The following is a 208,630-nucleotide window of genomic DNA, read 5'->3' on the forward strand; positions in this document are numbered from 1 at the left end:
ATCCGAAAACCTTCTTCACTCACGCGGCGTTGCTCCATCAGACTTTCGTCCATTGTGGAAGATTCCCTACTGCTGCCTCCCGTAGGAGTCTGGGCCGTGTCTCAGTCCCAGTGTGGCCGATCACCCTCTCAGGTCGGCTACGTATCGTCGCCTTGGTAGGCCATTACCCTACCAACTAGCTAATACGCCGCGGGCCCATCTAGTAGTGACAGCCGAAGCCGCCTTTCAACATCTTGCCATGAAGCAAAATGGTTTATTCGGTATTAGCCCCGGTTTCCCGGAGTTATCCCAATCTACAAGGTAGGTTGCCCACGTGTTACTCACCCGTCCGCCGCTAAAATCAGAAGAAGCAAGCTTCTTCATCATTCCGCTCGACTTGCATGTATTAGGCACGCCGCCAGCGTTCGTCCTGAGCCAGGATCAAACTCTCCATAATACTATTTCTCCGATACACGGCGCATTTCTTCGTCAGCTGCGCTCGTTCACATCCTCACGCACCTTAAGTACGCTCCGGTGTTCACTCGCTTGCTTCCTCGAACTGCTTGTGTCTCGAAAAAATAGAGAGAATATGATTGCTCATACTTTGTTGCTGGCGTCAAAAAATTGACGTTTATAATGAACGTTTAAGTTCAAGTTTGTTTTCGATACCGACAGGTGTCGGCGGAAGAAAACGTTTTTGCTCCGATCGGCAAAGCGATCATCGCTATATTTCGTTGACGTTTTGCTGTTCAGTTTTCAAGGTTCATTTGTTGGTCACTCTCGCGACAGCAACTTTTATAATATAACTTGTCCCGAAATCAAAGTCAATACTATTTCAAAATATTTTTCTTCACTTCCGAAGGACAAGTATTAATATACACCGTGCGTAATTATAAATCAAGACTTTTTTGTCGAAATAATTTTTTTATCCATTTATCATCTAACACAAACAACAGTATACCAATGATAACAATGATTCCCCCAATTATTTGAGAAGGAATTAAATATTCATTAAAGATATAAAATGCTAGAATTGTCGCCCCTACTGGTTCGAATAAAATTGCTATTGAAATAACATTTGTACTTACATACTTTAATGACCAATTAAACAATGTATGTCCTAATAAATTAGGAATAAGAGCTAAAAGTAAAAACCACAACCAATCCATTGCAGGATATGGTCCAAATGATTCTCCTTTAAATAAGACATAAAAAAATAAGGTAACAGTTGTTACACCATAAACAACAAATGTATAGGTAACTAACGAAAGTCTTTGTCTAACGTCTTGTCCAAAAAGTAAATATGCTGTAACTAATGCACAGGCAATTAAGGCTAACATATCACCGTATAGAGCTGACCCACTTATTTTAAAATCTCCCCAACTTATTAGCACAGATCCAGCAATTGCAATCAAACCGGATAAGATTGTTTTAATTGAAAGTCTTTCTTTAAAGAAATAATAAGTGCCCACGAATGCAAATAACGGTTGTAAAGTTACTAATACGGTTGAGCTGGCTACTGAGGTGTAATTTAAAGATTCAAACCATAATATAAAATGAAACGCTAAAAAAATCCCCGCTATTGAAGAAAAAATCCAATCTCTATAGGAAAGTCTTTTAATTTCTCCCGTATATTTATAAAAAAAGAAGGGGGCCATTATTAAAACTGAGAACATCATTCGATAAAATGCTATGACACCAGCATCAGCATTTGCCATTTTAACAAAAATAGCTGACATAGATACTGAGATTACGCCAATTACTATTGGTATGTACGGATGTACTGCAGGTTTTTCCATAAGACACTTCACTTTCTTAGATGAAAAATTATTATTTGTTTAGTTTCATATAAAACAGGTAGTATAATACTAATCGTTTAATTGTTTCACTGAACGGATTAATGTGCAACCCTGTTACTGAAATGGAGGTTTTTTATGCAGGATTTAATAAGTCACTTTAGTATTTCAAGTGAAATTTTATTAAAATTGGGTTTAGCTGCATTATTAAGTTTAATAATTGGTCTTGAAAGGGAATTAAAAAAGAAACCTGTTGGATTGAAAACAAGTTTGGTTATTTCTACTTTCAGTTGCTTGCTGACTTATATTTCGATTGAGTCTGCCTACATGGCAGAACCTAGAGATGGAGTAAATATTACGATGGACCCCCTCCGTCTTGCAGCTCAAATAGTCAGTGGAATAGGTTTCCTTGGAGCAGGAGTAATATTACGTAAAGGCAATGACAGCATTACTGGCTTAACAACTGCTGCAATGATTTGGGGTGCAGGAGGTATTGGTATAGCTGTAGGTGCAGGATTTTATATTGAGGCAGCGATTAGTGTTCTTATTGTAATCATTGGTATTGAAGTACTCCCCCCATTTCTTAATAAAATTGGACCTAAGCGATTAAGAATGAGAGAAATCTATTTAAAAGTTCTGGTTTCTGAGTATACTTCTATTGAAGATCTAATGGTTTATTTATCCGATCAACAATTCCATATAGAAAATATGAGAGTTAGAGATATCCCGTTAGCTGATCAACGAGTAAAGCATGAAATAGAATTGCGTTTATCCGTATTACCTAAGAAAGATACATTATCACTTTACCGCAGTATCCATTCACTAGAATTTATCGATCGAATTGAAATTGAAATTTTAACTTAACTGGAGGTAACTATGAAAGATTTTTTCGCACTATTAAAAGAAGGAAATAAACCATCATTATTAGCCGCTATTATTAATACCATTATTGCTGGATTAAAAGGAGGAGCGTTTTTCCTTACAGGAAACGTCGCTATGTTTGCTGAAATGATGCACTCTGTAGGAGATGCTGCCAATCAATATTTTGTTTTCATTGGATCTGCTCTTTCTAAAAAAGCCCCTACCCCGAAATTCCCTAACGGATTTGGTCGTGTTGTAAATATTGTGTTATTATTTGCTGTCCTTATAGTAGGAATCTTGGCATACGAAACAATTATTGAAGGTTGGCACCATATTCAACATCCAACCCAATCAGGTGGTTTCTTAATTATTATTGGTGTCTTAGCCATTGCAACCGTTCTAGAATTGTTTGTTCTATATAAAGCAGGTAAAGAGGTTTTACATGAAACTCGAACAGAATCTAAAGGATTAGACCCACTTACGAAGAGTTTTGCTCATTTAAAGAATGCAAAACCTGCTACTAAATTAGTATTTATGGAAGATTTAGTGGCAACAAGTGGTAACCTTTTAGCATTAATTGCTGTAGTGATTGCGCATTATACAGGATTCCTCCAAGCCGAAGGAATTGTATCTATTATTATCGGATGTATGATGTTTTATGTTGTTGGACGTATATTCTTAGAAAATGCTCGAGGCGCAATTGGTGAAACAGATGAACAAATGCTGAATCACATTGCACATCTAATTATGGATCAAAAAGATGTACGCGATATTAAAAAATTAGAAGTAATTAAAGAAGGCGAATTCTTACACGTTGAATTAGTCGCTAAAGTCAATCCAGACATATCATTTGCCGAAGCAGATGATATTCGTGACCATTTGGTCGAGTTAATTCTTGCTCAACACGGCGTTCAGGATGTAACCATTTCATTTGATGAAGATGATGGAATTACCCATTGGAAACATGTGAGTAATCGTCCCGAAACTCTTCCCCCACTTAGTGAATACTGAATAAAGATAATGATAAAAATCCCGTTCAATGAGTTCATTGAACGGGATTTCTTAATGTAATTGACGATCTATTCTTTCAAGTAGTTCTACTCCTTTAACGACAAGTTTATCGCTTATTGGAGCATCTTTATCAATTGGCTTTTGAAATTGATTTAGTAATCCACCACCGATACCAAATAACGCATCTTTTTCATCATCAATACCATATTGATAACAGTGACGTAATAAAAATGGGCGACCACATTCTAATTTAGAAGATGGTTGATCAAAATTTCCCGATTTTACAAAGACCGGAATCCTTAATACATCATAGTACGGTTCTTTTTGAAAGATATAATCATAATACGCATGATCATATTCCCATCCCCCACCTAATGTAAAACCATTGCCATTTAAAAATCCATCCAAGAAACCTTTTTCAAATCGCTTTCCTTCTAATGCAGATGATAATTCAATCATTAAAAAACCTCCTGTCCATCCTAGGATAGACAAGAGGTTAGCTTCTTTATTCATGTCAAAAATTAAAGAGACGCTTTTAATATAGCTCGTACATCTTCAGCTTCTAAAGGAACAAAGTTTCCAAAGCGTCCGTAAACCATTGCTTTTTCTACCATTAACTCTAGATTCGAATCGTCGATATCATAATGAGCTAGGGTTTCTGGTGCACCTAAAGAAGTCCAATACTCACGTAGGTTATCGATGCCCTCGTTAGCAATTTCCTCCACTGTTTTGCCATCTGGTTCAACACCAAACACATAAACAGCCAAACGTGCAAAACGTTCCGGATCTACCTTCAAATTATGGCGCATCCAGTGTGGGAACAATACAGCTAAACCACCTGCATGAGGAATATCATAAACAGCAGAAACGGCATGTTCAATATTATGAGTAGCCCAGTCTCCTCTATATCCCATTTGAAGCATTCCATTCAATGCAATCGTTCCAGCGAAAAGAATCGTTTCGCGATCTTCGTAAGAATGTAAGTTATTCAACAGTTTTGGAGCTGCTTCCATTACTGCTCTTAAAACCCCTTCACACATCTCATCTTGAACAGGTGTGTTTGTGGCATTGTTGAAGTATTGTTCGAAAATGTGAGACATCATATCGACGATACCGTAAACGGTATGATTTAATGGAACTGACATCGTATAAGTTGGATCTAGAATCGAAAATTTAGGGAACACCAATGGGCTACCCCATCCGTATTTCTCTTGCGTTTCTTCATTCGTAATGACAGAACCTGAATTCATTTCTGAACCGGTCGCTGCGAGAGTAAGAACTGTCCCAAAAGGAAGTGCTGCTTCAGGAACTGCTTTTCGACTAACTAAATCCCAAGCATCCCCATCGTATTTTGCACCAGCAGCTATCAATTTCGTACAGTCAATAACTGAACCTCCACCTACTGCTAATAAAACATCGATATTTTCCTTTTTACAAATATCTACACCTTGACGAGCGGTTGATATTCGTGGATTCGGATCGACTCCAGCTAGCTCAAACACTTCCATCTCAGCTTCTTTTAATGTGGCCATTACCTCATCGTAAAGACCATTTTTCTTGATACTTCCTCCACCATACACAACAAGAACCTTTTTGCCGTATGTAGGTAATTCTTGTTTTATCTGTTCTAACTGACCTTTACCAAATATCAATTTTACTGGATTGTAAAATGTAAATGTATTCATAGGTATCATCTCCTCTATCCATCATTATGTGCATTTTTTCAAATGAAATCAAAGATAAGTGCTTGAAAAAGAAAAAGTTCTACCTAGAAAATCTAGGTAGAACTTTTATTTATTAAACCCAGCCACGGAAGCGTGAAGCTTCTGCTGTTTTACGAACACCAACCATATATGCAGCTAAGCGCATATTAATATTACGAGTTGTTGCAACGTTATAAACATTTTCGAATGCTGCGATCATTTTTTTGTAAAGTTTTTCGTTTACTTCTTCTTCTGTCCAATAGTATCCTTGGTTATTTTGAACCCACTCAAAATAAGAAACAGTAACTCCACCAGCACTTGCTAAAACATCAGGAACAAGCAAAATGCCACGTTCCGTTAATATTTTAGTAGCTTCTGTTGTTGTTGGACCATTTGCAGCTTCTACTACGATACTTGCTTTAATATTATGAGCATTTTCAGCTGTAATTTGATTTTCAATTGCTGCAGGAACTAAAATATCACATTCTAATTCAAGCAATTCTTGGTTAGAAATTGTATTTTCAAACAACGTTGTTACAGTTCCAAAACTGTCACGACGGTCTAAAAGATAATCAATATCTAAACCATTCGGGTCATGTAACGCACCATAAGCATCTGAAATACCGATAACTTTCGCTCCAGCATCACTCATGAATTTAGCTAAGAAACTACCTGCATTACCGAAACCTTGAATGACAATACGGGCTCCATTCATATCGATTCCGCGCTTTTTAGCTGCTTCTTCAACACAGATTGTTACACCTTGTGCTGTTGCACGATCGCGTCCTTGTGAACCACCAAGTACAATTGGTTTCCCAGTAATAAAGCCTGGAGAGTTAAATTCATCTATGCGACTATACTCATCCATCATCCATGCCATGATTTGTGAGTTGGTGAATACATCCGGTGCAGGAATATCTTTTGTTGGACCAACGAATTGACTAATTGCACGAACATATCCGCGACTTAACTTTTCAATTTCATTCATCGACATTTGACGAGGATCACAAATGATCCCACCTTTACCTCCGCCATACGGTAAATCAACAATTCCACATTTCAACGTCATCCACATTGATAAAGCTTTTACTTCATCTTCAGAAACTTGTGGATGGAAACGAACGCCACCTTTAGTAGGTCCTACTGCGTCGTTATGTTGTGCACGAAACCCAGTGAAAACTTTTACAGAACCATCATCCATTTTAATCGGAATACGTACTTCAAGCATACGTAATGGTTCTTTCAAGAGTTCAAACATTCCTTCATCGTATCCTAGTTTGTTAAGAGCGTCCTGAATAACATCTTGAGTTGATGTGAACAGGTTTAGATTTTCAGCCATTTTATAGTTTCGCCTCTTTATTCATAATGATTACATCGCAATCATTGTAACATAATTGGATTTGTTTTTTAACAATTAATATTATTTATTAAATACTTTTTGAATTTTTTCAATTGCCCAATCTAATTCTTCTTTTGTAATAACTAATGGAGGAGCAAAACGAATCACGGTATCATGCGTTTCCTTACACAATAAACCTAATTCTTTTAACTCTTCACAATATGGACGAGCTGCTTCGTTAAGTTCCATACCGATGAATAAACCACGACCACGTACTTCTTTAATAGAAGAATGTTCAATTTTCGATAATTCTTCTTTAAAATAATTCCCAAGTTCTTCAGAGCGTTCAGCCAATTTTTCATCTTTTAATACGTTTAAAGATGCAATAGATACGGCACATGCCATTGGGTTCCCACCAAACGTTGAACCATGTGAACCTGGATTGAATACTTCAAGAATTTCTTTATTCGCAACAACACATGAAATTGGGAATACTCCGCCTCCAAGTGCTTTACCTAAAATGTACATATCTGGATTAACATCTTCCCACTCACATGCAAACATACGACCAGTACGAGCAAGACCCGCTTGAATCTCATCTGCAATAAATAAGACGTTATTTTCACGACAAAGTTCACGTGCAGCTTTCATAAATCCAGCTGGTGGAATAATGATTCCCGCTTCACCTTGAATTGGCTCAATTAGGAATGCAGCAGTATTCGGAGTGATTGCTGCTTTAAGAGCTTCTAAATCACCATAAGGAATAATGTTAACACCTGGCAATAATGGTCCGAAGCCACGCTTGTAATCTGGATCTGATGATAGAGAAACGGCAGCCATAGTACGGCCATGGAAGTTACCTTCACATGCAATAATTTGTGCTTGGTTTTCAGCAACGCCTTTTACATCATAAGCCCAACGACGAGCAGCTTTAATAGCTGTTTCAACTGCTTCTGCACCCGTGTTCATTGGAAGTGCCATTTCTTTACCTGACATTTCACAAATCATTTCATACCAAGGTCCTAATTGATCATTGTGGAAAGCACGTGAAGTCAATGTTACACGATCCGCTTGATCCTTAAGTGCTTGAATGATTTTTGGATGACGATGCCCTTGGTTTACGGCTGAATAAGCAGAAAGCATATCCATGAATTTATTTCCTTCTGGATCTTTCACCCAAACGCCTTGTGCTTCAGAAATAACGATTGGCAGTGGATGATAGTTAGGAGCGCCAAATTTCTCGGTTTGTTCTATTACATTCTGTGAAACTGTCATAATGTTTCGCCTCCTTAGTTTTTCAAAAAAAGACAGACGCATCTTCAGATGTGCCTGTCTATGGCCCACATGATGTGGGAATTTTTCTAATGTTAAGCATTGAAGCCTATCTCTCAGTTAAGCTCGGGCTGACAGTCATGAAGGCGTCCCGACACGATGTCGGGCTCTTAGCCTTCCTTCCATAACTGTCTAGCTCCTAGCGCCAGCTCGCACCGCCGCTTCAGAAACTCATGCGAAAGCAGGCTTTCGATTCGTTTCTTCCACCGTCGGAGTCGAGCTTGAGTGGCGCTATACGCATTTCTTATAACATTTCAGAAGTTGTTTTAGCTTGTAAGTGCAGTCCTAAATAATCAGGTCCGCCTGCTTTTGAATCTGTACCTGACATGTTGAATCCACCAAATGGTTGGTACCCAACAATAGCGCCAGTACATCCACGGTTGAAGTACAAGTTACCAACATGGAATTCTTCACGTGCTTTTTCTTGGTTCATACGGTTATTAGTAATTACAGCTCCAGTTAAGCCGTACTCAGTGTTGTTTGCAATTTCAAGTGCATGGTCGAAATCTTTCGCTTTCGCAATACCAACAACTGGACCAAAGATTTCTTCTTGCATAATAACTGCTTTAGGATCTAAATCAGCGATTACAGTAGGTTGAATGAAGAATCCTTTCGAGTCATCTCCAGTTCCACCCGCTACTAAGCGACCTTCACCTTTACCGATTTCAATGTAGCTCATGATTTTTTTGAATGCTGAGCCATCGATTACTGGTCCAACAAAATGCTCATCTTGATCAGGAACACCGACAGATAGAGCTTTCGTTAATTCTTCTACACGATTTAACACTTGTTCATAAACGTCTTCAACGATTACGGCACGTGAACATGCAGAACATTTTTGACCGCTGAAACCAAATGCAGACTTAACGATTGATTGAGCAGCTAATTCTAAATCAGCTTCTTTATCAACTACGATTGTATCTTTACCGCCCATTTCAGCGATAACACGTTTAATCCAAATTTGACCTTCATTTAACTTAGAAGAACGTTCAAAAATACGAAGCCCTACATCACGTGAACCAGTGAAGCTGATTAAACGCGTGCGTGGGTGATCTACTAAGAAATCGCCAACTTCAGCACCAGAACCTGGGATGAAGTTCAATACGCCAGCAGGCATACCAGCTTCTTCTAAAATTTCAACAAATTTATAAGCAACAACAGGAGTTGTTGAAGCTGGTTTTAGTAATACTGTATTACCAGTTACGATTGCCGCAACTGCAGTTCCTGCCATAATTGCGAACGGGAAGTTCCATGGAGAGATAACAACAGCTACTCCCATAGGAATGTAGTCATAACGATTATATTCGCCTGGACGGCTTTCAACTGGGTGTCCATCTTTTAAACGAAGCATTTGACGACCATAATATTCTAGGAAGTCGATAGCTTCAGCTGCTTCAACATCAGCCTCGACCCAAGTTTTACCAGCTTCTTTCGATAACAATGCTGAGAATTCGAATTTACGGCGACGCATAATAGCAGCCGCTTTAAAAAGTAAGTCTGCACGAACTTCAGGTTTTACTTTTTTCCAAGTATTAAATGTAGCGTCAGCAATGTCCATTGCTTTTGATGCTAATTCGTGAGTTGTTTTAGATACTGAACCTACTACTTCAGTTTTATTTGCAGGATTGTAAGATACAATCTTCTCTTCTGTTGTAATTCTTTCTCCACCAATGATTAATGGGAAGTCTTGCCCCATATAGCCAGCTACCGTTTTGTAACCTTCTTGAATAGCTTTTTTGTTTTCTTCTTTTGAAAAATCTGTGAATGCTTCGTGTTTATAAGGAATCATGTGAATCCTCCTATAATTTATTTTAGTGCAAAAATAATTTGCACTTTTATTTCGTTTACATCTATAATAATGCAAAAGATTGTTGCGTTTTTCAAGTCATATTTCTTATTTTCGTAAAAAAAGTTAGGAGTGGACCTCCAATGAATCATAAAGATCTTGAATTATTACCTTTTTATCGCTTCGCGAGTGACCATATATCCGTTGGTATACATGCAATAGACCAAAATGGACGCACTATTTTATACAATGAAAAAATGAAAAACATCGAAGGTTTGGATTTACATGATGTAGCGGACCGAACCTTATTGGAACTATTTCAGTTTGACCAACATGAGAGTACTTTATTAAAAGTACTACAAAGTGGCCAGCAAGTCTTAAATGTTAAACAAACGTATTGGAATCGTAATGGACATGAAATCACAACCATAAATGATACGTATCCTGTCTTTCAAGACGGGATATTAATTGGAGCAGTTGAATTAGCTCGTGATGTGACGACATTAGAACGATTGGTTTATCAACCTTTGCGCAGATATGGCGAACCAATCACATTTTCAGTTATTACGGCCGTTTCTGATGCCATGAAACAAGTTATCTCGACTGCAAAAAAAGCCGCAACTGCTCGATTATCTGTTCTTTTGATTGGAGAAGCTGGAACTGGAAAAGATTTAGTGGCTGAAGGCATACATTACGAATTGTCACCACCTTTGGTTCATTTTTATACGTTATATTGCCACAATTCAGATCCAACGATTCTAAATAAGTTAAAAGAAGATTTAGTTGTTCTTGATGAAAGTACAATCTTCTGTGAACGTATTGATCTTTTAACTTTAGCTATGCAGCAACAATTGTTTGAAATGGTCAATGATCCGACTCTTAGTGGACACTTATTTTTGGCAAGTGTAGGCGCAGACCCAATCGATTTAATTGCCTCAGGAGAGCTTTTAAAAGACTTATATTATTTCTTCACTACTATGACGATATATGTTCCCCCATTACGAGAACGGAGAGAAGATATTGATCCATTCGTTCATGATTATTTTGCCAGACATCGAGTTCGTTTTGGATCTATTATTCATGGATTATCCCCGGATGTTCGGGAATTGTTCCATTCCTACGATTGGCCAGGGAATTTAAAAGAAGTTGAAATTTTATTAGATGAAATTTCTTCCATAATCACGACAGAAGAACTTGTAACGTTTGAGATGTTACCCCTTCATTTCAAACTCAAGGTTCAAGAAATAAGAGAACCACTAAAAAGAGCTGAAGACTTTGTTGTTCAATCTGAAAAAGACTTGTTGCCTTTAGACGAATACTTGAGAGAAGCTGAAATGTACTACTTACAAAAAGTCATGGGGATGTTTGAAGGGAATGTAACGAAAGCATCTAATGCTCTTGGGATGAGTAGACAAAACTTGCAATACCGCTTAAGGAAAATGAAGAAATAAAAAAAGCGAGCCATCTCAATAAAGAGATGCTCGCTTTTACTCATTGACCAGATTGTTTGATCCAGTCTTCTAATTTGTCTTTTAATGAATTGAACCCTTCAGAATCTCGCTCATCTACACGAGCTTGTAAAGATTTCTTCGGCTTGTCTTCTTTACGAATAACCGGTGGGCGTTCTTGTAATGCACGAATTGACAGGCTGATTTTACCCGCTTCTTCGTCCACTTCTAAAACTTTCACTTCGACTTCTTGTCCTACTGATAAAAATTCACTCACTTCTTTCACATAACCATATGTGATTTCAGAGATATGAACCAATCCTTGTGTTTCTTCGTCTAAAGCAACAAAAGCACCATATGGCTGAACGCCAGTAACTTTACCTGCGACTACTTCTCCAACTTCATACTTCTTTGTCATAATAATCTCTCCTAGTATCAAATATATACCTATCTACCTTAAGGCCATAGTAGATTATACCATAAACTAGGAATTAACTCAAAAGACTCATTGATCAGGCATATTATACACACGCCACCCGTCAACCGTTTTCCGCATTTGGAAACCATTTCGGTAGAACTCGTTAGTGACTAATTCAGGTTGAATATATAGCCATACAGTGACATCAAATTCATCGGTTTTATCTTTATCACCGCTGAGAAGTAATTCTTCAGAAGGGTAGACTTGATGCGATTCCATCGAGAGATATTGTTCCTTCCAATCGGTCTCTATCTCGGATGGACTTGATAGAAATTCTTCTTTATTCGGAGTATTCTCACCTTTTAACAGTAGTTCATACTGTGTTGTTAAATCTCCTTGACTTGCTGCTTCAAGATAAATTCCCGCAACCATTGTTGCTCCTACATCTTTTAAAACGGTGTAATCGTAATTTTCTTTAAACCTAGTATAAAGTTCTTGAATATCTTTTATAGTCTGTTCATCAATGTCTGAATGTGGCTCACTATAAAGCAAATAACTTAAGCTTGCATCGATTGTCCATATTCCCTGGTGACTTCGATTAACGGGAATTGTTCGAATCACTCGATCTCCATTCAATACATCGACTGAACCTACAAAGTTTCCATGCTGCTCAAAAGTATTCTCGTCTTGATAACGAAGACTCGTTGCTTCTTTTGGAATCAATTCATAGTTTAGCCAACTATTCATTACCTTCTCGAAATTCTCATGATCAGTAAAATTCATAAATGATAAAAGTTGATGATTGATTCCACTTAAATTTTCTTCCTGGGCGTGTTGATAAAAGACAACACTTTCTATTGGACTCAATCCAACAATTTGACTTATTTGCGATAAATCCATATTTTCTATAGATTTTGCTACCTTTTGCTCTACTTCACTGTTTGGCCAATTAATAGTAGTAGATTTTGCCCCACTTACTTCTTTCGGCATAATGGCTGCTAGGTCACCATTTTCTGCAAGTGTAAACGCCACCTTAAGATCATTAAAGTTTAAACTTTGATACGTTTCATTTACTTCCCAATCATTTTCGCTTACGGATTCAAACATTGGTCTAATGAAGTATTTCATAGGTGAATCACCATAACTGTATCGTAAACTATTCCAGACAGCTTGGAATTCATAATTAACACGACCATCCGTAACCACTTCCGTGTTACTTGCTCCAAAAATTAACGTATAAGCTAAATCCTCATATTGTGATTTCATAATAGCGTAGAGAGAATTACGGTGGCTCGTGCTTAACAACATGTGTTCTAACTGATTTAAATACATAGCAGATTCATTTGGGGGCAAGACTAACTCGCCTCCATATGTAAAAGGAATCATTGGTTTAAGCATTAGTAAAGATAAAGAAGAATCTTGTACAACTTCATATAAGCTGTGCCAATGATCTGGGTACTCAAAAAATGCTTCATAGCGCTTCTCATCCCTCGAAACTCTTATTGAAACGCCTTGAGTATGTGCATGATTTAACATATTCTCTAACTCATCAGGTAAATCATAACGATTTGCTCGCAAATAATTCGCATCTAATCTTCCGCTCATTTTTGCCGTATTCAATATTTCACGATGTCTATCTAAAACAGAATTATAATAAGTAATCAAGTAATCGATTTTAGTATTTACTTCATCAATGAATACCGCACCTTCATCACCTTCCATAATCCCTTCAGCAGTCGCATCATTAATCATTTGTGAAGGTATTTTTAACACATCTAACACTTCTTCATACCGTTCATTGGATGAACTACTAGATTCATTTTCTGAACGATCCTCTTTAAAATTAAGGGCAAATAATTGATTAGCCATTTTTACAAATTCAATTTGATTAAATTCTTCTTCTGTTAACCCAAGTGTATTTCGATAGGTAGTTTTTTGTTCTTCAAAAGACTTTTTAAAATCGTCAATGCTTTTAGTATCATCAGCATTAACAACCTCATTACTTTGGGCAACTTCATCTTTAAAAAATGAAGTACTTAGTATCCCTATTAACAAGATACTAGCTAACCCCACTGCCCAAACATTAAGCTTATGCTTATTTGACTTATTTCCTTTTTCCGGAGAAATTGAATCCTCCCCATTACCTCTCTCTAATTCTATTCGTCGAAGAACTTCGTCTACATTAAATTTTGAGGGAACTCGCATGTATGATTTTTTTAATAAATTCAAATTCTGTTCGAATTGGTTGTCGTCTAATATTTCAAGTGACGATTTAATGTTCTCTCGCGAATCCGTCAGTCTAGATTCAACTTCAGAAGGATGGATATTTAAAACTTCACCAATTTGAACATATGTAAGCTCTTGGAAATAAAACAAAACGAGTGGATTTCTATATTTCTCATCTAATAGTTGAATAGCATCATGAAGCTCTCGATCTTCATCAAAAACTAAAATCCTCGATTGGGGCAATCGAGTTGAATGTTCATCCCTATGTAATTCTTGCTCTTCTTCTCCTCGCTTTTCTCTTTTATGATAATCACGGGTGGCCTTTAATGTTAGTTTATATAGCCAAGTTGTAAAATCGGAACTTGGAAATTCACCTAAGGATTTATATAGTTTAATAAAAACTTCCTGGGTTACACTCTGAATATCAACTACTTTTACTCCACATTGAAAAACGTATTTTTCGACCGTTCGATGATGGTGTTCCATTAATTCGCCATATGCAATTAGATTCCCATTTTGTGCATGATTAACCATTTCTGTAACTTGCATGAAGCCCCCTCCTTGCTGTCTATATTTGTAATACGTTTCTTTTTCACATAATGTTTCAAAAAATTCTATTATTTTTATAACCTGTCGTGTAGAATGAGAAAATCTTTATATTTTAAGGGAGTGGAAAACATGGCAAATCGCGATCATTTTGCATCGAAAATAGGCTTCGTCCTAGCAGCAGCCGGAAGCGCTATTGGACTAGGAGCTATATGGAAGTTTCCATATATGGCAGGAACAAACGGTGGTAGCGTATTTGTTTTATTATTTATCATCAGTACGATGTTAATCGGACTACCTATATTGCTTGCTGAGTTTGTCATTGGTCGAAAAGGCCAGGCAGATGCAGTGACTACATTGAAAAAATTAGCACCGGGAAAAAAATGGTCTATTATTGGATACTCAGGATTTTTCTTCTCGTTCATTATTCTATCGTTCTACAGTGTTGTTGGCGGTTGGATATTATCATATTTAACAAGAGCGCTATTCTTCACTCTTAATAATAGTAGTGAGAGTTATTATGCAGCATTGTTTGAATCAATTATTGCAAACCCGTGGGAAGTTATTATCGGACAGGCTGTCTTTATGTTTCTTACCGTTTTAATTGTCCAAGGCGGAATTGAAGGCGGGATTGAACGTGCTAGCCGAATCATGATGCCTGCCCTACTTATTTTCTTTATCGTCTTGGTTATCCGTTCATTAACTTTAGACGGGGCTATGGAAGGCATTAAATTTATGTTTGTTCCTGATTGGTCTTATTTAAATGGTCACACCATGTTGATGGCTTTAGGACAAGCATTCTTCTCTTTAAGCGTAGGCGTGGCTGGTATGATGACGTACGCGTCATATCTTCCGAAGGACCAAAAGCTGGGTAATTCAGCTTTAAGTGTTTCTTTGCTCAATGTGGGAATATCAATCATGGCCGGTCTTGTAATTTTCCCAGCTGTTTTTGCATTAGGTTATTCACCTAACGAAGGACCTGGACTTGCATTTATCATTTTACCTGCCGTTTTTGAACAAATACCTTTTGGAGCCTTCTTCATGTTGCTTTTCTTCGTGCTTCTTTTATTTGCAACATTGACTTCTTCAATTTCCATGTTGGAAATTGTAGTATCGATTGGAATAAAAAATGCATATGATAAACGTAAGCGCTCATCTTGGATCTATGGACTTCTAATCTTCCTAGTGGGTATTCCAAGTGCCTTGTCATTTGGTGTTTTTGCAGACGTTAAAATTTTCGGGAAAACTTTCTTCGACTTTGCAGATTTTAGTACTAATAGCATTGGATTGCCTTTAGGTGCCTTATTAATATCAATCTTTGCTGGTTATGTATTAACAAAAACTGAAACATTTACCGAGTTGAATATTTCTTCATTGTGGTTCAACATTTGGCACTTTATTGTTCGGTATTTAGCACCAGTTGCGATCATCCTTGTTTTTATTAATGCTATGCTACCTACAATTCAGGCCCTATTTAAATAAAATTATAGATTTTTGATGTGTGCGTAAGACGACTTATTTCCCCATTTATAAAGTCTTACGGTATGATAAGATAGTATCAAGCATATGATGTATGTATGGAAAGGAGTGCATGAAGATGAAACAAGAATTTCACACTCAGCTTCGCTCATTACGCGAAGAACGCAATATGTCTTTAGAAGATTTATCGCTAAAAACAAGAATTGGTGCAGGAAAATTAGAACAATATGAGTCTGGTTCAGAAATCCCTTCAGAACAGGCCATTTTAAAATTATCCAACGCACTCGAAGTTCCAGTTTCAAACTTAATGGATGGACTTCAAGTTAATTCATAATTAGAAAAGACGTAGCTTGTACCGCAAATGGTGCAAGCTACGTCTTTTTTATTGTGATATCAGCTTCTATATACAAATTTAAAAACACATGGTGTCTGTTTGAAACTTTAAACAATCATAAAAGTTGATTTCCATTGCGACGGTCGCTTTCCGGGGGCACGGCTTTAGCCGCTTCCCTCTCAAGCTCGGTCCAGGGTCTAAAGCTCATGCTATTCCCCTCGGAGTCGTCGCCTCCATTCCAATCAATAGAAAAATTTCTACAATCTTTATTCCTAAGAGGTAAACAGTTTTCATATTGTTATAACTTCTGCATAGGTGATCTTTGTAATATGACTTATAGTTTTTAGATAAGAAAATGAATTGAGTTAAATACTCGGTTATTCTTTTATACAATTTGACACATCCTTTCATTTTAGAAAGAGATGTACTTTTTTATATAGATTGAAAAGTTGTAATTTGTGTAGCTCATGTTGTAATTTGTGCAGCTAATGTTGTAAATTTGAAAGCTAAACTTGTAAAAATAGAAGCTATTATTGTAATAGTAGGTATATTGAGCAAAAAAACGGGGAGTCATAAAAGTCATTTCTCATGACTATTATGACTCCCCGTTATAGAATTCAATAATGCTAAACAATACATTTCGCTTCAAATTTCACTGCAATAAGCTTGTATGAAATTTGCATGCATTGCTCAAGTGGAATCCATTTTTCGAAAGAATGTTCATAAATGGTTTGAATCTTTTTTGCAAGATCAGATGGATGATCAATACCTTGTAGTGCTGCCACGACATCTGCCGTTTCTGTATCATACGCTTCCGAGCCTAATTTAAAAGGATCCCAAGAAGCTAGTATTAAAACTGCTCGTCTATTCATCTCTATAGTTTGCATCTTTTTTCACCTATTTACTTTTCTTTAATAAAGGCTATGATACCATATAAATAAAAAAAGGAAAGAAGGGAATTGACGTGAGCTCATTTGATCAAGTATATAATCGTCGCGATACCCGCTCCGTAAAATGGGATTGGATGGAGAAAATTTACGATATTAGCGATGCATCAGATATATTACCTATGTGGGTTGCAGATATGGATTTTGCAGCGCCAACTGTTGTAACTGAGGCTTTACAAGAAAGAATCAATCACCCCATTTTCGGTTATTCATACATATGTGAAGGTTGCAAAACGGCTGTTCAATCATGGTTACATACTAAGCATAACTGGGAGACTGAAACCGAGTGGATGCTCTTTCATCATGGCGTAGTTCCGGCAATTGCAACTGTAGTCGAAACGTTCACCAAACCTGGTGCGAGCATTTTGGTCACACCACCCGTCTATCCGCCATTTTTCAGTATCCCTGAAAAACTCGGGAGAAAAGTCGAAGTAAGTCCATTAAAAGAGTCAGACGGAACCTATGCAATGGATTTCGTTTCATTTGAAGAAAAGTTACGAAACGGGATTGAGCTATTTATTTTATGTAATCCTCATAATCCTGGAGGAATGGTTTGGTCCAAAGAAACGTTAATTGAAATTATCCGCTTATGTGCGAAATACGACACGATGATACTATCTGATGAAATACACGCAGATTTGGTTTATCCAGGACACACACATTATCCTTTAGCATCTTTAGCTGACAATGAAGCAGATCGAATTATTACGTGTGTTGCGCCAACTAAAACATTCAATTTAGCGGGTGTTCAAGCTGCAGTGATGATTGTAACCGATGCTCAAAAGCGTGAACAATTGCGAGACCACGCAGCAGCTCATGGTCAAATGGAATTGAGTCCTTTTGGTGCGACTGCATTAAAAGCAGCTTATGAACATGGCGAACCTTGGCTAGTAGAATTATTAGAAGTTTTATCATCAAATATTGACTATGCAATTGAATCCATTACATCTGCATTACCTAAAGTAAAAATTGCTCGCCCTGATGCAACGTACTTGCTTTGGATTGATTATCGACTTACCGGATTATCTGAAGAAGAAATGATGGAGTTGTTACTTCATAAAGGGAAATTAGCCTTAGAACCGGGCTCTAAGTATGGAGAATCTGGTAGAGGATTCATGCGAATGAATATTGCCTGTCCTCGCAAAACACTTGAAGATGGTGTAGATAGGTTTATACATGCTTTAAGTTAAATTATTTTTCTAAAAAAATAGCCGACCTCGAAAATGGGTCGGCCATTCTAGAATAAGGATATATAATAATATTATTTTTAAATTGATTTCAGTTGATTGAAATGTAGGTGGCGTAAATAAACTGCTCCTGCTCCTGCATCGCTGCGCTAGCTTCGTCGCAAAGATTAGAACCATGGTCCTAATCTTTCCAGCGGAAACAGCACGCACTGAAGACCCTGGACTGAGCATCGCGAGGGAAGCGGCTGAAGAAGTGCCCGCGGAAAGCGTCCGCCGAAATGAAAATCAACATTTTCTATGTCTAAACAAAAATGGCCGACTCCTTAACGGGGTCGGCCATTTCTATTATCATTGATTGTTTTCTTTTTCTAGCTGACGTTCACGCAACACTCTTTCTTCTAATTCCTTCACTTGCTCTTCTTGCTTTTTAGACTTCTTAACAATCCATCTAAAAGTTAATACACAAGCAATTGAAAAAATGATGAAACTGATTGCTGCGGGTATATACTCTGATTTGTCTTCAGGAAAATAGAGAAACAGGATAACCATCCATGAACTCATATTTGACACTTCCTAACTTATTTTTGAAGAACTTCGATCGATTCGATTTTAATATCTTCAAGTGGCTTGTCGCTACCATTTTTTTGAACTGAAGCCATTTCATCAATAACTTCTAATCCTTCAACTACTTGTCCGAAAACTGTGTGACGGTTGTCTAACCAAGGAGTACCACCGTTAGTAGCATATGCTTCTACGATTTCTTCAGGATAGCCAGCATCTTTCATTTGTTTTAACATGCTTGAATCGACACGGCTTGCTTGAACGATAAAGAATTGGCTTCCATTTGTACCAGGTCCAGCGTTAGCCATTGATAAAGCTCCACGTAGGTTGAACGCTTTATCTGAGAACTCATCTTCAAATGTAGAACCGTAAATGCTTTCGCCACCCATACCTGTACCTGTTGGATCGCCACCTTGAATCATGAAATCTTGGATGATTCGGTGGAAGATGATGCCGTCATAATAACCGTTTTCTGCATGAGTAATGAAGTTTTCAACAGTTTTAGGTGCTACCTCAGGGAATAATTTAATTTTGATTGCTCCCATTGTTGTGTTCATAACTACTAATGCTTCGTTTGATGCTACTTCTTTTGATAATTGTGGATACATTTGACTCTCTCCTTTTTCTGAGGCTGAAGTTTTAGTCTCTTCACCAGCTTCATTGTTTTTTTCTGCTTGATCTTCTTTCTTAGTTCCGCAACCTGATAGTATCAGAATTGCACTAAAAATGACCAATAAACCTTGTTTTTTCATTTTCGTTTCACCCTAAGATATTCTATCATATTACTTTTGTTTTTACAGTAATTAAGACATATCACTTTATTCGGAAGCCGAAATGTTTTATAATAGTATGGGTTATGAATGCAATGTTTTTGTTTTAGAAAGAAGTGAACGTATGACCGTACAAAAAAGAAATTTCTATATAATGTTTGTTTCCAATTTTTTAGTAGCCGGCACAGCGACCATGATCATGCCTTTTTTATCACTATATATTAACACAATGGGTGATTTTTCAGATGCTTATGTCCAAAAGTGGTCCGGCATGGTTTTTGGTATTACCTTTGTTTCTGCTTTTTTAATGTCTCCGATTTGGGGTAGAATCGCAGATAAATTCGGATATAAACCAATCCTAATTATCAATGGTTTTGGTATATCTATCAGTATTTTATTGATGGGATTTGTTGATTCTGTTGAAGCGTTTTTCTTCTTGCGTTTGTTTATGGGAATTGTAACGGGTTTCATCCCAACCTCATTGGCTTTTATCAGTTCCCAAACTCCTAAAGAAGTTGCAGGGAAAACGCTAGGTACGTTACAAATGGGGAGTGTTTCCGGAACGTTGTTTGGTCCTGTTCTAGGTGGATTACTTGCTGACTCATTCGGATTCCAATATACATTTGTTATTACCTCAGTTGTCATTTCTTTAGCGGCAGTGCTCGTTATGATCGGAATTAATGAAATCCGCAAAACGCCATCTGCTGACGCACATGTTTACACGAGAAAAACGGTGTTTGCGGGTTTAATGCATCACAGATTGTTGTTACACGTAATGATTATTACTTCGTTAATTCAAATAGGGAATTTTACTATACAGCCCCTATTATCCCTATATGTTGCTGGACTAACTGATTCAACTGATGTCGCGTTTCTGGCAGGTATTACATTTAGTGCTGCTGGAATAGGTAATCTACTATTTGCAAGATATTGGGGTCGATTAGGTGATTCAATTGGGTACGAGAAAGTATTAACCTTCCTACTCTTACTTGCCTTTTTGTTTATCGTCCCTCAAGCATTTGTGACTGAATTATGGCACCTGATTGGATTACGATTGTTATTCGGAATCGCAGTTGGTGGGCTAATCCCGATCACAACTGCACTTGTTAGAAGAGAATCACCTATTGAAATTCAAGGTGAAGTAATGGGTTATAATACAAGTTTTCGCTTTTTAGGAAGTATTATTGGGCCAATGTTTGGTGGAATTGTTAGTGGGTTTATCGGAATATCGTCCGTGTTTTTTGTCACCGGTGCCCTATTCCTTCTATCCTATATAGTTCTCATTTTGACACGCAAAATGCCTGATCAGGATTTTGAAGATGTTTTATTAGAAGAAGAAGCACATCAACGTGCATGAGGTACAATTAGCACACTTTTCTCTATGAAAAGTGTGCTATTCTTTTTGTAGGTATTTACTAGAAAGGAGGTTTCAGGATGAGACAAATTATTGGGATATCGACAATATTATTAGCGTTGCCGATCATGATCTTTTTATATACACAAATAGAAAGTGAAATTCATGCAGCTACTCAGTTTCAAACTCAAGTAAAAAGTTCCATCCAGTTAACGGAACCTTCTTTTTCTTCCCCAGTTGCAATGAAAGATCGAAATGGCAAAATATTTTCAGAAGAATATGTTGAGTGGCGAAAGCCTTTAGAATATGAGGATATTCCTTTCTTTATTCAAGAGCTGTTTATCCAAAGTGAAGATACCGATTTTTATGAACATGTTGGATATGATTTAAGCGCGATTGTTCGTGCTGTTGTTTCAAATTCTTCTGCACAACAATCACAACAAGGCGGTAGTACAATCACTCAACAATTAGTTCGCATGCGTTATTTAACGGAAGAAAAAACCTATGAACGTAAAGTAACCGAGCTTTTATATGCATACGAATTAGAACAAGTTTCATCTAAAGAAAAAATTTTAGAAATGTATATGAATGAAATGTATTTTAGTAATCAAGTTTATGGAATTGGTGCAGCTGCAACCTATTATTTCCAAAAAAATCTAGTCGAGTGTACGGAAGCAGAAATGGCATTTTTAGCGGCCATTCCAAATAACCCATCACTCTATAATCCTCTTAAGAATTTTAATGAGACGAAACTTCGTCAAGAACTTTTACTAGATGTTTTAGCTAAAAATGGGACGATAACGCAAGAACAATCGAATGAATTCAAATCACAAAAAATTACGTTAAAGACAAAACAAAAAGTGCAACAGTATCCATCCTACAGTACATATGTGATTAAAGAATTATCAGATTTAATTGCTGAGAAAGACGGATTTGCTGAACGCTTAGAAAAAGCTCAAGATCCTGCCATGAAAGATTTGATTAAAGCAGAGCTAAAAAGTAAAGTGGATGAAATTGTATCGACTGGTGTAACGATCGAGACGAGTTTAGATCCCCTCAAGCAGCAATCGATAGATCGTAGCTTTAACAAAAAACTAGAGAATACCGAATTGCAAGCATCAGGTGCATTGATTGACAATAAAACCCGGGAAATTATTGCCCTCTATGGCGGTAAGGATTATCGGAAATTCGATTTTCACAGAGCTTATCAAGGTTACCGACAACCTGGTTCAGCGATAAAACCATTACTTGTTTACGCACCTTTTTTTGAAACAACGGAATATTCTCCTGATAGTCAAGTCAATGGAGGGAAATATTGTATAGGAACATTTTGTCCCCAAAATTATGGTGGTGCATTTTATGGAGATGTCCCGATCAAACAAGCCTTTCGATTTAGTTATAATACGCCGGCCGTTCGACTGTTTGAAACCGTTGGAATCGAACAAGCTTTTGGATTTTTAAATCGTTTCCAATTTAGTGAAGTCAACATCGAAGATCATAATTTCCCTGCCGCAATCGGCGGATTTAATAATGGGGTAACTAGTTTACAAATGGCGGACGCTTATTCTAGTTTCATAAATGGACAATATCAACCTACCCGTGCAATCAGATCTGTGAAAAATAAAAATGGGGATATTTTATATGCATGGGATTCAGAAACACAAGAAATTTGGTCAGCTGAGACTATATCCTACATGAGATCTATGCTACAGGATGTTGTAGATAACGGCACTGGCATTGGAGTTCTAGGAGATTCAAGTTATATTGGAGCGAAAACTGGTACTACTAATGATTTTCATGACTTTTGGCTAGCCGGACTAACAGAAGAATATACGGCCACTGTTTGGATCGGATACGATCAACCACGTGATATGGGAGATATTGAATCTGAAAAAATTCACCATTATTTATTCTCGGAGTTAATAAAACGGTAATATCTTTTTAGACATAGCAAAGGGGTGTTCTAGAGGTCACTTTTCGTGACTCTTGGAACACCCCTGTTTTTATTCTAATAAAGGTAAACTTGCCATTAATCCATTGTAAAGTTTCAATAAAACATAGACGACTAATGATATAAATAGACTCCAAACCACTATTTCAAATAAAATCATCCCGACCGTACCAGACATCGTCATCGTATGACTTAACTTATAAATAACATAAATGAAATAGATAAAGGTTGTCACACCAAAGATGAGGATTAAGATCGGCAGTGATTGAATCCCGAGAACAGACGCTAAACCTCCAAAAAAGTAAACGACATATCCACCTCTAGCGTGATGTATGGTATGACCTTCAAAATCTTTAGAGAAAAAAAGCATCGCTAATTCATGAATGGTTTCAGCAATCAATTTTAAAGCTGAAAAAACCATAAAATAGAACAAAGCGAAGACGATTAATAAGAACAATCGTAACTGTAAATCAGACAAAAATTCTCTCATACCGGAATAGACGCCGATTCCTTTAAATAAATCTAATGCTTCCGTAACGGTAAACACACCAAAAGTTAAACTAAATAAGATAATTGTGATCAGTGGTAAATAACCAAAAATATATGGATTTTTCATGAACTTCCCTCATTATCTGCGATGTTTCTTCCTATTTATCATAGCTGAGAAAATACACCATTAGCAACCTTTCCTTTGAGTAGTCACTCATGCAATCCGCCTAAAACTACGCTATACTTGACTTTATAAACAATAAATTTAAATTTCTTAATGAAGGAGGATTAACTTGTCATTTGTACTTTTCATATTCATTCCGATGATTGCGGCTCTTTTCATACCGTTTTTGTTTAAAAAAATTAACGGAATACATACAGGCTGGTTCGCCCTTTTAGTACCGGTCTTTTTGTTTGCTGTATACACAACCTTTTTACCGGAAGTGAGTAAAGGTAAAACATTTACATCCTCTTTACCGTGGATTCCAACGCTTGATATCTCGTTTATTTCCTATATAGACGGTTTAAGCTTGTTATTCTCACTTTTAATTACTGGAATTGGATCGTTGGTTGTGCTGTATTCTATTTTCTATTTAGATAAAACACGCGAACAATTACATAATTTCTATGTTTATTTAATGCTTTTCATGACGGCTATGCTTGGAATTGTTCAATCTGACCACCTGATTAGCTTGTACTTTTTTTGGGAACTAACGTCCATTTCATCGTTCCTTTTAATCGGGTATTGGTATAAGCGAGATCGCTCTAGATTTGGCGCACTCAAATCCATGATGATCACTGTTTTTGGTGGATTGATGATGCTTGGTGGATTTGTTTTACTTTCGATTATGGGTGATACCTATTCGATTCGAGAATTAATTGGACAGGCACCTACTCTCCTTAATCATGAGTGGTTTGTATGGTCGCTCATATTAGTTTTACTGGGTGCATTCACTAAATCTGCACAGTTCCCATTTTATATTTGGTTGCCTGATGCAATGGAAGCACCTACACCGGTTAGTGCTTACTTACATTCAGCCACTATGGTTAAAGCCGGATTATATTTAGTTGCTCGTTTCACACCGATTTATGCGAGTTCAGAAATATGGATTTGGCTAGTTACGGGCATCGGTTTATTAACATTATTTTGGGGTTCATTCTTTGCATTGAAACAAACAGATTTAAAAGGAATTCTTGCTTTCTCAACAGTTAGTCAGCTAGGTTTAATCATGTCATTGCTTGGTGCTGGAGCTATTTCGTTCCATACAGGTGTTGAAGAGAATGACATATTTCAATATGCTGCCTTTGCTGCAATCTTCCATTTGATTAATCATGCAACCTTCAAAGGTAGTTTGTTCATGATTGCAGGGATTGTTGACCATGAAACCGGTACTCGCGATATTCGGAAATTAGGCGGATTAATGAGCTTAATGCCGGTTACGTTTACGATTGCCATGATTGGTAGTTTATCTATGGCGGGTCTTCCCCCATTTAATGGATTCTTAAGTAAAGAAATGTTTTTAACAGGCATGCTTTCGATTACTGAATTTGAGTTCTTTGCTTTTGAAACGTGGGGAATCCTATTCCCAATCATTGCATGGATCGCTAGTGTCTTTACTTTTGTATATAGCTTCTACTTTGTTTTCCGCACCTTTACAGGAAAGCATCAACCTGACTTATTGCCTAAAACAGCACATGAAGCGCCTATTGGGATGCTGATTTCACCTGCTATTTTAGGAACGCTTGTATTACTTATCTTCTTTATTCCAAATCTGATTGGTGATGCCTTGGTTAAACCGGCTGTTTTAGCGATGCAACCATTCTTATATGCAACACCAAGCGATATCGAGATTCATATTAAAGCTTGGCATGGTCCTAATACAGAATTGTTTATGACATTAGGTATTATCATTATTGGTTTCTTGCTCTATTGGACATTGCCTAAATGGCAGCATTTATATGGGAAGTTTCCATCTGGATTTACCTTAAACCGTTTCTATGATAGTTTGATGTTCTTAAGCGAAGTGGGAACGAACCGTGTATCTCGCTTTTACATGACTGGATTCATCCGCTCATACTTGGTGTATATGTTTACTGGAATTGTCTTACTGACAATTTCTACAGTGTTTATTCAAAATGCCTTTGATGTCAGTTTTGCAACCCTTGCGCCGATTCGTTTTTATGAATTAATCATCGCATTGGTATTAATAGCAGGTACAATTACAATTCTTTTAGCAAAATCTAGACTAACTTCTATTATTGCTTTGGGAGCAGTTGGATACTCTGTTGCCTTATTCTTTGTTGTATTTAATGCACCTGACTTAGCCTTAACACAATTAGTTATTGAAACCGTTTCTGTCGCTTTGTTTTTACTCGCTTTTTACCATTTACCAAAATTAAATCGACACGAAAATCGGATGCGTTTCCGCTTAGGGAATGCACTTGTAGCAATTGGTGTGGGTGTGACGGTAACGATTATCGCTTTATCAGCACATTCTCAAAAGCTGGTACCGTCTATTTCTTCTTATTATGAAGATACGGTGTATTCTGAAGCTGGTGGAGGAAACATCGTCAACGTTATTCTTGTTGACTACCGTGGATTTGATACCTTATTTGAAATTGCCGTTTTAGCCATCGCTTCTCTTGGGATTATCGCTATGATTAAATTGCGTTTGACGAAAAAGAAAGAGGTGAATCGCATTGAAAACGAATGATGTTATTTTACAAACAACGACGAAACTCATATTTTTCATCATTTTCCTTTTCTCGATTCACATCTTTTTTGCCGGTCATTATACGCCTGGTGGTGGATTCGTTGGGGGATTGTTAACTGCTAGTGGTATCGTCTTATTGTTGCTAGCATTCGATTTAAAAACAGTCACTACCGCACTTCCGATTAACTACACTGTGATGACAGCAGTTGGATTACTAGTGGCAATCGCTACAGCAGCAGGATCCATTTTCTTTAATGTTCCATTTTTCACACATGCATTTGATTACTTTGAATTACCGTTATTAGGTAAACAGTCTTTACACACTGCAATGTTATTTGATACAGGTGTTTACTTAGTTGTTGTAGGTGTCACAATGACCATTATTCAATCGATTGGAGCTGATGACTAATGGAAATTATTATGAGTTTTGTTATCGGCTTTTTGTTCATGGCCGCTGTTTATTTAATGTTATCTAAAAGTTTATTACGAATTATTATTGGTACTGGCTTACTTAGTCACGGAGCCCATTTGCTTCTACTAACAATGGGTGGTTTAGATGGTGACGCACCACCTGTTGTATCACCAGGTGTTACGAATTATGCTGATCCATTGCCACAAGCGCTTATTTTAACTGCGATTGTTATTAGTTTTGGTGTTACCGCCTTTTTCTTAGTATTGGCGTATCGCTCTTATCAAGAGCTTGAAACTGATAATATGAACTTAATGAGAGGAACTGAAGACCATGATTAATTTACTTTTGTTCCCCATTCTAATTCCATTTCTCTTTGCTTCCATCTTATTGTTATTTCCAAAAAATCGTTTGACACAAAGATGGATTACGTTTGGAACATTACTTTTGACTTTGTTTGTTACCTTTGTTTTATTATTCAAAGTAAAAGCAGATGGTATTCAAGCTATAACACTTGGTAGTTGGCCAGCACCATTTGGTATTTCAATGGTGTCAGATATGTTGTCGGTTTTACTCGTACTATCTTCAACACTCATCACACTTATTGTGGTGTGGTACAGCTTTTCATTTATTGACCGAGATCGTGAATCGTATTTTTACTACCCTGGAATTTTGTTTATGTTAACTGGTGTGAATGGAGCTTTCACCACTGGTGATATCTTTAATATGTTTGTCTTTTTCGAAGTATTGCTAATGTCTTCCTATCTATTGATAGTACTAGGAGGAGAGAAAATACAACTTCGTGAATCCATCAAATACATATTAGTGAATGTCATTTCATCCGCATTATTCGTGGTTACAGTAGCTTACTTATATTCTGTCATCGGAACGCTAAACATGGCTGATATATCTGTGAAAATTGCTGAAGTAAACCAACCAGGTATTATCACTGTTATTGCAGTATTGTTTTTAATGGTGTTTGGACTAAAAGGGGCGATATTCCCTCTCTATTTCTGGTTACCGAGTTCTTACGCCGCTCCACCTATCCCTGTTCTAGCATTGTTCGGAGCGTTGCTAACCAAAGTTGGGGTTTACGCAATCATGCGTACGTATACATTGTTCTTTACGCTTGATCAGGCATTTACTCATGAACTATTGATGATACTTGCCATATTAACGATCGTTGCAGGAAGTATTGGCGCACTAGCTTATTTTGATGTTAAAAAAATCATTATTTACAACATCATTATCGCCGTTGGAGTTATCTTATTTGGTGCTTCACAAATGAATGAACCAGCTTTAATGGGATCTGTGTTTTACTTAATTCACGATATCTTAATCAAAGGCGCACTTTTCCTATTGATTGGTATCATCATTGCCATTACAGGAACTTCTGATTTACGTAAAATGGGTGGATTAATTAAGACATACCCAACTTTAGGATGGACCTATTTAATCGCTGCATTTGGTTTAGCTGGAATTCCTCCACTTAGTGGGTTTGTCGGGAAGTTATTAATTGTTCAAGGTGGATTTGAAGCAGATAATTTATGGGGTAGCATATTCATATTAGCTTCGAGTTTGGTTGTATTACTTTCAGTCATTCGTATATTTATTTATGCATTTTGGGGAGAACCAGTTAAAGTTCAGATGCTATCTTCTAGTGTGTACCGTGGATTATTCATTCCAGCGGTTGTATTAGTTGGAATTAGCGTATTGTATGGAGTTGGCTCTGAGTGGCTTGTACCCTTTATGAGTGACGCTTCAAATGTAATGCTCGATCCAACTATTTATATTAAAGCCGTTTTAGGAGGTGCTTAAATGGCCTTTCAAATTATGATTAATTTTTTAATTGCATTTCTATGGATGTTTTTGACTGTGTCATTTAATGCATCTACATTCATTGTTGGATTTTTACTTGGCGCTTTAATGTTATGGATAACGAAAGGCTTTTTCCCAGGTCGATTTTATATGCACCGAGTATGGGCAGTCATCTGTTTAATAGGATTATTCTTTAAAGAATTAATCAGTGCAAATATTCAAGTTCTTCTTTTAATCGTTCAACCTAAAATGCCAATAAAGCCAGCTATTTTTGCTTTACCGATTGTGTTAGAGAAGGATTGGGAAATTACCTTATTATCTAGTTTAATCACATTAACACCTGGAACCCTTGTGTTAGATGTATCGGAAGATTCTAAAACACTTTATATCCATGCTCTCAATTATGGCGATGCTGACGAAGCGATTGACTCGATCAAAAATACATTTGAGAAAGCCATTCAGGAGGTGAGCAGATAATGATGATCTTTTATTGGGGTGTGGTTATATTAATAAGTCTCTCTATGTTGGCGTTTATTTATCGGCTTATTAAAGGACCTTCTGTACCAGATCGTGTGGTTGCACTCGATTCTCTAGGAGTAGCTCTTATCTGTATGATTGGTATGATTTCAATTTTAGCGGGAACTAGCTTTTTCTTAGAAATCATTTTATTGTTAGCCATATTAGCGTTCATCGGAACGGTTGCATTCTCTAAGTTTCTAGAGAAGGGAGAGATTATTCAACGTGACAATGATATTAGCTAATATTTTAATCATTTCAACGATCGTATTTGGGGTCATTTTTATTTTAGTGACTGCAATTGGTTTAATTCGATTACCAGATGTATACTCTAGAACTCACGCTGCATCTAAAAGTGCGACTCTTGGTGTCATGTTTATCCTGTTAGGGGTATTCTTCCACTTTTGGTTCATCGAAGGCCATGTAAATACTCGAATTCTTTTAGGCATAGTCTTCTTGTTTATAACAGGTCCTGTTGGAGGTCATGTTATTGGTCGATCTGCTTATTTAACAGGCGTTAAAATGTGGGAAGGTTCAGTGAAAGATGAACTCGCACCGGTCCTTGAGGAAAGAAGAAAAAAGCAATAGTAAAAGGCAACAGCTAATCCTTTGAGGGAATAAGCTGTTGCCTTTTTAATTAATAACCACGGTACGGATACCCTCCATAATAGGGTGGGTAATAGTATGGTGGATACTGCTGATAATATTGATAAGGGTAAGGTCGGTATTGAGGATATAAAGTAGAACCTAATAAACTACCAGCAAGTCCTCCCAAGAAAGGTCCCCCAAAAAAGCCGAGACCTCCTCCACCAAATCCGCGTCCAAATCCTCTACCATAGTAGGGACGATAACGATTCACCAAATGTCTCTCCTCCTCTCCTTCCTATCGTATGAATTCAAGGGTTAGAGACACAGGGTTAATGCCTATTCGGCTGCTTCTTCACTCATTCGTTCAATTAATGTAGCTAAGGTACGCACCATCGCACCAGTACCACCTTTAGGACCTAAATCATGAGCAGAGGATGCATCAGATGTTCCAGCGATGTCTAAATGAATCCATGGTGTATTTTCAACGAATTCTCCAACAAAACCACCGCCAAATATCATATGCCCATCACGACCTGGAGAATTATTTAAGTCAGCAACATCACTTTTACGAATTCTCTTTTTGTCATTCTCCGTTAAAGGAAGGCGCCATACAAATTCGCCTGTCTCAACAGAAGCTTCCATAAACGTTTCGAAGAAGGCTTCATCATTTGTTAAGGCACCAGTTTTATCTTTTCCAAGAGCCACGATTACCCCACCAGTTAGCGTTGCAACATCAACAATGTAATTAGCTCCCTGTTGTTTTGCATACGTTACGGAGTCAGCTAAAACAAGTCTGCCCTCAGCATCTGTGTTTAAAATTTCAATAGTTTTCCCACTCAAAGAAGTGATTACATCATCAGGTTTAAATGCATTGCCAGAAATCATATTATCCGTAGAAGCAATTACAGCTATAACATTTTTATTAGGTTGCGTTTCTCCGATAATACGCATCGCGCCTAGAACAGCTGCTGCTCCACCCATATCACCTTTCATACCTACCAAGCCATCTTTTGGCTTAATTGAGTAACCTCCAGTGTCATACGTGATTCCTTTACCGACTAAACCGACAACATCTGTCCATTCATCATTCCCTTGATATTTTAATACCATTAGGCGCGGTTCTTCCATAGAGCCTTGATTTACTGCTAAAATAGCACCCATTCCTAACTCTTCCATTTCAGCTTTTCCTAATTCTTCATATTCAAAGTCATACTTTTCGGCAAGTTCTTTCGCATATTCTGCCATTTTTGTAGCAGTTAATAGATTTGAAGGCATATTTACTAAAGTTCGTGCTTCATTTACTGCCTCTGCGTAAATCATTCCTACTTCAAAATATGCGACAATTTCTTGTGAATCTGCATTTGTCATAATTTCAACATGATCTAAATAATGGTCTACTTCGTTAGATGATGTTTTATATCCCGGCACTTTATAAATCCCCATACCAATACCTTCAGACGCTAAGTAGGCTGCATCTTCAATAAGGATTTCGTCTTCAGCTGTAAATGAATCTAACCAAATCGTTACATTTGAAGTTTTTGTTGATACTAGTTCTTTTCCTACTAAACCAAAGATGTCTCTTAATTCATCTTGTTTCAATGTTTTTCGGTCACCTAAACCTACAAAGAAAATACGTTGAGGTTTTCCATCATTCAGTGCAGGTAATTTCGTTATCTTTTTACGATCACTTGATATATCCCCAGATTTCAACCATTTTTCTAATGAAGAGCCATAAAACGAATTAAAATCTGACCATCCTTGCGTATTTTCTGGATGCTTAAATGTTCCTACAATTAAAACGTCACTTTGAATTTCATTGAAGTTAACTTCTGCTACTTGAACTTTCATTCTGAACCCCTCCATTTATATACTCTCGACTTCTATTATATATGAATATGTTCCGAATTTCGAATTATCTGAAGTCCCTTCCAATGAAAGGTTTCACCTATTAATCTATGTTATAATTAAAGAACAAAACCTCAACTAGAAAGGGTGGAATTTAAATGGATATTCTTACAAATACTCCACTCCTAGCTGCATTATTCGGTATTATTTTTGCTCAATTTGTTAAAATACCTATCGGCTATTTAATTACTGGAAAAGTGGACTGGAAACTATTCACTTCTACCGGCGGTATGCCTAGTTCACATTCTGCGGCTGTTACTGCATTAACAACAGCGATAGCCTTTGAAACAGGTCTTGGCTCTCCTCTTTTCGCTGTGTCTGCTATTTTTGCGATTATCGTGATGTTTGATGCAACGGGTGTCCGTTTTCAGGCGGGGCAACAAGCCATCATTATTAATCAAATGCGTACCGACTTTCAAACTTTTGTTAGCCAATCAAAAGGATGGACGCAAAAGAAAGATATTGAGAAAATTGAAGAACTTAAAACTTTATTGGGACATAAACCAAGTGAAGTATTTATGGGAGCGTTAACAGGCATTGTAATCTCCATTTTAATTTATGCCTTCATCTTATAATTCCAGTTAAAAAAGCCATGTAAACTCATTTGAGATTACATGGCTTTTGACTTTAAACAAATAGCACCATAACATCTGACTTCCTGATAAATAATAAAGGTGGTTGGTTATTACTTTCGCTTTCCGCGGACGAAACGCAAGCCTCCTCGGCTAAGCTGTCAAAGCCAGCTTAGCCTGTGGGGTCTAGCGTATTTCGTTTTTCCGCAGGAGTCTACAGAAATAACCAACCACTTTTCTACTAAAATAGCTTCCAAATGTATGTCAACCGCACTGTACAAAGATTGTTTAAGTAACTATATATTTGATATTTCACCTATCTCATTTTCTTTTAAAGAGCTAGACATGATAGCTTCTACACTTGAAGGAATTATTGATACAGTTGTTTTCAGGTATGATATTGTCTTGCTTGGAAGTTATATTCTCAGTAGTTAGTAATATAATCAATGTATATCCTTATACGAATAAAAATCTATTTTCTTCATATTATCAGTCTGATTGGAATGGAGACGGCGACTCCAGCGGAATCAGCAAGAACTGAAGACCCTGGACTGAGCATCGCGAGGGAAGCGGCTGAAGTCTTGCCCGCGGAAAGCGTCCGTCGCAATGGAAATCAACTTTCTGTTTTTATGCAGTCAAAAGCCATGTAAACTCAATCGAGTTACATGGCTTTTCATTTAAAACATTTGATATCCATTTTTACGTAGAAGTTTAATAACGATACCCGCAATGATTGCGCCAATTAAACCACTTGTTAAGATCGTTATATCTGCAAAGTGTAAAGATAACAGCTTATCTCCAAGAGCTTGGAAAGCCATTACTGGTTGAGTGAAGTATTCAAAGAAGTCAACCTCATCTATTATCAAGATTACAACAATCGGATAAACAATCGCCATTAACCAGGTCATGCGTAAAAGCATGTTTAATAAGAAACCAATCCCAAAGAACATAACTAAAAATATTAATACGGATAACATCATTGTGACAAGTGTAAAATTACCATCCATTCTATTTTTCCCTCCATGCTTCCTTTTTTCAGTTTACATGATTGGGAATTGCCTTTCAATCTCCTAGCTCTATGTTCAATGCTCTGTAACAATTGGCGACCCGAATACTTCTATTTTTCTTTATTTCTACACATAAAGGCCCTTTTCGACAAATTCACGAAAAGGGTCTTTATGGTATTATTTTATTTTCTTCCTGATCCCGAACAACACGTACATGTTTCTGATCCACCAAGACGCAATTGGAAATATCCTTCACCTTTACAATATGGGCATTGATTGGGTTGACCACTTTTTTTATTTGATTTCATACTTACATCTCCCTTTATTTCTTAATATTCTGATAATATAGCATGGGTCTTAATTGTTGTAAACAAATAAAAAAGAAATGTAAACGAATACATTTACCTTATTCTTATTTTATCTCCATTTTACTCGTTTATTCTCACTTTCTTAAATATATTTTTCACGCATTTTGATTTTCTGTGTTGCGTCTTGGTACCATTCATGTAAAAAGTTGCAGAAAACAAAAAAAGCTCCCATCAGAAATTCTGATGGAAGCTTTTCAATCATTTTATAGTACATTAAATTTACCTTTTTTCACAACTAATGAAGGGCCACCTAACATATAAAGAGCACGGTTATCGACCATTTTCTTCATAAATGAAGCCTTAGCACCTGTCACTTTTTTACCGAAAACAACACCAATTGCATCGTCTTCTCCAAGTGAACATACGCTACCTTTTAAGTCAGGAACAAATGTCTCTGTTTCTTCTCCATTAATTAGAGCAATAAGGTTTTTTGCAACTGTAACACCTTGTTGCATTGCAATTTGTGCTGTTGGAGGATATGGACGATTCACTTCTTCGTTAATTAATAACGCACAGTCACCAACGATAAATACATCATTGTGACCTGGAGCTCTCATATCTTTTTCAACTTTAACGCGTGCACGCATATTTTCAATACCAGTTTGCTCGATTAAACGGTTTCCGCGTACTCCGGCTGCCCAAACGACAGTTCCAGCTTTAACGAAATCAAATTCTTCTTCACCTTTTTTAATCTTAACGCCTTCAGGAGTTGCTTCTACAACTGGTGTACCAATTGAGAATTCGATTCCTTTAGCTTGAAGATGACCAACTGCATATTCAACCAATTCAGGATCAAATCCTGGTAATACCATTGGTGCTGCTTCTACGCATAGTACGCGTACTTTTTCTTGTGGCACATCAAATTCTTTGCAAAGTTCAGGGACACGGTTACCTAATTCACCTAAGAATTCAATACCTGTGAAACCTGCTCCACCAACAACAATCGTTAAACGACTATCGTCTTTAACTTCTTCCATTGACCATGTAGCAAATTGATATTCAATATGCTCGCGAATTTGACGAGCAGCTTTAACATTTGCAATTGATAATGCATATTTATCCAAACCAGGAATTCCGAAAGTTTCGCCTTCGAATCCAAGACCGATGACTAAATAGTCATACGTAAATACACCGTTATTCGTTGTCACTTGCTTACCAGCGATATCAATGCCTTCAACAGAAGCTTTAATAAACTTCACTTTGTCTGCTTTAATAACATCAGCAATATCATAACGAACTTGATCCGGACGTAATGTTCCAGCAGAAGCTTCATGTAACCATGTTGACTCATAATGATAATCATTTTGGTTAATCAAAGTAATATCTGCAACATCGACACCAATCATTTTTTGTAGATTGACTACAGTTGATAATCCGCCGTATCCGGCGCCTAATACTAAAATTGTCGGTCTTTTCACGAAGATCGAAACCACCTTTGAATAGTTTTATATACACAACTTAAGTCAAACAAAAAAGAAGTATTTACATACTTCATTGTTGACTAGAGTCGATTTGTCCATTTTTCGACAAACGTACTATCTCTATGATAGTCCTTTTGAGTATGGTTTTCAATAGAATGTTGTCAAGTGTAAAAGGTTTGAATTTTTCAGAAAAAGACAAAGATTTTATAGTCCTAGCAATTTTCAGGTGTTCCCTCTTTAGTAGCGGTTTTAAATGAAGATCCACATCCACACGAAGCAATGGCATTTGGGTTCTCAATGGTAAAACCACCGCCCATTAATGATTGTTTATAATCAATAACCGTTCCATTTAATATTGGAGCATCTTCTTGTGAGACAAGAATTTCTAAGCCGTGTTGTTCTAAAATTGTATCGTCATCTTGCTTCATTTTGTCAAAAGCCATTCCATATGACAAACCGCTGCATCCGCCACCATTTACTGAAACACGTAAAAAAGCGCCTTCTTCTTGGTTATGTTTCATCATTTCTTTCACTTGGTAAGCAGCTGACTCTGATAATTCTACTAATTGTGTCATACGTACCACCTTCCTTCTTATTCTTATCATATCAAGTATGGGGCACTTCATTCAAGAACAACAACTTCTTCATTTCAAACAATTCTAACCTTTTTTCGGTATAATAAAGATATTAGGTTTTAGAAATGAGGAATATGCATGGAACTCACTCCACACTACCAAAAAGAAATAGAGTGTTTGCATTGTAAAAAGAAATTTAAAACAACTAAATTACGTTCTAAATTTGTGAAAGTTGAAAAACAGGAAAGTGATTTTCAACCTGTTTATTTAAATAATGAAGCGAATCCGTTGTTTTATAATGTGTTTGTTTGTGAACATTGTGGATTTTCATTTACTGAGGATTTCACAAAATATTTCGCACCTGGTGTCAAAGAAGAAATTCAAGAAAAAATTTCTGCAAATTGGACACCACATTCTTTTGGCGACGAAAGAACCATTGATCAAGCGATTTCAGCTTATAAATTAGCTTATTTAAGTGGTACTGTAAAAAAAGAAAAGGCAGTAGCAATTGCTGGACTAGCTTTAAGAACGGCTTGGCTTTACAGAATCAATAAAAACCAAGAACAAGAATTACGTTTCATATCAATTGCACGGAATCTATATAGTGATTCCTATTCCAGCGAAGATTATGCAGGAACTCAAATGTCTGAACTACGAATTATTTATATGATTGCTGAATTATCACGTCGTTTGGGCGATCGAGAACAAGCGACTCGCTTTTTCTCAAAAGCGATTGAAAAGCAAAGTTCTACTGTAGAGCCAAAATTAATCGAAATGGCCAAAGAACAATGGCAAATGATGCGTGAAGAAAAAGAAAAAGGAGCCAAGTAGGCTCCTTTCTTTAAATAGTCTAGTGACACTTTTGTTTTAAAATACTTGTTCTACTTCAACGACACCTGGAACTTCTTCCAATAATGCACGTTCAATACCTGCTTTTAATGTAATTGTAGAACTTGGGCAGCTTCCGCATGCACCTAGAAGACGAAGTTTCACAATGCCTTCCTCAATATCAACAAGCTCACAATCTCCTCCATCTCGGAGTAAGAATGGGCGTAATTTATCTAGTACTTCTTGAACTTGTTCTGTCATCATTGTATCAGTCATATCTTTCGACTCCTTTCCTTATAATCATTATAATGTGAAGAGAAGAAAAAATCCATTAGTTAATCCAAAGGAGCTTAAACAGAATGGACAAAAAATCTGTTTCAATCGATATTTACGGTGCTGATATCATTTGTGCGAGCTGTGTGAATGCACCGACAGCCAAAGATACTCATGAATGGCTACAAGCTGCTATAAGCCGAAAATACCCTAATCATTCTGTTTCATTCACGTATATCGATATTGAGAAACCAATTGAAGACGAACGTCACCAAGCAATAGCGAATCGCATATTAGAAGACGAGTTTTTCTATCCACTTGTTATGATCGAGGGTGAAGTTGTTGGAGAAGGATATATTCAGTTGCAGCCGGTATTTCTGGAATTAGAAAAACACGGATTTACAAACGAATAAAAATGAAAAATCCGAGAAGTATATGATTAGCTTCTCGGTTTATTTTATCCATTATACCAATTGTAAATGCATATGAATTCATTATTTCCCCTAAAATTAATTTACTGAAACGAATGATTCATATTTCATAAAAATAAGGAGACGTGGTGTACAATTCACCTCACCTCCTTATTAACACAATTACTATTGTTTAATGCAACTACTGCATCAGCTACCTATATCGTTCGACCCACTGTCTTCCAACAAAGAGTCCTCAGTTTCCAATTCATTCGCTTCATTATCTTCTGCACAGGCACTTAAAAGTAACACTGCCGCCAATGGCAGGGCTATATATTTTCCCTTCATTATTGTACCTCCCTCCGTTTGTAATAGTTATTACCCACAATTTCTAATCTAAACCTGTATGGCAACGATTTAGTACGTACATAATTGTCCCAAGAAATTTCATATGCTTTTTGAAGCTGATCACATCCAACATTTATATAAATATTTATTAAAGAATAAAAAAAGACGCTACCGAGCAGATAAATATCTACTTCGGCAACCTCTTTTAAGACAAATATAGGACATTGTGTGCGAGTTTTGAGGGACTTCAACCAATACTCGCATTCATAACTTCAATACAAGTTGCTATATCAATGTTTAAAATATACATTAACCATTATGCCACTTGTACATCCATAACACACCTGATTTTAGTAAACGAGCGATTCGCCCTGTCACTGTTCGGTCTGCTAGGTATGCAAAGCCTTGTTTCTTTCCTAATGAGCCTAGGAAACCTTTAAGTTTAATTTCAGGCATTGTTTCAGGCAATTCTTTGCCCTTCCAACGAGCTTGCAAAACTTGAACAATTTGTTCAGCCTGCTCTTCAGCAACTTGAGCGCTTGGTGCGTATGGCAAAGCAGCACAATCTCCAACTACATAAACACTTTCATCATTGGGAAGGTTGTGATACTGAGTGATCACGACACGACCAATTGAGTCTGTTTCAGTTTCTAAATCACGTACTGGCGCTACAGGTTGAATACCAGCAGTCCATACAACTGCGTCAACTTCGATTGTTTCTTCATGATTATATAAAATCTTAGGTTCTACTTTAGTAATATTTGAGTTACTAACAACATCTACATTATGAGTGTCAAACCACTTCTTAACAAAATTACTTAATCGTTCAGGGAAATCACGTAAAATACGTGGACTTCTATCAAATAATTTTATCGCAAGATCTGGTCGAGATTCTCGCAATTCGCTGGCAAGTTCAATACCACTCAGACCTGCTCCAACGATACCGACAACGGATCCAGAAGGTAAACCACAAAGTTCGTTATACGTTTCTCGTGATTTACGAATGGTTTGAATACTATACGTAAATTCATCTGCGCCAGGAACGCCATGATATTTATCTTCGCAACCCAGTCCAATAACTAGATCATCATAAGGTACTTGAGTATCGTCAGCCAAGACGATTATTTTTTCTTCTCGATTAATATCTACGATTTCACCGAATACTGTTTTCAATCGCTCGTGTTCTGGATAAGCAACTCTAACCTCTTGATCAGAAACTGTTCCTGCAGCTAACGCATAAAATTCAGTTTTTAAACTGTGAAATGGTGTGCGATCGATTAATGTAATTTGAATGTCATCTGGTAAATTGTTAGGTAGCAAACGGAGTAACACACGCATGTTACCGTAGCCGCCTCCTAATAAGACTAAATTTTTCATTTAAAAAACTCCCTTTACTCACTGCTTTCAATACAGTTAGTATAAATGATTGTGATAAGTTTCACAATAACGCACAGTGTTTGACGGATGAAAAAAAAAAGAGTAGCATGTCCATGTAGCGAGGTGACAATGATGAATCCAATGGTTGAATTTTGTGTAAGTAATTTAGCTAATGGTTCTCAAAAAACATTTGAAGAGCTTGAACGTGATCCAAACCTAGACGTGTTGGAATATGGATGTTTAAGTTATTGTACGAAATGTGCAGAATCTTTTTTTGCAGTGGTTAACGGCGATTTAGTGGAAGCTGAATCTCCAGACGAACTAACAAAAAAGATTTATGAATATATAGATGAGAACCCATTATTTTAATTACCCAACGAGAAGACTTTTTAAAAGGTCTTCTCGTTTTTTATTTACACGTCAAAACGAATATGTGAATTCAGCTACTACTTGTTTAAAAACCTAGAAACACTTATTTGAAGCAAATTAAATTCTCAATACAATAGGTTGGCTGATGAATCTTATCTAATGCTTGTGCCGTCGTCGTTACACCAGTATTTACATGAATGGTATCAATTCCAAATTGTATTCCCGCTAAAATATCAGTGTCGTAATTGTCACCAATCATCACCATTTCTTCTTTCGTAAATCCGTGCTCCATTTGAATTAAATTCAGCATATGTCCCTCGGGTTTCCCGATATATATCGGGTTTATTCCTGTCGATGTTTGTACAACTGCAGTCCACGCACCATTCCCTGGCATAAGCCCGCGTTCATTTGGAAAAGCACGATCACTATTCGTGGAAATAAAAACTGCACCTCTACGTACGTCTAAGCATGCTTGAGCCATTTTTTCATACGATATTCCTCGGTCGATTCCCATTACAAAAACATCTGATGCTTCTTCAACTATTTCCATCTCGTTTTCAAGAAGGGCTTCTCTTAATCCTCTCTCTCCAATCATCGAAACGGTTTTTCCTGGATAGTGCATTCGTATATATTTCGCGGCAGCTAAAGCAGATGTCATGATATGAGACCGTTTAGCTTGTACACCAAATCCACTCAATTTACTCAACACTTGATCAGGTGTTTGGGATGCATTATTCGTCACATAAAAGGGTTCTATTCCTTGATCTTGTAGCTGATGGACGAACTGCACAGTTTCATGTATAGGCTCGTTCCCTCGATACAGCGTTCCATCCAGGTCAATACAATATGCCTTATATGTCTTCATTAAGAATTCTCCGGGATGAATGCTGAAACTGGTCCAAGTTCATTTGTTAAATATAGATCAATTTTTTTGGGGAATTCATTTAATGTATTTATATTTTTTATTAAGATTTGAGCTACTAGTTGATGATCCACATTCATAAACTCACGGACAAGCATTTTCCGAAGGCTTAAAACTTCTTTTAATGATGATTCCATGTCTGCAGTAATTACCTTTTCATCCAATAAAATATCAATAATATCGTCGTAACTACCAGGATCTCTCATGATAAAACCATCAATCATTGAATTTCCAACATCAATTATCGACTCAATTATGTTTTGGGCGATTCGTGCTAATGCTAATTCCTCAACTTCACCGAGTGGGAATTTAGATGTTTTATCAATTACATTTACAATTGAATTCATATAAGTCAAAGTTGCGGTTATATTATTTCGGTCAATAAAATACATGAAGATCCCTCACTTTATGTTGTTTCCAAATATATTGTCTTTTCCATCCTATAGTAACATAATTCTTTGAAACAGACGGAAATCTAATCAATGAATTAGTTCAATATTTTGTTCAATTGTTAGCGTTACGGATTTTATCGGCTAACACCCAATGATTCATGGCTTGCGTTCAATTAATTCCAGATTACACTGCTTCTATGCGCCATAATATCATGAACGAACGTCAGATTTCCCACTTTTCTCACCACAAACGAAATCCCAAAAGAAAAACCACGATTAGGATGTTTGAGCATCCAAATCGTGGTTATCTTCAACGATGACTTCTTCAATTTTTGGAACAACTTCACTTGGTTTTGCAGGTCCTACTTTTTTGATAATAAAATAGGCGCATCCAAAGTTGCAGTATTCATATAAATAATCTTGAACCGTACTAAATTTTGTATCATATGTAGCCTTCTGATTTTTATCATCAAAAAAGCCTTTTAAGCGAAGTTGACCATATCCCCAATCGCCTAAAATATAATCATATTTATCCAAAATTTCACTATAGCGATCTTGAATAGCTTCTTCTTGAAGCGCTTCTCGATAGTCATGTAGTACTTCGTATTCCCATCGGTCGATTGTGATCATTATACTCAACTCCATCAGTTTGTTGAAAGAGCGATTAGCTCGTCACCAATACGTTGTTTTTCTTTCGCTGCTGCATTTACTTGCTCATCTGCATGATAACTGCTTCGAACGAGTGGTCCTGCTTCACAGTGTGAGAAACCTTTAGACATGGCAATCTTGCGTAGTTCACCGAATTCCATTGGCGAGTAATATTTTTGAACAGCGAGATGTTTTTTTGAAGGCTGTAAATATTGACCGATTGTCATGATATCTACATTATTGGCACGTAAATCATCCATTACTTCAATAATTTCTTCGCGTGTTTCACCTAGTCCCACCATTAAAGATGACTTTGTAGGAATCTCAGGTTGCATTTCTTTTGCACGACGTAAAAACTCTAAAGAACGATCATACTTTGCACGTGCACGAACTCTTGGCGTTAAACGACGTACTGTTTCGATATTGTGATTTAAAATATCCGGTTTTGCATCCATAAGGGCTTGTAAATTCTCTTCAATGCCCCCCATGTCTGATGGTAATACTTCAATCGTTGTAAATGGGTTTTTACGACGAATAGCACGGACCGTTTCAGCAAAAACTGCTGATCCCCCATCTTTTAAGTCATCACGTGCAACTGCCGTCACCACGACATGCTTCAAATTCATAATAACGACTGAATCTGCTACACGTTCTGGTTCTGCAAGATCTAATTCGTTTGGTAGACCCGTTTTAACAGCACAAAAGCGGCAAGCTCGCGTACAAATGGCTCCTAAAATCATGAAAGTAGCAGTACGTCTTGTACCCCAACATTCATGAATATTTGGACAGCGTGCCTCTTCACACACTGTATTTAAATTATTTTCTCTCATTAGCTTTTTCAAGCTACGATAATTGTCATTAGTATTTAATTTAATTTTCAACCACGCAGGTTTTCGTAAATGTGTTTCTTTTGTTGTCAAGCTCATCGACCCCATTCTTTATCGACTTTTACGATACAGTTACTGTTGACAATGTACCATATAACATCCTTTCTCACAACCACCTCAGTAGTTGAAAGCAAAAGAAAAAGCGCCTCTAATTTTAGAGACGCTTTACTTATTTAAACTCGATTTGCTTTTGACTTTCCTACTGCATAGACAATGCTAGCTGCAAGTCCGCCCCAAATGATGACGACGCCGACAATCATCATAACGATTGCACTTAATGACATTTGAAGTCCCCCTTATTCGCCATCTGCATGTTGATATGCATCAACATCCGTATTTTTGTTCCATTTCATAGCTGTGAAGATAAATCCTAAAATAATGACGCCAGCAGCAACCAACCAACCGAAGTTTAGAATGAAGATATCTGAATATCCTTCATAGTTGCCGATAACCTCGCCATTTTTAGTATGTTGTTTTAATAAGTTTAGTTTTAGTAATCCAAACATCATATAACCTAAAACTAAAGGTGTAATGAATTTCAAGCAGATCTGCCACCAAGCACCTAAACGAATATCAGAAACAGCATTTGCATGATCTTGGAGTTCTGGAAGCTTTTTAAAGAACCAAGCAATTGCAACTACTTCGATTAAACCGATTGCAGCAATACCGAATTGGTTGATGAAGTAATCCGCTACATCTAGGAAGTAAAGACCGCCATTTGTTGCAAATAAGAATGAAATTACAGCAGCTAAACCTACACCAAATGCTACTGCTTTGTTACGCGTAATTCCAAATTTCTCAGAGAAACCAGCTACATAAGTCTCACAAATAGAAATTAGAGAAGTCAAACCAGCTAATGTAAGTGAAAGGAAGAATAATACGCCAAACAAGCCGTTCATTCCAGGGAATTCACTTATGATTTGTGGGAATACTACAAATGCGAGACCCACTCCAGCTGAAGCTACATCGCTTACTGCTACTCCTTGTGATGCTGCCATAAAGCCTAAAGCCGAGAACACCCCAATACCTGCAAGCAATTCAAATGCAGAGTTTGCAAAACCGGTAATAAACGCGTTATTCGTAATATCTGATTTTTTTGGAAGATAACTAGCATACGTAATCATAATAGCAAACGCAATCGATAAGCTGAAGAAAATATGTCCATAAGCAGCAACCCAAACTTTTGGATTACTTAACTGCTCAAAGTTCGGTTTAAAGAATGCATCTAAACCAAGTAATGCTCCATCTAATGTTACCGCGCGGATAACAACGATTAAGAAGATAACAACTAAAGTTGGGATGAAAATTTTATTTGCAAGCTCGATCCCTTTTTTAACACCTGCGAATAAGATCCCTAATGTGATTACCCAAACTAATAATAATGGAATCGCTACACCTGCAACTAATCCGCCAGCTTGACCAGGTACATCACCTAATTCTAGTACTGTACCGAATAAGAATCCTGCCGTGTCATCGCCCCAAGCTTGGTCGAATGAGTAGATTGTATATTTCATAGCCCATGCGATAATGACCGCATAATAGGTTGATATAACGAAGGAAACGAAAATTGCCCACCAGCCTAGCCATTCTGCTTTTTTACCGCCTAAACGGAAAAATGATAATGGAGCTGAACCACGATACTTATGACCCATGGTGAATTCTAGGATAAGAATTGGAATACCTGCAGTTAAAAGAGCGAATAAGTACGGGATAAAGAAAGCTCCTCCACCATTTTCATAAGCAACATACGGAAAGCGCCAAATGTTTCCTAGCCCTACCGCGGAACCGACTGCGGCTAATATAAACCCAGCTCTAGTTCCCCATTGAGAACGTTGTTCCATGTTTTTTCCCCCTTTTATTTCGCGCCCTAAATTACTATTGCAATATTAGGAAGCTTGTTTATTTTCAGATTATTTACTAATCTAAAAACAGTATACTATAGGGAATCAACTTGTCAAAGTGAATTTTCAAAAAAATGTACACATATAAAAAGTAAAAGCAAGGGTAAGCACCCTTGCTTTTCGAGAAATTTCTATTCAATTATTTTTGTTTCTTCTTTATTCATCGTCATATTAAAACCAATAAATAGTATTGCTAGAATAGCAATAACAACCCCTAATGATAACCATAAAGATTCAGTTAACCCTAATACCAGATAACCAACTGCCGCTACACCAGCTGATATAAGTGCATAAGGTAATTGAGTTGTTACGTGATCAATATGATTACTTCCCGCTCCAGTTGATGACAAAATCGTCGTATCAGAGATCGGTGAACAATGATCTCCAAAAACAGATCCTGCTAAAACTGCAGCTAGTGCTGGTAGTAACATTGTTGGCTCTGCATTAATCATAATGGTTCCAGCAATCGGTAGGAGTATACCAAAAGACCCCCATGAAGTTCCTGTGGCAAAGGCCATACCACCAGCTAATACAAATAGTAATACTGGAAGTAAACTAATAGGCAACTGTGAATCTGTAACGATTTTAGCCAAGTACTCACCAGTTGCTAATTCACCAATGATGAAAGTTAAAGCCCAAGCAAAAATTAGGATTAGAACTGCCGGTAACATCGACTGAAGACCACTTATGATCCCTTTTCCAATTAAACCGCTATTCGCTTTTTCATTTCGATTCATTTGCATAACGTATAAAAGAATTGAAACAATCGCTCCAGCGGTTCCGCCAATTAGAAGGGATTTTGGTACATCGGTATTCTCAAAAATTGCCCAAATATTAGCTTCACCTGCATTTACATAACCTGTCCAGACCATCGCAGAAATAGTAGCGATCACTAATGTAACGATAGGCAAAACTAAATCTCTAACCTTTCCATAATGGTGCACAGGAAATTCTTCTTTTAATTGACCAGGGATATCTTTTAATGGATCAAATAATTCCCCTGTTTCTCTTGCACGTTTTTCATGCTTTTTCATCTCAAGTAAATCAAAATCTGTTATAGCAACGAAAAACACCATCGCAAGAGCAGCAATGACATAAAAATTCATTGGAGCCATTAGTACGAATGCCGATAAAGGTGAATACGTAATGACAGATTGTGTTGCTAAAATTGTTCCAATTAAGCCAATTAAATAGGCTCCCCAACTTGAAACCGGTGAAACGACACAAACAGGTGCAGAAGTTGAGTCAATGAAGTACGCTAACTTCGCGCGAGAAACTCGGTGATGATCAGTTATAGGACGTGCAATTTGTCCAACAGCCAACGCATTAAAATAGTCGTCGATGAAAATAATAATACCTAAAAACGCAGTTAATAATTTGGCTCCACGACGCGTTTTAATATGTTTGACTGCCCATTCTGCAAATGCTCGGCTTCCTCCAGAAAGACTAACAAATGCAGTGATGATTCCTAATAAAAATAAGAAAAGAAGTATAAATACATTATACGTATTTAAGCCGCCATCCCAAAAAGTAATCTGGAATGATTTCCACAAAGTTGCAAGTGAATCTACAGGAGCAAATGAATGAATTAATAAAGCTCCTAACACGACACCCGCTCCAAGTGAAAGTAATACTCTTCTAGTAATGAGAACCATTACAATTGCAAGTATTGGGGGTAAAATAGAAAAAATTGTGCCTGACATAATGTTGCTTCCTCCTCCTTATGGGGGTGGACACAGAGAACGAGTAACCATACAAAAAAAGCTGACTCCATATACATTCATAAGAATGTCAGGAAGTCAGCCTCTACAAGTTGCGAATAGATTAATTAATGTACACTACCCACGATCTGTAGCTCACCATTTAAAGCAATATGCTTATAAATGACAGTGTTATTCTTGTTCAGAATAACCCCAGCATATGATAATGGACATTATCATAATACTTCGGCATAACTTCCTTTTGCATACGGTCTACGTTGTCATCCTCGCGTATGTTACTCATAAGCCATGCGGCCTCTACCCATCGATATAATTTTCATTTATTATCCTATCAATATATTCGTTTTTTTGCAAGAGATTACTCATCGGGAAGTTTTACTGGAACTTCGATGGAAGGTTGAACACCATCCCCTCGATTGAAAATTTGTGGTACTTGACCTTGAATTAACCCCATAGCGACGGGAATACGCTGTTCCACTACAGTTGTCTTGGTTGCTAAAGGAACGATCACTTGAACATTAACTTTAATTAAAATACTAACTTCTACATACGCATTATTAATACCAAATTCTCTAATGATTGGATCCACGTTCGACTTTACATTTCCAATCACATGAAATCTAATCGGTATTTTGGGTCCTAAATTACCGAGTAAAGGAATATTTGTCGCTTGCCCAATAGGAACAAAAAAGACGATTCCGCCTTGATCTTCCATAGCCTCAGTATCATATTCAATATCATCTAGGTATGGAAGATGGTCTAAATTCCCTTCCTCAGCCTGTTCTAAATGCGTTTGTACTAAATTGGTCGTATCCGCTAACACACGATTAATAATTTCAGTATTAAATTTAGTGGTCACCATATTAGATTGATCAGATGGTACATGTTCAATAATATCGTTTACGTCTAAAACATTTGAGATACGCGTGTTAATTGCTTTACTAATTACTAATGAGGCTATTTTCGTTGATTGCACTTCTGCATACTGTAGGTAGGTTGGGGTTAAACGTACGTTCACGACATAAAACAATGCAGCCACGGACAAAATAATACACAACAGAATGATTGGTAACAGATTTTGTCTTTTCTTGCTTGATTTATTCGTTACTTTTGGTAGTTTCAAACAAAAATCCTCCTTCTCTATGGTACGAGGAATAGGAGGATTTTATGTCTTCATTTTAATTAAAATCGAGTTCCACTTTGTCGATAACTAGCTCATTATTATGTAATAAGTCAAGTTCATAGGTCGCATTTAACAACTCACCATCTTCTTCAAAAATTCTAACCCATGGACGTGTAGGCATATGCTTGTTTTGTTTAGAAATAATGCCACGACTATCATTTGACAGAACAACAGTTGTCCCATTCGGGTAATGCGCAATAATTTGACTAAAGGCTTGAACTACTTTTGCATCGTACAATGTGCCCTTCCCAGCTTCTAAAATAGCAATTGCTTGTGACGGGATCATTTTCATTTTATAGACACGGTTCGAGGTAACCGCATCAAATACATCTGCAACAGCAATAATTTTGGCATATGGATGAATTTCAAAATCGATCAACCCTCTAGGATAACCACTTCCATCCAATCTCTCATGATGTTGAAAAGCACAATGCGCTATCAATAATGAGATGGAGTGAACATTCCTTAACACATCAAAACCTGCTGTTGTGTGCTTTCGAATTTCACTGAACTCTTCTTCTGAAAGTCGTCCTGGCTTTAATAGAATGTCTTGCGGAACCAACATTTTTCCAACGTCATGCAATAGTGCTCCTAAAGCGATTTGTCGAATTTCTTCAACTGAATAGTTCATTTCTTTCGCAATAGCTATAGCATAAGTGCTGACTTGAAATGAATGTTGATAAATATAGTTATCATACATGAAAACATCGCCGATGATAGTTAAAACATCTTCATTCGATAAAATGTTATTTAATAGATCATCGATAATCGAGTAAAGAGCTTTTGATTGTTGATCGATAAAAAAGGAAGCTTGTCCTTTTTTTGCGCCTTGAATAGCTTTGAACGTTTGGGTTATTTCTGTAACTGCTCGTTTCCTTACTTCAATCGGTACAGTATCAAGAGATTCTATGTCTCTTGATATTTCATCTTGAATATATACATATTGAACATTTAAATCAATTAACCGTTCGATGATTCGACCGGTAACCTCCACATTTTCTTGCAATAAAGGATGCCCAGCTTCATTCCAAATCGTCCGCCCTATAATCATTCCTTCTTTTAATGTCTTGATTGATATTAATCTCATGGTTCTCTCCACTTCGTGTAAATCCCAGAATTATTTTTGTTTTTTTCCATACCAAATAAAAACGTCTCTCAGAAAATCTGGCATAAAGTAGGCTTTTTTAGCTTCTTTTAAACTCGGAAAAAAGTAACCGAATGTAAACATATCTAAAGTTGCCAATCTGATTAACTTGTTTGGATTTACAAGTTCGTTCTTAATGTACAATTCATTGTCTACAATTTTCATGTTATAAGCAATCATTTTTCCCATTATTGAACCTCTAAATCCAAGACCCTTAATCTCTAGATTTGGCCATTCTTGGTTTAATGACTGATGATATACATCGAGTAACTCTAAATACGTAAGTTCGATTACACACGGATTGATCGGATGAGGTAATATTTGATGCACGTGTAAAGAGGAGACATCTCCACTTTTTAAATCATCGAGAAATATTCCCGCATTGAAAAGGGCACAATCTGCATCACAATAACTCACCATTGCCTCTCCAAAATAAGCCGACAAAGCTGAATCTTGGAACCATTGTTTTTCTAACGTTTCCTTTTGATGAAATTCAAAGGTTTTCATCTTTTCTTTTCCGATTCGTTCGAGTTCAGTCACTTTTTGAAGTTCATGTTGAACTGTTGGCAATTCATTCGCATCGTAAAGAATGGCCTTTTTCTTTCGAATTTCATTTGTAATTAAATCAAAATCGACTGTAACTTGACCAACAAATTGACCGAATTTACCTGCTGCCGCTAGTAACACGTTATCCACTATTTTCCCATCGTGCAATACATGATGTGTATGAGCTCCAAATATAACATCTATTTCAGGGAATTGAGCAGCCATTTTTTCATCTTCATGTATACCTAAATGAGATAAACAAATAAGGATGTCTACATCTTGAGTTAATTGTTCTAGAGACTTTTGTATAGCTTCAAAAGCAGATGTTACTTTCCAGCCTAAACGCTCGTAGAAAGATGAAAATTCCGCTGTTACAGCGATGATTCCGATTTTAGTCCCCTTCGATGTTTGCTTTACAACGTAAGGTTTCACCCAATTTGGTCGATTGCCATTTTCATCAAATAAATTACCCACCACAACATCAAAATGAGCATCCTCATATAGGGTATCAAGGTCATCGTGAGGCAAAGTAATCCCTTCGTTGTTGCCAATGGTAACAACATCATATTGTGCATGATTTAAAAGCTGTGTATTTCCTTTTCCAAGCGTACCTTCAGTGAAAATATGCGACCGGTCAATATGATCACCGATATCAAATGCAAAGCTAGAGTCACCTTCCTCTTGATGCCATTTTTTCCGTGAAGTCAACAAATCGTCAATTCTCGGCCAATGTTGAAAATGACTATGCAAATCATTCGTATGATAAAAATGGATGGTTTCTAGCATTCATTAATCTCCTTACCCGAGTAATCCAGCAACAATTGAACGAATTCCTAGTAATAATAAAATAATTCGAAGTGCGAACACTAATGTTTCCGATTTAATTTTTTGATTTAAGTAAGCACCAATCTTAGCACCAATATAGGCTGCTGGAATAACCGGTATTGTATATAACCAAGGAACATTCCCTAATGAGATATGGCTAACAGAATTGACAAGTGCTGATAGAAAGACCATAAACATCGATGTACCCACCGCCACATGAGGCGGAAATAAGAATAACAAGATCATTGCCGGAACAAGAATTGAACCTCCGCCAATCCCGAATAAGCCTGAAGCAAATCCAACTCCGAAGGTAAGTAGAAGTGCAAACCATATAGGATAGCCATATACAAAAGAGTTACCTTGTGGATCGATAAATGTTTTTTTCTTGCTGTTATCAACAAATATATGTATAGGTTTTAAATATTTTCGTACGAGTAGTAATGTAGCTAATAGAATTAATAGTATGCCAAAATATAAATTGAAGGATGGCAAGTCCAATCCTTTATTCACAATAGCACCAAGAATTGTACCTGGAACACTACCTATAAAGAAAATGGTTCCACTCTGATAATCGACGGTCTTTGACTTCATGTAGGACAAAGTAGAGGCAAGACCAGTGAAAATCATCATAATTACGGACAGTCCCACTACATTTTGTGGTGTAATACCAGGAATTAAACCTAATGACCCTCCAAAAAAAAGTGTGGCAGGGACTAAAATAACGCCTCCACCTAATCCGACTAATGCACCGACTACCCCAGAGAGCAAACCGATGATTGCTAAAATTATATATTCCATTCTGACTCTCCTCCAAATATGTCTAATTGCTTAGGGTTTAAACCTTCATATTGAATATGTAACTTTTTCATGACTTGTTTGGCATTATTAGCAGCATGTCCACCGGAATTATTATTGAATAGAACCGTGACTTTTTTAGATTGTTTAGATAAGTGATGAATGACTTGAACAATTTCATCTAATTCCGCTTCATTGTAATCATACAAGTACCTGATTTCTCGCCATTTTTGTGCATCTCCTGGATTTCGCCAACCATGCACATTGCGACCATGAAGACGAAATAAAGTATGATCCTTACGACTGGCTACAGGCACTAACGGAATACTTCCTTGACCAGATTGTGGTTCATCACAAACTGAATGAATAAATTCATATTCAGTTAAAAACTCAATGGTTTTCTGCCTATATTGCGGCTCATACCAAGATTGATGTCTAAATTCAATGGCGACAGGCATGTCCAAAAATGACTCTTTGAGCATTTTTATGTAGTCCACATTGCCTTTAATACATTCAAACCATGGTGGGAATTGTACAAGAATCATGCTCAATTTTTCTGCTTCGATTAAAGGTGTTAAGGAATCCTTATAACGGGTCATCATTTCTTCTGTTGATTGAAATGGAGATTCCCCTCTTAAATGACCTGTAATGCCTTGATAAGCTTTAACAATAAATTTAAAATCTTGTGGAGTTTCATTAATCCATTTTCTCATATTGCGTTCTGGTTGAACGGCATAGAAGGCAGCATCAAGTTCCACTACTGGAAAGTGTGCACTATAATCCATTAGCTTTTCATGAGATTTGGTTTCTGGTCGATAAACATCGGGATGGTCTCCCCATCCTGTTAACCCGATATGGATCATTTCCACTCACACTCCATTTGTCATTTATCATATCACATTCATTTAACAAACTTGAAAACACAGCTTTTAATATTTCTCTCAAATAATGATGGATTTGAGTCAATTGCTAAATGATAAAATCATTATCTTGTTCCGCTACAGGTGGTCGCTTTCCGCGGGCGGTCCGTGAGCCTCCTCATTCGCTTTGCTCACTGCGGGGTCTCACCTGGACCCGCTATTCCCGCCGGAGTCGCCACCTTCCGCTACACGAACAAAATCTCAAATAATAGTTGTTGAAACTTTTCAGTAAATATATTTATCTAAATTTAAAAGGTGGGTGGGAGATATTGATTCTTTACTACTTTTTTAAGTGTTTTTGAAAATAACTCGAAGATGAAGTTTGATTTCATATAATTTCTTACTTAAAACTTTAAGCTGATTGAAATGGTAGCGGCGACTCCGAGGTGATTAGCACGAGCCTTTAGACCCTGGGCTGAACATTGCGAAGGAAGCGGCTAATTGTAGAACAAAGACTAAAAACGCCACGTCCTGTGGCAACGTCTTTGAAACCAACTTCCTGTTGGCCTCCTCCGGAAAGTGTCCGCTAAGATGAAAATCAGCTACTTTCTAAGAGAGAATGTATATATCAAGTCAACTTTCTCTTCAATTAATTCACTGATCTTCCATTGAATAATAAGAAAACCCCGCCCAAAGGCGAGGTTAAGGATATTCGAAGGTTAGCCGATTGAGCCTTCCATTTCGAATTTAATTAGTCGGTTCATTTCTACCGCATATTCCATCGGTAATTCTTTTGTGAATGGTTCGATGAAGCCCATAACAATCATTTCTGTCGCTTCTTCTTCAGAGATTCCTCTGCTCATTAAGTAGAACAATTGCTCTTCAGAAACTTTAGAAACTTTTGCTTCATGCTCTAACGACACATTGTCATTTAAAATTTCGTTATAAGGAATCGTATCAGAAGTCGATTGATTATCCATAATCAACGTATCACATTCGATATTTGAACGTGCACCTGAAGCTTTAGGTCCAAAACGAACAATCCCACGGTAAGTAACCTTACCACCTTGTTTAGAGATTGATTTAGAAATAATCGTTGAAGATGTATTTGGTGCTAAGTGAATCATTTTTGCTCCAGCATCTTGATGTTGCCCTTTACCTGCAAGCGCAATAGACAATGTCATCCCACGAGAACCTTCACCTTTTAAGATGACCGCTGGATATTTCATTGTTAACTTAGAACCAATGTTTCCATCAATCCATTCCATTGTTGCATTTTCTTCACATACTGCACGTTTCGTTACTAGGTTATAAACGTTATTTGCCCAGTTTTGAATCGTTGTGTAACGGCAATATGCATCTTTTTTAATGATAATTTCAACTACCGCACTGTGAAGTGAGTTTGTTGTATAAACAGGTGCCGTACAACCTTCTACATAGTGAACTGACGCGCCTTCGTCAACAATGATCAACGTACGTTCGAATTGACCCATGTTTTCTGAGTTAATACGGAAATACGCTTGTAATGGCGTATCCACTTTAATACCCGGTGGTACATAAATAAATGATCCACCTGACCAAACTGCTGAGTTTAGTGCAGCGAATTTGTTGTCAGTATTAGGAATTACAGTAGCCCAATGCTTTTTAAACAATTCTTCATTTTCTAGAAGAGCTGAGCCTGTATCTTTAAAGATAATCCCCATATCTTCTAATTCTTTTTTCATATTGTGATAAACAACTTCAGATTCATATTGAGCAGATACACCAGCTAAATATTTTTGTTCTGCTTCAGGAATTCCAAGTTTATCAAAAGTACGTTTGATTTCTTCAGGAACTTCATCCCAAGAAGTTTGTGTCATTTCAGATGGTTTTACGTAGTACGTAATTTCATCGAAATTCAAAGATGACATGTCGCCACCCCATTGTGGCATTGGTTTAGAGTAGAAAATCTCTAAAGATTTTAAACGATAATCCAACATCCATTGTGGCTCTTCTTTCATGTTTGAAATCGTTTGGACGATTTCTTTTGTAAGACCACGTTTTGAACGGAATACAGATACATCCTTATCGTGGAAACCGTATTTATAATCGCCGATTTCAGGCATTTTTTTTGCCATCGTCTTTTCCTCCGTTCTGTTTATGATTGCGTTTAGTCGTTCGATACGCCTTTTTCCATCGCTTTCCATGCTAAAGTTGCACATTTGATACGTGCTGGAAATTTAGCTACTCCGGATAAAGCTTCGATATCGCCTAAATCAATCGAATCGTCGTATTCTTTCCCTAACATCATATCCGAAAATATAGTTGAAAGTTTTAATGCTTCATCAATGCTCTTTCCTTTGACTGCCTGCGTCATCATAGAAGCTGATGACATAGAAATCGAACATCCTTCACCATCAAACTTTGCATTTTCTACAAGCCCGTTTTCAACTTGTAGTGTTAAATGTATACGATCCCCACAAGTAGGGTTATTCATATCAATTGTCACACTTCCATCCTCAAGTGTTCCTTTATTACGAGGATTCTTGTAATGGTCCATGATGACTGTTCGATAAAGCTGATCTAAATTATTAAAAGACATCGTTAAAATACTCCTTTGCAGTGTTCAATCCTTTGACAAGTACGTCAATATCTTCTTCTGAATTGTACACATAGAAACTGGCACGAGCTGTAGCACTTACTTGCAACCACTTCATAAGAGGCTGTGCGCAATGATGACCAGCACGAACTGCAATTCCACGCATATCTAATACAGTAGCTACATCATGAGGATGAACATCATTTAAGTTAAATGTAACGAGTCCTGCTCTTTTTTGAGGATCTTTTGGTCCGTAAATTGTTAAACCATCAATTGTGGACATTCTATCCATTGCATATGCTGCCAAATGATGTTCGTGTTTTTCAATTTCATCTAAACCAATCTCTTCAAGGAAATCAATAGCTGCTGCTAGTCCAACTGCACCCGCAATTATTGGTGTTCCTCCTTCGAATTTCCACGGAAGTTCTTTCCATGTGGAGTCATATAGATCAACAAAATCTATCATTTCTCCACCAAACTCAACAGGCTCCATTACTTCTAATAAAGCCTTTTTGCCATATAAAACGCCAATCCCAGTAGGACCACACATTTTATGTCCTGAAAATGCAAAGAAGTCACAATCCAAATCTTGAACATCAATTTTTATATGAGGTGCAGCTTGAGCACCATCCACTACCATAATAGCACCATGCTCATGAGCAATTTGTGCGATTTCTTTGATAGGATTCATTGTCCCTAAAACATTAGATACGTACATAATGGATACAATTTTGGTCTTTTCAGTAACGGTTTCTGTCACTTTTTCAAGTGATAAGGTCCCATCCTCTTCAAGGTCCACATACTTAAGAATTGCACCTTTAGCCTTCGCTAACTGTTGCCATGGGATAATATTTGAATGGTGTTCCATATACGTGATGACAATTTCGTCACCTTCTTCAACATTTGCTCCACCATAACTTTGAGCGACTGTATTAATAGCTGTCGTTGTACCACGCATGAAAATTATTTCTTCCGTAGACTTTGCAGAAATGAATTTTCGCACCTTTTCACGTGCTCCTTCATAACTTTCCGTCGCACGGTTTCCAAGCGTATGCACACCGCGATGTACATTTGAATTGTCTAATTCATAGTACTTCCTCAAAGCTTCAATCACTTGAATTGGTTTTTGTGAAGTTGCCGCACTATCTAAATAGACTAAAGGATGTCCATTTACTTCTTGATTTAATATCGGAAAATAGCTTCGAATGTCTTTACTGATCATTATCGCACTTTCCTTTCAATAACCTCCGTCAGCTGCTTTTTAACGCCTTCGATAGGCAAAATACTTACAACCGGTGCAAGGAAACCATGAATTACTAAACGCTCTGCATTTTGTTTTGAAATACCACGACTCATTAAGTAATAAAGTTGTAATGGATCCACTCTACCAACAGAAGCAGCATGACCTGCAGTTACATCATCTTCATCAATTAATAATATTGGATTGGCATCTCCGCGTGCTTTTTCATTTAACATTAAGACACGTGATTCTTGCTCAGCATTAGCTTTTGTTGCACCATGCTCAATCTTTCCAATCCCATTAAAGATAGAAGAAGCTTCATCCTTCATAACTCCATGCTTTAGGATATAACCTTCTGAATGTTTACCCCAATGAATAACTTTCGTTGTAAAGTTTTGTTTTTGCTTGCCGCGTCCAACTACAACCGTTTTCGTATCACCATATGAAGCATCACCAACTAAATGAGTAACGTTTTCTGAAATCGTATCTCCGTCATTCATTAATCCTAATGCCCATTCAATACGAGAATTACGATTTGCAACACCGCGCCGGTTCACATAAGTTGTAATCCCTTTATCTAATACATCAACTGCACCATATGTGACAGAAGCATTATCTTCAGCAAATACTTCTGAAATAATGTTCACGATTCCAGTTGCATTTTCTACCGTTGATAGATAGTTTTCTACATAAGTTACCGAGCTATTCGTATCAGCAACAACAATTGTATGGTTGAATAAAGAAGTTTGCGCATCATCAAGCATGAAAACAGCTTGAAGTGGCTCTTCTAAAACAACATTTTTTGGAACATATACAAATACACCACCATTTAAAAGTGCTGCATTTAAACTTGTAAGCTTATGCTCATCAACTTTTACACCATTTGTCATGAAGTATTTTTTAACAAGATCTTCATGATCACGAATAGCTGTTTGAATATCAGTAAAAATAACACCTTTTGATTTTAATTCATCCGAAACTTGGATAAATGCAGGTGTATTATTGCGTTGAATGTAAACACTTTGTTGACCTTCAGTAACAATGGATTTCACTTCTTCTGACAATTCAGCTAATGAAGAAAAGGTTGCACTCTCAACCGAGTGAACTGGGAAGTCAGTAAAATTCCATTTGTCTATTTTTGTTTTATCTGGCGTAGGCATCGGCAAATTCTCAGCCGCGCCTAGAGCACGAATACGGTATTCCGCAAACCAATTTGGTTCTTGTTTTGCAACAGAATAGGAGCGTACATCTTGCTCGGTTAATGCCAATTTCGTTTCAACCGTCATGCTGTTCGTCTCCCTTCCTTACGCTTCTTGACCTACAGTTTCGTCTTCAATTCCAAGTTCATCCTTAATCCAGTCATAACCTTGAGCTTCTAATTTATGAGCTAGCTCTGGTCCACCAGATTTAACTACTTTACCTTGCATCATGACATGAACATGATCAGGAGTGATGTAGTTAAGAAGACGTTGGTAATGAGTAATGATTAAACATCCAAAACCTTCTTCACGCATTTCGTTAATACCATTTGAAACAACTTTCAATGCATCTATATCTAATCCAGAATCGATTTCATCTAAAACAGCAAATTTTGGTTGAATCATCATCATTTGAAGAATTTCGTTACGTTTCTTTTCTCCACCTGAGAATCCTTCGTTTAAATAACGCTGTGCCATGTCTTGATCCATTTCAAGGAACTCCATTTTTTTATCAAGATCACGGATGAATTTCATGATAGAAATTTCATCGCCTTCTTCACGACGAGCATTAATTGCTGAACGTAGGAAATCGGCATTCGTTACCCCAGTAATTTCGCTTGGGTATTGCATAGCTAAAAACAAACCAGCTTGTGCACGCTCGTCAACTTCCATTTCTAACACATCTTCCCCGTCTAAAAGAACTGAACCAGATGTTACTTCATATTTAGGATGACCCATGATTGCAGAAGCTAATGTTGATTTACCAGTTCCATTAGGTCCCATAATTGCATGTATTTCATTTGTATTAATTGTTAGATTTACCCCTTTAAGAATCTCCTTGCCATCAATGGCTACATGAAGATCTTGAATAACTAAAGTCGACATTTTACTACCTCCAAGTGTTATAAATGAATGAAAAAACCATTCTTAATTTATTATCATTCTAATCTTAACTGAAATTTAGAGCCCATGCAAATCTTTTAAACCCTATTAAAAATACTAAGTATAAGGTTTAAAAGTAAGAATTTCACTAGAATTAGCACGTTTTATAAACTCATTTTTAATTTTAACGTCATTTTCATTCAATCATTTCTAATTGAGAACAGATTTCAATTCTTTTTCTCGTTTTTTCGACATTCATAAACAGCTAACTATTTTGGATTTGTACAAAAAAAGCCAGTGAACAGAGTCCACTGGCTTTAACATTATGATTTATAAATCACGGTGTACTTGTCTTTCTAATCGAGCCACTACTTGTTGACCTAATTCATAGTCACGATCACGATTCATTTCGACACGCATACGTAATTCAGCATTATTTTGATAATCAACATAACCAATTCCGTGAGTGCTTCTAAAAGCTTGATCCATTCTCTCGGTAAACGTGAAGTCTAGTGATTGGATAGTAAATCATTCCTTTCAAATTTTCAACTTTTTTTGTAGTTGTTTTCTTTCACATTAGTATGTATACCCAAGCAAAACGTTACTAAACATTTTTATTTTATAAAAACAAAAAAAAGCTGCCCGATTGCTCGGACAACTTTTTTTCTTAAAGTGATACTTCTTTTAAAATACTTGAAGGTGCTAATTCAGCTTCTTCTAAAAGTACATTTAGTTCAGCATCTGCTTCTTCAAATTTTGCGTTTGCTTCATCTAATACAACTTCTCCTTCAGAAGCTAATGCTTCTGATTTCATTGTATAAGATTCTTGCATTTTCGATAATGCGCTAGCAATTTCTTTTTCTTGTTCAGAAAGTGTTGCTGGAATTTCGATTGATTGAACTGCTGCAAGTGTTTCGTCAGCAGATGTTTTTGCAGCTGCTTTCATAGCTGTTAATTCTTCGCCTTCAGGTAAAGCGTCTTTTCCTTGAGCAAGTTCAAAAGTATTCAAATCAGCATCAGCTTGGTTGATTGTTTGTGAAATTGATAAGTAAAATTTCATGAAATCAATTGTCGTATCTGTTTTTTCTTCTTTAGGTGAAGCATTTGTAGTTGTTGTAGCTTCGTCCTCATTAGATCCACATGCAGCAAGAATCATTGAAGTTGCAGCAAGTAATAAAAGTAATTTTTTCATAATATACCGTCTCCTTTAATATCGTCTATGACGCTTTGTTATCCTATCATAGTAAATTTGACCTGTAAACAAAACGACGAATAGTCGGAATAGACGTAATATTAAGATTCAGTTTTCTCTAATACCTTTGATTTACCTCGAGTAAATCGATCAACAATCATGGATAATGCGCCATCACCAGTTACATTTGCAGCTGTACCAAAGCTATCCTGTGCTAGGTAAAGTGCAATCATTAATGCAACCATTGTTTCGTTAAAACCTAGCATTGAACTAAGTAATCCAATCGCTGCCATAACAGCTCCACCAGGAACTCCTGGCGCAGCAATCATTGTAATACCCAGCATGAAAATGAATGGAATAATTTTTGTGATTTCAATGCTTTCTCCATTTAATAAAAGAACCCCGATCGCACAAGTTACTAGTGTAATCGTACTTCCTGATAAATGTATGGTAGCAAACAAAGGAACTGTGAAATCGGTCACTTTTTCAGAAGCCCCAGTTTTGCGTGCTTGTTTTAAAGTTACAGGGATAGTTGCTGCGGACGATTGAGTTCCAAGAGCCGTAAAATACGCAGGTGACATGATTTTCATTAATTTAAATGGATTTTGTTTATTTAAAGCTCCTGCGAATGAATATTGTAGGATTAACATTGTAAAGTGTAAAAGAATAACAATCACAAAGACAACTGCAAATACAGAAAGGATCTTCGCAACTTGTCCGCCAAATGTCATATTCATAAAGATTCCAAAAATATGTATTGGGAGTAATGGAATAATGACGTGATTGATTACTTTTTCAATGATGACGTTAAATTCTGTAAAACCTTTTAATAGAACATCACTCTTTGTAGCGGCCATTCCAATTCCAAATATAAAAGCCAATAATAAAGCACTCATAATACCAAAAGTTGGAGGCATATCAACTGTGAAGAAAGCAGTTGCTAAAAATTCTTCAGGATTTTCAAAAGATCCTACGGCATTAGGTTTAATAAAGTTTGGCAACACGTTCATGCCGACCACTAGTGCTAGGAAACCTGCTACTAATGTCGATGAATAGGCGAAAAATGTTGCTAACCCTAAAAGTTTTCCTGAGCCTTTGCCTAATTGCGCTATTCCAGGAGCAATAAAAGCAATAATAATTAATGGCACAACGAAACCTAAGAAGTTACCAAACAAACCATTAAAGGTTGCAAGTAGACGTACTAAACCTTCAGGCGCAAAAGACCCAATAAGAATTCCTAGTGCAATTGCTAGTGCGATTCTTGCAAGTAAACCAATTTTTATCTTCATCATGATGTCCTCCTCTATTGTACAAGTGTTCTCTCTAGAAAGATAAAAACACTTTAACACACCTACTTGTTAAAGTGAACGTCTTATAAAATAGGCGGAATAATCAATTTTTACAGCATTCTAACTCTGTCAATCAATTTATTCATCCACAATAAAAGACGCCGAAGTTCTCGGCGTCTTTACATATCTTTATTTCACTGGTACGACAGAGCCGCCCCATTCTTCTAATATAAAGTCTTGAATTTCTTTAGAAGTTAACACTTCTACTAATGCTTTAATTTCTTCGTTATCTTCATTACCAGATTGAACGGCAATAATATTTACATAAGGTGAATCTGTATTTTCAATCGCAATTGAATCCTCTAAAGGATTAATACCAGCATCAATTGCGTAGTTTGAGTTAATCAATACTGCATCACCTTCTTCGTTCTCATATAATTGAACAAGAAGAGCAGCTTCGTACTCTGCTTCGAATTGAAGATCTTTTGGATTGTCGACAATGTCTTTCACTTCAGCTTTTGTTTTATCAATGCCTTCAGCAAGTGTGATTAAACCTTCAGCTTCTAACATCGATAGAATACGTCCATGATCAGCTACTGAGTTACTAATTAGAATTGACGCACCGTTTGGAAGTTCTTCTAAAGAATCATATTTTTTTGAATAAACACCGATTGGCTCAATGTGAATTCCACCAGCATTTTCAAATTCATACCCGTGGTCTGCGATTTGTGACTCTAAGTAAGGTACATGTTGGAAGTAGTTTGCGTCTAAGTCGCCATTTTCTAAATCTTCATTTGGAAGGATATAATCTTGATATGTTTCAATCACAAGATCGATTCCCTTCTCTTCAAGCAACGGTTTTGCTTGTTCTAAAATTTCTGCATGAGGCACATTCGAAGCACCTACAACTAATTCTTTGTTTTCTCCATTAGAACCTGATGTTGAATCACTATCTGTTCCACATGCCCCTAATGTTAACGCACTTACTGATAATAATATTCCTGCTACAAATTTCTTCATGATTTGTCTCTCCCTTTTTTCTAATTTATATGTGAACGAGACTACTCGTTGGCACCAATCTAACGTTTGTCTGCTCTTGTTGTAATCGTATCGCCAACCCACTGGACGATAAACACAATGATGAGGATGAGTACTGTTGAAACGAGAACTACATCTTCTTGACTTCTTTGAAATCCATCTAAGTATGCTAAGTTACCTAATCCGCCAGCACCTATAATGCCAGCCATAGCTGTATAACCCACTAAAGCAATAGCTGTAACTGTAAGGCCAGATAGTAATGCGGGTAATGATTCTGGCAATAAAACCTTCCAAATGATTGTGGAAGTTTTTGCTCCCATCGAACGAGAAGCTTCAATGACGCCTTTATCAATTTCACGTAAAGCAATTAAAACCATTCGTGCATAAAAGGGTGCTGCGCCAATAATTAGTGCTGGTAGTGCGGCATTTGCTCCCCGAATCGTATCTAACAGAAACTTCGTAAACGGGATTAGCAAGATGATTAAAATAATGAACGGGATGGAACGAAAGATATTTACAAACGCGCCAGTCAACCAATAAACCATCTTATTTGCCCATACTTGATGTGGACTCGTTAAGAAAAGCAAAACCCCTAAGCCTAGTCCAATCACAAATGTGAAGCCTGTTGCCATTGCTGTCATATATAAAGTTTCAAGTGTTGCTTCCCACATTTTGTCCCAGTCAACATTCGGTAGAAGGTTTTCAATCATGTGAAATCACCTCCGTTTGAACTTCTTGATCATGTAAGTACTTAATCGCTTCATCAATAGCTCTCGCATCGCCATCAAGTTGTAAGTACAAGGTTCCATATGCACCGTTTTGAGTTTGTTCAATATTGCCTTGAACAATATTCACTTCTACTTGAAATTGCTTAATTAATCGAGATAAGATTGGCTGCTCTGTCCGATCTCCAACAAAAACTAATTTGACTAATTTCCCTGTAGGGTATTGTTCTTTTAAATGAGCAATTGTTTGATTAGCTGTTACGTTTCCACTAATTTGTGAAACGAAACGTTTCGTAATCGCTTGCTTTGGAGCTTGAAAGACTTGAAGAACGTTTCCTTGTTCAACAATTTTGCCAGCCTCCATTACGGCAACACGATGGCATATTTTACGAATCACGTGCATTTCATGTGTAATCAATACAATGGTCAGACCAAGTCGATTATTGATATCAACTAATAATTCTAGAATTGAATCAGTTGTTTCAGGATCTAAAGCTGAGGTAGCTTCATCACACAACAACACTTCAGGTTGATTGGCAAGTGCACGAGCAATTCCGACACGTTGTTTCTGACCACCTGACAGTTGAGATGGATAGGCTTTCTCTCTACCGGTTAACCCTACAAGCTCGATTAATTCTTTCACTCGCTTTTGGCGCTCTATTTTACTGATTCCAGCTATTTCTAGCGGGAATGATATATTGTCTTCTACAGTTCGTGACCACAATAAATTAAAATGCTGGAATATCATGCTAACTTTTTGTCTTGCTAGACGGAGTTGATGACCTTTACTAGCTGATATGTTTTGACCATTCACTGTTACTGAGCCTTCAGTAGGCTTTTCTAATCCATTCAACAAACGTATCAATGTACTTTTCCCAGCACCACTGTAGCCAATGATTCCAAAAATTTCGCCTTGATTTACTGTTAAATTGATATGATCTACTGCCTTTAATTTACCATTCGTTGTTTGAAACGTTTTCGATAGATTCTCCAATACAATCATCATACTCACCTCTTTTATTCCTATAATTTTTAGTATCTTCTGCGATTGCTTAATCATTAAGGAGCACTTGTGACTTAATATTGCTATTCCTCTGCGTATCCCTGTTAGTGTTCCTCTCAACCAACAAAATTATTTATTTGAGGAAACAAAAAAGCCCCTTCTGCAGACAAGCAGAAGGGACATAAGCGCATAGATATATATACGTCAGACCATTCTCTCATCTATCAAAGCAATTGCTTTGAGTGATTTGGCACCATTTCACAAATTGTGACGGTTGCTGGGTTTCATAGGGCACTATCCCTCCACCTCTCTTAATAAGAGCAACGATATTAAATTTTTAAGTACGAATGATAATGTAACATGTTCAATTTTCTTCGTCAATTATTTTCTTTTTAATTTTTCGTATAAATAAGGTACTGAGTGAAATGCATATATTTTTTCACGAACTTTTCCCTGCTCAGTTATTAATAAACAAGGAACACTTTCAATTTGATAATCAGCAGCCAATGACTCTACAAAATTCAAATTCGCTTGACCAATCTTAACGTCTACCATCATTTCTTTAACAACTGACAGCATTTTTGAGGCAACTTGACAGGTTCCACACATTGGCGCGTACAAGTAATATGCTGTCATTTCTTCGCTCATTGAAGTAGTTTCCCACTCTTCTCGAGTCCATTCTTCCATAACTATTACATCCTTTTAACCGCAAAATTCTTTTTTTACATCAATATGTGCATTTAATAATATTGAGGCTAACACTTTTAGAGGGGTTGTGGCAACTTCTTTAAATTTTTCATCTGTATATAGATGTCGTGCTTCAGGAAACGCTCGTTTGCAAATTTGTCGGAGTTTTTCACCTGAAGCATCCGCATCTGCGAATATAAATATCTCATACTCTTCGTAAGGAGTTAATAGTTCTTCTATTTTAGTTGGACTGGCAGTTCCATTTGTACAAATAATCTCAAGTGGTTCTGCTAATACCATATTGATTCTGAGCTTGTCTGATCTTCCTTCAACCACAATCACTTTATCACTACTCATCCTCTTCACTCCTAAATTAAATTCAGTGTAAAGAAAAAACGCCGAAAAGTGATCGGCGTTTTTTAAGTCTATTACTCTTTAGTCATTTCTTCATATTGCTCTGCCGTCATAAGTGCATCCACTTCAGCAGTATCTGTAGGCTCAACTACGATCATCCATGCATTTTCATATGGTGATTCGTTTACATATTCAGGGCTGTCTTCTAATTCACTATTCACTTCAATTACCTTACCGCTAATTGGTGCATAAAGTTCAGAAACAGTTTTAACAGATTCAACACTTCCGAAAGGTTCGTTCGATTTAATTTCATCGCCTACTTGTGGTAGTTCAACGAATACGATGTCACCAAGTTCTGACTGTGCAAAATGTGTAATTCCGATACGTGCTTTACCATCTTCTACTTTAACCCATTCGTGTTCTTCAGAGTAACGTAAATCTTTTGGTGTGCTCATATTATACCCCTCCACATATGTAATCTTTTCAATTTCAGTTTGACATATTCACCGACTAAAAACAAGATATGTTCAAACTCTTTTCCAATTCTCTGCGAAATCTGAATCCTTAAATCCAACCGTTACTTTCTCACCATCTGTCACGAGTGGTCGCTTAATAAGCATCCCGTCAGAAGCTAGCATTTCTAACTGTTCATCATCTGACATAGTCGGGATTTTATCCTTTAAACTTAACTCTCTGTATTTCATGCCACTCGTATTAAAAAACTTTTTAAGTGGAAATCCACTCGTTTCTACAATTTTTTTCAACTCTTCTTTTGAAGGCGGAGTTTCAACTATATGTACATCATGATACTCAATTCCTTCAGCATTTAACCAAGACTTTGCTTTTATGCACGATCCACAATTAGGATATCCATAATACGTAATAGCCATTATTCTACCTCCTATTTTTATTTATGATATCAAAAAAGAAACCCGAACGCCTCATCAGAAGCGGTCGGATTTGGTTATTTAGACAATATACTTTTCTGCATCAATAATTTTCACTGATGCTTCACGTTTTTTAGCAATTACATTGTAAGGAGTTGAACGAGTTAATTTACGAAGAGCTGAAAGCATCATACGTAAGTTATCTCCTTCTACTGCTGCGATTAATGTTTCCTTCGCGTCTTTTTCAATACACTCGAATGCTTCTTGACAGAAAATTTGTGTGTATAGAAGTTTTTGGTTCGCTTTTTCAACACCATCACGTTGAATCGCTTTTTCTGTACGCAATACAGCTGATTCCATCGCGAATAAATTATTAACGATATCAGCAATGTTTGCTAATACTTCTTGCTCAGTTTCAAGCTTAGCACCATAACGTTGAGCCGCTAAACCAGCAGCTAACAAACCAATTTTCTTGGCATTTTGTACAATTACTTTTTCTTGAGCTAATGGTGCGTCCTCGATTTCCTCAGGCATCATCATTAATAACTCTTCTTGAAGTGCTTTTGCTTTTTGAAGAAGTGGAAGTTCACCTTTCATCGCTTTTCGAAGGAAAGTTCCAGGGATCAACAAACGATTAATTTCATTTGTACCTTCAAAAATACGGTTAATACGTGAATCACGGTAAATACGTTCTACTTCATACTCTTGCATAAAGCCATAACCACCATGTAATTGAACCGCTTCATCTGCAATGTAATCTAAAACTTCTGTACCAAATACTTTATTGATTGAACATTCAATTGCATATTCTGCAATCGAAGCTGCAATTGCTTTACCGTCTTTTTGTTCTTCCGCACTTAATTGGCTCATACGATCTTCGAAATAACCAACTGTACGATAGATTAAGCTTTCAGATGCATATAAGCGCGCTGCCATTGTAGACAATTTTTCTTTTGTTAAATTGAAAGACGAGATCGGTGTTTTGAATTGTTGACGTTGGTTTGTATAAGCAACTGTTAATTCAAACGCACGTTTAGAAGCACCAACTGTACCTACTCCCAATTTGTATCGCCCAATGTTTAAAATATTGAATGCAATCACATGGCCACGGCCAACTTCACCAAGTAGGTTTTCTACTGGGATTTGAGCATCTTGAAGAATTAAAGTACGTGTCGAAGATGATTTAATCCCCATTTTCTTCTCTTCCGCACCAACAGAAACACCATCATATTCACGTTCAACGATGAATGCAGAGAAATGTTCTCCATCAATTTTTGCATAAACAACAAATACATCAGCAAATCCTGCGTTTGTAATCCATTGCTTTTCGCCGTTAAGTACATAATGAGTACCTTCTGCATTTAACTTAGCAGATGTTTTCGCTCCTAAAGCATCTGATCCTGAACCAGGTTCTGTTAATGCATACGCTGCAATCAATTCCCCAGTTGCAAGCTTAGGTAGGTACTTTTGTTTTTGTTCTTCATTACCAAAAAGAACGATTGGTAGTGAACCAATTCCAACATGGGCACCATGAGTAATCGAAAACCCACCAGCTTTTGACATTTTTTCAGCGATTAAAGCGGAAGAAATTTTGTCTAATCCAAGGCCATCATATTCTTCAGGAACATCAGCACCAAGAAGACCTAAATCTCCTGCAGATTTTAATAGTTTTACTGAGTGTTCAAATTCATGGTTTTCAAGTTTTTCAATGACAGGAAATACTTCATTATTCACATACTCTTCTGTTGTTTTAGCAATCATTTTATGTTCATCTGTAAAATCTTCTGGTGTGAATACGCGATCTAAAGCCACGTCTTCTACTAAAAAGCTTCCGCCCTTAATCATATTCTCAACTGAATTCGTCATGTTTAGTTCCTCCTATTATATAAATCTTGGCTAATCTATTTTTCTGACAATTATTAAAGAATTTCAAATACTCCAGCAGCACCCATTCCGCCACCAATACACATCGTAACAACACCAAATTGTTTGCCTTGACGTTTTAATTCGTGAATCATTTTGATTGTTAAAATTGAACCAGTTGCCCCTAGTGGATGACCTAATGCAATAGCTCCACCATTGACATTTACTTTATTAATATCAATTCCTAAATGACGAATAACTTGAATCGATTGTGATGCAAATGCTTCATTAAGCTCCCAAAGATCGATATCTTCAATTGATAAGCCAGCGATTTTAAGCGCTTTAGGAATAGCCACAATTGGTCCAATTCCCATTACCTCAGGAGGTACTCCACCAACTGCAAATGATCGGAATTTAGCAAGTGGTTTTAACCCTTGTGCTTCCGCAACTTCACGATCCATAACAAGTAGTGCACCCGCTCCATCAGAAGTTTGTGACGCGTTACCAGCTGTTACAGTTCCACGAGCATTGAATGCAGGTCGAAGTTTCGCAAGAGTCTCCATATTCGTGCCTTCACGAACACCTTCGTCCATTTCGAACATAAATATTTTTTCTTGTGGCTTATTGTTTTCATCCACATATCGTTTTGTTACTTCAACTGGTACGATTTCATCTGCATATTTACCAGCTGCGATTGCAGCTGCAGCATTCGCATGAGAACGAACAGCAAATGCATCTTGATCTTCACGGCTAATTCCATACTTCATGGCAACTTGCTCAGCTGTATGACCCATCCCCATATAATATTGAGGTGCCGTTTCTGCTAATTTAGCATTTGGTCGAATCGTATTCCCCATCATCGGAACCATACTCATCGATTCAACTCCACCAGCGATAATCGCTTGAGAGTGTCCTAGCATAATACGTTCTGAAGCATACGCAATCGATTGCAAACCTGATGAACAGAAACGATTGATTGTAATTGCAGGAGTTGTATCTGGTAATCCAGCTAAAGCTCCAATATTACGTGCAACGTTCATACCTTGTTCAGCTTCTGGCATTGCACATCCTAGAATTAAATCATCGATTGGACCATCATATCCGCCAGCTCTACGTAATGTTTCTTTAATGACCAATGCCCCAAAATCATCAGGACGAACTGTTGCTAAAGAGCCTTTTTTCGCTTTCCCTACAGGTGTTCTTGCACCTGATACAAGTACTGCTTCGCGCATAAGTTTTCCTCCTTTTACCCAATCGCAACCTAGTTACGTAAAGGCTTTCCTTTTACTAACATGTTTTGCATTCTTGCTTGTGATTTAGGTTCTGCAACTAAACTTAAGAATGCTTCACGTTCTAAATCAAGTAAGTATTGCTCATCTACTAATGTGCCGTACGGTACTTTTCCACCAGCTAACACAAATGCTAATTTTTTCGCTATTTTCAAGTCATGTTCGCTAACAAATCCTGAAAGGAATAAACCTTCTGCTCCTAAAAGTAATGCTGCATAACCAGACTCACCAGTTACAGGAATTTTTTCACGTAGTGGTGCTTTATAATTTCCTTCATACAAGGCCAAAGCAGCTTGTTTCGCATCATAGATTAAATGGTCTGCATTCACACTGATTCCATCTGCGAAATTCAAGAAATTGTTTTCTCTTGCTTCTTCACCAGATGTTGAAACTTTCGCCATGGCAATTGTCTCAAACACTTTAGATGCAACGTATAGATAATCTGTATGGACACCGTTTGGTAAGCCTTTTAAATGCTTCATGTATAACTCTTTGTTTCCACCGCCGCCTGGAATCAGACCAACGCCGACTTCTACTAAGCCCATATACGTCTCCATTGATGCTTGGATGTGTGCAGCTGGTAAACAAACTTCAGCACCGCCGCCAAGAGTCATGCCAAATGGTGCAGCAACGACAGGTTTTGAACTGTATTTGATTTTCATCATGGCATTTTGGAAAGCTCGAACTGTGAAATCAAGTTCAAAAATATTATCATCTTGTGCTTCCATTAAAATCATCCCAAGGTTAGCACCGACACAGAAGTTCTTGCCCTGATTCCCAATGACAAGCCCCTTGAAGTTCTTCTCAACTTCATCAACAGCAAAGTTAATCATTTGTAAAATGTCTAAGCCAATCGCATTTGATTGTGAATGGAATTCAAGAAGTGCGATTCCATCTCCAAGGTCTATTAAACTAGCACCCGAATTCTTTTTAATAACGCCATGTTTCTTTTTATATCGTTTAAGATTAATTACTTTTTCATTTGTTGGAATCAATTCATATTCCGTTCCGTTGAAGAAATAAAGATCTCCATCTTGTTCAAAATAGAATGACTCATGACCACTATCTAATAGGGATTGAACGAAGGTAGGAATTTCTAATCCTTCAGCCTTCATTTTTTCAACTGATTCTTTCACCCCTAATGCATCCCACACTTCAAACGGTCCCTGTTCCCAACCGAAGCCCCACTTCATAGCGTTATCGATGGCTACGATATCGTCAGCAATTTCACCATGTAGTTTTGCTGAATACACAAGCGTTGGAGCCAAAACACTCCATAATAACTCACCTGTACGGTCATTAGCATAAGTAAGAGTTTTTACTTTAGCAGCTAACCCTTTTTGTTGTTTTGCCATCTCTAGTGATGGTGTTCTCAACTTTTTAACAGGTTCGTATTCCATTGTTTCTGTATTTAGCTCAAGAATTTCTTTGTCTTTCTTCAAGAAGAAACCTTGACCTGATTTTGCACCTAACCAACCATTTTCAAGCATTTTGTTTAACACCGGAGGTAATTCAAATACTTTTTGTTCTTCTCCAGTTGTTTGGTCATACACATTTTTCGCGACATGGCCGAAAGTGTCTAAACCGACTACATCTAATGTACGGAATGTTGCTGATTTCGGTCGACCAATTGCTGGACCTGTTACCGAATCAACCTCACCTACTGAGTATCCTCTTGCTAACATTTCACGAAGTGTAATCAGTAAACCATAAGTTCCGATACGATTCGCAATAAAGTTCGGTGTGTCTTTCGCAAGTACAACGCCTTTACCTAACTTATCTTCACCAAATGATTTCATGAACTCTACGACTTCAGGAAGTGTAGTTTCTGCCGGTATAACTTCAAGCAATTTTAAATAGCGCGGTGGATTAAAGAAATGCGTTCCAAGGAAGTGCTTTTGGAAATCATCTGAACGACCTTCACTCATTGCATTAATGCTAATACCTGATGTATTGGATGTCACAATCGTTCCTGGTTTGCGAACAGCATCAATTTTTTCATATAATCCTTTTTTAATATCTAAGTTTTCAACAATTACTTCGATAATCCAATCTACATCTTTCAACTTCTCTAAATCATCTTCAAAGTTTCCAGCTGTTAGCAAAGCTAAATTTTTCTTAGAAGCTAATGGAGCAGGCTTTTGTTTTAGTAATTTAGTAAGTGCAGTTTGAGCCACACGATTTCTTGCCGACGAATTTCCCTTTTCGTCCTCTGATAAATCTCGAGGTACCATATCTAATAACAATGTAGGAATACCGATATTTGCTAAGTGTGCTGCGATGCCAGAACCCATAACGCCCGATCCTAAAACTGCCGCTTTTTTAATTTGAAATGACACTTGAAAAACCTCCTCATCAAATTCTTGAATGAATACTCATTCATTTTTAAATCAAAAAAAATAGAAACACCATCTATGAATCTAATACTAGATCATTTTCTCTTTTTTCGCAATATTTAAATGACAAAAGAATTGGTAAAAAATCTCGATTCACAACTTACCACACTAAATAAGATCTCAAAATAAATTAAATCAAATGTTTGTATTTCATTCTGTAGATGATTAATACAAATATGTTCAATTACATATCGATTTTAGTAATTCAAACTAATATAAACAGAAAACATTTCACAAATGCCAATACCTTACCAACTATTTTATGAATGATTAAAGAGTATTATGCATCGTTTTCCTTACATATTCCGAAAAAATTTGATTTCGTATACATGAGAAGATACCGTGCATACTAATTTCGACTTTAAAGGAGGTTTTATTCGTGAATTTATTTTCTCAACCAGCTGATCAACAAGCTATGTATCCTGAACCACCAAAAATGGTATCTTCCAAGGACCTCTTATACTTAAGCGATATGTTGTCTTGGAATTTACTAGCATCTAAAAAAATGGATTGGGTCGCGCAAACATGCCAGCTTCCCGACATTAAAAAAGAGTGTGAGGCTGCACAACAGATGCATACAAAACATTATGACGAGATTTTAAAATTCTTAAAACAAAACGAAGGAGGTCCGATGTCGTGAATAAATCAACCGTTCAAAATACAGAGACTCCTTTTGCAGAAACGCCTCAATTAAATGATCGAGATTTAATTAGCGATGCTTTGTCGATGGAAAAGCATTTATGTAGTGCCTATGAAACAGCGACTCAAGAAGCGAGTCATGATGCACTATATCAAATGATTTTTTCTCAATTACGTGATATTTCAAAACAACAGAGAAACTTTTATGAACTTCAATTTAAACATGGTTGGTATGCACTGACTCCTGCTGATACAAAAGAAATTCAACAAACAGTTCAACAATACCAAGGATATAAACAACAGCTTCAATAAGAAATACAAAATGCTATTCTTACAATGAAATACCATGTAAACTGTTCCTAAAGACCAAGGAGGAACGAATACATGAAAGCTATTTCAACAATGGAAGAATTTAACCAAATCATTTCTAAAGATGAAGAAGTCATCGTCAAATTCACGGCAGGATGGTGTCCAGACTGCACAAGAATGGATATGTTTATTGATCCTATAATAGAAGAATATAAACAATACAAATGGTTTGAAATCAACCGTGATGAACTGCCTGAAGTTGCAGATAAATATGATGTTATGGGCATTCCGAGTTTATTGATTTATCAAAATGGGGATAAAAAGGGTCATTTGCATAGTGCGAACGCGAAATCACCTGAGCAAGTAACTGAATTTTTACAAAGCCAAAACGGGTAGACCATGTGTCTACCTTTTTTTATTATGTCGATTTAACTGCTTATAGTATGAATAAACCACAAATTTCACTAATACAGGTGCAACACACTATTAGGTAGTGCTATACTTTAAGAAAAATAGCTTTGAGGTGCAAAATGTCCCAAGAACTTGAAATACAGGAACTAAAAGAACAAATTAAATACTATCAAGGAATTATTAAAAATATGGCATCTCCTATTATTCCTTCAGTTGTACCTAGTACAATTTTGGTGCCGATCGCTGGTCATATGTTTAAAGAAAGATTCGATAGCATTCGAACAAATACTTTAGCCTATATCGGAAAGCATCGTGACACTGAAAAAGCTATTTTTGACTTCACAGGTGTTACAGTTGAAGATATTCAAGCATTTGATTATACGGAGTTAACAGATGAACTTTATCAATTAAACAATTCTTTAAAATTGATGGGTGTACGTCCTATCTATGTTGGATTTAATCCTAGATTTGTTCGTGAAATCGTTCAAGCAGGAATTCAAGTAGAGTTAGAATCTCATATCTCTTTCCGTGCAGCTTTACAAATATTAATAAAAGAAAATAATCGGTCACTTAACACATTAGGTTAAGTGCCGCTTTTTATTTTGATATTTACAATACCTTGAAGTCTTAGTCTTTATATTTCACAAAAAAAGAGTTTTTCCGTACTGTGAAATCAGACGGAAAAACTCTTTTTATTGAGGTGAAAATATGCGAGTTCAATTAGATTTAGAAGGTTTCTCTCAATATGATGCGTCCATTGATGAAAATTATCATGCATCAGCATGTGGTCCTGTAACGGCGTGGAGCATTCTTCGTTATTGGATGCCCAATTCATGCCCCTATCAAATAAATCAATTATACGGATTACTTGGTGGTACGCGGATTGGTTTATTCACATGGCGTTTCAAGCGTAATTTACGCAAATTGCTTGGACCAAATTGGACCATAGAATCTTGTACGATTGAAGAGGCTAAAGCAGAGTTACTGGCTGGACATCCTGTTGCTTGTAAGTTTGATCGATATTTTGGGTTACGATGGTTTAGCAAATTCGAATTTGCTTATCATTGGGTACCTCTCATTGGGTTTGAAGAAAAAGAAAATGGCTTAACACTCACCCTCCATGATAACGGAGGAAGAAATCGTGCTAGCCAAATTCGTCATGTCTCTTATGAAAATAATAAAGATATTTTAACCTTCGTTAAAATGGCACCTCATACTAATTTGATTGAATAACAGATAGAGCTCGTTTAAGGGATGAATAACTTCCTACTTTTCCGAAATCCAACCCTAAATGGACAAGCGTTTGGGCAATAATTGGCGATATTCCACTAACCGTACCTTTTACACCTATTAAGGATAGCGCATCCAGTAAACTAAACAATTGTTGCGCTACGAATGTATCAATTGTTTGGACGCCAGATAAATCAATGATGAGATGTTTGATTTGTAAACGAGAAGCTTCTGTTAAAGCACGCTCTTGTAAAACACGTGATCTTTCAGCATTCATTGAACCGATTAATGGCAAAACAGCAATATCATCATTGATTGAAACTACTGGCACAGACAATTCTACAACCATTTGTTGAGAGAAGGCTAGTTGCTCTTGGTCATGACGGACAAATGGAACACTGAAAAAATAAACAACATCGTTAATGGAACGATCTAAAACATCAATTACATCATACAATTCGTTCGCGCTTAAATTTAATTTTTGAGCTTCATATTTAATGACGCTACCAATCGTATTTCGATAATGAGGTACTTCACGAAGCATCATATCAATTGTGATTTGTTGCATTCTAGCCGTGTGAGTTCCGGCTCTTTCTCCCCACTCTTTTAAAACAAAAACGCGCTGTTCTTCGGTCATCCCTAAACAGGCACCATATAATTCGACTAGTTCAACACGTAGTGGATACAAGTCTAACTCTACGCGTTTCAGTTCTGGATAACGCGCATTTTGTTCCTCTGTGATAATACGAGCTAAATCTGTCGATTGTCCAAGTATACAATCCTTCATATGCATTAAATGTGTAACAATATCCACAATCATTCCTCCAATTTAAATCGAATACAAGGACTGGGCATGTCTGCTAGTCAATCCAAAACCTGCTTCTTCAAGTGATGTTAAATGTTGTTTACTATACGTTGGAATTCGTAATTCGTCCAATTCAATTGGCAAATCCATTTCACAATGAATGGTTGCTAATTTTTTGGATAAACGTAACATATCTAGATTCTCTTGAATTTTCTTTTGTTGCGCAGGCTTTAATTCCCCTATCGCGTCAATAACGCCTTCAACAGAGCCATACGTTTGAATTAATTGTAAGGCACTTTTAAGCCCAATACCTTTTACCCCTGGGTATCCGTCACTCGAATCTCCCATAAAAGCTTTAACATCAGCAAACACAGAAGGTTCGATTTGATATTCTTCAAGGAATCGTTCATACGTAAATTCATCATAGATAGAATAACCTTTTTTCGTGAAGGCTATTTTAGTAGTAGGACTTAACAATTGCAGCAAATCTTTATCGCCACTTATAATGGTAATATTTGCTTCATTTTGCCACTTACACGCCATTGATCCAATTAGATCATCTGCTTCCATGCCTACTTCACCAAAATTTTGCCAACCAAGCATTTTAGAAATGTCTTTCGCCATATCAAATTGAGGAAGCATTTCTTCAGGAGGTGCAGGACGGTTTGATTTATAGCCGTCGAATAAGTCATTGCGGAACGTATGCATCCCCATGTCCCAACATACCGCCATATGTGTCGGTTGCATCATTTGTTTAGCGGTTAATACATGTCTAGCAAATCCTTGCACACCGTTAGTTGGGACTCCATGTTCATTTCTTAAGAATTGCCCAAACACTGATGTTGCAAAAAAAGATCGAAATAATAGGGCCATGCCATCTATTAATAAAATATGAGGTTTATTTGTATTTTCATTCATCATTGCATCGTCCTTTCACTTGCTCACTATCTATTAGTCATTATAACAAAATAATCTCAACATAATTTATGAAGTTGTCAAAGCTTGCTTAAATATTGCAGCCTTTGGGTATAAAGAGATAGATAAAAATGATTGGGGATACAACTCGTGGATATTCATAACGGCTCTGTCTATTGGCCATCAACCTTACCAAATAAAGCAACAAGACAAGCTCCAGATAAGTTAGAAAAATACGATGTCATCATTGTTGGAGGTGGCATGTCTGGATCATTAACCGCCCTAGCCTTTGTTGAAGCGGGATTAAAAGTAGCTGTATTAGATAAACGTCAAATGGCTACAGGCAGTACGATGGCTAATACCGGCTTGCTCCAATATTCTAATGATATTATGCTTCATGAATTAATTGACCAAATTGGTGAACAAGAAGCCGTACGTTTTTATCAAATATGCTATGCAGCTGTTAATCAGTTAAAGATGGTGGCAAAACGTCTTCCATCTTCAGCAGATTTTATTATGCGTCCAAGTATTTGTTATGCAAGTTCTGAAGAAGACGTTCCGAAAATAAAAAAAGAATACGAAACATTAAAGAAACATGGCTTCCCTTGTGACTACTGGGAACAAGAAGAGCTTTCAAAGCATATGGCATTTACCAAAGCTGGTGCTCTAGTCACTTTTGATGACGCTGAAGTTAACCCTTATAAATTTGTAAATGGTGTTCTTGATATTATTGAAGAAAAAGGTGGCCATTTGTTTGAATTTGTAGAGGTTCAAGACGTTTTTACGATTGATGATCAAATTTCAGTAAGAACATCGGTTGGTGAATTTAGTTCAAGTAATATTATTTATACGACTGGATATGAGACTGTTCCTGTTGGTAATCGTATTGGAGCTGACATCAATCGCTCCTATGCGATGGTAACCAAGCCTGTAGATGATTTTACTCAATGGCATGAACAAGCATTAATTTGGGAAACGGCTCGTCCTTATCTGTATGTTAGAACGACTGCTGAAAATCGAATCATCATTGGAGGATTAGATGAGGAAAATGCACAAGCTCCTCAATCCTTAGAATTAATAGAAAACCGCGGTGAAATTTTACTGGAAAAATTAAAAGATTTGTTTCCGCAATATGACCTTGAAACTGATTACGTTTACGGTGCAACCTTTGGAGAATCTATTGATAATTTGCCTTTCATCGGACAACATCCTACGAAGGAAAAGCACTATTACTTACTAGGCTACGGTGGAAATGGGACGGTTTATAGCATGTTGGGATCTCATATTTTAAGGGATTTAATCATGAATGGTCATCATCCTGATGCACATTTAGTTGAGCTTGATCGGAAATATGGTGTGAAATAATGAAAAGCAGACTCCAAGTTTTGAACTGGAGTCTGTTTTTGAGTGTGAATACAAAGTAAATGCTGATTTTCATTGCGGCTGGCGCTTTCCGCGGGCACAACTTCAGCCGCTTCCTTCGCGTTGCTCAGTGCAGAGTCTTCAATTTGTGCTGATTCCTCCGGAGTCGCCGCCTCCATTTCAATCAACTGAAATCGATGTAAATACATATAAAATAAGAAAAAGCTCAGAGTTTATTGCACTGAGCTTATCTTATTTAATAGGAGTTTCTTCATTAAATCACCTACTTAGTTAGATAACGCCTGATTTATAAATTCTGTCTTTGCTTCAGTATATTTCTCACGGTCATTATTAAACTCTTGTGCTAATTGGCTTTTAATTGAAGCGTATTCCTCTGCAAGGTGTGCATTAGTTCTTAGTTTATTTCTAAATTTAAGTTGTTTTTCCCAACGATCTTCTCCTTCTTGCATTAGATGTAAATGAGCTACTCGTTTATCGTTCTTCACTTTAACAAAAAATCTTCTCCATGGCTGATTGTCTAATTCGGGAGGTACATAATGCCAATCGTGCAATGATAGGCTTTTCACTATTTTGTTGATATGTTGAAATGATGGAATAGAAGCCATTAAGTCGATAATTGGTTTAGCGGGCAAATTAGGAATTGCTGTGCTACCTATATGTTCTACTTGCTTAACACCAAAAGCAGAAAGTAAATTGTAAAGTTCTTCTTTCTCTTGAATACCTTTGTCCTCCCACATAGGGTCTGGCTTTGTTATCTCAATTTTTTCAAATGCCCATTTTGGGATGTCTTTATGTTCATAACAATTGTCCATTAATTCTATCCCCCTCTTAATTTCTTCGACAAACCTGTCCTTTAACAGAACAGGACCAAGTTCTCCACAATTATATTTTAATATAAATTTACTATTCATTTTGTATATTTTTCGTACATCAAATAACAACTATATGAATATCCCCTACATATCAATAAAAAAACGAGTATAAAATCTATGCGATTTCATACTCGATTTCCAATGCCAATTCTATTGTTTCTCCACGTTATCTGAACTACTTACTATCTGGAGTCTGCTGCTGTTTATACGGTAATACTTACTTTACTAGAATAGACAGGTTTGCCTGTTTCCTTTTTCATGTATGCACTAATACGCTCGATATCTGTGCTGAAAACTCGGTCTTCATCCATCGACGGTGTGAATGAGCGATATTCATCCCACTTGTCTTGGAGTGAAGGCGACATTTTGTTTTTCCCACGGTATTCCGATCCTTGAAGTGCGCAGAATGCTTCGATTGCAAGAACACGACGTGCATTTTGAATCATCATACCAGCGTGTCGTGCGCCGATTGTTCCCATACTTACATGATCTTCTTGATTTGCAGAAGATGGAATTGAATCCACTGAAGCTGGATGGGCCAAGGTTTTATTTTCAGAAACTAAGCTTGCCGCGGCATATTGTAGAATCATTGCGCCAGATTGCAGCCCTGGTTGTGGACTTAAAAATGGTGGCAATCCTTCGTTTAATTGTGGATTTACTAAACGTTCAATACGACGTTCTGACACATTAGCTAATTCAGCTACTGACAGCTTTAAGAAATCCATTGCAAAAGCGATTGGCTGCCCGTGGAAGTTCCCACCTGAAATAATGACTTCCCCATCTTCAAAGATCAGAGGATTGTCAGTTGCCGCATTCATTTCAATTTCAAGCTTCTCTTTTACATAGCCCAGTACTTGCCAACTCGCTCCATGAATTTGTGGAATGCATCGCAGAGAATACGCATCTTGAACTCGCTTCTCACCTTGTTTCGTGACTAGCTGACTTCCTTCAAGCCATTCAAGCATTCTTCTTGCTACGTCCACTTGTTCAACATAACCTCTTGCTTGATGCACAGCAGGATGGAATGCATCTGTAATTCCATGAAGTGCTTCCATTGTCATGGCTGCAATCCATTCACTTTGGTAAGCTAGTGTTTCTGCCTCTAACCAATTAACCACACCTTGAGCTGTCATTGCTTGTGTTCCATTAATTAAAGCAAGGCCTTCTTTAGCTTCAAGAACTAGCGGATCAAGTCCGTGATCGTCCCACACTTGTTTCGCAGCTACTTGCTGTCCATCTTTCCACACGAAACCTTCACCAACCAATACAATGGCTAAATGAGAAAGGGGAGCTAGGTCACCGGATGCACCAAGCGAGCCTTGAGACGGAATAACAGGATGAATTGAGTGGTTTACCATATAAGCTAAGCGCTTTAATACGTCTACTCGTATTCCCGAAAATCCTTTTAATAACGCATTTAAACGAAGAACAACCATGGCACGAGACACTCGTTCTTCAAACGGCTCTCCTATTCCGCAAGCATGTGAACGAATTAAATGTAACTGCAGTGCATGCACATCTTCCTCGTCGATACTTACGTCACTAAATTTACCGAACCCTGTGTTGATGCCATAAACGGTTCTTCCTTCGCTAACAATTCGTTCAACTGCTTCTCTACTTTTTTGTACACGAGCCAATGCATCGGTATCTAAATCAACTTTTTCATTATTATATAAAATAGAACGCATTTCTTCTAAGTGTAAATTTTCGCCTGTTAATAAAACCATATGAAACACCCCTTTATAACGAGTATAAGGGGGGCATTCAGTAACTTCAATTATTATTTTCCAAATTATAACAAACTACAGTGGTAGTGTATTACCTCGATAAAGTGTTACTATGGAGAATATTCACAATTTTTAAAAGGGGGATTCAAAAATGAAATGGCAAACTATGTTTCACTATCACCAATGGGCTACTCAGAAATTATTAGATCATGTCGGTTCTCAAGGTGAAGCAATATATCATCGAGAAGCGAAAAATTCATTTCCTACAATAAGTAAAACATTCTCTCATGTACTCAGTGTTGATTATTTATGGTTTAAGAGATTACAAGGCATTGAGAAGCCGGAATGGAAAGAATTTGACGTCAGTACAGTCGCCTTAACTAAACAAGCCTTTTCTGATTTGCATCAAGAAATGGAAGTATTTCTTTCATCTTTGTCAGAGGAAGATTGGAGAGCTACAATTAATTTCACGAATATTAAAGGTGATCCATTTTCAAATATTCGTGAGGACATGTTCTTCACTTTTGTAAATCACTCTTCTTATCATCGCGGTCAGGTCACGTCATTTTTACGCCAATTTGACTTAAGTGGGATTCCGATTGATTTCATTTATTTTGCAAAAGAAACGCAATCATAAATTTAGGAGGTCTTCCATTGTCATTTCCTATTTTAGAAACAGAGCGACTACAACTAATAGAATTACAACCAGCTCATGCTGTTCACTTATTCAACCAATTTTCTCGTGAAGATGTAACACGCTATTATGGAATGGACCCATTGACTTCAATTGAACAAGCTGAGAAAATGCTTGAAAATATGAAGAGTGGATTCTCTTCTAAAAGGTCCGTCCGTTGGGGAATCCAATTAAAAGAGACCAAAGAATTCTTAGGAACGATTGGGTTAAACAACCTCGTTCTAAATACGAAGAGATGCGAAGTCGGATACGATCTACATCCAGATTTTTGGTCAAACGGATATATCCAAGAAGCACTGCAAGCTGTGTTAACTTACTGTTTTGATGAATTAAAACTAGCACGTGTCGGAGCGGTGACTTTTCCCGATAACGAAGCTTCATGGAAACTTCTTTTAAAAGCCGGCTTTACCAAGGAAGGACTCTTACGCAATTATTTGTTCCAACTTGGTGAAAATCATGACGCATTTGTTTTTTCGATTACGGATTTGGAGTTTGAAAATAAAAAATAGTAAAGTAAAAAGGCTACCAGGAAGTTAGTGAATACTGACTAATGGTAGCCTTTTTTATATTTATGAATTCTGATAAAAAAACACTTAGACGGTTATTTTACTAATTTAATTTTGATATCCCCTTCAATAAAGTTCGGATACGCATTTAATTCTACACTCAATGGATTTTTATAATCGGTTGTTTCGAACTTTATCAGCAGGTAGCTATTTTCTAAATCCTGACGCATTGAAACTTCTGGGGTTCTAATTTCTTTTTCATTTGCATCTTTAACAGTTCCTAGACTAAAGTCAGAACCACTTTCGTCTTTCATAACTTCAGCTAACGTTAAATCCAAATGTGATTTACTAGAATCACTCAAATGTATTTTCCCATCTTTAGGTGCATTTATTAATACTTTGCTTTCAGTATCAACGACAACAAATGCCTCATTTTGATTAACGGCTTGTAAGGTATTTATTCTTAAATACAATTCTTTCGGTTTTTCAAAGTAATTACTCTGTAAATATATATTTTGGTCTAAATCCCCTATCCCTCTTCCAATTGTCCCGTTCAGACTAGATCCCCAAACCTCTCCATTTTCATCTTCCAAGCGTAAATCTACAAATTGTAAAATTTTCTTCGAGTTATTAGGATCAATTGAGATTTGAACATCAACACGAAGTGGATGAATCGTCACTTTCTTAAAGGTGAATTTTTGTTTCTCGATCTCTACTTCTTTATTTAATTCATAAATGATACTTGGTTTTACATTTTCAGGAACCGTAAAGGGTAGCTTGTAATCGACATCTTTTCCTTCATGCTCTATTGTCATCAATAGAGTAAAATCTAAATCCTTTAACTTTGTTGGTTCTTGAAAGTGGAAATTAATTCGACTGTTAAACTCATTTACCGTTTCATCACCTGGCGTTATTCCATAGCTACTACTTAGAGGACTTAGCTCTTTATTTTTTATTTCAACATTACCAATTCTTAAGTTTTGTAGGTTTTCCTCGGACTGCAGCGTATAAAAAACGATTATACCTGATTCATCCAAAACGACGCCATCAATGGTAAGTTCAACATTATTTTTCGTTTGTGATGCATCAATCACTTGGTAATTATTCTCGATTGCAGCTGTTAAGCCTTTATCGTACTGAATCATTGCAACGATTTTTTCCAATCCAGGTATTGAGGAAACTGCACTGGCAAAGGCTGGTGAAACACGTATTGAAGTTACAAGGGTAATCAATAACACTGCAGAAATAGCCAATGTCCAGATTCCTTTTTTTCGATTTTTTTGTTTCAAACGTTTCTCTCTTTTTGCTCTTTCCATTCCTTGAAGGATGGCACCATCCAACTTACTGTTTGGGATACTTTGCTGTTCTATTTGTTTACGGATGTCATTTAACTTTTCTTCTTCATTTTCAAACATGCTTCATTCCTCCTTCCTCTGTGAAGTGTTGCCTTAGCTCCCTCATGATTTTATGGAGTCTAGATTTAACCGTTCCTTCGGGAATATTTTCAAGGACTGCAATGTCTTTAATTTTTACATCTTGGAAATATTTCAGATATACAAGTTGTTGGTCTTTCGCACTTAAAGTTTTTAATGCTTCAGTTAACTCGAGTTGTTCCACTTGGCTAGTTACTACTTCTTGTTCAATAAGTTCGTTATTCGTAAATCGGTTTCTTTTCTTTAACTGATCTTGGCAATAGTTCATCATGATTCGGATCAGCCAAGTTTTCATATATGCGGGTTCTTTGACTGAATGTATCTTTTTGTACGCTCTATATGTAATTTCTTGCATCGCTTCTAAAGCATCTTGTTCATTTTTCATAAACGCTAGCGCTGTTCTATATAAAGATTCCTTATGTTGCTGCATAACAAGTAAAAATGATTCATCGTCCCCTGCTATCGCTTTTTTGACGACTTCTAATTCCCCCAAAATGACACCTCTTTTCTAACTCAGTTATTCATTAGACACGGTAACATTAAAAAAGTTCAAATTTAAATAAAAAAACCTACTACATGTATCGTAGTAGGCGGTTAATTTATTCACAAGGACTATTTCATTTCTTTGAACTCACAGCCGGTATCACTTGTGTTTTCGTCAAAGTTAACACACACGTTTTTCTAACACGGTTCACATGTTTAAAACCTAACTGCTGAAGATGTTCAGTAACATGGGGATCGGTCTTAGTTGTATGTAGATAAATCTTTTGTACATCTTGTTTTGCTCTTATAAACGTACAGATACTTGGTAGCTTGTGCATGTGCCAATCTACAACAAAAGCACTCTGTTTAGGAAGTGGTTCATAGTAATCTAATTCATCAACACGGATTACTTCTGGTTGAACCCAAAATAGAGAAAACCTCGAATCACTATAGGGTAAAAAACCACTGTAATACCGCTTGTGCATGTTTGATAAATTGTACATTCGTCTTTTTGTATCACTGTAATCAAGCAAATCATAATTGACTAATTCTTGAGTTCCTTGATCTTGTTGATAGATATCGATTGATTGATGCGAATAAATCTTGTTGCTCAATTTGCGAAAAGTATGAATCCACTCTTTCTTGGATGCATTTTTCACAAATTGAATGGATTGATCCACATACTTTCGTTTTAATTGAACGATTTTATAGTTTTTTTTTAATACTTCTTTCACTTGGCCCTTAGTTTTATATAAATGAAAGATCATTTGGGACTGCCATTCTTTTGAGGCAATAATAAACTCATTTACATAGTCCACACCGGTATTCCATTCAAATTTATATGGTTCGTAGCCTACTCCTAAGTCAAATACGCGAAGTCCCTTTTTCTGACTCGCTGCTATTAATTCTTTATTCAAAATAGTCCCTGGTCCATAAATCTCATAGTCCGAATCATGACCATTAACTATCCCTATATATCTACCTCGACAAAGAAAACCATAAGAAAAAGCGATGAGTTGATTGTCTAAATACAATCCTTCTAACTGAGTTTGCAGAGGTCCTTCTTTATTGCTTAAAAGAGCATTGTAAAAATTTTGATAAGCCTCTTCAGAAAAATGACTCGTATCCGTTCTATTCTTCCAGTGCTTATCGTGAATGGCAAAAACATCTTCCATCTCTTCTAGCTTCACTTGAGAAGCTTTTACTTCTCCTAAATAACGAAGTCTACGTTCTTTTCTGTTCAATCCGTTCAATTTTTTCCGCTTATTCATATATTCATCTAAGTTGATTGCCTTAACGTTTATGAACGGTGAAATAGCCGAAAAGATGGATGTTTCATATTTTCGAATCGCTACATAATTTTTTAATATCGTAGAAGTGGAACTGCTTGAAAGAACACCATGCAAATGAAACATTGTATTTGGAAATGACTTCATCAATTCATCCAAAACAAAGTAAATAGCTGTTTCTTTGTCTTCTTCATACACGATGAAGTCCATATAGGAAGCATCTGCTCGACCAATGAATTCAATAATCGTTGTCGAGAAAACCTTAGAAAATTGCAGGGGAAAAAAACCCATAATCCGATCTTCGTTGTATAAAACGAGAACTTCAACCGAACCGGCTTCACCAAGGTACTTCCACCAATTTTCAATCCAACTGAATTCGATAAATGGATTATCATTTTGATTTGATTCCAAAATGTCGTTCCATGATTTTCGATACGTTTTCAATTCTTCTAATGTACGTATTGAATAGATTTTCATACTCTGTCTCCTTCATCAATCATTAGACTGATAGGTAGAAATGGCTTGCCAAAATTCCGACACTCAAACGCAACTTGGACGTTAGTCAAACATGACCTAATTGAGTATATTCAACTACCCCTATAATGCAGAACATGAATTTTACCCAATAAAAAACACGCCATTCGAAACGAATCGAATGACGTGCTTGATTGTGAATACATAAAAAATCATGAATTATATAATAAAGTAAACATTTTTCTTATAAATTTATTTTTTTGAGTTGGAGGTTTAGCAATTGATAGCCTTTTTGAAATTAATTGAATTTGACTATTAGTCAAATTCACATAGTTATATCTGAAATTCAAAAAATCTTCTTCTCCATTTTTAATCATTATATTGAGTAACATATTTTGATACTTAGGCTTCAACTTTAGTGTATATACTTGTTTAATAAAATGGCTCTTGAATTCTTCCAGATTAGAGTAATCATTAGTAAATCTGTAATGATAACCCATTCCTAATTTCATTTTTTTATTATTTTTATCAATAGTTGTGACGCCATGTAATGTATTTATTAATTTATAATATAATCGCCAAAAGTCTATTTCTCTATTTTTACTTTTTTGGTAAATATAAAAATAATTATTTATTATATTTCTATATTTTTTTATTTTATGAGATGAAATGCTTATATGTAGTTTTTGATTAACTGTTTTAAACTCATAACCTAAATATATAAAATTCAAATCAACATTTAAATTCATTCTAGATTTATCATATTTATAAAAACTGGTTGTAGTCTTGTCCATATTGATTTCTAATTTATAATTGTTAGCTTTCTGTGAAACTAACTTTTTATTATTCTCTTCTACAACTTTTCGGTCAATATTATCTTGAGAAAAATCGTAATTAATAATTAATATGTCATCAACATATCTAAAATAAGCTAACGGAGAAAATTCACTTTTTAATTCCGTATCAAAATTTTCTATAAAAATTTCTGCTAAGTGATTAGAAAAAGATAAGCCTAAAGGTATTCCTTCAATTTTATTGTTAAAGCAAATATTTTTAATAATTAACATTGCTTCATGTGACAATATATTTGCTCTATTAATCTTCTTATATAAGAGATGCTTATTAATACTCGGATAAAAATTTTTTATATCAGTTCTTAAAATAGATAAACCTAAATTAGGAAATGAATTATTTTTATGATCCCCTTGTAGTAAATGACTAATCAACTCTTTAATTATTTTATCTCTATTAGGCATCTTTACATGATACTTTTTTTCTAATTGAATTTTAATATCAGTAAACGAGGATTTTTCATCTTCTCCAGCAATGTAATAGAGTCTTTTACCCACATTAATTTTATTTAGGCTTTCAACTTTTCTCATAGTAGCCCTCCAGTAAATTACACTACTAACTCCACTCACAGTTTAAAGTACTATGTAAATTGCCCTATGAGTGGTAAAGAATAAAGCTTTTGATTATCTCAAAATAATCATCGTGTGTGTATCCTATTGAAATTATACCTAAGTTTCTCCAAAGGAATATTGCCAAGTTAATGGCAGCAAGTAGTGTGTAAGAATTAATTCCTACAATATGGATTATAAGGTATAATGTGTTTAAACTCAATGTAATATTAAGGAGCATTTTAAATTTAATGAGAGAAAATTTATTTTTAAGAACTGACACACTTCCAGAAGAAATTCCACTTTTATTTACAAATAAAGTATTATATAAAAATTTCAAATTAAAAGATATTATAGAGATTAATAATATTGAAAATAGTAAAGAAAAGATATTAAAAAAATTTTTTACTGTACCTCTTTTCTTTTATATTCCTAAAAATAAAGTTGATTATAGAAAAATGGCATTGCTACATCCAATTGCACAACTTCAAATTTATCAATATATATTAAGATACGATCAACTAATTGTCTCATATTGTAAAAATTCAAAATTTAGTATTCGATCGCCGATTATTCGTAATCAACCTGTATTTGTTTTATCAGATGCTTTAAAGTCTGAGATTAAAAAAATCGAACAAGAATTTAGCTTTTCCAAAGATTCTTCAATTACTAGTGATGAGACTGAAGCACTTTTTTATAATTACTTTTCTTATAAGAATCATAAAAAAATCACAGATTTATATAAATCAAACAAATTCAAAAGAGATATGTACAAATATAAATTTTTCAAAAAACTAGATATTCAAAACTTTTTTGGATCAATTTATACACATTCAATTGCCTGGGCTATATTTGGAGAAAAATCTACAGCAAAAAAATATAAAGGTAGAAATTTTGAAGAAATATTCGCAAATGCAACTGATAAAATCTGTCAAATAATAAATTTTAATGAAACTAATGGAATTGTTGTTGGTCCTGAATTTTCACGAGTAATATCAGAATTGCTTCTAACAAAAATAGACGTAAACATGTTTAATTCTTTAAATAATCAAGAATTAGTTAATGGTAGTGATTATAAAATATATAGATTCATGGATGATTATTTTATTTTTACTAACAATAGTAATGTTACAGATGTTATAGAAAGAATTCTTTTTTTAGAATTAGAGCAATATAATTTAAAATTAAATGTAAACAAAAGTGTCTTGCAGACACGGCCTTTTTTCGAATCTGATCCTGCAATAATTAAATTAATTTATTTACTCGATAATTTCAAAATAAATTACCCCCCTTTCGATTTAAATAATAATTATAGTAAAAGAAATAACACTATTTGGTATAATTTACAACAAAATATAGAATTACTCATAAATGATTATCCAAGTTCAACTTCAAAAATATTGAATTATTTTCTTAAGTTTGTAAGAAGCTTTTTAAAATTAGATATTCATCATTATAACTTGGCATATATATTAGAAATAATTACAAATTTATATTCTCTAAGTATTAATTATCATAGTACACATAATATAATCGCTACATATGCTGTTCTTAGTCAAAAGATAAAAAATTTATCTCCAAAAGATAAAGCAACCCTAAATGAAAAAATTGAGTATCTAGAAGAAAGATTTTTCCAATATCTGTTTATTACTTTAAAAAATAACCCAGATAAAATAAATGACATGTACGACATATTTATTTACTTGAAAATTTTACCCAAAAAAATAAGTAGCGATTTTCTATGTGGAATTTTAGACAGAAATTCAAACTATTTTGTAATTTGCTCAATTGCCTATTATATATTAAACGATTCTTTAAATTCAGTTAATCCAATATATAAAACAGTTTTAAAAAAACTAATAAATATAACCAATAGTTATGATATTAATTATAATGAAAAAGGCGCTGATTCAAAATTTTTAGAAGCAGACTATTTTTACTTTTTAAACGATTTTTCATTTTATCCTGGATTTGATTTGGATTTACATAATTTTTTAAAATTGAAACTTTTAAATGAATCTAAACTTAGTTATTCACAACATCCCTCCCAAAAATTCGTTAAAATATCCAGCATCATTGACACTATAACAAGCGAATCATATTATAATTGGAAAAAAACTCCTGATGATTTCATAAGAGAAATTGCTAAAAAAAGCTCTAATTTACTTAATAGAAAAAATCATTATAATTAATACCCAATAACATTCTTCTAAAGCCATTTCCAGATTAATCACTGAGAAATGGTTTTTATTTTGTAAGAACATCTATCTCTAACGTTCTAAGCTTTGCATTGTGTCTGCGATACAGAACACGAATTTTACCCAACAAAAAACACGCCATTCGAAAGGAATCGAATGACGTGCTTGATTGAATAGATGTTCCATCTACATTCAATGTAAATGGAGACGGCGGGAATCGAACCCGCGTCCAGAAACTCCAACACTTAAGCGTCTACGCGTGTATCTTGCCAATTAAGTTTCGCGTAACATTATGCCGACAAGCGGGCGTCTTGTACGCTAACTTGAGAATCTCTTACCGTCGACTCAAGTAGCACCGACGATCGTATCCCACTAAGAGTGAGCTCGTACATGACCACATGGGCGATGGCCAAGACAAGCAACATTGTCAGCTTACGCTGCGAATGCTAGGTTTTGATTTTTGCCAATTATTATAAGTGCCGTTGATACGGAGCCGAGCCCTCCGACGCGCAACTCAAGCTCAGACCATCCCTGTCGAATCCGTAACGTCCCCTTAATAGGAAGATGTTCGAATGAACAAACTTGCATCTGGCAAAGTTGTATTCTTATTATAAGACAAAATTGGTCAAACTTCAAGTCATCATTCTTGGTTTCGAGATTTGAATGCACGTTCGATATCGCGTTTTGCTTCTTTCTTCTTTAAAACGTCGCGTTTATCGTAATTCTTTTTCCCTTTACCAACGCCAATTAAAACTTTTGCAAAGCCATCTTTTAAATACATTTTAATTGGAATGATTGAAAATCCATCTTGTTTAGAGACGCCGATTAATTCGCTAATTTGTTTTTTATGAAGTAAGAGTTTTCTTGAACGCAAAGGTTCATGATTAAAGCGGTTCCCTTGTTCATAAGGACTAATATGCATATTAGAAATCCAAGCCTCATTATTCCGAATTCGTACAAAAGCGTCTTTCAATTGTACTTTGCTGTTTCGAACTGATTTAATCTCAGTTCCTTGCAAGACAATCCCAGCTTCAATGGTATCTTCGATATAGAAATCATGATTTGCTTTTTTATTTTGTGCGACTACTTTTCCTTGCCCTTTTGGCACACTAAACACCTCTTTGTTTTTAGAAAAACACAGCTTGCACCCATAATGGTGCAAGCTATGTTTTTCTTATACTGATATCCAAAAGTTATCCTTTTAAATCAGTGCGAAAGAAGCGGCTGAGCACCGCTCTTATTCCTTACTTTTTCTTGCGCTTTCGACCTTGCTGTTTCTTCGCAATACCTTCATAAAACTTTTTCTTTTGTTTCACTTCTTTTTTCTCACCTGGTTGTGATGATCTTGAAGATTTCGAGGAATTTCTACCTGAACCTTCTTTACGTCTTGTTTGAATGACTTTCGGTGTTTCTTTACGAGCTGGTCGGTTAAACGATTTCACCATGCCTACAATTTCAAAATCAATGGCTGATTCTTCAGGTTTAACAGAAGTAACACGAACCTCAACTTCGTCACCAATGCGGAACTGTTTACCACTACGTTCACCAATCATCATCATTTGACGATCATCAAATCGGTAATAGTCATCTGTCATATTACTTACATGCACAAGTCCTTCAATTGTATTCGGAAGTTCAATAAACATACCAAAGTTTGTGACTGAGCTGACAATCCCTTCAAACTCTTCACCAATTTTGTCCGCCATATATTGCGCTTTTTTCAATGAATCTGTATCGCGCTCTGCATCAACCGCACGACGTTCACGTCCTGAAGTATGGTCCGCAATTTCATCCATCACCGCATCCCAATGGGCTAATGTTGGTTTAGATACATCTCCGTTTATTAAGTACGTACGAATTAATCGATGAACGATTAAATCTGGATACCTACGAATTGGCGATGTAAAATGCGTATAGAATTCAGTCGATAAACCAAAATGACCCAAACTTTCCGCATAATATTTAGCTTGTTGCATCGAACGTAACATCATCGTCGAGATAACTGGCTCTTCTGGCATTCCCTCAATTGACTCGACAATTTCTTGTAAAGCACGTGGATGAATATCATTACCAGAACCTTTTACGACAATACCGAAGTTCGTAATAAATTCAAAGAAACGTTGTAACTTTTCAGGCTTTGGATCTTCGTGAATACGATAAATGAACGGTACATCCATCCAGTGGAAATGTTCAGCAACTGTTTCATTCGCAGCTAACATAAACTCTTCGATTAGTCGTTCTGCTACAGTACGTTCACGAATAACGACATCAGTTGGCCAACCTTCATTGTCCACCAACACTTTAGACTCTTTAAAGTCAAAATCAATCGCTCCACGATCTGCACGTTTAGTACGTAATATTTCCGCAAGTTCGGCCATTAGTTCAAACATTGGCACTAAGTCACGGTAACGTTCTCTTAATGCTTCATCTTTTTCATCAATAATCTTATAGACGTCTGTATATGTCATTCGTTCTTTTGTTTTAATCACACTTTGGAAAATTTCATGAGCGATAACTTTCCCGCTTCCGTCGATTGTCATTTCACATGATAACGTTAGACGATCCACTTGAGGATTTAACGAACAAATCCCATTTGACAAGCGATGAGGTAACATTGGAATAACACGGTCTGTTAAATAAACACTTGTCGCACGATCATATGCTTCAGTGTCCATTGCAGAACCTTCCGTTACGTAATGACTCACATCTGCAATATGTACACCTAATTTATAAGTCCCATCTGCATTTTTCGTTACAGTAACCGCATCATCTAAATCTTTTGCGTCGGCACCATCGATTGTAACAATCACTTCATCACGAAGATCTCGTCGACCTTCAATGTCCGATTCCGCAATTTGCTCTGGCACTGAATTGGCATGATCAATAACCGATTGTGGGAAGTCCACTTCAATTCCATGCTTATGAATGATAGAGAGAATGTCTACACCTGGGTCATTTTTATGGCCAAGAATTTGTGTGACCATTCCAGTTGCTGATTTACGTCCTTCTGGCCATCCTGTTATTTCTACGACAACTTTATGGCCATCAATTGCACCTAGTGTATCTTCTTTTGCAATGAAAATATCCATCGATATTTTCTTATCATCCGGTAGAACAAATCCAAATCCTTTATTATCCTGGAATTGGCCAACTACTTTCGAAATCCCACGCTCTGCAATTTTAGTGATTGAACCTTCACGACGATCTCCCGAACTAGCACTCGAAACACGTACTAATACAGTATCACCATTCATGGCACCGTTAACTTCAGTCGGTGGAATGAAAATATCATCCATTCCCTCTTCTTCAGGAGCGACAAATCCAAATCCACGAGCATGACCTATGAATTTACCTCGCAATAAATTCATTCGCTCTGGGACACCATAGCGATTCGATTTAGAACGTATGACATATCCTTTTTCTTCTAATTTAACAAGTGTCTTCACTAATTCTTTAAACTCATCCGCATCTTCGAATCCAAACTGACTTTCTATCTCTTGAACAGTCAATGGTCTGTATTCTTCCTCGCGCATGAAATCCAGTAAACGTTGTTGTAAATTTTGTTCCATCTTTCATCCCTCCTTTTTACAGAGTGTGCCTATAGGGCGGTTTTTACACCTGCCACTCTAGCGTCTGTAAAAACTCTAATATGTCTTCATGTAATTGTTCTTTTTCTTTGTCTAGCGTAATGACGTGACCAGATTCTTCATACCACTTAATTTGTTTTTCGAATGATTCGGCTTCATCATGAATGATATTTGCCGAGTTTACATCGATGACATCATCTTTTCGTCCTTGCACGACTAACAAAGGTGCGTAGATATGATCTACGTGGTCTCGAACATCATAAACGAGCTTACGCAAATCTGGTAATGAAGGCATTGAACTCTTTTTCAAATCTTCTACTTCTTCTTCGATAAGCGAGGCTTCTTTTCCTTCATATCGCTTATAATCTCGTGCATATTTTATAACACCTTCATACATCAGTTCAGTTGTTTTCATTGTCATCGGTGCGCACATCGTGACAATTCCCTTTACAGGTACGGTATACCCTAATTTCAATGAAAAGACACCACCTAATGATAATCCCGCAACAGCAATTTCATTATATCCAGCAGCCTTTAATTGTTCATAACCTCTCATGACATCCTTCCACCAGTCTGCTGGCCCGGTTTTAATCAACTCTTCTGGCGGAACACCATGTCCCTTGTAATGAGGCGCTAATGAGGTATACCCATTCTTTTCTAAAAATCTGCCTAACATTCGAACATCTGACGAGTTACCAGTAAAACCATGGAGCAATAAGACGGCTCTTTTACCCGCTTCAAAAAAGAACGGTTTGGGTTGCGCAATTCGCATTCAAAAAACCTCCATCGAAAAGAAAAGTGTTATGCACTTTTCTAGTTTTTTCATAAATTTATTTTTAATACTAGAAAATTCAAGTTGCCTTCATTAAGTCTAAGCTTATAAGTTTTTTAATAGAAAACCAATTATGTACACTCATTAAACAATAAAAAAAGAAAACGCCCAACCGATCCAATCGGTCAGGCGGTTCGTATGTTGATTATAATTTCGTTACGGCAATTGCCAAAATAAAAAATAATACGGCTAATACAATCGTTACTCGGTGCAAAACTAAGTCAATTCCTCTAGCTTTTTGCTTACCGAAAAGTTGCTCAGCTCCGCCAGAGATGGCACCTGATAAACCTGCACTTTTCCCTGATTGTAACAACACAACAACGATTAATGCTAGCGACACGATGACAAGTAAAGTCAATAACAACGCATGCATTTGTTCCACCTCCTGATCAGAAACATCACAACAAGAACTATTTTACCAAATAATAGACACAAGTACAATAAGGTTACGATAAATACATACATAAATGTGTCAGACTATTTGTTAAAATGGAACTATATACGGTTTAAAAGGAGTAATCTATGAATATACAGCATATGAGTCACGAGGATTATAAAAACAACCATCAAAATGACACCCTCTGGGATGAAGTCGTAGTACACCTATTAAATAACGAAAATATCTCCTATCATTCGATAAAACGATTCCCAATGGGAGGCAATATTGTTTATGCAATTAATGACGATTTAGTCTTAAAATTATTTTCACCATTCGATCGAGAAGAGTTTGTCATTGAAACTGAAGTGCTCGAGAGAACAGATTGGTCAAAAATATCAGTAGAGGTTCCTTCAATTGTGAAGCAAGGTTCAATCGGAAAATGGCATTTTTTAATCTTGACACGAGTAAGTGGTGAGCTACTTATTGATGTATGGGAAAAATTATCCCTGAAAGAACAGTTGGACATTGCAACAGATGTAGGTTTTTTAATCAAACAAATGCATACTCTTCCCGTTGAGAATTATTCACATATAAATCATACCTATTTTGAATGGATTTCCACTCAAAAGAAACAAGTCACAACACATCACTCTAAAACAGGTTTAGCCCCTCAACTAGTCGAGCAACTTGAAAAGTATGTTTCAACATTTGTTCCTTCTTCTCAAAAAGTGCTATTAACCGGAGAATATACACCATTTAATTTACTCGTCAATCAAGCAGATGGTAGATGGAGAGTGACTGGTCTAATTGACTTCGCTGACTGTTTTATAGGAGAGCCTACTTATGATTTACTCGGACCTATCTTATTTAATTATTACCCAACCCCATCACTAACTAAGAATTTCTTATCTGCATACGGGATGGCACTAACAGATTCATCACGGACTTATTTAATGCAACTTCTTCTGCTCCATAGATTTAGTCATATACCTAATTATTTGGATGGGTACATTGATATGAATGAAGTGTTAACTCTTGAAGAATTATCTTCTATCTTTTTTCTGATAAAGAGTTGTAAATAAGTAAAAGTTATTTGTTCTTATTAATTAATGGTTAGGTCCTGTTAAAGGAGAAAGTTGATTACGTTAATAAATATGGAAAATGGGTTTCTCTATTTTTAGATTTTATAATTAAAGGTGAGTTTAGTTTGGAGGTGTTGGAATGGACTTGCGTATTTTTGAACTCTCATGGTCGCTACCGTTATTTGTTGTAACGATGTTTATTTTGACAATAGGGCTGTATATGTTAGTGAAGCACGCAAATATAAGACGATTCATACCGGTCATAGTACTTATATATGGTCTCATTTATTGTTGGTTACAGATATATGTGCTTGGTAAAGGATATTCAGGAATTCCCTTTGTATTGATTTCATGGCTGTTGTTAGCATTATTATTGATAGCAAGTTTATGGATAGTTATATCTAAGTTTAAGAAAATTTAATTGTAAGAGGTTTCTTTAACTAACGCAGCAGTTTGGTTCAATAAAAAAATAAGAAAAATATGGAGTTAGGAAGGAAAAAGATACGTAAAAGAAGAAAGTTCAAAGAAAAATACGTATAACGGGGACAGTTTATTAAAAAAGGTAGGGGAAGTTCTTTGAGAAAAACTTCGTTGATGCTGATATTGTTTATTTTTTTTATTTTGACAGCTTGTAAATCAGAAGAAACAATTAAAGAAGAACAATGGGAAGATAATAGTCCAACCTTTACATCAGAGTTTGGTGAAATGTTTGGTAAAGAAGGTAGTATTGGAATAATCGGTCCAAAAACAGTTACGGAAAATGGACAAAAGTGGATGTGGCATTTTTGGGGTACTGAAGATATATCTAACAAAGAGTGGGAAGTAAAAGCGTTTAAGTACGGCGAAGAAGCAACAGTTAATCCGATAACATTTAAAGATGAACAATTAACTCCTCGTGGTGATGTGATAAATGGACACGCTCGATCAGCAGTATTGTTTCCATCATCAGGAATATGGAAGTTAAAGGTCTATATAGATGAGAAATTTTTTGATGAAATAAATGTTGATGTTACCCAAGAATGATAATTAAAGAATTGTCTCTTATTCAACGGGTGCTTTAATGAAAAAAGACAGAAAAAAATGAGCATGGATAAGCATATCCACGCTCATTTTTCTATACTAAATCAAACATTAACTTTAACATAACCAATTCTTAAAACACTTTATCAAATTGGAGCTCTTAATTCTGTAAAGAGGTTGATTTGTTTTATACAATATACAGCTGATTGAAATGCAGGCGGAGACTCCAGCGGAATCAGCAAGAACTGAAGACCCTGGACTGAGCATCGCGAGGGAAGCGGCTGAAGTCTTGCCCGCGGAACGCGTCCGCCGAAATGAAAATCTGCTCTTATGGGACACCTTCTTTAAATTTTCTTTAATAGATCTCGGTTAACTTAATCAATACAAAAAAAGAACTGCCCTAGCCAAGATTTGATGGCATTCGGACAGTTCCTTTTGATTTATTATTTCTTCAAGTTATAAAAAGTCTTCAACCCAAGATATTGAGCTGTATCATACAACTGATCTTCAATACGAAGAAGTTGATTGTACTTAGCTACACGGTCTGAACGAGAAGGTGCACCCGTTTTAATTTGACCAGCATTCGTTGCAACTGCAATATCAGCAATCGTTGCATCTTCAGACTCACCAGAACGATGAGAAATAACCGTTGTATAACCAGCACGTTTTGCCATTTCGATTGCATCAAATGTTTCTGTTAATGTACCGATTTGGTTCACTTTAATTAAAATCGAGTTACCAACGCCTTCTTCAATTCCACGTGATAACTTCGTTGTATTCGTTACAAACAAATCATCTCCAACAAGTTGGATGCGATCGCCTAAACGTTCAGTCAATAATTTATGACCAGCCCAGTCGTTCTCATCTAATCCATCTTCAATTGAAATGATTGGGTATTTATCGCAAAGTTCTGCATAATAGTCCACCATTTCTTCAGAAGTTTTGACAATACCTTCTCCTACCAAGTGGTATTTGCCATCTTCTTTGTTGAAAAACTCAGAAGATGCAACGTCCATTGCTAAAAGAACTTCTTCTCCTGGCTTGTAACCTGCTCTTTCAATGGCCGTTAAAATCGTCGTGATTGCTTCTTCATTTGAAGCAAGGTTTGGTGCAAATCCACCCTCATCACCAACTGCTGTATTTAATCCTTTTTCTTGTAACACAGCTTTTAAGCTATGGAAAATTTCAGCACCCATACGTAAACCATGACGGAAAGATTCAGCGCCTACAGGCATAACCATGAATTCTTGAATATCGACATTATTATCGGCATGAGCACCACCGTTTAAGATATTCATCATTGGCACCGGTAATTGCTTCGCATTAAATCCACCTAGGTATTGATACAAAGGAATGTCTAAGTAATCAGCAGCAGCATGCGCTACAGCGATTGATACACCTAGAATGGCATTAGCACCTAGTTTAGCTTTGTTTTCAGTACCATCAAGTTCGATCATCGCTTTATCGATTGAAACTTGGTCCAGTACGTTGTAGTTCTCTTCTAATTCATTTGCAATAATTTCGTTTACGTTTTCTACTGCTTTTAAGACACCCTTACCAAGGTAACGACCTTTGTCACCATCACGAAGCTCAACTGCTTCATATTCTCCTGTGGATGCTCCAGACGGAACGATTGCGCGGCCAAAAGCTCCGCTTTCCGTGAATACTTCTACTTCGATTGTTGGGTTCCCACGAGAATCTAATACTTCACGAGCTTGTAAATGTGTAATTATTGGCATGTTTATATCTCCTCAGCTTTTAGTAGTGTTTTACCTGTCATTTCAGGCGGTGGTTCGATACCTAATAAGTGTAACATGGTTGGAGCTAAATCGGCTAAAATGCCATCTGTACGTAAATCCACATTACGTTGCGTCACAATGACTGGAACTGGATTCGTTGTATGAGCTGTCATCGGTGTCCCTTCAACAGTCACAACTTCATCCGAATTCCCATGGTCTGCAGTGATAATTGCAGAACCATTTTTCGCTAAAATGGCATCTACGATTTTACCAAGACATTCATCCACAACTTCGATTGCTCGTATAGTGGGTTCGAGCATTCCACTATGTCCAACCATATCTGGATTAGCAAAGTTTAAAAGAATGGCATCAAACTTATCCGATTCGATTGCTGCGAGTAAAGCATCCGTCACTTCATAAGCACTCATTTCTGGTTGTAAATCATAGGTGGCAACTTTCGGTGAGTCGATTAAGATTCGTTCTTCACCAGGGAAGCGTTCTTCTCTCCCGCCACTCATGAAAAACGTCACATGTGGATACTTTTCTGTTTCAGCAATTCTCAATTGTGTTTTGCCATTTAAAGATAGTACTTCTCCAACGGTATTCTTTAAGTCTTCATTGTCATAAGCAACCGATGCTTTGACGTCTTCACTATAGGAAGTAAAGGTAACAAACTTCAAATCAGTCGGATGCTTTGGACTTAAAGCAAAAGTCGTTTCACAACTTGGATTGGTAAAGACTGAAGATAATTGAATCGCTCGGTCGGGTCTAAAATTAAAGAAAATGACCGCGTCATTTGAATCAATGGTAGCTAATGGCTTTCCATTTTCCATGATTGAAAAAGGTAGAACAAATTCATCTGCTAAGTCCAAATCATATGAAGCCATTACGCCAGCACTTGCAGATGAAGCAACCTCACCAACACCATCTACGAGGACTCGGTATGCTTTCTCTAGTCGTTCCCATCTGCGGTCACGATCCATTGCATAATAACGACCACTTATACTCGCAAATTGACCAATGCCAATTTCTTTCATTTGACGTTCAGTTTCTTCAATATAAGTTAAAGCCGTTTTAGGACCCACATCTCGCCCATCTAAGAAGCCATGTACAAATACATCCTCTAAACCGTGAGTTTTAGCAACTTGTAATAAAGCAAATAGATGCTCATAATGCGAATGCACGCCACCATCAGACAGTAAGCCCATCAAGTGAAGCTTAGAACCATGAGCTTTTACATGAGCGATTGCTTCTAGAAATGCTGCATTTTGATAGAAGTCTCCATCTGCAATTGATTTATGAATACGAGTCAAGTTTTGATACACAATTCGTCCTGCACCAATGTTTAAATGACCAACTTCTGAATTCCCCATTTGTCCTTCAGGAAGGCCAACTGCATTCCCGGAAGCAATTAAAGAAGCATGCGAGTAGTCATTCCAATACCGATCAAAGTTTGGTTTCTTTGCTTGGGCAACGGCATTTCCAAATACTTCATTTCGAAGCGCGAAACCATCAAGAATAATTAAAGCTACTGGGGATTTAGGCATGCGTGCCTGCCTCCAATAATTTCACGAATGACGATGATTCAAGACTTGCTCCACCGACTAGTGCACCATCGATATGAGTTTTCGAAAGCAATTCCGCGATATTTTCTGGTTTTACCGATCCACCATACTGAATACGAACAGCATCCGCTACATCTTGACTATATAATTGAGCAACTTTTTCACGAATAGATTGGCACACATCATTTGCATCATCAGAAGTAGCTGTTTTTCCTGTACCGATTGCCCAAATAGGTTCGTATGCAATAACCATTGTTTTTACTTGTTCTGCTGACAAACCAGCAAGAGCTTTTTCTACTTGGCCCTCTACTTTGGCAGTCGTTTGGCTAGCTTCACGCTCTTCTAAAGTTTCGCCTACACAAACAATTGGAGATAATGAATGAGCGAACGCCGCATGTGCTTTTTTATTAACAGCTTCATCGGTTTCATTAAAATATTGACGTCGCTCAGAGTGACCTAAAATAACATACGTTATGTCTAAATCAGCTAATTGAACTGGACTGACTTCTCCGGTAAATGCACCTTCAACTTCATAGTGCATATTTTGTGCACCAAGAGAAATAGCTGAATCAGCTACAATATGGGTTAATGGCTCTAAGAATAAAGAAGGTGCGCATATAACAGAATCTATTTTCCCAGCATCTGGCGCTAGTCCTCTTACTTCTTCAGCAAATTGCTTCGCTTCAGATAGTGTTTTGTACATTTTCCAGTTACCAGCAATAATCGGTTTTCTCATACGAATTCCTCCTTATTTTTGATCGTTTAAAGCTTCTACTCCAGGCAAGTCTTTGCCCTCCATAAATTCTAACGAGGCACCGCCACCGGTAGAGATGTGGTCCATTTGATCCGCAACTTCAAACTTTTCAACAGCTGCAGCAGAATCTCCACCACCAATTACTGTATAGGCTTGAGAAGAAGCCATCGCTTGTGCAACGCCTTTCGTTCCCGCTTCAAATGGTGTCAATTCAAACACGCCCATAGGTCCATTCCAAATAATTAGTTTCGAATTTTGAATCACGTCCGCATATTGAGCTGACGTTTTCGGTCCGATATCTAACCCCATCCAGTCAGACGGGATATCTGTAATATCCACTACTTTCGTTTCAGCATCCTTTGAAAACTCGCTCGCAACGACTACATCTATCGGTAAATATAGTTTTACGCCTTTTTCTTTTGCCTTTTCAATAAATGATTTAGCTAACTCAATCTTATCTTCCTCAAGTAAAGATTTCCCGATTTCATATCCTTGCGCTTTCGAGAATGTATAAGATAAGCCACCACCAATTAACAGGTTGTCCACTTTATCTAATAGGTGATTAATGACACCAATTTTATCTTTAACTTTAGAACCACCAATAATGGCAGTGAAAGGACGTTCAGGTTGAGATAATGCTTTACCTAGTACATCTAGTTCCTTTTCCATCAATAAACCAGAAACTGCTGGTAAATGCTTTGCAATTCCTTCAGTAGATGCATGAGCACGATGTGCAGCACCAAATGCATCATTTACATAAACATCTGCTAGCTTCGCAAATTTCTCAGCTAATTCAGGATCGTTCTTTTCTTCGCCTTTATGGAAACGTACATTTTCAAGGAGAACAACCTCTCCATTTTTCATCTCAGCAATAGCTGTTTCCACGCTTTCGCCAATTGATTCATCTAATTTCAAAACAGGTTTATGTAATAAAATACTTAAATGCTTTCCAACAGCATTCAATCGGAATTCTTCTGTAACCTCACCTTTTGGTCGTCCCATATGGCTAGCCAAAATGACTTTTGCATCTTTGTCGATTAAATGTTGAATAGTTGGTAATGCTGCACGGATACGTGTATCGTCCGTAATTTCACCATTTTCCATCGGTACATTAAAATCTACTCGGCAAAAAACTCGTTTTCCACCTAGTTCTACATGTTGCATTGTCTGTTTTTGTTTCAAGAAGAATCTCCTCCACATCCGTAATGGTGCAAGCTAATGTTTCTTTTTATACTGAGCGTGAAAGCTTTACTTTCCTATCAGTATAAAAAGAAGGAACGGAGGGTACCTCCGTTCCTTTTACCCTCTTCTATTATAGAGGTTAAAAGCGAGTTTCGCTACTTTCCTCTATGACTTAAAGTCTTATAATCCTTTGCTGTACATGTGTAGAGCAAGGTCGATACAACGTGATGAATAGCCGGTTTCATTGTCATACCATGAAAGAACTTTCACCATGTTTTTCTCAAGAACCATTGTTGATAATCCGTCAACAGTTGATGAAGCTGAATTACCATTGTAATCACGTGATACTAAAGGCAATTCATTGTATTCTAAATAACCATTCAGTTCATTTTCAGATGCAGATTTTAAAGCTGCATTTACTTCTTCAGTCGTTACATCTTTTTCAAGTTCTACAACTAAATCTACTAATGAAACGTTTGGTGTTGGTACGCGAACAGCCATACCATCTAATTTACCTTTCAACTCAGGAAGCACTAATGATACTGCTGCTGCAGCACCTGTTGACGTTGGAATCATTGATTCTGCAGCCGCACGTGCACGACGGTAATCTTCATGTGGTAAATCTAGAATTCGTTGGTCATTTGTATATGAATGAATCGTTGTCATCATTCCACGTTTAATACCAAATTGTTCATGAAGAACTTTAGCTACTGGAGCTAAGCTATTTGTTGTACATGATGCGTTCGAAACAACGTGATCTGTGTCAGCATTGTATGTTTCATGGTTAACACCCATTACGAAAGTTGACATGCCGCTCTTACCAGGAGAAGATACGATAACTTTTTTAGCTCCTGCTTCAAGATGTTTACCTGCAGATTCAACGTCACGGAAAATACCAGTACTTTCAATCACGATATCGATTTCTAAGTCTTTCCAAGGTAATACTGAAGGATCTTTTTCTGCATAAACGCGAACCTTTTTACCATTGACTACTAAGAATTCACCTTCAGAAGAAACGTCAGCATCAAAAATGCCATGTACTGAATCGTATTTCAATAGATGTGCAAGCATCGCAGCATCTGTTAAATCGTTAATTGCTACTACTTCCACTTCACCTTGTTGTAAAGCTTCTCTGAATACTACTCGTCCAATACGTCCAAATCCATTAATCGCTAATTTTAAAGTCATCTAATTTTCCTCCTAATTTATATCGCGGTTTTGTTTTACTAATTCTTTTGCAGCACCTTCATCTGTAATTAATACAGTCTGTGGAGGTGCATGCTTTAAATAAGATCCTATGGCGGTTGCTTTTGATGACCCACCTGCCACAGCCAATAAATGTTGCACACTTTCTAATTGCTTCAATTGAATACCCACAGTCCGAATACGATGGACTGCTTTTCCATCTTTATTGAAATAATAACCAAAGGCTTCACCAACAGCTCCTGCTTGTTCAATGGTTTGAATTTCTTCTGGCGTTGAATTGCGTCGCCTCGCCATTTCCATTGCATCACCAATTCCATGAATCACAACAGAAGTTTGGTCGTAAAGCTCAAGCATTTCTTTAATGACCGGTTCTTTCATCATCATATTGTAGGCTTCTTCACTTAAATGATCTGGCAAATAAAGAGTTCTTGATAAACCATTGGTAGCTGTTGCAAAGGAAGCGGCAATTGTATTCGCTTGGAGTTGAACCTCTTCTCCAATACCACCTCGTGCAGCAACATACGTTAACGTCTTTTGCTTCACAAATTGTGTCAGGTATTCCGCAATTGAAGCGATTGTACCTCCACCTGTAACCGCAACGATTTGTTTTGGTTGCGTCAAGCAATTGAGTTGCTTAGCAGCCACTTGACCAAGTAATGATTTTGCTAAATTATTTTCTTCACTATCGCCCGGCACAATGATGACACGAGAAAGGTTGTAAGTTTGTTGCAGCTGTTGCTCAAGCTGAATGAGCCCTGACCATTCATGAATGACATCTTTTAAGGTGTCTAAAACATCTTTACCCTCTTGTGTGATTTCCATGCCTGCTGATCGAATTGTGATTAAACCTTGTTGATTTAATAAATCAGTTTCTTTTCTTGTTTCTCGTTCTGTTAAATGAACCAGTTCACTTAACGAACGCCTGCCGATTTCTCCTGCTAACAAAATCGCCATCAACACTTTGTATCTTTTCTGTATTAATAAAGGCATTTCTGGAACTATTTTTAATTGTGCTTGGAGTAAGTTATTCATAAGATTCTCCTCAATCCCCCTTTTAGTTGGACAATATTTGTCCCACCACTTTAAAATGCGTCCCGCTTAATGATTTTAGTTTACGCTTAATTAATTTAAAATGCAAACAAAAAAGCGCTAATTAATTACTTAGCACTTGAAATAATAAACAAATGAATCTGTTGATTTACATTTAGGCGGACGCGTTCCGGGGGCACGGCTTTAGCCGCTTCCTTCGCTGTGCTCAGTCCAGGGTCTAAAGTTCGTGCTTATCCCCTCGGAGTCGCCGCCTCCATTTCAATCAACGGAAATAGCAGTCATAATAATTTTGTTTTACGTGTAAGGACTTACAAATTTAATTTTATTACTCCACTTACAACTAAAGAAATTTCTAGTTATGTTAAAAGGTCTTTAAAGTCTGTTCTATTTGACTGGGTAATTAAAAGAACCTATCTTAACGCTATCTTAGTAGAAAAGTGGTCGTCTATTTCGTCCGCGGAAAGCGAATGAATTAGGCGACCACTTTTAAAATTTGGTGATATCTTTTTTACGAGTGTTTATTTCCTACGGTCCAATGCGCTAATTATTTACTTAGCGCTTCTAGCAATGTAGGATAATCAATTCTTCCTTCTTGTATTACTTGACCATCTTTTTCAATGACAGGAATACGAATCAGGTATTTTTCATGAATTTGATCATTTTGTTCGATATTAATTTCTTCAATTTCAAAGTCCACATCTTCAGCAACAAGCTGTAGCATCAGCTTCGCTTCGTCGCACAGTGGACAATTGGGACGTGTGTAAAATTGTATTTGCATCTTCATACTCCTTCATTGATTGTTGCCTTTAAAAGCTTCGACCAGCTCCACCACCGCCAGAAGAACCTCCTCCACCAGATCGGAAACCTCCGCCTCCACCGCTACCAAATCCTCCACCAAATGAACCAGGTCCTATCATTGGAATTCCACCACGTCGTCCTCTTGAGCCAGGACCCATTCCTCCACCACCACGGTTTGAAAATATGGTGAATAAAATGACGATAATAATAATCATGACAATGGTAGACATAGATACGCCCCCACCTTCGTTACTATTTTCGGGTTGAACAGGGTTTACCGATTCGCCATCCCAATTATATTCCTTTGCAATTTCTTCATAAAAAACTTTCATCGTATTAAATATTGCTTCATCTGGTGCATCCTGTTGCATATACGGCACTGTAAATTCATCTAAAATTCTGCCTACCTTGCCATCAGGTAAAGCTCCTTCTAAACCATAACCTACTTCCGCCCATAGTTCACGTTCTTCCATGGCAATCACAAGCATGACGCCATTGTTTTCTTCAGAACTACCTAACTCATACTCTCTGAATGCACGATTTGAAAAACCCTCAATATCCTCGCCTTCAAGGGAATCAATTGTTAATACGGCAATTTGAGCACCCGTCCCATCTTCTAACTGAGAAGCAATTCGATTCAATTCAGCTTTTTGATCACTACTTAATAATCCTGCGAAATCTTGAACGTAAATATCACCAGTTGGTTTAGGAACAGTTGCCGCTTGAATCATTGGCGAAAGCGACATGAAAAAAAGAAGCGCAATTCCTATGAAAAGCGCGCCTTTTTTCATCATTCCCCGTCCCCTCCAAAGTCTACAACAGGTGCATCTTGTGCAGCTGCATCTGCTTTAAAGTATTCTTTTTCATCAAATCCAAAAATGCCCGCCAACATGGCACCAGGGAATCGTTTCACTTTTTTATTGAACGAAGCAACTTCTGTATTATAATCTTGTCGAGCTACAACTAGTCGATTTTCCGTACCAGCAAGTTCATCCATTAATTGTCGGAAATTAGCATCTGATTTTAAAACAGGATAATTTTCGACAACCACCAATAAACGGCTTAAAGCCCCCGATAATTCATCATTTGCTTCAGCTTGATCTTGCGGTGAATTTGCACCTGCTAATTTTGCCCGTGCTTCAGTTACACTTGCAATAACATCACGTTCTTGTTTTGCAAACGCTTCAACTGTCTTCACTAAGTTAGGAATTAAATCTAAACGTCTCTGTAATTGATTATCTACTTGAGCGTAAGCTGCATCAACATTTTCTTCACCTTCAACAAATCCGTTATAACTAGGAATTAACATAAGTGCTAAAACAACAATAATACCTACGATCACAAGTATCGGAATTAATCCTTTTTTCATATCCTTCACCTCTTCAATAGTATAGTCAATGTCTACCTTATTTAATAAAGTTTAAAACCTGCATCATTTAATATGAAAAGGATTTTTTGAATCTAGTGAGAATTTATATAATGGAATAAATAGGCGTGTCCAATAAGTATTAACATAATTCCAGAAATAAAAGATGGGGTTTATTGTATTTATTTTTAAAAGTACATTTTAAAAAACCTCGTTCTTAATTAGGTAATGAATTGGAGTGGAAGACGGCGACTCCAGCGGGAATAGCATGAACTGAAGGCCCCGGAGGAGCGAAGTGACGAGGAGACTGAAGTCATGCCCGCGGAACGCGTCCGTCTGAAACGGAAATTGCAAAATAGGAAAAGGGACCATCTATAAGTCAATAAATGACTTTTAGACAGCCCCTTTGGAAATTATTTTTTCAAATCACTACGTGTAATAATATGGTCTACTAAACCATATTCTTTCGCACGTTCAGCCGTCATAAAGTTATCACGGTCTGTATCTTTCGCGATTACTTCAATTGGTTGACCTGTACGTTCTGATAAAATACCATTTAACTTTTCACGAAGGAACAAAATGCGTTTAGCAGCAATTTCAATTTCAGTTGCTTGCCCTTGTGCTCCACCAAGTGGTTGGTGAATCATTACTTCTGCATTTGGTAATGTATATCGCTTACCTTTTGTTCCAGCTGCAAGTAAGAATGCACCCATTGATGCAGCCATACCAATACAAACGGTTTGTACGTCTGGTTTGATAAATTGCATAACGTCGTAAATTGCCATACCTGCTGTGATACTACCACCAGGGCTATTGATGTAAATGGAAATGTCTTTTTCTGGATCTTCTGCTTCCAAGAATAATAATTGAGCTACGATGGCATTAGATACATTGTCATCTATTCCACTTCCAAGCATAATGACACGGTCTTTTAATAGACGTGAATAAATGTCATAAGCACGCTCTCCACGACTAGTTTGTTCAATAACTGTAGGAATTAAGTTCATTGAAATTGCCTCCTTCAAACGTAAATTCTTTTTCTAATATCCTGAGATGACGATTGCCTCTCAGCTATATCCTTATCATATACAATATGGTCAAGGATGGTCAAATATAACGTTCTCAAATGTCTAGTTGAATTGTTGATAGCTAATTTGTATAATAGAAAAGTCGCTTGCCCTCGTGGTGCAATGGATAGCACGTAAGCCTCCGAAGCTTAAAATGTGAGTTCGATCCTCGCCGAGGGCGTTGTCAGAAGAAAAATTCAGCTTTCACCTTAAATGGTGAAAGCTGTTTTTTCTATCTTAACCTATGCAAATGTATTCCTCAGTGTGTTCAATCTTCTTTTTGAATCATCGCAATTAATCCAGATACAGCTTGTTCCTCATCAGAACCATCCGCACTAATGACAACTTGGGAGCCTTTGCTTATCGCTAAGCTCATAATCCCCATAATACTTTTAGCATTTACTTTTTTATCATCTTTTTGTAAATAAACATCCGCTTGATAGCGGTTTGCTTCTTGAACAAAAAGAGCAGCTTGCCTTGCTTGTAGTCCTGATTTTAAAGTTACCTCAACTTGTCGATCCAACATTCTCTAAATTCCCCCCTTAGCAAAAATCCGTACGTATATTGTTACTATGTTAGCTGATGTATGTGTTTCAGACAACTATCATTTCACTTTATCTAAACTTGTCCCACTTCTAAGTGCATCTGCAATCTCATCAAGCTTTCGCAATCTATGATTTATTCCCGACTTACTAACGGTGCCTGTGGAAACCATCTCGCCTAATTCTTTCAACGTCACATCTTGATATTCAACTCGTAAACGAGCGATTTCACGTAATTTCTCCGGTAATTGATCAATTCCCATGACATTATCAATAAATCGTATATTGTCTACTTGTCGAATAGCAGCACTAATGGTTTTATTCAAATTAGCCGTTTCACAATTAACAAGTCGGTTAACACTATTTCTCATATCCCGTAAGATACGGACATCTTCAAATTTCAATAAAGCCATATGTGCACCCGTTATACTTAAAAAGTCAGAAATTTTTTCTGCTTCTTTTAAATACGTGACAAACCCTTTTTTGCGTTCAATCGTTTTGGCATTTAGTCCAAATCCATTCATTAGAGCAACTAATGCTTCGCTGTGATCTTTATAAGAAGAGTAAATTTCTAAGTGATAAGCTGATGTTTCGGGATTATTAACAGATCCTCCAGCTAAAAACGCACCTCTTAAATAAGCACGTTTACAACATTTCTTTTTCACTAACTCTTTTGAAATCGTATGATTGAACTGAAAGTCATCAGAAATAATTTTCAAATCTTCCAGCAAAGCCTTCGCACCGTCACGAACACGGCAAATGTACACGTTATTCTTTTTTAAGCGCATTTTTTTACGAACCAGCAATTCCACCTGATATGGATACAATTCTTTCATCAGTGTATAGAGTCTTCGCGCGATCGCTGCGTTTTCAGTTTGCACATCTAGACTTAAAGCTCTATTGGCAAAGGAAAGGGAACCGTTCATACGTATTAGTGCAGATAACTCCGCCTTTGAACAACAAGGGGTAGATGCTGCTTGAGTTAATTCTTTTTTTGTTTCTGACGCAAATGACATGGGAACTCCCCCTTTCGGAAGGAAGATGTTAGGTTTGCTGATTTCGCATACTTTCATTTTCTTCCGCATATTGTACGAGCCATTCTGCTACTTTCGTTGCTTCATGACGAATCGCACCTTCTCTAATTGTTGCTATATCTTTTTTAACTACGTTTATACCCATTTGTGTTAAACGAGTTTCGTCATAACTTACGGGTTTTGATTGTTCTTGTTCATATACACGTTGCACAGACTGTGGAACTTCATCCGTATTCAATAAGATCGTATCAATAAATGGCGCTCCCATATGATACATTAATGCACGGACATGGTCGGCTGCAGAGTAATTATGTGTTTCTCCAGCTTGTGTCATTAAATTGCAAATGTATACATTCGGTACTTTGGAAGCTAAGATCGCTTCGCGAATTCCTTCAACCATTAGGTTTGGCAAAATACTCGTATAAAGACTTCCAGGTCCAAAAATTAGTAAATCCGCCCTTTCAATCGCTCGGATTGTATCAGGAAGCGGTTTCACATCATTTGGAGATAAAAACACGCGATGAATGCGTTGATTATATGTGGGGATTTTAGATTCTCCCGTAACAATTGTCCCGTCCTCTAATTCCGCATGTAAGGTGATTCGCTGGTTTGCGGCTGGAAGAACAGTTCCATTCACATTTAATACTCGACTCATTTCTCGAATCGCATGTGAGAAATCACCTGTAATATCCGTTAAAGCCGTTAACATTAAATTTCCAAGCGAATGTCCACCTAAATCATTTGAAGAACTAAAACGGTACTGGAACATTTCTTCTACTAAAGGTTCTACATCAGAAAGTGCAGCCATTACTTTACGTATATCTCCAGGTGGAGGAATGTCATAATCATCACGTAGCCTGCCTGAACTACCTCCGTCATCTGCGACAGTTACGATGGCAGTTAAGTCTACGGGGAATTTTTTCAATCCTCGTAATAACGTGGAAAGACCCGTCCCACCACCGATAATCACAATCCGTTTCCGGCGTTTGGAACGTGCCATTCCATCAACCCTTTCTATGCTTAATATCCCGATGAGTAATAACAGTTTGGTAGTCTTTTTGGAAAAGACCCGCAAAATGTTCTGCTAAAGTGACTGAACGATGTTGTCCCCCGGTGCATCCAAAAGCGATCACCAGTTGTCTCTTACCTTCACGTTTGTATTGAGGAATCATGAATAAAAACAAGTCCGCTAATTTTTCAATTAACAACTGCGTATCAGGCCATTTTAAAACATATCCAGACACATCCGCATCCAATCCAGTTTTAGGACGGAGCTCTTCTATATAATAAGGATTTGGTAAAAAACGAACATCAAATACTAAATCCGCATCAATTGGCATTCCATGTTTAAATCCAAATGACATCACATTTACAGTAAATGTAGAGTTGTCTTTTGATGAGAATTCTTCTTGAATTTTTTCTCTTAATTCTTTCGGTTTTAAATCAGAAGTATTGTATATAAATTGCGCACGGCCTTTTAATTCAGACAGTAGCAACCGCTCTTTCGCTATTCCTTCAAGAGGCAATCCAGCCGGAGCTAAAGGGTGAGAACGTCTTGTTTCTTTATATCGACGTACCAACGTCTCGTTATTTGCTTCTAAAAATAAAATTTTAGGAGTAACTAGGTCCGTTTTCCCCATATCATCTAGTGCACCTATTAATGAATCAAATAAATCGCCACCACGCATATCCATTACTGCGGCAATTCGGTTCATATCTTTTCCAGAGTCCTTCATCAACTTTAAAAAAGTTGTTAGAAGAGCTGGAGGCAAATTATCGATACAAAAAAAGCCTAAATCTTCGAAACTTTGAATGGCAACTGTTTTTCCTGCTCCAGACATGCCAGTGATGATAACCAATTCCGAATCTTGAGTTTGGCTCTTTTCCATTATTGATACTCCCCTTCACTTGATGCCTGAATGTTTTCATCTAACAATTCAAATTCTGGCGTATAGACAAATGTACCATATTGAATTCCTTGTTGCGTTACAGCAAATTGGAGATTTGTTCGATCGCCTTCTGCCATTGGCAGATGAGCTAAACTCTCGACTGGATGCCACTCAAGTATGCCTTCCTTAGTGGTTTCATAAGGAGTGCCTTCTAAACCATGAGAAACAAATGTAAACAACATCCACTCATCGATTACTTCATCTTGTTCTTGGATAATCATTGTATAGATTCCTTTTAAATGAGGCTGATGAGGTTGAGCATTGGTTTCTTCCTCGAATTCTCGAATTGCTGCCAAGTAAATGGATTCACCTTGTTCCATTTTGCCACCCGGCGCTACATACCAATCTCTACGAGGCTTTTTTAATAATAAAACTTGATTATCTTTTAGGACGATTAAATTCGCTATTCGTTGCACATTTTACACTCCAAATCCAACTAGACTCACTCATTCTATTATACAACTTTAATTGGACTTATATCAAAAAATCAATTTTACAATATGTAAAGTCCTTGGATAAGGATTTCCTACAAATATGAAGCTAAGTTAAATAGTACGGATTAAGTAAAAAAGATGACGTTACGGGGAAAGACCTAAAGATATATCTACGCGAATAATGGTCTAAGTTTTGAATTCTATTGTTTACGCTTCGCTTCTGTTCGGAAACGGACATATCATTACTGAGTTGACTTGGATTTATTACCAAGAATGATTCATCGGTCACTCTGAGAAGTTTATCGCACCGTCTGGAAGGTTTATCGGTCTATCTAAAGATTTATCACACAAAGGTGATGGTTTATCTCAAAAACACATCTCACCGGCAAGTTTACTTGTAGAAACAGCCAGTCCAAAACCTACTCGAAAGATGACGTCTTTAACAGGCAAAAAAGAGGCTGCTTCTTCGATTTTCATCGAGAAACAGCCTGTCAAAATGTTGCTATTAAAAAAGGGGGTCAATTTACTATCTTGACTATACACTTTTATTGTTGCAACGGTATTACAGAAGCATTAAGGAATGATTAAATTAAGCGTCTTTACTTAATTTTTCATGCAATTCTTCGATATAGTGTTGCGCGGCTTGTGCAGCAACGCTTCCGTCTCCTGTTGCAGTGACAATTTGACGTAATGTTTTTTCACGAACGTCTCCAGCTGCAAAAATACCAGGGATCGAAGTTTCCATTTGATCATTCGTTAAAATATAACCGGCTTCATTTAAAATGCCCAAATCAGCAAACGGCTTTGTTAAAGGAAGCATTCCGATGTAAATGAATACACCATCCGCTTTGAATTCCGTTTCAGTTTCATCGACAGTAGATTTTAAAGTTACACCGCCGACTTTCCCATTTTCATCATTGATTTCTTTTACAGTCGAATTCCAAATGAATTCGATTTTATCGTTGGCAAAAGCACGTTCTTGAAGAATCTTTTGTGCTCTTAACTCATCTCTACGATGAACAATCGTAACTTTGCTAGCAAAACGTGTTAAATATACGCCTTCTTCAACAGCAGAGTCTCCGCCGCCTACAACGACTAATTCTTTGTTTCTGAAAAACGCACCATCACATACTGCACAATAACTTACACCACGTCCGCCCAGTTCTTTTTCGCCTGGAACGCCCATTTTTTTGTATTCTGCGCCAGTAGTAATAATAATCGAGCGGGCTTTATACTCTTTCCCGCCAGCTTTAATTGTTTTATAAGCTTCGCCATCAATGATTGCTTGCACATCACCGTAAGCATATTCAGCTCCGAATTTTTTTGCATGGTCGAACATTTTTGTAGAAAGCTCAGGTCCTAAAATATGTTCAAACCCAGGATAGTTTTCTACTTCTTCCGTATTGGCCATTTGGCCGCCTGGAATTCCTCGTTCAATCATTAGAGTTGATAAACTACCACGAGATGTATAAACAGCAGCTGTCATACCAGCCGGACCTGCACCAATAATGACAACATCATAAATTTTTTCTTCAGTCATTTAAAAATCCTCCTAAAACAATCGGTCTTAAACAAATCGTATATAAAACGATTCCTTCGTTCAACTTATTTGCTTACGAATCAAACAATGGTAAAAACTGAATCAGTTCATTTACATATTTGGTTAATGTGGCAGATGTAATATCATAATTTGCAGCGACAGCTTTTTTCGTAATTCCTTGTCCTCTAGACGACTGGAACATATAATCCGCGGCAGCAGCTAAAGCATTTGGATTTTTAAAAGAATATTCTTTATCAATCGCACGCTCCATTAAAACGAACCACATTTGGAATAAAAATGAACCTGCAATTGAAACAGGCTGATATTTATTGTAAATGTATTCAGTCGCTTCAACCGCACGTAAAAACGAACGCTCACTATCATTTTTGCTATCAAATGAATGACCTAATGAATGTGCCAGTAACCATTTTTCCATAGAAGAATAAGATTCAACTCGAATCCACTCAGGATGGGACAAAATTTCTTGCTTATGCGATGTTTTACCAAGAAGAAAAAGACCGAACATCCGCTCACTGCGATAAGCATTTTCAAGCTTTTCAACAATGAAATCTCGATTGTGTTCCATGCCAGTTTGAGAATCTCCATCTTTTTGACCTGACCACGGCTCTAATCCTTCTTTATCTGGATCTATTTGAGTTAGAAGTTTCCACGTTTGTCGTGCAATCTCTTCGTGCCCTGAAAAATAGGCAGAGTGAGACAACCAAAAATAAAACCCGGGATCACCCTCGTAGCCTTTTTTCTGCAAAGAACGCAACCATTTAAAAGCATCTTCGTAACGACCCACTAAAGCGAAAGTTGCCCCGAGCTTATAACGATGTTCAATTAAATACGGTTGTATTTTACTTAGCATCGCAAGTAAATGATTCAATTCTTCTTCATCTTTTTCATAATAGTGAACCACGGTTAAATTACATAACGCATGTAAATTCCCTGTGTTTTCTTCTAATACTTGGTGCAATAAAGCTTTTGCTTGATCGACTTCACCAATGTAAAAATAAGCTAGCGCTAAATTATTATATGCTGCCCAAAACTCCGGATTTTCTTCAATGAGTTTTTCAAGTACTTCTACCGCTTGGTCAAAATTACCTTGCTCCATCATTTTTCTAGCTTTTTCTTGTATATAAAGGTTATCACTATCAATCGAATCGTCTTCAAAAAGAGGCCAATCTTCTTGTTCTGCAAAATCAATGATTTCCATTGCTTCTTCAGCATATACGCCACTTACATCCATCTCTGTATACTTAGTAGCATATTTTCGAGCCTCAACAATTAAGCCTAAATGAGCATACACTTCTGCTAAGAAGAAAATAATTTCTGTTTCATTAGGATCTAAACTATGAGCACTTTGAAGCAGCTCTAAAGCTAGGTCGTAATTTTCCAGTTCCATTTCAACTATCGCAAATTGCATCAAAATAAGCGGATCATCAGGACTGAGTTCCGCTGCTCTTTTCAAATATTTATGCGCCTTGTCAAACTGCTCACGATTGAGAGCTTGAAGCGCTTTTTGATAGTAGTACTCGCCAGTAGGAATAAACGACACTACATTTTCTTTTATAGGTTTTTTACGCTTGTTCTCCAAATAAATGCCTCCGAAAAAATGAAAAGGAACTTTTGCAGTCCCTTTTCAGTATCTTGCTATTATAGCACATTAGACAATTATTTACTCTCATGGCGTTTTTGTAAAACTTCCAGCACTTCATACAAATCTACTTTTTGTTCTTGAAGTAAAACTAATAAGTGATAAAGCAAATCCGCGGCTTCCCATTGCAATTCTTGCGCATCTCTATTTTTAGCTGCAATCACCACTTCAGTTGCTTCTTCCCCTATTTTCTTCCCGATTTTATCAACACCTTTTTCAAACAAATAAGTCGTATATGCACCTTCAGGCATTGTTTTTTCACGTTCTTGAATCACATTAACTAAATCCGCTAGAATGCCAAAGCTTCCTACTTTTTCATTTGGTGTTAAGACATCTTTATGGAAACAAGTTGTTTCTCCCGTATGACATGCCGGTCCATTAGGTATCACCTCTACAACTAATGCATCTTGATCACAATCTGTGCGAATAGAAATGACTTGCTGTTTATTCCCACTAGTCGCTCCTTTGTTCCATAACTCTTTTCGGGAACGGCTATAAAACCACGTTTCCTTTGTAGCAATCGTTTTTTCTAAGGACTCTTGGTTCATATAAGCAACAGTTAAGACTTCTTTTGTTTGTGCATGTTGAACGACTACTGGAACAAGTCCTTGCTCGTTAAATTGTATCGATTGCATGTTGAATTCAGTCATCTAACAGACACACCTTTCTCTTTTAAAAAGCTTTTCACTTCTTGAACACTCGTTTCTTTATAATGAAAAATAGAAGCCGCTAGAGCAGCGTCAACATCAACCTCAGTAAATACATCATAAAAATGCGCTGCGTTACCCGCTCCCCCACTAGCAATAACAGGAACAGAAACCGCTTCCCGTACAGCTTTCGTCAAAGCTAAGTCAAAGCCTTTTTTCTCACCATCTTGATTCATTGAAGTTAATAAAATCTCTCCCGCACCTAAACGAGTCGCTTCTTGCGCCCAGCCCACTGCCGTGAGTTCCGTTCTCTTGCGTCCTCCATGTGTATAAACCATCCAGGTGTCATCCTCGTCAGACCATTTGGCATCAATCGCAACTACGATGCATTGCGACCCAAAGAATGCTGCACCTTCAGAAATTAGTTCAGGACGTTCAATCGCTGAGGTGTTCACAGATACTTTGTCCGCCCCTGCACGAAGCATGTTTTTCATGTCTTCTAAGGTGCGAATACCCCCACCAACTGTAAAAGGAATCGCTAGTTCTTTTGCGGTTTGTCTAACAACATCAATCATCGTTTCTTTTCCTTCATGAGAAGCTGAAATATCTAAAAAAACCAGTTCGTCTGCGCCTTGTTCATCATAAAACTTAGCTAACTCAACTGGATCTCCCGCGTCACGGAGTGAAACGAATTGTATGCCTTTAACGACGCGACCTTCTTTGACATCTAAACAAGGAATGATACGTTTCGTTAACATGTTGACACCTCTGCTAATGCCTCAGACAAAGTAAAGCGATTTTCATAAATGGCTTTTCCGATAATTACACCATTAATCGTAGAACCTTTCGAAACATGAGCAACTGCCTTCACGTCAGCAAGTGAGCTAATTCCACCCGAAACAATCACTTCAGCACCTGTTGCTTCAGCAAGAAGTTCATTCGCTAATAGATTAGGCCCCATTAATGTACCGTCCGTTGCAATATCCGTAAAAATAAACGTTTTTGCACCACGTTCAGCAAAATACTGACCTACTTCAATCGCAGACTTAGAAGAAGTTTCAATCCAACCGTGAGTTGCGACCATCCCATCTTTAGCATCAATCCCTATGACAATTTTGTCTGGACCAAATTTTTCAATAAGAGATGCCGCTAATTCAGGTTGTTGTATCGCAAGACTTCCAATGATAACTCGTGCTACACCTCGGTCAAGGTAATGTTTCACATCATCTTCAGAGCGTATACCTCCACCAATTTGCACATTTACACCTAACTCTGTGGCAGCTCGTATCACATCTTCATCATGGATTCGTTTGCCATCTCTTGCACCATCTAAATCGACCATATGAATCCACTTTGCACCTTGACTTGCGAATGTTTTAGCCATCTCAAATGGTGAATCTGCATAAATCGTTTCTTGATTGTAATCACCTTTATATAAACGCACGCATTTTCCGCCGCGCATATCGATTGCAGGATATAGTTCAAGTGCACTCATTTTGAAGCACTCCTTTCCTTTACGTATCGAACCCACTCTGTAAGTAAATATTTACCGAATGGTCCGGATTTCTCTGGATGGAATTGCATACCCATAATGGCATCTTTTTGCACAAGTCCTGGAACAAACTGTCCCGCGTAAGTCGCACTTGCCAGCACTTCGCTTTGCTTCGTATTTTGCGCTAAATACGAGTGGACAAAATACACATGAGTGGACTCTTCTTTTGCTAAGTCATGCAACCAATCGGGCTGGTGGACAAAGGACAACGGATTCCATCCCATATGAGGAATCCGAACTTTTTTTTGCTGAGAGTCTAATTTATCAAACCTTTTAATCTCGCCCTTTAAAAGGTTTAACCCTTTGGTAGTCCCATTTTCATTACTCTGTTCATACAACAGTTGCATTCCTAAACAAATGCCTAACAATGGTTTATTTACCGTTGCTAATCCTTTGATGTAATCCGCTAAGCCAAGTTCATTTAATCTCTGCATGGCATCTGGAAAAGCGCCAACACCTGGCAGTAAATAACCGTCCATTTGATCTAACGCATCTCGTTCAGACGTAATCGTAACGTCACAACCTAGACGCAATAAGGCTTGTTCGACACTATATAAATTGCCCATTCCATAATCGATTACACCAATCTTCATGTTAATAACCCTTTTGTAGATGGAACGCCTTTCACTCTCTCGTCAATTGTCACCGCTTCATCAAGTGCTCTTGCAAGCGCTTTGAAGATTGCTTCAATCATGTGATGTGTATTATGACCATAGTGAACGATAACGTGAACATTCATACGAGCTTCAAGTGCAAACTTCCATAAAAATTCATGAACTAATTCAGTATCAAAATTACCTACCTTTTGCATTGGGAAAGTAGCACGAAATTCTAAATGTGGACGATTGGAACAATCAATTACGACTTGTGCTAAAGCATCATCCATCGGCACAAATGCGTTACCATAACGGCGTATTCCCTTTTTATCTCCTAAAGCTTCTTTCATCACTTGACCCAACACGATTCCGATATCCTCTGTTGTATGATGATCATCAATATGCGTATCCCCTGAGGCTTCAATCGTCGCGTTAAATAACCCGTGTTTTACAAAAAGATCTAGCATATGATCCATGAAAGGAACGCCAGTGTCAATTTCCGCTTGTCCTTCACCATCTAAGTTTAGTGAAACTTTCACTTGAGTTTCATTTGTTTTTCGATTTATGGTTGCTTCTCTCGTCATGATTGATCCACTCCTTTTTCCCATCTTCTAGACTCGACGGCTCTCGCATGTGCTTCTAAACCTTCCATTCTTGCTAGTCTCGCAATTTTGTCCACATGTTGTTGCCAGGTCTCTTTTGTATAGTAAATAATGCTTGTTTTTTTAATGAAATCGTCAACCGATAACGGACTCGAAAATCGAGCCGTACTATTTGTCGGCAACACATGATTCGTTCCCGCAAAGTAATCGCCAATTGGTTCTGAGCTATATCGGCCAATAAAAATAGCACCAGCATGACGGATTCGAACTGCGACATCATGCGGTTCAGTCGCCATGATTTCTAAATGTTCAGGAGCTAACTGATTGACTGCTTCCACAATTTGCGACATGGACTCGGCAATATAGATACATCCGAAATTCTCGATAGATGCGCGCGCAATATCTTCACGCGGTAATGTCCTTAACTGTCTTTCAACTTCTTGTGCAACTTCTGAAGCGAAAAATTCACTCGTGGTAAGTAAAATAGGACAGGCCATCGGATCGTGTTCCGCTTGAGATAATAAGTCAGCTGCTACTTCATCAGCGTAAGCTGTTTCATCCGCAATGATCGCTATTTCACTTGGTCCAGCAATCATATCGATTGCCACTTCACCAAACACTTCACGCTTTGCAAGAGCCACATACACATTTCCTGGACCCGTTATTTTATCTACAGGCTTGATGGTTTCTGTTCCATAAGCAAGCGCTGCAATGGCTTGCGCTCCACCGATTTTGTAAATCTCATCTATCCCAAGAATAGATGCCGCTACTAAAACAGCATCAGGTAAAATACCTTGGTTGTTCGGAGGAGAGACAATGACAATTCGTTTCACTCCAGCTACTTGAGCAGGTATAACATTCATTAAGACGGACGAAGGATACGCGGCTGAACCACCAGGAACATACAAGCCCACGGCATCTAAAGGATTAATGCGTTGACCAATAAAAGAACCGTGACTTACATCCACTTCATAAGATGAACGCTTTTGTTGTTCATGGAAATGACGAATATTAGCTGCAGCTTCTGTTAAATCATTTAGTAAAACAGCATCAAAATGCTCTTTGGCATTCTTTATTTCATCTTGTGAGACACGGAATTTCTCTAGTTTCACACCATCCCACTTCTCACTGTATTCAGCTATTGCCTCGTCTCCTCGACTTTGAACATCAGCCAATACACCTTTGACGGTTTTTAGTTGCTCCATGTTACCCATCTCTAAAGGCCGTCTCAAAGAAATATTTTTTGTTAATGAAACGATTTTCATTTCTTCCACTCCCTACTTCATTGACTCTTTTAACCGTTTCACCATATCTCGAATACGCTCACTTTTTAAACGATAACTCACTGGATTAGCAATAAGTCTCGATGTGACATCGACGATATGTTCATATTCAACAAGACCATTTTCTTTTAACGTACGACCTGTTGATACGATATCGACAATACGATCAGCTAACCCGATCATTGGTGCTAATTCAATCGAACCATTTAACCCAATGATTTCAACTTGCTCCCCTTTTTCTTTATAAAAAGCAGAAGCAATCTCTGGATACTTGGTTGCTACACGTGGCGCAATTTCGTTCATTGTTGTGTTTGGAAGACCGGCAGTTGCTATATAACACTGACTAATTTTCAAATCCAAGAGTTCATGTACAATACGTTTTTGTTCAAGTAATACATCTTTACCCGCAATTCCTATATCTGCAACCCCATGTTCTACATAAATCGGAACATCCATCGGTTTTGCTAATATAAATCGGATATTTTCCCCAGGAGCCTCAACTATTAATTTTCTAGATTCTTCTAAATCGTCAGGAAGTTGAAACCCTGCTTTTTGGAGCAGAACATATGCTTCTTCAAAAATCCGACCTTTTGGCATGGCAATGGTTAATTCACTCATTAGGGTTATCTCCTTCTACCAGCCATATGATTTGGCTGAAATGTTCTTGAAGTGCTTGTTTATCTTCTACGCTTTCAACAAACTGAAGGGTTGTCCGAATGCCTTCATCTCTCAATGCTTTTGCTTTTTGAATCGCCTCTAGATAATGACGCTTGTCAAAGAAAATGAGTGCATGTATGGTTGTATTTTTTGTCGGAATCAACACTTCGAGTAAGCGGTCGACACGCAAGCCAAATCCTGTGGCACCAACAGGTGAATTGAATTCTTTCAATAAACCGTCGTAGCGTCCCCCGTTACCTATCGCAAAACCAGATCCACTCGCAAACACTTCAAAAAGCATGCCCGAATAATAGCTCATTTCACTTGTTAACGTTAAATCATAGGTCACTTTGTCAGAAAGTCCGGCTTGCTCGAGTAACAATGATAATTCATTTAAATACGTAAACATTCCGACTTGATTAAGATTGGCTTCATCTATATAAGGACGGAGCTGTTCAATCGATTGCATATTCGACGCTTGTGTCAGAAATTCGAAAAAGTATTCTTTCGCTTCTTCGGTTAAATCATATTTGTTTATATGTTCTTCAAATCCGACTAGATTTTTATTCACAAGTAAATCGCGTAACTCTTTCACTTGTTCTTCTGAATGCGTGAGTTCCGTTAAAATGGAATGCAATAAGCCCGCGTGTCCTACCGTTAAACGGTAATTTTGAATCCCTAGCTCATTGACAAAGTCTGCAGCTGTCAAAATCATTTCAGCATCTGCATAAACCGATGAATCACCAATGAGCTCTACACCCATCTGTTCAAATTCAGCCGGTCTGCCCCCCTCATGCTCTTGCGCGCGAAAGACGTTAGCAAAGTAAGCGAGTCGTAACGGAATCTGCTCTCTTAGTAATTTTGATGTCGCGACTCTCACAATTGGAGTTGTCATATCTGGTCGCAGGACCAATGTTTCTCCTTGTCGATCCACTAACTTAAATAGCGATGAATCTCCAATTGCTGACGCCTTTCCAATTGTTTCGTAATATTCAACTGTTGGTGTTTTGATAAAATCAAAACCTCTTGATTGGAAAAAGGTTCTTCCTATATCACGTACTCTTTCTTTTTGTTCATTTATTAAAGGGAATGAATCTCTCATTCCAAGTGGTTTTTCGAATTTTCGTATTGGTGTCATGAATGTACTCACTTCCTAAAATAAGGATAATTTACTTTATCACACTAGCATACTACTACACTGAAATAAAAACTATTTTATCGTATACATGGGTCACAGTCAATTAATTATCGTTTCTTACATCTAAACTGATACAAGCTAAGTTTTTAATTTAGAATGCTATCTAATTCGTATACCCTATCGGTTGTAAAAAAAGACCTTATGAAGTGAGTAAATTCTCTTCATAAAGTCTTTTCTAGTTGTATGTGATTTCGCTTCAGCATTTCTTCAGCGGTATAAATGATCTTCATTGGATTGCCACCCACAAAACTTCCTGCAGGTACGTCTTGGTGAACGAGTGTTGCTGCAGAAACGATGGCATCATTGCCGATATGCACTCCTGGTAATATGGTCGAATTAGCACCAATTAATACCCGATCACCAATGACCACATCGCCAATTCTATATTCATCAATAAGATATTCATGTGCCAATATGGTTGTATTATAACCAATTATTGAATTCTTCCCTATTGATATACGCTCGGGGAACATCACATCGGGCATAACCATAAGCGCAAAGGAGGTTTGATCCCCCACCTTCATTTTTAAAAATGTGCGATAAAGCCAATTTTTGAATGGAAGTGAAGGACTGTATCGTCCCAGTTGAATAACAATGAAGTTTTTCATGACCTTTAAAAATGGCACTGTCTGATAAATATGCCATAATGAATTTGCTCCTTTTACAGGAAACCGATCCGTTCTTCTCATACCTTCTGTCCTTCAACCATTTGTAGTAAATCAGAAATGTGCTGTAACATGTAGGTTGGATTAAATGAAGCTAAATATTCCTCACCTTTAGCTGTCCATGCAACACCTGCTGTTCGAACACCAGCATTTTGCCCACCTTCGATATCATGATAGTTATCACCAATCATTATCGCTTCATCTTTTGAAGCATTTAACCGTGACAAAGCAAGAAGAATGGGTTCAGGATCCGGTTTTGGATTCACCACATCATCTAATCCAATCACCACTTCAAATACATCTTCAATTCCCATCCATTTTAAACCACGCATAATAATATCTTTCTTTTTAGTGGAGACAATCGCCAGTTTAATACCTCGTGCTTTTAATAGTCTAAGTGTCTCTGCTACCCCATCATACTCCACCACAAGATCGTCATGCATTTCTATATTTAAGGCACGATATTCTTGGATTAATTCATCCGTTAACGTCTCATCAATAGAGTCAAATGTTTGTTTTAAAGAAGGTCCAATAAAATGCAGACAATCTTCTTTTGTAAATCGTCCAGGGTATCGATTTCCTAAAACACTTAAAAAGGTTTGAATAATCAAATCGTTCGTATCTAATAAGGTTCCATCAAAATCGAAAAGAAGTGTCGTTATCGGTTGTTTATTCATGAGTTAAACACTTCCTTTTGTTTAGTTTGTTCCGCTCGTCTCCAAACCGTTGCTACCACAATGGTTAATACAAAGGCAGTGAAAAGTCTTAAGAAAAATAAAGGCAAAATCGGAATACCGAGAGGAATAAATATAAGCGTATCCTCAACTATGGCATGACAGGCGACTAAAAAGATAAAAACAAGTGTGGCGTCTTTCTTACTGACCCCATCTTCTCTAACTGCTTGAATCATAACACCTGCGCCAAAAGCTAGACCGATGACCAACCCTGACACAAGTGTCATCGAAGCATTTGGTGCAATTCCTAATACTTTCGTTAATGGTATTAGTTTTTCTGAGAAACGTTGTAAATAGTTTCGGTCTTTCAAGTATTGAATAATCACCATAAGTGGAATCACGACCAAAGCTAGTTGTACAACGCCGAAGCTTGCTTTCTGCAATCCTAGTAATATTATTTCAGCCCATCCATCCGGTACTGCTACTACTTTGGGGGCCATTCCGTATGTAGCAACTTCAGAACCACCTGACCAAACTAGGTTGATAACAATCGCTGAGATTGAGGCTAGACCTAAACGTACTAACAATACGACCCACAATTTCACACCAACTTTTAATGCTACGGCCGTTTCAATAAATAAATTATGTGAAAAAGAAAGCATCACTGCTAATATAAAAACTTCTTTAACGGTTAATTCAAGTGATAAAATACCAGCAATTCCAGCGTACAGATTTAGGAAGTTACCTAAAACTAATGGAATCGCTGCTTCTCCTCTTAATCCAAACACACTCATAATGGGCGAAACGAGATTAATAACCCACGGAAGAATTGGTGTGTATTGCAAGATTACCAGAATTAAAGTGATAGGAAATATAATTTTGCTAAGTGTCCATGTTGTTTGAAAACCTACCAATAATCCCTTTTTAATAGTTGACATGAATGAACATCCTCACTCTTTAAGCATCTTTATAGCGTGCTGCATTTTTCACCATTACTCTTCTATAAATCACGATGATTAACGCCACAGCAAAAGCGATAATGGATACCACTTGCGCGGTACGTAACTCACCGATTAAATACAAACTGTCCGTTCTCATTCCTTCAATAAAGAAACGTCCGAAGGAATACCACATGATATAAAATAAAAACATTTCGCCACGAAGTAAGTTAACACGTCGTAGTGCAATCATGATCATTACACCCGTAAAATTCCACAATGATTCATATAAAAAAGTTGGGTGATAATAAGTCCCATCAATATACATTTGATTAATAATCCAGTCAGGTAAGAATAAATTCTCTAAAAATGACCTTGAAACTTCTCCACCATGTGCTTCTTGGTTCATAAAGTTACCCCAACGACCAACCGTTTGCCCGATTAAAATACTCGGTGCAGTCATGTCGGCAAGCTTTAGGAATGATACATCTCTCTTTTTTGTAAACACATAGGCGACAATAAATGAAACGATTAAAGCACCATGTATGGCTAAGCCGCCTTCCCAAATTTGAAGAATCTTTCCTGGGTTCTGAGCGTAAAATTCCCATTTAAATAGTACATAGTATAATCTTGCGCCTAAAATGGCTAAAGGAACTGCCCAAATTAATACATCTGTTAAGAAATCAGGGTGAAATCCACGTTTCACCATCTCTTTTTGTGCAACTAAAAAGGCAATAACGATACCTGTTGCGATTATAACTCCGTACCAACGTACATCAATTGGTCCAAGCGAAAAGGCGATCGGATCAATTGCTCCTAGTAAAAAATTCATGTTGTTCTCCTTCCAAAGCTCTCTATTTAGTTAGTTTTGTTTATTGATAGTGTTGATTTCTTTTTCATTTAAAATCTACTTAGTTTAAAATTAAACGTTTTTCTTGATATTCCGCAAAACAGCTGCGCTTTCCGCGGGCTTGCGCCGAACTAACTCGGACTTATCGTCCGAGTGGATTTCGACACTTCGCTTATCCCGCTGGAGTCTTCGCCGTGTTACTCCATATCAAAAGTAATCGACTATCCTTAAACAATTTTGCACATGTAAATCTGTGACTTTTTCCTACATCCAATTAGCTAACAATTTCACATAAGAAGTTCCTGAAAATTTTTATCATGTAAGTCAAAGTAAAACGAGAAAGTCAAAATCACCGAGCCAATCGCATGCTTCCACAAATCTAAAATCCTCTAGACTTATTATTTAATATTAAGTAAAGAGCTTATTATTCTTTTTAATAAGAAGCGTCCTCATTTTGACTGATGACATCGTTTAACCGATTTGAAAACTCTTCTGCTGCATTTACACCCATTCGTTTTAAACGATGGTTCATAGATGCTACTTCAATAATAACAGCTAAGTTACGTCCTGGACGAACAGGAATGGTGAACTTGGTCAAATCCGTGTCGATGATTTTCATTTTTTCTTCATCTAACCCAAGTCGATCATACGTCTTGTTCGCATCCCAAATTTCTAAGTCAATAACGAGGGAAATACGTTTGAAGCTGCGAATGGCACTTGCACCAAATAAGGTCATGATATCGATAATACCTACTCCACGAATCTCGAGTAAATGTTCAATCAGTTTTGGTGCGCTTCCCACAAGAGTGTTTTCAGCTTCTTGTCTAATTTCTACACAATCATCTGCAACTAAGCGATGTCCACGTTTCACTAATTCCAACGCAGTTTCACTTTTACCTACGCCACTCTTTCCTGTGATTAATACACCTACTCCATATACATCGACCAATACGCCATGAACAGCAGTCGTTGGAGCTAGTTTACTTTCAAGAAAATTAGTCAGTAAACTTGAAAAGCGTGTGGTCGTCATTTTAGTCGTTAATACGGGTACATTTTCCTCATTCGCTGCTTTTTTTAACTCTTCTGGAACGTTCATGCCATGTGAAATAATAATAGCAGGTGTTTCAGGTGAACAAAGTTTTTTCATTCGCTCCATTCGTTCATGAGGCAAGAGCATATCAAAAAAGGATAATTCCGTTTTACCTAATAACTGTACACGGTTAGCAGGATAATGGGTGAAATAACCGGCCATCTCAAGTCCAGGTCTAGAAATATCACTAACTGAGATATGACGTCCAATGCCTTCCTGTCCGCTGACTAGACTTAATTCAAACATTTCTTTGACGTCCTTGGTGGAAACTTGAACCAAAAAATCACCTGCTTTCTTCGAATTTCGAATCATTCTTCATGCTTCATATTTTAGCATGACTACCGAGAAATGAAATGATTTTAACCTCAACTTGTCCCTTTTCTTGAATTCCTTTCTATATAGGAAAGAGGAGGGTTGATAAATGTTGAAAATTATTATTGATGCAGGTCATGGACCACACACCCCTGGTAAACGTTCACCAGACGGTCAGTTAAGAGAATTTGAGTTCAATGAAGCAGTCGCTAGGCGACTTAAAAAGAACTTGCAAAGCCAGAATGTCCTATGTATTTTTTCACATGATATTAATCGAGATGTTCCTTTGAATGAGCGGATCACCTTAGCTAATCGTATGAAAGCAGATTTATTCATTTCGATACATGCAAACGCATTTGGTAAACAATGGAATGAAGTAAATGGGATTGAAACCTTTACATGGTTACACGCGAGAAGTGTCACGAGGAGTTTTGCTACGTTGATTCACCAAGAGGTGATCAAGTCAACAGGTCGTAAAAATAGGGGTATCAAACAAGGAAACTTCGCAGTTTTGCGAGAAACAAATATGCCTGCAGTATTAGTAGAATGCGGTTTTATGACGAATAAACAAGAAATGAAGTTATTGAAAGATTCTGTGTATCAGCAACAATGTGCTGATGGAATCTCAAATGGAATTCAACGTTTTATTGAAAGAACTAAACAATGTTAGGAAAAGGAAAACCCGAATCGAAATCGATTCGGGTTTTTTACTTGTTTATTCAGAACTAATGTAGCGGACTAAGATTGAACCTGTTTTCGCTTCACCTTTGATGTATAAAGGAGCAGATGAACCTTCAAGGTCTTTTGTAAAACGAATATTCTTTTGTAAGAAATGGTCTTGTTCATTTAATCTCGTTACATCTGGCAAAGCAACATCCATTTTGCCAAAGTTCGATGATACTTCACCTTGTAAAGCAACGGAAGATGGAACGTAAATTTCTACGGATCCTGCTACTGCAAGACCTTCAATTTTAGTAGCTTCTTTATTTTTTGTCGTTAATGCCACATGACCATTTACAGATTGCGCCTCAATATTTTTCAGAAGCCCATCGATATAAATACGCCCATTAATTGTTTCGGCATCGATTTTATTCCCTTTTGCATCTTTTACAAGAATAGCTCCATTCGCTGTTTGGATTTCTCCGTCCTCGATTGAACAATCCTTAAGTTCAATCTTCCCGTTCGCAGTTTTCACTTTTAAACGGTCCGTTTCGAGGTGTTTCCCATTGAATGCACCATTAAACAATCGAACTGAAATAGAATCGTATTTTGCTTTTGGTATATAGAGAACAATATTTACGGAAGTCGTTTTCAAATCACTAATAATACGTAATTTTTGTTGATCTACCACAAAAACAAACTTGTCATGGAATTCCCTTTTCCCTTCTTCTTCAGAAGAAGATCTGTAGACTTTCACGTGACATTCTGCTCGCAGCTTCCCGTCTTGTGATGGATAAATCTCTAACTTACCATTGGCTAAATCAGCTGAAATGTTGTTAAAATCCACTTCTTCCTTGTGGATGGTGTGGTGAAATTCCATTGGCTCACCAAAAGGCATATCGAAATCAAATGATTTCATCTTTCCAACGGCTGATTGCATTAATTGCATGAATCGATCGCCAAATTGTGAAAAATCCCGTTTAATATCTTCCATGAAATCATCTGCTTGAGATGATGTTGAACTTTTCGTATGTGTTTCTTTGTTGGAGTGACTTGAATGAGTCGGCTGTTCCACCTGTTTAGTAGGACCAGTCGTATTACCCGTTTCATTTCCTAGAGCCTCTAGCAATACTAACGCTTCTTGAGCAGAAATCGAACCTTTTTCAACTAAGTCTAAAATGCGTTTACGTTCTTCTTGCATATTATTGGCCTCCTCTAAGGTTGCTTTTAGGCATACCTTTCTATTCCCTTATACATACGAATCAATTGGTAAAAGGTTTCACTTTGCTTCTACTGGAACTTTTTTTGTTTTCTTCTTAGAAGCTTTTTCTAATTCTACATCCATTCGTTTTCGTTCGCGCTCAAGTACAGGTTTTAAATAATGACCCGTATATGATTTTTTGACTTTCGCAATTTCTTCCGGTGTCCCAACCGCTAAAATCGTTCCACCTTTGTCTCCGCCTTCAGGTCCTAAGTCAATAATATAATCAGAAGTTTTAATCACATCTAAATTATGTTCAATGACTACCACCGTATCTCCATTTTCTACAAGCCTTTGCAATACAATCAGCAAACGAGCAATGTCATGGGCATGCAAACCAGTTGTGGGCTCATCCAAAATATAAAAAGACTTTCCATTCGAACGTTTGTGTAATTCAGAAGCAAGTTTCACTCGTTGGGCTTCCCCGCCCGATAAAGTCGTTGCTGGTTGTCCTAATTCCATGTAACCAAGACCAACATCAACAATCGTTTGTAGTTTTCGTTGTATCTTTGGAATGTTTTCAAAGAATTTCGTTGCATCTTCTATCGTCATTTTTAATATCTCTGCGATATTTTGACCTTTATATCGAACTTCTAGTGTTTCACGATTATAGCGTTTCCCATGACAGATTTCACATGGTACATAAACATCCGGTAAGAAATGCATTTCAATTTTAATGATTCCATCGCCGCGACATGCTTCACAACGACCGCCTTTTACATTGAAGCTAAATCGTCCTTTTAGATATCCTCTAACTTTTGCTTCATTCGTTGATGCAAAGACATCACGAATATCGTCAAACACGCCTGTATAGGTCGCTGGATTTGATCTAGGTGTACGACCAATAGGTGATTGATCGATATCGATTACTTTTTCAAGTGCTTCCACACCCGTAATTTCTTTATGTTGCCCAGGCTTCGCTTTGGCTCGGTTCAGTTTTTGGGCAAGAGATTTATGTAAAATCTCATTTATTAACGTACTTTTCCCTGATCCTGAAACGCCTGTTATGGATGTGAAAACCCCTAGTGGAATATCAACGGAAACATTTTTTAAATTATTTTCAGTTGCACCTTTTATCGAAATCATGCGTCCATCTGGTTTTCTGCGTTCAATTGGAAGTGGAATGAATTTCTTTCCACTCAAATACTGGCCAGTTAAAGATTTTTTACTTTTCATTACTTGCTCAGGAGTTCCAGATGCCACGATTTCTCCACCATGCACACCAGCACCAGGACCAACATCTATTAAATAATCGGCTGCCATCATTGTATCTTCATCATGTTCTACAACGATTAATGTATTGCCGATATCCCTCATATTTTTTAATGTAGCAATCAAGCGATCATTATCTCGTTGATGCAAACCGATGGATGGCTCATCCAAAATGTATAGTACGCCTGTAAGACGTGATCCGATTTGGGTAGCTAATCGAATACGTTGAGCCTCTCCTCCAGATAAGGTTCCAGCTGCACGGCTTAATGTTAAATAATCCAACCCAACATTAATTAAAAATCCTAAACGTTCTCGAATTTCACGTAAAATCATCTTGGCAATTTGCATATCTTTTTCCGATAAACGCAATTGATCAAAGAATTTATCGGCTTCTTCTATCGAGAATTCTGTGACTTTCCCAATATGAATAGAATCAACCTTCACTGCTAATGTTTCAGGTTTTAAACGATAACCTTTACATGTTGGGCAATCTTGTTGCGCCATGTATTTTTCCATTTGATCACGAATGTAATCAGATGACGTCTCTTTAAATCGACGTTCAATATTTGGAATAACTCCTTCAAAATGAATAGCGTTGTCTCGCACTTGTCCAAAATCATTCTCGTATCTAAATCTAATTTTATCTGACCCTGAACCATATAAAATTTTATCCATTTGCTCTTTTGGTAGTTCTTCTACTGGAACAGACATATCAATTTTATAATGCTTACATACTGCTTCTAATAATTGTGGGTAATATTGTGAACTCGTTGGTTCCCAAGGGGCAATGGCACCCTTTTTAAGAGATAGGGACCAATCAGGAATGACTAATTCTGGATCCACCTCGAGTTTTGTTCCTAAACCATCACATTCTGGACAAGCACCAAAAGGACTGTTAAATGAAAACATACGTGGTTCTAGTTCCCCAATTGAGAAGCCACAAATAGGGCATGCATGATGTTCACTAAATAAAATCTCTTCATGCTCCATTACATCAATCAGTACTCGTCCATCAGCTAAACGTAATGCCGATTCCAAAGAGTCTGCAAGACGTGGAGCAATATCTTCTTTCATCACAATTCGGTCAATGACAATTTCAATATCGTGCTTTTTATTTTTCTCTAATTGAATGTCATCGTCTAAGTCCATTAAATCACCATTTACACGAACCCTTACATAACCTTGCTTTTTAACATCTTCCAGCATTTTGGCATGTGTTCCTTTACGACCCGAAACAATGGGAGCTAGAATTTGCATGCGTGTTTTTTCTGGAAACTCGAGTAAGCGATCTACCATTTGTTCAATTGTTTGGGAAGTAATTTCAATCCCGTGATTTGGACATATCGGTTTTCCTACACGTGCATACAATAGTCGCAAATAATCATAAATTTCCGTTACTGTCCCAACTGTTGAACGCGGATTACGGCTCGTCGTTTTTTGATCGATTGAGATGGCTGGCGATAACCCCTCAATGGAGTCAACTTCCGGCTTGTCCATTTGACCTAAAAACTGTCTAGCATAAGCAGAAAGTGATTCAACATAACGACGTTGACCTTCTGCATATATCGTATCGAATGCTAAAGATGATTTACCGGAACCTGATAAACCCGTCATAACGACGAGCTTATCACGTGGAATCGATAAAGATAGATTTTTTAAATTATGTGCTCGAGCACCTTCTATACGTATTTCCTGGTTTTTCAAATTCAATCATCCTTCCACTTTCAGTTCCAAAATGGTATCACGCAATTCTGCTGCACGCTCGAAATCTAATGCTTTTGCTGCATCTTTCATTTCTTTTTCGAGGGTTAGCAAGAGCGTTGCCTTCTCGTCTTTTGTGAGTTTCTTTCCTTTTGTTACTTTTTCCATATATGTCACCGTTTCTTCAGAGTCGTGTGATGCACGAATTACATCGCGAATCTCTTTCTGAATAGTAGTCGGTGTTTTACCATGTTTTTCGTTATATTCTTTCTGTATCGTGCGTCGGCGTTCTGTTTCACCAATCGCTTTGGTCATCGAATCAGTCATACGATCCGCATACATAATGACATGACCATTCGAGTTACGTGCAGCACGTCCAATCGTTTGAATGAGTGAACGTTCAGAACGTAAAAATCCTTCTTTATCAGCATCTAAGATTGTCACAAGTGATACCTCTGGAATATCTAGTCCTTCTCTTAATAAGTTTATTCCTATTAAGACATCGTACACGCCCATTCGAAGTTCACGAATGATTTCAATTCGTTCTAACGTTTTTATTTCTGAATGGAGATAGTTTACTTTTACCCCAATTTCTTTTAGGTAAGCCGAAAGATCTTCGGACATTTTTTTCGTAAGCGTCGTTACTAGTACGCGTTCATTCTTCTCTGTTCGCTTACGGATTTCTTCTATTAAATCATCAATTTGTCCTTCGATTGGGCGAACTTCAATCGTTGGGTCAAGTAGCCCAGTTGGACGGATGATTTGTTCGACCATTTCCGGCGTGTGTTCTAACTCATATGGTCCCGGTGTGGCAGATACAAATATCGCTTGTTTCATATGACCTTCAAATTCTTGGAATGTTAAAGGACGATTATCCATAGCAGATGGTAAACGGAATCCGTGATCGACCAACACTTTTTTACGAGCTTGGTCACCGTTGAACATACCTCGAACCTGTGGTAACGTTACGTGACTTTCATCTACTACTAACAAGAAATCATCTGGGAAGTAATCAAGCAATGTATAAGGAGTTGCACCAGGTTCACGTAATGTTAAATGACGAGAGTAGTTTTCAATCCCTGAACAAAAGCCCATTTCTCGCATCATTTCTAAATCATAACGAGTCCGTTGTTCAAGTCGCTGTGCTTCAAGTAGCTTGTCCTCAGCTCTCATAATTTTCAACTGTTCTTCTAGTTCAACCTCAATGTTTTCGATAGCTTTTACGAGTTTTTCTTCACGTGTTACGAAATGGGAATTCGGAAATATAGCAACATGTTCACGTTCTCCGATAATCTCACCAGTTAGAGCATCTACTTCACGAATACGATCTACTTCATCCCCAAAAAACTCAACACGAATACAACGTTCGTCGCGAGAAGCTGGGAATATCTCTACAACATCTCCTCGAACGCGAAATTTACCTCGTACAAAGTTCACATCATTTCTCTCGTATTGTATATCAACCAATTTTCTCAAAAGTTGATTGCGTTCAATTTCCATTCCTTTGCGAAGGGATAACACCATTTCTCTATATTCTTCAGGATTACCGAGTCCGTAAATGCATGATACGGAAGCGACGATTAATACATCTTCCCTTTCAAATAATGCAGAGGTTGCTGAGTGACGTAGCTTATCAATTTCTTCATTTATACTGGAATCCTTTTCGATGTACGTATCGGTTTGCGGAACATAGGCTTCCGGTTGATAGTAATCATAAAAACTAACAAAGTATTCAACTGCATTATTCGGAAAAAACTCTTTAAACTCACTATATAATTGGCCTGCTAATGTTTTATTGTGAGCCATAACTAACGTGGGACGCTTAATTTCTTTCACGACATTCGAAACAGTGAATGTTTTCCCAGTTCCCGTTGCTCCAAGTAAAGTTTGATACTTTTTTCCATCTTCAAGTCCTTGTATTAATTCTTTAATGGCTTGAGGCTGATCTCCATCTGGGCGATAAGGAGCTTGTAAATCAAATGACTGTACGATAACAATTCCTCCTATAGTAAAGCAATATTTGCTCTGAAATTCGTTTTTTATTTATACTTTTAGCTTATCATATTCCCCTTTTTATTACGAACAAAAAGCGAACGTATGTTTTTTCGTGAAATTTAGAAAGACATAGCTTGCACCGAAGCTGGTGAAAGCTATGTCTTTCTTTTACTATTATCCGTAAACTTGTACTTTCTAATCCGTAAAAGCAAAAATCCGTTCTTCGAAAAGAACGGATACACTAAAGGATTATTAGGTTAAATAACTTCACTTTCACGTTGAAGTTCTTGAAGTTCTTGCGCAAAAGCAACAAAGGATCCTTTGTTTTTTTGATCAAGTGCATCATCAATTAATGTAAGTAATCTCTCTTTTCGCTGCTCCCGATGCACATGGTTTAAAAATAAATCCATATAAATCTCATTCAGCAGCTTTTCTGCTTCAGTAACCGTTTGACTCCGTCCCATGGCTTTCAGAAAATCGGCATAAGAATAATATTTATCCATCGCATTCACCTCGGATGCCTTTTTTCTATTATAGATAATAAAGCAGTAAAGTTGCAAATGTTTTTTCTGAAAATTCAATTATATTTTTATCCGAATATTTTCATTTTTTAGTTAATTAATATTGCGGAATTTCCAAATTTCTCTATAATAGGGTTTGTAGGCTAAAAAAGGGGATGTGAATATTTGAACACTCAATTGTCTGTTGCATCGAATTACCTCGTTTCATTCAACACCGTTTCACTCGAACCAATTTGGATTGAACACAAGCTATGTACACGTGTTATTGAAAACCATGCTGAGTTTATTGTAAAAATGAAACCTATTAACATTATTAAAAAGTCACTCATTTTTTATGGTACCTCTTATAAGCACGCCACATTTTTTTCTAAAGAAGCCATTGGAAACTTACATAAGATCCCAATTATTCTTTCACATGATTTCGGTCACCCTCTCATCATGATGCCGACACTTTCTCCAGATTCAGACAGTAATATATGGATTGCTTTTTCTGCTGTCGAGTATTACTCTCAAAACTCACTTGGACAATGCCTCGTACATTTCACGAATACACGTGTGATTCCAGTCAACGTTTCGTATACCACGATGTGCAGACAATTTGTTCTTTGTCACTTTCTTATGAACCATTTCCAAAAAACTCGTCAACATATTCAAAAACCATTTTCACAGCCTCCAGTTACATATTTACAAAGTCGTATCATGCCAAAGCGTTAAACTTCACACATTAATAGTAAAAGTCCTTCCTATGCTTATAGAAAGGACTTTTAAACATATACTGATTTTCAATTGACTTGTTTCATCTTGACCAAATACACGCCAAGAAGTTCCTCTACACGATTGCGCAGCCGGACATTTAGGTAGCGACGGTGTTCTTCGTAACCGCCGTAAAAGAAGACATATTCGGTGAAGGTATCATCGCGGTTGCCTCGGATGATTTTCATGTTCTTTTGGCGGAGATACAATTTCGTATCTTTTAACTCACGTTGAGCCTCTTTTACTGCTTGATCAATCATTGCGACATAAGGTCTTTTCAATTTAAAAGGTCCTTTTTCCACAATTTCACGATCCCGCTCCAAAACCGTCAAAACCATTGGCAAGTAAATCATATTTTCGAAATGGGGTAAACTCTCTGCTGGAATGAGTGGCATACTCTCGCCTCCTTTAAGAACGTTTGTTCGTATTTTTAGTGTACCCTATTTTTTCAAAAATACAAGTGCCAATAATTACTTTTTCTTTCACAAACCCTTGTCCCGTCTCACTTCAAGTCTACTTGAATGAGATTTTATTCAAAATAAAAAGACCTTTTCAGGTCCTAGAAGATGCTAGATGTTCGCTTTTTAACCGATCTGCTAGCTTGATATTTTCTTTTAAATAAAGCGGTAGATCCGCATGATTTAGAATTTCTTGTGTGGTCATCCAGACTACTTCATCCACTTCATCACTGCTTTTTGCAAATGCTTCGCCAACAAATCCTTTGCAAAGAAATACGATGTCAACAACGTGGATACCAGAATCAGTAATGAACGAAGAACTATTTACGTAGCTCAAGTTCGAAACCTCAATCCCGATTTCTTCATTGACTTCTCGAATTAATGTTCTTTCTAAAATATCTGAAGAAGCAGCACTTTCTTTATCCACTTGACCACCAACCAAAGATAGACAACCTCCAGCATGCTCTTCTTTTTCACTTCGTCTAATTAAGAGCCATTTGTCTTCATTGAAAATGGCAGCTTCTACATTTACGGCAAACATAGATACATCCCCCTAAAATCTATTCATCGCATGGTTTAATTCATCATGTGGTTCAAAAAGTTGAATCATCTCTAAGGCTGGATGAGATTTGTGTATTTTCTTTACTAATGTTTCAACCCCAAAGATTTCAGTGAAGGTGTGGCTGCCGACAAAAAGGTTAATCCCAACCAATTGTGCATATTGAATCGTATACAAATTCACTTCCCCAGTGATATATGTATCGCACCCACTATCTACCGCCGCTTTAATATGATTGGTAGAGTTGCCTGCACCTGTTAAAATACCAACACGTTTAATTTCTTGCTGATTATTTTTCCATACGCGAACCGGTTCATTTAAAGTGGTTTGCATTCTTTCTGCAAACATTTCAAAAGGAATCGGTTTTGTATACTCTCCTACTCCCGGAATGCTATCACCTTGAAAGGTTGAATACTTTAAAATCGTGTCCACTTCTAGAACGTTCATTAATGACGTACACGTACCAAATTCCACATAATCTAAAGGTCCGTGAATGAAGAAGTGACTGATATTATGTTGAGTTAGCAGCTTCATACATTCGTCTTTTAATCCATAAATGAAATCCCACGCATCATGATGTGTAATCATCAAATCTACCTTATGTATAATCGCTTGTTCAATTGTTGCAGGTGTTAAATTTGTGCAATAGCCTACTTTCTTAATAGACGTGTTGGATCTGTTTAGAAACCCGAAGTCACCATCGTGATCGTTCCATAACTGTTTATCAAATAACTCATGTAATGTCTCTTGAAATTCAGATAAGTTCAAGTCAGTTTCACCTCACTGGTTTTATTGAAAGAAAAAGCTACCCTCAACCGAGGATAGCTTAAGCCATTTGACTAGACCAGCGCATAGCTTGGTTATAGGCTTGATGAAGTTGTTCTTCCGTTAGGTCTAATTTCTCCGCAAAAAGTTGAATACGTGCCCAATCTAATTGATCGAAAGCTACTGCAAGGTTTAAGTAATCGGACATTTCCGTATCGTTCCCAACCAAAGTATCAACAACTTGATCGGATAAAGGTAGTTGTTGCATGATCTGACTAAATGGTTTGTGTAAAAGCGAATCCATTAATGAAAACATGCCTGTTAGGAAATATTCTGGAGAATTCTCTTTTCGATTATACTTTGCTAGCAATTCACAGAATTTCGCACGGAATAAAGAGGACACAATCAGTGCATTTCTGCTGAAATCTAGCTCATCTCGCATGGTTTCACGCATTGCCAAAATATATATCCATTTATGTAATTCTGTTAATCCTAAAACGACAACTGCCTGTTTAATCGATCTCACTTTATTTTTTGAAGGTGACGCATTAATGAGTTTTAACAACTTAAACGATAATGACACATCACGTTCAATTAAATCCGAAATGTGGGTCACGTTAGCCTGTTCTTGACTGATTAAACCGATAATTCGGAAATAGTTAGCCAAATTCGCTGGAATATCTTTTCCTTGGATGATATGAGGTTTAGAGAAAAAATATCCTTGAAAAAGGTGGTAACCTGCTTTTATAGCTTCTTCAAACTCAGCACGAGTTTCCACTTTTTCAGCTAATAAATGAATATGTGGATGAGTGGATTTAATAAACACTTCAATATCTTTTCGTTCAGATGGAGTAGTTCCCATAAAATCTACTTTTATAAAATCTACGAATGAAAAAATTTCTTTCGCTTGAAGAATTTCTTTCGTTAAAACAAAATCATCAAGAGCAATTCTAAATCCTTTATGTTTCAACTGACGGATACTGCTGATTAATGAAGAAGTTATTTGAACGTTTTCTAAAATCTCAATGACAATATGTTTCGAGTCGAGTGTATCAAAAATCGGTTCATGTAATAAGTTTTCCGTAAAGTTAATAAAACACGGACGACCATTCGATAAGTCATCTAAGCCAATGGTTAAAAAAGAATTGATGAGAACCTCCATAGTCGCATGGTCACCATCAATTTGAGGAAATGAATTTAAATCACTATTTCGATATAAAAGCTCGTAAGCAAAAATTTTTTCTGTTCGGTCAAATATGGGTTGACGCCCAATAAATATCTCCATTTATGCGCCTCATTTACTAAAATTGATAGGGACAGTATACCAAAAAATCCTAAATAATCCTATTTAATTTTTCTGTTTTTCGACTTAAATACCCATATAGAGATAATGAAAATCGACGCAGAAGTTATTAACAAAGGTTCATGAGCTGTCCAAATACTAAATAGTGTCGAAGTCATCGCTAAAATTGCGATAATTCCTGCAAACATTCGTGTTTGAAGCAACATACGTTCATCTCGTTGCATAGCATCACGGCTCATCTGGTACTCCCGCATTCGAGTCGGTTCTTCTAAAAATGTTATCACTTTCTGAGGGAACTGACGTAGCGGTCCAATGGCATTTAAAGCAAGTCGTAAGACATCTTCTTTTGAAAATACACCGCCATTTTCTTTCTGCATAGACGCCCATTCCATAACACGAGGTCTCGCGATCGCCAGTAAATCTACTTTCGGATCTAAAACATGCAAAACACCCACAAATGTAGAAACTGCACGACCAAAAAACGCAAATTCAGCTGGCAATTGTACAGGCTGAGTCCGGACAATTAAACGTAAATCATCTAGGAGACGGTCAACAACAAAGCTATCCATTTGAGTTAATTCTTCCGACTCATATGCAGCAACCACACGAGAAATGGAATCCGCTAGCAAGCGACGATCGGCATTTGGCAATAAAAACCGAAGCTCCTCTAACCCATCTAACACTTGATCAAATTGTTTGAAAATAATCCCCTCGACTACTTTTAAGACTGAGCGAGACTCACTTTGCGAAATAGAGCCTACCATCCCAAAATCAATCAACACAATGGTACCGTCTGTTTTCAATAAGATGTTTCCTCCATGAGGGTCGGCATGGAACTGTCCGCCATCTAATACTTGCTCTAAAAATAGACGAAAAAGTCTTTCTGAAAGTACTCTGCGGTTAATTTCATTTCGTTCAATAAAAGCTAAATCGGTTACTCGAGCACCTTCAATCCATTCCATCACAAGTACACGTCTTGTAGAAAATTCATCGAAATAAACCGGAAATACGACGCCAGGCATATCTTCAAAACGATCAGCAAAATGACGTCCATTTCGAAGTTCTTGCAAGAAATTTAGCTCTGCCCCAATCGTTTCCACCATTTCGCTATATAAAAGATTAAAATCACTTTGTTTTCCAAAAGATGTGAATTTCTTCGCTAGCCAAATCACAATTTTCATCGCTCTAAAATCAGCTCGTAAAATCCGGTCAATATCAGGTCGCTGTATTTTAATCGCAACCGTCGTACCATCGAGCAATGTTCCTTTATACACTTCTCCAATAGAAGCTGAAGCTACTGGTTTATCCGATAGGAAAGACAAATAATCGGTATGTAACACATTCCATTCTTCTTCTAATAAAACTAAGGCCTTTTCCCTTGGTACTGCAGGTACACGATCGGTTAAACCTTCAAGCTCTGCTATAAATGAAGGGGGCATAATATCTGCACGAGTGGACAAAAACTGCCCCATCTTAATCATCAGCCCACCAATTTTCAAGGCGGTTCGTTTATATTCTTTCGCTTGTTTAGTGACTAGCCTCTCCCATTTCACATCAGTAGCTGGTGTCCAACGTCCTTTGTAGCGGCGCTGAAAAAACGTGACTTGTACAAAAAATTTCACAGACATCCATACAATACGAAAAATCCGGTACAACGTAATTCGTTCCATGTCAGTCGCCTCCTTTTCAATTCATTATAGAGACTGATGGTAACAAGGTCCAAAAAGTGATATGTTTTGTAGGAGAAAAGTTTTCTGAAATGTGAACAAACTAAGGAGGATACAAAATGGAAGGCATTCGTTATGAACAGAATGGAAACTTGGCAATTATCACGTTAAACCGACCTGATTCCATGAACGCATTTAATTATGAAATGTTGAGAGAGCTTGGGCAAGTAGCTGAGGCGATTCGTATTAACCCAGATATTCGCGTGGTTATTTTTACGGGAGCTGGCGAAAAAGCATTTAGTGTTGGTGCTGATTTAAAAGAACGTAAAACATTAACTGAACAACAAGTGAAACGTAATATATACAAAATCGGTGAGGTTTTTTCATCGATCGAAAGCTTGCCACAACCCACAATCGCTATGATGAACGGTTATGCTTTTGGAGGTGGTATGGAGCTCGCACTATCTTGTGACTTCCGAATTGCTGCCCATGATATCACTCTTGGATTAACAGAAACGAGTTTAGCGATTATACCGGGAGCAGGTGGAACGCAACGTTTACCTAGACTAATCGGAGAATCAAAAGCAATGGAATTAATTTTGACAGCACGACGACTCAATGCTGAAGAAGCTCTATCTTACGGTATTTTAACGAAAGTAGTTGCAAAAGAGAGCTTACTAGAGGAAACAGGGAAATTTGCAGATATGATGCTTGCAAACGGACCAGTTGCTTTACAACAAGCTAAATTTGCCATTAAACATGGAATGAACGCAGACTTACAAACAGGATTACATATTGAAAGAAAAGCATACGAAATGACGATTCCAACTGAAGACCGTGTAGAAGCACTAATGGCATTCAGTGAAAAACGCAAACCTCAATTTAAAGGTAAATAATGAATATCAGCTGTTCCCTTTCCAGGGAGCAGCTTTTATTTTGGGTTCCATACACTTCCACTAATTAACAATTACAACTGAGATGACGAAAATTCTAACCAAGATGGCTATTTTTCTAACTGAGATCGCCATAATTCTAACCAAGATCGCCAAATCTCTAACTGAGACACCACTCACAAAAACAGTAACACCTGCCAAGCTAAGCGGGCAGGGCTAATTGTGGCTGCACGCTCCGCTTTCGCAGCCTTTGCTGTTGGATATGCTAAGTAGGAGGACGATTTTTCAAGACAATTACAACTGAGATGGCGATTATTCTAACCAAGAATGCTATTTTTCTAACTGAAATCGCCATAATTCTAACCAAGATCGCCAAATCTCTAACTGAGACCAAGAAAACGCAAAAAGTCACTCCACACAAACGCATGGGGTGACATCAATCATCAATGTATTAAGCTAAACCTTGTTGTAAATCTTCTAGTAAATCCTCAACATCTTCAATGCCGACAGATATACGAACCAAGCCGTCCAATATACCCAGTTCTTGACGACGATCAACCGGAATCGATGCGTGAGTCATCTGTGCAGGGACAGAAATTAAACTTTCCACCGCTCCTAAACTTTCAGCTAGTGTGAAGTAACGTAATTTCTTCAATAACTGTGCGGCTTTTTCAGTGCTACCTACGTCAAATGAAATCATTCCCCCAAAGCCAGTGGTTTGTTGTTTCATAATGTCATGTCCGGCATGCGTTTCAAGTCCAGGATAATAAACCTTGCCTACCGCTTCATGAGCAACTAAGAAATCGGCAATTCGCTTCGCGTTCGAATTCGTTTCTTCCATACGAATGCCAAGCGTTTTCAATCCACGAATAAGTAACCATGAATCTTGCGGTCCTAATATGGCCCCTACTGAATTTTGAACAAAATGAAGTTCCTTTGCCAATTCCTCGGTAGCTACTACAACTAATCCAGCGACTACATCACTATGGCCACCAATGTATTTCGTTGCACTATGCAAGACGATATCAGCACCTAAAGAAATCGGTTGTTGCAAATAAGGCGTCATGAACGTGTTATCTACGATCGTCAGAAGTCCTTTAGATTTTGCGAGCTTCGCAATGTCAGCGATATTCGTTACTTTCAATAAAGGATTCGTAGGTGTTTCCAAGAAGACCGCCTTTGTATTTTCTTGAATAGCCGCTTCAAATTCAGCCAAATTTGAAGAATCCACAAATGTAGATTCAATGCCGAAACGGTTTAGCACTTTCGTCATCACGCGATATGTACCACCGTACACATCGTCGGTCATCACGATATGATCACCAGAGTTAAACAGCATCATAACTGAACTGATTGCCGCCATACCAGATCCAAATGCAAAACCTGCATGTCCTCCTTCAAGGTCACTGATTAATACTTCAAGTGCATGACGTGTTGGATTTCCAGTACGAGAATATTCGTATCCTCGGAAATCACCAACAGCATCTTGCTTATACGTACTTACTTGATAAATAGGTGTTGAAACAGCACCTGTCGTTTCATCTCCAACGATGCCAGCATGGATTAATTTCGTTTTAGGTCTCATCTTAATTCATCCTCCTTTAAAAGGTCATACACATTTTGACTTAAGTACCGTTCACTAGAGTCTGCAAAAATGGTGACGATATGACTTCCTGGCTTGGCTACTTTCGCTTCTTCTAACGAGGCAAATAAAGCAGCTCCAGATGAACTTCCTACTAGTAAGCCTTCTTTTGAAGACAACTCACGAAGTTTGTCAAAAGCGTCTCGATCCGTCACTGTATGAATGGCATTAAAATAGGATTTGTCCATATACCCAGGTAAAAATTCCATTCCAATTCCTTCGGTATAATGCGATCCAGCTTCTCCACCGTTTAATATAGAGCCTTCTGGTTCTACAATCACTGTCTTAATGTCTTCATTTTTACTTTTTAAATACCTAGCCGTTCCCATAAATGTTCCACCTGAACCCGCTCCAGCAACAAACACATCAATCTCACCATCTAAGTCACGCCATAACTCAGGACCTAATGTGTGTACATATGTTTCTGGATTGGCTGGGTTCGAAAATTGCGAAGGTGAAAAAGCACCTGGAGTTTCTTGAACTAACTCCATGGCTTTTTCAATCGCACCTTTCATCCCTAGCTCAGTTGGCGTATTTACAATTTCAGCACCAAGAGCTCGCATCAGCGTTTGCTTTTCCATACTGAATTTTTGAGGTACAACAAATCTGACAGTATATCCTTTTCCAATCGCTGCTAAAGCTACACCAATTCCAGTATTCCCAGCAGTGGGTTCGATTATCGTTCCACCTGGAAGTAATTGACCAGACTCTTCTGCATCCCGTAATAGTGATAATCCTAAGCGATCCTTGACACTTCCACCAGGATTCATAAATTCGAGTTTCGCAAAAATACGACAATTGTTTGGAATTTCAATATTTTTTAATTCAACAACGGGTGTGTTCCCTATTAATTCATGTACACTTCCATAAACATTCATTAAGTTTCCTCCGCAAAGACCACGCGCCACTCATCTTTTTTCATAAGCATATCACGAGCGATGGCTTTTGCGCCTTCTAAACTGTGGTTTGCTGCCCAGCCACATTGGACTTCATTACAAGCAGGAACTTCCGTTGCATTTAAAACATCTTCTAATGTTTTTTCTAATATCATCAAAATCTCGTCAAAGTCGTCATGATTTATTACGGCTAAATAAAAACCTGTCTGACATCCCATTGGACTCATATCCACAACTTTGTCTGTATGGTTCCGAATATTTTCAGCCATTAAATGTTCAATAGAGTGAAGACCTGCCATTTCCATATGTTCTTTGTTAGGTTGTTTGAAACGAATATCATATTTTAAAATTTCGTCACCATTCGCTCCAAGCTTTCTGCCTGCTAAACGAACATAAGGTGCAACCACTTTTGTATGATCTAAATTAAAACTTTCTACATTCATTTGTTTCATTTTTCAACACTCCTTTAGTTTTTAGTTGCATCTATCAGCCATACATAATCATTCATACGCTCAAAACGAACTTCAAATCCAGCATTCTTAAATATTGTTTCAAGAATGGAAATGGTCGTATAGTATTCACGTTCCAAATCATCTGCTACGTTGTTAAAACCACGCGTGCGTTCTTTCTTAATTTGGTCTTGTTTTGCTTGTTCTGAAATAAAAACTGTATCCGCAAATACCACTTTTCCACCCTTTGACAAAAGACTTGCATATTGTTGAACAGCTTTACCTTTATCTTCATCCGTTAAATGATGAAAAACGTAGGAGCTGACAATTGTATCTATATGTTCAGTTGTTTCAAAAGATAGCAAATCCCCATCCGTTAATGAAATATAAGGAAAGCGTTCTCCAGTAACTTTTCGCATCGCTGCATTTGGTTCAATACCGATTACCTTGTAACCCGCACTGATTAACTTGGCAGTTAAATTACCAGTTCCCGTTCCAAATTCAAGTACCGTCCCAAAAGATCGTTCAGTAACCGCTGTTAAAATTTCCTCATATTTATCAAACACATCTCGATATTCCGGATCTTTTCCTGAAACGGATTCATCATACGAATCTATCCACTCATCAAAAATTTCTACGAATTCACGTCCCACAGCGAACCCTCCTTTTACATACATATTATTCCTACCTGTATACTAGGTATTGGGTTAATAACACTATTTATATCATAGATTTTTAAATTAATCTAATCTTATCTTCTTTTAATTAGACAATAAAAAGAACTCCTCCCTTCGCAATAGCGAAATGGAGGAGTTTGTCTTTCCTTAATTCAATGCTTCCCACTCTTCTCTTAAAATACCCATTCGAATAGAGTCATAATAGACATCATTATAGAAGCGAACTTTTCGAATACGCGCTTCCATTGTCATCCCTAATTTTTCTCCTACCTTAACCATGCGCTCATTCCCAGACCAAGTCGTGAATCCTACGCGCACGAGTGGCATTTCTGTAAACAGTATGTCCATCCATTGCTTCAAAGCATCAGTACCATAACCACCGCTCCAATAGGATGGTTTGAAAATGGTAATCCCCATTTCAAGCCACTTTGAAGGTTCATGTTCCCAATAGTACGAAACAATTCCAATCAATTCATTATTCACTTCAATGCCTTTAATTTGCTTAGGTTCAAGATAATAGGCCTTATTTTTCAAAAATTCTTCATATGTTTTTGGAGAATACGGATAATAGGGTGCATCCCATTTTTTCCATTCTGGCGCTTCTTCTTTCGCACTCATTTCCCACAGTGCATATAAATCGGCTTCTTTTATTGGTCTTAACTGGACCGTACTTTTTGCTTGAATCAAAAAATCACCTCAAATATACTTTTCAAACCAATCCACAATTTGTTGCAATCTTGCATAACGTAAACTTGGTGTACCTGTTCGTGAAAGATTATGATCTGCGTCTGGGAATCTCACAAAACGCGTCTCTTTCTTCATTTGTTTTAATGTAATATAAAGCTGTTCTGCTTGCTCAATTGGACAACGGAAATCTTTTTCGCTATGAAGAATTAGTAATGGCGTTTCTACATTACTAGCATATTTTAGTGGCGAGTGATTCCAAAGCTTATCCACATCCGTCATGTCCGCTCCAATTTGCCATTCATTGAAATAATATCCAATATCTGAGACACCATAGAAACTAATCCAGTTCGAAATGGATCGCTGCGTTACAGCCGCTTTGAAACGATTTGTATGGCCGACAATCCAGTTCGTCATAAATCCACCGTAACTACCACCCGTTACACCAAGGCGTGATTGATCAATCCATTCATGATCAGCTAATACTGAGTCCAAGCCATCCATAATGTCTTGATAATCATCTCCACCATAATCTCCTCGTACTGAGTCGACAAATTGTTGACTATATCCATGACTTCCTCGAGGATTTAAATACAACACGCCATATCCTTGCGCTGCTAATAAATGCAACTCGTGGAAGAAAGTATTAGCAAACATCGCATGAGGTCCTCCATGAATTTCAACGATTAATGGGTATTTCTCTCCTTCAACATATCCTGCAGGCTTCATTAACCAGCCATGAACATCGAAATTTTTGGCACCTTTATACATAAGCGGTTCAGCTGCAACTAACTCTACTTCCTCTTCAAAATCTTTATTAAATGAAGTTAAAGCTTGTCTTTCACCTGTAGCAATCGTATGGACATATAGTTCTCCAACTTTAGTGGGTGTAGAAACCGTCACCAAAGCAAACTCACCAGATTCCGCGACATCATAGCCGTATACATGTTCATCCTCACCAGTAGCTGGATACATTTCACCTTCTAGTGATGCTGCATATAATCGAACATCGCCCATTGTTGACACTTGGAAATATAAATGATGATTGTTTGTCCAAACAACGCTTGGTGCATCCGCTCCTTGCTGATGGTCCGCGACTACTAAATCTCCTATAGGTGCGTCAATGCCTTCTGTTAACACTTCTCGAATTCCATTATCAATGTCATACACATACAGTTCAGTGTGTGTCGCATTTTTAAATGAAGCGTCACTTCCTACAAAAGCGATTTTTGAATCATCAAAAGAAAATGCAGCACCACCATAATAGCCATCTTCTTCGATGATTGCCGTTTCTTCTTTTGATTCAATATCAACTAAATACAACGACTGGCGGAACTCAAAGTCCTGATTTTCAGAACGATTGACATTAAAGACGATTTTCTTGCCATCATGAGAAACCGCTTGTAGCCCATACATATGATTGCCATCCGTAAATTGCGTGACTTCTTCCGTCTCTAAATCGATATAGCCAATATGCTTATAAACATCTTGAGGAAGTAAGCCTACACCATCCATTTTGTACTTCATTTTATCAACTACAACCGGTTCCGGCTTTTTCTTTTCTTCTTTTTCTGGTTCATCGGTGAAATTTTTGCCTTCTTTTAATGAAGCTGAGAACCAAATTTTCTTGCCACATGGAGACCATAAGTAGCTACTTACACCTTTATCAAAAGTTGTAATCTTTCGTGCTTCGCCACCTTTAGTCGACAGAACATAAAGCTGATTTTTTTCATTTCTCGTTGATAAGAATGCCAGTTTTGATCCATCTGCTGAAAAAGAAGGGCTTGATACTCTTTCTTTCCCATGCGTCCACTGCGTTAACTCTTTCGAATCAAGATCTACATGCCATAAGTTAGCTTGATATGTATTTTCCTTGTCATCAATCATTGTATGTATAAACACAGCTTCTTTTTGATTCGGTGCCAATGTCGGTTGAGTGACTGAAACTAATTTGGTTAAATCATCAATTGTGAGTTTTCGTTTTGTCATGGTATTTCCCCCTTAAATCTAGTCCTCTATCTATTTCGACAACCGTATTAAATTCCCTTTAATTTTTAGCATGAATTTCCTGTCGTTTTCTTGATACGTCTGAAGTATGTTTGTATGAGGAACTTTTGGAGGGTACAACATGATTTGGATTGTATTAGGAATGAGCCTTATTTTAGTAGGATTCATTGGAATCTACTTTTTAATATTCAAATTCGATCGGAAAAAATTAGATTTAAATCATATAGACACATCTTCGTTTGATGGGATTATCTCAACTCTTCTCTTTTTTATCGTCATCATTTTCATTGCTTTATTTCATGAAAAATTACCGAATTGGTTTATACGTTCTGTTTTATTTATCGTTTGTCTTCTTCCTATACTTCTTGGTGTATTTTTAATTACTGATGAGATTTCCTAGGTAACCGTCGCCATTTCATAAGATTTCGAACCCAAAGTGATTATTTTTTCTGTTTAGGGTAAAGATGAGGAAATAAAGAGCGGGAGGTTTTTACATGAATTCTTTTGAGTTGCCGCATATTCCAAAATCGTATTGGAGAGAAAAACAAAGTCAACCTGTCTATTCTTCAGTTGAATCTAATGTATCAACTGACATTTTGATTGTTGGAGCAGGTATTGTAGGTGTAACTGCAGCTTATTTATTAGCAAAAGAAGGCGCTAATGTCACGGTTATTGAAGGTAGTAGCATTGCGAGTGGCACGACTGGTTTTACCACGGCTAAAGTAACGGCTCAACACGGACCCATTTATCATCAGCTCATCAAAAACTTCGGGGAAGAAAAGGCAAAACTATATTATCAAGCGAATCAAGAAGCAGTAGAAAACATTCGGAATTTAGTTCAATCACTGTCGATTGATTGCGATTTAGAACAACGAGATGCTATCTTATACGCTGAATTTGAAGAAGGCAAACAGTTATTGCGTGAAGAAAAACAAGCCTATGACACATTAGAAATTCCTGGTGACTTATCGAGCGCAATACCAAGTCTTCCTTTCTCAGTTGAAGAAACGTTGTCGATGTCTAACCAAGCACAATTCCACCCTGTGAAATATGTCGCTGCATTAGTGGAAGAAGCTAAAAACTTAGGTGTCACATTTTATGAAAATACGAGAGCAATGAAAGTTAAAAATGGAGATACAGTAACCGTCACATTAAAAAACGGATATGAAATGGAAGCAAAACAGTTGTTAGTTACCAGCCACTTTCCTTTTAATGATGAAGACGGGCTCTATTTTTCAAGACTTGCTCCAAACAGATCATATGTCGTTTGTGCAAAAGTGACAGAGACTAAGTTAAATGGCATGTATATCAATGTAGAAAAACCGACTCGTTCTATTCGCACTGCTCAAGGACCTCAGGGAGAAACCTATATCTTAGTTGGTGGTGAAGGTCACAAAACGGGACAAAACAAAGTAGAAACAAGTAAATCTTACGAAACGTTAGCCAATTTTGCTAAACAACATTTTGCTGTCGAATCCATTGACTATCATTGGTCAGCTCAAGATTTAGCTACTCTAGATCAGCTCCCCTATATCGGAAAAGCAATGACAGGAATGTCCAACATCTTCGTTGCTACTGGTTTTGATAAATGGGGAATGACAAATGGGACAAACGCAGCCTATTTATTAAAAGACTTATGTTTAAACAAACCAAATCCATATCAAGAATTATTTGATCCAACCCGTTCGAAATTAAAACCGGAAGATGCGAAGAATTTTATAAAAGAAAATTCAAATGTTGCAAAAGAGTTAATCAAAGGGAAAGTTACTAGACCTTCTAACATGTTAGAAGAACTACAAATCGACGAAGGTAAAATCGTGATGATCGATCATCACAAAACCGGTGCATATAAAGATCATCAAGGAAAAGTTCACTTGGTGAAACCGACCTGCACACATATGGGGTGTGACGTAAATTGGAATGATGCCGAGCGCTCTTGGGATTGTCCATGTCATGGATCACGTTTTTCTTATACAGGTGAAGTACTCGAAGGTCCAGCAGTCGAACCTCTTCATGTTCAGCACATTGAAGAAGAAAAATAAGTAATTTTAGTGAAAGCGTCCTGATGGGCGCTTTTCATTTTGGGCAAAAAATATTTATATACCGAAAAGATGGTGGTTGGCTATTTCTCTCGCTTTCCGCGGACGAAACGCCAGCCTCCTCGGCACAACTGTCTATGCCAGTTGCCCCTGGGGGGTCCTTTCCGCTTTATATAATTCAACACTAATAATGTGTAATCATTTTAAAGCGTCTTGATTGGCGCTTTTCATTTTGGGCAAAAAAAAGAGGATAGGCAGGCCCTATCCCAAAAGTAAATACTAATTTGACGTTAAAACTGAATCACATCAGGACTGATGTACTTCATGACAACTGGCAAATAGCGACAACAGACTGAAAAAATAGAAAAACATCCATATACGATGATTGTTATAAAAAAGATGATTGTAACTACTTGTATCGGTTTGGGCAAACCATGATTTCGTTGAAGTAATACAAGTGCTATCACTAGTATGACAATCATCAATACGATTATTTTCATATTCCTTCCCCTTATCGTCGGAAATCTAGTTGCACGGTTGTGTATACCGTTCACTCTTATAATAGTACTAGATAAGATGCGACAAAATTCGCTAAAATGTTGGGAATGTTTTCACATTTGACTATGAAAAATCGACGATTTTTAAATAAAATTTCCTAAGCATTCTTTTGTTTAGTTAGCGGCGTTCATATAGTAATATGATGGTAATAGATTTCAACATAAGGAGTGCCACGGATGCAGAATTTAGGACAAGTGATAAAGTTAGAAAGATTAAAACGAAATATGAAACAAATCACGTTGGCACAAGGCATTTGCACGCCTTCCTACTTAAGTAAAATTGAAAACGATTCCATTATACCTAGCCAAGAAGTCATGGATTTATTACTTGATAGACTCGAACTTACGATTGCTCAAAATAGTAATGGAGATGATCAAAGCTACCTGGATGAGGTAAATAAGTTCTATTTTGAAGCGGTTATGAATAAAGATCGTGCATTTATTCAAGAAAAGTTGCAGGAATTAAACGAAGAACAGTATCTCTTTCATGAAGTTAAAAATTATTACACCCATCAATTAGTTCTTTTACGGATGTCCTTAATCTTGCCAGATACGCAAGCAAATAAGTTTAATCCCACTGCCCCATTAGCTGACCTTGTGACTGACTTTACCGATTATCAGTCTTTTTTATATTACGTAAACGCTGGGATTTTTTATTCTCAACAAAATAATCATGCGGATTCGTTAGAAGCTTTTGAGAAAGCGATTGAGTATCATCACCTTATTAATCTTGAACCATGGGAAGAAGCAGATTTTAACTACCTATTGGCTGAATGTTACTTAGCACATCAAAGATGGGTCATTTCAGTCGAATACATACAACATGCTTTGGAATTTTTCAAAAATGGCTTTTACAATTCTCGCGTAGTGGAATGCTATTTGATATTATCCATCGCACTTGATAAATCTCATAAAACCGATGAAGCCTATGAAAATTTGATACTGGCACAAAAAATCAGTACACAAATGAATTTACACGATCATATTCCTGTTATTAAGCAAGGGCTTGGAACTTTATTATCGACTAAAGGCGAATTCGAACAAGCGATTCAGCATTTCAAAGAAAGTCTTGAAATCCGTTCCGAACAGAGTCAAAAACTACAGCCTATCTTTTCCTTAATAAAAGAGTATTCAAAGTTAGGACAATCAGAAGAAGTAAATAAATGGGCATCCGAGGGCTTGAACATTTTAAAATCAGAGTCTAGTTCTTCACTAGAGAATTACCGTCACCATTTCACGGTTTACAAATTACGAAGCGAACAAGCCAGCACGTATGAAAGTAAAACGGTTAAAGCGATCCAATTTTTTAAAGATGTAAAAGATTACAGACATGCTCAAAAATATTCACTCTTTTTAGCCGAGTATTTCACTGAAAACACGAAATACAAAAACGCTGCAAAATACTACGCCATGTCGAACGACTATTTGTTTTTAAAACAAGACATTACATTTTGGGAAGATTTATAGATTCATTGAGGAGTATCAGGATGAACACTTTCGGACACGTCATTAAATTCGAGCGAATAAGACAAAATATCAAGCAAGTCCAACTTTCTGATGGGATCTGTACCTCGTCTTATTTAAGTAAGATTGAAAGTAATTCGATTGTGCCGAGTGAGGAAATTTTGAAGCTGTTGTTTAAGAGATTGTCGATAAAAGATGTTAAGCAAAACATTTCAGAGGTTGAGTATTTCCAATATGTAAAAAATGTCTATTTTGAAGCAATTGCGAAAAAAAACACTCCTGAAATTTCACTCAAACTAAATGACATTCTAAAAACTTCCTATCTTTTCGAGAATTCTAGTTATTTTTATACATATCAACTTTTAATAATGAGGTTAAAGCTGTTTGTTCATAATATTAAACACGATTCTACCGATTATATAACCACTATTTCTAAATTCGTCTTGGAATTCGATAATTATCAACTTTTCCTATTTCATAATAGTGTTGGATATTATCACTTGGCAAAGAATGACTTGGTTTCTTCAACAGTTTCATTTGAAAAAGGTACAGCATTGATCTCTTCAATAGATTTAGATGAGAGAGAAATTGCAGATATAAGCTATATCTTAAGTAGTGTCTTATTACTAAATAAGAGATTAATTGCTGCCTTAGAATACAATACAAAAGCTTTATATTATTTCAATAAAGAGCTTTTATACTTTCGATCAATTGAATGTTACATAATTCGCGCTTTAATATATAAAAATGCTATGAATCCTGAAAAGGCATATGAGTATCTAAAACTTGCTGAAACAATTTCTAAAAAACACAATAGTTATGAAAATTTATCTTTAATTTATATAAATTTAGCCAATATATTTGTAGTTAAAAAAGATGTAGAAAAATCAATAGAATATTATAAAAAAAGTATGCAGATTGCACATGACTCACGAGTAGTTCTAACCTGTATTTATAGTATTGTCCTTGAAAATTCAAAATTAAATAAAACTAATGAAGTTTTGTATTGGAGTAAAAAGGGATTAGCACTATTTAAAAATGATCCTGCTGATAATCTTACACATTTATACCATCATCTGACCTGCTTTATCTCATTAAATGAAAAATCCATTAGGTTTGAAGAAGATGTTAAAAATGCTATAGATTATTTCCTCCACCTGAGAGACTATCGTCATACACATCGATATTATCTTTTATTATCAAATTATTTCTATTCTGAAAAGAAATACAAAACGTCAGTTAAGTATTATAAACTAGCAAATAAATATCTAGCCATTAAAGAAAAATGGCAGTTTATTGAGGACTTGTAATAACACTGTACACACCCTTCTTTGAACGGAGTAATAATATGAAAACATTCGGCCACATCATTAAATTCGAACGAATAAGACAAAATATCAAACAAGTGAAGCTAGCTGATGGGATCTGTACCCCGTCTTATTTAAGTAAGATTGAAAGTAATTCGATTGTGCCGAGTGAGGAAATATTATCAATGATAGTAAATAAACTGAAATTAAATCTCTCCCCTTTTGATATGCCTGAATCTGAGTTTATTTCCTATGTGAAAAAAAAGTACACAGAAGCAATTCTTTTAAAAAATCGAGAAAAAACATCTATATTATTACAAGAGTTAAATAAAAAATCTGTAAATTTTTCAGATATGACACTTTTTTATAATTATCAATTAATGCTTTTAAGATTAAATTTAATATCACACGGTATCCAATTTCCAACTAAAAATATAGTGAGAGCTCTTTCCGAATTAAAGGGTCATTTCGACTATCATCAAGAATTTACTTTTAATATTAATCTAGGATTTTTTAAGTATATTGAAGACGATTTAGAGTCATCTTTAGAAAATTTTCATAAAGCTTTAAAAATAATCCCCAATATTAAATGTGCAGATTGGGAAATCGCAGATATGGATTATGCTTTGGGGCTTGTATATTTAAGTCTAAATCGGTTTGTATCTGCAATCGAGTATACAAAGCATTCTATTATTTTCTTTGAAAAGCATTTATTTTATACACGCTCCATTGAAGCGTATATTGTATTATCTATCGCATATAAATATTCACAAAAATATGATGAAGCATTATCCGTTCTTAGGGTAGCTCAAAATATGACATTAATAATGAATCATACGGAACATCTTTCACATTTGCATTACAATATTGGAGCTATTGATACACTTAAAGGAAACAATGAATCTGCAATTACTAATTATCTATCATGTATCGCTCTGAGTATTAAAGACTTGAATACTGCAACAAGTATGGTGGCACTTATTATTGAATATGCAAAGCAACGAGATTACACTTCTGTCATTGAATGGTGTCAAAAAGGTATTACGTTGTGTAAAAACTCTTCCGATCCAACATTAAAAATTAGAGAGCCACATTTCCTATGTTATCAAGCAATTTATGGTGATGGTGACAATTTTGAAAGAACACTGCAAAAATGCATTAATATTTTCGAACATCATAAAGAATTTAGGTATTCTCATAAATATAGCTTAAAACTTGCCGAATATTATTTGGAAAACAAAAAATACAAAAAAGCAGCATTACTATATAAAAAAGCAAATGACTTTTTAGCATTAAAAGAAAATCGGAAATTCACTGAAGATTTGTAATTAAAAGGTCGCCATCAAAGGAGTTTATTTAAATGAACAAGTATGGGCATATCATAAAGTTCGAACGCATAAGACAAAACATAAAACAAGTCCAACTTTCTGATGGGATCTGTACCCCGTCTTATTTAAGTAAAATTGAAAGTAATTCGATTGTGCCGAGTGAGGAAATATTGCTGGAGTTATTTAATCGTCTAGATATTTTTCAAACAAATTCAAGATTTACGGAAGAAGAATTCCTTGAACACGTTCGGTCGATTTATAATGAAGCTATAAAATTTAAAGACAAAGCACGAGTATCTAAATACCTTGTTGAAATACTTGAAGAAAAATACCTTTTTGCAAATCCTAACAATTTCTATTCATATATATTAATGCTGAACAGACTAAAAATTATGGTTCACAACCAGCAAAATGATACAATTTCATTTCAAAAATCTATTTCCAAATTTTCTAATGAATTTAACCCCTTTCATTCGGTGCTTTACTTCACTTGTAATGGCTATTTACATTTTTATAATAATGATTTTCGTAGTTCTTTAAATTCATTGAATCAAGCATTACAATTTCATGCACAGTGTAATTTAAGAGAATGTGAATCTGCTGATTTATATTATTTTTTGGGATTAGTCAATTTACAATTAGATAATATAATAGTCGCATTAGATTTTCTTACAAAATCACAATCCTATTTTAATAAAGAACTTCTATTATTCCGATCTGTAGAAACTTATATAGCCTCAGCCGTTGCATATAAAAGGGCTCAAAATTACGACAAATATATCAAATATTTAAAGCTTGCAGAAAAAATTGCTATTGATGAGAACATGTTAGAGAACCTAGCACTTATTTATTTTAATTATGCTACGTATTATGCATTAGAAGGCAATTTCAAAAAATCCTTGGTTTTTTACCATAAAAGTTTGGAGTTTACTGCTGATATATTTGTTCAATTGAAAACTATTTATTGTATAGTCTTGTACAATTCAATGCTCTTCGATTTTAATGAAGTTTTATTTTGGTGTGAAAAAGGGCTGGGAATTTATCATTCTGACCCTAATGAAACCTCAAAAGAATTTGTATTTCATTTTCAAGTCTATTTATCTATACATACGGGTTACGAAAATTTCGAAAAAACATTAATGGAAACGATTGACTATTTCGTAAAGAGCAATGATTTCCGACATGCAAATAAATATGCCATGCTAATTGCTAATTATTTTAATGCTGCAGGGAAATATAAAAAAGCTACCAATTATTATCAATTAGCAACTATCTATTTAGCTAAAAAGGAAAATCGTAGATTTACTGAGGAGATATAAATTCAGTTCTACTATAGGGGTTATACTATGGGCACTTTCGGACATATTATTAAATTCGAACGAATAAGACAAAATATCAAACAAGTCCAACTTTCTGATGGGATCTGTACCCCGTCTTATTTAAGTAAGATTGAAATTAATTCGATTGTTCCAAGTGAGGATGTTTTAAATGAACTATTTAAGAGATTAAATATTGAACCCTCAAAATCGATATTACTAGAAGAAGATTATCTAGAACACATCCGCTCCCTTTATAAAGTAGCTATAACGTTTAAAAATAAAGAAAAAATTTCAGAGTATCTCCAGGATATAAGTAGAACTCATTATCTCTTTTCAGAACCTAGCAATTTTTATACTTATATTCTGATTTTAATTCGAATGAAATTTATGGTAGGTCATGAAATTCAAGGGAATAACATTCCTGAAATTTTAACAATTTCTAAATTTGCAGATGATTTTAATGCATATCAATCTTTTCTCTATCATTCTTGTTTAGGATATATGCATTACTTTAAAAATGAATTTAGTAATTCTTTACACTCTCTAGAAAAAGCAAACTTATATCATGTCAAGATTAAAGTTGCTGAGTTCGAGACTGCAGATTTCAACTATTTCTTTGGCGTAATGAATTTGCACCACAATAAATTAGTCATTTCATTAGACTTGATATCAAAAGCTCAATTATTTTTTAATAAGGAATTATTGTTATATAGAGCTGTAGAATCGTATATTACTTCAGCTGTCTCATATAAAAGAGCTTCCAACTATGAAAAATATTTTGAGCAATTAAAACTTGCAGAAAAATTGGCAATTGATGAAAATATGGACAAAAACCTATCATTAATTTATCTCAATATGTCAGCATATTATAGCATCAAAGAAAACGTGAAGTATGCGATTAATTATAATCAAAAAGTTTTAAATCTAACTTCTGATTATTGGGTTATATTAAAAACTCTTTATAGTTTGGTTTTACAATACTCAATAATCAATAATTACAATGAAGTAATTAAATTATGTAACGAAGGATTAGCATTATACAGAGCTAATTCAAATGAACTAACTAGAGAGTTTTATTTTCATTTTCAAATTCATTTGAGCATCCACTCTAATCACCAAGATTTCGAAAAAATAATCAAAGAAGCCCTTCAGTATTTCTATGAAACAAACGATTTCCGCCATGCGCATAAATACTCTATCCTTATAGCTAACTTTTATTTAGATTATAGGAAATATAAAAAAGCAACTCATTACTTTGCTCTTGCAAATGAATATTTGGCTAGAAAAGAAAATCGTCGGTTTATTGAAGATATATAATAAATAAACACGACTACATGAATTAAAAAGGATGTCTAAATATGAACAATTACGGACATATCATAAAATTTGAACGTATTAGACAAAACAAAACACAAGGTAATTTGGCAGATGGAATTTGTACGCCCTCTTATTTAAGCAAAATTGAAAGCAACTCTATTTTACCTAGTGATAAAATAAAAATATCATTATGTACAAAACTGCAAATAAATTTAATCACTGAGGGGAAACAGACATTCAGAAAAGATTTAGAAGTTTTATACTTTGAAGGTGTAATAAATAAAGACCGGTCATATATAAAAAAGCAATTAAGTATATTTAATAAAGGATATTATATAATATCTGAAGAAGATTATTACACTAACATACTTAAAATAATAAGGTTAACTTTAGTTGCTCAAGATATAAAAAATGATACTCCATCACTGATAAAAGCACTTACAGAATTAAAAAATAATAACTTTAATGACTATCAGTCTTTTCTATATTATTCAATATTAGGAAGCTTTTATTCATTAATGCAAGAATACTCACTTTCATTCTATTCGTTTCAATCTGCAATCCAATACAAAAATTTAATTACGATTAAAACATGGGAGCAAGCAGACTTTCATTATTTACTTGGGCATAGTTATTTAACTCAACAACAATGGTTGAAATCTAGTGAATATATCGAGCATGCATTAAAATATTTTGAGAATGAATTTTATACCACACGTACAATTGAATGTTATTTGTTATTATCTCTCACACAAGAAAATTCCTATTTATTAAAAAATGCATTTGAAAATTTACTTTTAGCAGATAAATTGGCGATTCAATTTAATATCACAAAATACTTACCGAGCATAAAACAGAATCTAGGTGCTGTTGCAACTAAAAGAGGCGATGTACATGCAGCAATAAAATATTATATTCAAAGTTATGAATGTAAATCTGAAAATGAAATCGATGATGAAAAACTATATCCTGTTTATTCTTTAATTAAGGAATATTCAAGATTAAAGAAATATGAAGAATCTAAACACTGGGCAATGGTAGGTCTTTCAATTATTGAAGCGAGTAGAAACCCAATGAATCATCAAAGATTTAAACATCATTTTAATATATACTTTTATAAAGAAACAAATTCACCTATTTTAGAAAATAAAATCAAAGAGGCTTATGAATTCTTTTTAAAGTCTTCAGATGAGAGACATTGCTCTAAATATGCTTTATTACTTGGAGATATATATCTTAAACAAAAAAAATATAAAAAATCTGCAAGCTTTTTTGAACTTGCTATACAACATAATTTGAGATTAAACAGCCTTGAGCATATAGAAGATTTATAAATAAAAAGCCAGTAATGATTTCCCGAGGTCTTAGGAAATCATTACTGGCTTCTTGTTATGTCAAAGACACTGGCGGTAGTGTCTAGGCACGCAATCTTAACTTGCTACAGTATAAATTAAACATCCTTTTTTAAAATCAATCTTGTAATCGTTAATTTTTGATTTGGAAACTAAATTCATTTCACGCATCTTTTTCTCTAGTTTATGTTGAGTTACTTTCTTGACTACAAATCCTTCAATTTCTATCTCAACTGATACGAGAGTTCCTAAACTCATTTTGTTATTTAAGTCTTCAATAGGTACGACTAGCACATTTGATGCACATGGATATTGCAAAAGTACTGCTAATCCTTCTTCGAAACGATCGAGTGTATATAAAATACTTGGACTCATACATAACAGCTCCTTTATGAGATGGTAATTGTATTTTCTAACAATTTATTGTTTAATTAGTTACAACCTAATCATAATTCGATATGATATAAGAATAAAGAGTTCCTTGTTGGGAAACTTTTTTCCGAAAAGGTCATTTTTATAGCAATTTCGGAGGAAAGTTTCCCAACTTTTCATAGTAGATATTACTCAAATAACAGTGTAGTCTTAAAGGTGGATATATGAATAATATCGGTTTGCTAATTAAAATGTCACGAATACAACAGAATATGAAACAAGTCACTTTAGCAAAAGGCATTTGTTCGACTTCTTATTTAAGTAAAATTGAGAACATCCAGACGGTTCCTAGTGATGATGTGATCCACTTACTTTTATCAAAATTAGGTGTAAAAGTTGATGAGATGGCGAATTCAAGCGAAGACAAACTTTTTGAACGAATCGTTGGAATTTACAAAGAAGCGTTAACTGAAAGAAATATTGATTCAATAAAAGCGAAATTTGATAATGAGTTATCTGATGAAATGCCTTTGTTTTTTAAAGATTCAAAGAATTATTATTTATATATATTATATGTACAGAGAATCAAGCTAATATTAGATCCTTCTGATGAAAATCATGGTAACTTAGTAAATGGTTTTGAACAAATAAAACATAGTTTTGATGATCGAGAAAAATTTATATTTCTGCTCAATAGTGGATTGTATTATCATTTAAATAAAAACTACAAAAAATCCCTATTATTATTAGAAGAAGCATTAAGTATAGTTCCTAATTTTCATATCGAAGATTGGGAAGTCGCTGATTTTTATAATGTTCTAAGTACAACTTACCTAGCGAATAATCAATTATTAAATACAATTGAATATGCAAATAAGTCGTTAAAAATATACAAAGATATATTCTTTTTTAATAGGGCTATTAATAGTTATATAATTATTGGTGTTGCTCACAAAAGAAATAATAATTATAAGTATGCTGAAGAGAATTTTAAATTGGCTAAAAAGATATCAACAGAATTCCATATTACTGATTTTGATGGAATAATTAATAATAATTTAGGCTCTTTGATGTCTGTTAAAGGAAATTCAGATTTAGCAATAGAGTATTATTTTAAAAGTCTTATGAGTCCATTACAAGTTGAAAATAGACTTACAACTATATTTTCAATTATTCAGGAGTATTTTAAAATGCAAAAAACTCAATTGGTAGTTGATTGGTGTGAGAAAGGTTTAGCACAAATTAATTGTAATGAAATAAACAATCTTAAAGCTTTTAAATATCATTTTAACTTGTACCTTAACTTATCGTTAAAGAATAAAGACATGGATCAAATTCTAGTAGAAACAATTTCTTATTTTGAAAAAGTTGAAGATTATCGTCACGCACAAAAATATTCAATACTATTAGCTGAACACTATTCACAGTTGCGTAAATACAAAAACTCATCTCTTTATTTTCAAAAAGCAAACGAATACCTATATAAAATAAAATCAATAAATACCTGGGAGGATTTATAATGAAGAGAAAAATTACATTTTTAATTATTGCTGCAATAATTATATTAACGAATTTATCACATTCTAGTGAGGAACTTAGCAGACGTGAGGATATTATTCCGACACCGCTTACAATTAACTCATCTGACTATAAATAATTATTATAGAAAAACCCCACTTCTCACAGGAGAAGTAGGGGTTTTCCTATAAACTCCTATTAACAATCTTCAAAAACTCCTCAACATCCTCTACCGACGTTTTTCCATTAAAAGAAATCCTCACAAACCTCCGTGCTGCATCAATTTCAAATCCAAGTGCTTTTATTGCCGAGATGGCTTCTCCGTGACCTATTTTGCAGGCAGCGCCTGTGGAGATAGCTATTTGGTGGCGATTGCATTCTAGCATCATCCACTGTCCTTCAATGTGAGGCAAAATGAGGCCTTGAATAAAAGGAGACTTCTCTTTTACATTTCCGACAATTTGAATGTCACTATGTATGTTCTTAAATAGAAATCGTTGCAATTTCACAGCTCGATCATAAGCAATTTGCTGCTCAGCTGCTGCTAATTTCGCTGCGATTGTGCTGGCCACTATTGCAGGTACATCTACTGTGCCCGCTCTAAATCCATTTTGATGTGTCGTTCCTTCCATCACTGATTCCCAGTGAATGGATGGATTCATATACACCACTCCTACTCCTTTAGGTCCCCCGAACTTATGAGGTGAAATGACAGCTGAGGTAACCCCTATGGCATTTATATCTATAGGAAGCTTACCAAAAGCTTGCACCATATCGCAATGCACAGGAACTTGATATGCAGCCACAGCTTCCACGCATTCTTTTACCGGCTGTATGGCACCCATTTCTGAATTGACCAGTTGTAGGACTACTATGGCTGTTTGTTCATTCACTTCTTTTTTTAACCACCCGATATCAACGATCCCGTCTTTATTAACCGGAGCATACCGAACGATATAGCCTTCTTTTTCAAGTTCATGCATGGTTATCAACACGGATGCATGCTCAAGGTATGTAGTAATGATGACGTTGCATGATTTAGGTCTTCCTCGCAATATGGAGCGGATTGCAAGCTGATTTCCTTCTGAGGCATTCCCTGTGAAATAAAATCCACTAGACCTTACATTCAATAACTCGCCAAAGGCTACTTTACAGGAATGAATATATTCAGCTGCTTTTGTTCCGTGATCATGGAGACTTTGTGTATTTCCAAATGCCTGTGAGGCAGCTTCTACATAAGCTTCTACTGCTTCTCTTCTCATAGGTGAAGTGGCAGCATAATCCAAATAAATCATTTTTTAAGCACCTTTCCGAGACGAACTGCAAATTTATACTTGTATTCACTGTATCTTTATGTCATTAATAGTGTCAAGACAGGTGTAAACTTTTCGTAAAGTTGGTGTAATGAATGTATGATGTTTTAATCATTGGTGGTGGAGTAGCAGGACTTACTTTAGCCTATAAACTTCCCCCTACCTATCGCATTGCATGTTTAACGAAGGATGAACCTACTATTAGCAATACCAATCTCGCACAAGGCGGAATTGCCGCTTCCCTTTCCCCACTTGATACTCCTTCCTCTCATGCGACAGATACGATGTTAGCTACGGCTAATCATGCAAACCCTCACCGTGTTCAACTCCTTGTCAATGAAGGCAAAGATTTGGTAGAGGAACTAATTAGAGATGGTTTACCTATTGATAAAGACAACAATGGTTATCCAAGTCTCGGTCATGAAGGAGCACATTCTTCAAGACGTATCGTACATGCAGGTGGAGATCAAACCGGTAAAATATTGCACCAATTTTTATTTGAGCAAGTATCTCATAAAATTACCTTACTACCATATCGACTTGCAGTTGAATTAGTCATTGCTGACGGAAAATGCATTGGTGTTGTGGTGTTTCATCCATCAGGACAGAAGGAAACCATTTTTGCAAAACATATAGTCCTTGCCACAGGTGGGATCGGGCAATTATACAGTCATCATTCAAATTCTTCCGTTGCAACTGGAGATGGACTTTCACTTGCTTATCAAGCCGGAGCAGTTCTTGAGGATTTAGAATTCGTTCAATTTCATCCAACAATTTTAACACTGAATGGTCAATCTTGTGGACTTATTTCAGAAGCCGTTCGAGGTGAAGGCGCTCATTTGGTTAATAAAGATGGCGTCCGTATTATGAATGCCGTGCATCCTCAATTAGAGTTAGCGCCGCGAGATATTGTCGCTAGAGCAATTGAATGGCATTGGCAAAAGCAGGATCCGATTTATTTAGATGCTCGTTTTATAGAAGGGTTTGAACAGAAGTTTCCATCAATTTATGCGAATTGCATGCGTCATCAAATCAATCCACAAATCGATTTAATTCCTGTTCGACCTGGCGCTCACTTTCATATGGGCGGGGTTAAAACAAACGAATATGGAGAAACAACAATTCCACATCTTTATGCCATAGGCGAAGTTGCTTCTACAGGCGTTCACGGAGCAAATCGATTAGCGAGTAATTCTTTATTAGAAGGATTAGTCTTCGGTGCTAGATTAGCTGAATGTATAATCAAAAAACCTGAAACACATTTATTAACCTCAGAGAGTAAGCATGAGCTACCTAAGTTCGTCCCCTACACTTTTGACAACTCGTTACGCCAAAAAATGACGGAACAAGTAGGTATTTTACGATCACATGATGGATTGAGTTCATTTTTAGATACGTTCGATGAGATCATGGTGCCACCACTTTCCTCATTATGTTGTAAAGATGTTAAGCTAGCTCATCAGTTTATAGCGAGTCGATTAATCGCAGTTTCAGCACTTCTACGAACTGAAAGTCGTGGTGGCCATTACCGTGAGGACTTCTCGATCTCCCATGATGAATGGACTGGAAAAGTAATTGAACAATCAATTCAAGGCGTTCACTATCGAACGCGAGAAACTGCAGTAAAGGAGTTTGTTTAAATGAATGCATTGAAAGTTAAAGAGGCATTAAAATTATTTTTACTTGAAGATATCGGGGATGGAGACCTTTCCTCGGTTTTATTTACACATACAGATCAAGGAGAAGCCATTATCCGCTTTAAAGAAGCTGGTATTTTAGCCGGTGTCGAGTGTTTTAAATGGGGCTATGAGTTATTGGATCCTACGATTGAAGTTGAAGTGTTGAAACAAGATGGAGAAAGCGTGGAGATTGGTGAAGCGGTTGTTCGAATTAAAGGTTCTGTCGCGTCTTTATTAGCCGGCGAACGAGTCCTTTTAAATTTGGTTCAGCGTATGAGTGCAATCGCTACGTTGACTCATTCCTGTGTTACGACTTTAAACTCTTCACGAACGAGAATTGTAGATACGAGAAAAACAACTCCAGGTTTACGGATGTTCGAAAAATATGCAGTTCGTATGGGTGGTGGATTGAATCATCGAAATGGATTGTATGATGCGGTGATGTTAAAGGATAACCATATCGCAGCTGCAGGTTCTATTTCTCGTGCAGTGACGTTAGTTCGCTCGAAAGTCGGACATACCGTGGCGATTGAGGTGGAAGTAGAAACAGAAGAACAACTACTTGAGGCAATCGAAGCCAAACCATCTATTATTATGTTGGATAATCAAACACCTGAGATAATTTCAAAATGGGTACAACTTGTACCAAATACGATTATTACCGAAGCTTCAGGCGGTATTGATTTACAAAGCTTAGCAAGTTACGGATCAACTGGTGTGGATGTTATATCGATTGGTGCCTTAACACATAGCGTAAGTAATTTAGATATCAGCATGAATTTGGCGGTATCGCATAAGGAGGCAGTATTTGCATGATATCCTTACTATCCGAATTAGCCATTGGCGATGCCATGCCAGAAAGCTATTTACAAGCAACCACTGAAGAATTACACGTAAGGGCTACAAAGGCAAAAGCCTTACTTGGAGATCGTTTATATATATTAGGCCATCATTATCAAAAAGACGAAGTGATTGAGTTCGCAGATGCTACAGGTGATTCCCTTCAACTTTCGCAAATTGCCGCTAAACAAACTGCTGACCATATTATTTTCTGTGGTGTTCATTTCATGGCTGAGACGGCAGATATTTTAACTTTAAACGAACAATCCGTTATTTTACCTGATATGCGAGCTGGTTGTTCGATGGCCGACATGGCGAATATTGATCAAACTGAACGTGCTTGGATTGAATTGCAAAAAGTGTTTGGAGATACCATTATCCCCCTTACGTATGTGAACTCTACAGCTGCCATTAAAGCTTTTGTTGGACGCAATGGAGGCGCAACAGTTACTTCCTCTAATGCGGAAGAAATGGTGGAATGGGCACTTACTCAAAAAGGACGTATGCTGTTTTTACCAGATCAGCATTTGGGTAGAAATACAGCAGTCAAACTTGGTATTAAACTCGAAGAAATGGCGATTTGGGACCCAATCAAACAAAAATTAGAGCTGCAATGCGCGCTTGAAGATGTCCGTGTCATTTTGTGGAAAGGGCATTGTTCCGTTCATATGAACTTCTTGCCAAAGCATATTGACAATTTACGAGAAAAAGAACCAGAGCGTAATATCCTGGTTCATCCTGAATGCACATATGAAGTTGTTCAAGCATCTGATTACGCAGGTTCAACGAAATATATTATCGATATGATTGAAGCATCTGAGCCCGGCTCTAAATGGGCAATCGGAACAGAGATGAACTTGGTGAATCGATTGATCTCTACCTATCCTGACCGTGACATCGTCTCACTAAATCCATTTATGTGCCCTTGTTTAACAATGAACCGAATTGATTTACCTCACTTAACATGGGCATTAGAAGAGCTTGTAGAAGGACGTATTATAAACCAAATTACAGTTGATGATAAAACAGCTTTCGAAGCTAAAATGGCTTTGGAAAAAATGCTTTAACCCTTAGCCCATTCCATTGATTTGGAATGGGTATTTTTTTATGACTAGATTAACTTGTGTTTACATTATAGACATAAAAAAATAGACACCCATTAGAGTGTCTCAGATGATGGTTGCATATTAATGAAGGACCCCACTAATCTTGTGTAATAAGATTGCTGGTTTTTTCAATATAGATTTAGTCAATTGTTGTTTTCGATAATTGATCGTTATTCACGAATTTTAATTTAGCATTTCATTTTTTTCTAAACAGAGCTGTGAATAAAGCAGAGACACCGAAAACTCCATCCGTTTCTCTAGCTTCTTTCATTCTTCTAATTTCAATTTCCTCTAAGCAATCAAAAATGATGCGCAGCTTTTCTTCTGTAAACCCCAAACCGCCATTGAGACTTCTTTGTCTGTACACTTCCCAATCCGTAATGTCCGATCCGCCAAATTCTCCCCCTTCTACAAAACATGTGATGGCAAAGTGACCGCCTGGTCTTAACGCTTTCAATACAAGTTCAATGTAGTTGTTTCTCCGATGAGGAGCTATATGGTGAAAGCAGCCAGAATCGTAGACAATGTCATATGTTCCTTCTTTTATCTGAATATCGAAGATGTTATTGTGTATGAAATTCACTTCTACCCCTCGTTCTTTTGCTCTCTCTTTTGCCCACTCAATCGATTCCTCTGACAGATCAACCGCATCTACACGGCAACTCTTTTCAGCAAGGTAGATGGCATTCCTTCCTGGCCCACTTCCCAACTCCAATACATTGCCGGGCTTTATGATACCTTCATTAAAATAACCCACTAAGTTTTCATCCGGTTTGTTTACAAAGAATGGAATTCCTTTTTCCCGATTGGAATAAAACTCGTTCCAGAAACCAGCAGGCTCTCTTAACAGCGAATCCAACATTTGTAATAAATCTTCATTGCTACGAATTGTCTCTTTCAAATACACCACTTCTTTCCTAGTATTATTACTTTTTAATCATACTAATAATCCTAGTTCACATAGTTTCAAGTAGGTTACATTTGCATGAAATTGCTTAATTTTTTGGAAGCTTATAACCAGCTTTTATAGTGTTAAATGACTTTTGTAGCTGTTACAACTCCTTTATTCACCTTAATTAACCATACACCTATTTTCCTCTTTCAAATGCTTCCAAGTGGTCTTGCGTTCAATTGATAAAGGTAGTGAATATTAATCTAATTGTTTTTCGTTACAATTGTTACAAAATTATTACAACACACTCCTTTTTAAATTTGAATTTTTTATAAATGAGAACGAATTACACATCCTCTAAATTGTTGTAATTAAAAATGTTGATATAGCAATAAACAAAGGACTACCAATGTAATTGCAAATTGGTAGTCCTTTGTCATTGTATATTAAGTTTTCGCACCTCAGAAGAGAACGTATTTCTTTAGCTTTAAGAGGACTTAACGCTAGCCTCTTTGACTCAGCTTTTTTAAAAGCAAAATCTGTGAGATCTATTTGTTTTGATTTTCCGTAGAAGTCTTCAGAAATTGCCAACTACTCTTTCCAACTTCAGAAGCTAATAGAATTGCTAAGTTGAAATTGTTAGAAGGATAAAATCTTATATGACATAAATGCACATTATTCAATCATATTTATCCCTATTTCTGTTGATTGGAATGGAAGCGGCGACTCCAGAGGAAATAGCAAGAGCTTTAGACCCTGGACTGAGCACCGCGAAGGAAGCGGCTAAAGCCTTGCCCCTCGGAAAGCGCACGCCACAATGGAAATCAACATCTTTCCACATGAACTCCATCTACTAAATATGCAATTACATTCACTTACATTATTTGTCTAAATTCTTTTACGGTGCCTAGCAGTTTCTTCTTTATTTAGCCAAAGCTTGGTCTTTTAATGAACGACGAAGAATTTTTCCTGTCGTATTCTTCGGCAACTCTTCTAAAAACTCGAATTGTCTAGGAATCTTGTATTTCGCTAAGTGCTCAGCACAGTATGCATGAAGGTCCTCACTTGTCACACTCGCATCTTTAACCACAACATACGCATGAACCGTTTCTCCAAAATCAGCATCAGGCATGCCAATAACAGCAGCCTCTACCACGTCTGGATGAGCGAATAACACTTCTTCCACTTCTCGTGGATAAACATTATAGCCACCTACAATAACTAAATCTTTTTTACGATCAACAATGTAGAAGTAACCTTCTTCATCCATTTTCGCAAGATCGCCTGTGTATAACCATCCACCACGAATTGTCGCTTCTGTTTCTTCAGGCATGTTGTAATACCCTTTCATGACATTAGGTCCGCGGACAATTAGTTCTCCCACTTCACCAACTGGCACATCATCACCTAATTCATTAACCACACGATTTTCTACATTTAAAATGGATGTTCCAATCGAACCAGCTTTACGATCTCGATCCAATGGATTGAAGCACGTAACAGGTGATGCTTCTGATAAACCATATCCCTCTGAAATGCGGACATTGAATTTATTTTCAAAGTTGTGTAGCAAAGCAACCGGTAGTGATGAACCACCTGAGATAGCTAAGCGGATTGTCGAAAAGTCAGATACATCTGAGTCCGGAGTTTGATATAAGAAATTGTACATCGTCGGAACACCAGCAAACACTGTTGCTTGTTGAGCTTTCGCTGTTTCAAAAACATCTTTAGGCGTAAAACGTGGAACCAATAAGATGGTCGCTCCTTTTAGTAATGGCGCATTAACCACTACCGTTAAAGCGAATACATGGAATACAGGTAATGTCGCAAGGACGCGATCTTCAGCAGTGAATCCTAAATAGTCTGCTGTGTCGCGGGCATTTGAGAATAAATTCTCATGTGTTAGCATGGCGCCTTTTGGACGCCCCGTAGTACCAGACGTATAAAGAATGACAGCGGTATCATTTTGTGCAACTTCAACAGGAAGTGCATCTGGAGAAGACGACATCACAAGCTGTGTAAATGATTTAACTTTGCTGCGCAGTTCTTCCGGTAAACCAGTGAGTTTTTCAGTCGTTTCTGGCATCGTTTCACAAATCACATAATTACTTACTGATGGGAATGCACCGGATGCTTTTTCAACTAATGGCAATAACATATCCAAAGCAATAATTACTTTTGGTTGGCTGTTATGTATGATGTAAGAAATTTCATCAGGCGTGTATATTGGATTGATTGGAATGGCTGTTGCACCTAAACGCATAGATGCATACAAAGAAATTAAAAAATGAGGTGTATTTCCTAATAAGAAAGCAACATGATCCCCTTTTTCTACTCCTAATTCTCGCAAAGCTGAAGCAAATCTAGCAATTGACTGATCGAACTCAGCATAAGAAGTGTCTTTACCCATAAAGTGATAGGCTGTTTTAGTTGGTTGTTCTAATGATGTCTCTCTCACACGTTGAACTAAATTCATCGGTATCTCTCCTTAGTCGTTGAATGAATACTCATTCATTATTCAATGATTTCATTATATAAGAAATCTTCAGACAATACAACAAGCATCGCGATTACTCACGATGCTTTTACATGTGCTATATAACGCCATCTGATTAAGAAATAATAAACGACTTGAATGAATGTAAAAGCGACTAATACAAGTGCCATCTCAAAAAGAATTGACACATCAGCTAAGTCACTCCAAATAACTTGCAAGGAAAGAAATGAGAATGCACTATGAAGCATGGCAATCCCCCACGGCAAGAAAAATTGTGGAATAAGCTGTCGATTGACGATATTAATCATTTCTTGATCCGTCAATCCCATTCGTTTTAACACAGCAAATTGCTTTTTGTCTCTTTCGAGTCCTGTATACAATTTAAAATATATAAAGCTTCCAGCTGCTAATAACAATACGGCAGCTACCATCAATCCTGTGAATAATAACAATGAAAACGTCGCTCGTATAATTGAGTAGTTTAACCCTGGGTTCTCAAAGAAAAAAGGTAAGTCATTTAATTGGTTTTGATAAATGGATTCAGTCATTTGAGAATCTAGATTAAGTCCAATAGATTTTGTTCGTTCCCATTCAGGAATGTGAAATGCATAAAAATTAAACCTTGAATCATTCATCGATTGACCTTGTAGTGGTTCATCGATCAACGCGAAATCCTGGTCACTAACAACGACCACATTAGCCCCTAAAATCATAGAAGGAAACAGCATCCTAGGGTAAACACCTTTTACTGAGATGGGTACATTGCTTTCCTCTAATACGGTTTGGATACTGCTGTTCTCTAAGATCGATAAAGCATTTTCAGAATATGGTATAAACATGGCTTCCCCAGATTCTAAATTAATTAACGGATGACCTTGAGCAACAGCTAAGCTATTGACGTCGGCTTCTCTCAGAATCTCTACTTCAAATTGGGTATAAGAAGAAGTTTGTTTCTTTATTAAAAAAGGAACCATCGAATAAGATAATCCTTCATCTTCTAATTCATTCGTTAACATTCGAATATGCTGACGCTCTAAAGGATTGTCTAACTCACTCGAGTAAATGAGCCCTAATGGATTTAAATCTCTGTATTGGCCGGTATAAGAGGACAGAGAAGTTAACGTTCCCACTGACAGGAAGGCTACTGTTGATACAATCGTAACAATGAAATACATGCGGGCATTTTCACGTAATTTTACAGCACCTTCTGAAACAGCAATTAAGCGGTATCGGTTCCAATAAAGTGATTTCCTTTTTTGAACTTGATGATGAAAAAACAACACGGAATGTGTAAAAAAGAAATAGGTTCCTAAAGCCGCTATTGGAGGTAAAAAGATTGAAAGAGTAAAAACGACACGAGTCGATGTAAATGTTGCTGCAGCATATGCAACCACCAGTAAGACAATGCCTAAAATCGCTTTAAATGTGGAGTAGCTTTGGCGATCATCCGAAGTTAAGTACCCCCGCATTAACTCAATAATGCGTTGCTCGCGAATAAATACAACACTCGTCATAGCAATGATCACAAATAGACTTAAAAAAGCACCGATCGTTAGAGCAAATGGTTTAATGGATAAATATAATGGCAAACTTTGAAGCTGAAGCATTTCTCGTACAATCATGAAAAAGAACTTTGAAAAGGCATAGCCAAACAAAATCCCAGTCGCAACTGAAAATGCACCAATAAGCATCGTTTCTAAAAAAACGAGACGATTCAACTGCTTCTTTTCCATTCCTAAAAGAAGCAACAATCCAAACTCTTTTGATCGAGCTTGTAAAAACGCACTCATGGAATAAAACAAGAAAAACAATGTGAAAATATATAAAATAACTTCAGCCACAATCATCCCTGTAGCAGCAAAATCTCCAAAAAAGCCTTCATCCATTTGTGGATGAAAGAGGAGCATGGAATACATAAAAAATACCATCACTGAGAACATACTCGCCATGAAAAAGGCAGCATAAATTCGGCGATTCCTTATGACATTACGATAGGCGAATTGTCGAAAGGTCATGGACATTGCCTCCAAGAAGCGATAATACATTTAAGATGCGTTGGAAAAAAGTCTGTCTTCGTTCATCGCTATAAATCTCGTTAAAAAATTCACCATCTTTAATAAATACCACTCGATCGCAGTAACTTGCTGCAATCGGATCATGTGTGACAACTAGAATGGTTGTATTTTGTTCGCGATTGACTTTCATTAATAATTCCATCACGTCACGCGAAGCTTTTGAATCTAAATTCCCTGTTGGCTCATCCGCTAAAATGAATGCAGGTTGATGAATAAGAGCGCGACCTATAGCCGTACGTTGAGCTTGTCCACCCGAAATTTCATTCGGTCGTTTGTTTAAGATGTTTTGTAAGTCTAATTTTAATGAAATATCGGTTAGCCTTTTTTGCATTTCAGCAACCGAATGACCATCTAGGGTTAATGGCAACACCATATTTTCTTCAACCGTGAGCATTTGCATTAAATTAAAGTCTTGAAAAACAAATCCGAGCTGTCTCCGTCGAAATAGAGCCAGCTCGTTTTTCGTCATTTCTTCCGGACGCATTCCATCAATCGTCACATAACCGGAAGTCGCCGTATCAATGGTAGAGATAATATTTAACAACGTCGTCTTCCCACTACCTGACGGACCCATCACAGCAACAAATTCACCCTTGTTCACTTCAAAACTTAATTGGTTTAATGCGCGGTGCGTAACTTTTCCCTCATAGACTTTCGTCACATCTTCCATTTTCAATATCGGCATCTTCTCGTTCACCTCTCTTGACAGCGTCTTGATTTTTAAATAAAACAGAAACCTTCGTCCCCATTTTAGGTTCGGATTCAATCGTGAGTTCATGGCCAAGCTTCTCACAAATTTCTTTCGCTAAGTACAAACCCATACCCGTGCTTTCACCCGTTTTACGACCATTCTCGCCCGTAAAAAAGGCTTTCGTGACTCGCGGTAAGTCAGCACTAGGAATGCCAATCCCTTCATCCCTAACGGCTAATAAGACATATCCTTTTTGACAACTTGCTTCAATAAAGACTTTTTTTCCTTCTTCAAACGTATATTTCACTGCGTTCGTTATAAATTGACCTAACACAAATCGCAACCATTTAACATCTGTTGTAATCACATATTTCTCGTCAATTGTAATAACGGGATACACATGATGGGTAATAAATAATCGTTTATGTTCAGAAACCACTTCAGAAACGAGTTGCTTTAACTGTACTTGTTCCACTTGCATATCCTGCTCAAATGTATCGATTCGCGCATTTATTAACACGGAATCTAATCCACGTTTTAGACGATCAATTTCTTCTTGTAAACTCTTCTTATTCACTTCTCCATCTTCTTGTAGCAATAACTCAGCCACAGAAAGAGGGGTTTTCATTTGATGAACCCATTGATTCATAAATTGTAAGTGTCTGTTTTGATTCGCATAGAGAGCTTGAACTTCATTTTGATAAAGTCGATAGAGGCTTTGACTAAAAATTTCCACTTGTTCTTGTTCAGGTGATTTCGCATTATGTTGCAATGCCGCTTCCATTTCAATCGGCTGGGACAATATCTTTTGGTAAAAAGAATATCGTTTCACATATCGACCTACTAAAAAAGACAAAATCAGCATGGTGCTAATGACAACTGAATAAATCGCTGTATCAATGTTTCGGAATCCATCTAACCAATACAACGACATAATAAATAGCACTAAAATAAACTGAAATAGCACATAAGCCATATGCTCCTTCATAAACAGTCGAATATTCATGATGATTCCTCTTTGCTTAGTACAAATCGATATCCTGCGCCTCGAACCGTTTCAATTGTAGAAGTGACACCGTAATCCTGTAATTTTTTTCTTACACGCGTCATGTTAACGTTTAACGTATTCTCATCAACAAAAGCTTGATCATCCCATAGCTCCTCGAGAAGTTGTTCACGCGTCACTACTTTTGGCGATTGCTCCATTAGTAACTCGAGAATCGTACACTCTCTTTTTTGCAACGGGATTTCTTGGCTTTTCGTATGTAATTCCATTCGCTCTAAATATAAACAAAGCTTACCTAGTTTGATTGTTCGTTCTTCTTGTTTTGCTGCATACTCTCCGTAAGTGCGTCGTAAATGACTTCTTATTTTGGCTAGGACGATTTCGTAATGGAAAGGTTTCGTAATGAAATCGTCTCCTCCATTTTCGAGTGCGAAAACTTGATCCATATCTCCAGACCTTGCAGATATAAAAATGATTGGACAAGTGGTTTTCAATCGGAACTGACGGCACCAATAATAGCCATCATAAGAAGGTAAGTTAATATCCAATAGTATGAGATGCGGATCAAAGGCTTCAAACTCTTCTAAGATATTATCGAAGTCATCAACCGTTTTTACCTCATACTGATATTTGCGCAACGTATCGGCAAGTAGCGAGGCAATTTTACGATCATCTTCTACTATATAAATCCGATGTGACGTCATATGTGCCTCCCCCTTTACTCTTTTTCTTTATTCTACCAAGAAATGTGAAAACCGCCAATGTGGCTCAATGTCAATCGGTTGAAAGGATTCTATATATATGTTAGGAGAAAATATACCTTTTGCATTTTATTTAAAAAATGTGGTTGGTTATTTCTTTCGCTTTCCGCGGACGAAACGCAAGCCTCCTCGACTCAGCTGTCTTTGACAGCTGGCCTGTGGGGTCTAGTCTGTTTCGTTTTTCCGCAGGAGTCTTCAGAAATAACCAACCACCTTCCTACTTAATTTGTTTGCAGATTCATGTTTACAGCAACAGTTAGATAAACTTACAAATAATCAGCAATAGCCGAACCCTTTAAATACAAAGACTACTTTTGGTCTTCGTTGAAAGTGTCTGCAGCAATGGAAATCAACATTTTTAATTGTCTACAGTAAAAAGAGCCTGACCTAAGTCAGACTCCCAAGTAATTCTTAATATATTAATTGTAAAAACTGTTCTTTCGTTATGCCGCCTAAATAGGTTGTGATATCGATATCACCTAGACTTTCAGTGATTGCTGATTTTTCATAAGCTGTGCCAACTAACAAGGCTTCTATGTCAGCAACATCACCAACACCGAAGAAGTCGCCATAAATATGTGCATCTTCAATGACTCCATTTTTCACTTGAAGACGTACATCGATACCGCCAACTGGGAATCGTTCGGAATGAGACATATTAAATGCCGGAGACTTCCCATAATTCCATTCCCAATTTGCATAACGCTCTTTTGAGAGCGCGTGAATATTCGCCCAGTCTTCTTCTGTTAGTTCAATCGTCTTCACTTCTTCTTCTCCACCGAAAATCGAGTGAAGAAGCTTTAAACGGAAATCGTCAATACTGATAGGTTCTTCGATAAATTCCATAATGTTCGCTACGCGACTACGAATGGATTTGATTCCTTTTGACTCAATTTTGTCCTTACGTACTTTTAATGCAGATACAACCGCTTCAATTTCTGTATCAAACATTAAAGTACCGTGACTGAACATACGTCCTTTGGTTGAGAATTGAGCATTACCAGATATTTTTCTTCCGCCAGCTAAAATATCATTTCGTCCCGATAACTCTGCATCCACGCCCATTTCTTTTAGGGCGTTTACAATCGGTTGAGTAAACTTTTTAAAGTTTCGGAAGCTATCTCCGTCATCTTTCGTCAAGAAGCTAAAATTCAAATTACCTAAGTCGTGATAAACCGCCCCACCACCTGATAATCTTCTCACGACATGAATTCCGTTCGATTCTACATAATCTGTATTGATTTCTTCGATTGTGTTTTGATTTTTACCAATGATGATTGAAGGTTCATTGATATAGAACAGAAAATATGAATCTTTATCGACATCCATTGTTTTTAGCGCATATTCCTCAATTGCTAAGTTAATGCGAGGATCTGTGATGCCTTTATTATCAATAAAATACAAATTGCATCTCTCCTTTTAAAGGTTCTACATACACTATATATGAATAAAGAGGTTTTGTATTGACATTTGATGAACTGTTATAATACACTATAACTAATTAGAACAGTATTAGTACAGAGTAGAAAAGGAGGTTAACCTGATGATTGAAAATGTAATCGAGTTTTTTAAAAACCTACCTGCTAAACAATGTGCACAATGTGGAGAAAAAATTGAAGAACAGCATGAATGTTATGGCAACACTTGTGACACGTGTAACCAACTTTAAACATAAAACAGCCGTCCAGGGCTCCCCTCCTGAACGGCTGTTTTTTAGATAATATTCTTCTTAATCGATTTAAATTAATAAGAGAAATAGAGTTATTTGATTTAATAAATATACCTTTAAGCCTAGCCATTCTTTCTCACCTCACTTAAAAGAATTCCTATAAATCAGTATGTCATTTAGCTAATTCTAAGATAAGATTCGTTAATTAAGAAAGCCTCCATCAATTAATAACTCTTTAATTTCCTTCTTAGTCATAAGTTGATCCTTTGTATTTATTAAAACTGATGGTAATTGGAATTTATTATGATCTTTAGAGAAAGGTATTATTCTTATTAAATCATTATTGTAAAACTGAGCGATTGGTTCCTCATTTTTGGCTATTAGTACTTCATGTATCTTTTCACCTTGCCTAGCACCAATTTCAATAATTTTTGTATCTATTTTTCCAAAGTGTTCTATAAGAACTTCTGCTAAATCTACTATTTTACATGCACTCATATGCATGATGAAAATTTCTCCACCTGTCCCAATTATTGCAGCTTGCAATAAAATTTGAATTGCTTTTTGAGGAGTCACAAAGTATCTAGTCATTCTTTTATCTGTAATAACAATTTGATTGTTTAATTCTAGTTGATTAATAAACAATGGCAGTACACTTCCACTACTCCCCAGTACATTCCCTCCTCTAACACACAGAAACTTAGTCCTTAAATTTCGTTCATTCGCATGAATAATTAATTTTTCACCTAGTGATTTCGTCATTCCATAAGTATTCGCTGGATCGGCAGCTTTGTCAGTGGATACATAAATTACTTTTTTTATATGATTATCAATGGATGCTTCTATGACATTTTGTGTCCCTATGACGTTTGTTTTAATTGCCTCTAACGGTTGATCCTCGCAAATCGAAACATGTTTAAGTGCTGCTAAGTGAAATATATAATCTACTTGTTTACATGCCGAATTTAAAGCCTCTTTGTCTCTTATATCCCCAATACAGAAATCAATTATTTTTAATTCTCTTTCAAAATTTCTTTTCAATAATACTTGACTATTTTCATTCCTGGAAAAAACCAGGATTTTTTTTGGATAAAATGATAAAAGTTGCCTGATTAACTCAGTCCCCCATGAACCTGTACCTCCAGTTATCAATATCGTTGAATTGGTAAACACTTTCTTTCCTCCTGAATTATTTTCATTTTAATTTTCCATGGATGTGAGAAATTCATTTTTTTGATAGGTTAATTTCATTTAATATGTTTCTCCAAAGTTCATGATTGCCTTCCCATTTATCCTTAATTGGAAATTCAACGGCACATACTTTCTCTAGTGGCCAGTTCTTTTCAACCATTGTTTCCACTTGTGAATGGTTGATCAAAAGCACATGAAAATCATGTTGGACCAATCCAATTAAAATATTTTGTAATTCAGCCACATCTTCGAATGTGCCTTCTGTTCTTACAAACAGTATCCTTTTAGCGCTTCGCATTTCTGATAGAAATCGATTGATTCTTCTTTCGTATTTTTCCATTACTTCGTAATAGGAATCTAACTGTGCGAGAGTATTTTTTTCTCCATCAAAATCGTGATTGGATACTATTTGATAACCATCATCTGAAACGCATATAAAAGTATCAGCATAGCCTAAGACACGCAAATTTTCCTTATCCATAAAACCGATAAAACGATTTTGCAATAACTTGTTGACATATGATAGTTTAGGACTAGCTACCCAGTCTAGTACACCTGAATATGGTCTTAAATTATGCTTTTTTAATTGGATAGACGTTAAACACAAATCCCCTAAACTAAATATGGCATCGTAATTACCTTTAATATCATTTAAATTCATTTTTTCACCTCTCCCTCTCTTTTTTACAAGTAATTGTTAGAATGTTTATATTTCCAACACCATGTATAATATTTAATGCATTTAATTGAAAGGTATTAGGGATATATTTCTCATTTCGCAAAAAAAATAATAGGAACCTAAATAGTAAAAGATGATATCGACAACTTTCGACATCATCTTTTCCCTCTTAGTTCAGACTAATTTTAATAATATTTATTATTCGTCCTAACTAAATTTAAGGTGTGGTTGGAGCATCACTACCAGATACAACATAATCAGTTAGATTTTTTGTAAATGTAATAATGTCGTTTGTATTTAGCAAATCATCTAGCTCACTACCTACGACAGTTGTAAATTGGACTTTGCTATACAAATCTCCAGCAAAGATAGTAAACAGTACAAAACCATTTAAGAAAATATTTGTCTCCGTGCCATATTCGACTACTAATGTTTCCTCTGGACCAAGAGTAAATGATTCAAACCCATCTTGATTTACAGGATCCGTACCTTCACGAATAAAAATGGTAATTTGCAAAGTTGCTAAACTAGTGTTCACAAACGTTTTTTCAGCCATATTAAAAATACCCCCTCTCTTTGAAAGATATAATATCCTATTCTATTAACATAGATTTATCCGGGCTTCTCTACTAAATTTATAGTTTCAAATCACCTTAAAAACTTAATTAATTCGTTGACACATTACTCCTAATATGTCTGTTTATTTCTCTATTATGTTTGCGCATAAACTCTAAACAAAAAAGCTTAGAATAAACAGACTCTTACCCGTCTGTTTCTTCTAAGCTCTTGAAAGTTTAATTAACAATGTTTCATGATATATACCAATAAATTATTGGAGACTAATCTCCGGATTGAAATTTACTACTTCAATTATTACAGGGCTTCCTTCTAATATTTCTGATTCTTCTGGAACAGAAATAAGAAGTGATCCAATTCCTTCTTCTCCAGACGTATATGCAAAATTATCGTCCATCTGTAGTGCGCCATTAATGTAAACATTAAAATAGCTATTATTTAAATTTAAACTAGGGAGTTCTTGTACAACTTCTCCAGCATCATTATAAAACTGAGAAGCGTCAATTCTGTGAGTGCTATTTTCCGAAATTGTTTCTGGCACCACATGAAATAATCGAGTAACTGTCGGAAGCGTTGAGATAGTTTGACTAGGTGATCCTGAAAGTTTAATAATTCTTAAAGACAAATTTTTTCCTCCTTTATGATTCACTAAACAACATATGAGAGAAGTCATTTAGGAGTCATTAATGGACAACCAGATTTCTTAAAACAGGTATTTGGACCCACTATAAACACACATTTTTGGAAATACGTATACACTACTTTACGTACTAAATTAGCCGAAATTGGTTAATGGCGTTTATTAGAAAGGGGAGAAGAATGAGAAATCAACCTTTTGTTCCATTAAAAACAACTGCTTATTTTCCGCGATCCCATGTGAAAACAAATATTCATTCGAACCACCAATTGTATATTTCAAGTCCAAAACAAGTGGTTAGTCAAGAATTTTTTACAATATCAGATGGTCACAGACGAAATTTCACAGAAGAAGATGGATTAATGGAATATGGTAAACAAAAAATCTTAAGTCCTATGAAAATTTCTTACATGAATTTATTTATCAATGGAGTTTTACAACCTAAAATGAATTACGAAGTTGATGAAGGACATCTAAAATTGCTAACTGAGGATATTCCATTAAAGGGTACTCCTATTATCCTTCAAATGATCACTTATTAATAATTCTGCAAACATGTACTTCACACTATGACCTACACAATTTCTGATAACGAAAATACAAATACATTATGCGACCAAATCAGGAGGATGAATTATTTGAAAATATTACTCGCGACGTATTGGCCAATTCCACATTTAGGTGGTGTATGGAGTTACATGGAACAGCTTAAAAGAAGGCTAGAATTATTAGGGCATTCTGTCGATTTACTTGGATATGATGAGGAGAACACCAATATTCATATAGTCAATAATCAGAGAAAAATTGAAAGAGAAAAAATTCTTCCTTTATTAAAAGCAAAAATGAATGAACAAAACTACCCAGCTATTTATGCTAATAAACTCGTGGAATATACTGAGTTCCAACGCTATGTTTACGAGTTAGGAGCAGCATATTTAGGTCTAGATCAATATGATATTATTCATACTCAAGATGTTATTTCTACTGCTTGCATTAAACGTGTAAAACCAGAAAAAACACCGTTAGTTGCGACTCTTCATGGATCAGTCGCGCACGAAATTCGACATCAATTGACTACCATTCATAAGTCCGATAATTCCTATATGGCAAAAGCATATTATGACGAATTAGAAAAAACAGGTGCTAGTTCTTCTAATATTACAATTGTTGCAAATAATTGGTTAAAAAATATCTTAATTGAAGAATTTCAAGTTTCACCAGACCAAATAAAAGTACTCCATTACGGCTTTGATACTGAAAATTTCATCAAACTTACTAAAAAGAAATCACCAATTATAAAGCCTAAAAATAAGAAAGTCATTATTTTCTCAGGAAGATTGGCAGAATTAAAAGGTGTTAATCATTTAATAGAGGCTTTAGGTAAGTTAAAAAAAATTAGAAATGATTGGGTTTGTTGGATTGTTGGTTCAGGGGATAAATTATCGGAGTTAAGAATTCAAACGAAGTTATTAAAATTAGAAGAAGATGTTTTATTTTTTGGAAAACGAGACGATGTTCCATATCTACTAGCAAATTCTGATATTTTTGTTCTTCCAACTTTATTAGAAAATCAGCCATTATCTTTAATCGAAGCTCAAATTGCTGGTAAAGCTGCAATAGTAAGTGATGTTGGTGGACTACCAGAAATGGTGAATCATAAGATTACTGGAATATTAACCCCACCCGGAGATGCACAGATTCTATCAGAAAACCTTGAATTACTTCTTGAAAACGATAGTTTAAGAAAAAACCTTGGCGCTAACGCCAAGAAATGGGGCATGACGCATTGGTCTAACGAAAATGGAGTGAAAAACTTACTCGAGATATATAATCAAGCAATTGCAAGTCAAGGAAAAGAGGACGAGAATGAAGAGAATTATCCAGTACTTTAGAATACTTCTCTACTCTTTATTGATAAAGGGAAAAGCCTTTTGGCTAAAAATTAAGAGCAAAATTTATTCAGATGAACTAATAGAAGAGATTTCAGACACGACCTATATCAATGCTGAACCATATGATTCTTTGTTTGATTCCAACATAACTACCGAACACGTTCTTGTATCCAAACAATTATGGGATCGAATCCAGACTACTTTACCAGCAAGATATCGAATGCCTAATCCAGACAATATTTCTCAATTAAATTCTATGAGGTCAGACTCCTACGATCAGCTATTTTCTAGTCCTAAACCTTCACCTTTAACTTTTGTCGACTCTGTCATTTGGAATCGAATTACTGGCTACCTACCCAAATCATACACTCTACCTCATCCCCATTTTGAAAAACTTACTCAAACAATGAATGAGAAATATTACGATAGTTTATTCTCCCTTCCCTTTACGAACTCAAAACAAATTTTTGTAGACAACAAATTTTGGGAACCAATAAAAAACAATCTTCCCAATAAATATTCTCTTCCTAATCCTACTTCTGAAAAATTGTTCAAGGTAATGGATGCTTATACGGATCATACAAAAAACGATGCAAAATCTTTTGAAGAGATACGAACAGACGAACAAATAATAGAGAAAATTAATAATTCCTTGCCTCTTAACTACAAGATTCCCGATCTAAACTCTTTCAAAAATTGATTTTCCCAATATAAATTATTATGTATGTAAACTTGAAATCTACGAAATTGTAGGTTTCAAGTTTATTTTTCTGTTTTAATTTAAAAAATCTTATTAAATGTCTTTTTCTAGTTTCATAAAAAACTACCAGTACTAGAGTTAATAGCCTTATTTCATAGTTAACTTTCACATATATTACTAAAAACATAAAGGATGTATGTAAATGAAAATAATTGTAACAGGAGGAGCAGGCTTCATTGGCTCGCATTTGGTCGATGCTCTCGTTATGTTGGGTGCAGAAGTTCATGTTCTTGATAATCTAGTCGCTGGTGAATCGAAATATGTAAACCCTTGTGCAAAAATGCATGTGGTAGATATTTGTAGTAAGGAAGCAAAAGAAATATTTTATCTTGTTAAGCCAGATGTTGTTTTCCATTTGGCAGCTCAAGCAGATGTAGGAAAATCTGTTATGGATCCACAGTATGATGCAGATGTAAATATAAGAGGAACGATCAATATGCTGGAAGCTAGTCGTGATACACACGTAAAAAAATTCATTTTCGCTTCTACTTCTGCAGTGTACGGTAACCTAAAAAAAGACTTTCTTACAGAGCATGAAAATACGATACCCGCCTCTTATTATGGATTATCCAAATTGACCGCTGAGTCTTACATAAAGCTTTTCTATGAGCTTTATAGACTTCCTTATACGATTTTGCGATATGCAAATGTATATGGTCCCAGACAATTACCAAAAGGAGAAGGTGGTGTAGTCGCTGTTTTTATTGACCGCTTAAAATCAGAAAACACATTGAGAGTTCATGGAGATGGTGAGCAAACTAGGGATTTTATATATGTGAAGGATATTGTCTCGGCAAATATTCAAGCAATGAATTATGGAGAACAAGAAATTATACAAATCAGTACATTCAAAAAAACGGCTGTAAATGATGTAATTAGCAAATTAAAAGATATACATGGGGAACACATCCAAACCGTCTTTACAGTTCCTCGTGAAGGGGATATTAAACACAGTTGTCTTAGTAATGAAAAAGCACAAAATTTGCTAAAGTGGCAACCTAGTGTCAATCTCTTAAACGGATTAGAAGAAACGTATAAATTTTATGTTGAATAATTTTTTTCGTTATGCCCATCCCCTCACTAAATTAAACAAAAGTAAAAATCCCCCCTCCATTTCATCATTTTTAGGAGGAAAGAAAATGATTTTAGGAATAAGAGTCCTCTTCAAAAAGGAGAGGATATGGTGAAAGAAGAAATGTTTCTATCTACCCAAGGAGAAAATTCTCCTAAAAAACCCACTATTATAATAACAGGCGCAAACGGATTTACAGGTAAACATGCATGTGATTATTTTATCAATAAGAACTATCGAGTAATTGCTGTTACTAGAACTCCAACTCACCACACCTCAAATCATCAAATTGTATATGAACACTGCGAACTCACAGACAAAAGCTCAGTAGCACACCTCATCCAAAAAACAAAACCTGATTTTTTACTACATTTAGCAGGACAAAACCAGGTTCAAAAGTCTTGGGAAGATCCGATTTCTTCTATTGAAGCTAATGCTATGTCTACTCTATTTTTAGTCGACTCGCTACGCACTATCAACCCAAAGTGTAAAATTGTCATTGTTAGTTCTGCGCTTCAATTCGACCCCAACCATTACTCTACGCTAATCCATCCATACGGCTTAAGTAAAACGTTACAGTCTATCATTGCTCAGTCATGGGAAGTTCTTTTTGGAATGGATATAATTATAGCTAAACCATCTAATCTTATCGGTCCAGGTGAGTCGAGTGGCATTTGTTCACTAATCGCGGAAAAGATTAGAGATATGGAGATTCTAGATGTTGAAAAAATAATTGAAGTAAACAATTTGTTTGTTCGAAGAGATTTTCTAGACGTTAGAGATGCAGTCGCTGCATATGAAATACTCTTCAATTACGGAAAATCCGGTGAGACATATGACATTTCAACAGGAAAATCTAGATATTTAAAAGACATAACGGATACATTACGGAATCTGACTACTGTGGATTTTAAAGTTAAAAGTATAGAGAATAAACCTGAAGAAAGAGAAGACAATACACCTTTTGTGTTACAAAGCATGGGTTGGAATCCACTTATTCCATTTGAGAATTCCATAAGTGATACTCTTTCGTATTATCGTCAAAGGTGTTGATTCCCTCAAAAAAAAGAAGTTATTAACAATAAAATATAAAAAATGACATAGCTTGCACTCAAAATGGTGCAAGCTATGTCATTTTTTAAACTGATATCCGTAAACTTAACTTTTAAGTGTGAAAGAGGCAGCTCCAATATTAGAAACTACTAACAAAGAAGGTGTAATTAACATAGAGGAGCCTTAATTTCATTAATTAAATAAATCATTAATTATTTCAGTTCCAGTCGCTTTTCCTTGATCCACACAGTCTGGTAATCCTAGACCTTCATATGAACTTCCAGCTAGCTTTATCATCGGGAAATGCTCTTCTAGTTCTTTTTTAGCTTTAGCCACACGTTCTTTATGACCGACCATATATTGAGGAGAAGCTTTCTTCCATCTTGTCACAACTGTAAATAAGGGATCTTCTTTTATTTTCATCGTTTGTTTGAGGTCAGAAAGGACAATTTTTTCAAGTTCGCTATCTGATAACTCTACAGTAGACTCATCCCCTGGACGACCTACAAACCCTCGAAGTAGTACATGACCTTCAGGTGTCGTCGTTGGCCATTTTCTGTGAGTCCACGTACAAGCTGTTATTGAATAATCACTATTGCGCGAAACTAAAAAGCCAGTACCTTCATTTTCTTGACTTACGGCATCCTCTTTAAATGCCATAGCAACTGTCGCTACCGAAGTTGCTGGCATGTCTTGAAATTCAGTCATCAGTCCATGTTCTTCAAATATAGGAAGTGCCGCGAGATGTGGCGTAGCAAAAATGACTCGATCGAAGAGCATTTCTGCATCATTATTAAGGAACAGATTTACTTGTTCTCCCACTTTCTCAAAACGTTCTACTCGAACTCCCTTGATCACAGAGCTCGGTTCGAGTTGTGCTTCAATAGCCTCAACAATGGTTTCTAATCCATTTTTAAACGTACGGAAAATACCTTCTTTGGATTTCTTGACCGGCTGTTTAGGGGCTATTTTCTTCGAACCGATTATTAAACTACGATGTTCCTGTTCTAGTTTATAAAACTGTGGGAACGTGGCTTGGAGACTCATTTTATCAATATCTCCAGAATAGACACCTGCTAATAATGGCTCAATTAAATTTTCAACTACTTCACCGCCAAAACGTCTACGTAAAAATTGTCCGACGGATTGGTCACCTTTTACTGAAGCTTTTGGTAAAACAAAATCACCCGCTGCACGTAATTTCCCGCTCCATGAAAACAATCCAGATGTAATGAATGGTGAGATTTGTGATGGAATTCCCATAACCGATCCACCAGGAATAGGATGAAGACCGTCATTAACTAAAATATAGGCTTTTCCTGTAGCATTCGCGACAAGTTGATCACTGATTCCAAGATCTGTAGCAAATTGACCAAAACTTTTTTTGCGTTCTAAAAATGAGTCTGGTCCGCGTTCAATAACAAACCCATCGCGACGAACAGTCTGGATTTTCCCGCCAAGTCGGTGAGAAGCTTCGATTAAGATCACTTCAAGTGGATATCCTTTTTCTTTTGCTTCTTTTTGTAAATAGAATGCGGCCGATAAGCCCGTTATTCCGCCTCCTATTACAGCTACTTTACGTTTTTCTCCAGACACGGTCATCATCACTTTCGGGTTCAGTTTAGTTATTTCTTATTCAAATGTTTTAAAACAACATCTGTCATTGCATCAATAAATAATGGTTGAGTATTCGGCATTTCAGGGCGGTAATAATTAGCGCCGATTTCATCTGTCACGACTTTACACTCATAATCATTATCAAATAGTACTTCCAAGTGATCTGTTACAAATCCAACTGGTGTATAAACAAAAGATGTATATCCTTTTTGTTCATGTAACTCACGAGTTAAATCTTGTACGTCAGGACCAATCCAAGGTTCAGGAGTTTGACCTGCACTTTGCCAGCCCACTTCATAGTTTTCAATTCCAGCAGCTTGTGCGATTAAATCCGCTGTCTCTTTTAACTGTTCTGGGTATGGGTCACCATTCGCAATGATTTTTTCAGGTAGTGAGTGAGCAGAAACGATTAAACATGCTTTTGCACGTTCTTCTGGTGACATAGCATCAAATGTTCCAGATACTTTCTCCGTCCAATATTGAATGAATTTCGGCTCATCATACCAGCTTTCAACTGAAGTAATATGTAGTCCGCCAAGTTTTTCAGCAGTCTCTTTTGCACGTCCATTATAAGACTTAATAGAGAATGTTGAGAAATGTGGAGCTAATACAATCGAAACAGCTTCTGTGATGCCGTCTTTATGCATTTGTTCTACTGCATCTTCTACAAAGGGTTCAATATGTTTAAGACCAATATATAATTTAAACTCGATGTCATTTTGCACTTCATTCAAACGATTACATAATGCTTCTGCTTGGTCATCTGTAATTTTAGCTAATGGTGAAATTCCACCAATGGCACGATAGCGATCTCTTAAATCTGTTAAAGCTTCTGGACTTGGAGGACGACCATGACGAATATGCGTATAATAACGTTCTAAATCCTCTTCTTTGTATGGCGTTCCATATGCCATGACAAGCAATCCCATTGTTTTTTTAGACAACTTCATCACCTCATTCATTATTTTCAATCTTCATTTTGACAGGTTCAATCTCAACTTACGAACTTGAATATCTTATGAATGTGCTTTCATCTGCGAACGGCTGTAATCATGAACAAATGCTGTTAATCGTTTTAATACATCAGGATTTACTTCTGGGAAGACCCCGTGTCCTAAATTGAAAATATGACTTTGGTGATTCACACCTTGATCAATAATTTGTTTAGCACGTTCTTCAATTACAGACCAATCAGCTAATAATAAGGATGGATCTAAATTTCCTTGAAGCGTTTTCGTTAGTCCCATTCCGCGAGCTTCTTCAATCGATAAACGCCAGTCTAAACCGACAACATCAACTGGAAGGTCGTGCCACTCTTTCGCTAAGTGACTTGCACCAACACCAAATGTAATGACTGGAATACCTAGTTCTTGAATTGAACTAAAGATGCGAGTCATGATTGGTTTAATGAAAATACGGTAATCTTCTACGTTTAATGCGCCAACCCATGAGTCAAAAATTTGAATCGCTTTTGCCCCTGCATTCACTTGCGCAGTTACGTAAACAATGATCATATCTGCCAGCTTGTCCATTAACGCAAACCAAGCTTGAGGTTCTGTCACCATAAATGATTTTGTTTTATTGTAGTTTCTTGAAGGTCCGCCTTCAATCATGTAACTAGCTAAAGTAAATGGTGCTCCTGAGAATCCAATCAACGGAACATCTAGTTGTTCTTCCGTCAAAATTTTAATCGTTTCAAGTACAAATGGAATATGATCTTGTGGAGACAGCTCCCCTAGTTTCTCTACATCTTGAACTGTTCGAATCGGATTAGAGATGACAGGACCAACACCAGCTTTAATTTTGACATCCACACCAATTCCAGGAAGTGGCGTGACGATGTCTTTGTATAAAATAGCTGCATCTACATCATAATTTTCTACAGGCAATCTTGTTACATATGCACATAATTCAGGCTGATGTGTAATTTCTTCTAATGAATATTTTTCTTTAATTTTTCGATATTCGGGTTGTGAACGGCCTGCTTGACGCATATACCACACCGGAGTGTAATCTACTTTCTCACCTTTTGCTGCTCTTAAGAATGTGTCATTAATCTTTCTCATAAAATTCGTATCCTTCCTTTCACTTACACATATTAGTCAATTTTCTCGTTATATTCGTTCTTAATATAGACTTTCTCTTCTATATTGTATAGTTATCGAGGACAATTGTCATAGAATTGTCTTGAATAGAAGACATCATTTAGTCAAAGAGTTGTTTTAAGTATTTTCAATCAGGGAAGATTATACTGTAGATAGAGATATGGAGGGATTACAATGAATATTTATTTAACTTCTGGTACACCTGACTTTATGCTTTCATTAAAAGAAAAACATGCCAATGAAAAGATGGTTGTTCTTCATGGTGAAGGGAATGCCGTGTTATTACATGAAACGTCTGGAGCAACTGTCTTTCAAACACCGCGAAAATATGAAGTAATTGATTCGTCAGGTGAATTAAGTGATCAAGGCTACTTTGTTTTCAATAACATTCCTGTAACAGATGAAGGACGTCCTATTTTCGAACATCGCTTCAAAAATCGTGCACGAGCAATCGAAGATGAACCAGGATTTATTGCCATCCGTGTTTTGCGACCTATTGGTACAGATACATACGTCATTTTGACTGAATGGACAGGACCAGGATCATTCGAAGCGTGGCAAACATCTCAAGCATATAATAAAGCACATGAAAAACGTGGCACAGATGAAGGAATTGATAAGAGACCTAATATTTTTTCAAGCGCTTCCTATGTAACGACCTATCGAACTGCTCCAAAAAAAGAAGACGAATAAAAGAAAAGAGTCGCCCCTTTGTGGGTTGACTCTTTTTCATATATAAACAAGTTGGCGAAAAAAATTCATCGCACAGACTTGTTGTTTTATCAGTCACTCTAGAAGTTTATCTCACATACTCAAAGGGTTATCGGTCAAAACGAGCTCTTTATCGCACAATCAATGCATTCCCTTTATCTAAAACTACATATTAGCCATTAAACGTTTTGCAATTTGTTGATATTCATCTGGTCCAATCCCTGGCGCAAACTCCTCTGGGAGATCATCTAAGTCTGGAATTTTCCCACCTTTTGGAATACCTTCTTGTACGACAAGAGGCTGGCCACTACTTGGATTATCCCCTTTCCAAATTTGGCGAATGTCTTTGTATTGCCCTTCATCGTTCCAAGTAAATAAAATATTTCCTAATCCCTGGTCTTCATATTTCCTTGCGTGATCGAACGCTCGGTTATCTAAATTTGGAATAGGTAGCATTTTCGTAATGTCTACTCCTGTCGCCATCTCAATTGCTTTTGCGTATGCAAGAACATGAGTACCACCGCGCACTAGCAGATATCCAATCATTTCCCTTGCTGTTTCGTGATTGGTCATTTCATAAACACGCATTTTATGTGTCCTTGCGCCACATTCCAAGAAGAAATTATGGAGTAAATCTAATACTAAATTCCCACTGGAGAAAACATGATCCCCACGCCATGGATTCCCCATCGAATCTCCTGCTAATGAAGTTTGTGCTGTTGCAATGAGCGAATAAGTATTTCGTAAATCCTTCCCATTCTGTAGAGGGGTTACATCAGGTTTCCCATCAAACGAAACACCTTTTTGTAATAAATTAATGGTGTTAGAAACCAGTTCTACATGACCGAATTCTTCAGCCGTAATTGAAGCAACCAAGTCATAAAAAGGTTTGAACTTGTTTTTTTGACGGAAATTAAAGGATTGATACATATAATTATTTAATGTAGACATTTCCCCAAATTTCCCACCAAGCAATTCTTGGACTGCTGCTGCAGCATTCGCATCGCCATATTCAGGTGCCGGAAGGTCAATTTGCAACCTATTTACTCGTTTAAAAATGAATGTTCCTCCTTATCAATTACTTAACAATGGAACCCACTTCCATTGGTTACTATATGTCGAAATTTACGGGAACATGTTTTTAATTTCCTAACGTTACCCAAATAATTTGTTGGGATCGGACAAAAAATGGAGTTCCATTTTTTTCGACAACAATATGATCGGGTAACACTTTCGTCAATACACCTTTAACGACGCTGTTATTGGTTACTTGGACCACAATATTTTTCCCAACTACTGATGTCAACGTTTGATACACATACGGATCGTAGGCACTTACATACTCAACAGTTTGTTGCGCTTCGCCATTCATTTACATACCACTCCTTCCGCTCAATATTCATAGGTTATGAAAAGAGCGTATAAAAGGTGAGCCTTCATTCCATGCATATTAATTATAAAAGTGATACTTACTCATAAAGAGAATTATATAAGTAGGAATGCATTTATTTAAACAGTGTTACTTACGATTTAGATATGATAAGAATTTAACTTTCTTAATGGAATAAAATGCCAAAAATATATTTATGATTAAAAATTTTAAAGGTGGCTGAGTTGATACTAAAAGATTTTGAAAAAATTGAAACAATAATCCCCTTACATTTATTCAAGGGGGTGTCCTAAAAGTCGTAAAATATGACTCGGCGAAGTTCCCATTTTATGTAGTTTTTTGTTTATTTCTTATGCTACGCATTTTAATGTTCCAAGAACAGAATCAGATGTTTTCCACGACCTTTCATTCCAATTAATCATATCTGTTTTATTTTAGAGACTTTTTAGACAGCACCCATTCATTTGTATAGGAGTACAAAATACAATGCGTTTGAATTAAACTATGTTAATTTGCAATTACAAATTCAGTTAAATTTCAGAGAATAATATATAAATTTGCCTACCTCAATAGAATTAAATCTCATAGGATAAATTATCTTTTGAAAAAGGAGGTGAAAATTTATGAATTATAATAGAAAAGGAAAATGTAAAGTTTGTTGTAAAAAAAAGCAAATGCAAAGTTGTAGTCGAACAAAAAAAACTTGCAGTCGAGAGTATACAAATGAATGCAGAGAAAATCGTACTAAATGCAAATATGAGGATAGTCAACGAATATGTTGTAGAGGACCAAGAGGACCAAGAGGGTTCCCTGGAAAGAATGGAGAGGTTGGACCAAGAGGACCTCAGGGATTTCCTGGGGCGGATGGTGCGATTGGACCTAGAGGACCTCAAGGATTCCCTGGGGCGGATGGTGCGATTGGACCTAGAGGGCCTCAAGGATTTCCTGGAGCTGATGGTGCTGTTGGACCTCAAGGACCTCAAGGAATTCAAGGACCTGCTGGCGAGGACGGAGCGGTTGGACCTCAAGGACCTCAAGGAATTCAAGGACCTGCTGGTGCTGACGGGGCTGACGGAGCGGTTGGACCTCAAGGACCTCAAGGAATTCAAGGACCTGCTGGCGAGGACGGAGCCGACGGAGCTGTTGGACCTCAAGGACCTCAAGGGATTCAAGGACCTGCTGGCGAGGACGGAGCCGACGGAGCTGTTGGACCTCAAGGACCTCAAGGAATTCAAGGACCTGCTGGAGCCGACGGTGCTGACGGTGCTGTTGGTCCTCAAGGACCACAAGGGATTCAAGGACCTGCCGGCGCAGATGGAGCTGACGGGGCTGTTGGACCTCAAGGGCCACAAGGGATTCAAGGACCTGCTGGAGCCGACGGTGCTGACGGGGCTGTTGGACCTCAAGGACCTCAAGGGATTCAAGGACCTGCTGGCGCGGATGGAGCGGACGGTGCTGTTGGACCTCAAGGACCTCAAGGAATTCAAGGACCTGCTGGCGAGGACGGAGCGGACGGTGCTATTGGACCTCAAGGACCACAAGGGATTCAAGGACCTGCTGGCGCGGATGGAGCCGACGGTGCTGTTGGACCTCAAGGACCTCAAGGAATTCAAGGGCCTGCTGGCGCGGATGGAGCCGACGGAGCTGTTGGACCTCAAGGACCTCAAGGGATTCAAGGACCTGAAGGTGAGGTTGGACCTCAAGGACCACAAGGGATTCAAGGACCTGCCGGAGGTTTATCAAACTATGGTTATATATACAATGTAGATGCACAAGTAGTAGCTTTAGAAAGCCCTATCCTTTTCAGTTCTAATGGTGTAATTACACCTGGAATTAATCACACTCCGGGATCCTCAGATATTTTAGTTGAGAACGCTGGAGACTATGAAATAACCTATTCCGTATCAGGAGTAGAGCCTAATCAATTTTCTCTATTCGTTAATGGAATACCTGTTACGGATTCTATCTATGGATCAGGCGCTGGAACACAACAGAACAACGGGCAAACTATCATTACTTTAGCAGCGAATGATGTTGTCAGTCTTAGAAATCACACCTCTACAGCAGGTGTTACTCTGCAAACGAATGCAGGAGGAACACAAACAAACGTAAATTCATCAATTGTTATTAAAAAGTTGAATTAGGACACTCTGAATGTACGATATACCCTTTAGGAATATTGACCACCGCCGGTAATATCGATTTCAAGTCAGAGAATAGGGATACAAAGTTTTTAAAACTTAGTATCCCTTATTTCCATTAATTCCCATTAAACGCATTAGACTATTGATTAATAAAAATTAATTAGCATTATTAATGCAAAATCCCATTTCGATTCGCATACACTGCTGCTTGCGTCCGGTCTGTTAACTCCAGCTTCGCTAATATATTGCTAACGTGCGTTTTTACTGTCTTCACACCGATAAATAGCTTTTCCCCAATTTCTTGATTACTTAGTCCATCACCTAGACACTTAAGAACGTCAATTTCACGTTCCGTTAAATCATCATGAAGCATTCGATCTTTCGGTCTCAACTTCTTCATCATTAAGTCCGTAACTTTAGGTGCAATGGTCGCTTTACCGTTTACAGCATCTCGCACAGCTTCTGCTATCTTTTCTGCAGGAAGTGTTTTTAATAAATAACTAAAAGCCCCCGCTTCGAGCGCAGGGAAAACTTGTTCTTCGTCGTAATAACTCGTTAATATCATGATTTTACAAGTCGGATGAAATGCGAGTATTTCTTTTGTTGCCACGATTCCATTTCCATTCTCCATTAGTAAATCCATTAACATAACGTCAGGCATATGTTGTTTTGCTAATGCGATACCTTCCATTCCACTTTTTGCTTCCCCTACCACTTCGATTCCTGGCTCTGTTAAAAAGTAGGAAACGAGCCCTAATCGAACCATTTCATGATCATCCGTTATCCCAAGACGTATCGGTTTCATTCATCAGATCCCCTTTACTAAGTTGACACGGAATATGAAAAGTCCATTCCGTCCCTTCTCCCTCTCTAGCAAACAATCTTGCGGTTCCGCCAATTTCTTCGCATCTTTCACGAATTGTAATTAATCCGTATGACGTTTGTTTTTTCTTTGCTGGATCAAAGCCTTTCCCATCATCACGAATCATGAGTGAAAATTGATTTCCGGAAACTTTAGCAGCAATTTTCACATGCCGAGCTTCCGCATGTCTTAAACAATTCGCCAGTACTTCTTGAACCATTCGATAGACATGCTCTTCACTCCCTTGAGATAAGCAACATTCTTCAGGAAAACGAAATTCGAAAACCACATCCGTTCTCGATTCAAGTTCAGCAATTAACTCGGAAATCGCTGTAAATAAAGATTTATTTTGCAAATCCATCGGACGCAAATGCAACAATAACGCACGCATTTCATTTAGTGTTTTAACAGATAGAACAGACATTTTCTGAATGAGTGGTACCGCCTGAGCAAGTTCACTACTCGCAGTCCGTTCAGCAGCCGAAGCCAACATCGATAAAGCAAACAATTGCTGACTCACTGCATCATGTAATTCCCTTGCAATTTTTTGACGTTCTTCTGTCATAGCTGCTTGCTCAGCTTGTTTAATCATCGTGACATTTTGATCAACCAAGCGTTGCAACGATTTTAGTTGTCCATTCATTTGATCAGCTAAATCATTAAATCCATCTTCTACAAGACCAATTTCATCTTCCTTTTGAACAGCTAATCTTGAGGTGTATTTACCATTTTGCAATTGTCCAAATCCAGCGAGAATATCTGTCATTCTAGATGATAAATCTGATCCTGTTTTATTCCCATACCATACACCCGTACATAAGACGACCAGAAAAGTAATACTTATAAATAAGAGCGACTCATATAACGAAAGTTGAAATGTGGGCATTAGTAAAACGAAAAGCTGAATCAGGACAAACAAGATGCTGCTAGATAAGAAGGCTATTTGAAGTGCTTGTTTTATTAATAAAAACCGGATTGAAGTCATATAAACGCCCTTCCCTAAACCCTTTTGATCTTCGCATCAAGAACATGATAATCAACAAACAGTTTGACACGTCGTTCTGCTTCTTCGTATCCAGGCGTTTCATATTCCACTTCTGAACGCAGTCCATTTTCTTTCTTATCGAGAATATCTGTACTTAACACGTTGGATTTGAATGTCACTTTAATCGCAACATCTTCATCCACCAAAATCTTAACGTCTCCCACATTCCCACTCAACTGTATGGGTGTCTCGCCCAGAGGAATATTTGCTTTTGAAAAGTCAAAGAAAAACGAACCAATATTCACCACTCGATTCATGGGAACGACTTCCCAATCTTGTTCTTTAAATTGAAGTGATTCAACGGGTCTTCTCTTCTTTTTAACATTATTTTCATCATCTTTATCCCAATTCGTATAGATAATTGTTTTCCCTTTATCTTTTTTCATCACTGGCTTTTTAAACAATTGATGTAATCCAATCGCAACTAATATAATTGGCCAAAGTTTTAACCAGTCTCCATAAGTGAATTCAAACAAATCAAGAACGCCTAGAATGACTAGACTCCCGAAAGTAAAGGTAAATAGCCCCCATAATAGGGTCATACCCTCACGATCTTTTTTCGTATAACTATCTAGCGAGCTAGCCCCTATTACAATCAATAAAGCTGGAATAATGAGCTTAGTCCAAGACGTTTCTCCTAAATCAAAAAAACCTAAATTCATTCCAAGTAAAATGGCTCCTAATCCGACGAAAAATAACACCGTTAAAAAAGGACGTTTCATGAAAATCCCACCCATCTCTCTAATCCTACTACCACTATGTTATCAGCTTCTCATAATAAAACGTCTTACGCTAGAAGGAATTTAACTCCGTCTTAAGGAGGATAAAAGACTAATTGAAAATTGAAAACATTTAATTGTTACACATGTATCAGAATGATATAATGACAAAAATTAAAACTATTTCGCTAGCCGAAAGGATGAACGATTTTGAAACAACAGCTATTCGAAAAATTAGACAGCACGTATGAAGAGATGCTCATTATTAGACGTCACCTCCATATGCACCCAGAGGTCTCGTTTCAAGAAACAAATACCGCAAAGTATATTCAAGACTTTTACGCAGACTTAGGAATTGAATTCACACCAAATGTCGGTGGGAATGGCGTAATCGCTCGTATCAAAGGTGCAATGCCTGGTAAGACCATCGCTTTGCGTGCTGACTTTGATGCACTCCCTATTCAAGACGAAAAAGAAGTTTCATATAAATCGACCGTTCCAAATGTGATGCATGCTTGTGGACACGACGGTCACACAGCTACACTCCTAGTTCTAGGTAAAGCATTGTTTGAAATGAAAGAACAATTAGCTGGCGAATATGTGTTAATCCATCAACATGCTGAAGAGTATGCACCAGGTGGAGCTAAACCGATGATCGAAGATGGCTGTCTAGAAGGCGTTGATGCAATATTTGGAACCCATCTTTGGTCATTAACCCCACCTGGCACAATTGAATACCGCGTCGGTCCAGTTATGGCTGCGGCCGATCGATTTGAATTGACCATTCAAGGCCGAGGTGGTCACGGGGCTAGTCCTCATCAAACAAAGGATGCCATCGTCATTGGGGCTCAATTAGTAACTAATTTGCAACAGATTGTTTCAAGAAGAATTAACCCTGTTGATTCAGCTGTCATATCTGTAGGCTCATTTGTCTCACACAATGCGTTTAACGTGATCGCTGATTCAGCTAAATTAATTGGAACCGTTCGTACGTTTAATCCTGAAGTCCGTAATCTGATTGAAAAAGAAATGGAAAGAGTCATTCAAGGAACTTGCTTAGCAAATGATTGCACATATGAATTTTTATACGAACGTGGATATCCACCGGTAGTGAATCATGAATCTGAAACTCAGTTCCTTAAAGAAGTAGCTGAAAAAACGCCAGGCGTTTTAAATGTCAGAGAATCTGAACAACATATGGGTGGAGAAGATTTCGGCTATTATATAGAGCAAGTACCAGGAACATTTTTCTTCACAGGAGCACAACCTGCTGGAGAAGTGTATCCACATCATCACCCTAAATTTGATTTCGAAGAAAGTGCTATGCTTGTAGCGGCCAAAACGCTTGGAGCTGCAGTAATTGATTATCAAACAACTGAATGATTGATAGATGAGTTGCTTTTCAATAGGAGAAGCAACTTTTTCTTTTGAATAAATTCAAATAGATGGCATAGGTTGAAGGAATAAGTAATCACTTGGAGGGAGACTGTGAGAAGGTCAAATAGCGGCATTGTTCTACTCGGTTTACTCGTCATCACGGTCGTTGTGTTATTTCTGGTGTTCTTCACTTTTACAAAAGAGTCCGATCAGGATTTATTTCTCCGAGATGTGAAAGAAGTGGAAACCGTCAACAGTTTAATGATAGAGACAAATTTTCATGAACAATTGATAAACGCTTTGAAAAGCGAAGGATATCAACCTACAGGTAGTATTGGATACACGATCTTCAGTATGGAAGAAAAGGAAATAACCATTGTATTATTCGGTCTAGATTCGAGTAAAAAGAAAGCACAAACTTACATACAAGATCTGTCCAATCAACTTTCAACATCCTTAGGGCTGGGTAAATTTGATGTGACAATTAGAGAAGACAAGGACTAGGGTTAACATAATAAGAAAGGAAGATGAAATGGATTTTCCTGTCATGATTGGGCATAGACGTATTTTTAGGCATTCACCGAAAATCTCCATCTACTATCCTTACGTATTCGGACTTCCAAACCTCCATGCAGAGTATCAAATCAACCAAAAAATTGTGGCAACCTTAAACGATATGGTCATAGAACTAGGATTTTACGAAGAAAGTCTAGTTGAAATGGTCGGAGAATTTGAAATTAAAACGAATGAACGTCAAATTTTAAGTTTGACCTTAACCGTCTACTCTTTTACGGGTGGCGCACACGGAATGACGCTTGTAAAAGCTTTATCGTTCAATGTAACAACTGGTAATCACTACGAATTAAAAGATTTATTTTTACCTGGTAGCGATTATGTAAAACGATTATCCGAAATTATTAAACCTAAAATAACTGAATGGGAGATTCCCATTCTTGAAGAATTTACCCAAATTCGTGAGGATCAAGATTTCTATCTTGCCGATCATTCACTCGTTATCTATTTCCAACTTTATGAGATTTCACCTTACGTAGCTGGATTCCCCTACTTCCCTATCCCAATTTTAGACATACAAGACATCATTCAACCTAAAGGCCCCCTTAAGATTTTATTGCCATTCTAACTAAACAAAAAGATCTCATCCCCGACTTCAATCAGGTGATGAGATCTTTGTTTATTTACTCTTTCTCAAAGTCATTTCACTAATAACAAGTGCGACAACTGGAGCAACATATAAAAGTACGTCGTCTGAACCAGTCAACAGTATCGCAAACAACACGATGACCGCTTGCACAACTTGGACAATTCGAACGACTTTATTAACTGCAAGTCCACGAGCTTTTTCCCCGATCGGGAAAAGCATATCCATTCGGAACTCATTTGAAGAGGATAAAGCTTGCTTAAGTTGGAGTGCACTTGCGAATGCCATTGCACCCACAAAAATCATGACAACTACTGGAATACCGATAAAAATAGCTCCTATAGTGGCAATACCCGTTAAACGCAACCATAAATAAAACGTATCGTCGGTTCGAATAAAGGTTCGCAGGACTAAAAATTCTTGAGAATTTGTTCGTCCATATGGAGTTATGCGGTAAATCCAATCCAGCCAAGCTCTTCTTTTTATGGAACCACTGATATGTGGAACATCCGTAAAGTAGTTAGCAAATCGGTAAAAACGTAACATCCGGTTCTGTTCTAGCTTCACGAAATGTTCATACGGAAAAGGTTGTCCTTTTAATTGTTTTGCCCATACGGAATAGTAAAAAACAATAGGAATCAGTAACAATACAAAATAAAAAGGCACCATGGCAAAGACAGCAAGTAAAAACAGGATGGAAATAAGCGCTCGTATCGCACGATCTCCCCATACCCCTTGTCCTACATTTGCCCAACGGAAAACAAACTCTACTTTAACATTCCAATATTTCAGCAGAAACATGGATACGAAAACCGCACCTAATGTTACGGGTTCCACATTTCCAACTTGTGATAATAACGGAATGGATATGATAAATGGCAAAATGACAATGAAAATTTGTGACCAAAACGTCCAGTTTAAAGCTTTTTTCATATAACCCATTAGTGATGACTCAAGTGGCAATAAATACATTTGATCAGGCTCACGAATTAATGTGGTTGACGGACTATAAGCCAACAATATACCTAAAACCCCAGCCATTAACCAAGTGGCGGGAAAATCTGACGGAGCTGTTTTTAACCATTCACTATATTGATAGCCTCCTGCACCAATGACAAAAACAAAGACGAATGCCAAATGACCTGTAAAAACATATTTTAAATACTTTTGAAGTTCATTTACATAATAGACGAACCGAATGCGCCACACATCTTGCAAGCTATTCATCTTCTTGCTCCTTCGTCATGGCAATGTATAAGTCATCCAAAGTCGCATGCGGCATATTAAATGCTGTACGCAGATCATTCATCGTTCCTTGCGCTCTTATTCGGCCATTGTGAAGAAGTAAGATTCGATCGCAATAACGTTCTGCGGTCGACAGAATATGAGTGGACATTAAAACAGAAGCACCAGTCTTTTTCTTTTCGTTCATTTGATCAAGCAACGATTGAATACCAAGTGGATCCAGTCCAACAAAAGGTTCATCAATTATATAGAGAGAAGGATTCACTAAAAAAGCACACATAATCATTACTTTTTGACGCATCCCTTTCGAAAAATGGGATGGGAACCAATTTAACCGCTTTTCCATTCTGAATTCTTTTAATAAAACCTCTGATCTTGCTGCTAACGTCTCTTGGTCAAGCCCATAAGCCATAGCTGTTAACTCTAAATGTTCTTTCAATGTTAATTCATCATAAAGGACAGGTGTTTCCGGAATATATGAAAAAGCAGATCGATACTTGTCCATATTTTCTTCGAAGGTAACATTATTTAAGCGAATATCCCCATTTTTCGGATTCATCAGCCCGATAATATGTTTAATGGTTGTACTTTTACCTGCGCCATTTAATCCAATTAACCCGACTAGTTCGCCAGGTGCAATTGAAAATGATAATTCATGAATAACGGGTTTACGTGTGTAACCACCTGTTACAGCATTTACTTCTAATACATTCATTCGGGCACCTCATTTCTAAATTAATATTACCAAAAGTAGGGTAAAAAATCTGCCACTATCCTTTCCTACCTTTATGCAATATATGATAAACTTACGTCAATCATGAGAGGATGTGTTACTAGATGAGCGATTGCTTATTTTGTAAAATTGTAGATGGTTCTATTCCTAGTATTAAAGTGTATGAGGATAATCACGTATTGGCCTTTATGGATATTTTCCCTTTAACAAAAGGACATACTTTACTCATCCCTAAAAAACATCATGAAAATGTATTTGATATGAACTCAGAAGATGCGAGTCAATTATTCTCTGTAGCACCTAAAATTGCTTCTGCAATAAAAGCTTCGTTTAATCCAGCTGGACTCAATTTATTAAATAACAATGGTGCTCCAGCCGGACAAAGTGTTTTCCACTTCCATCTTCATTTTATCCCAAGATACGATCAAACAGATGGTTTTAAAGCGACTTGGCAAACAAAAGAAAAACAACTCACGACTGATTTGGTGACGGAATACGCAGAAAAAATCAAATCTCAATTAAGTATTTAGACTTGCAATCCTTATGGAAAGCACGTAAAATCAGCACTAAGTTTCTCGCTAATGGTCATAGGACACATTAGGAGATTCCAAAAATCAGACTAGTTTAGTTGAGGAGAGATGAGAAATGAATACAAAAAGTTTAGTTTTAATGTCCCTACTTGTAGGTGTCGGAGCAGCCCTTTACTTGGTGATTCCGGGATTTGGGAACGGGATGAAGCCAGATTTCATGCTCACAATGATGTTTATCGGCATTCTATTATTTCCAAAAGCGTCACACGTGTTTTTATTAGCACTAACAACCGGAGTTCTGTCAGGACTATTTTCAACATTTCCTGCAGGGTTTATCCCAAATGTAGTTGATAAATTTATTACCGCATTTGTCTTTTATGCTGTAGTGGTTGTATTAAAACATTATTCAAGTAAGCTACCAGTAGCAACTGTACTGGCGGGAGCTGGAACTTTATTATCTGGCGTCATTTTCTTATCAGTTGCCATATTTGTAATTGGGGTAGAAGTTCCCTTCTTACCACTTGTTCTTACGGTCGTATTACCAGCAGTCGTCATTAACGCAATTGCACTGTTTGTGATTTTTCCGATTGTGACACAACTTGTAAAACGTTCAAAATTCGAAACAGCGTTATCAAACTAACTTTTCAAAGCCTGCTCAAGTAGCAGGCTTTTTTATTATGGAATAAACTATACAACCATATTCTTTACTGACACTGCCTAAGTAACAGTTGTTCTCTTTATGCATACATGTTTTAATTAGGTAAAAAGAAGGAATAGTAAGTGTATATGAAAGGAGTGCTTGCGAGATGAAAGCATCTACATTTTTAGTCGGGCTTGGAGCTGGTTTGCTTGCAGGGTCCGCAGCGGTCTTATTTTCAACTCCCCAATCGGGTACTGAAATGCGTACGAACGTAAAAAACGTTTCAGCTGATTGGAAAGATAAATTATCAGAAGTTAAATTCCAATTAAGTGATTTGAAACAATCGATTTCAAACTTAACGAAGGAATCTAAAACTCAAGTTCCACAAACAATTGATGAATTAAAAAAATCGGTCCAAAAGTGGCAAACTGAAACAGCACCAATTCAAGAGAATCTTCAAAACGAAATTGCTTCAATACAAATGGCGATGGAAGAGTTAGAAAAATCACTAGCGAAACATCAAAAAGATCCTAATCCAACTACATGAATAATCCAAAAAAGGTTCAGCACATAGATGCTGAACCTTTTTGATTTTCGTATATAGTGTTGATTTCCATTTCTGTGGACGCATTTTCGAAGTGCAAGGCTTTAGTCGATTCCCTATGAAGATTTTACCACAAGATTATAGGTTGATTTCCATTTCAGTGGACGCTTTCCGGGGGGCAAGGCTTTAGCCTCTTACCTCGCGTTGCTCAGTCCAGGGTCTAAAGCTCTTGCTATTCCCCTCGGAGTCGCCACCTCCATTTCAATCAACATGTTCTCGATATGAAAAATGTAATGATGCACATTTTTGTACTAAAAATTTTGTGATTAATTCTTACAATAAAACATTTGGTTATATTCAACTTATGTGAAGACCCCTTCGCATAGGTTCAACTGTTATAGTCAGCATTTTTATTTGTGACCAAAGCAAATTAATTAATATAAAGGATTTCGCACTCTCAGTTACTTTCATTAACTTATCTCATTGTAAGTAATGGAATCAATTTAATAATATCTGCCTAATAGTTTATTTTAGATTTTGTTCAGTGAAGCGGAAGGTGGCGACTCCGGCGGGACTAGCGGGTCCAGGTGAGACCCCGCAGTGAGCTATGCGAACGAGGAGGCTCACGGACCGCCCGCGGAACGCGTCCACCTGAAGCGAAACGTGTTAAGCATTTAATCAATTATGAAAGGTTCTGTCAACTATCTATGAGCCTTTTCTATTTCTTTCATAGATTTGTAATTAATATAATATTTACAAGATTCCAACTATGCATCTCTTTGCTTTATTGCTATAATGAAAAAAAGTAAATTTTTATGAAAAGAAGGTGATGGCATGTCCGACCCAATGTACACAATGAAAGAGGCAATGCTCTACAGCCAACGCATTGCACAACTATCTAAGGCACTATGGAAAGCAGTCGAAAAAGATTGGCAACAATGGATAAAACCTTATGACTTGAATATTAATGAACATCATATTTTGTGGATTTCATATCATTTGAAAGGTGCATCAATCTCAGATGTTGCCAAATTCGGTGTGATGCATGTGTCCACAGCTTTCAACTTCTCTAAAAAATTAGAAGAACGCGGATTATTATCCTTTTCTAAAAGAGACGATGATAAACGAAATACATATGTAGAGTTAACGGAAAAGGGTGAAGAACTTTTACTCAACATGATCGAAAATTATCACAATACTCCTCACTCAGTTATTGAAGGTTCTTTGCCAATCAAAGATTTATACGGACGTTTTCCAGAGTTCATGGAGGTTATGGCGGTTATTCGTAATATTTATGGAGATGACTTCATGGAAATCTTTGAGCACTCCTTCCGAAATATTGATCAAACCTTTGATGAAAAGAATGGAAATTTGAATCCTTCGGTAACATCTAGGAAATGAGTGATATCAACACTTGAAAACGCTCTCTAAAATGTAATATGAGTAAGCTTGCTTTTTTTAACAAAACATCGTAATGTATGTATCTGCAAGTATATTATTTTACTTAGGAGATGCATATTGTGCACTGCTGGAAAACCATTAACGTAAAAAAACAATACGGCTTCGATCGTATTTTCATGCTGTCTTCACTTTTTGTTGTTGCGGTATTCACTTTTTTCTATATGATGTTTAAAATATCAAACGATATAAAACTTTCTGATGATCGATTTTTTATGTTCCTAGGTAGTTTTGCTTTAATTTATCCTTTGCATAAATTGCTGCACTTTTTGCCTATAATGACATATAGAGATCGACTACGTTGGTCGGTAAAAAAACAAATGGGTTTTTTACCTGTATTATCACTACGTATTAAAGAGCCCATTCCAAAAGCACGTTTTTTATTTGCACTACTATCGCCATTCATTTTCATAAATGGAGTTCTCATATCGGGAGCGTTCGCATTTCCTGAATTCGGACATTACTTCGCCATGTTATTGGCATACCATTGTGGATTATGTTTGATTGATTTACTGTATATTAAAAACTTGCTGAAATCACCGAAAAAAGCGTTGATTGAAGAAACAGACACTGGCTATGAAATATTAGTTCCACCTACGTATGTCTAGTCAAATTACTGTTCTTTTTCTTTGGCTTTTGTTATGATTATGAAGATTGTCGGAGGGGAGGAATAGACGTGATCATTGCTATAGTAGTTCTATTCTCAATCGTATATTTATTCCAAATTAATCGTATGACCTATGCATTATGTATGCAAAGAGAAATTCCAGAAGAAAAGCAAACGAAGATTTTTAGAACCATAAATGTCTTGGTTACTATATTATTAGTTTCATTTTTTGTAGAAATTACAATGACCGCATAAAAGAGTCCATTCACCTGTTTTACAGGTAAATGGACTTTTCTTTTTGGTTTGTTCATTATTTAGTACAGAAATGCTGCACCTACAATAATTAACAAAATAAATAAAACGACGATTAACGCAAAGTTGGATTGTTGCTGATATCCTTGACTCAACTCGCACACCCCCCTTCTCTTTGTTATCCTATGCGACAAAATATTCTAATTGTAGGCATTAATAGGGGAACCATTTTTGTTTTCGAAACGTTTGTGGTATAGTAACAACTGCAGCAAGATGATAGTTAGGAGCGATTACACATGAAAAAATCAGTATTAACATTAACGTTAGCAGCATCTGTTTTAGCATTATCTGCATGTAACGACAACGAAGCAGCAGATTCTGAAGTACTTGCCACTTCTAAAGTTGGAGAAGTAACAAAGGAAGAACTTTATCAAGAAATGAAAACATCTGTCGGCAAACAAGCTTTACAAGTATTGCTTATCGAAAAAGTGTTGGATTCAGAATTTGAAGTTTCGGATAAAGAAATAAATGCACAATTTGATTCTGAAAAAGAACAAATGGGCGAAGGTTTTGACCAATACCTTGCACAACAAGGACAAACCGAAGAAAGTTACAAAAAGTACATTAAGTTAAACCTATTGCAAGAAAAAGCATTAACTGAAGGCGTCGAAGTAACAGACGAAGAAGTTAAAAAACAATACGAAAATATGAAAACTGAATTAAATGCTCGTCACGTATTGGTTGCTGATGAAGAAACAGCTAAAGAAGTTAAGTCAAAGCTTGACGGCGGAGCTGATTTTGCTGCAGTAGCTAAAGAATATTCTACTGAGCCAGCAGCACAAGAATCAGGTGGCGAACTTGGTTGGTTTACACCAGATAAAATGGTGAAAGAATTCTCTGATGCTGCATTAGCATTAGAAGTTGACCAAATCAGCGAACCAGTAAAATCAGAATTTGGATTCCATATCATTCAGGTAACTGAAAAACGTGAAGTTGAAATGGAAGCTACTTTAGAAGAAAAGTCAGACGAAATTCGTAAGCAATTATTAATGGCTAAAGCTGACCAAAGCACGCTACTTCCTAAAGTATCTAAATTAATGAAAGACGCTGATATTAAAATCAAAGATGAAGATTTAAAAGATGCGTTGGATCAAATTTTAAATGCAGGCGAAGAAGCACCAGCAGCTGAATAATCATTTGAATATGAATAAAGGAGCCTCCAAGTTTTTGGAGGCTCCTTTTGTCTATTCAAATGTTGGTTTATAAAACGAACGATTATCTAGCGGGAATAGTCGTTCTGTAAATTCACCTGGATTTGTTTTATTAAGTGCGCGATTAAGCATATTCATTTTCGCATCAATGTTATCGATATAATGAAGCATCTCAGCTTCAAGTAACATTGGTTTCTTAGGACTTCCCCACTCTTCTTTTCCATGATGAGAAAGAACCATATGTTGGAGAAGCATCACTTCTTCACCTTCAATTTCAAGCTCATCCGCGGCTTTAGCAATTTCGTTCACCATAATGGTAATATGGCCTAATAAATTACCTTCAATTGTGTAAGAAGTGGCTACAGGTCCTGAAAGCTCAATTACCTTTCCAACATCGTGTAAGATGATACCTGCATACAATAAATCCTTATTAATAGTTGGATATAGATCACATAAAGCCTTACCCAGTTTAAGCATCGAGACGACATGATCAATTAAACCGGAAACATAGTCATGATGATTTTTTGTCGCTGCCGGAAATGTAATAATGGCAGGCTGATGTTTTTTCAATAAATGTCTTGTAATACGTTGAATTTGTGGGTTTTTCATTTCAAAGAAATACTGCATTAGTTCTTCCAATAAAACTTCTTTTGACTTCTCAGCTGATGGCATCAAATCGCTTAAAGAGATGCCTTCTTCCTCTTTAACTGGGCGTATACTTTTAATACGCAATTGATTCTTCCCTCTATAATGTTGGATTTCTCCTCCAACTCGAATAATTGCTTCAGCATGGTATAACGTTTCATGTTCATCATTCGTATCCCAAAGTTTCGCTTCAATATCTCCGCTCTTATCTTGCAATATTAGCGTCATAAACGGATTTCCTGTAGTGGTAAAAGCCTTTACAGATTGTTTGATTAATAAGTAATGATCAACTGTTTCTCCTACTGCTAATTGTGTGATCCCTTTCATATGCTCGGCACACTCCTTTCTTTTTGCAATGCTGCAACATCAATAACGTGCGCATTCGGCCAAATCGATTTCATTTCTTCATGGCATGTGAAATACAGGAATTGATGATTGTATTCTAAATTCGTCATTAATTGCACCATTTGATTTACTCGGAATTGATCAAAATGAACAAATGGATCATCCATGATAACTGGAAGTGGAACTGTCTCGATTAGCGATTCGGCTAATGCGAATCTCAGAGAGATATAAGCTTGTTCTTTTGTCGCTTGACTCAGTTCAGCTATTCTAAATCTGATCCCTTGAGGATTAACAGCTTCAAAAATTCCCTCTTCATTTACTTCGAGAGTCTCGTATCGATTCCCTGTTAAATGTGTAAAGAATTGTTGAGCTTTTTCCAAAACAAATGGTAACCTTTTTTCTTTCAGATTATCCATCGTTTGTTTTATTGCTTCCATCACAGCTTTGTTAACTGCCCACTTATGGGCCAGCTCAGCAAGCTCTGTTTTTTTCTGTTCAAATTGTTGAAGAACGTTCCCATAATGTTCATCACTTAAAAGAGAATTGGTTTGTTGTTTTAACATAGCTCGTTCGTCTAAAAGTTCATGTCGCATTTTTTCGAGAGATGTTAATTTATCATCCACATTCTCAAGATGACTAATTTGTTCCTCTTCACTTAATTGAGGCAACACTACTTCACCAATTGAATGTAATTGCATTTCTATTGCATTTAATTCTTGTTGAAGTGCTTGTTTTGTTTGATATGCTGCATCCGCTTCATAAAATGCGGCTTCATCACTAACTGCAGCTTCCAACCATAATGCATCAATTTCGTTTGTTTGAACCTCTAACAATTTTTGTTTTTCACTTAATTGTTGGTTCCATTCGGTTGTTTTTTCTTCAGCAAAGACTTGTTTGTTTTGACGATTCTTCCACTCATTCGTTATTTCTCTTAAACGATGGTATGCATTGTTTTCATTTAGCGTTTCACCTGTCAATTCAGTCATCATTACGATCTGATGATGAATTTCCTCAATGACCTCTTGATGTTCAGAAGATTTTTGAGCTATCGTTTGATGAAGCTCTTGAATTAGTCTGATTCGCTTAAATAATTCTGTAAACAATTGAGTTTGAGTTAATCCATCAAATCCATATGCCATTAAAAATTCGTTAAGATGTTGATTAGCTTCAAGTTTCTTTTGGGTTAAGCGAGTAAGATTCTCCGATAATTTTGCTCGCACATGTTGCTTTTCAGCTTGTTGGTCGAGTAGTTGTTTTTGTTTTCCATTAAAATTCATCACTTTATTGGCCATTTGCTCAGCTTTTGCGAGCTCTTGTTCCACATTCGTAATATCTTCACGGTAATCCTTCTTTTTAGCTTGGGGAGTGGCTTGATTCCCTTTCATTAATAAAAATAAAATGATTCCAGCTAAAACTACACCAAAACCTGCAATTAACCAATTACCGATTAGTGCAGCTCCGATTATAGAAGTGAGTAAGATAAGTCCACTTACCATAAAGGGAATGTTTGATTTTTCAGAAGACGCTTCTGATGTTTGAGAAACATGTTGGAGTGCTTTTAATTCGGCTAATTGATTGACCAATGCAGATTTCTTACTTGCCAATTCAATCTCTTCGTTTGTTGGTGCTTCTTCTTTTAACTCAGCTAAATTACGATTAGATTCTTCTAATTCTGATTGTAGGCGACTCAAACCTTGATTTTCGTAACGAATTGATTCATCTACTTGCGATATATCATTAAGGATATTTTGGAAATGCTCTTCTTTTTGAAGAGAAACATCCATTTTCACAACTTGCGAAAAATGCTCTTTATCTTTGATACCTATTAAACGCATTTGCTGTTCCATGTCTCGCGTTGCTTGGTCACGTTCATTCGCTAACTGCTGTTTACGAAGTTTTAAGTGATGCCATTCCGATTCTTTTGCGAGCGTGGATTCTAATTGTTTAATATGCTCATTTGGATTTTTCTCAAAAGCTTGTCCTTTGGATTGTTGAATATTATGCTCTAATTGTGTGATTTGGATGGTAAGTTCTTGTACGCGATCCTTAAGTCCTTCAAACCGACGAATTCCTTCCTTCGGAAAGGAGTTTTGACTAATGTTACTTAACTTTGCTTTTAACTCTTGTTGTTGTTCGATTAAAGGTTTAACTTGTCGGTACTTGGCAAATTGTTCATTTTGAATTTTCAGCTCTGATTCTTCTTCGTTTATTCGCTTTAATTCTTGTTCTATTTCTGAAATCCGTAAAATTGAAGGTTCATATTGATCAATTTGAGACCGAGAATCTTTTAATGTTTGCTCTAGCGTTCGAATCTCTTCAATCTTGATATTCATTTCAGGATTTTTACCTGACTTTTTAAATAAAGAATTCATTTCCTTCGAAGCTCTTTGTTCAAGTTTATTCATCGCATCGACACCAGTGGTACCAGATGCAAGTAAAGTTCTACTTAACTCTTCTTCCGTCATTTTATCGAAGTTTTGCAGTTGTAATATGGTAAATGAAAAAATAGATTCAAAAGAAGCTCGATCATATCGGTAAAGTACTTTTTTTAGAGTTTCTTCATCTCCGCGAGAACCATTTTCAAAATACACCATTACATCTCCAGCAGACTTCCCTTTTGTACGCTCCACGATGACCTTCCCAAACTCAGGATGAAGAATATGGACTTGTCCTCCGTGTCTGCCTCCACCTTTTGGTTCATATCTTAAAAGTCCTTGATTGCGAAGTGGAAAACCAAAAAGAACAGACAAAATAAACTGTTGAATGGTTGTTTTCCCTGCTTCATTCAAACCAAAAAAAACATTAATCCCATCTTTTAAATCGATTTGAATGTCTTCGTGTTGTCCAAATCCATATATAACAAGCTTTTGAATTCGCATGGGATCTTCACTCCTTTACAGTAAGTTCTCTGTGAATAAATGCACGTGCATTCTGTTCAATATCTTTGTATTCATCTTCTGTTAACTTGTCCATAAATCGACTAGATCTAGAATGCTGATACACATCACTGACGATTTCTTTCCATTCTTGTGTATCCCAATTCTCCATGACGGATAAGACTTGTTCTGTGAGACCAGTAGATTCCATTTCAATCGTTTCTGGCATCTCCAGCGTAATGGATTGAACCCAAATATGGGGATCTTTGAATTCTTGATTTTCACGAATCATTGACAGCCACTCATCCTTTGGAGTTGCCTCGAACATAGATTGAGTTTGTATATCAATTTCTGTAAGTAGTACTTCAATCACGCCAGCCCCATGCTCACTTCTAAATCGATCAATGACTTCATCCATCGCTTCAAACCATTCATTCGCATGGACAATGTCTTTACACGAACAAATCACTTCATCGTAAATGATGGATGATGTAGGAACAAAAGTTAATGATGATTGACCTTTTTCTAAACTAACATCATAAAAACCTTTTATACCTTTTTCATTTCGATGGCGACTTTGAATATTACCTGAGTAGACAATTGGTGGTTCTGCATGTATAAGTTGTCTTTTGTGAATGTGACCTAACGCCCAATAGTCATACTTCTTACTAATGAGTTCGTCTTTTGTAAAAGGCGCATAAACAGCATGTGTTGTATCTCCAGCTAAACTGCCATGTAACATCCCAATATATAAAGCCTCATCTTGAGTTGCTTCTTCAAATAAAGAACTCATCGAATCTTTTACATGCCTCTCTTTATAACTAAATCCACTTATATAGACATCTTGTTGACGTATTTGGATATGCTTCTTTTCCAATTTCTTATCAAACACATGGACATTGTCAGGCAGCTGGAACCTCGTCCACTTGCCACCTAAATGATCATGATTGCCATAGCTAATAAAGACCGGAATTTGATGCTTATTTAAAAGTTCCATCCCCTGTTGAAATTTATGTTGAGCTCGTAAACTACGGTCTTCACCGTCATATATGTCTCCTACTATTAATAAAAAATCTGGTTTTTCTTGTACCGTATAGTCAATTAATGATTGAAATGCATTAAAGGTACTTTCTCTTAAACTTTTTAATTGAGCGGCAGGCATTGAAGATACGCCTTTAAACGGACTATCTAAATGTAAATCTGCTGCATGAAAGAAACGAATAGTGGACAAGAAATTACCTCCTCTAAAAGTCGAATATTTGTTCTTATTTTACCATTTGAAATGGCAAATGGCTACTTGACTCAGTGATTTTCGTTTTTATGTATCGAACCTCGAAACTAGCAATGTTTGCAACGGGTCTTTAATTTTTGAAAGCTAAGCAAATTAAATTAAAAAGAGGCTGGGACAAAACAAAAAAACATCAAAATTTCTCACTGAGAAATTTTGATGTTTTTTTCTTATGCTAATTTGATTTCCGTTGCGGGGATGCTTTCCTGGGGCACGAGGCCAACAGGATGTTGGTTTCAAAGACGTGCCACAGGTCTTGGCGTTCTTAGTCTTTGTTCAACTGTTTTCTCTCCCTCGTGCTGTTCCCTAAGGAGTCGCCACTCCACTTCAATCAATTCATAAAGTATCAATTTCTTTATATAGATTTTTGTCTCATTTTCACTTATGTCCCAGCCTTTTCAGACAGTATACAAAGAATTTTTTATCGCACTTAATTGAGTATGAAGGTGGTCGGCTATTTTTTCCACTTTCCTCGGACGAAATAGCCGACCACTTTCCTGGATACCAGTTTGCAGAGTCATGCGTCTATTGATTGGAATGGAGACGGCGACTCCGAGAGGATCAGCAGATTTTTTGTGCACCGAAAGTGAAGCGGCAGGTGCAAGAGTTTTAGACCCTGGACTGAGCTCGCGAAGGAAGCGGCTAAAACCTTGCCCTCCGGAAAGCGACCGTCGCAATGGAAATCAATTTATTTGTCTAAAGTCTGAAACTACCATGAACTAAGTCCATGGTAGTTAGAGGTTTAACTCTTTCCAAGTTGAATAGCTTTCTTAATATCTTTTAATGATTGTGAAGCACCATACATTAAAACACCGCCACGATAGACACGTGAACCAAACCAACCGAGAATAAAAATACTAACCAACATAATCGCAATCCCTAGTATTGGTTCCCATATTGGTAAGTCCAGCATCCCCACTCGTAAAAACATAACTAACGGAGTGAAAAATGGGATGTACGAGGCAACTTGAACATAGCCAGCTTCTGGGTTTCCTATTCCTGAGAACGCAATAAAAGATGCGATAATAATTAAGAATGTCATTGGTAGTAATAATTGTTGAACGTCTTCTGTACGACTTACCAGCGATCCTAATAATGCAGCTAATGTGGCATAAAGGAAATAGCCTAACAAGAAAAAGACGACTGCAAAAATCATGGTACTTATTCGAACATTTGAAAATCCAAAGAAAGTAAATACGCCTGATGTTAAATCAGATGAACTTGTTTTTAATGCGGCAAACCCAACTAAACCGAACAAAGCGATTTGCAATAAACCTAGAGTCCCTACTCCCGCAATTTTTGCAAACATATGCTTTACAGGCGATACACTCGAAATAATGATTTCCATTACTCGAGAAGATTTTTCTGTAGCTACTTCCATGGCGATCATATTGGAATAGTAGAATACAGCGAAATAGATGACAAATATTAATACATACACTAAACCTCGTGCTTGACTTAACTCCTCTTCAGATTTCGACGAATCCACGACAGCATCTTGTTGGAATTGGATTGGCGTAAATAACTGGCCAACTTCTTCTCCAGTTAATTCGAGAGATTCTGCTTTAATATTTGTTTGAACACTTTGTAATGCTTCTTGAATATTCATAGGTTGTTCAATCGCATTAGCATTTTCTGATGTGTAAGTAGCTTGAATCGTATTTGACTCATCTAGCGATAACACTAAAAAACTCGAAATCTCTTCATCCCTAATTTTTTGTTCTAATTCCTTAACCGAATCAGATGAAGAGACTAAAATAATTTCACTTTCTGTCGAACTCAATTGATTTTGTAAAGGCTCAAGTAATTGATTTCCTTCATCTATTACCAACACTTCATTTTTATTTACATCATCACCAAAAATCCCAGCTTCCTCTATTTTAGAAATAATAGAAGAAATATTAGACATTAAGAATATCCCTGCAATGACGATTAATGTAGTGATGACAAATGATTTCGTTTTAGCTTTTGTCCAAAAAGATTGTTTAAAAATTATCCAAAAATCACGCATGATCTTTACCCACCTTTTCAATAAAGATATCTTGTAAAGAAGGTTCTTCTATAGCGAAGTGCCTAATATCACCTTTAGTTAAAGCCATTTTTAATAACTCATGAGCTATTTTTTCCTCCCCAATTTGGAATAACCCACCTTCTTTCGAAGGCTTATATGAAGTAACTCCTGGAACGGCATTTAAGAAACTCAAGTCAAAATCTGCTTTTAAGCGTACATTCTGTCGACCAAATCCACGTTTAATATCACGAAGTGATCCACTAACGATTGCTTTTCCATGATCCATAATGCAAAGCTGTTCACAAAGTTCTTCCACGTGGTCCATACGATGACTTGAAAAGACAATCGTTGCTCCCTCTTGTTGGACATCGATGATTGCTTTTTTAAGCATTTCTACATTGACTGGATCTAATCCACTAAATGGCTCATCTAAAATTATGAGTGAAGGCTTATGTATAAGGGACGCAATGACTTGTATTTTTTGTTGATTCCCTTTGGATAACTCTTCTACTTTTTTAGTTGCATAATGTGGCACGTCAAATCTCTCTAACCACTGATTCGCTGCTTGTTTTGCATCATTTTTCTTCATTCCTCGTAGTTGACCTAAATACATGAGTTGGTCTTCGACTTTCATTTTCGGATACAGACCTCGCTCTTCAGGTAAGTAACCAATATGAGTACTATTCGAGTAAGTGATCGGTTTTCCATTCCACGAAATCGAACCTTCTGTTGCATCCAGTAAACCTAAAATCATTCGGAACGTTGTCGTTTTTCCAGCTCCATTGGCACCAAGAAATCCATACATACTTCCTTGCTTAACTGTCATGGAAAGATCTTGTACTGCTGTGAAATCACCAAATTTTTTAGTGACTTGTTCAATTTGTAACGTCATCGGAACACCCCTTCGAATATTTCAAGATAATAATAGTACGTATATCTAGATATAAAGATTCATTAATTCGATAATAATGAGAATTTTCATAGCATATTTTACTCATCGTAGAGTTTGGAGATAACAGTGTTTTTTTTTAATTGAAAAACTTGTATAATGAACCTAGATTCATTTCAGAAAGGTTGGATATATATGAAACCTTATAAATTTACCGCGTATGAACCAACAGGAAAATTAATCGTAGAAGAAACTTGGGAATTTGCTTCAGACGAAGAAGCAAAAGCAAAAGGTCAAGATAAAATTGACGAAAAACAGTTAACTGAAGCAACTCATCGTTTAGTTAATACTTCTGGAAAGCTGATTTTATTTCACGTATAAGCAAAAAGTCTGCATGAGTGGGTTTTTCACTCGATGCAGACTTTTTTATTATTCTCCTTGAAAATGTGGTTTACGCTTTTCAACAAACGCTTGAATACCTTCAAGATGATCTTTAGATTTTCTCATTGCTGCTTGTGAAGTACTTTCAAGCGCTAGGATTCTCTCAAGCTCATGAACATGTTGTGTATGCAAAATCTGTTTTGACGCAATCATTGCTTTTAATGGAGAAGCTAATAGTTTATTGGCTGTTACTTCTGCCTGTTCGTAAGCTCTTCCTTCTGCCGTTACTTCGTCAATTAATCCGAGTGATAAAGCTTCATGACCGTTCAAAACTTTTCCAGACCAAATTAATTGTTTTGCCTTTGGAATTCCAACTCGTTCTTTCAAAAAGAAATGCCCCGCCCCATCAGGCACAAGTCCGATGCCGATAAAATTCATTGCAAGTTTACTATTCTCTTCAGCTATCACAACGTCACAACCGAGCACTAGACTTAATCCAAGACCCGCAGCTGCTCCGTGCACTGATGCAATCGTGATAATTGGAAGCGTGTAAAGAGCCTTAGCTAATCGAGAAACATCCACCATAACTGTTTCAATATCAAGAGGTGAGTTAGGGTCTAACATCGCTTTAATATCTCCACCAGCAGAGAAGGCTTTTCCTTCCCCTTTAATCACTAACACTTGTAAATCTGTATCTCCCTGCATACTTTCAAGCGCATCTGCGATTTCCTTCATCATCATTCCGTTCATAGCATTCATGTTTTGTGGGCGGTTTAACGTTAATGTAGCTTGTCGACCATTTTTTTCTAAGACAACCGTTTCGTAGTTCATAGCTGCACACCTCTCCTTAAGTGAATAGTCATTCATTATATAGTACTATTCGATACTACATTTGAAAAACCTTTAATTCTTTTATTCAGAATAAATTCAAATAAAAAAGTACATGTCCTCTACTTATGACATGTACTCTCATCAGTAGGGAAATCCCTACATTCTATATTCTTTAACATCTTGTCGTTGTTTCTTTTCAACTACTCCTCTTAAAAAATCACTAACTTCTTTTAACTCCTTTTCATTCAATGGTATTCCATCCCAATGAAAATCTTTCGAGTCTTTATAATGATCAAGTGCAAATTTTGTTTCAATCTTATTTTGTTCTGATTTAAGTCCTAATAAGTAATCAGTCGTTACATTAAAATAATCAGCAAAGAACGCAAGCTTATCTAATGATGGGTGTCTAAATTCCGATTCATAGCCGGCATAGGTAGATTTTGCAATTCCTGCGGCTTTAGAAACAGTGTCCATTGTTTGCTTAGATTCAAGGCGCAGCTTTTTAAGACGTTCCCCATATCCAATCAAAATTATCGCCTCCAAGGAATAAATTCATGTGATTCAAGTCAATTAAGTTTCGTCATTTCTAATCACGTTCATAAGATGACTTCTATATGAATACAATTTTTCCACAAGGAAATTAGATTGTGTAATGAAATAAGGAAGTTCTTTATCATTTAATATTCTTAGCTCTTTAAATAACAAAACACTATATCCCTGCACTTGATTATTATGCATCAAAGGATGTATTAAAAGCGAGCGATAACCAAATTTTAGTAATATCTCTCTATATTTTTTTGGTAAATCGAGTGTATCTAAAGAAATATCTTGGATATATAAATACTTATTATGAATGAAACAAACCGAATTTTCTTCTACAGATAGACCATTGGTCCAAACATTAAACTCATTTGACATAGAGTTAGAGAAAACATTCCAAACACATTGTTCCACATCATCATATACATATATTCCACAATGCCCACCAAGAAAAGCTTTTTCAATGGATGCAGTCGTATGTTGGATTGTAAATTTTATTTGATAAAATAAATATTCTGATTGAGATATTAATCCTTTATTAAATAAATCTAAAAAGACATTAGATAAATCTTTATCATTATGTAATTTCACATTTAATGAGGATATGATACGCTCAACATTCTTTTTCAAGCTATACGCTTGAAGTGAATACATTAAATTTTCCATGTATCAACATATCCCTTAATAATAATTTTTGGAGTCTCAACTTTATCAATCCAATAGATTGACGAATTTCGTATCGGGTCCATCATTGATTGTTTTCACATCTTTTAATAGAGAACTTTCGGATGGAAAGAATTGCAAATTCCATTCAACATTATAATTTCCTTCTAAAAATGTTTTTACTTTAGTCGATTTTCCGTAAACATAATAATTAAATTGCGCTTTAGCAAGACAGTACATAATAAAACTCCTATATTAAATAAATCGTTCTCTTTTTGAGAACTACTAGTTTAGTATATCACCTAACAAAATTTTTTAAACATATTAAAAAGGAGCATTTTTTCGTAAAATGAAGTAAGAATACAATTACCAATGATTGTTGTCTCACTATAATGAGTAGGTAGTACAAAGTAAATCTTTGAAAGTAGAAAAAAATTTTTCTTTACTTAATCTTTTCATTTGCTTATTTGAAAAATCCATGTTATTCTTAAGAAGAATTATTTTTGTCGGTGTAAAAGATTTGTATACGTTTCAAACTTATCGTCTTAATGATCACTTTGGGCAGGGATAGTATTACATTGTGTGAATTTCACACTAGGAGGCAACAAAAATGGAACAAGGTACAGTAAAATGGTTTAATGCAGAAAAAGGTTTTGGTTTTATCGAGC

General features: G+C 36.7%; 206 protein-coding genes, 1 tRNA gene, 1 rRNA gene, 1 other RNA gene, 2 pseudogenes and 2 riboswitches. Of the genes and pseudogenes, 67 read left to right on the forward strand and 144 right to left on the reverse strand.

Annotation, left to right across the window (positions count from 1 at the left end; translation table 11 throughout):
- Positions 1 to 436 (reverse strand): 16S ribosomal RNA (locus AC3EA5_RS07670); the annotation flags it as partial.
- A 433-nt stretch (positions 437 to 869) separates the two neighbouring features.
- Positions 870 to 1,778 carry a DMT family transporter gene (locus tag AC3EA5_RS07675; protein ID WP_488607796.1) on the reverse strand — a complete coding sequence of 303 codons (909 nt, stop codon included), beginning with the start codon at positions 1,776 to 1,778 and terminating at the stop codon, positions 870 to 872.
- Between the two features lie 135 nt (positions 1,779 to 1,913).
- On the opposite strand from AC3EA5_RS07675, the gene AC3EA5_RS07680 reads away from it, so the two are divergent.
- Both AC3EA5_RS07680 and AC3EA5_RS07685 read left to right on the forward strand, forming a co-directional pair.
- Positions 1,914 to 2,639 carry an MgtC/SapB family protein gene (locus AC3EA5_RS07680; protein WP_488607797.1) on the forward strand — a complete coding sequence of 242 codons (726 nt, stop codon included), beginning with the start codon at positions 1,914 to 1,916 and terminating at the stop codon, positions 2,637 to 2,639.
- A 12-nt stretch (positions 2,640 to 2,651) separates the two neighbouring features.
- A complete protein-coding gene (locus AC3EA5_RS07685; RefSeq protein ID WP_488607798.1) occupies positions 2,652 to 3,647 on the forward strand; it encodes a cation diffusion facilitator family transporter in 996 nt (331 codons plus the stop codon).
- Positions 3,648 to 3,698: 51 nt separating this feature from the next.
- Here the strand turns inward: AC3EA5_RS07685 and AC3EA5_RS07690 are convergent, their stop codons facing one another.
- The 5 genes from AC3EA5_RS07690 to pruA form a co-directional block, all read right to left on the reverse strand.
- Positions 3,699 to 4,106 (reverse strand): YugN family protein, encoded by a 408-nt coding sequence (locus tag AC3EA5_RS07690; protein ID WP_394191959.1) that lies wholly within the window; start codon positions 4,104 to 4,106, stop codon positions 3,699 to 3,701.
- A 62-nt stretch (positions 4,107 to 4,168) separates the two neighbouring features.
- Positions 4,169 to 5,332 carry an iron-containing alcohol dehydrogenase gene (locus AC3EA5_RS07695; protein WP_488607799.1) on the reverse strand — a complete coding sequence of 388 codons (1,164 nt, stop codon included), beginning with the start codon at positions 5,330 to 5,332 and terminating at the stop codon, positions 4,169 to 4,171.
- Between the two features lie 112 nt (positions 5,333 to 5,444).
- Complete coding sequence (locus tag AC3EA5_RS07700; protein ID WP_488607800.1) at positions 5,445 to 6,689, reverse strand: Glu/Leu/Phe/Val family dehydrogenase; 1,245 nt, start codon at positions 6,687 to 6,689, stop codon at positions 5,445 to 5,447.
- An 81-nt stretch (positions 6,690 to 6,770) separates the two neighbouring features.
- Positions 6,771 to 7,964 (reverse strand): ornithine--oxo-acid transaminase, encoded by a 1,194-nt coding sequence (locus tag AC3EA5_RS07705; protein ID WP_394191965.1) that lies wholly within the window; start codon positions 7,962 to 7,964, stop codon positions 6,771 to 6,773.
- A gap of 301 nt (positions 7,965 to 8,265) precedes the next feature.
- Positions 8,266 to 9,810 (reverse strand): L-glutamate gamma-semialdehyde dehydrogenase, encoded by a 1,545-nt coding sequence (gene pruA, locus AC3EA5_RS07710; protein ID WP_488607801.1) that lies wholly within the window; start codon positions 9,808 to 9,810, stop codon positions 8,266 to 8,268.
- Positions 9,811 to 9,950: 140 nt separating this feature from the next.
- Here pruA and AC3EA5_RS07715 point away from each other — a divergent pair, with 140 nt between their 5' ends.
- Entirely contained in the window at positions 9,951 to 11,258 is a 1,308-nt protein-coding gene (locus tag AC3EA5_RS07715; protein WP_488607802.1) for an AAA-type ATPase lid domain-containing protein, read from the forward strand.
- 40 nt (positions 11,259 to 11,298) lie between these two features.
- Here AC3EA5_RS07715 and yugI read toward each other — a convergent pair whose 3' ends face one another.
- Both yugI and AC3EA5_RS07725 read right to left on the reverse strand, forming a co-directional pair.
- Complete coding sequence (gene yugI, locus AC3EA5_RS07720; protein WP_488607803.1) at positions 11,299 to 11,673, reverse strand: S1 domain-containing post-transcriptional regulator GSP13; 375 nt, start codon at positions 11,671 to 11,673, stop codon at positions 11,299 to 11,301.
- An 87-nt stretch (positions 11,674 to 11,760) separates the two neighbouring features.
- Positions 11,761 to 14,448 (reverse strand): RNA polymerase sigma factor, encoded by a 2,688-nt coding sequence (locus tag AC3EA5_RS07725; protein WP_488607804.1) that lies wholly within the window; start codon positions 14,446 to 14,448, stop codon positions 11,761 to 11,763.
- Positions 14,449 to 14,577: 129 nt separating this feature from the next.
- On the opposite strand from AC3EA5_RS07725, the gene AC3EA5_RS07730 reads away from it, so the two are divergent.
- Both AC3EA5_RS07730 and AC3EA5_RS07735 read left to right on the forward strand, forming a co-directional pair.
- Complete coding sequence (locus tag AC3EA5_RS07730; RefSeq protein WP_488607805.1) at positions 14,578 to 15,927, forward strand: sodium-dependent transporter; 1,350 nt, start codon at positions 14,578 to 14,580, stop codon at positions 15,925 to 15,927.
- 115 nt (positions 15,928 to 16,042) lie between these two features.
- Entirely contained in the window at positions 16,043 to 16,258 is a 216-nt protein-coding gene (locus tag AC3EA5_RS07735) for a helix-turn-helix domain-containing protein (RefSeq protein WP_394191976.1), read from the forward strand.
- Positions 16,259 to 16,884: 626 nt separating this feature from the next.
- Here the strand turns inward: AC3EA5_RS07735 and AC3EA5_RS07740 are convergent.
- Entirely contained in the window at positions 16,885 to 17,145 is a 261-nt protein-coding gene (locus AC3EA5_RS07740) for a DUF1871 family protein (protein ID WP_488607806.1), read from the reverse strand.
- Between the two features lie 77 nt (positions 17,146 to 17,222).
- On the opposite strand from AC3EA5_RS07740, the gene AC3EA5_RS07745 reads away from it, so the two are divergent.
- Positions 17,223 to 18,395, forward strand: coding sequence for a MalY/PatB family protein (locus AC3EA5_RS07745; protein ID WP_488607807.1), 1,173 nt, complete (start codon positions 17,223 to 17,225; stop codon positions 18,393 to 18,395).
- A 345-nt stretch (positions 18,396 to 18,740) separates the two neighbouring features.
- Here the strand turns inward: AC3EA5_RS07745 and AC3EA5_RS07750 are convergent, their stop codons facing one another.
- Complete coding sequence (locus AC3EA5_RS07750) at positions 18,741 to 18,953, reverse strand: hypothetical protein (protein ID WP_394190531.1); 213 nt, start codon at positions 18,951 to 18,953, stop codon at positions 18,741 to 18,743.
- 17 nt (positions 18,954 to 18,970) lie between these two features.
- Positions 18,971 to 19,561, reverse strand: coding sequence for a peptidylprolyl isomerase (locus AC3EA5_RS07755; protein WP_488607965.1), 591 nt, complete (start codon positions 19,559 to 19,561; stop codon positions 18,971 to 18,973).
- Positions 19,562 to 19,847: 286 nt separating this feature from the next.
- Between AC3EA5_RS07755 and AC3EA5_RS07760 the strand changes: the two genes are divergently transcribed.
- Complete coding sequence (locus AC3EA5_RS07760; RefSeq protein WP_488607966.1) at positions 19,848 to 21,080, forward strand: MFS transporter; 1,233 nt, start codon at positions 19,848 to 19,850, stop codon at positions 21,078 to 21,080.
- 77 nt (positions 21,081 to 21,157) lie between these two features.
- The gene (locus tag AC3EA5_RS07765; RefSeq protein WP_488607808.1) at positions 21,158 to 23,011 is read left to right on the forward strand and encodes a transglycosylase domain-containing protein; all 1,854 of its coding nucleotides are present in this window, start codon (positions 21,158 to 21,160) and stop codon (positions 23,009 to 23,011) included.
- Positions 23,012 to 23,080: 69 nt separating this feature from the next.
- Here AC3EA5_RS07765 and AC3EA5_RS07770 read toward each other — a convergent pair whose 3' ends face one another.
- The gene (locus AC3EA5_RS07770; RefSeq protein WP_488607809.1) at positions 23,081 to 23,644 is read right to left on the reverse strand and encodes a YufK family protein; all 564 of its coding nucleotides are present in this window, start codon (positions 23,642 to 23,644) and stop codon (positions 23,081 to 23,083) included.
- 166 nt (positions 23,645 to 23,810) lie between these two features.
- Between AC3EA5_RS07770 and AC3EA5_RS07775 the strand changes: the two genes are divergently transcribed.
- Genes AC3EA5_RS07775 through mnhG form a run of 7 tightly spaced genes read left to right on the forward strand, consistent with a single transcriptional unit; the run spans position 23,811 to position 29,562 of the window.
- Complete coding sequence (locus AC3EA5_RS07775; protein WP_488607810.1) at positions 23,811 to 26,231, forward strand: Na+/H+ antiporter subunit A; 2,421 nt, start codon at positions 23,811 to 23,813, stop codon at positions 26,229 to 26,231.
- Positions 26,218 to 26,640 carry a Na(+)/H(+) antiporter subunit B gene (locus tag AC3EA5_RS07780; protein ID WP_394190521.1) on the forward strand — a complete coding sequence of 141 codons (423 nt, stop codon included), beginning with the start codon at positions 26,218 to 26,220 and terminating at the stop codon, positions 26,638 to 26,640. The genes AC3EA5_RS07775 and AC3EA5_RS07780 overlap by 14 nt, the downstream gene beginning before the upstream one ends.
- Positions 26,640 to 26,981 (forward strand): Na(+)/H(+) antiporter subunit C, encoded by a 342-nt coding sequence (locus AC3EA5_RS07785; protein ID WP_488607811.1) that lies wholly within the window; start codon positions 26,640 to 26,642, stop codon positions 26,979 to 26,981. The genes AC3EA5_RS07780 and AC3EA5_RS07785 overlap by 1 nt, the downstream gene beginning before the upstream one ends.
- Positions 26,974 to 28,458: a Na+/H+ antiporter subunit D gene (locus tag AC3EA5_RS07790; RefSeq protein WP_488607812.1), complete on the forward strand. Its 1,485-nt coding sequence runs from the start codon at positions 26,974 to 26,976 to the stop codon at positions 28,456 to 28,458. Before AC3EA5_RS07785 ends, AC3EA5_RS07790 begins: the two co-directional genes overlap by 8 nt.
- A complete protein-coding gene (locus tag AC3EA5_RS07795; RefSeq protein ID WP_488607813.1) occupies positions 28,459 to 28,935 on the forward strand; it encodes a Na+/H+ antiporter subunit E in 477 nt (158 codons plus the stop codon).
- Complete coding sequence (locus AC3EA5_RS07800; RefSeq protein WP_488607814.1) at positions 28,935 to 29,219, forward strand: Na(+)/H(+) antiporter subunit F1; 285 nt, start codon at positions 28,935 to 28,937, stop codon at positions 29,217 to 29,219. Before AC3EA5_RS07795 ends, AC3EA5_RS07800 begins: the two co-directional genes overlap by 1 nt.
- Complete coding sequence (gene mnhG / locus AC3EA5_RS07805) at positions 29,206 to 29,562, forward strand: monovalent cation/H(+) antiporter subunit G (RefSeq protein ID WP_488607967.1); 357 nt, start codon at positions 29,206 to 29,208, stop codon at positions 29,560 to 29,562. The genes AC3EA5_RS07800 and mnhG overlap by 14 nt, the downstream gene beginning before the upstream one ends.
- 49 nt (positions 29,563 to 29,611) lie before the next feature.
- Here the strand turns inward: mnhG and AC3EA5_RS07810 are convergent, their stop codons facing one another.
- Entirely contained in the window at positions 29,612 to 29,836 is a 225-nt protein-coding gene (locus tag AC3EA5_RS07810) for a hypothetical protein (protein ID WP_488607815.1), read from the reverse strand.
- A 62-nt stretch (positions 29,837 to 29,898) separates the two neighbouring features.
- Entirely contained in the window at positions 29,899 to 31,410 is a 1,512-nt protein-coding gene (locus AC3EA5_RS07815; protein WP_488607816.1) for a leucyl aminopeptidase, read from the reverse strand.
- Between the two features lie 155 nt (positions 31,411 to 31,565).
- Between AC3EA5_RS07815 and AC3EA5_RS07820 the strand changes: the two genes are divergently transcribed.
- Positions 31,566 to 32,042 (forward strand): divergent PAP2 family protein, encoded by a 477-nt coding sequence (locus AC3EA5_RS07820; RefSeq protein ID WP_394190507.1) that lies wholly within the window; start codon positions 31,566 to 31,568, stop codon positions 32,040 to 32,042.
- A 674-nt stretch (positions 32,043 to 32,716) separates the two neighbouring features.
- On the opposite strand, the gene AC3EA5_RS07825 is transcribed toward AC3EA5_RS07820, so the two are convergent.
- From AC3EA5_RS07825 to AC3EA5_RS07840, 4 genes are all read right to left on the reverse strand, one after another.
- Positions 32,717 to 33,046 carry a YuiB family protein gene (locus AC3EA5_RS07825; protein ID WP_394190506.1) on the reverse strand — a complete coding sequence of 110 codons (330 nt, stop codon included), beginning with the start codon at positions 33,044 to 33,046 and terminating at the stop codon, positions 32,717 to 32,719.
- 182 nt (positions 33,047 to 33,228) lie between these two features.
- Positions 33,229 to 33,354, reverse strand: coding sequence for a YuiA family protein (locus AC3EA5_RS07830; RefSeq protein WP_394190504.1), 126 nt, complete (start codon positions 33,352 to 33,354; stop codon positions 33,229 to 33,231).
- 263 nt (positions 33,355 to 33,617) lie between these two features.
- Complete coding sequence (locus AC3EA5_RS07835; RefSeq protein WP_394190502.1) at positions 33,618 to 34,832, reverse strand: NAD(P)/FAD-dependent oxidoreductase; 1,215 nt, start codon at positions 34,830 to 34,832, stop codon at positions 33,618 to 33,620.
- Positions 34,833 to 35,047: 215 nt separating this feature from the next.
- Entirely contained in the window at positions 35,048 to 35,410 is a 363-nt protein-coding gene (locus tag AC3EA5_RS07840; RefSeq protein ID WP_488607817.1) for a HesB/IscA family protein, read from the reverse strand.
- 138 nt (positions 35,411 to 35,548) lie between these two features.
- Here AC3EA5_RS07840 and AC3EA5_RS07845 point away from each other — a divergent pair, with 138 nt between their 5' ends.
- The gene (locus AC3EA5_RS07845) at positions 35,549 to 36,241 is read left to right on the forward strand and encodes a DUF2225 domain-containing protein (protein WP_488607818.1); all 693 of its coding nucleotides are present in this window, start codon (positions 35,549 to 35,551) and stop codon (positions 36,239 to 36,241) included.
- Positions 36,242 to 36,277: 36 nt separating this feature from the next.
- Here AC3EA5_RS07845 and AC3EA5_RS07850 read toward each other — a convergent pair whose 3' ends face one another.
- The gene (locus AC3EA5_RS07850; RefSeq protein ID WP_394190496.1) at positions 36,278 to 36,514 is read right to left on the reverse strand and encodes a NifU family protein; all 237 of its coding nucleotides are present in this window, start codon (positions 36,512 to 36,514) and stop codon (positions 36,278 to 36,280) included.
- 83 nt (positions 36,515 to 36,597) lie between these two features.
- On the opposite strand from AC3EA5_RS07850, the gene AC3EA5_RS07855 reads away from it, so the two are divergent.
- The gene (locus AC3EA5_RS07855) at positions 36,598 to 36,924 is read left to right on the forward strand and encodes a YuzD family protein (protein ID WP_488607819.1); all 327 of its coding nucleotides are present in this window, start codon (positions 36,598 to 36,600) and stop codon (positions 36,922 to 36,924) included.
- A gap of 207 nt (positions 36,925 to 37,131) precedes the next feature.
- On the opposite strand, the gene AC3EA5_RS07860 is transcribed toward AC3EA5_RS07855, so the two are convergent.
- Together AC3EA5_RS07860 and AC3EA5_RS07865 are read right to left on the reverse strand one after the other, a co-directional pair.
- Positions 37,132 to 37,269 (reverse strand): hypothetical protein, encoded by a 138-nt coding sequence (locus AC3EA5_RS07860; protein ID WP_488607820.1) that lies wholly within the window; start codon positions 37,267 to 37,269, stop codon positions 37,132 to 37,134.
- A 309-nt stretch (positions 37,270 to 37,578) separates the two neighbouring features.
- Positions 37,579 to 38,646: an NAD(P)/FAD-dependent oxidoreductase gene (locus tag AC3EA5_RS07865; RefSeq protein WP_488607821.1), complete on the reverse strand. Its 1,068-nt coding sequence runs from the start codon at positions 38,644 to 38,646 to the stop codon at positions 37,579 to 37,581.
- Between the two features lie 132 nt (positions 38,647 to 38,778).
- On the opposite strand from AC3EA5_RS07865, the gene AC3EA5_RS07870 reads away from it, so the two are divergent.
- Positions 38,779 to 39,015, forward strand: a complete 237-nt coding sequence (locus AC3EA5_RS07870) for a YuzB family protein (RefSeq protein ID WP_394190488.1) — start codon at positions 38,779 to 38,781, stop codon at positions 39,013 to 39,015.
- Positions 39,016 to 39,118: 103 nt separating this feature from the next.
- Here AC3EA5_RS07870 and AC3EA5_RS07875 read toward each other — a convergent pair whose 3' ends face one another.
- The 30 genes from AC3EA5_RS07875 to AC3EA5_RS08020 form a co-directional block, all read right to left on the reverse strand.
- Positions 39,119 to 39,880, reverse strand: a complete 762-nt coding sequence (locus AC3EA5_RS07875; protein WP_488607822.1) for a TIGR01457 family HAD-type hydrolase — start codon at positions 39,878 to 39,880, stop codon at positions 39,119 to 39,121.
- Complete coding sequence (locus AC3EA5_RS07880) at positions 39,880 to 40,329, reverse strand: DUF86 domain-containing protein (protein WP_488607823.1); 450 nt, start codon at positions 40,327 to 40,329, stop codon at positions 39,880 to 39,882. The genes AC3EA5_RS07875 and AC3EA5_RS07880 overlap by 1 nt, the downstream gene beginning before the upstream one ends.
- 276 nt (positions 40,330 to 40,605) lie before the next feature.
- On the reverse strand, positions 40,606 to 40,959 hold the full coding sequence (locus AC3EA5_RS07885) for a YutD family protein (RefSeq protein WP_488607824.1): 354 nt from the start codon (positions 40,957 to 40,959) through the stop codon (positions 40,606 to 40,608).
- Between the two features lie 14 nt (positions 40,960 to 40,973).
- Positions 40,974 to 41,897, reverse strand: coding sequence for a lipoyl synthase (gene lipA / locus AC3EA5_RS07890; RefSeq protein WP_488607825.1), 924 nt, complete (start codon positions 41,895 to 41,897; stop codon positions 40,974 to 40,976).
- A 140-nt stretch (positions 41,898 to 42,037) separates the two neighbouring features.
- Positions 42,038 to 42,148: a methionine/alanine import family NSS transporter small subunit gene (locus AC3EA5_RS07895; RefSeq protein ID WP_394190476.1), complete on the reverse strand. Its 111-nt coding sequence runs from the start codon at positions 42,146 to 42,148 to the stop codon at positions 42,038 to 42,040.
- A 12-nt stretch (positions 42,149 to 42,160) separates the two neighbouring features.
- Positions 42,161 to 43,705 (reverse strand): sodium-dependent transporter, encoded by a 1,545-nt coding sequence (locus AC3EA5_RS07900; RefSeq protein ID WP_488607826.1) that lies wholly within the window; start codon positions 43,703 to 43,705, stop codon positions 42,161 to 42,163.
- Positions 43,706 to 43,896: 191 nt separating this feature from the next.
- Complete coding sequence (locus AC3EA5_RS07905) at positions 43,897 to 45,468, reverse strand: Na+/H+ antiporter NhaC family protein (protein WP_488607827.1); 1,572 nt, start codon at positions 45,466 to 45,468, stop codon at positions 43,897 to 43,899.
- A 141-nt stretch (positions 45,469 to 45,609) separates the two neighbouring features.
- A riboswitch (Lysine riboswitch) is annotated at positions 45,610 to 45,794 on the reverse strand.
- Between the two features lie 50 nt (positions 45,795 to 45,844).
- Complete coding sequence (yunB, locus tag AC3EA5_RS07910) at positions 45,845 to 46,609, reverse strand: sporulation protein YunB (RefSeq protein ID WP_394190470.1); 765 nt, start codon at positions 46,607 to 46,609, stop codon at positions 45,845 to 45,847.
- A 55-nt stretch (positions 46,610 to 46,664) separates the two neighbouring features.
- Positions 46,665 to 47,756, reverse strand: coding sequence for an HD-GYP domain-containing protein (locus tag AC3EA5_RS07915; protein WP_488607828.1), 1,092 nt, complete (start codon positions 47,754 to 47,756; stop codon positions 46,665 to 46,667).
- A 30-nt stretch (positions 47,757 to 47,786) separates the two neighbouring features.
- Positions 47,787 to 49,145, reverse strand: a complete 1,359-nt coding sequence (locus AC3EA5_RS07920; RefSeq protein ID WP_488607829.1) for a bifunctional metallophosphatase/5'-nucleotidase — start codon at positions 49,143 to 49,145, stop codon at positions 47,787 to 47,789.
- A gap of 12 nt (positions 49,146 to 49,157) precedes the next feature.
- Complete coding sequence (locus AC3EA5_RS07925) at positions 49,158 to 49,982, reverse strand: sulfite exporter TauE/SafE family protein (protein ID WP_488607830.1); 825 nt, start codon at positions 49,980 to 49,982, stop codon at positions 49,158 to 49,160.
- Complete coding sequence (locus tag AC3EA5_RS07930; protein WP_488607831.1) at positions 49,970 to 50,842, reverse strand: DUF72 domain-containing protein; 873 nt, start codon at positions 50,840 to 50,842, stop codon at positions 49,970 to 49,972. Before AC3EA5_RS07930 ends, AC3EA5_RS07925 begins: the two co-directional genes overlap by 13 nt.
- Positions 50,843 to 51,558: 716 nt before the next feature.
- Positions 51,559 to 52,956 carry a Fe-S cluster assembly protein SufB gene (sufB, locus tag AC3EA5_RS07935; protein ID WP_488607832.1) on the reverse strand — a complete coding sequence of 466 codons (1,398 nt, stop codon included), beginning with the start codon at positions 52,954 to 52,956 and terminating at the stop codon, positions 51,559 to 51,561.
- A gap of 32 nt (positions 52,957 to 52,988) precedes the next feature.
- Complete coding sequence (gene sufU / locus AC3EA5_RS07940) at positions 52,989 to 53,420, reverse strand: Fe-S cluster assembly sulfur transfer protein SufU (RefSeq protein ID WP_488607833.1); 432 nt, start codon at positions 53,418 to 53,420, stop codon at positions 52,989 to 52,991.
- On the reverse strand, positions 53,410 to 54,639 hold the full coding sequence (locus AC3EA5_RS07945) for a cysteine desulfurase (protein WP_488607834.1): 1,230 nt from the start codon (positions 54,637 to 54,639) through the stop codon (positions 53,410 to 53,412). The genes sufU and AC3EA5_RS07945 overlap by 11 nt, the downstream gene beginning before the upstream one ends.
- Positions 54,639 to 55,943, reverse strand: coding sequence for a Fe-S cluster assembly protein SufD (gene sufD, locus AC3EA5_RS07950; protein WP_488607835.1), 1,305 nt, complete (start codon positions 55,941 to 55,943; stop codon positions 54,639 to 54,641). The genes AC3EA5_RS07945 and sufD overlap by 1 nt, the downstream gene beginning before the upstream one ends.
- Positions 55,944 to 55,961: 18 nt before the next feature.
- The gene (sufC, locus tag AC3EA5_RS07955) at positions 55,962 to 56,741 is read right to left on the reverse strand and encodes a Fe-S cluster assembly ATPase SufC (protein ID WP_488607836.1); all 780 of its coding nucleotides are present in this window, start codon (positions 56,739 to 56,741) and stop codon (positions 55,962 to 55,964) included.
- A 327-nt stretch (positions 56,742 to 57,068) separates the two neighbouring features.
- On the reverse strand, positions 57,069 to 57,227 hold the full coding sequence (locus tag AC3EA5_RS07960; protein WP_488607837.1) for a YuzK family famiily protein: 159 nt from the start codon (positions 57,225 to 57,227) through the stop codon (positions 57,069 to 57,071).
- Between the two features lie 178 nt (positions 57,228 to 57,405).
- Positions 57,406 to 57,930 carry a hypothetical protein gene (locus tag AC3EA5_RS07965; RefSeq protein WP_488607838.1) on the reverse strand — a complete coding sequence of 175 codons (525 nt, stop codon included), beginning with the start codon at positions 57,928 to 57,930 and terminating at the stop codon, positions 57,406 to 57,408.
- Positions 57,931 to 58,031: 101 nt separating this feature from the next.
- The gene (locus AC3EA5_RS07970; protein ID WP_488607968.1) at positions 58,032 to 59,219 is read right to left on the reverse strand and encodes a dicarboxylate/amino acid:cation symporter; all 1,188 of its coding nucleotides are present in this window, start codon (positions 59,217 to 59,219) and stop codon (positions 58,032 to 58,034) included.
- A 189-nt stretch (positions 59,220 to 59,408) separates the two neighbouring features.
- Entirely contained in the window at positions 59,409 to 60,239 is an 831-nt protein-coding gene (locus AC3EA5_RS07975) for a MetQ/NlpA family ABC transporter substrate-binding protein (RefSeq protein WP_488607839.1), read from the reverse strand.
- Positions 60,240 to 60,298: 59 nt separating this feature from the next.
- On the reverse strand, positions 60,299 to 60,967 hold the full coding sequence (locus AC3EA5_RS07980; protein WP_488607840.1) for a methionine ABC transporter permease: 669 nt from the start codon (positions 60,965 to 60,967) through the stop codon (positions 60,299 to 60,301).
- Positions 60,960 to 61,985: a methionine ABC transporter ATP-binding protein gene (locus tag AC3EA5_RS07985; protein ID WP_488607969.1), complete on the reverse strand. Its 1,026-nt coding sequence runs from the start codon at positions 61,983 to 61,985 to the stop codon at positions 60,960 to 60,962. Before AC3EA5_RS07985 ends, AC3EA5_RS07980 begins: the two co-directional genes overlap by 8 nt.
- A 214-nt stretch (positions 61,986 to 62,199) precedes the next feature.
- Positions 62,200 to 62,306: riboswitch (SAM riboswitch) on the reverse strand.
- Positions 62,307 to 62,366: 60 nt separating this feature from the next.
- Positions 62,367 to 62,672, reverse strand: a complete 306-nt coding sequence (locus tag AC3EA5_RS07990) for a thioredoxin family protein (protein ID WP_394190440.1) — start codon at positions 62,670 to 62,672, stop codon at positions 62,367 to 62,369.
- A gap of 15 nt (positions 62,673 to 62,687) precedes the next feature.
- Positions 62,688 to 63,029 (reverse strand): toprim domain-containing protein, encoded by a 342-nt coding sequence (locus AC3EA5_RS07995; protein ID WP_488607841.1) that lies wholly within the window; start codon positions 63,027 to 63,029, stop codon positions 62,688 to 62,690.
- Between the two features lie 71 nt (positions 63,030 to 63,100).
- Positions 63,101 to 63,481, reverse strand: coding sequence for a glycine cleavage system protein GcvH (gcvH, locus tag AC3EA5_RS08000; protein ID WP_394190436.1), 381 nt, complete (start codon positions 63,479 to 63,481; stop codon positions 63,101 to 63,103).
- Positions 63,482 to 63,553: 72 nt separating this feature from the next.
- Positions 63,554 to 63,916 (reverse strand): arsenate reductase family protein, encoded by a 363-nt coding sequence (locus AC3EA5_RS08005; RefSeq protein WP_488607842.1) that lies wholly within the window; start codon positions 63,914 to 63,916, stop codon positions 63,554 to 63,556.
- A 78-nt stretch (positions 63,917 to 63,994) separates the two neighbouring features.
- Entirely contained in the window at positions 63,995 to 65,779 is a 1,785-nt protein-coding gene (locus tag AC3EA5_RS08010) for an acyl-CoA dehydrogenase family protein (RefSeq protein WP_488607843.1), read from the reverse strand.
- 53 nt (positions 65,780 to 65,832) lie between these two features.
- Complete coding sequence (locus AC3EA5_RS08015) at positions 65,833 to 67,008, reverse strand: acetyl-CoA C-acetyltransferase (RefSeq protein ID WP_488607844.1); 1,176 nt, start codon at positions 67,006 to 67,008, stop codon at positions 65,833 to 65,835.
- A gap of 29 nt (positions 67,009 to 67,037) precedes the next feature.
- Positions 67,038 to 69,404 (reverse strand): 3-hydroxyacyl-CoA dehydrogenase/enoyl-CoA hydratase family protein, encoded by a 2,367-nt coding sequence (locus AC3EA5_RS08020; protein WP_488607845.1) that lies wholly within the window; start codon positions 69,402 to 69,404, stop codon positions 67,038 to 67,040.
- 436 nt (positions 69,405 to 69,840) lie between these two features.
- Between AC3EA5_RS08020 and AC3EA5_RS08025 the strand changes: the two genes are divergently transcribed.
- From AC3EA5_RS08025 to AC3EA5_RS08045, 5 genes and pseudogenes are all read left to right on the forward strand, one after another.
- Positions 69,841 to 70,101: a hypothetical protein gene (locus AC3EA5_RS08025; protein WP_488607846.1), complete on the forward strand. Its 261-nt coding sequence runs from the start codon at positions 69,841 to 69,843 to the stop codon at positions 70,099 to 70,101.
- Complete coding sequence (locus AC3EA5_RS08030; RefSeq protein WP_488607847.1) at positions 70,098 to 70,412, forward strand: spore coat protein; 315 nt, start codon at positions 70,098 to 70,100, stop codon at positions 70,410 to 70,412. Before AC3EA5_RS08025 ends, AC3EA5_RS08030 begins: the two co-directional genes overlap by 4 nt.
- A gap of 69 nt (positions 70,413 to 70,481) precedes the next feature.
- Positions 70,482 to 70,805 (forward strand): annotated as a pseudogene (locus tag AC3EA5_RS08035) (thioredoxin family protein); the annotation flags it as partial.
- Positions 70,806 to 70,939: 134 nt separating this feature from the next.
- On the forward strand, positions 70,940 to 71,407 hold the full coding sequence (locus tag AC3EA5_RS08040; RefSeq protein WP_488607848.1) for an STAS domain-containing protein: 468 nt from the start codon (positions 70,940 to 70,942) through the stop codon (positions 71,405 to 71,407).
- 121 nt (positions 71,408 to 71,528) lie between these two features.
- Entirely contained in the window at positions 71,529 to 72,053 is a 525-nt protein-coding gene (locus tag AC3EA5_RS08045; protein WP_488607849.1) for a cysteine peptidase family C39 domain-containing protein, read from the forward strand.
- Here the strand turns inward: AC3EA5_RS08045 and AC3EA5_RS08050 are convergent.
- A complete protein-coding gene (locus AC3EA5_RS08050) occupies positions 72,037 to 72,864 on the reverse strand; it encodes an STAS domain-containing protein (RefSeq protein WP_488607850.1) in 828 nt (275 codons plus the stop codon). The genes AC3EA5_RS08045 and AC3EA5_RS08050 overlap by 17 nt on opposite strands.
- Positions 72,865 to 72,879: 15 nt before the next feature.
- Positions 72,880 to 73,773 (reverse strand): 5'-3' exonuclease, encoded by an 894-nt coding sequence (locus tag AC3EA5_RS08055; protein WP_488607851.1) that lies wholly within the window; start codon positions 73,771 to 73,773, stop codon positions 72,880 to 72,882.
- Positions 73,774 to 73,920: 147 nt separating this feature from the next.
- On the opposite strand from AC3EA5_RS08055, the gene AC3EA5_RS08060 reads away from it, so the two are divergent.
- Entirely contained in the window at positions 73,921 to 75,135 is a 1,215-nt protein-coding gene (locus AC3EA5_RS08060; RefSeq protein WP_488607852.1) for an NAD(P)/FAD-dependent oxidoreductase, read from the forward strand.
- Positions 75,136 to 75,419: 284 nt separating this feature from the next.
- Here the strand turns inward: AC3EA5_RS08060 and AC3EA5_RS08065 are convergent, their stop codons facing one another.
- On the reverse strand, positions 75,420 to 75,965 hold the full coding sequence (locus AC3EA5_RS08065) for a GrpB family protein (protein ID WP_488607970.1): 546 nt from the start codon (positions 75,963 to 75,965) through the stop codon (positions 75,420 to 75,422).
- Between the two features lie 263 nt (positions 75,966 to 76,228).
- On the reverse strand, positions 76,229 to 77,752 hold the full coding sequence (hutH, locus tag AC3EA5_RS08070) for a histidine ammonia-lyase (protein ID WP_488607853.1): 1,524 nt from the start codon (positions 77,750 to 77,752) through the stop codon (positions 76,229 to 76,231).
- A gap of 151 nt (positions 77,753 to 77,903) precedes the next feature.
- Here hutH and AC3EA5_RS08075 point away from each other — a divergent pair, with 151 nt between their 5' ends.
- Positions 77,904 to 78,389: a DinB family protein gene (locus tag AC3EA5_RS08075; protein ID WP_488607854.1), complete on the forward strand. Its 486-nt coding sequence runs from the start codon at positions 77,904 to 77,906 to the stop codon at positions 78,387 to 78,389.
- A gap of 17 nt (positions 78,390 to 78,406) precedes the next feature.
- Positions 78,407 to 78,955, forward strand: a complete 549-nt coding sequence (locus tag AC3EA5_RS08080) for a GNAT family N-acetyltransferase (RefSeq protein ID WP_488607855.1) — start codon at positions 78,407 to 78,409, stop codon at positions 78,953 to 78,955.
- Between the two features lie 92 nt (positions 78,956 to 79,047).
- Here the strand turns inward: AC3EA5_RS08080 and AC3EA5_RS08085 are convergent, their stop codons facing one another.
- From AC3EA5_RS08085 to AC3EA5_RS08100, 4 genes are all read right to left on the reverse strand, one after another.
- Positions 79,048 to 80,367, reverse strand: a complete 1,320-nt coding sequence (locus AC3EA5_RS08085; protein ID WP_488607856.1) for a DUF4179 domain-containing protein — start codon at positions 80,365 to 80,367, stop codon at positions 79,048 to 79,050.
- A complete protein-coding gene (locus AC3EA5_RS08090; RefSeq protein WP_488607857.1) occupies positions 80,360 to 80,878 on the reverse strand; it encodes a sigma-70 family RNA polymerase sigma factor in 519 nt (172 codons plus the stop codon). Before AC3EA5_RS08090 ends, AC3EA5_RS08085 begins: the two co-directional genes overlap by 8 nt.
- Before the next feature lie 124 nt (positions 80,879 to 81,002).
- Positions 81,003 to 82,634: a GNAT family N-acetyltransferase gene (locus AC3EA5_RS08095; RefSeq protein ID WP_488607858.1), complete on the reverse strand. Its 1,632-nt coding sequence runs from the start codon at positions 82,632 to 82,634 to the stop codon at positions 81,003 to 81,005.
- Positions 82,635 to 82,843: 209 nt separating this feature from the next.
- Positions 82,844 to 84,013 carry an RNA-directed DNA polymerase gene (locus AC3EA5_RS08100; protein WP_488607859.1) on the reverse strand — a complete coding sequence of 390 codons (1,170 nt, stop codon included), beginning with the start codon at positions 84,011 to 84,013 and terminating at the stop codon, positions 82,844 to 82,846.
- 269 nt (positions 84,014 to 84,282) lie between these two features.
- Between AC3EA5_RS08100 and AC3EA5_RS08105 the strand changes: the two genes are divergently transcribed.
- A complete protein-coding gene (locus tag AC3EA5_RS08105; RefSeq protein WP_488607860.1) occupies positions 84,283 to 86,223 on the forward strand; it encodes an RNA-directed DNA polymerase in 1,941 nt (646 codons plus the stop codon).
- A gap of 205 nt (positions 86,224 to 86,428) precedes the next feature.
- Here AC3EA5_RS08105 and ssrA read toward each other — a convergent pair.
- The 5 genes from ssrA to secG form a co-directional block, all read right to left on the reverse strand.
- Positions 86,429 to 86,782, reverse strand: a transfer-messenger RNA (tmRNA) gene (gene ssrA, locus AC3EA5_RS08110).
- 87 nt (positions 86,783 to 86,869) lie between these two features.
- Positions 86,870 to 87,337, reverse strand: a complete 468-nt coding sequence (gene smpB / locus AC3EA5_RS08115; protein WP_394190397.1) for an SsrA-binding protein SmpB — start codon at positions 87,335 to 87,337, stop codon at positions 86,870 to 86,872.
- A gap of 136 nt (positions 87,338 to 87,473) precedes the next feature.
- Positions 87,474 to 89,798: a ribonuclease R gene (rnr, locus tag AC3EA5_RS08120; protein WP_488607861.1), complete on the reverse strand. Its 2,325-nt coding sequence runs from the start codon at positions 89,796 to 89,798 to the stop codon at positions 87,474 to 87,476.
- Between the two features lie 43 nt (positions 89,799 to 89,841).
- On the reverse strand, positions 89,842 to 90,588 hold the full coding sequence (locus AC3EA5_RS08125; protein WP_488607862.1) for an alpha/beta hydrolase: 747 nt from the start codon (positions 90,586 to 90,588) through the stop codon (positions 89,842 to 89,844).
- A 205-nt stretch (positions 90,589 to 90,793) separates the two neighbouring features.
- Positions 90,794 to 91,021: a preprotein translocase subunit SecG gene (gene secG, locus AC3EA5_RS08130; protein WP_394190391.1), complete on the reverse strand. Its 228-nt coding sequence runs from the start codon at positions 91,019 to 91,021 to the stop codon at positions 90,794 to 90,796.
- Between the two features lie 149 nt (positions 91,022 to 91,170).
- Between secG and AC3EA5_RS08135 the strand changes: the two genes are divergently transcribed.
- Positions 91,171 to 92,109, forward strand: coding sequence for a phosphotransferase family protein (locus AC3EA5_RS08135; RefSeq protein WP_488607863.1), 939 nt, complete (start codon positions 91,171 to 91,173; stop codon positions 92,107 to 92,109).
- Positions 92,110 to 92,685: 576 nt separating this feature from the next.
- Entirely contained in the window at positions 92,686 to 93,132 is a 447-nt protein-coding gene (locus tag AC3EA5_RS08140) for a DUF4871 domain-containing protein (RefSeq protein WP_488607864.1), read from the forward strand.
- Positions 93,133 to 93,572: 440 nt separating this feature from the next.
- Here AC3EA5_RS08140 and eno read toward each other — a convergent pair whose 3' ends face one another.
- The 10 genes from eno to clpP all read right to left on the reverse strand — a co-directional run bounded on the left by eno (position 93,573) and on the right by clpP (position 103,796).
- The gene (eno, locus tag AC3EA5_RS08145; protein ID WP_488607865.1) at positions 93,573 to 94,868 is read right to left on the reverse strand and encodes a phosphopyruvate hydratase; all 1,296 of its coding nucleotides are present in this window, start codon (positions 94,866 to 94,868) and stop codon (positions 93,573 to 93,575) included.
- Positions 94,869 to 94,870: 2 nt separating this feature from the next.
- Complete coding sequence (gpmI, locus tag AC3EA5_RS08150) at positions 94,871 to 96,415, reverse strand: 2,3-bisphosphoglycerate-independent phosphoglycerate mutase (protein WP_488607866.1); 1,545 nt, start codon at positions 96,413 to 96,415, stop codon at positions 94,871 to 94,873.
- On the reverse strand, positions 96,408 to 97,169 hold the full coding sequence (tpiA, locus tag AC3EA5_RS08155; protein WP_488607867.1) for a triose-phosphate isomerase: 762 nt from the start codon (positions 97,167 to 97,169) through the stop codon (positions 96,408 to 96,410). The genes gpmI and tpiA overlap by 8 nt, the downstream gene beginning before the upstream one ends.
- A gap of 12 nt (positions 97,170 to 97,181) precedes the next feature.
- Positions 97,182 to 98,351, reverse strand: a complete 1,170-nt coding sequence (locus AC3EA5_RS08160) for a phosphoglycerate kinase (protein WP_488607971.1) — start codon at positions 98,349 to 98,351, stop codon at positions 97,182 to 97,184.
- A 198-nt stretch (positions 98,352 to 98,549) separates the two neighbouring features.
- Positions 98,550 to 99,557: a type I glyceraldehyde-3-phosphate dehydrogenase gene (gap, locus tag AC3EA5_RS08165; RefSeq protein ID WP_488607868.1), complete on the reverse strand. Its 1,008-nt coding sequence runs from the start codon at positions 99,555 to 99,557 to the stop codon at positions 98,550 to 98,552.
- Between the two features lie 12 nt (positions 99,558 to 99,569).
- On the reverse strand, positions 99,570 to 100,607 hold the full coding sequence (locus AC3EA5_RS08170) for a sugar-binding transcriptional regulator (protein ID WP_488607869.1): 1,038 nt from the start codon (positions 100,605 to 100,607) through the stop codon (positions 99,570 to 99,572).
- 562 nt (positions 100,608 to 101,169) lie between these two features.
- The gene (locus tag AC3EA5_RS08175; RefSeq protein WP_488607870.1) at positions 101,170 to 101,403 is read right to left on the reverse strand and encodes a glutaredoxin family protein; all 234 of its coding nucleotides are present in this window, start codon (positions 101,401 to 101,403) and stop codon (positions 101,170 to 101,172) included.
- Positions 101,404 to 101,431: 28 nt separating this feature from the next.
- Complete coding sequence (locus AC3EA5_RS08180) at positions 101,432 to 102,217, reverse strand: TPM domain-containing protein (protein ID WP_488607871.1); 786 nt, start codon at positions 102,215 to 102,217, stop codon at positions 101,432 to 101,434.
- Positions 102,214 to 102,792 carry a LemA family protein gene (locus tag AC3EA5_RS08185; protein ID WP_488607872.1) on the reverse strand — a complete coding sequence of 193 codons (579 nt, stop codon included), beginning with the start codon at positions 102,790 to 102,792 and terminating at the stop codon, positions 102,214 to 102,216. Before AC3EA5_RS08185 ends, AC3EA5_RS08180 begins: the two co-directional genes overlap by 4 nt.
- Before the next feature lie 410 nt (positions 102,793 to 103,202).
- Positions 103,203 to 103,796 (reverse strand): ATP-dependent Clp endopeptidase proteolytic subunit ClpP, encoded by a 594-nt coding sequence (clpP, locus tag AC3EA5_RS08190; protein WP_394188866.1) that lies wholly within the window; start codon positions 103,794 to 103,796, stop codon positions 103,203 to 103,205.
- Positions 103,797 to 103,965: 169 nt separating this feature from the next.
- Between clpP and AC3EA5_RS08195 the strand changes: the two genes are divergently transcribed.
- Positions 103,966 to 104,037: transfer RNA gene (locus tag AC3EA5_RS08195), tRNA-Arg, on the forward strand.
- A gap of 87 nt (positions 104,038 to 104,124) precedes the next feature.
- Here the strand turns inward: AC3EA5_RS08195 and AC3EA5_RS08200 are convergent.
- The 20 genes from AC3EA5_RS08200 to hprK form a co-directional block, all read right to left on the reverse strand.
- A complete protein-coding gene (locus AC3EA5_RS08200) occupies positions 104,125 to 104,382 on the reverse strand; it encodes an HPr family phosphocarrier protein (RefSeq protein ID WP_488607873.1) in 258 nt (85 codons plus the stop codon).
- Positions 104,383 to 104,460: 78 nt separating this feature from the next.
- Positions 104,461 to 105,414: a DNA-binding protein WhiA gene (gene whiA / locus AC3EA5_RS08205; RefSeq protein ID WP_394188864.1), complete on the reverse strand. Its 954-nt coding sequence runs from the start codon at positions 105,412 to 105,414 to the stop codon at positions 104,461 to 104,463.
- 28 nt (positions 105,415 to 105,442) lie between these two features.
- Positions 105,443 to 106,432 (reverse strand): gluconeogenesis factor YvcK family protein, encoded by a 990-nt coding sequence (locus AC3EA5_RS08210; protein WP_488607874.1) that lies wholly within the window; start codon positions 106,430 to 106,432, stop codon positions 105,443 to 105,445.
- A 4-nt stretch (positions 106,433 to 106,436) separates the two neighbouring features.
- Positions 106,437 to 107,321, reverse strand: a complete 885-nt coding sequence (rapZ, locus tag AC3EA5_RS08215) for an RNase adapter RapZ (protein ID WP_394188862.1) — start codon at positions 107,319 to 107,321, stop codon at positions 106,437 to 106,439.
- Positions 107,321 to 107,797 (reverse strand): NUDIX hydrolase, encoded by a 477-nt coding sequence (locus tag AC3EA5_RS08220; protein WP_488607875.1) that lies wholly within the window; start codon positions 107,795 to 107,797, stop codon positions 107,321 to 107,323. The genes rapZ and AC3EA5_RS08220 overlap by 1 nt, the downstream gene beginning before the upstream one ends.
- A gap of 607 nt (positions 107,798 to 108,404) precedes the next feature.
- Positions 108,405 to 109,355, reverse strand: coding sequence for a thioredoxin-disulfide reductase (gene trxB / locus AC3EA5_RS08225; protein ID WP_488607876.1), 951 nt, complete (start codon positions 109,353 to 109,355; stop codon positions 108,405 to 108,407).
- Between the two features lie 73 nt (positions 109,356 to 109,428).
- Positions 109,429 to 110,955, reverse strand: coding sequence for a tetratricopeptide repeat protein (locus AC3EA5_RS08230; RefSeq protein ID WP_488607877.1), 1,527 nt, complete (start codon positions 110,953 to 110,955; stop codon positions 109,429 to 109,431).
- A 77-nt stretch (positions 110,956 to 111,032) separates the two neighbouring features.
- Positions 111,033 to 111,665 carry a bifunctional phosphoribosyl-AMP cyclohydrolase/phosphoribosyl-ATP diphosphatase HisIE gene (gene hisIE / locus AC3EA5_RS08235; RefSeq protein WP_488607878.1) on the reverse strand — a complete coding sequence of 211 codons (633 nt, stop codon included), beginning with the start codon at positions 111,663 to 111,665 and terminating at the stop codon, positions 111,033 to 111,035.
- A complete protein-coding gene (gene hisF, locus AC3EA5_RS08240) occupies positions 111,662 to 112,420 on the reverse strand; it encodes an imidazole glycerol phosphate synthase subunit HisF (protein WP_488607879.1) in 759 nt (252 codons plus the stop codon). The genes hisIE and hisF overlap by 4 nt, the downstream gene beginning before the upstream one ends.
- Complete coding sequence (hisA, locus tag AC3EA5_RS08245) at positions 112,414 to 113,157, reverse strand: 1-(5-phosphoribosyl)-5-[(5-phosphoribosylamino)methylideneamino]imidazole-4-carboxamide isomerase (RefSeq protein ID WP_488607880.1); 744 nt, start codon at positions 113,155 to 113,157, stop codon at positions 112,414 to 112,416. Before hisA ends, hisF begins: the two co-directional genes overlap by 7 nt.
- Positions 113,154 to 113,807: an imidazole glycerol phosphate synthase subunit HisH gene (hisH, locus tag AC3EA5_RS08250; protein ID WP_488607881.1), complete on the reverse strand. Its 654-nt coding sequence runs from the start codon at positions 113,805 to 113,807 to the stop codon at positions 113,154 to 113,156. Before hisH ends, hisA begins: the two co-directional genes overlap by 4 nt.
- A complete protein-coding gene (gene hisB, locus AC3EA5_RS08255) occupies positions 113,804 to 114,394 on the reverse strand; it encodes an imidazoleglycerol-phosphate dehydratase HisB (RefSeq protein WP_488607882.1) in 591 nt (196 codons plus the stop codon). Before hisB ends, hisH begins: the two co-directional genes overlap by 4 nt.
- Complete coding sequence (gene hisD, locus AC3EA5_RS08260) at positions 114,391 to 115,677, reverse strand: histidinol dehydrogenase (protein ID WP_488607883.1); 1,287 nt, start codon at positions 115,675 to 115,677, stop codon at positions 114,391 to 114,393. Before hisD ends, hisB begins: the two co-directional genes overlap by 4 nt.
- 12 nt (positions 115,678 to 115,689) lie before the next feature.
- Entirely contained in the window at positions 115,690 to 116,313 is a 624-nt protein-coding gene (gene hisG / locus AC3EA5_RS08265; RefSeq protein WP_488607884.1) for an ATP phosphoribosyltransferase, read from the reverse strand.
- On the reverse strand, positions 116,306 to 117,490 hold the full coding sequence (locus tag AC3EA5_RS08270) for an ATP phosphoribosyltransferase regulatory subunit (RefSeq protein ID WP_488607885.1): 1,185 nt from the start codon (positions 117,488 to 117,490) through the stop codon (positions 116,306 to 116,308). Before AC3EA5_RS08270 ends, hisG begins: the two co-directional genes overlap by 8 nt.
- A 221-nt stretch (positions 117,491 to 117,711) precedes the next feature.
- The gene (locus tag AC3EA5_RS08275) at positions 117,712 to 118,239 is read right to left on the reverse strand and encodes an acyltransferase (RefSeq protein ID WP_488607886.1); all 528 of its coding nucleotides are present in this window, start codon (positions 118,237 to 118,239) and stop codon (positions 117,712 to 117,714) included.
- Positions 118,236 to 118,892: a pyrophosphatase PpaX gene (ppaX, locus tag AC3EA5_RS08280; RefSeq protein WP_488607887.1), complete on the reverse strand. Its 657-nt coding sequence runs from the start codon at positions 118,890 to 118,892 to the stop codon at positions 118,236 to 118,238. Before ppaX ends, AC3EA5_RS08275 begins: the two co-directional genes overlap by 4 nt.
- Positions 118,889 to 119,827: a nucleoside recognition domain-containing protein gene (locus tag AC3EA5_RS08285; RefSeq protein WP_488607888.1), complete on the reverse strand. Its 939-nt coding sequence runs from the start codon at positions 119,825 to 119,827 to the stop codon at positions 118,889 to 118,891. The genes ppaX and AC3EA5_RS08285 overlap by 4 nt, the downstream gene beginning before the upstream one ends.
- Positions 119,828 to 119,846: 19 nt before the next feature.
- Entirely contained in the window at positions 119,847 to 120,659 is an 813-nt protein-coding gene (gene lgt / locus AC3EA5_RS08290; protein ID WP_488607889.1) for a prolipoprotein diacylglyceryl transferase, read from the reverse strand.
- 451 nt (positions 120,660 to 121,110) lie between these two features.
- The gene (gene hprK, locus AC3EA5_RS08295; protein WP_488607972.1) at positions 121,111 to 122,046 is read right to left on the reverse strand and encodes an HPr(Ser) kinase/phosphatase; all 936 of its coding nucleotides are present in this window, start codon (positions 122,044 to 122,046) and stop codon (positions 121,111 to 121,113) included.
- Positions 122,047 to 122,188: 142 nt separating this feature from the next.
- On the opposite strand from hprK, the gene AC3EA5_RS08300 reads away from it, so the two are divergent.
- The gene (locus AC3EA5_RS08300) at positions 122,189 to 122,749 is read left to right on the forward strand and encodes an N-acetylmuramoyl-L-alanine amidase family protein (RefSeq protein WP_488607890.1); all 561 of its coding nucleotides are present in this window, start codon (positions 122,189 to 122,191) and stop codon (positions 122,747 to 122,749) included.
- Positions 122,750 to 122,794: 45 nt separating this feature from the next.
- Here the strand turns inward: AC3EA5_RS08300 and AC3EA5_RS08305 are convergent, their stop codons facing one another.
- From AC3EA5_RS08305 to AC3EA5_RS08320, 4 genes are all read right to left on the reverse strand, one after another.
- Positions 122,795 to 123,940: a DUF4097 family beta strand repeat-containing protein gene (locus AC3EA5_RS08305; RefSeq protein WP_488607891.1), complete on the reverse strand. Its 1,146-nt coding sequence runs from the start codon at positions 123,938 to 123,940 to the stop codon at positions 122,795 to 122,797.
- Between the two features lie 78 nt (positions 123,941 to 124,018).
- Positions 124,019 to 126,916: an excinuclease ABC subunit UvrA gene (uvrA, locus tag AC3EA5_RS08310; protein ID WP_488607892.1), complete on the reverse strand. Its 2,898-nt coding sequence runs from the start codon at positions 126,914 to 126,916 to the stop codon at positions 124,019 to 124,021.
- Positions 126,917 to 126,922: 6 nt separating this feature from the next.
- Positions 126,923 to 128,905: an excinuclease ABC subunit UvrB gene (gene uvrB, locus AC3EA5_RS08315; RefSeq protein WP_488607973.1), complete on the reverse strand. Its 1,983-nt coding sequence runs from the start codon at positions 128,903 to 128,905 to the stop codon at positions 126,923 to 126,925.
- A 260-nt stretch (positions 128,906 to 129,165) separates the two neighbouring features.
- A complete protein-coding gene (locus tag AC3EA5_RS08320) occupies positions 129,166 to 129,411 on the reverse strand; it encodes an IDEAL domain-containing protein (RefSeq protein WP_488607893.1) in 246 nt (81 codons plus the stop codon).
- 183 nt (positions 129,412 to 129,594) lie between these two features.
- On the opposite strand from AC3EA5_RS08320, the gene AC3EA5_RS08325 reads away from it, so the two are divergent.
- Positions 129,595 to 130,143: a competence protein ComK gene (locus AC3EA5_RS08325; RefSeq protein WP_488607894.1), complete on the forward strand. Its 549-nt coding sequence runs from the start codon at positions 129,595 to 129,597 to the stop codon at positions 130,141 to 130,143.
- Positions 130,144 to 130,211: 68 nt separating this feature from the next.
- On the opposite strand, the gene AC3EA5_RS08330 is transcribed toward AC3EA5_RS08325, so the two are convergent.
- The 5 genes from AC3EA5_RS08330 to AC3EA5_RS08350 all read right to left on the reverse strand — a co-directional run bounded on the left by AC3EA5_RS08330 (position 130,212) and on the right by AC3EA5_RS08350 (position 134,937).
- Positions 130,212 to 130,577 (reverse strand): YhjD family protein, encoded by a 366-nt coding sequence (locus AC3EA5_RS08330; RefSeq protein WP_394188841.1) that lies wholly within the window; start codon positions 130,575 to 130,577, stop codon positions 130,212 to 130,214.
- Between the two features lie 157 nt (positions 130,578 to 130,734).
- Complete coding sequence (locus tag AC3EA5_RS08335) at positions 130,735 to 131,181, reverse strand: NUDIX hydrolase (RefSeq protein ID WP_488607895.1); 447 nt, start codon at positions 131,179 to 131,181, stop codon at positions 130,735 to 130,737.
- Between the two features lie 12 nt (positions 131,182 to 131,193).
- A complete protein-coding gene (locus AC3EA5_RS08340; protein WP_488607896.1) occupies positions 131,194 to 131,967 on the reverse strand; it encodes a Nif3-like dinuclear metal center hexameric protein in 774 nt (257 codons plus the stop codon).
- Between the two features lie 58 nt (positions 131,968 to 132,025).
- On the reverse strand, positions 132,026 to 133,249 hold the full coding sequence (locus AC3EA5_RS08345; protein WP_488607897.1) for an EAL and HDOD domain-containing protein: 1,224 nt from the start codon (positions 133,247 to 133,249) through the stop codon (positions 132,026 to 132,028).
- Between the two features lie 59 nt (positions 133,250 to 133,308).
- Entirely contained in the window at positions 133,309 to 134,937 is a 1,629-nt protein-coding gene (locus AC3EA5_RS08350) for an ABC1 kinase family protein (protein ID WP_488607898.1), read from the reverse strand.
- 116 nt (positions 134,938 to 135,053) lie between these two features.
- Between AC3EA5_RS08350 and AC3EA5_RS08355 the strand changes: the two genes are divergently transcribed.
- Positions 135,054 to 135,830, forward strand: a complete 777-nt coding sequence (locus AC3EA5_RS08355) for an enoyl-CoA hydratase-related protein (RefSeq protein ID WP_488607899.1) — start codon at positions 135,054 to 135,056, stop codon at positions 135,828 to 135,830.
- 448 nt (positions 135,831 to 136,278) lie between these two features.
- Here AC3EA5_RS08355 and AC3EA5_RS08360 read toward each other — a convergent pair whose 3' ends face one another.
- The 6 genes from AC3EA5_RS08360 to AC3EA5_RS08385 all read right to left on the reverse strand — a co-directional run bounded on the left by AC3EA5_RS08360 (position 136,279) and on the right by AC3EA5_RS08385 (position 142,164).
- Positions 136,279 to 137,412: a bifunctional cystathionine gamma-lyase/homocysteine desulfhydrase gene (locus AC3EA5_RS08360; RefSeq protein ID WP_488607900.1), complete on the reverse strand. Its 1,134-nt coding sequence runs from the start codon at positions 137,410 to 137,412 to the stop codon at positions 136,279 to 136,281.
- Positions 137,409 to 138,347, reverse strand: a complete 939-nt coding sequence (locus AC3EA5_RS08365) for a PLP-dependent cysteine synthase family protein (RefSeq protein WP_488607901.1) — start codon at positions 138,345 to 138,347, stop codon at positions 137,409 to 137,411. The genes AC3EA5_RS08360 and AC3EA5_RS08365 overlap by 4 nt, the downstream gene beginning before the upstream one ends.
- Positions 138,347 to 138,817: an S-ribosylhomocysteine lyase gene (locus tag AC3EA5_RS08370; RefSeq protein WP_488607902.1), complete on the reverse strand. Its 471-nt coding sequence runs from the start codon at positions 138,815 to 138,817 to the stop codon at positions 138,347 to 138,349. The genes AC3EA5_RS08365 and AC3EA5_RS08370 overlap by 1 nt, the downstream gene beginning before the upstream one ends.
- 14 nt (positions 138,818 to 138,831) lie before the next feature.
- A complete protein-coding gene (locus tag AC3EA5_RS08375; RefSeq protein ID WP_488607903.1) occupies positions 138,832 to 139,467 on the reverse strand; it encodes a class I SAM-dependent DNA methyltransferase in 636 nt (211 codons plus the stop codon).
- A 171-nt stretch (positions 139,468 to 139,638) separates the two neighbouring features.
- Entirely contained in the window at positions 139,639 to 140,175 is a 537-nt protein-coding gene (locus tag AC3EA5_RS08380) for a GNAT family N-acetyltransferase (protein WP_488607974.1), read from the reverse strand.
- A gap of 12 nt (positions 140,176 to 140,187) precedes the next feature.
- Complete coding sequence (locus tag AC3EA5_RS08385) at positions 140,188 to 142,164, reverse strand: S9 family peptidase (RefSeq protein WP_488607904.1); 1,977 nt, start codon at positions 142,162 to 142,164, stop codon at positions 140,188 to 140,190.
- 139 nt (positions 142,165 to 142,303) lie between these two features.
- Between AC3EA5_RS08385 and AC3EA5_RS08390 the strand changes: the two genes are divergently transcribed.
- Together AC3EA5_RS08390 and AC3EA5_RS08395 are read left to right on the forward strand one after the other, a co-directional pair.
- Positions 142,304 to 142,582, forward strand: a complete 279-nt coding sequence (locus AC3EA5_RS08390) for a hypothetical protein (protein ID WP_488607905.1) — start codon at positions 142,304 to 142,306, stop codon at positions 142,580 to 142,582.
- Between the two features lie 94 nt (positions 142,583 to 142,676).
- The gene (locus AC3EA5_RS08395; RefSeq protein WP_488607906.1) at positions 142,677 to 144,224 is read left to right on the forward strand and encodes an FAD-dependent oxidoreductase; all 1,548 of its coding nucleotides are present in this window, start codon (positions 142,677 to 142,679) and stop codon (positions 144,222 to 144,224) included.
- Between the two features lie 287 nt (positions 144,225 to 144,511).
- Here AC3EA5_RS08395 and AC3EA5_RS08400 read toward each other — a convergent pair whose 3' ends face one another.
- A complete protein-coding gene (locus AC3EA5_RS08400) occupies positions 144,512 to 144,721 on the reverse strand; it encodes a hypothetical protein (RefSeq protein WP_488607907.1) in 210 nt (69 codons plus the stop codon).
- 234 nt (positions 144,722 to 144,955) lie between these two features.
- On the opposite strand from AC3EA5_RS08400, the gene AC3EA5_RS08405 reads away from it, so the two are divergent.
- Genes AC3EA5_RS08405 through AC3EA5_RS08430 form a run of 6 tightly spaced genes read left to right on the forward strand, consistent with a single transcriptional unit; the run spans position 144,956 to position 152,847 of the window.
- Complete coding sequence (locus tag AC3EA5_RS08405) at positions 144,956 to 146,245, forward strand: helix-turn-helix domain-containing protein (RefSeq protein ID WP_488607908.1); 1,290 nt, start codon at positions 144,956 to 144,958, stop codon at positions 146,243 to 146,245.
- 20 nt (positions 146,246 to 146,265) lie between these two features.
- Positions 146,266 to 147,552: a helix-turn-helix domain-containing protein gene (locus AC3EA5_RS08410; RefSeq protein WP_488607909.1), complete on the forward strand. Its 1,287-nt coding sequence runs from the start codon at positions 146,266 to 146,268 to the stop codon at positions 147,550 to 147,552.
- 38 nt (positions 147,553 to 147,590) lie between these two features.
- On the forward strand, positions 147,591 to 148,877 hold the full coding sequence (locus AC3EA5_RS08415) for a helix-turn-helix domain-containing protein (RefSeq protein ID WP_488607910.1): 1,287 nt from the start codon (positions 147,591 to 147,593) through the stop codon (positions 148,875 to 148,877).
- A 32-nt stretch (positions 148,878 to 148,909) separates the two neighbouring features.
- Positions 148,910 to 150,196: a helix-turn-helix domain-containing protein gene (locus AC3EA5_RS08420; RefSeq protein WP_488607911.1), complete on the forward strand. Its 1,287-nt coding sequence runs from the start codon at positions 148,910 to 148,912 to the stop codon at positions 150,194 to 150,196.
- Positions 150,197 to 150,223: 27 nt separating this feature from the next.
- Positions 150,224 to 151,513 (forward strand): helix-turn-helix domain-containing protein, encoded by a 1,290-nt coding sequence (locus AC3EA5_RS08425; protein WP_488607912.1) that lies wholly within the window; start codon positions 150,224 to 150,226, stop codon positions 151,511 to 151,513.
- Positions 151,514 to 151,554: 41 nt separating this feature from the next.
- Positions 151,555 to 152,847, forward strand: a complete 1,293-nt coding sequence (locus AC3EA5_RS08430; RefSeq protein ID WP_488607913.1) for a helix-turn-helix domain-containing protein — start codon at positions 151,555 to 151,557, stop codon at positions 152,845 to 152,847.
- Positions 152,848 to 152,943: 96 nt separating this feature from the next.
- On the opposite strand, the gene AC3EA5_RS08435 is transcribed toward AC3EA5_RS08430, so the two are convergent.
- Positions 152,944 to 153,240 (reverse strand): DUF3006 family protein, encoded by a 297-nt coding sequence (locus tag AC3EA5_RS08435; protein WP_488607914.1) that lies wholly within the window; start codon positions 153,238 to 153,240, stop codon positions 152,944 to 152,946.
- Positions 153,241 to 153,461: 221 nt separating this feature from the next.
- Between AC3EA5_RS08435 and AC3EA5_RS08440 the strand changes: the two genes are divergently transcribed.
- The gene (locus tag AC3EA5_RS08440) at positions 153,462 to 154,757 is read left to right on the forward strand and encodes a helix-turn-helix domain-containing protein (RefSeq protein ID WP_488607915.1); all 1,296 of its coding nucleotides are present in this window, start codon (positions 153,462 to 153,464) and stop codon (positions 154,755 to 154,757) included.
- Positions 154,757 to 154,894: a hypothetical protein gene (locus AC3EA5_RS08445; protein WP_488607916.1), complete on the forward strand. Its 138-nt coding sequence runs from the start codon at positions 154,757 to 154,759 to the stop codon at positions 154,892 to 154,894. The genes AC3EA5_RS08440 and AC3EA5_RS08445 overlap by 1 nt, the downstream gene beginning before the upstream one ends.
- Positions 154,895 to 154,940: 46 nt before the next feature.
- Here the strand turns inward: AC3EA5_RS08445 and AC3EA5_RS08450 are convergent, their stop codons facing one another.
- Positions 154,941 to 156,050, reverse strand: coding sequence for an IscS subfamily cysteine desulfurase (locus AC3EA5_RS08450; RefSeq protein WP_488607917.1), 1,110 nt, complete (start codon positions 156,048 to 156,050; stop codon positions 154,941 to 154,943).
- Positions 156,051 to 156,163: 113 nt separating this feature from the next.
- Between AC3EA5_RS08450 and nadB the strand changes: the two genes are divergently transcribed.
- From nadB to nadA, 3 genes are read left to right on the forward strand one after another with little or no spacing between them, the layout of a single operon-like run.
- The gene (gene nadB / locus AC3EA5_RS08455) at positions 156,164 to 157,708 is read left to right on the forward strand and encodes an L-aspartate oxidase (protein WP_488607918.1); all 1,545 of its coding nucleotides are present in this window, start codon (positions 156,164 to 156,166) and stop codon (positions 157,706 to 157,708) included.
- The gene (nadC, locus tag AC3EA5_RS08460) at positions 157,709 to 158,563 is read left to right on the forward strand and encodes a carboxylating nicotinate-nucleotide diphosphorylase (protein ID WP_488607919.1); all 855 of its coding nucleotides are present in this window, start codon (positions 157,709 to 157,711) and stop codon (positions 158,561 to 158,563) included.
- Entirely contained in the window at positions 158,563 to 159,654 is a 1,092-nt protein-coding gene (gene nadA / locus AC3EA5_RS08465) for a quinolinate synthase NadA (protein ID WP_488607975.1), read from the forward strand. The genes nadC and nadA overlap by 1 nt, the downstream gene beginning before the upstream one ends.
- A gap of 235 nt (positions 159,655 to 159,889) precedes the next feature.
- On the opposite strand, the gene AC3EA5_RS08470 is transcribed toward nadA, so the two are convergent.
- From AC3EA5_RS08470 to lplA, 7 genes are all read right to left on the reverse strand, one after another.
- Positions 159,890 to 160,594 (reverse strand): class I SAM-dependent methyltransferase, encoded by a 705-nt coding sequence (locus AC3EA5_RS08470; protein ID WP_488607920.1) that lies wholly within the window; start codon positions 160,592 to 160,594, stop codon positions 159,890 to 159,892.
- 913 nt (positions 160,595 to 161,507) lie between these two features.
- Entirely contained in the window at positions 161,508 to 163,061 is a 1,554-nt protein-coding gene (locus AC3EA5_RS08475; RefSeq protein ID WP_488607921.1) for a fatty acid--CoA ligase family protein, read from the reverse strand.
- Positions 163,062 to 163,159: 98 nt separating this feature from the next.
- Entirely contained in the window at positions 163,160 to 165,097 is a 1,938-nt protein-coding gene (locus tag AC3EA5_RS08480) for an FtsX-like permease family protein (RefSeq protein WP_488607922.1), read from the reverse strand.
- Entirely contained in the window at positions 165,069 to 165,842 is a 774-nt protein-coding gene (locus AC3EA5_RS08485) for an ABC transporter ATP-binding protein (protein WP_488607923.1), read from the reverse strand. The genes AC3EA5_RS08480 and AC3EA5_RS08485 overlap by 29 nt, the downstream gene beginning before the upstream one ends.
- Positions 165,802 to 166,854 carry a sensor histidine kinase gene (locus AC3EA5_RS08490; protein ID WP_488607924.1) on the reverse strand — a complete coding sequence of 351 codons (1,053 nt, stop codon included), beginning with the start codon at positions 166,852 to 166,854 and terminating at the stop codon, positions 165,802 to 165,804. The genes AC3EA5_RS08485 and AC3EA5_RS08490 overlap by 41 nt, the downstream gene beginning before the upstream one ends.
- Complete coding sequence (locus tag AC3EA5_RS08495) at positions 166,851 to 167,558, reverse strand: response regulator transcription factor (protein ID WP_394188810.1); 708 nt, start codon at positions 167,556 to 167,558, stop codon at positions 166,851 to 166,853. The genes AC3EA5_RS08490 and AC3EA5_RS08495 overlap by 4 nt, the downstream gene beginning before the upstream one ends.
- A gap of 468 nt (positions 167,559 to 168,026) precedes the next feature.
- Positions 168,027 to 169,019, reverse strand: a complete 993-nt coding sequence (gene lplA, locus AC3EA5_RS08500; protein ID WP_488607925.1) for a lipoate--protein ligase — start codon at positions 169,017 to 169,019, stop codon at positions 168,027 to 168,029.
- 139 nt (positions 169,020 to 169,158) lie between these two features.
- Between lplA and yhfH the strand changes: the two genes are divergently transcribed.
- On the forward strand, positions 169,159 to 169,284 hold the full coding sequence (gene yhfH, locus AC3EA5_RS08505; protein ID WP_394188808.1) for a protein YhfH: 126 nt from the start codon (positions 169,159 to 169,161) through the stop codon (positions 169,282 to 169,284).
- Positions 169,285 to 169,485: 201 nt separating this feature from the next.
- On the opposite strand, the gene AC3EA5_RS08510 is transcribed toward yhfH, so the two are convergent.
- The 4 genes from AC3EA5_RS08510 to AC3EA5_RS08525 all read right to left on the reverse strand — a co-directional run bounded on the left by AC3EA5_RS08510 (position 169,486) and on the right by AC3EA5_RS08525 (position 172,355).
- Positions 169,486 to 170,457, reverse strand: coding sequence for a polysaccharide biosynthesis protein (locus AC3EA5_RS08510; RefSeq protein WP_488607926.1), 972 nt, complete (start codon positions 170,455 to 170,457; stop codon positions 169,486 to 169,488).
- A 52-nt stretch (positions 170,458 to 170,509) separates the two neighbouring features.
- Positions 170,510 to 171,136 carry a DUF1796 family putative cysteine peptidase gene (locus tag AC3EA5_RS08515; protein ID WP_488607927.1) on the reverse strand — a complete coding sequence of 209 codons (627 nt, stop codon included), beginning with the start codon at positions 171,134 to 171,136 and terminating at the stop codon, positions 170,510 to 170,512.
- Positions 171,137 to 171,371: 235 nt separating this feature from the next.
- The gene (locus AC3EA5_RS08520) at positions 171,372 to 171,710 is read right to left on the reverse strand and encodes a hypothetical protein (RefSeq protein ID WP_488607928.1); all 339 of its coding nucleotides are present in this window, start codon (positions 171,708 to 171,710) and stop codon (positions 171,372 to 171,374) included.
- 273 nt (positions 171,711 to 171,983) lie between these two features.
- Positions 171,984 to 172,355: a DUF4183 domain-containing protein gene (locus AC3EA5_RS08525; RefSeq protein ID WP_488607929.1), complete on the reverse strand. Its 372-nt coding sequence runs from the start codon at positions 172,353 to 172,355 to the stop codon at positions 171,984 to 171,986.
- Positions 172,356 to 172,549: 194 nt separating this feature from the next.
- Here AC3EA5_RS08525 and AC3EA5_RS08530 point away from each other — a divergent pair, with 194 nt between their 5' ends.
- From AC3EA5_RS08530 to AC3EA5_RS08550, 5 genes are all read left to right on the forward strand, one after another.
- On the forward strand, positions 172,550 to 172,909 hold the full coding sequence (locus tag AC3EA5_RS08530; RefSeq protein WP_488607930.1) for a DUF4183 domain-containing protein: 360 nt from the start codon (positions 172,550 to 172,552) through the stop codon (positions 172,907 to 172,909).
- Between the two features lie 96 nt (positions 172,910 to 173,005).
- Positions 173,006 to 174,259 (forward strand): glycosyltransferase family 4 protein, encoded by a 1,254-nt coding sequence (locus AC3EA5_RS08535; protein WP_488607931.1) that lies wholly within the window; start codon positions 173,006 to 173,008, stop codon positions 174,257 to 174,259.
- Entirely contained in the window at positions 174,234 to 174,959 is a 726-nt protein-coding gene (locus AC3EA5_RS08540; RefSeq protein WP_488607932.1) for a hypothetical protein, read from the forward strand. Before AC3EA5_RS08535 ends, AC3EA5_RS08540 begins: the two co-directional genes overlap by 26 nt.
- A 202-nt stretch (positions 174,960 to 175,161) precedes the next feature.
- Complete coding sequence (locus AC3EA5_RS08545) at positions 175,162 to 176,073, forward strand: NAD-dependent epimerase/dehydratase family protein (protein WP_488607933.1); 912 nt, start codon at positions 175,162 to 175,164, stop codon at positions 176,071 to 176,073.
- Positions 176,074 to 176,202: 129 nt separating this feature from the next.
- Complete coding sequence (locus tag AC3EA5_RS08550; protein WP_488607934.1) at positions 176,203 to 177,144, forward strand: NAD-dependent epimerase/dehydratase family protein; 942 nt, start codon at positions 176,203 to 176,205, stop codon at positions 177,142 to 177,144.
- Positions 177,145 to 177,336: 192 nt separating this feature from the next.
- On the opposite strand, the gene hemY is transcribed toward AC3EA5_RS08550, so the two are convergent.
- From hemY to hemE, 3 genes are all read right to left on the reverse strand, one after another.
- Complete coding sequence (gene hemY, locus AC3EA5_RS08555; RefSeq protein ID WP_488607935.1) at positions 177,337 to 178,740, reverse strand: protoporphyrinogen oxidase; 1,404 nt, start codon at positions 178,738 to 178,740, stop codon at positions 177,337 to 177,339.
- Positions 178,741 to 178,769: 29 nt separating this feature from the next.
- Positions 178,770 to 179,705: a ferrochelatase gene (hemH, locus tag AC3EA5_RS08560; protein WP_488607936.1), complete on the reverse strand. Its 936-nt coding sequence runs from the start codon at positions 179,703 to 179,705 to the stop codon at positions 178,770 to 178,772.
- Between the two features lie 72 nt (positions 179,706 to 179,777).
- Positions 179,778 to 180,827, reverse strand: coding sequence for a uroporphyrinogen decarboxylase (gene hemE, locus AC3EA5_RS08565; protein ID WP_488607937.1), 1,050 nt, complete (start codon positions 180,825 to 180,827; stop codon positions 179,778 to 179,780).
- A gap of 213 nt (positions 180,828 to 181,040) precedes the next feature.
- On the opposite strand from hemE, the gene AC3EA5_RS08570 reads away from it, so the two are divergent.
- On the forward strand, positions 181,041 to 181,559 hold the full coding sequence (locus AC3EA5_RS08570) for an antibiotic biosynthesis monooxygenase family protein (RefSeq protein WP_488607938.1): 519 nt from the start codon (positions 181,041 to 181,043) through the stop codon (positions 181,557 to 181,559).
- Positions 181,560 to 181,742: 183 nt separating this feature from the next.
- Here AC3EA5_RS08570 and AC3EA5_RS08575 read toward each other — a convergent pair whose 3' ends face one another.
- Both AC3EA5_RS08575 and AC3EA5_RS08580 read right to left on the reverse strand, forming a co-directional pair.
- Positions 181,743 to 182,636 carry a manganese catalase family protein gene (locus AC3EA5_RS08575; RefSeq protein ID WP_488607976.1) on the reverse strand — a complete coding sequence of 298 codons (894 nt, stop codon included), beginning with the start codon at positions 182,634 to 182,636 and terminating at the stop codon, positions 181,743 to 181,745.
- 82 nt (positions 182,637 to 182,718) lie between these two features.
- The gene (locus tag AC3EA5_RS08580; protein WP_488607939.1) at positions 182,719 to 182,949 is read right to left on the reverse strand and encodes a DUF2642 domain-containing protein; all 231 of its coding nucleotides are present in this window, start codon (positions 182,947 to 182,949) and stop codon (positions 182,719 to 182,721) included.
- 641 nt (positions 182,950 to 183,590) lie between these two features.
- On the opposite strand from AC3EA5_RS08580, the gene AC3EA5_RS08585 reads away from it, so the two are divergent.
- On the forward strand, positions 183,591 to 185,111 hold the full coding sequence (locus AC3EA5_RS08585) for a collagen-like protein (protein ID WP_488607940.1): 1,521 nt from the start codon (positions 183,591 to 183,593) through the stop codon (positions 185,109 to 185,111).
- A 169-nt stretch (positions 185,112 to 185,280) separates the two neighbouring features.
- Here AC3EA5_RS08585 and AC3EA5_RS08590 read toward each other — a convergent pair whose 3' ends face one another.
- From AC3EA5_RS08590 to liaF, 3 genes are read right to left on the reverse strand one after another with little or no spacing between them, the layout of a single operon-like run.
- On the reverse strand, positions 185,281 to 185,916 hold the full coding sequence (locus AC3EA5_RS08590; RefSeq protein ID WP_488607941.1) for a response regulator: 636 nt from the start codon (positions 185,914 to 185,916) through the stop codon (positions 185,281 to 185,283).
- Entirely contained in the window at positions 185,885 to 186,958 is a 1,074-nt protein-coding gene (locus tag AC3EA5_RS08595; protein ID WP_488607942.1) for a histidine kinase, read from the reverse strand. The genes AC3EA5_RS08590 and AC3EA5_RS08595 overlap by 32 nt, the downstream gene beginning before the upstream one ends.
- A 14-nt stretch (positions 186,959 to 186,972) precedes the next feature.
- Positions 186,973 to 187,740 (reverse strand): cell wall-active antibiotics response protein LiaF, encoded by a 768-nt coding sequence (liaF, locus tag AC3EA5_RS08600; RefSeq protein WP_488607943.1) that lies wholly within the window; start codon positions 187,738 to 187,740, stop codon positions 186,973 to 186,975.
- A gap of 207 nt (positions 187,741 to 187,947) precedes the next feature.
- Between liaF and AC3EA5_RS08605 the strand changes: the two genes are divergently transcribed.
- From AC3EA5_RS08605 to AC3EA5_RS08615, 3 genes are all read left to right on the forward strand, one after another.
- Positions 187,948 to 189,120: a M20 metallopeptidase family protein gene (locus AC3EA5_RS08605; RefSeq protein WP_488607944.1), complete on the forward strand. Its 1,173-nt coding sequence runs from the start codon at positions 187,948 to 187,950 to the stop codon at positions 189,118 to 189,120.
- Between the two features lie 105 nt (positions 189,121 to 189,225).
- Complete coding sequence (locus AC3EA5_RS08610) at positions 189,226 to 189,618, forward strand: hypothetical protein (RefSeq protein WP_488607945.1); 393 nt, start codon at positions 189,226 to 189,228, stop codon at positions 189,616 to 189,618.
- A gap of 28 nt (positions 189,619 to 189,646) precedes the next feature.
- Positions 189,647 to 190,255 carry a DUF3298 and DUF4163 domain-containing protein gene (locus tag AC3EA5_RS08615; RefSeq protein WP_488607946.1) on the forward strand — a complete coding sequence of 203 codons (609 nt, stop codon included), beginning with the start codon at positions 189,647 to 189,649 and terminating at the stop codon, positions 190,253 to 190,255.
- Positions 190,256 to 190,306: 51 nt separating this feature from the next.
- Here the strand turns inward: AC3EA5_RS08615 and AC3EA5_RS08620 are convergent, their stop codons facing one another.
- Together AC3EA5_RS08620 and AC3EA5_RS08625 are read right to left on the reverse strand one after the other, a co-directional pair.
- Positions 190,307 to 191,500 (reverse strand): ABC transporter permease, encoded by a 1,194-nt coding sequence (locus AC3EA5_RS08620; RefSeq protein WP_488607947.1) that lies wholly within the window; start codon positions 191,498 to 191,500, stop codon positions 190,307 to 190,309.
- On the reverse strand, positions 191,493 to 192,233 hold the full coding sequence (locus tag AC3EA5_RS08625; protein ID WP_394188793.1) for an ABC transporter ATP-binding protein: 741 nt from the start codon (positions 192,231 to 192,233) through the stop codon (positions 191,493 to 191,495). Before AC3EA5_RS08625 ends, AC3EA5_RS08620 begins: the two co-directional genes overlap by 8 nt.
- A 122-nt stretch (positions 192,234 to 192,355) precedes the next feature.
- Here AC3EA5_RS08625 and AC3EA5_RS08630 point away from each other — a divergent pair, with 122 nt between their 5' ends.
- From AC3EA5_RS08630 to AC3EA5_RS08655, 6 genes are all read left to right on the forward strand, one after another.
- Entirely contained in the window at positions 192,356 to 192,781 is a 426-nt protein-coding gene (locus AC3EA5_RS08630) for an HIT family protein (RefSeq protein ID WP_488607948.1), read from the forward strand.
- A 115-nt stretch (positions 192,782 to 192,896) separates the two neighbouring features.
- Positions 192,897 to 193,421 (forward strand): tryptophan transporter, encoded by a 525-nt coding sequence (locus AC3EA5_RS08635; RefSeq protein WP_488607949.1) that lies wholly within the window; start codon positions 192,897 to 192,899, stop codon positions 193,419 to 193,421.
- A gap of 166 nt (positions 193,422 to 193,587) precedes the next feature.
- Complete coding sequence (locus AC3EA5_RS08640; RefSeq protein ID WP_488607950.1) at positions 193,588 to 193,968, forward strand: YtxH domain-containing protein; 381 nt, start codon at positions 193,588 to 193,590, stop codon at positions 193,966 to 193,968.
- Positions 193,969 to 194,799: 831 nt separating this feature from the next.
- Positions 194,800 to 195,366 (forward strand): HTH-type transcriptional regulator Hpr, encoded by a 567-nt coding sequence (locus tag AC3EA5_RS08645; protein WP_488607951.1) that lies wholly within the window; start codon positions 194,800 to 194,802, stop codon positions 195,364 to 195,366.
- 110 nt (positions 195,367 to 195,476) lie between these two features.
- Complete coding sequence (locus AC3EA5_RS08650) at positions 195,477 to 196,031, forward strand: DUF3267 domain-containing protein (RefSeq protein WP_488607952.1); 555 nt, start codon at positions 195,477 to 195,479, stop codon at positions 196,029 to 196,031.
- A 68-nt stretch (positions 196,032 to 196,099) separates the two neighbouring features.
- On the forward strand, positions 196,100 to 196,285 hold the full coding sequence (locus tag AC3EA5_RS08655; RefSeq protein ID WP_394188787.1) for a hypothetical protein: 186 nt from the start codon (positions 196,100 to 196,102) through the stop codon (positions 196,283 to 196,285).
- A gap of 59 nt (positions 196,286 to 196,344) precedes the next feature.
- On the opposite strand, the gene AC3EA5_RS08660 is transcribed toward AC3EA5_RS08655, so the two are convergent.
- Positions 196,345 to 196,437, reverse strand: coding sequence for a YjcZ family sporulation protein (locus tag AC3EA5_RS08660; protein WP_488607953.1), 93 nt, complete (start codon positions 196,435 to 196,437; stop codon positions 196,345 to 196,347).
- A 141-nt stretch (positions 196,438 to 196,578) separates the two neighbouring features.
- On the opposite strand from AC3EA5_RS08660, the gene AC3EA5_RS08665 reads away from it, so the two are divergent.
- Positions 196,579 to 197,475, forward strand: a complete 897-nt coding sequence (locus AC3EA5_RS08665) for a peptidylprolyl isomerase (RefSeq protein ID WP_488607954.1) — start codon at positions 196,579 to 196,581, stop codon at positions 197,473 to 197,475.
- 51 nt (positions 197,476 to 197,526) lie between these two features.
- On the opposite strand, the gene yhaM is transcribed toward AC3EA5_RS08665, so the two are convergent.
- The 5 genes from yhaM to AC3EA5_RS08690 all read right to left on the reverse strand — a co-directional run bounded on the left by yhaM (position 197,527) and on the right by AC3EA5_RS08690 (position 205,550).
- Positions 197,527 to 198,465 (reverse strand): 3'-5' exoribonuclease YhaM, encoded by a 939-nt coding sequence (yhaM, locus tag AC3EA5_RS08670; protein ID WP_488607955.1) that lies wholly within the window; start codon positions 198,463 to 198,465, stop codon positions 197,527 to 197,529.
- Positions 198,462 to 201,362 carry an ATP-binding protein gene (locus tag AC3EA5_RS08675; protein ID WP_488607956.1) on the reverse strand — a complete coding sequence of 967 codons (2,901 nt, stop codon included), beginning with the start codon at positions 201,360 to 201,362 and terminating at the stop codon, positions 198,462 to 198,464. Before AC3EA5_RS08675 ends, yhaM begins: the two co-directional genes overlap by 4 nt.
- 7 nt (positions 201,363 to 201,369) lie before the next feature.
- Positions 201,370 to 202,590 (reverse strand): metallophosphoesterase family protein, encoded by a 1,221-nt coding sequence (locus AC3EA5_RS08680; RefSeq protein ID WP_488607957.1) that lies wholly within the window; start codon positions 202,588 to 202,590, stop codon positions 201,370 to 201,372.
- Between the two features lie 799 nt (positions 202,591 to 203,389).
- A complete protein-coding gene (locus tag AC3EA5_RS08685) occupies positions 203,390 to 204,658 on the reverse strand; it encodes an ABC transporter permease (RefSeq protein ID WP_488607958.1) in 1,269 nt (422 codons plus the stop codon).
- On the reverse strand, positions 204,651 to 205,550 hold the full coding sequence (locus AC3EA5_RS08690; protein WP_488607959.1) for an ABC transporter ATP-binding protein: 900 nt from the start codon (positions 205,548 to 205,550) through the stop codon (positions 204,651 to 204,653). The genes AC3EA5_RS08685 and AC3EA5_RS08690 overlap by 8 nt, the downstream gene beginning before the upstream one ends.
- 192 nt (positions 205,551 to 205,742) lie before the next feature.
- Between AC3EA5_RS08690 and AC3EA5_RS08695 the strand changes: the two genes are divergently transcribed.
- Positions 205,743 to 205,928, forward strand: coding sequence for a YhzD family protein (locus AC3EA5_RS08695; protein WP_488607960.1), 186 nt, complete (start codon positions 205,743 to 205,745; stop codon positions 205,926 to 205,928).
- Positions 205,929 to 205,976: 48 nt separating this feature from the next.
- On the opposite strand, the gene AC3EA5_RS08700 is transcribed toward AC3EA5_RS08695, so the two are convergent.
- The 4 genes from AC3EA5_RS08700 to AC3EA5_RS08715 form a co-directional block, all read right to left on the reverse strand.
- Entirely contained in the window at positions 205,977 to 206,759 is a 783-nt protein-coding gene (locus tag AC3EA5_RS08700; protein WP_488607961.1) for an enoyl-CoA hydratase, read from the reverse strand.
- Positions 206,760 to 206,915: 156 nt separating this feature from the next.
- The gene (locus AC3EA5_RS08705) at positions 206,916 to 207,287 is read right to left on the reverse strand and encodes a helix-turn-helix domain-containing protein (protein ID WP_488607962.1); all 372 of its coding nucleotides are present in this window, start codon (positions 207,285 to 207,287) and stop codon (positions 206,916 to 206,918) included.
- Positions 207,288 to 207,329: 42 nt separating this feature from the next.
- Positions 207,330 to 207,965, reverse strand: coding sequence for a GAF domain-containing protein (locus AC3EA5_RS08710; RefSeq protein ID WP_488607963.1), 636 nt, complete (start codon positions 207,963 to 207,965; stop codon positions 207,330 to 207,332).
- A 45-nt stretch (positions 207,966 to 208,010) separates the two neighbouring features.
- Positions 208,011 to 208,202 carry a hypothetical protein gene (locus AC3EA5_RS08715; protein ID WP_488607964.1) on the reverse strand — a complete coding sequence of 64 codons (192 nt, stop codon included), beginning with the start codon at positions 208,200 to 208,202 and terminating at the stop codon, positions 208,011 to 208,013.
- Between the two features lie 370 nt (positions 208,203 to 208,572).
- Here AC3EA5_RS08715 and cspC point away from each other — a divergent pair.
- Positions 208,573 to 208,630 (forward strand): annotated as a pseudogene (cspC, locus tag AC3EA5_RS08720) (cold shock protein CspC); the annotation flags it as partial.

This window comes from Paenisporosarcina sp., from assembly GCF_057785155.1.

What these genes read in the sequence shown, in the direction of transcription:
- AC3EA5_RS07990 (WP_394190440.1), bottom strand. Translation starts at nt 62,672, where the DNA reads ATGGAAGAATGGACTCGAGAAGAGTGGGAAACTACTTCAATGAGCGAA.
- AC3EA5_RS08360 (WP_488607900.1), bottom strand. Translation starts at nt 137,412, where the DNA reads ATGAGACCTAAAACGAAATTAATCCATGCTGGCATCGTTGGAGATGAA.
- AC3EA5_RS08185 (WP_488607872.1), bottom strand. Translation starts at nt 102,792, where the DNA reads ATGAAAAAAGGATTAATTCCGATACTTGTGATCGTAGGTATTATTGTT.
- sufU (WP_488607833.1), bottom strand. Translation starts at nt 53,420, where the DNA reads ATGTCTTTTAATAATTTAGATCAGCTTTATCGAACAGTCATCATGGAC.
- AC3EA5_RS07785 (WP_488607811.1), top strand. Translation starts at nt 26,640, where the DNA reads ATGGAAATTATTATGAGTTTTGTTATCGGCTTTTTGTTCATGGCCGCT.
- AC3EA5_RS08365 (WP_488607901.1), bottom strand. Translation starts at nt 138,347, where the DNA reads ATGAATGTTTATGGAAGTGTACATGAATTAATAGGGAACACACCCGTT.
- AC3EA5_RS07965 (WP_488607838.1), bottom strand. Translation starts at nt 57,930, where the DNA reads ATGAAAAAATTACTTTTATTACTTGCTGCAACTTCAATGATTCTTGCT.
- rnr (WP_488607861.1), bottom strand. Translation starts at nt 89,798, where the DNA reads ATGGAACAAAATTTACAACAACGTTTACTGGATTTCATGCGCGAGGAA.
- AC3EA5_RS08620 (WP_488607947.1), bottom strand. Translation starts at nt 191,500, where the DNA reads ATGAATAGCTTGCAAGATGTGTGGCGCATTCGGTTCGTCTATTATGTA.
- AC3EA5_RS08135 (WP_488607863.1), top strand. Translation starts at nt 91,171, where the DNA reads ATGAATATACAGCATATGAGTCACGAGGATTATAAAAACAACCATCAA.
- AC3EA5_RS07900 (WP_488607826.1), bottom strand. Translation starts at nt 43,705, where the DNA reads ATGGAACAACGTTCTCAATGGGGAACTAGAGCTGGGTTTATATTAGCC.
- AC3EA5_RS07995 (WP_488607841.1), bottom strand. Translation starts at nt 63,029, where the DNA reads ATGAGTAGTGATAAAGTGATTGTGGTTGAAGGAAGATCAGACAAGCTC.
- AC3EA5_RS08690 (WP_488607959.1), bottom strand. Translation starts at nt 205,550, where the DNA reads ATGACGTTACAAATTGAACAAGTCACTAAAAAATTTGGTGATTTCACA.
- AC3EA5_RS08390 (WP_488607905.1), top strand. Translation starts at nt 142,304, where the DNA reads ATGATTTGGATTGTATTAGGAATGAGCCTTATTTTAGTAGGATTCATT.
- AC3EA5_RS07800 (WP_488607814.1), top strand. Translation starts at nt 28,935, where the DNA reads ATGATGATCTTTTATTGGGGTGTGGTTATATTAATAAGTCTCTCTATG.
- AC3EA5_RS08545 (WP_488607933.1), top strand. Translation starts at nt 175,162, where the DNA reads ATGAAAATAATTGTAACAGGAGGAGCAGGCTTCATTGGCTCGCATTTG.
- AC3EA5_RS08175 (WP_488607870.1), bottom strand. Translation starts at nt 101,403, where the DNA reads ATGCAAATACAATTTTACACACGTCCCAATTGTCCACTGTGCGACGAA.
- AC3EA5_RS08450 (WP_488607917.1), bottom strand. Translation starts at nt 156,050, where the DNA reads ATGATTTATTTGGATTATGCTGCCACTTCACCTATGAGAAGAGAAGCA.
- AC3EA5_RS08685 (WP_488607958.1), bottom strand. Translation starts at nt 204,658, where the DNA reads ATGCGTGATTTTTGGATAATTTTTAAACAATCTTTTTGGACAAAAGCT.
- AC3EA5_RS08210 (WP_488607874.1), bottom strand. Translation starts at nt 106,432, where the DNA reads ATGGCACGTTCCAAACGCCGGAAACGGATTGTGATTATCGGTGGTGGG.
- AC3EA5_RS08485 (WP_488607923.1), bottom strand. Translation starts at nt 165,842, where the DNA reads ATGCCGATATTGAAAATGGAAGATGTGACGAAAGTCTATGAGGGAAAA.
- AC3EA5_RS07755 (WP_488607965.1), bottom strand. Translation starts at nt 19,561, where the DNA reads ATGTATCCACAATTATCAAAAGAAGTAGCATCAAACGAAGCATTAGTA.
- secG (WP_394190391.1), bottom strand. Translation starts at nt 91,021, where the DNA reads ATGCATGCGTTGTTATTGACTTTACTTGTCATCGTGTCGCTAGCATTA.
- hisG (WP_488607884.1), bottom strand. Translation starts at nt 116,313, where the DNA reads ATGAGTGAATTAACCATTGCCATGCCAAAAGGTCGGATTTTTGAAGAA.
- AC3EA5_RS07850 (WP_394190496.1), bottom strand. Translation starts at nt 36,514, where the DNA reads ATGACTGATACAATGATGACAGAACAAGTTCAAGAAGTACTAGATAAA.
- AC3EA5_RS08495 (WP_394188810.1), bottom strand. Translation starts at nt 167,558, where the DNA reads ATGACGTCACATCGGATTTATATAGTAGAAGATGATCGTAAAATTGCC.
- AC3EA5_RS08095 (WP_488607858.1), bottom strand. Translation starts at nt 82,634, where the DNA reads ATGAAAATCTATTCAATACGTACATTAGAAGAATTGAAAACGTATCGA.
- AC3EA5_RS07980 (WP_488607840.1), bottom strand. Translation starts at nt 60,967, where the DNA reads ATGATTGAAAACCTTCTACCGAATGTTGACTGGGACAAAATGTGGGAA.
- sufC (WP_488607836.1), bottom strand. Translation starts at nt 56,741, where the DNA reads ATGTCGACTTTAGTTATTCAAGATCTTCATGTAGCCATTGATGGCAAG.
- hisH (WP_488607881.1), bottom strand. Translation starts at nt 113,807, where the DNA reads ATGAAGATTGGTGTAATCGATTATGGAATGGGCAATTTATATAGTGTC.
- AC3EA5_RS08100 (WP_488607859.1), bottom strand. Translation starts at nt 84,013, where the DNA reads ATGAGAAAAGTTGAAAGCCTAAATAAAATTAATGTGGGTAAAAGACTC.
- hisA (WP_488607880.1), bottom strand. Translation starts at nt 113,157, where the DNA reads ATGAGTGCACTTGAACTATATCCTGCAATCGATATGCGCGGCGGAAAA.
- rapZ (WP_394188862.1), bottom strand. Translation starts at nt 107,321, where the DNA reads ATGGAAAAGAGCCAAACTCAAGATTCGGAATTGGTTATCATCACTGGC.
- AC3EA5_RS08715 (WP_488607964.1), bottom strand. Translation starts at nt 208,202, where the DNA reads ATGTACTGTCTTGCTAAAGCGCAATTTAATTATTATGTTTACGGAAAA.
- AC3EA5_RS08015 (WP_488607844.1), bottom strand. Translation starts at nt 67,008, where the DNA reads ATGCGCGAAGCAGTACTTGTATCAGGTGCAAGAACACCTGTAGGGAAA.
- AC3EA5_RS07905 (WP_488607827.1), bottom strand. Translation starts at nt 45,468, where the DNA reads ATGTCAGGCACAATTTTTTCTATTTTACCCCCAATACTTGCAATTGTA.
- AC3EA5_RS08320 (WP_488607893.1), bottom strand. Translation starts at nt 129,411, where the DNA reads ATGGATAAATATTATTCTTATGCCGATTTTCTGAAAGCCATGGGACGG.
- AC3EA5_RS08440 (WP_488607915.1), top strand. Translation starts at nt 153,462, where the DNA reads ATGAATAATATCGGTTTGCTAATTAAAATGTCACGAATACAACAGAAT.
- AC3EA5_RS08570 (WP_488607938.1), top strand. Translation starts at nt 181,041, where the DNA reads ATGAATATTTATTTAACTTCTGGTACACCTGACTTTATGCTTTCATTA.
- pruA (WP_488607801.1), bottom strand. Translation starts at nt 9,810, where the DNA reads ATGATTCCTTATAAACACGAAGCATTCACAGATTTTTCAAAAGAAGAA.
- AC3EA5_RS08125 (WP_488607862.1), bottom strand. Translation starts at nt 90,588, where the DNA reads ATGCGAATTGCGCAACCCAAACCGTTCTTTTTTGAAGCGGGTAAAAGA.
- yhfH (WP_394188808.1), top strand. Translation starts at nt 169,159, where the DNA reads ATGATTGAAAATGTAATCGAGTTTTTTAAAAACCTACCTGCTAAACAA.
- AC3EA5_RS08355 (WP_488607899.1), top strand. Translation starts at nt 135,054, where the DNA reads ATGGAAGGCATTCGTTATGAACAGAATGGAAACTTGGCAATTATCACG.
- AC3EA5_RS08645 (WP_488607951.1), top strand. Translation starts at nt 194,800, where the DNA reads ATGTCCGACCCAATGTACACAATGAAAGAGGCAATGCTCTACAGCCAA.
- AC3EA5_RS08420 (WP_488607911.1), top strand. Translation starts at nt 148,910, where the DNA reads ATGAACAAGTATGGGCATATCATAAAGTTCGAACGCATAAGACAAAAC.
- AC3EA5_RS08055 (WP_488607851.1), bottom strand. Translation starts at nt 73,773, where the DNA reads ATGAATGAAAATACAAATAAACCTCATATTTTATTAATAGATGGCATG.
- AC3EA5_RS08405 (WP_488607908.1), top strand. Translation starts at nt 144,956, where the DNA reads ATGCAGAATTTAGGACAAGTGATAAAGTTAGAAAGATTAAAACGAAAT.
- AC3EA5_RS07795 (WP_488607813.1), top strand. Translation starts at nt 28,459, where the DNA reads ATGGCCTTTCAAATTATGATTAATTTTTTAATTGCATTTCTATGGATG.
- lgt (WP_488607889.1), bottom strand. Translation starts at nt 120,659, where the DNA reads ATGAATTTTTTACTAGGAGCAATTGATCCGATCGCCTTTTCGCTTGGA.
- AC3EA5_RS07825 (WP_394190506.1), bottom strand. Translation starts at nt 33,046, where the DNA reads ATGGATGGTAATTTTACACTTGTCACAATGATGTTATCCGTATTAATA.
- AC3EA5_RS08630 (WP_488607948.1), top strand. Translation starts at nt 192,356, where the DNA reads ATGAGCGATTGCTTATTTTGTAAAATTGTAGATGGTTCTATTCCTAGT.
- gpmI (WP_488607866.1), bottom strand. Translation starts at nt 96,415, where the DNA reads ATGCCTAAATCCCCAGTAGCTTTAATTATTCTTGATGGTTTCGCGCTT.
- hisB (WP_488607882.1), bottom strand. Translation starts at nt 114,394, where the DNA reads ATGACGAGAGAAGCAACCATAAATCGAAAAACAAATGAAACTCAAGTG.
- AC3EA5_RS08410 (WP_488607909.1), top strand. Translation starts at nt 146,266, where the DNA reads ATGAACACTTTCGGACACGTCATTAAATTCGAGCGAATAAGACAAAAT.
- AC3EA5_RS08490 (WP_488607924.1), bottom strand. Translation starts at nt 166,854, where the DNA reads ATGAATATTCGACTGTTTATGAAGGAGCATATGGCTTATGTGCTATTT.
- AC3EA5_RS08275 (WP_488607886.1), bottom strand. Translation starts at nt 118,239, where the DNA reads ATGAGAAGAACGGATCGGTTTCCTGTAAAAGGAGCAAATTCATTATGG.
- AC3EA5_RS07815 (WP_488607816.1), bottom strand. Translation starts at nt 31,410, where the DNA reads ATGAAAGTTCAAGTAGCAGAAGTTAACTTCAATGAAATTCAAAGTGAC.
- hisD (WP_488607883.1), bottom strand. Translation starts at nt 115,677, where the DNA reads ATGAAAATCGTTTCATTAACAAAAAATATTTCTTTGAGACGGCCTTTA.
- AC3EA5_RS08305 (WP_488607891.1), bottom strand. Translation starts at nt 123,940, where the DNA reads ATGCAAGAAGAACGTAAACGCATTTTAGACTTAGTTGAAAAAGGTTCG.
- AC3EA5_RS07865 (WP_488607821.1), bottom strand. Translation starts at nt 38,646, where the DNA reads ATGAAAAATTTAGTCTTATTAGGAGGCGGCTACGGTAACATGCGTGTG.
- AC3EA5_RS08385 (WP_488607904.1), bottom strand. Translation starts at nt 142,164, where the DNA reads ATGACAAAACGAAAACTCACAATTGATGATTTAACCAAATTAGTTTCA.
- mnhG (WP_488607967.1), top strand. Translation starts at nt 29,206, where the DNA reads ATGATATTAGCTAATATTTTAATCATTTCAACGATCGTATTTGGGGTC.
- AC3EA5_RS07880 (WP_488607823.1), bottom strand. Translation starts at nt 40,329, where the DNA reads ATGTATTTTATTGACCGAAATAATATAACCGCAACTTTGACTTATATG.
- sufD (WP_488607835.1), bottom strand. Translation starts at nt 55,943, where the DNA reads ATGACGGTTGAAACGAAATTGGCATTAACCGAGCAAGATGTACGCTCC.
- AC3EA5_RS08045 (WP_488607849.1), top strand. Translation starts at nt 71,529, where the DNA reads ATGCGAGTTCAATTAGATTTAGAAGGTTTCTCTCAATATGATGCGTCC.
- AC3EA5_RS08640 (WP_488607950.1), top strand. Translation starts at nt 193,588, where the DNA reads ATGAAAGCATCTACATTTTTAGTCGGGCTTGGAGCTGGTTTGCTTGCA.
- gap (WP_488607868.1), bottom strand. Translation starts at nt 99,557, where the DNA reads ATGACTTTAAAATTAGCGATTAATGGATTTGGACGTATTGGACGAGTA.
- AC3EA5_RS07705 (WP_394191965.1), bottom strand. Translation starts at nt 7,964, where the DNA reads ATGACAGTTTCACAGAATGTAATAGAACAAACCGAGAAATTTGGCGCT.
- AC3EA5_RS08075 (WP_488607854.1), top strand. Translation starts at nt 77,904, where the DNA reads ATGAAATGGCAAACTATGTTTCACTATCACCAATGGGCTACTCAGAAA.
- AC3EA5_RS08350 (WP_488607898.1), bottom strand. Translation starts at nt 134,937, where the DNA reads ATGGAACGAATTACGTTGTACCGGATTTTTCGTATTGTATGGATGTCT.
- AC3EA5_RS07945 (WP_488607834.1), bottom strand. Translation starts at nt 54,639, where the DNA reads ATGATCAGTAAAGACATTCGAAGCTATTTTCCGATATTAAATCAAGAA.
- AC3EA5_RS07725 (WP_488607804.1), bottom strand. Translation starts at nt 14,448, where the DNA reads ATGCAAGTTACAGAAATGGTTAATCATGCACAAAATGGGAATCTAATT.
- AC3EA5_RS07920 (WP_488607829.1), bottom strand. Translation starts at nt 49,145, where the DNA reads ATGCTAGAAACCATCCATTTTTATCATACGAATGATTTGCATAGTCAT.
- AC3EA5_RS07885 (WP_488607824.1), bottom strand. Translation starts at nt 40,959, where the DNA reads ATGATCACAATCGACCGATGGGAATACGAAGTACTACATGACTATCGA.
- AC3EA5_RS07730 (WP_488607805.1), top strand. Translation starts at nt 14,578, where the DNA reads ATGGCAAATCGCGATCATTTTGCATCGAAAATAGGCTTCGTCCTAGCA.
- liaF (WP_488607943.1), bottom strand. Translation starts at nt 187,740, where the DNA reads ATGAAACGTCCTTTTTTAACGGTGTTATTTTTCGTCGGATTAGGAGCC.
- AC3EA5_RS08270 (WP_488607885.1), bottom strand. Translation starts at nt 117,490, where the DNA reads ATGACACCAATACGAAAATTCGAAAAACCACTTGGAATGAGAGATTCA.
- AC3EA5_RS08335 (WP_488607895.1), bottom strand. Translation starts at nt 131,181, where the DNA reads ATGTTTGCCGTAAATGTAGAAGCTGCCATTTTCAATGAAGACAAATGG.
- AC3EA5_RS08530 (WP_488607930.1), top strand. Translation starts at nt 172,550, where the DNA reads ATGAGAAATCAACCTTTTGTTCCATTAAAAACAACTGCTTATTTTCCG.
- AC3EA5_RS08430 (WP_488607913.1), top strand. Translation starts at nt 151,555, where the DNA reads ATGAACAATTACGGACATATCATAAAATTTGAACGTATTAGACAAAAC.
- AC3EA5_RS08180 (WP_488607871.1), bottom strand. Translation starts at nt 102,217, where the DNA reads ATGATGAAAAAAGGCGCGCTTTTCATAGGAATTGCGCTTCTTTTTTTC.
- AC3EA5_RS08085 (WP_488607856.1), bottom strand. Translation starts at nt 80,367, where the DNA reads ATGTTTGAAAATGAAGAAGAAAAGTTAAATGACATCCGTAAACAAATA.
- AC3EA5_RS07770 (WP_488607809.1), bottom strand. Translation starts at nt 23,644, where the DNA reads ATGAAAAATCCATATATTTTTGGTTATTTACCACTGATCACAATTATC.
- AC3EA5_RS07895 (WP_394190476.1), bottom strand. Translation starts at nt 42,148, where the DNA reads ATGTCATTAAGTGCAATCGTTATGATGATTGTCGGCGTCGTCATCATT.
- AC3EA5_RS08595 (WP_488607942.1), bottom strand. Translation starts at nt 186,958, where the DNA reads ATGACTTCAATCCGGTTTTTATTAATAAAACAAGCACTTCAAATAGCC.
- AC3EA5_RS07765 (WP_488607808.1), top strand. Translation starts at nt 21,158, where the DNA reads ATGAGACAAATTATTGGGATATCGACAATATTATTAGCGTTGCCGATC.
- AC3EA5_RS08515 (WP_488607927.1), bottom strand. Translation starts at nt 171,136, where the DNA reads ATGAATTTAAATGATATTAAAGGTAATTACGATGCCATATTTAGTTTA.
- yhaM (WP_488607955.1), bottom strand. Translation starts at nt 198,465, where the DNA reads ATGAAAGGGATCACACAATTAGCAGTAGGAGAAACAGTTGATCATTAC.
- hutH (WP_488607853.1), bottom strand. Translation starts at nt 77,752, where the DNA reads ATGGTTTTATTAACAGGCGAAAATTTACACTTAGAAGAAATGCGTTCT.
- AC3EA5_RS07975 (WP_488607839.1), bottom strand. Translation starts at nt 60,239, where the DNA reads ATGAAGAAATTTGTAGCAGGAATATTATTATCAGTAAGTGCGTTAACA.
- AC3EA5_RS08520 (WP_488607928.1), bottom strand. Translation starts at nt 171,710, where the DNA reads ATGGCTGAAAAAACGTTTGTGAACACTAGTTTAGCAACTTTGCAAATT.
- AC3EA5_RS07675 (WP_488607796.1), bottom strand. Translation starts at nt 1,778, where the DNA reads ATGGAAAAACCTGCAGTACATCCGTACATACCAATAGTAATTGGCGTA.
- AC3EA5_RS07695 (WP_488607799.1), bottom strand. Translation starts at nt 5,332, where the DNA reads ATGAATACATTTACATTTTACAATCCAGTAAAATTGATATTTGGTAAA.
- nadC (WP_488607919.1), top strand. Translation starts at nt 157,709, where the DNA reads ATGAATGCATTGAAAGTTAAAGAGGCATTAAAATTATTTTTACTTGAA.
- AC3EA5_RS08665 (WP_488607954.1), top strand. Translation starts at nt 196,579, where the DNA reads ATGAAAAAATCAGTATTAACATTAACGTTAGCAGCATCTGTTTTAGCA.
- AC3EA5_RS08615 (WP_488607946.1), top strand. Translation starts at nt 189,647, where the DNA reads ATGGATTTTCCTGTCATGATTGGGCATAGACGTATTTTTAGGCATTCA.
- AC3EA5_RS07790 (WP_488607812.1), top strand. Translation starts at nt 26,974, where the DNA reads ATGATTAATTTACTTTTGTTCCCCATTCTAATTCCATTTCTCTTTGCT.
- AC3EA5_RS08435 (WP_488607914.1), bottom strand. Translation starts at nt 153,240, where the DNA reads ATGAGTCCAAGTATTTTATATACACTCGATCGTTTCGAAGAAGGATTA.
- AC3EA5_RS08105 (WP_488607860.1), top strand. Translation starts at nt 84,283, where the DNA reads ATGAGAGAAAATTTATTTTTAAGAACTGACACACTTCCAGAAGAAATT.
- AC3EA5_RS07820 (WP_394190507.1), top strand. Translation starts at nt 31,566, where the DNA reads ATGGATATTCTTACAAATACTCCACTCCTAGCTGCATTATTCGGTATT.
- AC3EA5_RS08345 (WP_488607897.1), bottom strand. Translation starts at nt 133,249, where the DNA reads ATGGAGATATTTATTGGGCGTCAACCCATATTTGACCGAACAGAAAAA.
- nadB (WP_488607918.1), top strand. Translation starts at nt 156,164, where the DNA reads ATGTATGATGTTTTAATCATTGGTGGTGGAGTAGCAGGACTTACTTTA.
- AC3EA5_RS08625 (WP_394188793.1), bottom strand. Translation starts at nt 192,233, where the DNA reads ATGAATGTATTAGAAGTAAATGCTGTAACAGGTGGTTACACACGTAAA.
- AC3EA5_RS07930 (WP_488607831.1), bottom strand. Translation starts at nt 50,842, where the DNA reads ATGATCCATATCGGGTTAACAGGATGGGGAGACCATCCCGATGTTTAT.
- AC3EA5_RS08635 (WP_488607949.1), top strand. Translation starts at nt 192,897, where the DNA reads ATGAATACAAAAAGTTTAGTTTTAATGTCCCTACTTGTAGGTGTCGGA.
- AC3EA5_RS08330 (WP_394188841.1), bottom strand. Translation starts at nt 130,577, where the DNA reads ATGCCACTCATTCCAGCAGAGAGTTTACCCCATTTCGAAAATATGATT.
- AC3EA5_RS08400 (WP_488607907.1), bottom strand. Translation starts at nt 144,721, where the DNA reads ATGAAAATAATCGTATTGATGATTGTCATACTAGTGATAGCACTTGTA.
- AC3EA5_RS08480 (WP_488607922.1), bottom strand. Translation starts at nt 165,097, where the DNA reads ATGACCTTTCGACAATTCGCCTATCGTAATGTCATAAGGAATCGCCGA.
- AC3EA5_RS08710 (WP_488607963.1), bottom strand. Translation starts at nt 207,965, where the DNA reads ATGGAAAATTTAATGTATTCACTTCAAGCGTATAGCTTGAAAAAGAAT.
- tpiA (WP_488607867.1), bottom strand. Translation starts at nt 97,169, where the DNA reads ATGAGAAAACCGATTATTGCTGGTAACTGGAAAATGTACAAAACACTA.
- AC3EA5_RS07875 (WP_488607822.1), bottom strand. Translation starts at nt 39,880, where the DNA reads ATGAAGACATATAAGGCATATTGTATTGACCTGGATGGAACGCTGTAT.
- clpP (WP_394188866.1), bottom strand. Translation starts at nt 103,796, where the DNA reads ATGAACTTAATTCCTACAGTTATTGAACAAACTAGTCGTGGAGAGCGT.
- AC3EA5_RS07840 (WP_488607817.1), bottom strand. Translation starts at nt 35,410, where the DNA reads ATGACACAATTAGTAGAATTATCAGAGTCAGCTGCTTACCAAGTGAAA.
- AC3EA5_RS08005 (WP_488607842.1), bottom strand. Translation starts at nt 63,916, where the DNA reads ATGGCTATTACGTATTATGGATATCCTAATTGTGGATCGTGCATAAAA.
- AC3EA5_RS07860 (WP_488607820.1), bottom strand. Translation starts at nt 37,269, where the DNA reads ATGAAGGGAAAATATATAGCCCTGCCATTGGCGGCAGTGTTACTTTTA.
- AC3EA5_RS07680 (WP_488607797.1), top strand. Translation starts at nt 1,914, where the DNA reads ATGCAGGATTTAATAAGTCACTTTAGTATTTCAAGTGAAATTTTATTA.
- AC3EA5_RS07925 (WP_488607830.1), bottom strand. Translation starts at nt 49,982, where the DNA reads ATGGAATATATAATTTTAGCAATCATCGGTTTGCTCTCTGGGGTAGTC.
- AC3EA5_RS08065 (WP_488607970.1), bottom strand. Translation starts at nt 75,965, where the DNA reads ATGGACAATTGTTATGAACATAAAGACATCCCAAAATGGGCATTTGAA.
- AC3EA5_RS07760 (WP_488607966.1), top strand. Translation starts at nt 19,848, where the DNA reads ATGACCGTACAAAAAAGAAATTTCTATATAATGTTTGTTTCCAATTTT.
- AC3EA5_RS07685 (WP_488607798.1), top strand. Translation starts at nt 2,652, where the DNA reads ATGAAAGATTTTTTCGCACTATTAAAAGAAGGAAATAAACCATCATTA.
- AC3EA5_RS08160 (WP_488607971.1), bottom strand. Translation starts at nt 98,351, where the DNA reads ATGCAACATGTAGAACTAGGTGGAAAACGAGTTTTTTGCCGAGTAGAT.
- AC3EA5_RS07970 (WP_488607968.1), bottom strand. Translation starts at nt 59,219, where the DNA reads ATGAAGATAAAAATTGGTTTACTTGCAAGAATCGCACTAGCAATTGCA.
- AC3EA5_RS08700 (WP_488607961.1), bottom strand. Translation starts at nt 206,759, where the DNA reads ATGAACTACGAAACGGTTGTCTTAGAAAAAAATGGTCGACAAGCTACA.
- AC3EA5_RS08675 (WP_488607956.1), bottom strand. Translation starts at nt 201,362, where the DNA reads ATGCGAATTCAAAAGCTTGTTATATATGGATTTGGACAACACGAAGAC.
- AC3EA5_RS08650 (WP_488607952.1), top strand. Translation starts at nt 195,477, where the DNA reads ATGCATATTGTGCACTGCTGGAAAACCATTAACGTAAAAAAACAATAC.
- AC3EA5_RS08540 (WP_488607932.1), top strand. Translation starts at nt 174,234, where the DNA reads ATGAAGAGAATTATCCAGTACTTTAGAATACTTCTCTACTCTTTATTG.
- AC3EA5_RS07830 (WP_394190504.1), bottom strand. Translation starts at nt 33,354, where the DNA reads ATGAAATCAAATAAAAAAAGTGGTCAACCCAATCAATGCCCATATTGT.
- hemE (WP_488607937.1), bottom strand. Translation starts at nt 180,827, where the DNA reads ATGAGAAAGATTAATGACACATTCTTAAGAGCAGCAAAAGGTGAGAAA.
- AC3EA5_RS08010 (WP_488607843.1), bottom strand. Translation starts at nt 65,779, where the DNA reads ATGACGAATTCAGTTGAGAATATGATTAAGGGCGGAAGCTTTTTAGTA.
- AC3EA5_RS08415 (WP_488607910.1), top strand. Translation starts at nt 147,591, where the DNA reads ATGAAAACATTCGGCCACATCATTAAATTCGAACGAATAAGACAAAAT.
- AC3EA5_RS07700 (WP_488607800.1), bottom strand. Translation starts at nt 6,689, where the DNA reads ATGGCTGAAAATCTAAACCTGTTCACATCAACTCAAGATGTTATTCAG.
- AC3EA5_RS08395 (WP_488607906.1), top strand. Translation starts at nt 142,677, where the DNA reads ATGAATTCTTTTGAGTTGCCGCATATTCCAAAATCGTATTGGAGAGAA.
- AC3EA5_RS07715 (WP_488607802.1), top strand. Translation starts at nt 9,951, where the DNA reads ATGAATCATAAAGATCTTGAATTATTACCTTTTTATCGCTTCGCGAGT.
- AC3EA5_RS08580 (WP_488607939.1), bottom strand. Translation starts at nt 182,949, where the DNA reads ATGAATGGCGAAGCGCAACAAACTGTTGAGTATGTAAGTGCCTACGAT.
- AC3EA5_RS07845 (WP_488607818.1), top strand. Translation starts at nt 35,549, where the DNA reads ATGGAACTCACTCCACACTACCAAAAAGAAATAGAGTGTTTGCATTGT.
- AC3EA5_RS08200 (WP_488607873.1), bottom strand. Translation starts at nt 104,382, where the DNA reads ATGTTGGATCGACAAGTTGAGGTAACTTTAAAATCAGGACTACAAGCA.
- yugI (WP_488607803.1), bottom strand. Translation starts at nt 11,673, where the DNA reads ATGACAAAGAAGTATGAAGTTGGAGAAGTAGTCGCAGGTAAAGTTACT.
- trxB (WP_488607876.1), bottom strand. Translation starts at nt 109,355, where the DNA reads ATGACTGAAGAAAAAATTTATGATGTTGTCATTATTGGTGCAGGTCCG.
- AC3EA5_RS07750 (WP_394190531.1), bottom strand. Translation starts at nt 18,953, where the DNA reads ATGAGTTCATGGATGGTTATCCTGTTTCTCTATTTTCCTGAAGACAAA.
- hisIE (WP_488607878.1), bottom strand. Translation starts at nt 111,665, where the DNA reads ATGACTGAATTCAACATGCAATCGATACAATTTAACGAGCAAGGACTT.
- AC3EA5_RS08695 (WP_488607960.1), top strand. Translation starts at nt 205,743, where the DNA reads ATGAAACCTTATAAATTTACCGCGTATGAACCAACAGGAAAATTAATC.
- AC3EA5_RS07985 (WP_488607969.1), bottom strand. Translation starts at nt 61,985, where the DNA reads ATGATTGTATTGGAGAATCTATCGAAAACGTTTCAAACAACGAATGGT.
- AC3EA5_RS08170 (WP_488607869.1), bottom strand. Translation starts at nt 100,607, where the DNA reads ATGAATAACTTACTCCAAGCACAATTAAAAATAGTTCCAGAAATGCCT.
- eno (WP_488607865.1), bottom strand. Translation starts at nt 94,868, where the DNA reads ATGCCAATAATTACACATTTACAAGCTCGTGAAGTATTAGATTCTCGT.
- AC3EA5_RS08445 (WP_488607916.1), top strand. Translation starts at nt 154,757, where the DNA reads ATGAAGAGAAAAATTACATTTTTAATTATTGCTGCAATAATTATATTA.
- AC3EA5_RS08300 (WP_488607890.1), top strand. Translation starts at nt 122,189, where the DNA reads ATGTTGAAAATTATTATTGATGCAGGTCATGGACCACACACCCCTGGT.
- AC3EA5_RS08475 (WP_488607921.1), bottom strand. Translation starts at nt 163,061, where the DNA reads ATGAATTTAGTTCAACGTGTGAGAGAGACATCATTAGAACAACCAACT.
- AC3EA5_RS07870 (WP_394190488.1), top strand. Translation starts at nt 38,779, where the DNA reads ATGAATCCAATGGTTGAATTTTGTGTAAGTAATTTAGCTAATGGTTCT.
- AC3EA5_RS08425 (WP_488607912.1), top strand. Translation starts at nt 150,224, where the DNA reads ATGGGCACTTTCGGACATATTATTAAATTCGAACGAATAAGACAAAAT.
- AC3EA5_RS07690 (WP_394191959.1), bottom strand. Translation starts at nt 4,106, where the DNA reads ATGATTGAATTATCATCTGCATTAGAAGGAAAGCGATTTGAAAAAGGT.
- AC3EA5_RS08040 (WP_488607848.1), top strand. Translation starts at nt 70,940, where the DNA reads ATGTCCCAAGAACTTGAAATACAGGAACTAAAAGAACAAATTAAATAC.
- AC3EA5_RS08285 (WP_488607888.1), bottom strand. Translation starts at nt 119,827, where the DNA reads ATGTCAACTATTAAAAAGGGATTATTGGTAGGTTTTCAAACAACATGG.
- AC3EA5_RS07960 (WP_488607837.1), bottom strand. Translation starts at nt 57,227, where the DNA reads ATGGATCAAGCTTTTAGAAGCACTCACGGAATTGGTTATGTTGATTAT.
- AC3EA5_RS08585 (WP_488607940.1), top strand. Translation starts at nt 183,591, where the DNA reads ATGAATTATAATAGAAAAGGAAAATGTAAAGTTTGTTGTAAAAAAAAG.
- whiA (WP_394188864.1), bottom strand. Translation starts at nt 105,414, where the DNA reads ATGTCATTTGCGTCAGAAACAAAAAAAGAATTAACTCAAGCAGCATCT.
- AC3EA5_RS07735 (WP_394191976.1), top strand. Translation starts at nt 16,043, where the DNA reads ATGAAACAAGAATTTCACACTCAGCTTCGCTCATTACGCGAAGAACGC.
- AC3EA5_RS07740 (WP_488607806.1), bottom strand. Translation starts at nt 17,145, where the DNA reads ATGCAAACTATAGAGATGAATAGACGAGCAGTTTTAATACTAGCTTCT.
- AC3EA5_RS08590 (WP_488607941.1), bottom strand. Translation starts at nt 185,916, where the DNA reads ATGAAACCGATACGTCTTGGGATAACGGATGATCATGAAATGGTTCGA.
- sufB (WP_488607832.1), bottom strand. Translation starts at nt 52,956, where the DNA reads ATGGCAAAAAAAATGCCTGAAATCGGCGATTATAAATACGGTTTCCAC.
- gcvH (WP_394190436.1), bottom strand. Translation starts at nt 63,481, where the DNA reads ATGAGCACACCAAAAGATTTACGTTACTCTGAAGAACACGAATGGGTT.
- hisF (WP_488607879.1), bottom strand. Translation starts at nt 112,420, where the DNA reads ATGTTAACGAAACGTATCATTCCTTGTTTAGATGTCAAAGAAGGTCGC.
- AC3EA5_RS07855 (WP_488607819.1), top strand. Translation starts at nt 36,598, where the DNA reads ATGGACAAAAAATCTGTTTCAATCGATATTTACGGTGCTGATATCATT.
- AC3EA5_RS07915 (WP_488607828.1), bottom strand. Translation starts at nt 47,756, where the DNA reads ATGAGATTAATATCAATCAAGACATTAAAAGAAGGAATGATTATAGGG.
- AC3EA5_RS08370 (WP_488607902.1), bottom strand. Translation starts at nt 138,817, where the DNA reads ATGAAACAAATGAATGTAGAAAGTTTTAATTTAGATCATACAAAAGTG.
- ppaX (WP_488607887.1), bottom strand. Translation starts at nt 118,892, where the DNA reads ATGAATAAACAACCGATAACGACACTTCTTTTCGATTTTGATGGAACC.